Annotated in this window: 205 protein-coding genes, 3 tRNA genes and 4 pseudogenes (2 of these 212 only partly in view); 117 read left to right on the plus strand and 95 right to left on the minus strand. The window is 71.4% G+C overall.

Annotated elements, in window-relative coordinates:
- On the plus strand, window positions 1-424 hold the 3' portion of the coding sequence (locus O7610_RS01565; protein WP_289212502.1) for a helix-turn-helix domain-containing protein. Its footprint begins 824 nt before the window's first position; the window shows 424 of its 1248 coding nt (coding positions 825-1248); the start codon falls outside the window, past its left edge; its stop codon occupies window positions 422-424.
- A 25-nt stretch (window positions 425-449) separates the two neighbouring features.
- Here O7610_RS01565 and O7610_RS01570 read toward each other — a convergent pair whose 3' ends face one another.
- A complete protein-coding gene (locus tag O7610_RS01570; RefSeq protein ID WP_281553983.1) occupies window positions 450-1025 on the minus strand; it encodes a GNAT family N-acetyltransferase in 576 nt (191 codons plus the stop codon).
- Window positions 1026-1142: 117 nt separating this feature from the next.
- Between O7610_RS01570 and O7610_RS01575 the strand changes: the two genes are divergently transcribed.
- Window positions 1143-1607, plus strand: coding sequence for a MaoC family dehydratase (locus O7610_RS01575; RefSeq protein WP_281553984.1), 465 nt, complete (start codon window positions 1143-1145; stop codon window positions 1605-1607).
- Window positions 1608-1614: 7 nt separating this feature from the next.
- Here the strand turns inward: O7610_RS01575 and O7610_RS01580 are convergent, their stop codons facing one another.
- The gene (locus O7610_RS01580; RefSeq protein ID WP_281553985.1) at window positions 1615-1893 is read right to left on the minus strand and encodes a YggT family protein; all 279 of its coding nucleotides are present in this window, start codon (window positions 1891-1893) and stop codon (window positions 1615-1617) included.
- A gap of 173 nt (window positions 1894-2066) precedes the next feature.
- On the opposite strand from O7610_RS01580, the gene O7610_RS01585 reads away from it, so the two are divergent.
- The 9 genes from O7610_RS01585 to O7610_RS01625 all read left to right on the plus strand — a co-directional run bounded on the left by O7610_RS01585 (window position 2067) and on the right by O7610_RS01625 (window position 11056).
- A complete protein-coding gene (locus O7610_RS01585; RefSeq protein WP_281553986.1) occupies window positions 2067-3314 on the plus strand; it encodes a winged helix-turn-helix domain-containing protein in 1248 nt (415 codons plus the stop codon).
- A gap of 89 nt (window positions 3315-3403) precedes the next feature.
- Window positions 3404-3982, plus strand: coding sequence for a DUF2752 domain-containing protein (locus O7610_RS01590; protein WP_281553987.1), 579 nt, complete (start codon window positions 3404-3406; stop codon window positions 3980-3982).
- Window positions 3983-4075: 93 nt separating this feature from the next.
- A complete protein-coding gene (thyX, locus tag O7610_RS01595; RefSeq protein WP_281553988.1) occupies window positions 4076-4831 on the plus strand; it encodes an FAD-dependent thymidylate synthase in 756 nt (251 codons plus the stop codon).
- A gap of 60 nt (window positions 4832-4891) precedes the next feature.
- Window positions 4892-5815 (plus strand): 4-hydroxy-tetrahydrodipicolinate synthase, encoded by a 924-nt coding sequence (gene dapA / locus O7610_RS01600; RefSeq protein ID WP_281553989.1) that lies wholly within the window; start codon window positions 4892-4894, stop codon window positions 5813-5815.
- A complete protein-coding gene (locus tag O7610_RS01605; RefSeq protein ID WP_281553990.1) occupies window positions 5812-7500 on the plus strand; it encodes a ribonuclease J in 1689 nt (562 codons plus the stop codon). The genes dapA and O7610_RS01605 overlap by 4 nt, the downstream gene beginning before the upstream one ends.
- Window positions 7501-7592: 92 nt before the next feature.
- On the plus strand, window positions 7593-8510 hold the full coding sequence (locus O7610_RS01610; protein WP_289212503.1) for a helix-turn-helix domain-containing protein: 918 nt from the start codon (window positions 7593-7595) through the stop codon (window positions 8508-8510).
- Window positions 8511-8602: 92 nt separating this feature from the next.
- Complete coding sequence (locus O7610_RS01615; protein ID WP_278168005.1) at window positions 8603-8797, plus strand: DUF397 domain-containing protein; 195 nt, start codon at window positions 8603-8605, stop codon at window positions 8795-8797.
- 176 nt (window positions 8798-8973) lie between these two features.
- Window positions 8974-10551, plus strand: a complete 1578-nt coding sequence (locus O7610_RS01620; RefSeq protein WP_281553992.1) for a S1 family peptidase — start codon at window positions 8974-8976, stop codon at window positions 10549-10551.
- 130 nt (window positions 10552-10681) lie between these two features.
- Window positions 10682-11056, plus strand: coding sequence for a DUF2784 domain-containing protein (locus O7610_RS01625; RefSeq protein WP_281553993.1), 375 nt, complete (start codon window positions 10682-10684; stop codon window positions 11054-11056).
- On the opposite strand, the gene O7610_RS01630 is transcribed toward O7610_RS01625, so the two are convergent.
- Genes O7610_RS01630 through O7610_RS01640 form a run of 3 tightly spaced genes read right to left on the minus strand, consistent with a single transcriptional unit; the run spans window position 11013 to window position 14885 of the window.
- A complete protein-coding gene (locus O7610_RS01630) occupies window positions 11013-12587 on the minus strand; it encodes a type III secretion system chaperone family protein (RefSeq protein ID WP_281553994.1) in 1575 nt (524 codons plus the stop codon). The genes O7610_RS01625 and O7610_RS01630 overlap by 44 nt on opposite strands.
- Window positions 12584-14410: an HSP90 family protein gene (locus tag O7610_RS01635; RefSeq protein ID WP_289212504.1), complete on the minus strand. Its 1827-nt coding sequence runs from the start codon at window positions 14408-14410 to the stop codon at window positions 12584-12586. Before O7610_RS01635 ends, O7610_RS01630 begins: the two co-directional genes overlap by 4 nt.
- Window positions 14411-14414: 4 nt before the next feature.
- Window positions 14415-14885 carry a type III secretion system chaperone family protein gene (locus O7610_RS01640; protein WP_475049054.1) on the minus strand — a complete coding sequence of 157 codons (471 nt, stop codon included), beginning with the start codon at window positions 14883-14885 and terminating at the stop codon, window positions 14415-14417.
- 237 nt (window positions 14886-15122) lie between these two features.
- Here O7610_RS01640 and O7610_RS01645 point away from each other — a divergent pair, with 237 nt between their 5' ends.
- The 7 genes from O7610_RS01645 (at window position 15123) to pspM (ending at window position 23026) form a co-directional block, all read left to right on the plus strand.
- On the plus strand, window positions 15123-17630 hold the full coding sequence (locus O7610_RS01645) for a DNA translocase FtsK 4TM domain-containing protein (RefSeq protein ID WP_281553996.1): 2508 nt from the start codon (window positions 15123-15125) through the stop codon (window positions 17628-17630).
- Window positions 17631-17697: 67 nt separating this feature from the next.
- Entirely contained in the window at window positions 17698-19230 is a 1533-nt protein-coding gene (rimO, locus tag O7610_RS01650; protein WP_475049051.1) for a 30S ribosomal protein S12 methylthiotransferase RimO, read from the plus strand.
- Between the two features lie 4 nt (window positions 19231-19234).
- On the plus strand, window positions 19235-19837 hold the full coding sequence (gene pgsA / locus O7610_RS01655; RefSeq protein WP_281553998.1) for a CDP-diacylglycerol--glycerol-3-phosphate 3-phosphatidyltransferase: 603 nt from the start codon (window positions 19235-19237) through the stop codon (window positions 19835-19837).
- A gap of 80 nt (window positions 19838-19917) precedes the next feature.
- Complete coding sequence (locus O7610_RS01660) at window positions 19918-20415, plus strand: CinA family protein (RefSeq protein WP_281555506.1); 498 nt, start codon at window positions 19918-19920, stop codon at window positions 20413-20415.
- A 166-nt stretch (window positions 20416-20581) separates the two neighbouring features.
- Window positions 20582-21094, plus strand: a complete 513-nt coding sequence (locus tag O7610_RS01665; RefSeq protein ID WP_289212505.1) for a helix-turn-helix domain-containing protein — start codon at window positions 20582-20584, stop codon at window positions 21092-21094.
- 232 nt (window positions 21095-21326) lie between these two features.
- Window positions 21327-22208: a PspA/IM30 family protein gene (locus tag O7610_RS01670; protein ID WP_289212506.1), complete on the plus strand. Its 882-nt coding sequence runs from the start codon at window positions 21327-21329 to the stop codon at window positions 22206-22208.
- A 32-nt stretch (window positions 22209-22240) separates the two neighbouring features.
- Window positions 22241-23026, plus strand: coding sequence for a phage shock envelope stress response protein PspM (pspM, locus tag O7610_RS01675; protein ID WP_281554001.1), 786 nt, complete (start codon window positions 22241-22243; stop codon window positions 23024-23026).
- On the opposite strand, the gene O7610_RS01680 is transcribed toward pspM, so the two are convergent.
- The 4 genes from O7610_RS01680 to O7610_RS01695 form a co-directional block, all read right to left on the minus strand.
- A complete protein-coding gene (locus O7610_RS01680; RefSeq protein WP_281554002.1) occupies window positions 22929-23771 on the minus strand; it encodes a DNA-formamidopyrimidine glycosylase family protein in 843 nt (280 codons plus the stop codon). The two genes, pspM and O7610_RS01680, sit on opposite strands and share 98 nt — an antisense overlap.
- A gap of 122 nt (window positions 23772-23893) precedes the next feature.
- Entirely contained in the window at window positions 23894-24625 is a 732-nt protein-coding gene (locus tag O7610_RS01685) for a DUF4142 domain-containing protein (protein ID WP_281554003.1), read from the minus strand.
- Window positions 24626-24961: 336 nt separating this feature from the next.
- Window positions 24962-25201 (minus strand): CPCC family cysteine-rich protein, encoded by a 240-nt coding sequence (locus O7610_RS01690; protein ID WP_281554004.1) that lies wholly within the window; start codon window positions 25199-25201, stop codon window positions 24962-24964.
- A 138-nt stretch (window positions 25202-25339) separates the two neighbouring features.
- Entirely contained in the window at window positions 25340-29956 is a 4617-nt protein-coding gene (locus O7610_RS01695; protein WP_281554005.1) for an ATP-dependent helicase, read from the minus strand.
- A gap of 186 nt (window positions 29957-30142) precedes the next feature.
- Here O7610_RS01695 and O7610_RS01700 point away from each other — a divergent pair, with 186 nt between their 5' ends.
- The 10 genes from O7610_RS01700 (at window position 30143) to O7610_RS01745 (ending at window position 40098) form a co-directional block, all read left to right on the plus strand.
- Complete coding sequence (locus O7610_RS01700) at window positions 30143-30484, plus strand: hypothetical protein (RefSeq protein ID WP_281554006.1); 342 nt, start codon at window positions 30143-30145, stop codon at window positions 30482-30484.
- 166 nt (window positions 30485-30650) lie between these two features.
- Window positions 30651-31097 carry a hypothetical protein gene (locus O7610_RS01705; RefSeq protein ID WP_289212507.1) on the plus strand — a complete coding sequence of 149 codons (447 nt, stop codon included), beginning with the start codon at window positions 30651-30653 and terminating at the stop codon, window positions 31095-31097.
- A gap of 182 nt (window positions 31098-31279) precedes the next feature.
- Entirely contained in the window at window positions 31280-34228 is a 2949-nt protein-coding gene (locus O7610_RS01710) for a Na+/H+ antiporter subunit A (RefSeq protein ID WP_281554008.1), read from the plus strand.
- A gap of 1 nt (window position 34229) precedes the next feature.
- Window positions 34230-34715 (plus strand): Na(+)/H(+) antiporter subunit C, encoded by a 486-nt coding sequence (locus tag O7610_RS01715; RefSeq protein ID WP_281554009.1) that lies wholly within the window; start codon window positions 34230-34232, stop codon window positions 34713-34715.
- A complete protein-coding gene (locus O7610_RS01720; RefSeq protein ID WP_289212508.1) occupies window positions 34712-36358 on the plus strand; it encodes a Na+/H+ antiporter subunit D in 1647 nt (548 codons plus the stop codon). The genes O7610_RS01715 and O7610_RS01720 overlap by 4 nt, the downstream gene beginning before the upstream one ends.
- Complete coding sequence (locus tag O7610_RS01725) at window positions 36355-36927, plus strand: Na+/H+ antiporter subunit E (protein ID WP_281554011.1); 573 nt, start codon at window positions 36355-36357, stop codon at window positions 36925-36927. The genes O7610_RS01720 and O7610_RS01725 overlap by 4 nt, the downstream gene beginning before the upstream one ends.
- Complete coding sequence (locus O7610_RS01730; protein ID WP_123600656.1) at window positions 36924-37214, plus strand: MrpF/PhaF family protein; 291 nt, start codon at window positions 36924-36926, stop codon at window positions 37212-37214. The genes O7610_RS01725 and O7610_RS01730 overlap by 4 nt, the downstream gene beginning before the upstream one ends.
- Entirely contained in the window at window positions 37211-37594 is a 384-nt protein-coding gene (gene mnhG / locus O7610_RS01735) for a monovalent cation/H(+) antiporter subunit G (protein ID WP_281554012.1), read from the plus strand. Before O7610_RS01730 ends, mnhG begins: the two co-directional genes overlap by 4 nt.
- Before the next feature lie 105 nt (window positions 37595-37699).
- Window positions 37700-39037, plus strand: a complete 1338-nt coding sequence (locus O7610_RS01740; protein ID WP_281554013.1) for a hemolysin family protein — start codon at window positions 37700-37702, stop codon at window positions 39035-39037.
- Window positions 39034-40098, plus strand: coding sequence for a hemolysin family protein (locus O7610_RS01745; RefSeq protein ID WP_281554014.1), 1065 nt, complete (start codon window positions 39034-39036; stop codon window positions 40096-40098). The genes O7610_RS01740 and O7610_RS01745 overlap by 4 nt, the downstream gene beginning before the upstream one ends.
- A gap of 55 nt (window positions 40099-40153) precedes the next feature.
- Here the strand turns inward: O7610_RS01745 and leuE are convergent, their stop codons facing one another.
- Window positions 40154-40828, minus strand: coding sequence for a leucine efflux protein LeuE (leuE, locus tag O7610_RS01750; protein ID WP_281554015.1), 675 nt, complete (start codon window positions 40826-40828; stop codon window positions 40154-40156).
- Between the two features lie 2 nt (window positions 40829-40830).
- Window positions 40831-41502: a pyridoxamine 5'-phosphate oxidase family protein gene (locus tag O7610_RS01755; protein ID WP_348650093.1), complete on the minus strand. Its 672-nt coding sequence runs from the start codon at window positions 41500-41502 to the stop codon at window positions 40831-40833.
- Between the two features lie 38 nt (window positions 41503-41540).
- Between O7610_RS01755 and O7610_RS01760 the strand changes: the two genes are divergently transcribed.
- From O7610_RS01760 to rny, 7 genes are all read left to right on the plus strand, one after another.
- The gene (locus tag O7610_RS01760) at window positions 41541-42890 is read left to right on the plus strand and encodes an aminotransferase class I/II-fold pyridoxal phosphate-dependent enzyme (protein ID WP_281554016.1); all 1350 of its coding nucleotides are present in this window, start codon (window positions 41541-41543) and stop codon (window positions 42888-42890) included.
- 71 nt (window positions 42891-42961) lie between these two features.
- On the plus strand, window positions 42962-43657 hold the full coding sequence (locus O7610_RS01765; protein WP_281554017.1) for a UdgX family uracil-DNA binding protein: 696 nt from the start codon (window positions 42962-42964) through the stop codon (window positions 43655-43657).
- Window positions 43654-44970: an MFS transporter gene (locus tag O7610_RS01770; RefSeq protein WP_281554018.1), complete on the plus strand. Its 1317-nt coding sequence runs from the start codon at window positions 43654-43656 to the stop codon at window positions 44968-44970. The genes O7610_RS01765 and O7610_RS01770 overlap by 4 nt, the downstream gene beginning before the upstream one ends.
- 10 nt (window positions 44971-44980) lie before the next feature.
- On the plus strand, window positions 44981-45181 hold the full coding sequence (locus tag O7610_RS01775) for a DUF3046 domain-containing protein (RefSeq protein WP_281554019.1): 201 nt from the start codon (window positions 44981-44983) through the stop codon (window positions 45179-45181).
- Between the two features lie 500 nt (window positions 45182-45681).
- Window positions 45682-46728 carry a recombinase RecA gene (gene recA, locus O7610_RS01780; RefSeq protein WP_278168039.1) on the plus strand — a complete coding sequence of 349 codons (1047 nt, stop codon included), beginning with the start codon at window positions 45682-45684 and terminating at the stop codon, window positions 46726-46728.
- A gap of 5 nt (window positions 46729-46733) precedes the next feature.
- Window positions 46734-47453, plus strand: a complete 720-nt coding sequence (locus tag O7610_RS01785) for a regulatory protein RecX (protein WP_289212509.1) — start codon at window positions 46734-46736, stop codon at window positions 47451-47453.
- 517 nt (window positions 47454-47970) lie between these two features.
- Window positions 47971-49749, plus strand: coding sequence for a ribonuclease Y (rny, locus tag O7610_RS01790; RefSeq protein WP_281554021.1), 1779 nt, complete (start codon window positions 47971-47973; stop codon window positions 49747-49749).
- 36 nt (window positions 49750-49785) lie between these two features.
- Here rny and O7610_RS01795 read toward each other — a convergent pair whose 3' ends face one another.
- The 4 genes from O7610_RS01795 to O7610_RS01810 all read right to left on the minus strand — a co-directional run bounded on the left by O7610_RS01795 (window position 49786) and on the right by O7610_RS01810 (window position 53401).
- Window positions 49786-50817 (minus strand): amino acid ABC transporter permease, encoded by a 1032-nt coding sequence (locus O7610_RS01795; RefSeq protein ID WP_281554022.1) that lies wholly within the window; start codon window positions 50815-50817, stop codon window positions 49786-49788.
- Between the two features lie 49 nt (window positions 50818-50866).
- Entirely contained in the window at window positions 50867-51574 is a 708-nt protein-coding gene (locus tag O7610_RS01800; protein WP_281554023.1) for an amino acid ABC transporter permease, read from the minus strand.
- 99 nt (window positions 51575-51673) lie between these two features.
- Window positions 51674-52564, minus strand: a complete 891-nt coding sequence (locus O7610_RS01805; RefSeq protein WP_281554024.1) for a glutamate ABC transporter substrate-binding protein — start codon at window positions 52562-52564, stop codon at window positions 51674-51676.
- Between the two features lie 84 nt (window positions 52565-52648).
- On the minus strand, window positions 52649-53401 hold the full coding sequence (locus O7610_RS01810) for an amino acid ABC transporter ATP-binding protein (RefSeq protein ID WP_281554025.1): 753 nt from the start codon (window positions 53399-53401) through the stop codon (window positions 52649-52651).
- Between the two features lie 163 nt (window positions 53402-53564).
- On the opposite strand from O7610_RS01810, the gene O7610_RS01815 reads away from it, so the two are divergent.
- Both O7610_RS01815 and miaB read left to right on the plus strand, forming a co-directional pair.
- Complete coding sequence (locus O7610_RS01815) at window positions 53565-54062, plus strand: hypothetical protein (protein ID WP_281554026.1); 498 nt, start codon at window positions 53565-53567, stop codon at window positions 54060-54062.
- Between the two features lie 37 nt (window positions 54063-54099).
- Window positions 54100-55599 carry a tRNA (N6-isopentenyl adenosine(37)-C2)-methylthiotransferase MiaB gene (gene miaB / locus O7610_RS01820; protein WP_281554027.1) on the plus strand — a complete coding sequence of 500 codons (1500 nt, stop codon included), beginning with the start codon at window positions 54100-54102 and terminating at the stop codon, window positions 55597-55599.
- Between the two features lie 100 nt (window positions 55600-55699).
- Here the strand turns inward: miaB and O7610_RS01825 are convergent, their stop codons facing one another.
- Together O7610_RS01825 and O7610_RS01830 are read right to left on the minus strand one after the other, a co-directional pair.
- The gene (locus O7610_RS01825) at window positions 55700-57052 is read right to left on the minus strand and encodes a pectate lyase family protein (RefSeq protein WP_281554028.1); all 1353 of its coding nucleotides are present in this window, start codon (window positions 57050-57052) and stop codon (window positions 55700-55702) included.
- Window positions 57053-57452: 400 nt separating this feature from the next.
- Window positions 57453-58661 (minus strand): DUF349 domain-containing protein, encoded by a 1209-nt coding sequence (locus O7610_RS01830; RefSeq protein ID WP_281554029.1) that lies wholly within the window; start codon window positions 58659-58661, stop codon window positions 57453-57455.
- A gap of 265 nt (window positions 58662-58926) precedes the next feature.
- Between O7610_RS01830 and O7610_RS01835 the strand changes: the two genes are divergently transcribed.
- Both O7610_RS01835 and miaA read left to right on the plus strand, forming a co-directional pair.
- The gene (locus O7610_RS01835; protein ID WP_353850318.1) at window positions 58927-59835 is read left to right on the plus strand and encodes a class III extradiol ring-cleavage dioxygenase family protein; all 909 of its coding nucleotides are present in this window, start codon (window positions 58927-58929) and stop codon (window positions 59833-59835) included.
- A complete protein-coding gene (gene miaA, locus O7610_RS01840; RefSeq protein WP_281555507.1) occupies window positions 59832-60788 on the plus strand; it encodes a tRNA (adenosine(37)-N6)-dimethylallyltransferase MiaA in 957 nt (318 codons plus the stop codon). Before O7610_RS01835 ends, miaA begins: the two co-directional genes overlap by 4 nt.
- Before the next feature lie 52 nt (window positions 60789-60840).
- Here miaA and O7610_RS01845 read toward each other — a convergent pair whose 3' ends face one another.
- A complete protein-coding gene (locus tag O7610_RS01845; RefSeq protein WP_502959070.1) occupies window positions 60841-62370 on the minus strand; it encodes an NAD-dependent malic enzyme in 1530 nt (509 codons plus the stop codon).
- 346 nt (window positions 62371-62716) lie between these two features.
- Here O7610_RS01845 and hflX point away from each other — a divergent pair, with 346 nt between their 5' ends.
- On the plus strand, window positions 62717-64120 hold the full coding sequence (gene hflX / locus O7610_RS01850; protein ID WP_281555508.1) for a GTPase HflX: 1404 nt from the start codon (window positions 62717-62719) through the stop codon (window positions 64118-64120).
- 94 nt (window positions 64121-64214) lie between these two features.
- Entirely contained in the window at window positions 64215-66029 is a 1815-nt protein-coding gene (locus O7610_RS01855) for a hypothetical protein (protein ID WP_281554031.1), read from the plus strand.
- A 58-nt stretch (window positions 66030-66087) separates the two neighbouring features.
- Here O7610_RS01855 and lexA read toward each other — a convergent pair whose 3' ends face one another.
- Window positions 66088-66882: a transcriptional repressor LexA gene (gene lexA / locus O7610_RS01860; RefSeq protein WP_475053976.1), complete on the minus strand. Its 795-nt coding sequence runs from the start codon at window positions 66880-66882 to the stop codon at window positions 66088-66090.
- Between the two features lie 429 nt (window positions 66883-67311).
- On the opposite strand from lexA, the gene nrdR reads away from it, so the two are divergent.
- From nrdR to O7610_RS01875, 3 genes are all read left to right on the plus strand, one after another.
- On the plus strand, window positions 67312-67815 hold the full coding sequence (nrdR, locus tag O7610_RS01865; RefSeq protein ID WP_281554032.1) for a transcriptional regulator NrdR: 504 nt from the start codon (window positions 67312-67314) through the stop codon (window positions 67813-67815).
- A gap of 161 nt (window positions 67816-67976) precedes the next feature.
- Window positions 67977-74561, plus strand: a complete 6585-nt coding sequence (locus O7610_RS01870) for a ribonucleotide reductase barrel domain-containing protein (protein WP_502959071.1) — start codon at window positions 67977-67979, stop codon at window positions 74559-74561.
- Between the two features lie 94 nt (window positions 74562-74655).
- On the plus strand, window positions 74656-75594 hold the full coding sequence (locus O7610_RS01875) for a DUF2332 domain-containing protein (RefSeq protein ID WP_281554033.1): 939 nt from the start codon (window positions 74656-74658) through the stop codon (window positions 75592-75594).
- A gap of 24 nt (window positions 75595-75618) precedes the next feature.
- Here O7610_RS01875 and O7610_RS01880 read toward each other — a convergent pair whose 3' ends face one another.
- Complete coding sequence (locus O7610_RS01880) at window positions 75619-76533, minus strand: alpha/beta fold hydrolase (protein ID WP_281554034.1); 915 nt, start codon at window positions 76531-76533, stop codon at window positions 75619-75621.
- Window positions 76534-76629: 96 nt separating this feature from the next.
- Between O7610_RS01880 and O7610_RS01885 the strand changes: the two genes are divergently transcribed.
- Window positions 76630-77148, plus strand: a complete 519-nt coding sequence (locus tag O7610_RS01885) for a CGNR zinc finger domain-containing protein (protein WP_281554035.1) — start codon at window positions 76630-76632, stop codon at window positions 77146-77148.
- A 28-nt stretch (window positions 77149-77176) separates the two neighbouring features.
- Here the strand turns inward: O7610_RS01885 and O7610_RS01890 are convergent, their stop codons facing one another.
- Window positions 77177-78406 carry an MFS transporter gene (locus O7610_RS01890; RefSeq protein ID WP_281554036.1) on the minus strand — a complete coding sequence of 410 codons (1230 nt, stop codon included), beginning with the start codon at window positions 78404-78406 and terminating at the stop codon, window positions 77177-77179.
- A gap of 731 nt (window positions 78407-79137) precedes the next feature.
- The gene (locus tag O7610_RS01895) at window positions 79138-79989 is read right to left on the minus strand and encodes an NAD(P)H-binding protein (protein WP_289212511.1); all 852 of its coding nucleotides are present in this window, start codon (window positions 79987-79989) and stop codon (window positions 79138-79140) included.
- Window positions 79990-80170: 181 nt separating this feature from the next.
- Between O7610_RS01895 and O7610_RS01900 the strand changes: the two genes are divergently transcribed.
- Window positions 80171-81016 carry an MmyB family transcriptional regulator gene (locus O7610_RS01900; RefSeq protein WP_289212512.1) on the plus strand — a complete coding sequence of 282 codons (846 nt, stop codon included), beginning with the start codon at window positions 80171-80173 and terminating at the stop codon, window positions 81014-81016.
- A gap of 368 nt (window positions 81017-81384) precedes the next feature.
- Entirely contained in the window at window positions 81385-82695 is a 1311-nt protein-coding gene (locus tag O7610_RS01905) for an ISAs1 family transposase (protein WP_289212513.1), read from the plus strand.
- A 130-nt stretch (window positions 82696-82825) separates the two neighbouring features.
- Here O7610_RS01905 and O7610_RS30525 read toward each other — a convergent pair whose 3' ends face one another.
- Window positions 82826-83362 (minus strand): flavoprotein, encoded by a 537-nt coding sequence (locus O7610_RS30525; protein ID WP_353850319.1) that lies wholly within the window; start codon window positions 83360-83362, stop codon window positions 82826-82828.
- A gap of 230 nt (window positions 83363-83592) precedes the next feature.
- Between O7610_RS30525 and O7610_RS01910 the strand changes: the two genes are divergently transcribed.
- Entirely contained in the window at window positions 83593-84024 is a 432-nt protein-coding gene (locus O7610_RS01910; protein ID WP_281554040.1) for an SHOCT-like domain-containing protein, read from the plus strand.
- On the opposite strand, the gene O7610_RS01915 is transcribed toward O7610_RS01910, so the two are convergent.
- On the minus strand, window positions 83999-84610 hold the full coding sequence (locus O7610_RS01915; RefSeq protein WP_289212514.1) for a class I SAM-dependent methyltransferase: 612 nt from the start codon (window positions 84608-84610) through the stop codon (window positions 83999-84001). The two genes, O7610_RS01910 and O7610_RS01915, sit on opposite strands and share 26 nt — an antisense overlap.
- A gap of 8 nt (window positions 84611-84618) precedes the next feature.
- Window positions 84619-85329 carry a DNA alkylation repair protein gene (locus tag O7610_RS01920; RefSeq protein ID WP_281554042.1) on the minus strand — a complete coding sequence of 237 codons (711 nt, stop codon included), beginning with the start codon at window positions 85327-85329 and terminating at the stop codon, window positions 84619-84621.
- Between the two features lie 176 nt (window positions 85330-85505).
- On the opposite strand from O7610_RS01920, the gene O7610_RS01925 reads away from it, so the two are divergent.
- The 3 genes from O7610_RS01925 to O7610_RS01935 are packed head-to-tail and all read left to right on the plus strand — an operon-like array spanning window position 85506 to window position 88170.
- Entirely contained in the window at window positions 85506-86327 is an 822-nt protein-coding gene (locus tag O7610_RS01925; RefSeq protein WP_281555512.1) for a CPBP family intramembrane glutamic endopeptidase, read from the plus strand.
- Window positions 86324-87514 (plus strand): sensor histidine kinase, encoded by a 1191-nt coding sequence (locus tag O7610_RS01930; protein WP_281554043.1) that lies wholly within the window; start codon window positions 86324-86326, stop codon window positions 87512-87514. Before O7610_RS01925 ends, O7610_RS01930 begins: the two co-directional genes overlap by 4 nt.
- On the plus strand, window positions 87511-88170 hold the full coding sequence (locus tag O7610_RS01935) for a response regulator (protein WP_281554044.1): 660 nt from the start codon (window positions 87511-87513) through the stop codon (window positions 88168-88170). The genes O7610_RS01930 and O7610_RS01935 overlap by 4 nt, the downstream gene beginning before the upstream one ends.
- 51 nt (window positions 88171-88221) lie before the next feature.
- On the opposite strand, the gene O7610_RS01940 is transcribed toward O7610_RS01935, so the two are convergent.
- From O7610_RS01940 to helR, 3 genes and pseudogenes are all read right to left on the minus strand, one after another.
- Window positions 88222-88668, minus strand: coding sequence for an NADPH-dependent F420 reductase (locus tag O7610_RS01940; RefSeq protein ID WP_348650091.1), 447 nt, complete (start codon window positions 88666-88668; stop codon window positions 88222-88224).
- A 43-nt stretch (window positions 88669-88711) separates the two neighbouring features.
- A pseudogene (locus O7610_RS30530) lies at window positions 88712-88858 on the minus strand (hypothetical protein); the annotation flags it as partial.
- Window positions 88794-90551, minus strand: a pseudogene (helR, locus tag O7610_RS01945) (RNA polymerase recycling motor ATPase HelR); the annotation flags it as partial. The pseudogenes O7610_RS30530 and helR, both read right to left, overlap by 65 nt.
- Window positions 90552-91183: 632 nt before the next feature.
- On the opposite strand from helR, the gene O7610_RS01955 reads away from it, so the two are divergent.
- Complete coding sequence (locus O7610_RS01955; RefSeq protein WP_281554054.1) at window positions 91184-91618, plus strand: type II toxin-antitoxin system VapC family toxin; 435 nt, start codon at window positions 91184-91186, stop codon at window positions 91616-91618.
- A 103-nt stretch (window positions 91619-91721) separates the two neighbouring features.
- On the opposite strand, the gene O7610_RS01960 is transcribed toward O7610_RS01955, so the two are convergent.
- The 7 genes from O7610_RS01960 to O7610_RS01990 all read right to left on the minus strand — a co-directional run bounded on the left by O7610_RS01960 (window position 91722) and on the right by O7610_RS01990 (window position 99745).
- Window positions 91722-93134, minus strand: coding sequence for a DHA2 family efflux MFS transporter permease subunit (locus O7610_RS01960; protein WP_289212515.1), 1413 nt, complete (start codon window positions 93132-93134; stop codon window positions 91722-91724).
- The gene (locus O7610_RS01965) at window positions 93131-94333 is read right to left on the minus strand and encodes an AMP-binding protein (RefSeq protein WP_289212516.1); all 1203 of its coding nucleotides are present in this window, start codon (window positions 94331-94333) and stop codon (window positions 93131-93133) included. Before O7610_RS01965 ends, O7610_RS01960 begins: the two co-directional genes overlap by 4 nt.
- Window positions 94288-95313: an ATP-grasp domain-containing protein gene (locus O7610_RS01970; protein ID WP_289212517.1), complete on the minus strand. Its 1026-nt coding sequence runs from the start codon at window positions 95311-95313 to the stop codon at window positions 94288-94290. The genes O7610_RS01965 and O7610_RS01970 overlap by 46 nt, the downstream gene beginning before the upstream one ends.
- Window positions 95314-95385: 72 nt before the next feature.
- Window positions 95386-96210 (minus strand): alpha/beta fold hydrolase, encoded by an 825-nt coding sequence (locus tag O7610_RS01975; protein WP_289212518.1) that lies wholly within the window; start codon window positions 96208-96210, stop codon window positions 95386-95388.
- Window positions 96207-97706, minus strand: coding sequence for a class I adenylate-forming enzyme family protein (locus tag O7610_RS01980; protein ID WP_281554059.1), 1500 nt, complete (start codon window positions 97704-97706; stop codon window positions 96207-96209). Before O7610_RS01980 ends, O7610_RS01975 begins: the two co-directional genes overlap by 4 nt.
- Complete coding sequence (locus tag O7610_RS01985) at window positions 97691-98359, minus strand: class I SAM-dependent methyltransferase (RefSeq protein ID WP_281554060.1); 669 nt, start codon at window positions 98357-98359, stop codon at window positions 97691-97693. Before O7610_RS01985 ends, O7610_RS01980 begins: the two co-directional genes overlap by 16 nt.
- Before the next feature lie 285 nt (window positions 98360-98644).
- A complete protein-coding gene (locus tag O7610_RS01990) occupies window positions 98645-99745 on the minus strand; it encodes a TRM11 family SAM-dependent methyltransferase (protein WP_281554061.1) in 1101 nt (366 codons plus the stop codon).
- A 91-nt stretch (window positions 99746-99836) separates the two neighbouring features.
- Here O7610_RS01990 and O7610_RS01995 point away from each other — a divergent pair, with 91 nt between their 5' ends.
- Both O7610_RS01995 and O7610_RS02000 read left to right on the plus strand, forming a co-directional pair.
- Window positions 99837-100085 (plus strand): DUF5522 domain-containing protein, encoded by a 249-nt coding sequence (locus O7610_RS01995; RefSeq protein WP_281554062.1) that lies wholly within the window; start codon window positions 99837-99839, stop codon window positions 100083-100085.
- A gap of 124 nt (window positions 100086-100209) precedes the next feature.
- Window positions 100210-100821, plus strand: coding sequence for a hypothetical protein (locus tag O7610_RS02000; RefSeq protein WP_281554063.1), 612 nt, complete (start codon window positions 100210-100212; stop codon window positions 100819-100821).
- Window positions 100822-100922: 101 nt separating this feature from the next.
- Here the strand turns inward: O7610_RS02000 and O7610_RS02005 are convergent, their stop codons facing one another.
- Entirely contained in the window at window positions 100923-101648 is a 726-nt protein-coding gene (locus O7610_RS02005) for an iron-dependent transcriptional repressor DtxR (RefSeq protein ID WP_475050846.1), read from the minus strand.
- Window positions 101649-101755: 107 nt separating this feature from the next.
- Between O7610_RS02005 and O7610_RS02010 the strand changes: the two genes are divergently transcribed.
- The 3 genes from O7610_RS02010 to O7610_RS02020 all read left to right on the plus strand — a co-directional run bounded on the left by O7610_RS02010 (window position 101756) and on the right by O7610_RS02020 (window position 106485).
- On the plus strand, window positions 101756-102613 hold the full coding sequence (locus tag O7610_RS02010) for a sulfurtransferase (RefSeq protein ID WP_475050857.1): 858 nt from the start codon (window positions 101756-101758) through the stop codon (window positions 102611-102613).
- Between the two features lie 105 nt (window positions 102614-102718).
- Entirely contained in the window at window positions 102719-103936 is a 1218-nt protein-coding gene (locus tag O7610_RS02015; protein ID WP_289213550.1) for an acetoin utilization protein AcuC, read from the plus strand.
- Between the two features lie 2 nt (window positions 103937-103938).
- Entirely contained in the window at window positions 103939-106485 is a 2547-nt protein-coding gene (locus O7610_RS02020) for a bifunctional acetate--CoA ligase family protein/GNAT family N-acetyltransferase (protein ID WP_289212519.1), read from the plus strand.
- Window positions 106486-106590: 105 nt separating this feature from the next.
- Here O7610_RS02020 and sigB read toward each other — a convergent pair whose 3' ends face one another.
- From sigB to O7610_RS02035, 3 genes are all read right to left on the minus strand, one after another.
- A complete protein-coding gene (sigB, locus tag O7610_RS02025; RefSeq protein WP_281555516.1) occupies window positions 106591-107568 on the minus strand; it encodes an RNA polymerase sigma factor SigB in 978 nt (325 codons plus the stop codon).
- A gap of 195 nt (window positions 107569-107763) precedes the next feature.
- A complete protein-coding gene (dtd, locus tag O7610_RS02030) occupies window positions 107764-108210 on the minus strand; it encodes a D-aminoacyl-tRNA deacylase (RefSeq protein ID WP_281554066.1) in 447 nt (148 codons plus the stop codon).
- An 83-nt stretch (window positions 108211-108293) separates the two neighbouring features.
- On the minus strand, window positions 108294-109778 hold the full coding sequence (locus tag O7610_RS02035; RefSeq protein WP_289213551.1) for a DUF7782 domain-containing protein: 1485 nt from the start codon (window positions 109776-109778) through the stop codon (window positions 108294-108296).
- A 111-nt stretch (window positions 109779-109889) separates the two neighbouring features.
- Here O7610_RS02035 and O7610_RS02040 point away from each other — a divergent pair, with 111 nt between their 5' ends.
- Both O7610_RS02040 and O7610_RS02045 read left to right on the plus strand, forming a co-directional pair.
- Window positions 109890-110465, plus strand: a complete 576-nt coding sequence (locus tag O7610_RS02040) for an HhH-GPD-type base excision DNA repair protein (RefSeq protein ID WP_281554067.1) — start codon at window positions 109890-109892, stop codon at window positions 110463-110465.
- Between the two features lie 120 nt (window positions 110466-110585).
- Complete coding sequence (locus O7610_RS02045; protein ID WP_281554068.1) at window positions 110586-110948, plus strand: DUF3099 domain-containing protein; 363 nt, start codon at window positions 110586-110588, stop codon at window positions 110946-110948.
- Here O7610_RS02045 and O7610_RS02050 read toward each other — a convergent pair.
- Together O7610_RS02050 and O7610_RS02055 are read right to left on the minus strand one after the other, a co-directional pair.
- Window positions 110916-111872: a carbohydrate kinase family protein gene (locus O7610_RS02050; RefSeq protein ID WP_289213552.1), complete on the minus strand. Its 957-nt coding sequence runs from the start codon at window positions 111870-111872 to the stop codon at window positions 110916-110918. The genes O7610_RS02045 and O7610_RS02050 overlap by 33 nt on opposite strands.
- 26 nt (window positions 111873-111898) lie before the next feature.
- Entirely contained in the window at window positions 111899-112900 is a 1002-nt protein-coding gene (locus tag O7610_RS02055; RefSeq protein ID WP_281554069.1) for a pseudouridine-5'-phosphate glycosidase, read from the minus strand.
- 90 nt (window positions 112901-112990) lie between these two features.
- Here O7610_RS02055 and O7610_RS02060 point away from each other — a divergent pair, with 90 nt between their 5' ends.
- The gene (locus tag O7610_RS02060; RefSeq protein WP_123600724.1) at window positions 112991-113215 is read left to right on the plus strand and encodes a DUF3039 domain-containing protein; all 225 of its coding nucleotides are present in this window, start codon (window positions 112991-112993) and stop codon (window positions 113213-113215) included.
- Window positions 113216-113377: 162 nt separating this feature from the next.
- On the plus strand, window positions 113378-115090 hold the full coding sequence (locus tag O7610_RS02065; RefSeq protein WP_281555519.1) for a DEAD/DEAH box helicase: 1713 nt from the start codon (window positions 113378-113380) through the stop codon (window positions 115088-115090).
- Window positions 115091-115106: 16 nt separating this feature from the next.
- On the opposite strand, the gene O7610_RS02070 is transcribed toward O7610_RS02065, so the two are convergent.
- The 4 genes from O7610_RS02070 to O7610_RS02085 form a co-directional block, all read right to left on the minus strand.
- Entirely contained in the window at window positions 115107-115610 is a 504-nt protein-coding gene (locus tag O7610_RS02070) for an SRPBCC family protein (protein ID WP_289212520.1), read from the minus strand.
- Window positions 115607-115993, minus strand: coding sequence for an ArsR/SmtB family transcription factor (locus tag O7610_RS02075; RefSeq protein ID WP_289212521.1), 387 nt, complete (start codon window positions 115991-115993; stop codon window positions 115607-115609). The genes O7610_RS02070 and O7610_RS02075 overlap by 4 nt, the downstream gene beginning before the upstream one ends.
- A gap of 166 nt (window positions 115994-116159) precedes the next feature.
- Entirely contained in the window at window positions 116160-116390 is a 231-nt protein-coding gene (locus O7610_RS02080) for a DUF7455 domain-containing protein (RefSeq protein WP_281554072.1), read from the minus strand.
- 242 nt (window positions 116391-116632) lie between these two features.
- Complete coding sequence (locus tag O7610_RS02085; RefSeq protein ID WP_281554073.1) at window positions 116633-118321, minus strand: RNA polymerase sigma factor; 1689 nt, start codon at window positions 118319-118321, stop codon at window positions 116633-116635.
- A gap of 350 nt (window positions 118322-118671) precedes the next feature.
- Here O7610_RS02085 and O7610_RS02090 point away from each other — a divergent pair, with 350 nt between their 5' ends.
- On the plus strand, window positions 118672-119487 hold the full coding sequence (locus tag O7610_RS02090) for an inositol monophosphatase family protein (RefSeq protein ID WP_289212522.1): 816 nt from the start codon (window positions 118672-118674) through the stop codon (window positions 119485-119487).
- A gap of 12 nt (window positions 119488-119499) precedes the next feature.
- Here O7610_RS02090 and O7610_RS02095 read toward each other — a convergent pair whose 3' ends face one another.
- Window positions 119500-120018 (minus strand): LytR C-terminal domain-containing protein, encoded by a 519-nt coding sequence (locus O7610_RS02095; protein ID WP_289212523.1) that lies wholly within the window; start codon window positions 120016-120018, stop codon window positions 119500-119502.
- Between the two features lie 435 nt (window positions 120019-120453).
- Between O7610_RS02095 and O7610_RS02100 the strand changes: the two genes are divergently transcribed.
- Together O7610_RS02100 and O7610_RS02105 are read left to right on the plus strand one after the other, a co-directional pair.
- On the plus strand, window positions 120454-120750 hold the full coding sequence (locus O7610_RS02100; RefSeq protein WP_123600728.1) for a DUF4193 domain-containing protein: 297 nt from the start codon (window positions 120454-120456) through the stop codon (window positions 120748-120750).
- Window positions 120751-120845: 95 nt separating this feature from the next.
- Window positions 120846-121670, plus strand: coding sequence for a hypothetical protein (locus O7610_RS02105; RefSeq protein ID WP_289212524.1), 825 nt, complete (start codon window positions 120846-120848; stop codon window positions 121668-121670).
- Window positions 121671-121677: 7 nt separating this feature from the next.
- Here O7610_RS02105 and O7610_RS02110 read toward each other — a convergent pair whose 3' ends face one another.
- Window positions 121678-122235, minus strand: a complete 558-nt coding sequence (locus O7610_RS02110; RefSeq protein WP_289212525.1) for a DUF3093 domain-containing protein — start codon at window positions 122233-122235, stop codon at window positions 121678-121680.
- Window positions 122236-122330: 95 nt separating this feature from the next.
- Between O7610_RS02110 and dut the strand changes: the two genes are divergently transcribed.
- The 4 genes from dut (at window position 122331) to O7610_RS02130 (ending at window position 124783) form a co-directional block, all read left to right on the plus strand.
- Complete coding sequence (gene dut / locus O7610_RS02115) at window positions 122331-122828, plus strand: dUTP diphosphatase (protein WP_281554077.1); 498 nt, start codon at window positions 122331-122333, stop codon at window positions 122826-122828.
- Window positions 122829-122859: 31 nt separating this feature from the next.
- On the plus strand, window positions 122860-123498 hold the full coding sequence (locus O7610_RS02120; protein ID WP_289212526.1) for a DUF3710 domain-containing protein: 639 nt from the start codon (window positions 122860-122862) through the stop codon (window positions 123496-123498).
- Window positions 123499-123669: 171 nt separating this feature from the next.
- Window positions 123670-124050 (plus strand): OB-fold nucleic acid binding domain-containing protein, encoded by a 381-nt coding sequence (locus O7610_RS02125; protein ID WP_278168155.1) that lies wholly within the window; start codon window positions 123670-123672, stop codon window positions 124048-124050.
- A 49-nt stretch (window positions 124051-124099) separates the two neighbouring features.
- Window positions 124100-124783 (plus strand): DUF3159 domain-containing protein, encoded by a 684-nt coding sequence (locus tag O7610_RS02130; protein WP_281554079.1) that lies wholly within the window; start codon window positions 124100-124102, stop codon window positions 124781-124783.
- Between the two features lie 29 nt (window positions 124784-124812).
- Here the strand turns inward: O7610_RS02130 and O7610_RS02135 are convergent, their stop codons facing one another.
- Both O7610_RS02135 and O7610_RS02140 read right to left on the minus strand, forming a co-directional pair.
- Entirely contained in the window at window positions 124813-125547 is a 735-nt protein-coding gene (locus O7610_RS02135) for a potassium channel family protein (protein ID WP_281554080.1), read from the minus strand.
- Window positions 125547-126212: a potassium channel family protein gene (locus tag O7610_RS02140; RefSeq protein WP_281554081.1), complete on the minus strand. Its 666-nt coding sequence runs from the start codon at window positions 126210-126212 to the stop codon at window positions 125547-125549. Before O7610_RS02140 ends, O7610_RS02135 begins: the two co-directional genes overlap by 1 nt.
- Window positions 126213-126386: 174 nt before the next feature.
- On the opposite strand from O7610_RS02140, the gene O7610_RS02145 reads away from it, so the two are divergent.
- The 4 genes from O7610_RS02145 to O7610_RS02160 all read left to right on the plus strand — a co-directional run bounded on the left by O7610_RS02145 (window position 126387) and on the right by O7610_RS02160 (window position 132434).
- The gene (locus tag O7610_RS02145; RefSeq protein WP_281554082.1) at window positions 126387-128513 is read left to right on the plus strand and encodes an APC family permease; all 2127 of its coding nucleotides are present in this window, start codon (window positions 126387-126389) and stop codon (window positions 128511-128513) included.
- Entirely contained in the window at window positions 128503-129825 is a 1323-nt protein-coding gene (locus O7610_RS02150; RefSeq protein ID WP_475054794.1) for a class I SAM-dependent RNA methyltransferase, read from the plus strand. The genes O7610_RS02145 and O7610_RS02150 overlap by 11 nt, the downstream gene beginning before the upstream one ends.
- A gap of 205 nt (window positions 129826-130030) precedes the next feature.
- Entirely contained in the window at window positions 130031-132022 is a 1992-nt protein-coding gene (dxs, locus tag O7610_RS02155; protein WP_281554083.1) for a 1-deoxy-D-xylulose-5-phosphate synthase, read from the plus strand.
- Between the two features lie 220 nt (window positions 132023-132242).
- The gene (locus O7610_RS02160; protein WP_289212527.1) at window positions 132243-132434 is read left to right on the plus strand and encodes a hypothetical protein; all 192 of its coding nucleotides are present in this window, start codon (window positions 132243-132245) and stop codon (window positions 132432-132434) included.
- Here O7610_RS02160 and O7610_RS02165 read toward each other — a convergent pair.
- Window positions 132426-132896, minus strand: a complete 471-nt coding sequence (locus O7610_RS02165; RefSeq protein ID WP_289212528.1) for an endo-1,4-beta-xylanase — start codon at window positions 132894-132896, stop codon at window positions 132426-132428. The two genes, O7610_RS02160 and O7610_RS02165, sit on opposite strands and share 9 nt — an antisense overlap.
- 770 nt (window positions 132897-133666) lie before the next feature.
- On the opposite strand from O7610_RS02165, the gene O7610_RS02170 reads away from it, so the two are divergent.
- From O7610_RS02170 to O7610_RS02180, 3 genes are all read left to right on the plus strand, one after another.
- Window positions 133667-134353: a response regulator transcription factor gene (locus tag O7610_RS02170; protein ID WP_281554084.1), complete on the plus strand. Its 687-nt coding sequence runs from the start codon at window positions 133667-133669 to the stop codon at window positions 134351-134353.
- A gap of 74 nt (window positions 134354-134427) precedes the next feature.
- Complete coding sequence (locus O7610_RS02175) at window positions 134428-135597, plus strand: sensor histidine kinase (protein ID WP_281555521.1); 1170 nt, start codon at window positions 134428-134430, stop codon at window positions 135595-135597.
- A gap of 413 nt (window positions 135598-136010) precedes the next feature.
- Window positions 136011-136313: a DUF6342 family protein gene (locus tag O7610_RS02180; RefSeq protein WP_281554085.1), complete on the plus strand. Its 303-nt coding sequence runs from the start codon at window positions 136011-136013 to the stop codon at window positions 136311-136313.
- Window positions 136314-136407: 94 nt separating this feature from the next.
- Here the strand turns inward: O7610_RS02180 and O7610_RS02185 are convergent, their stop codons facing one another.
- Both O7610_RS02185 and O7610_RS02190 read right to left on the minus strand, forming a co-directional pair.
- A complete protein-coding gene (locus O7610_RS02185) occupies window positions 136408-138474 on the minus strand; it encodes a 3-hydroxyacyl-CoA dehydrogenase NAD-binding domain-containing protein (RefSeq protein WP_502959072.1) in 2067 nt (688 codons plus the stop codon).
- Window positions 138474-139685: a thiolase family protein gene (locus O7610_RS02190; RefSeq protein ID WP_281554086.1), complete on the minus strand. Its 1212-nt coding sequence runs from the start codon at window positions 139683-139685 to the stop codon at window positions 138474-138476. The genes O7610_RS02185 and O7610_RS02190 overlap by 1 nt, the downstream gene beginning before the upstream one ends.
- Before the next feature lie 260 nt (window positions 139686-139945).
- Here O7610_RS02190 and galE point away from each other — a divergent pair, with 260 nt between their 5' ends.
- Window positions 139946-140947: a UDP-glucose 4-epimerase GalE gene (gene galE, locus O7610_RS02195; protein ID WP_281554087.1), complete on the plus strand. Its 1002-nt coding sequence runs from the start codon at window positions 139946-139948 to the stop codon at window positions 140945-140947.
- 66 nt (window positions 140948-141013) lie between these two features.
- Here galE and O7610_RS02200 read toward each other — a convergent pair whose 3' ends face one another.
- Window positions 141014-142336: an HRDC domain-containing protein gene (locus O7610_RS02200; protein ID WP_502959073.1), complete on the minus strand. Its 1323-nt coding sequence runs from the start codon at window positions 142334-142336 to the stop codon at window positions 141014-141016.
- Between the two features lie 229 nt (window positions 142337-142565).
- On the opposite strand from O7610_RS02200, the gene O7610_RS02205 reads away from it, so the two are divergent.
- A complete protein-coding gene (locus O7610_RS02205) occupies window positions 142566-143585 on the plus strand; it encodes a S1C family serine protease (protein ID WP_289212529.1) in 1020 nt (339 codons plus the stop codon).
- 5 nt (window positions 143586-143590) lie between these two features.
- Here O7610_RS02205 and O7610_RS02210 read toward each other — a convergent pair whose 3' ends face one another.
- Entirely contained in the window at window positions 143591-144166 is a 576-nt protein-coding gene (locus O7610_RS02210; RefSeq protein WP_281554089.1) for a DUF3000 domain-containing protein, read from the minus strand.
- A 185-nt stretch (window positions 144167-144351) separates the two neighbouring features.
- Here O7610_RS02210 and hemE point away from each other — a divergent pair, with 185 nt between their 5' ends.
- The 4 genes from hemE to O7610_RS02230 all read left to right on the plus strand — a co-directional run bounded on the left by hemE (window position 144352) and on the right by O7610_RS02230 (window position 148202).
- Window positions 144352-145458 carry a uroporphyrinogen decarboxylase gene (hemE, locus tag O7610_RS02215; protein WP_281554090.1) on the plus strand — a complete coding sequence of 369 codons (1107 nt, stop codon included), beginning with the start codon at window positions 144352-144354 and terminating at the stop codon, window positions 145456-145458.
- A 62-nt stretch (window positions 145459-145520) separates the two neighbouring features.
- Window positions 145521-146951, plus strand: a complete 1431-nt coding sequence (hemG, locus tag O7610_RS02220; protein WP_281554091.1) for a protoporphyrinogen oxidase — start codon at window positions 145521-145523, stop codon at window positions 146949-146951.
- On the plus strand, window positions 146948-147655 hold the full coding sequence (gene hemQ, locus O7610_RS02225; RefSeq protein WP_281554092.1) for a hydrogen peroxide-dependent heme synthase: 708 nt from the start codon (window positions 146948-146950) through the stop codon (window positions 147653-147655). The genes hemG and hemQ overlap by 4 nt, the downstream gene beginning before the upstream one ends.
- Before the next feature lie 166 nt (window positions 147656-147821).
- Entirely contained in the window at window positions 147822-148202 is a 381-nt protein-coding gene (locus tag O7610_RS02230) for a hypothetical protein (RefSeq protein WP_278168180.1), read from the plus strand.
- Between the two features lie 106 nt (window positions 148203-148308).
- On the opposite strand, the gene O7610_RS02235 is transcribed toward O7610_RS02230, so the two are convergent.
- From O7610_RS02235 to msrB, 3 genes are all read right to left on the minus strand, one after another.
- A complete protein-coding gene (locus O7610_RS02235) occupies window positions 148309-148797 on the minus strand; it encodes a GNAT family N-acetyltransferase (RefSeq protein ID WP_475052856.1) in 489 nt (162 codons plus the stop codon).
- A gap of 20 nt (window positions 148798-148817) precedes the next feature.
- A complete protein-coding gene (locus O7610_RS02240) occupies window positions 148818-149078 on the minus strand; it encodes a metallothionein (protein WP_123600747.1) in 261 nt (86 codons plus the stop codon).
- A gap of 120 nt (window positions 149079-149198) precedes the next feature.
- Window positions 149199-149621, minus strand: coding sequence for a peptide-methionine (R)-S-oxide reductase MsrB (msrB, locus tag O7610_RS02245; RefSeq protein ID WP_281554093.1), 423 nt, complete (start codon window positions 149619-149621; stop codon window positions 149199-149201).
- A 70-nt stretch (window positions 149622-149691) separates the two neighbouring features.
- On the opposite strand from msrB, the gene ligD reads away from it, so the two are divergent.
- Window positions 149692-150729: a non-homologous end-joining DNA ligase gene (ligD, locus tag O7610_RS02250; protein WP_281554094.1), complete on the plus strand. Its 1038-nt coding sequence runs from the start codon at window positions 149692-149694 to the stop codon at window positions 150727-150729.
- A gap of 77 nt (window positions 150730-150806) precedes the next feature.
- On the opposite strand, the gene O7610_RS02255 is transcribed toward ligD, so the two are convergent.
- From O7610_RS02255 to O7610_RS02265, 3 genes are all read right to left on the minus strand, one after another.
- Complete coding sequence (locus O7610_RS02255; protein ID WP_502959100.1) at window positions 150807-152321, minus strand: alpha/beta hydrolase; 1515 nt, start codon at window positions 152319-152321, stop codon at window positions 150807-150809.
- A gap of 62 nt (window positions 152322-152383) precedes the next feature.
- Window positions 152384-153469 carry an ATP-dependent DNA ligase gene (locus tag O7610_RS02260; protein WP_281554096.1) on the minus strand — a complete coding sequence of 362 codons (1086 nt, stop codon included), beginning with the start codon at window positions 153467-153469 and terminating at the stop codon, window positions 152384-152386.
- The gene (locus tag O7610_RS02265) at window positions 153466-154512 is read right to left on the minus strand and encodes a class I SAM-dependent methyltransferase (RefSeq protein WP_281554097.1); all 1047 of its coding nucleotides are present in this window, start codon (window positions 154510-154512) and stop codon (window positions 153466-153468) included. Before O7610_RS02265 ends, O7610_RS02260 begins: the two co-directional genes overlap by 4 nt.
- 145 nt (window positions 154513-154657) lie before the next feature.
- Between O7610_RS02265 and O7610_RS02270 the strand changes: the two genes are divergently transcribed.
- The gene (locus O7610_RS02270; RefSeq protein WP_281554098.1) at window positions 154658-155188 is read left to right on the plus strand and encodes a DUF1990 domain-containing protein; all 531 of its coding nucleotides are present in this window, start codon (window positions 154658-154660) and stop codon (window positions 155186-155188) included.
- Between the two features lie 29 nt (window positions 155189-155217).
- Here O7610_RS02270 and O7610_RS02275 read toward each other — a convergent pair whose 3' ends face one another.
- From O7610_RS02275 to O7610_RS02325, 11 genes are all read right to left on the minus strand, one after another.
- Window positions 155218-156186 (minus strand): DNA-3-methyladenine glycosylase family protein, encoded by a 969-nt coding sequence (locus O7610_RS02275; protein WP_289212530.1) that lies wholly within the window; start codon window positions 156184-156186, stop codon window positions 155218-155220.
- A gap of 121 nt (window positions 156187-156307) precedes the next feature.
- Window positions 156308-157222: a Pecanex-like protein 1 gene (locus O7610_RS02280; protein WP_281554100.1), complete on the minus strand. Its 915-nt coding sequence runs from the start codon at window positions 157220-157222 to the stop codon at window positions 156308-156310.
- Between the two features lie 275 nt (window positions 157223-157497).
- On the minus strand, window positions 157498-158208 hold the full coding sequence (locus O7610_RS02285) for a hypothetical protein (protein ID WP_281554101.1): 711 nt from the start codon (window positions 158206-158208) through the stop codon (window positions 157498-157500).
- Between the two features lie 343 nt (window positions 158209-158551).
- A complete protein-coding gene (locus O7610_RS02290; protein ID WP_289212531.1) occupies window positions 158552-159415 on the minus strand; it encodes an anti-sigma factor in 864 nt (287 codons plus the stop codon).
- The gene (locus O7610_RS02295; protein WP_475052864.1) at window positions 159412-160038 is read right to left on the minus strand and encodes a sigma-70 family RNA polymerase sigma factor; all 627 of its coding nucleotides are present in this window, start codon (window positions 160036-160038) and stop codon (window positions 159412-159414) included. The genes O7610_RS02290 and O7610_RS02295 overlap by 4 nt, the downstream gene beginning before the upstream one ends.
- A 147-nt stretch (window positions 160039-160185) precedes the next feature.
- The gene (locus O7610_RS02300) at window positions 160186-161043 is read right to left on the minus strand and encodes a spermidine synthase (protein WP_281554104.1); all 858 of its coding nucleotides are present in this window, start codon (window positions 161041-161043) and stop codon (window positions 160186-160188) included.
- Window positions 161044-161059: 16 nt separating this feature from the next.
- The gene (locus O7610_RS02305) at window positions 161060-162079 is read right to left on the minus strand and encodes a hypothetical protein (protein ID WP_281554105.1); all 1020 of its coding nucleotides are present in this window, start codon (window positions 162077-162079) and stop codon (window positions 161060-161062) included.
- Window positions 162076-164565, minus strand: a complete 2490-nt coding sequence (locus O7610_RS02310; RefSeq protein ID WP_281554106.1) for an AAA family ATPase — start codon at window positions 164563-164565, stop codon at window positions 162076-162078. Before O7610_RS02310 ends, O7610_RS02305 begins: the two co-directional genes overlap by 4 nt.
- The gene (locus O7610_RS02315) at window positions 164562-165719 is read right to left on the minus strand and encodes an exonuclease SbcCD subunit D (RefSeq protein WP_281554107.1); all 1158 of its coding nucleotides are present in this window, start codon (window positions 165717-165719) and stop codon (window positions 164562-164564) included. The genes O7610_RS02310 and O7610_RS02315 overlap by 4 nt, the downstream gene beginning before the upstream one ends.
- Before the next feature lie 44 nt (window positions 165720-165763).
- Window positions 165764-167515 carry an ATP-binding protein gene (locus tag O7610_RS02320; protein WP_281555525.1) on the minus strand — a complete coding sequence of 584 codons (1752 nt, stop codon included), beginning with the start codon at window positions 167513-167515 and terminating at the stop codon, window positions 165764-165766.
- Window positions 167516-167668: 153 nt separating this feature from the next.
- A complete protein-coding gene (locus tag O7610_RS02325; protein WP_289213554.1) occupies window positions 167669-168412 on the minus strand; it encodes a pyrimidine reductase family protein in 744 nt (247 codons plus the stop codon).
- 232 nt (window positions 168413-168644) lie between these two features.
- Here O7610_RS02325 and O7610_RS02330 point away from each other — a divergent pair, with 232 nt between their 5' ends.
- The 10 genes and pseudogenes from O7610_RS02330 to O7610_RS30535 form a co-directional block, all read left to right on the plus strand.
- The gene (locus O7610_RS02330; protein ID WP_281554108.1) at window positions 168645-169190 is read left to right on the plus strand and encodes a plasmid pRiA4b ORF-3 family protein; all 546 of its coding nucleotides are present in this window, start codon (window positions 168645-168647) and stop codon (window positions 169188-169190) included.
- Window positions 169191-169516: 326 nt separating this feature from the next.
- Window positions 169517-170818 carry an ABC transporter substrate-binding protein gene (locus O7610_RS02335; RefSeq protein WP_281554109.1) on the plus strand — a complete coding sequence of 434 codons (1302 nt, stop codon included), beginning with the start codon at window positions 169517-169519 and terminating at the stop codon, window positions 170816-170818.
- Between the two features lie 140 nt (window positions 170819-170958).
- The gene (locus O7610_RS02340) at window positions 170959-171945 is read left to right on the plus strand and encodes a carbohydrate ABC transporter permease (protein WP_281554110.1); all 987 of its coding nucleotides are present in this window, start codon (window positions 170959-170961) and stop codon (window positions 171943-171945) included.
- A 6-nt stretch (window positions 171946-171951) separates the two neighbouring features.
- On the plus strand, window positions 171952-172851 hold the full coding sequence (locus tag O7610_RS02345; protein WP_281554111.1) for a carbohydrate ABC transporter permease: 900 nt from the start codon (window positions 171952-171954) through the stop codon (window positions 172849-172851).
- Window positions 172848-174269: a GH1 family beta-glucosidase gene (locus tag O7610_RS02350; protein WP_281554112.1), complete on the plus strand. Its 1422-nt coding sequence runs from the start codon at window positions 172848-172850 to the stop codon at window positions 174267-174269. Before O7610_RS02345 ends, O7610_RS02350 begins: the two co-directional genes overlap by 4 nt.
- Before the next feature lie 87 nt (window positions 174270-174356).
- Window positions 174357-175403 (plus strand): LacI family DNA-binding transcriptional regulator, encoded by a 1047-nt coding sequence (locus O7610_RS02355; protein WP_123600762.1) that lies wholly within the window; start codon window positions 174357-174359, stop codon window positions 175401-175403.
- A 224-nt stretch (window positions 175404-175627) separates the two neighbouring features.
- Window positions 175628-176482 carry an ACT domain-containing protein gene (locus O7610_RS02360; protein ID WP_281554113.1) on the plus strand — a complete coding sequence of 285 codons (855 nt, stop codon included), beginning with the start codon at window positions 175628-175630 and terminating at the stop codon, window positions 176480-176482.
- Window positions 176483-176617: 135 nt separating this feature from the next.
- Complete coding sequence (locus O7610_RS02365; protein ID WP_281554114.1) at window positions 176618-177685, plus strand: GNAT family N-acetyltransferase; 1068 nt, start codon at window positions 176618-176620, stop codon at window positions 177683-177685.
- A 503-nt stretch (window positions 177686-178188) separates the two neighbouring features.
- A complete protein-coding gene (locus tag O7610_RS02370) occupies window positions 178189-180549 on the plus strand; it encodes a glycoside hydrolase family 9 protein (RefSeq protein ID WP_289213555.1) in 2361 nt (786 codons plus the stop codon).
- 116 nt (window positions 180550-180665) lie between these two features.
- Window positions 180666-180875 (plus strand): annotated as a pseudogene (locus tag O7610_RS30535) (low temperature requirement protein A); the annotation flags it as partial.
- Between the two features lie 59 nt (window positions 180876-180934).
- On the opposite strand, the gene O7610_RS02375 reads toward O7610_RS30535, so the two are convergent.
- Both O7610_RS02375 and O7610_RS02380 read right to left on the minus strand, forming a co-directional pair.
- Window positions 180935-181654 (minus strand): lysozyme, encoded by a 720-nt coding sequence (locus tag O7610_RS02375; protein WP_502959101.1) that lies wholly within the window; start codon window positions 181652-181654, stop codon window positions 180935-180937.
- Window positions 181655-181759: 105 nt separating this feature from the next.
- Entirely contained in the window at window positions 181760-182947 is a 1188-nt protein-coding gene (locus O7610_RS02380) for a S8 family peptidase (RefSeq protein WP_281554116.1), read from the minus strand.
- 256 nt (window positions 182948-183203) lie between these two features.
- Between O7610_RS02380 and O7610_RS02385 the strand changes: the two genes are divergently transcribed.
- The gene (locus tag O7610_RS02385; RefSeq protein WP_289212534.1) at window positions 183204-187409 is read left to right on the plus strand and encodes an NACHT and WD repeat domain-containing protein; all 4206 of its coding nucleotides are present in this window, start codon (window positions 183204-183206) and stop codon (window positions 187407-187409) included.
- Between the two features lie 37 nt (window positions 187410-187446).
- Here the strand turns inward: O7610_RS02385 and bsaP are convergent, their stop codons facing one another.
- Together bsaP and bioB are read right to left on the minus strand one after the other, a co-directional pair.
- A complete protein-coding gene (gene bsaP / locus O7610_RS02390) occupies window positions 187447-187635 on the minus strand; it encodes a biotin synthase auxiliary protein BsaP (RefSeq protein ID WP_281554118.1) in 189 nt (62 codons plus the stop codon).
- A gap of 10 nt (window positions 187636-187645) precedes the next feature.
- The gene (bioB, locus tag O7610_RS02395) at window positions 187646-188641 is read right to left on the minus strand and encodes a biotin synthase BioB (protein ID WP_289212535.1); all 996 of its coding nucleotides are present in this window, start codon (window positions 188639-188641) and stop codon (window positions 187646-187648) included.
- 41 nt (window positions 188642-188682) lie between these two features.
- Here bioB and O7610_RS02400 point away from each other — a divergent pair, with 41 nt between their 5' ends.
- Together O7610_RS02400 and bioD are read left to right on the plus strand one after the other, a co-directional pair.
- Complete coding sequence (locus tag O7610_RS02400; protein WP_289212536.1) at window positions 188683-189822, plus strand: 8-amino-7-oxononanoate synthase; 1140 nt, start codon at window positions 188683-188685, stop codon at window positions 189820-189822.
- Complete coding sequence (gene bioD, locus O7610_RS02405) at window positions 189810-190544, plus strand: dethiobiotin synthase (protein WP_281554121.1); 735 nt, start codon at window positions 189810-189812, stop codon at window positions 190542-190544. The genes O7610_RS02400 and bioD overlap by 13 nt, the downstream gene beginning before the upstream one ends.
- Before the next feature lie 55 nt (window positions 190545-190599).
- Here the strand turns inward: bioD and O7610_RS02410 are convergent, their stop codons facing one another.
- Entirely contained in the window at window positions 190600-191784 is a 1185-nt protein-coding gene (locus O7610_RS02410; protein WP_289212537.1) for a cytochrome P450, read from the minus strand.
- Window positions 191785-191788: 4 nt separating this feature from the next.
- Window positions 191789-192496 carry a class I SAM-dependent methyltransferase gene (locus O7610_RS02415; protein ID WP_502959074.1) on the minus strand — a complete coding sequence of 236 codons (708 nt, stop codon included), beginning with the start codon at window positions 192494-192496 and terminating at the stop codon, window positions 191789-191791.
- Between the two features lie 166 nt (window positions 192497-192662).
- On the opposite strand from O7610_RS02415, the gene O7610_RS02420 reads away from it, so the two are divergent.
- Together O7610_RS02420 and O7610_RS02425 are read left to right on the plus strand one after the other, a co-directional pair.
- Window positions 192663-193613, plus strand: coding sequence for a hypothetical protein (locus O7610_RS02420; protein ID WP_289212538.1), 951 nt, complete (start codon window positions 192663-192665; stop codon window positions 193611-193613).
- 263 nt (window positions 193614-193876) lie between these two features.
- Window positions 193877-194713, plus strand: coding sequence for a DUF6807 domain-containing protein (locus O7610_RS02425; RefSeq protein WP_289212539.1), 837 nt, complete (start codon window positions 193877-193879; stop codon window positions 194711-194713).
- 42 nt (window positions 194714-194755) lie between these two features.
- Here the strand turns inward: O7610_RS02425 and O7610_RS02430 are convergent, their stop codons facing one another.
- Window positions 194756-195358, minus strand: coding sequence for a TetR/AcrR family transcriptional regulator (locus O7610_RS02430; protein ID WP_289212540.1), 603 nt, complete (start codon window positions 195356-195358; stop codon window positions 194756-194758).
- Window positions 195359-195613: 255 nt separating this feature from the next.
- Between O7610_RS02430 and O7610_RS02435 the strand changes: the two genes are divergently transcribed.
- The 3 genes from O7610_RS02435 (at window position 195614) to O7610_RS02445 (ending at window position 195878) form a co-directional block, all read left to right on the plus strand.
- A tRNA-Gly gene (locus tag O7610_RS02435) sits at window positions 195614-195686 on the plus strand.
- Between the two features lie 35 nt (window positions 195687-195721).
- A tRNA-Cys gene (locus tag O7610_RS02440) sits at window positions 195722-195792 on the plus strand.
- Between the two features lie 11 nt (window positions 195793-195803).
- A tRNA-Val gene (locus O7610_RS02445) sits at window positions 195804-195878 on the plus strand.
- Window positions 195879-196179: 301 nt separating this feature from the next.
- On the opposite strand, the gene O7610_RS02450 is transcribed toward O7610_RS02445, so the two are convergent.
- From O7610_RS02450 to O7610_RS02460, 3 genes are all read right to left on the minus strand, one after another.
- The gene (locus O7610_RS02450; protein WP_289212541.1) at window positions 196180-197418 is read right to left on the minus strand and encodes a helix-turn-helix domain-containing protein; all 1239 of its coding nucleotides are present in this window, start codon (window positions 197416-197418) and stop codon (window positions 196180-196182) included.
- The gene (locus O7610_RS02455; RefSeq protein ID WP_281551641.1) at window positions 197415-197558 is read right to left on the minus strand and encodes a hypothetical protein; all 144 of its coding nucleotides are present in this window, start codon (window positions 197556-197558) and stop codon (window positions 197415-197417) included. The genes O7610_RS02450 and O7610_RS02455 overlap by 4 nt, the downstream gene beginning before the upstream one ends.
- A 139-nt stretch (window positions 197559-197697) precedes the next feature.
- Entirely contained in the window at window positions 197698-198882 is a 1185-nt protein-coding gene (locus O7610_RS02460) for a helix-turn-helix domain-containing protein (RefSeq protein WP_289212542.1), read from the minus strand.
- A gap of 252 nt (window positions 198883-199134) precedes the next feature.
- On the opposite strand from O7610_RS02460, the gene O7610_RS02465 reads away from it, so the two are divergent.
- Window positions 199135-200547 carry a RelA/SpoT-related domain-containing protein gene (locus tag O7610_RS02465; RefSeq protein WP_289212543.1) on the plus strand — a complete coding sequence of 471 codons (1413 nt, stop codon included), beginning with the start codon at window positions 199135-199137 and terminating at the stop codon, window positions 200545-200547.
- A 76-nt stretch (window positions 200548-200623) separates the two neighbouring features.
- On the opposite strand, the gene O7610_RS02470 is transcribed toward O7610_RS02465, so the two are convergent.
- Together O7610_RS02470 and O7610_RS02475 are read right to left on the minus strand one after the other, a co-directional pair.
- A complete protein-coding gene (locus tag O7610_RS02470; protein ID WP_289212544.1) occupies window positions 200624-201301 on the minus strand; it encodes a response regulator in 678 nt (225 codons plus the stop codon).
- Entirely contained in the window at window positions 201298-202380 is a 1083-nt protein-coding gene (locus O7610_RS02475) for a sensor histidine kinase (RefSeq protein WP_289212545.1), read from the minus strand. Before O7610_RS02475 ends, O7610_RS02470 begins: the two co-directional genes overlap by 4 nt.
- Before the next feature lie 552 nt (window positions 202381-202932).
- Here O7610_RS02475 and O7610_RS02480 point away from each other — a divergent pair.
- The 7 genes from O7610_RS02480 (at window position 202933) to O7610_RS02510 (ending at window position 210439) form a co-directional block, all read left to right on the plus strand.
- Window positions 202933-203967, plus strand: a complete 1035-nt coding sequence (locus O7610_RS02480) for a lysylphosphatidylglycerol synthase domain-containing protein (protein WP_289212546.1) — start codon at window positions 202933-202935, stop codon at window positions 203965-203967.
- Between the two features lie 175 nt (window positions 203968-204142).
- A complete protein-coding gene (locus O7610_RS02485) occupies window positions 204143-205471 on the plus strand; it encodes an aspartate aminotransferase family protein (RefSeq protein ID WP_281555528.1) in 1329 nt (442 codons plus the stop codon).
- Complete coding sequence (locus tag O7610_RS02490) at window positions 205468-206526, plus strand: NAD-dependent epimerase/dehydratase family protein (protein WP_289212547.1); 1059 nt, start codon at window positions 205468-205470, stop codon at window positions 206524-206526. The genes O7610_RS02485 and O7610_RS02490 overlap by 4 nt, the downstream gene beginning before the upstream one ends.
- 48 nt (window positions 206527-206574) lie before the next feature.
- The gene (locus O7610_RS02495) at window positions 206575-207564 is read left to right on the plus strand and encodes a decaprenyl-phosphate phosphoribosyltransferase (RefSeq protein ID WP_289212548.1); all 990 of its coding nucleotides are present in this window, start codon (window positions 206575-206577) and stop codon (window positions 207562-207564) included.
- Between the two features lie 56 nt (window positions 207565-207620).
- Window positions 207621-208667 carry a glycosyltransferase family 2 protein gene (locus O7610_RS02500; RefSeq protein ID WP_281554134.1) on the plus strand — a complete coding sequence of 349 codons (1047 nt, stop codon included), beginning with the start codon at window positions 207621-207623 and terminating at the stop codon, window positions 208665-208667.
- Entirely contained in the window at window positions 208664-209851 is a 1188-nt protein-coding gene (locus O7610_RS02505; RefSeq protein ID WP_289212549.1) for an endonuclease/exonuclease/phosphatase family protein, read from the plus strand. Before O7610_RS02500 ends, O7610_RS02505 begins: the two co-directional genes overlap by 4 nt.
- A 153-nt stretch (window positions 209852-210004) precedes the next feature.
- The gene (locus tag O7610_RS02510) at window positions 210005-210439 is read left to right on the plus strand and encodes a glycoside hydrolase family protein (RefSeq protein WP_281554136.1); all 435 of its coding nucleotides are present in this window, start codon (window positions 210005-210007) and stop codon (window positions 210437-210439) included.
- A gap of 51 nt (window positions 210440-210490) precedes the next feature.
- On the opposite strand, the gene O7610_RS02515 is transcribed toward O7610_RS02510, so the two are convergent.
- The gene (locus O7610_RS02515; RefSeq protein WP_281554137.1) at window positions 210491-211198 is read right to left on the minus strand and encodes a GTP cyclohydrolase II; all 708 of its coding nucleotides are present in this window, start codon (window positions 211196-211198) and stop codon (window positions 210491-210493) included.
- Between the two features lie 134 nt (window positions 211199-211332).
- Between O7610_RS02515 and O7610_RS02520 the strand changes: the two genes are divergently transcribed.
- Entirely contained in the window at window positions 211333-212025 is a 693-nt protein-coding gene (locus tag O7610_RS02520) for a RibD family protein (RefSeq protein ID WP_281554138.1), read from the plus strand.
- A 62-nt stretch (window positions 212026-212087) separates the two neighbouring features.
- Here the strand turns inward: O7610_RS02520 and O7610_RS02525 are convergent, their stop codons facing one another.
- From O7610_RS02525 to O7610_RS02545, 5 genes are all read right to left on the minus strand, one after another.
- Window positions 212088-213107 (minus strand): lysylphosphatidylglycerol synthase transmembrane domain-containing protein, encoded by a 1020-nt coding sequence (locus tag O7610_RS02525; protein ID WP_281554139.1) that lies wholly within the window; start codon window positions 213105-213107, stop codon window positions 212088-212090.
- A 146-nt stretch (window positions 213108-213253) separates the two neighbouring features.
- Entirely contained in the window at window positions 213254-214081 is an 828-nt protein-coding gene (locus tag O7610_RS02530; RefSeq protein WP_281554140.1) for a class I SAM-dependent methyltransferase, read from the minus strand.
- Between the two features lie 33 nt (window positions 214082-214114).
- On the minus strand, window positions 214115-215191 hold the full coding sequence (locus O7610_RS02535) for a glycosyltransferase family 4 protein (protein WP_475054827.1): 1077 nt from the start codon (window positions 215189-215191) through the stop codon (window positions 214115-214117).
- A complete protein-coding gene (locus O7610_RS02540) occupies window positions 215188-215586 on the minus strand; it encodes a 6-pyruvoyl trahydropterin synthase family protein (protein ID WP_281554142.1) in 399 nt (132 codons plus the stop codon). Before O7610_RS02540 ends, O7610_RS02535 begins: the two co-directional genes overlap by 4 nt.
- A gap of 3 nt (window positions 215587-215589) precedes the next feature.
- Window positions 215590-216573 (minus strand): zinc-dependent alcohol dehydrogenase, encoded by a 984-nt coding sequence (locus tag O7610_RS02545; RefSeq protein ID WP_289212550.1) that lies wholly within the window; start codon window positions 216571-216573, stop codon window positions 215590-215592.
- Between the two features lie 336 nt (window positions 216574-216909).
- On the opposite strand from O7610_RS02545, the gene O7610_RS02550 reads away from it, so the two are divergent.
- Complete coding sequence (locus tag O7610_RS02550; RefSeq protein WP_281554144.1) at window positions 216910-217143, plus strand: TM2 domain-containing protein; 234 nt, start codon at window positions 216910-216912, stop codon at window positions 217141-217143.
- Window positions 217144-217197: 54 nt separating this feature from the next.
- Here the strand turns inward: O7610_RS02550 and O7610_RS02555 are convergent, their stop codons facing one another.
- A complete protein-coding gene (locus tag O7610_RS02555) occupies window positions 217198-221997 on the minus strand; it encodes a family 43 glycosylhydrolase (RefSeq protein ID WP_289212551.1) in 4800 nt (1599 codons plus the stop codon).
- Window positions 221998-222223: 226 nt separating this feature from the next.
- On the opposite strand from O7610_RS02555, the gene O7610_RS02560 reads away from it, so the two are divergent.
- From O7610_RS02560 to O7610_RS02570, 3 genes are read left to right on the plus strand one after another with little or no spacing between them, the layout of a single operon-like run.
- Window positions 222224-223747, plus strand: coding sequence for a hypothetical protein (locus O7610_RS02560; protein WP_289212552.1), 1524 nt, complete (start codon window positions 222224-222226; stop codon window positions 223745-223747).
- A gap of 45 nt (window positions 223748-223792) precedes the next feature.
- Window positions 223793-224263: an Rv0361 family membrane protein gene (locus O7610_RS02565; RefSeq protein ID WP_289212553.1), complete on the plus strand. Its 471-nt coding sequence runs from the start codon at window positions 223793-223795 to the stop codon at window positions 224261-224263.
- A 42-nt stretch (window positions 224264-224305) separates the two neighbouring features.
- Entirely contained in the window at window positions 224306-225040 is a 735-nt protein-coding gene (locus O7610_RS02570; protein ID WP_289212554.1) for a 4'-phosphopantetheinyl transferase family protein, read from the plus strand.
- Here the strand turns inward: O7610_RS02570 and O7610_RS02575 are convergent.
- Both O7610_RS02575 and O7610_RS02580 read right to left on the minus strand, forming a co-directional pair.
- Window positions 225012-225611, minus strand: coding sequence for a DUF1707 SHOCT-like domain-containing protein (locus O7610_RS02575; protein ID WP_281554149.1), 600 nt, complete (start codon window positions 225609-225611; stop codon window positions 225012-225014). The two genes, O7610_RS02570 and O7610_RS02575, sit on opposite strands and share 29 nt — an antisense overlap.
- Window positions 225608-226147 (minus strand): NUDIX domain-containing protein, encoded by a 540-nt coding sequence (locus tag O7610_RS02580; RefSeq protein ID WP_281554150.1) that lies wholly within the window; start codon window positions 226145-226147, stop codon window positions 225608-225610. Before O7610_RS02580 ends, O7610_RS02575 begins: the two co-directional genes overlap by 4 nt.
- A 125-nt stretch (window positions 226148-226272) precedes the next feature.
- Between O7610_RS02580 and O7610_RS02585 the strand changes: the two genes are divergently transcribed.
- Entirely contained in the window at window positions 226273-226992 is a 720-nt protein-coding gene (locus O7610_RS02585) for a hypothetical protein (RefSeq protein WP_281554151.1), read from the plus strand.
- Window positions 226993-227028: 36 nt separating this feature from the next.
- Window positions 227029-227955, plus strand: coding sequence for an acetamidase/formamidase family protein (locus O7610_RS02590; protein WP_289212555.1), 927 nt, complete (start codon window positions 227029-227031; stop codon window positions 227953-227955).
- 15 nt (window positions 227956-227970) lie between these two features.
- On the opposite strand, the gene O7610_RS02595 is transcribed toward O7610_RS02590, so the two are convergent.
- A complete protein-coding gene (locus O7610_RS02595) occupies window positions 227971-228258 on the minus strand; it encodes a DUF3817 domain-containing protein (RefSeq protein ID WP_281567387.1) in 288 nt (95 codons plus the stop codon).
- A 2-nt stretch (window positions 228259-228260) separates the two neighbouring features.
- Complete coding sequence (locus O7610_RS02600) at window positions 228261-228770, minus strand: hypothetical protein (protein ID WP_281567386.1); 510 nt, start codon at window positions 228768-228770, stop codon at window positions 228261-228263.
- A gap of 93 nt (window positions 228771-228863) precedes the next feature.
- On the opposite strand from O7610_RS02600, the gene O7610_RS02605 reads away from it, so the two are divergent.
- Window positions 228864-229964 (plus strand): GlxA family transcriptional regulator, encoded by a 1101-nt coding sequence (locus tag O7610_RS02605; RefSeq protein WP_348651192.1) that lies wholly within the window; start codon window positions 228864-228866, stop codon window positions 229962-229964.
- 2 nt (window positions 229965-229966) lie between these two features.
- Here the strand turns inward: O7610_RS02605 and O7610_RS02610 are convergent.
- A pseudogene (locus O7610_RS02610) lies at window positions 229967-230686 on the minus strand (acyltransferase family protein); its annotated part runs 210 nt beyond the window's last position; the annotation flags it as partial.

Raw genomic sequence — 230686 nt, forward strand, 5'->3', positions numbered from 1 at the left:
GCGGGAGAAGTTGATCCCAAGAGCCTCGGAGCGCGGGATATTCGACTTCAGTGAGGCCAAACAGCACTATTATGCCGGCAGCCGCCTGATCTGGCTGGTTGAAGCCTCAGACGCAGATCGGGCAGCCCGAGAAGCGTCGGAGGCGATTCGGCTGTGGGAGAACGGTCCGGAGGAGGGTCGATCGCTAGACGACGAAGCGCTGGCACGCGTTTATCAGGCAACCGCCTACCTGAAGGTCGGTAAGCTGGACGAGGCTGCGGCCGCTGTTCGCCCAGTACTCGATCTTCCACCAGAGCGCCGCATCTCGTGGATCCACAAACGTGTCGGACGCATGGCCGAGATACTCGGAACCAAGCGATTTGCCGGCACTTGGAAGGCCGAACAATTGCGAGCCGAAATCCGTGCCTTCGCTGAAGTCACGTAGCTCGGATTGAACTTCCGATCACATGTCAGCTGGCCAGGGTGAGGATCCGGTCGCCGGCGATCCGGGCCAGGTAGCGCACCTCGTCGAGCCCGACCGGGGTCTGCCCGGGTGGGCGGGGCACCTGGTAGACGCTGCGTTCCCCGTCCGGGCGCAGCCCGGCCGCCTGGTAGAACCGTCGGGCCCGCTGGTTGCCGTCGAGCACCCACAGCCGCATCGTGCGCCAGCCCTGCCCGGTCAGCCCGGCGATCGATGCGGTGAACAGGAGCCGACCGACCCCGGTGCCCCAGTGTACGGGGTCGACGTACATGCTGACGATCTCGCCGTACGTCGGATCGAGCTGGTCCCGGTCCTGGTCGATCCGGTACGGGCCGAAGGTGCTGAACCCGACGATCTGCTCGCCTTCGGTGGCGACCAGGGTGCGGAACGGGTGCTCAGAGTCGGCGGTGCCGACGTCGCGGCGGCGCTGCGCCCAGGCGGCGACGTTGAGCCGGTCGAGCACGTCCGCGGGGATCAGGCCCGCGTAGCCGGCCTGCCAAGCGCGCACGTGGATCCCGGCGATCGCGTCGGCGTCCTCCGGAGTCTCCTGCCTGACTTCTGGCATATGGGGATTTCTATCCTGTTTCACAACCGACGTCTAGTAGCACCGGCCGGGTGTCGAGTGGACCGGCCGGCCCCGCCGCGCGTCGCGCGTGTGTGAACCGGTTGGGAGACTGACGGGATGAGAGTCTTCGCCTCCGTCGACGATCTGGCCAGAGCCGTGGGCGAGTCGCTGGGGCCAGGCGACTGGTTGCCGGTCGACCAGCACCGGGTCGACATGTTCGCCGAGGCCACCGACGACCATCAGTGGATTCACACCGACCCGCAGCGGGCGGCCGACGGCCCGTACGGCGGCACGGTCGCCCACGGGTTTCTCACCGTCTCCCTTGTCCCGGCACTGATGCGCCGGCTGTACCGGGTGGACGGGGTACGGGCGAGGATCAACTACGGGCTCGACAGGGTTCGGTTCCCGGCTCCGTTGCGTACCGGTTCCGCCGTACGGGCCGAGGCCGCCATCGCCTCGGTGGAGCCGGTCGTCGGCGGTGTACAGGCGGTCATGGCGGTGACCCTCACCGCCGACTCCGGCGACCGGCCGGTCTGCGTCGCCGAGACCATCAGCCGGCTGCTGGTGACTGCACCGCGCTGACCACCGGTCACGGCAGCAGCGCCCGGATCAGCGCGATGGCGACGAAGACGACGATGAAGGAGAGATCGATTGCGGCGCCGCCGACGCGTAGCGGCGGCAGCACCCGCCGGACCGGGGCCAGCACCGGCTCGGTCACCGCGTGCAGGGCGGCGGTGACGCGGGAGCGGAGCGAGTCACGCGGGCTCGGCCCGGCCAGCACGGTGCTCCAGTCGAGGATCGCGCGGGCGATGAGCAGCAACTGGAAGACCAGGAGCAGCAGACTCAGAAGTGCGAACAGGGGACCCATCGGGGCAGACCTCCAGGACGACCGGTGAGCGTTCCACTATGCCCGGCGATCGTGTGTGGTCGCTGAGAATCGCCGCGGCGGACGGGTCCGATCGGCGAAGATCGGCCGCGCCCGGCTGCCGGGTCCTCCGGTGCCGCCGTCAATGTCGTACCCGGGCGGTAACTTGCGTGGCGATGCCCTTACCAGACAGTCTCTCGCTCGCCCAGGCCCGCCGGATCGCGCTCGCCGCTCAGGGCTTCACCGACCCCGTGCCGATTAAGGTGGCGAACCGTCGGCACCTGCGCCGGGTGCTGGACAGGGTCGGCCTGATCCAGATCGACTCGGTCAACGTCCTACAGCGCGCCCACTACCTGCCGCTGTACAGCCGGCTCGGTCCGTACCCGACCGACCTGCTGGACCGGGCCGCCGGGCATGCCCCTCGGGAGCTGTTCGAGTACTGGGGCCACGAGGCGTCGTTGATCCCGGTCGATCTGCAGCCGGCGCTGCGCTGGCGGATGGCCCGCGCCCGCGACGACGCCTGGGGCGGCATCCGACGTATCGCCGTCGAACAGCCGGAGCTGGTCGACCGGGTGCTCGCCGAGGTTCGCGCCCGCGGCCCGGCGACCGCCGCGCAGCTCGAGCAGGACACGATGCGGCCGAGTGGCAACTGGGGGTGGAACTGGTCGGCGGTCAAGACCGCCCTGGAGTACCTGTTCTGGGCCGGGGAGATCAGCTCCGCCGGGCGGACCAGCACCTTCGCACGCCGCTACGACGTGCCGGAGCGGGTGCTGCCGCCCCGGGTTGTCGCCGCGCCGACGCCGACCGAGGCACAGGCGCACCGGCAGCTGGTCGAGATCGCCGCCCGTTGCCTCGGCGTGGCCGCCGAGCCGGAGCTGCGTGACTACTTCCGGCTGTCGGCGGCGGCGGTCCGGCCGGTCGTCGCCGACCTGGTCGCCGACGGCATCCTGCGGCCGGTCCGAGTGCAGGGCTGGTCGCAGCCCGCCTACCTGCACCACCAGGCCCGGTTGCCGCGCTGGATCCGGGCCGCCACGCTGCTCAGCCCGTTCGACCCGGTGGTCTGGGAGCGGGCCCGCACCGAGCGGCTGTTCGGGCTGCGGTACCGGATCGAGATTTACGTACCGGCCGCGCAGCGGGTGCACGGCTACTACGTACTGCCGTTTCTCGAAGGCGACCGGCTGACCGCGCTGGTCGACCTCAAGGCGGACCGGGCCGCCGGGGTGCTGCGGGTGCCGGCCGCCTGGCCGGTGCCGGACGCCACCACCGATCCGGGGCAGACCGCGACTGCCCTGGCCGGCGAGCTGACCCGGCTGGCCGGCTGGCTCGGCCTGTCCGAGGTCGCGACACCGGCCACCGGCGACCTGGCCGGCCCGCTGACCCGGGCGTTGCCCGCCGCCGGTTCGCGCGGCGTGGCCATTGGTTGACCTGGCGGGTGCGCGGCCTGGTCGTTGGCTGAGCCGGCGGGACCGGCCGGTGTACGGTGGGACGATCGGCATCAAGGGAGGCGTGACGGATGGCGGGTCCAGACGGCGTGGCTGTGCAACGGCCCGTCGGTGACGGTCCGGGACCGCCCGGCGACGCCGGTCCCAACCCGGACGATCACTCCCACTATCACCAGCAGTACGCGTACCAGCCGCAGGCCCAACCGGACCGGTTCACCCGCCTGGTCAACCGGCTGTGGGCGCGGTCGCCGCGCTGGCTGGCCCCGTTGGCGGTGCTCGGCTGCATCGGCGCGGCCGCCGGCTACACGGTGATCACCGATCCGACGACCAGCAGCGCGGAGGCGGCACCCAGTTGCCTGCTGAAACTGACCACCGGGCTGGACTGCCCGGGCTGCGGCGGGACCCGGGCGGTCTGGTATCTGCTCAACGGTGATCTCGGCGCTGCCGCCCGGCACCACCTGCTGGTGGTCTTCGCCGTTCCGTTCCTGCTCTACGTCTACCTGGCCTGGGTCGGCCAGCAGCTGTTCCGCTGGCGGTTGCCGCAGTTGTCGCTCAGCCCGACGGCGGTCGGCTGGTCGCTGGGCGTCTGGCTGGCGTTCTCGGTGCTGCGCAACCTGCCGTGGGAGCCGTTCAGCTGGTTCTACGTCTGACCACTGCGGCCGCCCTGCGGGCGGCCGGTGGTCGGCCCGCCCGATGGACGCCGTGTTTGCCCGTGATACCGGCCGGCAACTAGAGTCCGAGAAATGTCGGAAATCGTGTCGCCGCAGGTCACGCTGATCGCCTGGACCCAGTTCCAGCCGCCCGCCGACGTCGACTGGTCGACCGACGCCGACGGTGGTCAAGCCTTGGCCGAGTTCGCTGGCCGGGCCTGCTACCAGTCGTGGCGCAAGCCCAACCCGGCGACCGCCACCAACGCCGGCTACCTGCGACACATCCTGGACAGTGGGCACCTGTCGGTGCTGGAGCATGGCAGTGTCACGTTCTACCTGACCGGGATCTCCCGGTCGCTGACCCATGAGCTGATCCGGCACCGGCACTTCTCCTACTCCCAGCTGTCCCAGCGGTACGTGCCGGAGCGCGACGCGGCCATGGTCGAGCCGGCGGTGATCGCCGAGGATCCCGAGCTGCACCGGCAGTTCGTCGCCGCCGCCGAGGCGAGCGTGCGGGCCTACACCGAGCTGCTGGAGGGTCTGGAGAAGCGGTTCGTCGACGAACCCAACCCGACGCTGCGCCGCAAGCAGGCCCGGCAGGCGGCTCGGGCGGTGCTGCCGAACGCCACCGAAACCCGGATCGTGGTCACCGGCAACTACCGGGCCTGGCGGCACTTCATCGGGATGCGGGCCACCGAGCACGCCGACGTGGAGATCCGCGACCTGGCGGTGGAGTGCCTGCGGCAGTTGCAGCGGGTGGCGCCGAGCGTCTTCGCCGACTTCGAGATCCGCCGGTTGCCGGACGGCAGCGAGGTCGCCGCGAGCCCGTACACCCGGCAGGGGGAATAGGCCACCGGCCCGTACCACCAGCGCTGAGAACGCGGTGCGGCCGTCCGATAGGTTGTCCGTATGACGCAGCACCACCTAGCCGGTCCCGGGGCGGGGACACCGACCCCGTTCGGGCGACTCCTGACCGCCATGGTCACCCCGATGAACGACGACGGCTCGCTCGACCTCGACGGCGCCGCCCGGCTGGCCAGCTACCTGGTCGACGAGCAGGCCAACGACGCCCTGGTGATCAGCGGCACCACCGGCGAGTCGCCGACCACCACCGATGCCGAGAAGGAGCAGCTGCTCCGGGCCGTCATCGACGCGGTCGGGGACCGGGCCCGGGTGGTCGCCGGTGTCGGCACCAACGACACCCGGCACACGGTCGAGTTGGCGGTCGCCGCCGAGAAGGTCGGCGCGCACGGGCTGCTGGTGGTCGCGCCGTACTACAACAAGCCGCCGCAGGCCGGGGTGGTCCGGCACTTCACCGAGGTTGCCGACGCGACCGGGCTGCCGGTGATGGCGTACGACATCCCGCACCGCACCGGCATCGCGATGAGCAGTGAGACGCTGGCCCGGCTCGGCGAGCACGAGCGGATCGTCGCGGTCAAGGACGCCAAGGGCGACCTGGCCGCCACCTCCTGGGTGACCGGCCGCACCGACCTGGCGTACTACTGCGGTGACGACGCGCTCACCCTGCCGACGCTGGCGATCGGCGGGGTCGGACTGGTCGGCACCTCGACCCACCTGACCGGTGCGCTGACCAAGCAGATGATTGAGGCGTACGTCGCCGGCGAGCACGCCGCCGCGCTGGCCCTGCACCGCCGGTTGCTGCCGCTGTTCACCGGCATCTTCCGCAGCCCCGGCACGATCCTGGTCAAGGCGGCGCTCGGGGTGCTCGACCTGCCCGCCGGTCCGGTGCGCTCGCCACTGGTCGAGGCCACCGACGCCGAGCTGGACCAGTTGCGGGCCGACTGCGCCGACGCCGGACTGGAGCTGCCGTGAGCCAGGCACACATGGAGTTGGACCTGCCGCCGCAGCTGCCGCCGGGCGGGCTGCGGGTGATCCCGCTGGGCGGGCTCGGCGCGATCGGTCGCAACATGACGGTCTTCGAGTTCGACGGCAAGCTGCTGGTGGTGGACTGCGGGGTGCTCTTCCCGGATGTGGAGCAGCCCGGGGTCGACCTGATCCTGCCGGACTTCGCCCCGATCCTGGACCGGCTCGCCGACGTCCAGGCGATCGTGCTGACCCACGGCCACGAGGACCACATCGGCGCGGTGCCGTACCTGCTCGCCCACAAACCGGACATTCCGTTGGTGGGTTCCCAGTTCACCCTGGCGCTGGTCGAGGCGAAGCTGGCCGAGCGGCGAATCGAGCCCTACACGTTGACCGTACGCGAGGGTCAGCGGGAACGGATCGGGCCGTTCGAGTGCGAGTTCCTCGCGGTGAACCACTCGATACCGGACGCGCTCGCGGTGGCGATCCGCACCCCGGCCGGCCTGGTGCTGCACACCGGTGACTTCAAGATGGACCAGCTGCCGCTGGACGGGCGGATCACCGATCTGGCCGGCTTCGCCCGGCTCGGTGCCGAAGGCGTCGACCTGCTGCTGTCCGACTCGACCAACGCCGAGACCCCCGGCTTCGTCACCCCGGAACGCGACATCGGTCCGGTACTCGACTCGATCTTCGGCAAGGCCACCGGCCGGATCATCGTGGCGAGCTTCGCCTCCCATGTGCACCGGGTGCAGCAGGTGATCGACTCGGCGTACGAGTACGACCGCAAGGTCGCGCTGATCGGCCGGTCGATGGTGCGCAACATGGGCATCGCCCGGGACCTCGGCCTGCTGCGGATCCCGCCCGGCCTGGTGGTCGGGCTGGACGAGGCGACGGCCCTGCCGCCGGACCGGATCGTGCTGATGTCCACCGGGTCGCAGGGCGAGCCGATGAGCGCGTTGGGCCGGATGGCGACCGGTGACCACCGGCACATCACCGTCGCGCCCGGCGACACCGTGGTGCTGGCCAGCTCGCTGGTGCCGGGCAACGAGACCTCGGTCTACCGGGTGATCAACCAGCTGGCCCGGGCCGGGGCGACCGTGATCCACAAGGAGACCGCCAAGGTGCACGTCTCCGGGCACGCGCCGGCGGGGGAGCTGCTCTACCTGCTCAACGTGGTGCGGCCGAGCAACCTGCTGCCGGTGCACGGCGAGTGGCGGCACCTGCGGGCGCACGCCCGGCTCGGCATCGAGTCCGGTCTGGACCCGCAGCGGGTCGTGCTCTGCGAGGACGGTGACGTCGTCGACCTGGTGGACGGGCACGCCACCCTGGTCGGGCATGTCAAGAGTCGGTACGTCTACGTGGACGGTCTCGCGGTCGGTGACGTCGGCGAGTCGTTGCTGACCGAGCGGCGGATCCTCGGCGACGGCGGGTTCATCGCGGCGACCGTGGTGGTCGACTCGGTGACCGGCAAGGTGGTCGGTGGGCCGACCGTGTCGGCGAAGGGATTCTCCGAGGACCCGGAGGCGTTCAACGCGGTCGTTCCGTTGATCACCGAAGCGTTGGGTCGGGCCGCTGCTGACGGCATCACCGATCCACACCAGCTGCAGCAGGTGGTCCGGCGGATTGTCGGCCGCTGGGTCAACGACGCGTACCGGCGCCGGCCGATGATCGTACCGACCGTGGTGGAGGTTTGAAGACGTCCTGAGGCCCGCCGGGGCTGACCGGGCGGCCGGCCGGCGGGCATACTGGTCGGACAGTTACCCACTGTCGTGACGAGAAGGCTGGCGTGCCAGGCGATCCCGGCTCCGGTGAGTCCCCTGCGGCGGCGCGGCGCAGGCTCCGACTCGCGCTGCGTCGCGCCCGCGAGTCGGCCGGGCTGACCCAGGGCAAGGTGGCGGACGCCCTCGACTGGTCGGTCTCCAAGGTCAACCGGATCGAGAAGGGCAGCGTCTCGGTCTCGACCACCGATCTGCGGGCCCTGCTGGAGTTGTACGGCGTGGTGGACGCCGACCGGGCCGGGCGGCTGCTGCGCGACGCCCGTACCTCCCGGTTGCGGGGCTGGTGGGACGAGCCGCGCTACCGGGAGCACCTGACTCCGGCGATGCTGCAGCTGCTGCAGTTGGAGGGCGAGGCCAGCGCCATCCGGGTGTTCCAGCCGACGTTGATCCCGGGCCTGCTGCAGACCCGCGAGTACGGCGAGTTCGTGTTGAACTTCTGGCGCAGCGAGCTGCCGGAGGCCGACCGCGCGCTGCGGCTCGAGGCCCGGCTGCGTCGCCGTGACCAGGTGCTGGACCGGCCCGATCCGCCGGAGTTCCACCTGGTGCTGGACGAGTCGGTGCTGTGGCGCACGATCGGCGGGCCGCGGGTGATGGTCGGGCAGTTCGCCGCCCTGCTACGGGTGGCGCGGCGACCGAACGTGCGGGTGCGGATCGTGCCGTTCGCCGACGCGGCGATCATGGCGATGCTGGCACCGTTCACGCTGCTCGACTTCGGTGACGAGGAGAACGCGCTGCTCTACCGCGAGGGCATCCTGCTGGACGAGATCGTCCACGCGGCGCAGCGGATCGGCCGGCACCGCGACTACTTCGCGCACATCTGGGACTCGGCCCACGACGAGGCGACCTCGGCCCGGTTGATCACCGAGCGGACGGCGACGTTGTCCGCCGATCTGCCGGTCGCGGAGGCCCCGTCCGTCGGTGGGTGAGTTCCGGTCGCGTATCGGCCGGGCCAGCTGCCGCGTTAACCAGGCAAATGCCGAATAGTCGGCATTAAGTCTGAAGCGGAGAAAAGACTATGATGCGGACATATCGCGGCTGGTGGCGGAGCAGCCGGTGTGACACCAACGCGTGCCTGGAAGCTACCGTGACCGCCTCCGGTGACGTGGCGCTGCGCGACTCGGCCGAGCCGGACGGGCCCTGGCTGGACGTCGACCGGCAGCAGTGGCGACGGTTCCTGCGCGGCGTCAACCGGGGCGACTTCGCCGGCCGGTAGGAGGCGGGTGGAGGCCGCCTCCCACCGACTCGGCCGACACCTGGTACGTGACGCGGCCCCGGGCGGTTCATCAACCCGGCTGTGACATTCGGCATCCGGGCCGGCCGATCCATCGACCGGCGCCCTCCGTACCACCTGTCGGCGTCCATCCGACGCCAACGGCAGAGGAGGTAAGGATGCGACGCCGACGAATCGTTACCGCCGGAATCACCGTCGCCGCGGTCGGGCTGCTCGCCGGGGTGACCCTGCCGGCCGTGGCCGGCGACGACCCGACCGACGGCGACGTCGCCACCGGTCAGCCGGCCGGTACGGACGGCCAGCCGGCCGCCGCGCACGACGACCTCGTCGCCGCGCTGCGTCGCGACCTCGGCGTCAGTGCGGCGGACGCCCGGACCCGGCTGGCCACCGAACGCTGGGCCACCCGTACCGTCGACGTTCTGCGGGCCGACCTCGACGCGGCGTACGCGGGCGCGTGGATCAGCCAGGACGGTGCCGACCTCGTCGTCGCGGTGACCGACCCCGCACAGCTGGGCCGGGTCCGCGCCGCCGGTGCCGAGGCCCGCCTGGTGGCCCGCAGCCAGCAGCAGTTGACCGGCGTGAAGGAAAGCCTGGACCGGGTGGGTGACGCCGCCAGCCCCGACCTGGCCGGCTGGTACGTCGACCTGGCCGACAACACCGTGGTGCTGCTCGCCCGGCCCGGAGCCCAGCCCGCTGCCCGGGACTTCGCCGCCGCCGCCGGAGTGCCGGCCGACGCGGTCCGGGTGGACGCCACCGACGAGGCGCCGGTGCCGCTGTTCGACGTCCGCGGCGGCGATCCCTACTTCATCGGTGCCGGCGGCCGGTGCTCGGTCGGCTTCTCCGTAATCGGCGGCTTCGTCACCGCCGGGCACTGCGGCCGCCCCGGCGACACCACCACCGGGTTCAACCGGCAGGCGCAGGGCGTGTTCCAGGCGTCGTCGTTCCCCGGCGACGACTGGGCGTTCGTCGCGGTCGACGACGACTGGACGCCGCAGCCGGTGGTCAACGACTTCAACGGCAACAACCTGCCGGTCGCCGGCAGCGTGGAGGCGCCGGTCGGGGCCAGCATCTGCCGTTCCGGGTCCACCACCGGGACCCGGTGCGGCGTGATCCGGGCCAAGGACGTCACGGTCAACTACCCGGAGGGTGCGGTCAGCGGGCTGACCCGCACCGACGTCTGCGCCGAACCCGGCGACTCCGGCGGTGCCTGGCTCTCCGGCGACCAGGCGCAGGGCGTGACCTCGGGCGGCTCCGGCAACTGCCGCACCGGTGGCGTCACATTCTTCCAGCCGCTGGCCGAGATCCTGCAGGTCAACAACCTGACCCTGGTCACCACTGAGGACGGTGCGACCCCGCCGAGCGGCGTGCCGACCGCCGTACCGACGGTCGCGCCGACCCAGCCGGCGGACCCGCCGCAGAGTCCCTGCGCCGACCACCCGGTGCTGCGCGACGGCGAGCTGAACCGGGTCGGTGACCGGCAGACCCAGCCGGACGGAAGGTTCTTCCGGGCCGGTGCCGGCCGGCACACCGCCTGCCTGCAGGCACCGGCCGGCGCGGCCTTCGGGCTCGCGCTGCAACGCTTCACCGCCGACGGCTGGCGCACGGTCGCCCGGGGCGACCGCGCCGGTGCCACGATGACCCGGTTGAACTTCTCCGGACCCGCCGGTGCCTACCGGTACCGGGTGCAGTCCGGTCGGGGCGTGGGTGGCTACCTCCTCGGGTTCTCGGTGAACTGACCGCCACCCGCCGCGCCGTCCCCGGGGACCGCCCTCCCCGGGGACGGCGCACACCCACGTCCCGCCGCTGAGTACGCGTACCCTGTCAGCCGTCAACCGGCGCTCGTAGCCTGGCCTACGGGAGGTCACGATGGGCTACGAGTTGCTGACCGTCGTCATCCTGGCGGCACACTTCGGGTTCCTCGCCTACCTGGCGGTCGGCGGTTTCCTGGCCTGGCGGTGGCCGCGGACGATCTGGCTGCATCTCACCGCGGCGGGCTGGGGGGTGCTGGTGGTCGCGGCCAACCTGAGCTGCCCGCTCACCGTCGCTGAGCACTGGTCCCGCCGCCGGGCCGGCCAGGCCGGCTTCGACGAGGGGTTCGTCGAGCGCTACCTGACCGGAGTGATCTACCCCGACCAGTACGCCTGGGCGGCCCGGCTGGCGCTGGCCACGGTCGTCGTGGCCAGCTGGGCCGGGGTGCTCAGGGCAGTTCGGCGACGGCGTCGGCGAACTGCGCCCCGGTGATGACCGCCGCGTTCACCAGCGCGGCGAGCTGCGCCCCGCTGACCCCGTACGCCAGGTCGGTGCTCACGTCGCCGGCCAGGATCAGCTCGCCGGAACCAGTGTCGTGCACGTAGGCCTTCGGCAGCAGCCGGTCGTGGTTCCACGAGTTGCAGAACCGGTACGCCTCGGCCAGCCGGTCCGCCGGCAGCCGCCGGTCGGCCAGCACCCGGCTGTGCAGCACCCGCTGCTGCTCGCCGAGCCGTTCGAAGTGGATCACCGCATGTCCCCACTTGCCGCCGACCACTCCGCTGTCATCGACGAAGTACCGGTCGCCGCGTTCGTTGAGCGCCGCCGTGATGCCCTCCAGAGTCAACGGCGAGACCACGTCCGGGCTGCCGCCCGCCGGCGGTACGCCGACCTCGCCGCCGGTGGCCGGCGGCTGATCGGCCGGTAGCTCGACGGTGTCGGTCAGCGGCTCGGCGGCCAGCCAGTCGGTGATCCGACGCGACTGGTGGTCGGTGCCGTTGCGGGCGTCGAACCGGCCCGCCAGCTCGGTGGCGGTGGCGGCCAGCTGCGCGCCGAGCGCGGCCATCGGCAGGTCGGCGGCCGGCCGGCCGCCGTACTCCGGCCGGTGGATCGTCTCGTCGCCGTGGCCGGCGGCGGCCGCGAGCCGGCAGACCAGAGCGCCGGCGGCGGCGAACTCCATCGCCGAGGCCTCGTCGTACGGCCGGTCGAGCCACTCCAGATGCTCGGCGAGGATCGCCAGGCCACGCTGGTGCTGACTGACCAACGCGCAGAACCGCAGATGCTCGGCCAGGTACGGGAAGGCATCACGTTCGTGCCGGTGCCGCCGGTACGCCCGCACGTGCGCCTGCGCCGCGTCGGCGTACCGGCCCAGCCGCAGGTACGGCATGATCACCGCGACCAGCGCCTTCTCCGGCTGCTCGGTGCAGCCGACCGCACCGCTGAGCACCGGTTCGACGATCGCCAGCGCCGCCTCCCACTCACCCCAGCCGGCGAGCAGCTCGGCCTGGCGGGACGGGTCACAGCCGGCGCAGTCGCTGTTCTCGTCCCGTGGGGCCGTCCGCCACCGGTCCAGCCACTGCCGGGCCTGGGCCTCGTCGCCGACATGGTCGGCTATCTTGCAGCGCAGGTTGTACACCGCCTGCAGACTCTGCCCACTGGCGGTGAACCGGCGCTCCATGTCGTCCAGCGCGGCCCGGGTCTGCGCCAGACCCACCCGGGGCGTGCCGCGCAGCGTGGCGACCGCCCACTTGTGGTACCAGCGCAGCAGTTCGGCGTCCCACGGCTCGAACAGCTCCGGGTACCGGTCGAAGGTGCTCAGACACCAGCCGAACGCCGGCAGCATCCGCCAGCGTTCGGTGTGGTGGTTGTACGTCTCGATCAGCGCCATCCGCGCGTCGAAACCGATCCGTGCCTGCCCGGCCGCGTCGGCGTGCGCGGCGATCCGTTCCAGCTCGGCGATCTTGCCGTCGCCGTCGGGCAGGTCGGTGGCCTCGTCCAGCGCCTGAACCAGCTCCTCGGCGGTCACGGGGTCTCCTCGGCGGTGGTGTCCGGCCCGGCGGCCGGATCGGTGAAGGCCCGGTCCAGCAGGGCCAGGAAGGACCGGTTGAGCGCGGCGCTGTCCACCGCCCGCAACGGATGGTGACCGGCGAGCAGCGCCTGACCGTACAGTGCCTCGACGGCGTTGCGCAGCGCCGCTCCCGCCGGTTGCCCGGCGAGCCGGCGGATGAGCGGGTGCCGCCAGTTGAACACCAGCTCCGGTCGGTGGTCGACGTCGACGTCGGCGAACGCGGACAGCACCTCCGACCACAGCTCGTCGGAGCCGGCCACCGCACGGCGCACACTGTCCTGCTCGCGGGCGGCCTGGCCGAGGACGTACAGGGCCGGCACCGTGACCGGGTCGAACTGCCGCAGTTGCGGTACGCAGTCCAGCTCGGCCAGCACCGTGCGGGCGGTGGCCAGGAAGGTCTCCGCCACCGCCAGCTGCCCCGGCGAGAGGGTCTCCAACCGGGCGGCCAGCTCACCGGGGTCCAGCCGGCGGGTGCGGATCGCCGGGTCCAGCCGGGGCAGGCGCTGCAGGATCTCCGCGTCGTAGGCGTAGCCGGCGTTGACGATCGGCGTACCGGCGGCGGACGCGATCGCGGCCAGTGACCGGAACTCGTCGACCGTCTCCACGTACCGGATCATCGCCAGATGCTGGCGGAACAGCCGCAGCGGCATCATCCCCCGGCTGGTCTCGAACGGCAGCCACGAGTCGACCAGCCGCAGCATCTCGTCGTCGCGGACGGCGAGCGCCTTGACCCCGAGGTGGTGCACCCGCAGGAAAGCGGCGAGCCGTTCCGGCTGGCTGACCGACAGCTCAAGCAGCCAGCTGCGGATCTGCTCGCCGAGCCCGTCGCGGACCCCGCCGAGCAGGTCGTCCTCGTAGAGCGCCTCGCGGCTGGCGGTCGGGCGCAGCACGGAGGTGTCGACCACGCAGCGGACGAAGAACGCCCACTCGGGCAGGAGCTTGCTGGCGTCGTCGCTGAGCAGCATCCGTTTCAGGTAGACCCGGTGACCGCCCTGGCCGACCGTTGACGCCGACGGCAGCACGAAGCCGACGCCGACCAGCCCGGCTTCCGGTACCCGCAGGTCGATCACGTCCATCGGTCGGGCACCGAGCAGCGTCGCGCCGTAGTCCAGCAGCGCCTCCCGGCGGGCCGCCGGGTCGGCGTGGACCACCTCCCACGGGGCCTGCGGCTCGGTCAGCCGGACCGGCTCGCCTCCGGGCGGGCAGAACAGCACCGGGACGTCCAGCAGCCGGGCGTAGTCGCGGACCAGGTCGCGGACCTGGTCGGCGGCCAGCCAGTGTCCGGCGTCGGCGCGGGGACGCAGCGTGACGGTGGTGCCGACCGAGCCGCGTGCGGCGTCGTCGACCTCGGTGGTGTAGCGCCCGTCGGCGTACCCAATCCAGCGCACCGCCGGTCCGCCCCGGGCCGAACTGGTCACCACCTCGACGGTGTCGGCGACCATGAAGCACGACAGCAGGCCGATGCCGAACTGGCCGAGGAAGTCCTGCCGGGCGAAGCCCAGGTCGTCCCGTTTGGAGGTACGCCCGACGCTGGCCAGGAAGGTGTGCACCTGCGGTTCGGTCAGGCCGATGCCGTCGTCGTGCACCCGCAGGCCACCGTCGGCGGTGGGCTCGATCCGGACGGTACCGCCGGCCCAGTCGGGCTCGGCCTCGCGCCGGGCGGTGATCGCGTCGGTGGCGTTCTGCACCAGCTCCCGGGCGAACACCCGGGGGCTGGCGTACAGGTGGTGGCTGAGCAGGTCGACGATGCCGCGCAGGTCGACCTGGAAACGGTGTTCCATCCGGTCAGCCCGCCAACTCGGCGACGGCTTCGCAGACCTGGCAGCCGGTGGCGATCCCGCAGTCGAGCAGGTGGTCGAGCTGCGGTGAGCTGACTCCGCGTTCCAGCGCGGTGATCAGTTCACCGCAGACCCGGGCGGTGCCGTCGTCGTCGACGTGGACGAAGGCCTTGGGCCACAGCCGGTCGTGGTTCCATTCGTTGCAGAAGGCGTACAGCGCGGGCACGTCGTCCACGGTGAACAGGGTTGGCGCGATGGTCCGCACCCGCAGCACCTCGCCGTTGGGTCCGAGCCGGGAGAACACGATCAGGTTGTCGTTCCACCGGCCGACCAGTTCGTCGTCGGAGTCGGCCTGGAAGTGGTAGCCGCGCGCGGTGAGGGTCTCGGCGATCATCGCGGTGGTCAGCGGCCGCAGCACCTGCATCGCACCGCTGCCGGAGGGCGCGTCGGGCAGGTCGTCTGGGTCCGGCGGGGGCATGCGGTGGTCCTTTCGGTACGGCACGTCGGACAGGGGGCCTCGCGCCCCGGCCGGGGGCCGGCGCGCGGTCGGGCCGGCGATGTCCGGACGGGGGTCCGGCGGTGGACGTCGTCGTCGTGGCCCCGGGGGACAGTAGGGGCCGATCGGAATGGTGGCACAGCCGCGCCGCCCCGCGTGGTTCGGACACGACCCGGAAAAGCGAGGGTTTGTATGCCGGCGGGGTTACCGTGGGACTCTATGGCCGGCCGAACCTCCCAGGCGAGTCGGCGGCGCGGCGGGTCGACCAGCCGTGGCGCCGCGACCGGTCGTGCCCGGACCCCGGCCCGCAAGCGCCCGACAGCCCGTCGGCGCCCGGCCCGCAACTCGCCGGCCGTCCTGGTCGGTCGTGCTGTCGGTGCCACCTGGATGGGGCTGGCGCACGGCGTCGGCTGGGCGGTGCGTACCGCCGGTCGCCGGGCGGCCACCGCGCGGGAGTTGAGCCCGGAGCACCGGCGCGACGGTGCCGGGCTGTTCGTACTCGGCCTGGCCATTCTCACCTCGATGGCGATCTGGTTCGGCGCGGCCGGGCCGTTCGGGGTCCGCGTCGCGGACATGATGCGGCTGTTCATCGGCGCGATCGCGGTCGCCGTGCCGTTGCTGCTGCTGATCGGCGCGGTCCGGCTGATGCGTGATCCACCGGAGGAGCCGGACCCTCGGGGCCGCGGGCTGGTCGGCTGGTCGGCGATGCTGGTCGCCACGGCGGGGCTGCTGCACATCGGCCAACGCCCCGACGACGACCTGCAACGTGACTACGCCGGCGGGCTGATCGGACTCGGCATCGGCACGGTACTGGAGCACACGGTCAGCTACTGGGTCGGCGTGCCGTTGCTGATCCTGCTGCTGGTCTTCGGTCTGCTGGTGGTCACCGCCACCCCGATCAACCGGATCCCGGAGCGGCTCGGGCTGCTCGCCGGGGTGGTGACCGGGCGTGGGCCGGAGTCCGATCCGGCCCCGGCCGGTGCCGACACCGCTGACGACGAGACCGCCGGTGACGAGCGGGCCCGCCGCCGGCCGCCGCGCCGCCGGCAGGCCAGCCGGACGGCCGACGCCCTGCCGGTGTCGTCGGCCGGTGACGATGGCACCCTGGCCGAGCCGCTCGATCTGCAGGAGACGATGGAGCTGCCGCGCCGGCCGGCGGCGAAGGTGCCGACCACCCGCACCCCGCCGGAGCCGCCGGAGCATTCGCCGACCCCGACCCGCGCCGAGCAGTTGGCGATCACCGGGCTGTCCGGGGACTACCGCCTGCCACCGGCAAAGCTGCTGCGGACCGGTCCACCGGCGAAGACCCGCAGCAAGGCCAACGACGAGGTGATCGCCGCACTGCAGGGGGTGTTCGAGCAGTTCGACGTTGACGCGGCGGTCACCGGGTTCACCCGGGGTCCGACGGTGACCCGATACGAGGTGGAGCTCGGCCACGGGGTGAAGGTCGAGCGGATCACCCAGCTCTCCCGCAACATCGCGTACGCGGTGAAGTCACCTGACGTGCGGATCCTCAGCCCGATTCCGGGCAAGAGCGCGGTCGGCGTGGAGATCCCGAACACCGACCGGGAGGACGTGTCGCTCGGTGACGTGCTGCGCTCCCGTGCCGCCGGTGCCGACCATCACCCGATGCTGGTGGCGCTCGGCAAGGACATCGAGGGCGGCTTCGTGGTGGCCAACCTGGCGAAGATGCCGCACATCCTGATCGCCGGGGCGACCGGCGCCGGCAAGTCGTCCTGCCTGAACTCGCTGCTCATCTCGATCCTCAGCCGGGCCACCCCGGACGAGGTACGGCTGCTGCTGATCGACCCCAAGCGGGTCGAGATGACCGGGTACGAGGGCATCCCGCACCTGGTGACCCCGATCGTGACCAACCCCAAGAAGGCGGCCGAGTCGCTGGAGTGGGTGGTACGCGAGATGGACATGCGCTACGACGACCTGGCCGCGAACGGTGTCCGGCACATCGACGACTACAACCGCAAGGTACGGGCCGGGGAGATCACCGCTCCGCCCGGCAGCGAGCGGGAGATCCGGCCGTACCCGTACCTGCTGGTGATCGTCGATGAGCTGGCCGACCTGATGATGGTCGCCCCCCGGGACGTGGAGGACTCGGTCGTCCGGATCACCCAGCTCGCCCGGGCCGCCGGCATCCACCTGGTGCTGGCCACCCAGCGGCCGTCGGTGGACGTGGTGACCGGCCTCATCAAGGCGAACGTGCCGTCCCGGCTGGCCTTCGCCACGTCGTCGCTGTCCGATTCGCGGGTCATCCTGGACCAGCCGGGCGCCGAGAAGCTGATCGGCCGGGGCGACGGCCTGTTCCTGCCGATGGGTGCGTCGAAACCGCTGCGCATCCAGGGTGCCTGGGTCAGTGAGAAGGAGATCGACGAGATCGTCGCCTTCTGCAAGAAGCAGCGCGAGCCGGAATTCCGCCCCGACGTGCTCACCACCGCCCAGGAGAACAAGAAGAAGATCGACGAGGACGTCGGCGACGACCTCGACCTGCTGGTCCAGGCGATCGAGCTGGTGGTGACCTCGCAGTTCGGGTCGACCTCGATGCTGCAGCGCAAACTGCGGGTCGGGTTCGCCAAAGCGGGCCGGTTGATGGATCTGATGGAGACCCGGGGCATCGTCGGGCCGTCCGAGGGTTCCAAGGCACGCGACGTGCTGGTCAAGCCGGACGAGCTGGAGGACGCGCTGGCGAGTCTGCGGGCCGTCGAGGCGAGCTGACCGCACTGGTCCGGTCGGCTGACCGATCGGATCGTCCGGCACCGCGCCGCCCGGCCGCCGTACGCCAATGGCCCGGTACCCTCGTCAGGTGTCTGCTTTTCCCCCGCCTCCCGCCCAACCGTCCGGCCGGCGCGTCGCCCTGCTCACCCTGGGGTGCGCCCGCAACGAGGTCGACTCGGAGGAGTTGGCCGCCCGGCTGGACGCCGACGGCTGGCAGGTGACCACCGACGCCGACGGTGCCGACGTGGTGCTCGTCAACACCTGCGGCTTCGTCGAGAAGGCCAAGCAGGACTCGGTGCAGACGCTGCTCGATGCCGCGGACGGCGGGGCCAAGGTGGTGGCTGCCGGCTGCATGGCCGAACGGTACGGCCGGGAGCTCGCCGAGCACCTGCCGGAGGCGCAGGCCGTCCTCGGGTTCGACGACTACCCGGATATCTCCGGCCGGCTGCGGGCGGTGCTGGCCGGCGAGCAGCTGCCCGCGCACGCCCCGCGGGACCGCCGCACGATGCTGCCCCTGACCCCGGTGTCCCGGCAGCACTCCGGTGTCGTGGTGCCCGGTCACGCGACGGTCGACGAACGTACTCCTGCGCACCTGCGCGCGGTCCTGCGGCACCGGCTGGCCGGCGGCCCGGTGGCGTCACTGAAGCTGGCCAGTGGCTGTGACCGCCGGTGCGCCTTCTGCGCCATCCCGGCGTTCCGGGGGGCGTTTGTCTCCCGCGCTCCCGAGGAGCTGCTGGCCGAGGCCGAGTGGCTGGCCGGCACCGGCGTTCGGGAACTGGTGCTGGTGAGCGAGAATTCGACCTCGTACGGCAAGGACCTGGGGGATCCGCGGCTGCTGGAGAAACTGCTGCCACAGTTGGCTGCCGTCGACGGCATCGTCCGGGTACGGGTCAGCTATCTGCAGCCGGCGGAGACCCGTCCGGGTCTGATCGAGACGATCGCCACCACGGCCGGCGTGGCACCGTACTTCGATCTGTCCTTCCAACACGCCAGTGAGCCGGTGCTGCGCCGGATGCGGCGCTTCGGCTCCACCGGGCGGTTCCTCGACCTGCTGGCCTCGGCCCGGTCGTTGGCGCCGCAGGCCGGCGCGCGAAGCAACTTCATCGTCGGATTCCCCGGTGAGACCCGGTCGGACGTCGACGAACTGGTCCGGTTCCTGTCCGCAGCCCGGTTGGACGCGATCGGGGTGTTCGACTACAGCGACGAGGACGGCACCGAGGCCGCCGGTCTGCCCGACAAGGTACGGGCCGCCACGGTGAAGCGGCGCTATGACCGGATCTGTGCGCTGGCCGACGAGCTGTGCGCGCAGCGGGCCGAGGAACGAGTCGGCACGACGGTGGAGGTGCTGGTCGACAGCGTCGACGACGGGCTGGTGGAGGGTCGGGCCGCGCACCAGGCACCGGAGGTGGACGGTTCGACGACGTTGGTGGCCGGCGCTGCCGGTGTCACCGGAGCCGGGGTCGACCTCGCCACGCTGCGCCCCGGCGACCTGGTCCGGGCGACGGTGACCGGGACCGAAGGGGTCGACCTGGTGGCAGTGCCGAGTGACGTGCTCTCGTCCGGTACGGCCGACCGGCCGCTCTCCAGCGCGGTCAGGTGAGCCGATGACCGAGCCGGGTGCCTCCGCCGGTCCGCGTACCGCCGTCGCTGCGGTACCGGTGGTCAACGCGGCCAACGCGCTCACCGGGCTACGCATGGTGCTGGTGCCGGTCTTCGTGGTGTTCGTGATTCTCTCCGGGATGACCCACCCGGGCTGGCAGATCGCCGCCTGCCTGACGTTCGTCGTCGCGTCGGCGACCGACCTGATCGACGGCTGGATCGCCCGCCGGTACGCCTTGGTGACGTCGTTCGGCAAGGTCGCGGACCCGATCGCCGACAAGGCGCTGACCGGCACCGCGCTGGTACTGCTGTCCTGGTACGACCTGGTGCCCTGGTGGGTGACCGGGCTGATCCTGGTGCGTGAGTGGGGGGTCACGCTGATCCGCTTCTGGGTGCTGCGGCACGGGGTGATCGCGGCGAGCCGGGGCGGCAAGGCGAAGACGGCGCTGCAGATCACGGCGATCGTCTGGTACCTGCTGCCGCTGCCGTCGGTGCTCGCCGCAGTCGCTCCGTGGATCATGGCGGCCGCGCTGCTGGTCACCGTGGCGACCGGGCTGGACTACCTGGTCCGCGCGCTGCGGCTGCGCCGTACCGGGCCGGACCGGTGACCTCGGCCGGGTCGGACCGGGTGCCTCCGGCCGGCGCGTCAGCGGGCGGGCGGCCGCCGCCGGACGGCGGCGATCTCGGCATGGGGCGGTCGGCCAGCGGCAGCCCGGCTGCGGCGGTCGTGCACGCCCTGGCTGAGCGGGGCGAGACGCTTGCGGTCGTCGAGTCGCTCACTGGTGGCTTGCTGGCGTCCGCCCTGGTCGAGGTTGCCGGGGCGAGCCTGGTCTTCCGCGGTGGGCTGGTCGTGTACGCCACCGACCTGAAGCGTACCCTGGCCGGGGTGCCGCAGCGGTTGCTCGCCGACCGGGGACCGGTCGACCCGGACGTCGCGGTCGCCATGGCCCGGGGTGCCCGGGTCCGGTGCGCCGCCGACTGGGCGCTGGCTACCACCGGGGTGGCCGGCCCACAGCCGCAGGGCGGCAAGCCGATCGGGCGAGTCTACGTTGCCCTGGCCGGTCCGGCTGGAGTGCATCAGGTCCGGCGGTTGGACCTCGGCGGCGGTCGGGATGCGGTACGCAGGTCGAGCGTGACCGCTGCCCTGCGGCTGCTGACGACGCAACTACACGCCACGCGGCCCTGAGCGGGGGACACCCGCAACGCCGAGCGGATATAACTGACATCTGACTCTGATCGCCCTGCCGGGCCCGATTCGTGCTCTCGGGTGGGGTGTCGATCGGGTGGCGAACGGATAAGGTTGCGGGAAGCCTCCGGCACTCGCCGGCCGGTCCCGGACAGGGGGAGGTGCGATGGTCCTGCTACGCCGCGTTATCGGTGACGCGCTGCGTGCCCGCCGGCAGGGTCAGCGCCGGACTCTGCGCGAGGTTTCCACCGCCGCGAACGTCAGCCTCGGCTACCTCTCCGAGATCGAGCGCGGCCAGAAGGAAGCCTCGAGTGAGCTGCTCGCTGCGATCTGCGACGCCTTGGGTGCCCAGTTGTCGGAGGTGCTGCGTGACGTGAGCCACACCGTCGCCGTCGCTGAGCAGCGGCAGGGCCTGCTGGTTCCGTTTCCCGAGCAGTCCCCGACGTCGTCCGAGCGGCCCCTGGAGGAGCGGCCGAGCCACAGCGAAGCGCTGCGCTCCGCCCCGGACGGCGCCGTCGGTACGACCGAGCGGGGCGACGCTTCGGCGCACCAGGTCGCCTCCGAGGGCGGGGTGACCGTCTCGGTCCGCAGCGACTCGCCGCTCAAGACGACGCTGCGGGCCTCCCGGCGGGTGCCGAACACCGGTGGTCGGGACCGTGACGTCGTCTGCGCCGCCTGAGCCGCAGCCGGTCGAGCGGCTGCGGGCTGCCGGATCCTGGGCTCGCCACCGCTGGATCCGGGACACTAAGGTTGACCCTCAACCGGCCCACCCTGCCGGATCCCACCGATGGCGGCTTACGCGGTGGCGACGGCCTGGGACGATGGTAGGGGTGCCGGCGCACCGTACCGCCCGGGTCGGGCCGCCGTGACCGCCTGACCGTTCGCGCCGATAGTGAGGGGATACCGCAGAGATGGCGAACCCGTTCGTCAAGGGTTGGCGCTACCTGATGGCGCTGTTCGGCGCCAAGATAGATGAGCACGCCGACCCCAAGGTGCAGATCCAGCAGGCGATCGAGGACGCCCAGCGCCAGCACCAGGCACTGGTTCAGCAGGCCGCCGCGGTGATCGGCAACCAGCGACAGCTGGAAATGAAACTCTCCCGGCAGATGAGCGAGGTCGAGCGACTGCAGGGGATGGCCCGGCAGGCGCTGGTGCTGGCCGACAAGGCCCGCGCCGAGGGCGACGAGGCGGAGGCGAACAAGTACGAGCAGACCGCCCAGACTCTCGCCACCCAGTTGGTCGCCGGCGAGCAGTCGATGGAGGACCTCAAGACCCTGCATGACCAGTCGTTGGCCGCCGCCGCCCAGGCCCGTCAGGCGGTGGAGAACAACCAGATGATCCTGCAGCAGAAGCTGGCCGAGCGGACCAAGTTGCTGAGCCAGCTCGAGCAGGCCAAGATGCAGGAGACCGTGGCGTCGTCGCTGGAGTCGATGTCGGCGCTCGCCGCGCCGAAGAACACGCCGTCGCTCGACGAGGTGCGGGACAAGATCGAGCAGCGCTACGCCACCGCGATGGGCCGGGCCGAGCTGGCCGGCAACTCCGTCGAGGGGCGGATGCTCGAGGTGCAGAAGTCCACCCTCGACATGGCTGGTTCGTCGCGGCTCGACCAGATCCGGGCCAGCATGGCGGGAGAGAAGCTCGCCGGGGCACAGCCAGGGCTGGCGGTCGAGCAGACCCCGGCGGGTGCGGACAGCACGGCCGGCGCGGACGGTGCCAGTGTCGCCCGCCTCGACCAGCTCCGTGCCTCGATGGCGAAGGACAAGAACACCGGTGACGCCTCCGCCGCCGGCTGACCATCGGGCCAGGGGGGCGGGAAGGAGCAACGGTGGTGGATCCACGGACTCGTTACTTCCGCAGGCTGCGTCGCCTGCGTCGGGGTGCCCGCCGGTGGACCGTACTCGCTGGCGGCTTCGGTGGCGCGGCGGCGGTGCTGCTGCCGTACGCGGGGGTCAGTCCGGTCGACGCGGTATGGGCGGCGGCGGCCGGTGCCAGCACGGCGTTGGCCTTCTGGCGTTGGTCCGACCTGCGGGCGCTGGCCGGGCAACCGCCACCCCCCACGCCGGATCCGGCCATCGCCGCCGAGCAGGCCCGGCTCAAGCTGGTCGCCACCGTCGAGCGGATTCCGCTCGGCCGGGCCGCCGTCGGTGAGGTACGCCGACAGCAGGCGCTGCTGGCGTTGCGCGGAACGGTGGCGGCGGACGTCTGGACCCGGCTGGACCGGGCCGCGCGTACCCTCGCCGGGCTGGTGCCGCGGCTGACCGGGCCGGGCGAGTCGGCCCAGCTCGAAGCCGCGGTGGCCGAGCAGTCCCTGCGCGACCTGGCGTACCGGGTGGCCAGCGTGGAGAAGGCGGTACGGCTGGCTCCGGCCGATGCCGGGCTGGCCAACTCGCATCGGGTGCTCGTCGAGCAGTTGGAAGCCGGCACCGTCGCTTACGAAGGTCTCGTCGCGGCGGCCGCCAACTACGTCGCCGAGGACGGTCGTGCGGTCGGGCAGCACCCGTCGGTGAGCCGGCTCACCGAGGCCGGTGACCTGCTGCGGGGGGTTGCCGCCGGGCTGGCGGAGCTGCGCCAGCCACCAGACCCGGCTGGCACGTCGGGCACCAGTAGGTGACCCGGCCCGCCGACTCGGTGCGTCGCACCGCCGTGCCGCAGCGGCGGCACGGCCGCCGCCAGCGGCCGTACACGTAGGTGGCCTCCCCAGGTAGGCCGGTGATGCTGCGGCTGGCCCGCCCCCGGTTGGCGACCAGCAGCCGGCGTGCCAGGTCGACGACGGCGGCCAGGTCCGGCACCTCGCGGACCGGCGTACCGGGCGCGACACCACGCAGGAACAGCAACTCGCAAGCGTAGACGTTGCCGATCCCGGCGAGATTACGCTGGTCGAGTAGCGCCTCGACGACGGGCGTCTCGGGCCGAGCGGCGAGCCGGCGGACCGCTTCGGTCGCGTCCCAGTCAGCACCGAGTAGATCCGGCCCCAGCCCGGCGGTGAGCTCCGACTCGCGGTCCGTCACCACCAGCATCAGTTCGTGCAAGTGGTAGCCGACGGCGACGGATTCACCGGTGCGCAGCACCACGCGAATCAGGTGTGCCGGCCGGGCCGTCCAGCGTTGACCGACCCGGTAGGTCCGCCAACTGCCGTCCATCCGCAGGTGCGAGTGCAAGGTGTACCGCCGGTCGTCCGGTGCCGCGAGCCGCAGCAGCAGGTGCTTGCCACGGCTCACGCAGTCCAGCGCGGTCCAGCCGGACAGGTCGGTGGTCGCGAGCCGGGGGATCCGGAAGTCGCTGCCGGTGAGCAGCCGGCCAGCCAGCACTTCCCGCAGCCGGTGAGCGGTGTTCCAGACGGTGTCGCCTTCAGGCACGACGACAATCCTGCCGCAGGTCGTGACCGGGCGGGCCGATAGCCGGCCGACTGCCTCAGGCCGGACAGCCGACTGCCCGGGCCAGATGTCTCCGGCCCGGGCAGTCAGGGTGACGATGACGGTCAGTATCGTCGTCGGAACACGGCGAAGGTGGCTGCGGTGCCGAGCGCCAGCGCACCGATCAGCACCACCCAGATCGCTGTCGAGTTGATACCGTTGTTGATCTCCGCGTTGGCTTGTACCGCAGCGAGGAGGCTGTCGTCCGGCGGTGCCGGCAGAGGAACCGGGGGAAGTTCGCCGTACCGCACCAGACCGGTGCTCTCCAGCAGTGACATGTGGGTCTGGACGAAGCCGTTGGCGTCCTGCGCGAGCTGCCGGACGACGTCGTTACGGGTACTCGCTCGGACCGCACCGATGACCGGGAAGATGTTGCCGTGGGCGGCGCGGAGCCGCTCAACGAAGATCCGGTCGAACCGGGCACCCTCCGCGACCTTCATCTCGTCGACCCAGCCCTGCTGGGTGGGGGTCGGGTCGGTGGGCAGCTCCACGCCGAGCTCGTTGGCCGCTTCGACCACCAACAGGTCGAGCTCGATGTGCTGGTCGGCAATCTCGGCGCCGACCTCGCGGACCCTCTGCGTGCTGCCCTTCTCTGCGGCCAGCACACCAGCCGGGATCTCCCACAGTCCGGCGAGCCGGACGCCGTTGAGCAACTGGATGTCGGTGGCGGCGAGCTGGGTCGCTCCGGAGGGCTGCGCGAGCGCGGCGCCGGGCAGTGCGAGCAGCCCGGCGACGAGACCCACCAGGACTGCTGCCAACCGGCGCGGGGTGTGTGCCGCAGATCGTGCCCGGGCCATAGTGTTTCAACCTCCGAGTGGGGTCGACAGAGCGGTCGATGATCGACAAGAACGTTATGTCGAATGCCGCCTGCGCGTCAATGCTTTCGGCTCGGAACCACAGAAAAAAAGGAGCACCTAAACGTTTGCTGTGGCTAATCTTACTGAGATTGCCGGCATCGTCCGTTCAGCTGATGTTCCCGGTTCAACGTGGAGGTCACGGGCTTGTTCACATAGCGCGAATCTGGCCGCCTGGTATCTCGTGGTAGGAGTGCGGTTCGTGGCGTCGCGGTAACAGGGCGCCGATACCGTAGCAGAATGTCGGCCAATTCCTGACCCGGCGGATCACTGGAATCGCTACGGTGACTCGTCGGGACGCGGTGGCCGGACGATGTCGGCGTAGCGCAGATGGCTGGCGCCGTAGATTGCGAAGTTGAGCCGGGCATGGGACAGGCTCAAGTCGCCGTTCGGCCCGCCACGCACCACCTCAGCGTCGCCATCGCCCTGGCCGTCGTCGGTCCAGAAGCAGACGGGGCAGGTGGTGCATCCGGTCCGGTAGCCACAGCAGGGGCATCTGTCGACTGAGTACGGGACCACCCGCTAAGCCTTCCACAGGAACGTTTCGGGCATGTGCCTGAGGTACCCCGTCGGCGGTCCGTCGACAAGCGCACCGCCGACGGCGGGTACCTCCGGCGCACCCGCCCGTGCCGGCGGTGCCTGGCCCGACGTTCACGATCAGCCCCGTAACCGCAGTCCACGTGGCGTGGCCCGGAAGCCGGCGGCGGCCAGCGCCGTCCGTAGCGTGGAGCTGTGCACCCGCTCCCCGTCGGCGCGTTCGACCGTGATGGTGCCGAGTGCCCCGGAGCTCACCGCGTCGGCCAGCGCCCGGGCCGCCGCCTCGAGCCGCTGTCCGTCCTGAGTGAAGCAGAGCAGACTGCGACCGCCTCGTTCGACGTAGAGCGCCGCCTCCGCGTCGACCAGGACCACCAGCGCCCCGGCCTTGCGCCCGGGTCGGTGCCCCGCGTTCGACTCGTCGGCGCTGTCCACCGGTCGCTCCGGCCAGGGCAGTGCCGCGCCGTACGGGTTCGCCGGATCGGCTGCCGCCAGCACCACCGCCTCCGGCTGCCGGCGGTGCGTCGGATCGGAATTGGCGAGTTCCCGCAGCCGGTCCACCGCACCCGGTACGGCGAACTGGGCCGCACCGAGTCCGTCGACGAAGTAGCCCCGGCGGGCCGCGCCGCGTTCCTCCAACGCGGCCAGCACCGGGTACACGGCGGCGAACCCACCCGGCTGCCCCTCGGCGGCGACCGCCCCCCGGGTCACCACCCCGTGCCGTTCGAGCAGCACGTCGGCGGTGAGCGCCGCCCGCCGGGTCGGGTCGGGGTCGCGGGATGGCAGCAGTGACCACCGACCGGCCAACTGCGGTGCGGCGGTACGGGCGACGAACTCCCGACCGACCCGCCGGGCCCGACCCCGTGCCCCGGCGGCGGTGCGGACCCGTTGTGTCGGGCGTGGGCCGAGTACGGCCCGCAGTGGAGCCAGTGTGTCGTTGGTCAGCCAGCCGGCCCACACCAGATCCCAGATCGCCGTCTCGATCCGCCCGGCCGGATCGGCAGTGTCGGCGGGCGCAACGCCAGCGGTGCCGGCGAGCGCCGCGTTGACCCGGTCGGCCAGTTGCCGGAAGAACAGCGCCTGCTGGTCGGCGAGGGCGGCGAGCACCGCCTCGTGCACCGGGGTCAGCGTGAGCGCCGGGTCCGGCGCCGGTAGCAGCAGGGGCGCGGTCTCCGTGAACACCAACCGGATCCAGCCGTCACCCGCGCCGACCGCGCCGGCACCGGACCAGGTGACCTCGCCGGAGGCGCAGAGCTCGTCCAGATGCGCGGGGGAGTAGTCGGCCACCCGGGCCGGCAGGATCAGCCGTTCCACCGCTGCGGCCGGCAGGACCGCCCCCTGCAGTTGCTCGACGGCGGCAGCCACGCCGTCCACCCCACGACCCGGGCCGGCGACCTGCTGCCACCGGGGAAGGAACCGGACCAGGGCGGTGGCCGGCACCGGCTCGATCTCGCGGCGCAGCGCCGCGAGCGATCGGCGCCGCAGCAGCCGCAGCACATCGGCGTCGCACCACTCGGTGCCGGCCCGCCCCGGGGTGAACTCGCCGGCCACGATCCGCCCGGTCGCGGCGAGCCGCCGCAGGGTCTGTTCGACGACAAAGGCGCCCAACCCGAACCGGGCGGCGCACGCGGCGGTGTCGAACGGCCCCCGGGTACGGGCGTAGCGGGCGACCAGGTCGCCGAGCGGGTCGGCCACCGGGGCGAGGTACGCCGCAGCGACGCCGACCGGCAGCGCGACACCGAGCGCGTCGCGCATCCGCCCGGCGTCCTCCACCGCGATCCACCGCTCCTGCCCGGCGATCCGCACCCGCACCGCGCGCCGGGCCCGGGACAGCTCGGCCGGCCAGCCCGGGTCGACCTGCCGGGCCAGCAACTCGGTGTCGGCCAGGTCGCCGACGACCCGCAGCAGCTCGGCCAGGTCCTCGGCGTCGCACACCCGGCGGTGCCCGCCCAGCCACTGCAGCTGCCGGTGGGTCTCGGCGAGCACCGCCGGGTCGAGCAGTTCCCGCAGCTCGACCCGGCCGAGCAGCTCACCGAGCAATGTTGAGTCGAGGCTCAGCGCGGCGGCCCGGCGCTCGGCCAGCGGCAGGTCCCCTTCATAGAGGAACGCTCCGACATAGCCGAACAGCAGGGAACGGGCGAACGGTGACGGTCGCGGTGTCTCGACCTCTACCAACCGCAGCCGCCGTGCCGCCAGGTCGCCCATCAGCCCGACCAGCGCCGGCATGTCGAAGACGTCCCGCAGGCATTCCCGCGCCGCCTCCAGGGTGATCGGAAAATCGGTGAACTCCCGGGCCACGTCGAGCAGTTGGGCGGCGCGTTGCCGCTGCTGCCACAGCGGCTGCCGGCGTCGCGGATCCCGGCGTGGCAGCAGCAGCGCCCGGGCGGCGCATTCCCGGAACCGGGCGGCGAACAGGGCCGACCCGCCGACGGCGGTTTCGACGAGCTGGCTGATCTCGTCGCTCTCGAAGGCGACCAGGTCGGCACCGGGTGGTGTGTCGGCCACTTCGGGTAGCCGGATGACGATGCCGTCGTCAGCGGGCAGCACCTGGGCGTCGACGCCGTATCGCTCGGTCAGTCGCTGGCCGATCGCCAGTGCCCACGGCGCGTTCACCTGGGCACCGAAGACGCTGTGCACGACCAGCCGCCAGTCGCCGAGCTCGTCGTGGAACCGTTCGACTACGACCGTCCGGTCGTCCGGCAGGCTGCGGGCGGCGGCGCGTTGGTCGTCGAGGTAGCGCAGCAGGTTGTCGGCGGCCCAGTCGTCCAGACCGGACGACAGCAGCCCGGCGCGGGCGGCGGTCGGGTCCTGCCGGCCGACCTGGCGCAGCCGGGCGCCCAGCGCACGGCCCAGCTCGACCGGGCGACCGGGTTGGTCGCCTTTCCAGAACGGCATCCGGGCTGCCTGGCCCGGGGCGGGGGTGACCAGCACCCGGTCCGGGGTGATCTCCTCGATCCGCCACGACGTCGCGCCGAGCAGGAAGACGTCGCCGACCCGGGACTCGTAGACCATCTCCTCGTCGAGTTCGCCGACCCGCACGGGCCGTTCCGCCCCGGCCAGGAAGACACCGAACAGGCCACGGTCCGGGATCGTGCCTCCACTGGTGACGGCCAGCCGCTGCGCGCCCGGCCGTCCGGTGAGCAGGTCGGCGTCGCGGTCCCAGACCAGCCGGGGCCGCAGTTCGGCGAAAGCGGTCGACGGGTACCGACCGGAGAGCATGTCCAGCACCGCGTGCAGCGCCGAGTCGGGCAGGTCGGTGTACGGGGCCGCGCCGCGTACCAGGGTCGCCAGCGCGTCCACCGGCCAGGGATCGAGCGACACCATGGCGACGATCTGCTGGGCCAGGACGTCGAGTGGGTTGCGCGGGTACCGCAGCTGCTCGATGGCGCCGTGGGACATCCGCTCGCTGACCACCGCACAGGCCAGCAGGTCACCACGGTGCTTGGGCAGGATCACCCCGTGCGACAGCGCGCCCACCTGGTGCCCGGCCCGGCCGATTCGCTGCAGGCCGGCGGCGACGCTCGGCGGTGCCTCGATCTGTACGACGAGGTCGACCGCACCCATGTCGATGCCGAGCTCCAGGCTGGAGGTGGCGATCACCGCCGGCAGTTGGCCGGACTTCAACGCCTCTTCGATCTGCTGCCGTTCAGAGCGCGACACGCTGCCGTGGTGGGCGCGGGCGATCACTGCCGGGGCGCCGTGTGCGGTGTCCGACTGGGCCATGATCTCCGCCGGCATCCGGGTGCTGGACCGCCGGTCGTTGCCGCTGCTGTCGGCGCGGGGCGGGCCGGACTGCTGGTCCGTGCCGTCCGCCCGGTCTGCGGCGAGTTCGTTGAGCCGGGCGCAGAGCCGTTCCGCCGAGCGCCGGGAGTTGGTGAACACTATGGTCGACCGGTGCCGCCGGATCAGGTCGAAGACGCGTTCCTCGACGGCCGGCCAGATCGACCGGCCGGCCGGCGGCGGACCGTCGGCGTCCTCCTGCACCGTCTCGCGTTCGTCCAGCTGGTCGAGATCCGGCACCGGCACCTGGACGCTGACCTCGATCGTCTTGGCCGTGGCCGGGGCGACCACCTGCACGGGCTGATAGCCACCGAGGAACTGGGCGGTCTCCTCGATCGGCCGGACCGTGGCGGACAGGCCGATCCGCTGGGCGGGCGCCGGCAGCAGCGCGTCCAGCCGCTCCAGCGACAGCGCCAGATGCGCACCGCGTTTGGTGCCGGCGACCGCGTGCACCTCGTCGACGATGACCGTACGCACGCCGCGCAGCGACTCCCGGGCGGCCGAGGTGAGCAGCAGGAACAGGGACTCGGGAGTGGTGATGAGGATGTCCGGCGGTTGCCGGAGGAAGCTGCGTCGCTGATCGGCCGGGGTGTCGCCGGTGCGAATGCCGACGGTCACCTGCGGTGCCGGTGCACCGATGCGGGCGGCGGCTTGGCCGATGCCGACGAGCGGGGTACGTAGGTTGCGGTCGACGTCGACCGCGAGTGCCTTGAGGGGGCTCAGGTAGAGCACCCGGCACCGCAGCCGCGGATCGTCGGGAGCGGGCGAGCGGGTCAGCTGGTCCAGCGACCACAGGAACGCGGCGAGGGTCTTGCCGGATCCGGTGGGTGCGACCACCAGGGCGTGCCGGCCGTCGCTGATCGCCTCCCACGCGCCGGTCTGCGCGGCGGTGGGCCCGGCGAAGGCGGCGGAGAACCACTCCCGGGTGGCTGCCCCGAAGCGCTCCAACACCGCGGTCATCGCTGTCCCTCCATCGGTCCGTCCGGCTGCCAGCGTGAACCATCCTGCCCGCCGGGTACGACGAAGCTGGGCCGTCCGAGCGACCGAATCCCACAAATTCGGGTGAGACCGGCAGGTCTGGCTTGCCCGACTTAGTAGTTATGGAGTAACTTTCTGTCATCGTCCGATCTCTCAAGGAGTACCCCCATGCCCGTTGTCGAGCGCGGCCTCCACCACGACACGGAGGTGCTTCTCCGGAAGGTGGACGGCCTGGTGGCCCTGCTGCGGCTGCGGCACCACCGGCTCGACCCAGTGGCGGTGGACCGGTTCGCCGACACCCTGCGGGCCCTGGTCGTCGACAGCGGATCGGCGAGCGCCGCCGACCGGGCGCGGGTACGCGCCACCGTGCATTACCACATGCTGTTGGCCAGCCGACGAGGTCGGCTGCCGCTCGCCGACGTGCCCGCACCCGCCGGACCGGCGACGCCGGCCCGCCCGGCGATGCCCGCCACGCCGACGACGGCTCCCACCGAACCAGCCGGCACATGACGGTAACCGTACGGTAACCACCGAATCCGCTGTGATCGCTTACCATCCAAAGTCCGGAATCCGGCGACGCCCAGGCCCGGCCACCGCCAGGCAGGCACGGCCAGCCAGGCAGCCGTCACCGAAAGACCGGTAGGCTGGCGGGGATCGACAGCGGAGGGGGGCACGGATGGCACAGCTGCGCCACCTCCCGGCTCCGCGCAGGATCGCCGTCGTCCTACTCGTCCTGCTCACCGTCACCGCCGTGCACGGTGCCGCCTCGGTCGCCGTACCGGCCGTCGCCGTCGCCGCCGGGCCGGCCTCCATCGGAGCCACGCTGCTGCACCAGACCGTCTCGCCCGGTGGTCGCAACTGCGTCGACGACGCCGACCACCGGCAGCAGCAGAGCATGTCGGCCCGGCCCGGCCCAGCCGGTGACGACCACGGCACACCGACCGGTACCGTCACCACGCCAACCTGGTCCGCCGCGCCATCCGCCACCGGCCGGGCCGCCCGGTCGTCGGCCGCTGGTCCGCTCCTGCGCCGCGGGACGCTGCCCTGCTCCAGCCGGGCACCACCCGACCGGCTGGCCGCGCAGCTGACCACCGCGGCGGCGCACCTGCCCATTCCCGACTGAGCCGGGCCACCGACCCGGCGGAGTCCGGGGCCGGCCGGCCCGAGCCTCCGCCACCTCCACGTCACCCCCTGCGCCACGGCCGCGACGCGCCGTCCGGCGTTCCTCACCCGCCGGGCCGGCGAGCCCGGCAACGGACCCGTGCCGGCGCGCGGGCCCGCGACGATACCTACCTGGAGCCATGCGTGCTGGTACTGCTCATCGTCCACCTGGCGACGGCGCTCGTGGCGCCGGCGCTGGTCCGCTGGTGGGGTCCGCGTGCCTGCTACCTGCTGGCCGCCGCGCCCGGCGCCGCCGCCGGCTGGGCACTGGCCAACACCGGTGCGGTACGCGACGGTGCCACGCTCGACGAGACGTACCGGTGGGTGCCGCAGCTCGGCCTCGACCTGGCGTTTCGGGTGGGCACCCTGTCCTGGCTCATGGTGCTGCTGGTCGGCGGCGTCGGAGCCCTGGTCCTGATCTACTGCGCCCGCTACTTCGCGCCGGGTGAGCCCGGGCTCGGCCGCTTCACCGCGAACTTCGTCGGATTCGCCGGAGCCATGCTCGGTCTGGTCCTCGCCGACGACCTGATCCTGCTCTACGTCTTCTGGGAGCTGACCACCGTCTTTTCCTACCTGCTGATCGGCCATCATCCGGAGAAGCGGGCCAGCCGCCGGGCCGCCGCCCAGGCGCTGATCATGACCACCCTGGGCGGCCTGGCCATGCTCGTCGGGTTCATCATGCTCGGTGAGCAGGCCGGCACCTACCGCTGGTCGCAGATCGCGGCCGGCCCGCAGCCGGCAGGCGGCTACCTGGCCGTCGCGCTGGTGCTGGTCCTCGTCGGCGCGCTGTCCAAGTCGGCGATCTTCCCATTCAGTTTCTGGCTGCCCTCGGCGATGGCCGCGCCCACCCCGGTCAGCGCCTACCTGCACGCCGCCGCCATGGTGAAGGCCGGCATCTACCTGGTCGCCCTGCTGTCACCGGTGTACGCGGGCAACCCCTGGTGGTACTGGCTGATCGTCACCACCGGCACCGCCACCATGCTGGTCGGCGGCTGGGCGGCGCTGCGCCAGACCGACCTCAAGCTGCTGCTGGCGTACGGGACCGTGAGCCAGCTCGGCTTGCTGGTGTTGGTGACCGGCGCGGGCGAACGCGCCCCGGCGTTGGCCGGGGCGACGATGCTGCTCGCTCACGCCCTGTTCAAGGCGACCCTGTTCCTGGTGGTCGGCATCGTCGACCGGTGCGCCGGCACCCGCGACCTCACCGAGCTGAGCGGGCTGGGTCGACGGATGCCGGCGGTCGCCGTGGCCGCCACACTCGCCGCCGCGTCGATGGCCGGGGTGCCGCCGCTGCTTGGCTTCGTCGGCAAGGAGGCGGTGCTGGAGGCGTTCGCACCGGACCCGGTCGTGTTGGCGCTGATCGTCCTCGGCTCGGTGCTCACCACCGCGTACAGCGCCCGGTTCATCTGGGGCGCGTTCGCCGGCAAGCCCGGTCGGGAGCCGACCACCGCCGCGTCGGTCGGCCCGGTGTTCGTGCTGCCGGCCGGCGTACTGGCGCTGCTCGGCCTGCTGCTCGGTCCGGCGGCCGGCGTCGTCGACACGGTGCTCACTCCGTACGCCGGACTGTTCGGCCCGGGTGACTACCACCTGGCGCTGTGGCACGGATTCACCCCCGCACTGGGGTTGTCCCTGGTCGCGCTCGTCGGCGGCGCCGCGCTGTTCCTGGCCCGGGAGCGGGTGGCCGCCGTGCAGCGGCGGCTGCGGGCCCCGACCGACGGGGCGACCAGTTACGCCCAGGCGACCCACCTGCTCGACCGGATATCGGTGGAGGTCACCGGTGCCACCCAGCGCGGGTCGCTGCCGCAGTACCTCGGCATCATCCTGCTGGTGCTGGTCACCGTGCCCGGTGGGGCGCTGCTGGTGACCCGCCCATGGACCGGGCAGTGGCGCTGGTACGACACGCCGGCGCAGATCGGGGTGGCCGCCGTCCTGGTGGTCGCCGCGATCGCCACGGTCCGGGCACAACGCCGGCTGAAGGCCGTCATCCTGGCCGGGGTGACCGGGTACTGCACCGCGTTGATGTTCGTCCTGCACGGCGCGCCCGACCTGGCGCTCACCCAGTTCCTCGTCGAGACGATCACCATCGTGGTGTTCGTCCTGGTGGTCCGTCGCTTGCCGATCTACTTCTCGGAACGTCCACTGCGCTCCAGCCGGTACGCACGGATCGCCCTCGGGGTCGTCGTCGGTGTGGTGATGGCCGGCATGGCGATGGCGGCGGTCGGCAACCGGGACGCGGCACCCGTCTCGGCGGCCTACCCCGAACAGGCGGTGGAATACGGCGGCGGGCGCAACGTGGTGAACGTGACACTGGTCGACATCCGGGCCTGGGACACCATGGGGGAGATCTCGGTGCTGGTCGTCACGGCGACCGGCGTGGCCAGCCTGGTGTTCCTGCGGCCGCGTACCGGGCCGGGTCCCCGCCGGGTCGGCGCCGCGACCGCAGCCGGCCACGGTGGCCGGCCGGGCGGCCCGTCACCGCCGGCCCGGTCCCGGCGCCAACGGATCTGGCTGCGGGGCGGCGCTACCCAGACCGCGCGGGGCCGGTCGATCATCTTCGAGGTGGTCACCCGGCTGCTGTTCCACGCCATCCTGGTGTACTCGATATTCCTGCTCTTCTCCGGCCACAACGCACCCGGGGGCGGGTTCGCCGGCGGGCTGGTGGCCGGACTGGCACTGGCGGTGCGCTATCTCGCCGGTGGCCGCCACGAACTCAACGAGGCGGCACCGGTGGACGCCGGGCTGGTGCTCGGCGTCGGTCTGTTCCTGGCGATCGGCGCCGGGCTGAGCCCGATCCTGGTCGGCGCCGACGTGCTGCAGAGCGCCATCGTGGACCTGCACCTGCCGGTGATCGGCGACGTCCACCTGGTCACCTCGCTCTTTTTCGACGTGGGCGTCTACCTGATCGTGGTGGGCCTGGTCCTGGACATCCTGCGCAGCCTCGGCGCCGAGGTCGACCGGCAGATCGCGCGGTCCGCCGAGCCGGACGTCGAGGTGGACGACACCCCGCAGGGCGAGCTCGCCACCGCACCGGGTGCCGCCGGCAACGCCACCGCACCGGGTGCCGGCAGCGACCGGGTCGCCGGAGGAAGGAGCTGACATGCCGCCCAACATCGTGCTCGTCCTGGTCGTCGGGGTGCTCTTCGCCGCCGGCGTCACCCTGTTGCTGGAACGCAGTCTCACCCGGGTGGTGCTCGGGGTGATCCTGCTCGGCAACGGGGCCAACCTGCTGATCCTGCTGGGCGGGCGGCCCGGCGGGGCGCCCATCGCCGAGGTGACCGCCGCCGAGGAGATGAGCGACCCGCTGCCACAGGCGCTCATCCTCACCGCGATCGTGATCACGCTCGGGCTCACCGCGTTCCTGCTCGCCATGGCGTACCGCAGCTGGCTGCTCTTCGGCCACGACGAGGTCCAGGACGACCTGGAGGACCGGCTCATCGTTCAGCGCGCCCTCGCCGACCAGGGACCCAACGCCGAGGACGATGCCGAGGACAGCGACGACAACGACACCGACCCGATCGACGCGATCGGTGCCCCCCGTACCGCCCCGGCCCGCGCCGGCGATCTCGATCGGAGCGACCCGTGAGCTTCCTGGTGCCGTTGCCGGTGATCGTGCCGCTGCTCGGCGCGGGTATCACCCTGGTGCTGGCCCGGCATCCGCGCGCCCAGCGGACCACCAGCGTCGCCGCCCTCACCGTCACCTTCGGCGTCGCGCTCGCCCTGTTGATCACCGCCCACATCGAGGGACCCCAGGTGGTACGGGTGGGTGGCTGGCCGGTGCCGCTGGGCATCGTGCTGGTCGCCGACCAACTCGCCACCCTGATGCTGGTGGTCTCCACCGCAGTGACGCTGTGCGTACTGCTGTATTCGATCGGTGAAGGTCGCGCTGACGGCCGGGAGAGCACACCGGTGGCGATCTACCACCCGACGTACCTGATTCTCACCGCCGGAGTGACCAACGCGTTCCTCTCCGGGGACCTGTTCAACCTGTACGTCGGGTTCGAGATCCTGCTCGGCGCCAGCTACGTGCTGCTCACCCTGGGCGGCACCGAGGTACGAATCCGGGCCGGCACGACCTACGTCGTGGTCAGCATCCTCTCCTCGGTCATCTTCCTCACCGCCATCGGGCTGATCTACGCCGCCACCGGCACGGTGAACCTGGCGCAGCTGGCCGACCGGCTCGACGGACTCCCCGACGACCTGCGGCTGATGCTGCAGCTGATGCTGCTTCTCGCGTTCGGCATCAAGGCCGCCGTCTTCCCGCTGTCGGCCTGGCTGCCGGACAGCTACCCGACCGCGCCAGCTCCGGTCACCGCCGTCTTCGCCGGTCTGCTGACCAAGGTCGGCGTCTACGCGATCATCCGTACCGAGACGTTGCTGTTCCCCGGCGGACGCACCCGCGACCTGCTGCTGGTGGTCGCGTTGCTGACCATGGTGGTCGGCATCCTCGGTGCGGTCGCACAGTCGGACATCAAGCGTCTGCTCTCGTTCACCCTGGTCAGTCACATCGGCTACATGCTGTTCGGGATCGCGCTCGGCACCGCTGCCGGACTGGCGGCGGCGATCTTCTACGTGGTGCACCACATCACCGTCCAGACCACGCTGTTCCTGGCGACCGGCCTGGTGGAGCGCCGGGGCGGCAGCACCAACCTGGAGCGTCTCGGCGGGTTGGCCCGAGCCGCGCCGCTGCTCGCCGCGCTGTTCTTTCTGCCCGCGTTGAACCTGGCCGGCATACCACCGTTCTCCGGGTTCCTCGGCAAGCTCGGGTTGCTGCAGGCCGGGGTCGCCGACGGTGGCCCGCTGGTCTGGGTGGTCGCCGCCGGCGCGGTGGTGACCAGCCTGCTCACCCTGTACGCGGTGACCCGGGTGTGGAATCTCGCCTTCTGGCGCAAAACCGCACCGCAGGCCACAGCGGGCGGTCCGGCGACGGCACCGGCACCTGCTGCGGCCCCGCAGCCGGCGACCGTGCCGTCCGCCGCCCGGGCGGTGTCCGGTGTCCGGGTGCCGTCCACCGACTCGGCCTCCACCCCGCTCGCCGCCGACGGCCCGGGGTCGGTGGAACCGATGCCGCCCCTGCTGGTCGGCGCGACCACCGCACTGGTGCTGCTCGGCCTGGCGCTGACCGTGCTGGCCGGACCGTTGTACCAGATCGGCACCGAGGCGGCGGCCAACCTGGTGAGTCGTACGCCGTACGTCGACGCGGTGTTCCCGCAGGGAGGAGCCAGATGAGTCCGGTGTCCAGGGCCGCGCGCTGGCGTGCCCAGATCGTCGCGGTCGCCGCTCTGGTGGTGCTGTGGAACCTGTTCTACGGGCGGTTCTCCGTCGGCAACCTGCTCGGTGGGACGGCCGTCGCGTTGGTGGTGGTCACCGTCTTCCCGCTGCCGCCGGTCGCCTTCGAGGGCCGGATCCGGCCGCTGGCGGTGCTGCGCTTCCTCGTCCGGTTCGTCGTCGACCTGTTCATCGCGAGCGCGCAGGTGGCCTGGACCGCCGTCCGGTTTGGGCACACGCCGCGCAGCGCGGTCCTCGCGGTGCGGCTCCGAGTCCGGACGGACCTGAACCTGACCCTCACCGCGGAGGCGTTGTCGTTGATCCCGGGCAGCCTCATCGTCGAGGCCGACCCGGCCAGCGGCACCCTCTACGTCCACGTGCTCGACGTCGTCGACCACCACGACGTCGAGCAGGCCCGGCGGAAGGTGCTGGCGTTGGAGGAGCGGATCGTCCGGGCCGTCGGCTCGGCGGACGACGTGCGTCACCTCGCCGACCCTCGCCCGGCCGACCATCACGGAGAGAATCGATGACCTTTGTGGCTGTCGTGGTGACCGTCCTGCTGGCCGTGGCGGCCCTGCTGACCGTCGGGCGGATCATCCGTGGTCCGACACTGCTCGACCGGGTAGTGGCCGCCGAGGTTCTGATCGCCATCATCGTCGGCGGGCTTGCCGCCGAGGCCGCGGTCAACCGGCACGCCACCACTTTGCCGGTGCTCGTGGTGCTGTCCCTGCTCGGGTTCGTGGGCTCGGTCAGCATCGTCCGGTTCGTCGCCGCCCGCCCGCCTGCGGTGGCCGCCGCCGAACGGGAGCAACGGTGAACGGGGTGCTGACCGTACTGTCCGGCACGCTGCTGATCGGCGGCGCGTTGCTCAGCCTGGCGGCCAGCATCGGTCTGCTGCGCTTCCCCGACGTTGCCGCCCGGATTCACGCGGCGACCAAGCCGCAGGTTCTCGGCCTGTTGCTGTTCCTCAGTGGGCTGGCGTTGCGGCTGCAGAGCGGCACCGAACTGGCCACTCTGCTGATGGTCGCGGTCTTCCAGATGGCGACCGCGCCGGTCGCGGCCCACATCATCGGCCGGGCCGCCTACCGGGCCGATCTGGTACGGCGGGACCTGCTGGTCACCGACGAGGCGGACGGGATCACGACGGGCGCCACCGGCGGCGACGGAACCGGTGGGCAGCGGCGGGCCACTATATAATCCGGCCATGACCGATGCTCCTGCCCAGGAGGGCAGCAGTAGCCAGCCGGGTAGGACCCGGCTGCCGACATTCCGGCCGCCGGTCGCCGGAGCGCTGAGCCCCCGGTGCTGATCGTCTTCGGTCTCTTCCTGATCACCGTCTTGACGGTCGCGACCGGCTACTTCGTCGCCCAGGAGTTCGGCTACGTCGCCGTCGACCGGGGCCGGCTCCGGGCCCTGGCCGACCGGGGCGACCCGGCTGCCGCCCGGGCGCTGCGGGTGACCAGCCGGCTGTCGTTCATGCTCTCCGGTGCCCAGCTGGGGATCACGGTCACCGCGTTGCTGGTCGGCTACGTCGCCGAGCCGTACCTCGGCGCCGGACTGTCCGAGCTGCTCGGCGGGGTCGGAGTTCCGCCGGCCGCCAGTCTGACCATCTCGGTCGGGTTGGCGCTGATCATCTCGACCGTGGTGCAGATGGTCCTCGGTGAGCTGGCCCCCAAGAACCTCGCCCTCGCACGGGCCGAGACGTTGGCCCGGGCGCTCAGCCGGTCGACCCTGATCTACCTGGCCGTCGCCGGGCCGCTGATCCGGATGTTCGACATCGCGGCGAACCGGTTGCTGCGACGGGTCGGCATCGAGCCGATCGAGGAGCTGCCCAGCGGCGCCACCGCCGAGGACCTCGGCCAGATCATCGCCGAGTCCCGCCAGGAGGGGCATCTCGACTCGGCGATGTCCACGCTGCTCGATCGGGGACTGCACTTCCGGCAGCTGACCGCCGGTGAGGCGATGGTGCCGCGGGTCGACGTGCACACGGTGCGGGTCGACGCGCCACTGACCGGGCTGGTGGAGCTGCTGGACACCGGGCACTCCCGCTTCCCGGTGCACGGCTCGGACGGCGTCGACGATCTGGTCGGCATCGCCAGCATCGCGGACGTGCTCACCGTAGCGCCGTCGCGGCGGGCGATGACGACCGTCGCGGCCGTGATGGTTCCCCCGCTGCTGGTGCCCGAGACCTTGCCGTTGCCGGCGGTGCTGGACCGGCTGCGTAAGGGGCACCGGCAGCTGGCCTGCGTGGTCGACGAGTACGGCGGCTTCGCCGGGGTGATCACCCTGGAGGACATCGCCGAGGAGCTGGTCGGACCGATCCGGGACGAGGACGACCCCCCGGAGCCGGCCCCGGCCCGCCAGCCGGACGGCTCCTGGCTGGTCCCGGCCCGCTGGCGGATCGACGAGGTCGCCGACACCACCGGGGTCGAGCTGCCCACCGCCCCCGAGTACGACACCCTCTCCGGCCTGGTCATGCGGGAGCTGGGCCGGGTGCCCGAGGTCGGCGACCAGATCTCGATCAGCCTGGACGAGACAGCCGCCGGCAACGGCCATCATCGGGCCCGGCGGGCCGTACTGCACGTTATCTCCGTCGACCGGCACGTGCCCGACTCGGTCCGGCTGGAGGTGATCGGGTGAGCGCCGGGTGGGCGTTGCTGACCTCGCTGGTGCTGCTCGCCCTGAACGGATTCTTCGTGGCTGCGGAGTTCGCCCTGGTGGCGAGCAAGCGGTACCGCCTGGAACAGGCTGCGGCGGGCGGCTCGCGGGCGGCCCGGGCGGCGTTGGACGGCTCGCGCGAGCTGTCGCTGATGCTCGCCGGGGCGCAGCTGGGCATCACCGTCTGCACCCTCGGTCTGGGCGCGTTGGCCGAACCGGCGGTGGAGCGGCTGGTGGCGCCCCTGCTGGAGCGGGCCGGTCTGCCGTACGCGGCCAGTCACCTGGTCGCGTTCCTGTTCGCCCTCGCCCTGGTGGTCTTTCTGCATCTGGTGGTCGGCGAGATGGCACCGAAGTCGTGGGCGATCACCCACCCGGAGCGATCGGCGCTGCTGCTGGCGCTGCCGTTCCGGGCATTCGCCCGGGTGTCCCGGCCGGTCCTGTCCGGGCTGAACGCGATCGCCAACGCCGTGCTGCGGGCGTTCCGGGTCGAACCACAGGACCAGCTGGCCCAGGTGCACGGCCCGGACGAGCTGCGCATCCTGCTGGAACAGTCGCGGGAGCACGGCCTGCTGCCGCCGGACCAGCACGAGCTGCTGGCCAAGATGCTCCAGCTGGAGCGCACCACCGTGCGGGACGTGATGCAGCCGGTGGACCAGGTCGTCGCGGTGGCCCGGACGGACACCGCCGTGCGGGTGGAGGAGCTGTCCCGGGGTAGCGGTCGGTCCCGTCTGGTGGTCTACGGCGAGGCCGGCGATCTGATCGGCATCGTGCACGTACGCGACGCGGTGCGGGCGAACACCTGTGACGGAGCCCCGACCGCCGAGTCGCTGATGAGCCGGCCGTTCCTGCTGCCGGCGACGGCGACCGTCACCGAGGCGGTGGCGGCGATGCGCGCCGACCAGGTCCAGTTGGCGCTGGTCACCAACGGTGCCGGAGCCGACCGGCCGATCGGTTTCGTGGCGTTGGAGGACCTGCTGGAAGAGGTCATCGGCGAGTTCGACGACGAGACCGACGCCGTCCCGAGGGGACGGCGGATGCGCTGAGCTGCGCGTCGACGGTGTGGTCTCGCCGGGCCGGCGGTCATGCTGCTCCGGCGGGTCACGCTGCTCCGGCGCTGGCGGTCGCCAGCTTGACCCCGAAACCGAGGAACAGGGCACCCACCCCGCTGGTGACCGTCACGGCGAGCCGGCGCCGTTGCCGGAACTGCATCGCCAGATAAGTCCCGGTGAAGATCAGCACGGTCAGGTAGATGACGCTGAACAGTTGGGCGATCGTGCCGAGCAGCAGGAACGACAGCGCCGGGTACGGGTACGCCGGGTCGACGAACTGGATGAAGAACGACACGAAGAACAGGATCGCTTTCGGGTTCAGCAGGCTGATCACCGTCGCCCGCCGGAACGGGCGACGCGCCGCCGCCGGCTCGGCTGCGTCCACCAATCGGGGCGCGCCCGGGTCGTCCCGCCGCCGCCAGCGCCGCCAGGCACCACGGAGCATGGTGACGCCGACATAGCCGAGGTACGCCGCCCCGGCGTACTTGATCACGGTGAACACCGCCGGATGGGTGTTGAGCAGGGAGGCGACCCCGGCTGCGGAGAGCACCATCAGCACCGTGTCGCCGAGGAAGACGCCGCCGGCCGCCCGGTAGCCGTGCCGCACGCCGCGTCGGGCGGCGGTGGACAGGACGAACAACGAGTTCGGCCCGGGCAGCAGAATGATCGCCACGGTGCCCAGGACGTACGTCCAGATGTCGGTGATGCCCAGCATGGGGGTCATCCTCACCTGTCCGCCGGTCCGCTGGCGAGAGAAATTTCGCTGGTGGTGAAGTAGGTCGGCACCGCCCGGGTGACTCCGGTAGCGGATTGCGGCGGGTCGGCGACGGTGCGCAGCGGCAGCACCCCGGCCCAGTACGGCAGTGCGAGGTCGGCCTGATCGTCGACGGGGTCACCGGTGCGGCCCTTGACCGACACCTCGTCGAGAGCGACGGCGAGCACCGCTGTCTGCGCGAGTTCCCGGTTCGTCGGTGGCCGGCTGTCCGAGACCCGGCCCGGAGCCGCCTTGTCGATCAGGGCGTCGAGTGCCCGCCGCTTGTCGGCCGGATCGCTGACCAGCCGGGCGGTGCCGTGTACGACGACTGACCGGTAGTTCGCGCTGTGGTGCGCCTGGGCGCGGGCATAGACCAGGCCGTCGAGCAGGGTGACGGCCACACAGACGGCGAGCCCTTGTGGGTCCCGGGCGGCCAACAGGGGCGTGCTCGCGGTGGAGCCGTGCAGGTACAGGGTCTCGTCGACGCGTACGTGCAGAGTGGGCAGTGCCCGGGGCGCGCCGTCGGCGACGAACGCCAGGCAGCAGTGGTACGCCTCGTCGAGGATGCGGTGTGCCTCGGTGCGCTGGTAGGTGACCCGGTTGAGGTGTCGCGTGGCGGTGGTCCGGGCGGTGGCGGGATACATTCGGGCTCCCAAGTTTGTTCTAGTACAATATGCTATTTGTGTCAGAACAATATCAGCCGACCGGTGCGACCGCGACCGAGATCTCGGCCAGCGTCGAGGCCGGTGTCCGTACGGGTGCGTTGGCACCTGGTGCCCTGCTGCCGGCGGTGCGTACGCTCGCCGACGCACTCGAGGTCAGCCCGGCCACCGTCGCCAAGGCGTACCAGGCGCTGCGCCAACGTGGGATCGTCGACACCGACGGCCGGCGCGGCACCCGGGTCCGCGCCCGCCCGCCGGTCGCCGTGACCCGGCCCGGCCCGTCCGCGCCGGCCCCGCCGGGCACCCTGGACCTGTCCACCGGTGAGCCGGATCCACGGCTGTTGCCGCCGCTGGCGACACATCTCGCTGCGGTCGCCCGGGAGTTGGCCGACACCGCGTCCGGGCAGGGTTACGCCGACGCCGGCCTGCTGCCCGACCTTGCCGCGCTAGCCATGGTCCGGTTGGCTGACGACGGCCTGCCGGCCGGCGGTCTCACTGTCACCAGTGGCGCGCTGGACGGGATCGAACGCCTGCTCACCGGCACTCTGCGCCCTGGCGACCGGGTCGCGGTGGAGGATCCCGGCTGGGCCAACCTGCTGGACCTGATCGCGGCACTGGGCCTCACTCCGGTCCCGATGCCGGTGGACGACCGCGGCCCGACCGAACCCGGCCTGCGGGCGGTGCTGTCCGCCGGCGTCTCCGCCATCGTGGTCACCACCCGGGCGCAGAACCCGACCGGCGCCGCCCTGGACGCGGACCGGGCCGACCGGCTGCGACGGCTGCTGCGCGAGGCCGACGATGTGCTGCTCATCGAGGATGACCACGCCGCTGAGCTCTCCGATGGTCCGCCGCACGTGTTGGCCGGCGTGACACCCCGGTGGGCGTTCGTCCGCTCCGTAAGCAAGCCGTACGGCCCGGACCTGCGGATCGCCCTGTTGACCGGCGACGAGACCACTCTCAGCCGGGTGGCCGGTCGGATGCGTATCGGTTCCGGCTGGGTCTCCACGGTCCTGCAGCGGCTGCTCGGACAGTTGTGGCGCGATCCCTCGGTCGCCGCCACCGTGGCCGGGGCCGGCCGGGTCTACCAGCGCCGCCGGGAGTCGTTGCGGGCCGCGCTCGCCAACCACGGCGTCGCCAGCCACGGCGGCAGCGGGATCAACGTCTGGGTGCCGGTGACGGACGAGACCCACGTGGTGGCCGCGCTGCAGGCGGCCGGATTCACCGTCTCCACCGGAGCCCGCTACCGGCTACGCAGCGCGCCGGGTATCAGGATCACCGTCAGCGGGCTCGACGAGCACCGGGCCGGCGAGCTCGCCGCGGCGGTGCGCGACGCGCTGCGCCCAGCAGGACTCACCGGGGTCGGCAGGTGAGGTACGCGGGCCGCACTCGGACCGGTCAACCCAGGCGCTCCGGTCAATCCGCAACCGGGTAGGAAGGACTTGTGACCGTGCACGAAACCACCGCCGGAGCCGATGGGTACGTCCCCACCGGTGCCCGTAGCCTCGCCGACCTGCGCGCTGCCGCCCCCAGTTGCCAGGGCTGCGAACTGCACCAGCCCGCCAGCCAGGTGGTCTTCGGCCGGGGCAACCCCGATGCCCGGGTGGTGATGGTCGGCGAGCAGCCCGGGGACGTCGAGGACCGCCAGGGGCTGCCGTTCGTCGGCCCGGCCGGCCGGCTGCTGCGCCGGGCGGTGGACGACGCCGGGATCCCGGTCGACCAGATCTATCTGACCAACGCGGTGAAGCACTTCCGCTTCGTGTCGCGCGGCGGTCGACGGATCCACCAGACCCCGGACCGGGCGCACATCGTGGCCTGCCGGCCATGGTTGGTTGCCGAGTTCGCGATGCTGCGCCCGGACGTCGTCGTGGTGCTCGGCGCGACCGCGGCCCGGGCACTGCTCGGCCCGGCGTTCCGGGTGACCCGCTCGCGTGGCGTACCGTTGCCGTGGCCTGCCTCGGCCGAACGGGCCGAGGAGTTTCCGGTGGGTCCGGCGCAACTGGTGGCCACCATCCATCCCTCTGCGGTGCTGCGTGCCGACGCCCAGCAGATCGCCTTCCGAGGGCTGGTCACCGACCTCGGCGTCGCCCGCAGACTGCTCGCCGATCGGGGCAGCCCGACCCAGGCGGTACGCCGATGACCGCGCTCACTGCACCGTCGTCGGTGACCGACCCGCCGCCATCCGGTGACGTCACCCGCATCCAACGCCGTACGCTGCGGCTGCTCGCCGGTACCCAGATGATCGGCGGCGTAGGCGTCACCATCGGGATCTCGGTCGGTGGCCTGCTCGCCGCCGAGCTCGGCGGGGTGGCCGTCTCCGGCCTGGCGCAGAGCGCCGCAGTGGTCGGCGGGGCGCTGCTCGCCGTACCCGTGGTCCGGATCATGAACGGGCACGGCCGCCGACCCGGTCTGGTCTTCGCCTACCTGACGGGTGCGACCGGGGCGGTGCTGGTGGTGGCCGCCGCCGCGGGGCGCTGGGTGCCGCTGCTGTTCGTCGGCATGGTCCTGTTCGGCGGGGCGACGACTGCCGGGCTGCAGGCCCGGTACGCGGCGGTCGACCTCACCGAGCCGCGTCGTCGGGGCCGGCAGCTGTCGCTGGTGGTCTGGGCGACCACGGTCGGCGCGGTGACCGCCCCCAACCTGGCCGGGCTGGCCGACCGGTCGGCCAGCGGGGTCGGGCTGCCGCCGCTGGCCGGCCCGTTCGCCGTCAGTACGCTGGCGTTCCTGCTGGCCGCGCTGCTGGTGCTGGTGTTGTTGCGACCGGATCCGCTGCTGACCGCCCGGCGGATCGCCGGCCCCGCTGCGGCGACCGCCCCGGTGCAGTCCGGCCGGGCTTCGCAGGCCAGGTCCGGCCGAGGCCTGCGGGCCGCGTTCGTGGTGGTAGCCGCCCGGCCCGCCGCGCGGCTCGGGGTCTGCGCCGTCGCAGTCGGCCACCTGGTGATGGTCGGGGTGATGGCGATGACGCCGGTCCACATCGGGATGGGGCACACCGGCGGTGATCTGTTGCGCACCGTCGGGCTGGTGCTGAGCCTGCACATCGCCGGGATGTACGCGCTGTCGCCGGTGGTAGGTTGGCTCACCGACCGGGCCGGTCGCCGGCCGGTGATCGTCGGTGGGGTCGGGCTGCTGCTGGCCGCGTGTGCCGTGGCGGGCACCGCCGGCCACGACCCGGTACGCCTGGTGATCGGGCTGGTGCTGCTCGGGCTCGGCTGGTCGGGCACCATGGTCGCGGGCTCGACCCTGCTGTCGGAGTCGGTGCCGGTCGACGTCCGTCCGTCGGTGCAAGGCCTGTCGGACCTGGTGATGGGTCTGGCCGGCGCGTTCGCCGGCGGGGTCAGCGGAATCATCGTCGGGCTGTCCGGTTACGGCGTCCTGACGTTGCTGTCGGCGCTGGCCACGGTGCCGCTGCTGGGGTTGGTGCTGCGCCCGGTGCCGGCTCCGTCGAAGCAGTAAGGAGGCAGGGATGCGGTTGACGGACTTCTGGGGCCGGTTGGACGAGGCGTTCGGGCCGGCGTACGCCCGCAGTATCGCCACCGATCAGGTACTGGCCCAGTTGGGTGGGCGCACCATCGCCCAGGCACTGGCGGCGGGTGAGGAGACGGCGGTGGTCTGGCGGGCGGTCTGCGCCGCGTATCCCGACCGGGTCCCTGGCCGGTTGCGCTGATCGCGAGCCGGTCGAGCTGGGATTCACGACCTGTTGATTACGGTACGCCTCAGTCAATGCGCATAGTGTCACTGTCCCGGTTGTCGGGTGTTGGTTGGGCTCTGATGTCACCGGTGCATCAGAGCACCGGTGACATCAGAACTGGAAGTGTCTCGGGGCAACCGGAGTCGGCCTGTGTGTCGCGCGTCGCTTGTCGGGTCGGTCGTACTCCTGTCGGCTGGTCGTGCCTCCGCTTGACGGGGTACCTCTGCTTGGCGGGCGTGCGTTCGCGTAGCTGAATTCACTCTTTGCGGTCCAATGGATGCTTTGGGTGGTGAAACTCGTGGGCGTGTCTGGTTTTCCACTCGTACATCTGTTCGGCTATTGTCCACAGCTAGGTGCTCATCCACAGGTTGCGGCCCGTCGGCTGTTTTCTGTCGGACCCAGCGCCTAGCGTGACCCGGGTGACGAGAAGCTCGGCCAGGACGCCTGGGAAGTCGGCGAACGTAGGGGTGGCAGCAATGGCGGCAGTGCCAGACAAGGAAAAGGCGCTCGATCTGGCGCTGGCTCAGATCGACAAACAGTTCGGCAAGGGCTCGGTGATGCGGCTGGGCGAGCGGCCGGTGATCCAGACCGCAGTGATCCCCACCGGCTCCATCGCGCTCGACGTTGCACTCGGCGTCGGCGGCCTGCCCCGGGGTCGGGTGGTCGAGGTCTACGGCCCGGAGAGCAGCGGTAAGACCACGGTCGCCCTGCACGCGGTGGCCAACGCCCAGCGTTCCGGCGGCATCGCGGCGTTCATCGACGCCGAGCACGCGCTCGACCCTGACTACGCCAGGGCGCTCGGCGTGGACACCGACGCCATGCTGGTCTCCCAGCCGGACACCGGTGAGCAGGCGCTGGAGATCGCCGACATGCTGATCCGCTCCGGCGCGCTGGACATTATCGTGATCGACTCGGTCGCGGCCCTGGTGCCCCGTGCCGAGATCGAGGGCGAGATGGGGGACAGCCACGTCGGTCTGCAGGCCCGGCTGATGAGCCAGGCGCTGCGCAAGATCACCGGTGTGCTGAACAGCACCGGCACCACCGCGATCTTCATCAACCAGCTGCGGGAGAAGATCGGCGTGATGTTCGGCTCGCCGGAGACCACCACCGGTGGCCGGGCGCTGAAGTTCTACGCCTCGGTGCGGCTCGACGTGCGACGGATCGAGAGCCTCAAGGACGGCACCGACGTGGTCGGCAACCGGACCCGGGTCAAGGTCGTCAAGAACAAGGTCTCCGCGCCGTTCAAGCAGGCCGAGTTCGACATCATGTACGGCAAGGGCATCTCCCGGGAGGGCTCGCTGATCGACGTCGGCGTCGAGCAGTCGATCATCCGCAAGTCCGGTGCCTGGTACACCTACGAGGGCGACCAACTCGGTCAGGGCAAGGAGAAGGCCCGGGAGTTCCTCCGGGAGAATCCGGACGTGGCGGCTGAGATCGAGAAGAAGATCCTGGAGAAGCTCGGCGTCGGCGCGCTCGGTGCCGACGAGGCCGGCGGGCCCGAGCTGCCGCCGGTCGACTTCTGATCCGGATGGCCGGGCGACGACGCGGCGCACGGACGGGCCGGGGCTGGGATGCGGCTCCGCCCCGTCCACGCGCCTCCCGTGCCGGCCGCAGCCGGCCGGCCGACCCCACCGCCGGGTTCGCAGACCCCACCGCTGAGCGCGACGGCCGCACCACCGGGTCCGCCGCGGTCGGCGGTGGGCAGCCGGTGGACGAGGCGCAGCAGGCCCGCGACATCTGTCTGCGACAGCTCGCCGTCCGCCCTCGGACTCGGGCGGAGCTCGCCGCAGTGCTGCGGCGACGCGGCATCTCCGAGGCCACGGCCAGTTCGGTCCTCGACCGGTACGACGAGGTCGGGATGATCGATGACGCGGCGTTCGCCCAAGCCTGGGTGACCAGCCGGCACCACGGTCGAGGGCTGGCCCGGCGCAACCTCGCCGCCGAGTTGCGTCAGCGTGGCGTGGATCCACAGACTGCCCGGGACGCGCTGGACGGGCTGGACGAGTCGACCGAGCGGGCCACCGCGACGGAGCTTGTCGAGCGCAAGCTGCGTACCGCCCGGGGTGCTCCGGACGTGGTGTTCCGACGGTTGGTCGCGATGCTTGCCCGCAAGGGTTACTCGGCGGGGGTAGCTGTGCCGGTGGTCCGGGAGGCACTGGCCGTCCGGTCCGCCGAGGCCGCCCAGTTCACCGACGCGGTGGATGCCGAGGCACTGATCGGCGAGGTTCCCGACCCGGATGCTGAGTAGCCCTGGTCCACCTGACGGGACACCATCCCCTGCGGGATGCGCCAAATTTCCGACTCATCCCGGCGCGTCCTGAGCGCGATATGCTGCCTGTGAGTGGGCCGATGCCCTACGTTCCGTTGTCGGTCTGATCATGACTTCTTGACCGAACGGCCCCTCGCGACCTAGCCTCGCGTTACAGACGAACAACCGACCCGTCGCAGGCTAACCGCACAACATAGATCGCATAACAGTACGGCATCACTTCGCAGCAGCAGTTCAGTAGCCAGACATGCCGCAACCGGACAGGCCGGTCCGGCGGCGACAGCACGCACAACGGCCGCTTTCGCCGTGATCGTGCCCGCACCCACGTCGGTGCTGTCTGGTCGTTGGTCAGCCGCCACGGTCGGGTGTTCCCATAGCCGTGGCCGGCGCCGGAGCGAGAAGCCTCCGGGAAGGCCGACGGCGGACTGGAGGCGGTCGTGGCGCAGCGCAGGAAGCCGGCGGGACACGCGAGTGTCGGTAGGCTCGGAGGGTCGGCATGACCGGGCTGGAGTGGATGCTCTTCGCCGCGGTCGTCGTGCTCGCCGGCCTGGTGCTCGCCGGCCTCGCGCTCGGTGCCCGCACGCTGCGCCGGCTCACCACACCGGCGGCCGCGACGCCGGTTGAGGAGGACCCGGCTTTCGTCGCCGCCCGCGACCGGCAGGAACGCTCCCTCGCCGCGCTGCGTACCGCGGCCGACGAGGCGTCCTCCGCCGTCGAGCAGGCCAAGGCCGCCGCCGCTGCGGCCCGTACCGACGCCGCCGCCGCCAAGGCCGAAGCGACCGCCGCCCGGGCCGAGGCCCGTCGAGTGCTCGACGCCGCCCGGGCCGAGGCGGACACCATCCTGGAGCGGGCCCACCGGCAGGCCGAGACCGAAGCCGAGCAGGTCCGGGCAGCGGCCCGGCGCAGCGGCGAGCGGGAGATCGCGATGCTCTCCCGGGCCGTCAAGGAGCAGTCCGCCGAGCTGGACCGGCGCGGCCAGCGGATGGACGAGCGGGAACGTCAGCACGCCGAGGAAGCCGACCGGGTCGCCGAGCGGGACCGCCGGTTGACTGCCACCGCCGCCGAACTCGCCGAGCGCAAGGCAGCCCTGGCCGCCCGGGAGGCGGACCTGACGGCCGCCGAGGAGCGATGGCAGCGCGAGCTGGAGCGGGTCGCCGGGCTGACCGCCGAGGCGGCCCGGGGTGAGCTCGTTGAAGCGATCGAGGGCCAGGCCAAACGGGAGGCGGCAATCCTGGTCCGCGACATCGAGGCCGACGCCCGCAACACCGCTGACCAGCGGGCCCGGCACATCGTGGTGGACGCCATCCAGCGGGTCGCCAGCGAACAGACCGCGGAGAGCGTGGTCAGCGTCCTGCATCTGCCCGGCGACGAGATGAAGGGCCGGATCATCGGGCGCGAAGGCCGCAACATCCGGGCGTTCGAGTCCGTCACCGGGGTCAATTTGATCATCGACGACACACCCGAGGCGGTCCTGCTGTCCTGCTTCGACCCGGTACGCCGGGAGACCGGCCGGCTCACCCTGGAGAAACTGGTGCTCGACGGCCGGATTCATCCGCACCGGATCGAGGAGGTCTTCGAGACCGCCCGGCAGGAGGTGGAGCAGCTGTGCCACCGGGCTGCCGAGGAGGCGCTCGTCGACGTCGGCATCACCGAGATCCACCCTGAGCTGGCCACCCTGCTGGGCCGGCTGCGCTACCGGACCTCGTACGGCCAGAACGTGCTCAAGCATCTGGTGGAGACCGCGCACATCGCCGGGGTGATGGCCGCCGAGCTGCGTCTGGACGTCCCGCTGATCAAGCGGTGCGCGTTCCTGCACGACATCGGCAAGGCGCTCACCCACGAGGTCGAGGGCAGTCATGCGCTGATCGGCGCCGACCTGGCCCGCAAGTACGGCGAATCCGAAGAGGTGGTGCACGCTATCGAGGCACACCACAACGAGGTGCCGCCGCAGACCGTCGAGGCGGTGCTCACCCAGGCCTCCGACGCGTGCTCCGGTGGTCGTCCCGGCGCGCGGCGGGAAAGCCTGGAGGCGTACGTCAAGCGGCTGGAGCGAATCGAGGAGATCGCCGCCGGCAAGATCGGCGTGGAGAAGGTCTTCGCCATGCAGGCCGGCCGGGAGATCCGGGTGATGGTCAAGCCGGACGACGTGGACGACATCGGTGCCGCGGTGCTGGCCCGCGACGTGGCCAAGCAGATCGAGGAGGAGCTGACCTACCCGGGGCAGATCCGGGTGACCGTGGTCCGCGAGTCCCGGGTCACCGAGATCGCCCGTTGACCGGCCGGACGGCCGGTCAACGGGCGGGCCGTCCGGTTAGCTGCTGCCTGACGTAGCCGTGCCGCCGGTAGTGGCGCTGCCGCCGGTGCCGGCCGCAGTCTGTTGGCCGGCCACCGTCGACGCCGGTGCCGCCGGCGGCTGGGGTGTGGCGCTGGTCCGCCGGCCCTGAGCCAGCCGCCGCTGCACCGACTCGGCGAGCTTGGACAGCGCGTAGTTGACCGCGATGAACAGCACCCCGATCACCAGATACACCTGGATCGGGTTACGCAGGTTCTGGATGATCGTCCGGCCGACCAGCAGCGTCTCCTGGTAGCCGATGATGAAGCCCAACGAGGTGTCCTTGAGCACCACGATCAGCTGGCTGATCAGAGCCGGCAGCATGATCCGGAACGCCTGTGGCAGCAGGATCATCCGGGTGGTCTGGAACGACGTCAGCCCGATCGCGGCGGCCGACTCGCGCTGCCCCGACGGCAGACCCTCCATCCCGGAGCGCAGGATCTCGGCGATCACCACGCCGTTGTAGATGGTCAGACCCAGCACCAGGTACGGCAGCATCTCGTGGCCGAACGGGAGGACGATCTCCAGGCCGAGGTCCGGCAGGCCCCGGGCGACGAAGAAGATCGTGATCACCACCGGCAGGCCGCGGAACACCTCGACGCAGAACCGGGTCACCAGGTTCAGCAGCCAGCTCAGCGCCCGCAACGCCAGCGCGAACGAGGTGGCGAGCCCGGTGAACCGGCGGCGCAGCAGCGCCTTCAGCTGGATCCGCAGCACCGCCAGCGCGGTGCCGAACAGCAACGACAGCGCGATCGCCAGGCCGGCGGCGGTCAGCGTGGCGGTGACCCCCTCGCCGAGCAGTGTCCAGACCTGACCGAACACCTCGTTGCCGGGGTCGATCAGTGGACCCCACTTCTCCATGGTGAACTGTTCGCGTTCGGCCAGCGGCCGGTAGACCAGGAAGTACCCGGCGGTGACGGCGGCGAGGGCCGACAGCACGCTGACGATCAGCGTGACCCGTCGGGCCCGTGGTCCGGGGGCGTCGTACAACACGCTCTGCTGCTGGCTCATGGCGTGGTTCCTCCGGTGACGGCTGCGGCGCTCGCGGGGGACGGGGCGGTCATCTGGCCACCGCCCGGTGGGCCTCGACCCGGTCGAGCAGCAGCCCGAGCGGCACGGTCATGATCAGGAAGCCGATCGAGATGCCGACGAAGACCGGGATGATCGGCTCGCCGAGGGCGCTGGTCAGGTTCTGCGCCGAGTTGGACAGGTCACCGACCACCCCGAAGAAGCCGGCCAGCGCCGAATTCTTGATCATGGCGATGATGACGCTGCCCAGCGGGACGATCGCGGCCTTCCACGCCTGGGGGAGTACCACGTACCGCAGGTTCTGGGTGAAGGTCAGGCCGATCGCGCGGGCGGCCTCCGCCTGACCGGGCGGCACCGCGTTGATCCCGCTGCGGATCGCCTCGCAGACGAACGCACCGGTGTAGACGCTCAGCGCGATGATCGCGAACCGGAAGTACGGCAGGTCGATGCCGAGCCGGCTGAACACGATGCTCAGCCCGGGGATCCGCAGGAAGTCGGCGTTCGACCCGAGTGCGGGCAACCCGAAGGCCGAGAAGAACATCACGACGGTCAGCGGCACGTTGCGCAGCACCGTCACGTACGCCCCGCCGAGCCAGCGTAGCGGCGGCACCGGTGAGATCCGCAGGATCGCGACGAGCGTGCCGATCAGCAGCGCGCCGGTCGCGGACAGCAGACACAGCTGCAGGGTGAGCCAGAAACCTCCGACGAAGACGTCGAAGTGGTCGACGAGCACTCTCACACGAAAGACCCTTCTGCGAACCGTCCACCTGGGCGACCGGCCGGCCCGGAGCTGACTGCGCCGGGCCGGCCGGGATCGATCAGGGGCGACCTTCGACGGTCAGTAGCGGTCGACCGCGGGACCGGTCGGGGTGTTGTCGTCGAAGGCACCTGCGGTGGACTCCCACGCCGCGGCGTACGAGCCGTCGTCGTAGATCTTCTCCAGGGTGTCGTTGATGAAGTCGCGGAACGCGTCGTCGCCCTTCTTCACCCCGATGCCGTACGGCTCCTCGGTGAACTGCTCACCGGCCAGCTTGAAGTCGCCCTCGTTGTCGGCGATGAAGCCGAGCAGGATCACGTTGTCCGTGGTGACCGCGTCGACCTGACCGCCGCGCAGCGCGTCCACACACTTCTCGTAGACGTCGAAGAGCACCAGCTGCTCGCCGACATCCGCCAGGTACTCCTGGATGTTCTCCGCCGGCGTCGAACCCTGCACCGAGCAGATCTTCTTGTCCCCGGCCTCGAACGACTCCGGCCCGGTGATCGACTCGTCGTCGGCGCGGACCATGATGTGCTGGCCGGCGACGTAGTACGGGCCGGCGAAGTCGATCCGCTCCTTGCGGGTGGGGTTGATCGTGTAAGTGGCAACCACGATGTCGACCCGGTCCTGCTCCAGCAGCTCCTCGCGGACCGCGGACGGCGCCTCGACGTACTCGATGTCGTCGGCGGCGATGCCCAGCTCGGCCGCGATCAGCTTGGCGATCTCGACGTCGAAGCCGGCCGGCTCACCGTCGAGGCCCAGCTTACCGAAGCCGGGCTGGTCGAACTTGGTGCCGACGGTCATGGTGCCGGCCTCGCTCAGCTCGGCCATCGTGGTACCGGCCTCGAAGCTCGGCGTCGCCACGTCGGGGTTCTCACTGCCGGAGCCGTCCCCGCCGCTGTCGCCGCAGGCCGCCATGGACACCGCCAACGCGGCAGTTGCGGCTACCGCCGCCATACGTGACATACGCATTGCTCAGTTTTCTCCTTCACGATGGGAAGCCCGCCGGGTCGCGGCCGACTCCACGTTGGATGAAACTCGTCCTCGAGCGGGATGTCAGTGGGTGAGGATCTTGGACAGGAAGTCCTTCGCCCGGTCGCTGCGCGGGTTGGTGAAGAACTCGGTGGGCGGGGCGTCCTCGACCAGCTGCCCGTCGGCCATGAAGATGACCCGGTTCGCGGCGTGCCGGGCGAAGCCCATCTCATGGGTGACGACGACCATCGTCATCCCCTCGGCTGCCAGCGAGGTCATCACGTCCAGCACCTCGCCGACCATTTCCGGGTCGAGCGCGCTGGTCGGCTCGTCGAACAGCATCGCCTTGGGCTGCATCGCCAACGCCCGGGCGATCGCCGCCCGCTGCTGCTGACCGCCGGAGAGCTGGGCCGGGAACTTGTCCGCCTGGTTGGCGATGCCAACCCGGTCGAGCAGTTGCAGTGCCCGCTCGCGGACCACCGACGCCTTCTCCCGGCGTACCTTCATCGGGCCGAGCGTGACGTTGTCCAGGATCGTCCGGTGCGCGAACAGGTTGAACGACTGGAACACCATGCCGACCTCGCTGCGCAGCCGGGCCAGGGCCCGGCCCTCCGCCGGCAGTGGTCGGCCGTCGAACAGGATGGTCCCGGAGCTGATCGGCTCCAGACGGTTGATCGCGCGGCACAGAGTGGACTTGCCGGAGCCGGACGGCCCGATCACCACCACCACTTCACCACGGTCGACCGAGAGGTCGACGTCCTGGAGCACGTGCAGTGGACCGAACCACTTGTTGACTCCGCTGAGCACGATCAGCGGCTCACTGGTTGTCACCGTCATGCACCGTCCCTGTCCATGCACCGTCCTAGTCGTCACGATCGGTCGAGGTCACCTCACGTGGTCCCGCCACTTTAGGCGGCGTGATGTGTCGGAAGGCAACTCAAATGGTCACGGAGCGGTAACACAGCCCACGTGCCGGCTGCTGTCCGGGCAACATGATCGTATGGCGATTGCACCGTTCTGCACCACGCTGTGGAACTGGTCCGTCGACGGACCGCTCGCCCCAGGTCAGATCCGAGCCACCCTCGCGGCCATCATCGGTCGTCCGGTGGTGTCGCTGGGTGGGGCTTCGGCGGAGCGGTTCCCCGACGGCGTGGTGCTCTGCGACGTCTGGGACGGGGCCGGGGACTTCCCGGTGAACGTCGACTGCTACGCCGCACCGGTCGACCCGCCGGAGCACCGGGTCCTCGCCGCGTTCGCCCGCCGGACCGGACGTCGCTGCGTACTCGCCGACGACACGCTGGACGCGACCCGCCACCTGCTGGTGTCCCCGGACGGCACGGTCCGTCCGGTGCACCTGGACATCGAACCGACCAGCGTCGGTGACCGCCGCACCAACCTGCGGCTGTGCAGCCTGACCGACCCCGGCTGCCGGGCCGGGTTGTTCTGCGGCGGCTCGCGGTGGGGGCCCGACTCGGTGGCTCCGACACTCGCCGCGTGATCCCGGCGGCGGGCGGCCGGCTACGCTGTCTGATGTCATGACTACCAGCGCAGCACACGCCCGCCACCCACGTACCTACCAGGTGCGCACCTACGGCTGCCAGATGAACGTGCACGACTCCGAACGGATCTCCGGCCTGCTGGAATCGGCCGGCTACGTCCGGGCGGGGGAGTCCGACGATCCGGACGTCGTCGTCTTCAACACCTGCGCGGTGCGGGAGAACGCCGACAACCGGCTGTACGGCAACCTCGGTCACCTGCGACCGGTCAAGGAGAAGCGGCCGCAGATGCAGATCGCGGTCGGCGGCTGCCTGGCGCAGAAGGACCGGGGCGAGATCGTCCGCCGGGCCCCCTGGGTCGACGTCGTCTTCGGCACGCACAACATCGGTGCGCTGCCGACCCTGCTGGACCGGGCCCGGCACAACTCCGCCGCCGAGGTGGAGATCCTCGAGTCGCTGGAGGTCTTCCCCTCCACCCTGCCGACCCGGCGGGAGTCGACCTACGCCGGCTGGGTGTCGATCTCCGTCGGCTGCAACAACACCTGCACCTTCTGCATCGTGCCGTCGCTGCGCGGCCGGGAGAAGGACCGTCGGCCCGGCGACGTCCTCGCCGAGGTACGGGCCCTGGTCGACGAGGGTGTGCTGGAGGTCACCCTGCTCGGCCAGAACGTCAACTCCTACGGTGTCGAGTTCGGTGACCGGTTCGCGTTCGGCAAACTGCTGCGCGCCTGCGGCGGGATCGACGGGCTGGAACGGGTCCGGTTCACCAGCCCGCACCCGAAGGACTTCACCGACGACGTGATCGCCGCGATGGCCGAGACCGACAACGTCTGCCACTCGCTGCACATGCCGCTGCAGTCCGGTTCGGACGCCGTACTGCGGGCGATGCGCCGCTCCTACCGCGCCGACCGCTACCTCGGCATCATCGACAAGGTGCGGGCGGCGATGCCGGACGCGGCGATCACCACCGACATCATCGTCGGTTTCCCCGGTGAGACCGACGCCGACTTCGAACGCACCCTCGACGTGGTACGGGCCGCCCGGTTCTCCTCGGCGTTCACCTTCCAGTACTCGAAACGCCCCGGCACCCCGGCCGCCGAGATGCCCGGCCAGTTGCCGAAGCCGGTGGTGCAGGAGCGCTACGACCGGCTGATCGCCTGTCTGGAGGAGATCACCTGGGCGGAGAACCGTCGGCTGCTCGGCCGGACGGTCGAGGTGCTGGTCGCGGTCGGCGAGGGCCGCAAGGACGGGCGGACCGGGCGGCTGTCCGGCCGGGCCCGGGACGGCCGGCTGGTGCACTTCGACGCCGGCCCGCTCGCCGGGCGCATCCGTCCCGGTGACCTCGTCGAGGTGGTCGTCAGCTACGCGGCTCCGCACCATCTCAACGCCGACGGCGAGCCGGTCGCCCACCGCCGGACCCGGGCCGGCGACGCCTACGAGGCAGGGCGGACACCGCGTACCGGCGGGGTGCTGCTGGGGCTGCCGACGGTGGGTGCACCACCTCCGGCGACACTGGCCACCTCGGCCTGCGACCGCTGAACCCTGTCAGCCGCGTCTGACCCGGGTGCCGTCAGCTGCTGATCCGGCACCGCGCCGTCTCCCGGCCGCACCACGCGGCCGGGAGACGGACGTCATCGGGTCAGAGGCCGATCTTGCCGGCGCCGGCGCCGTTCGTGACGACGGACTTCACCTGGCTGGCGGTGGTCAACGAGTAGGAGTACGGGATGCTCGCGACCCCGCCGGCGGTTTCCGGGGTGCCGGAGTTCACGAAGTGGTTGTTGCGGGCGACGAGGGTGCCCGGGTCCGACGCGGCGTAGCCGACGTGCGTCGGGTCGTCGACGTTCTCGAAGTAGTTGCCTTCGACGAGAACGCCGGCGTCCATGGTGGAGGCGACACCGTAGTCGTTGTCGTAGTAGTAGTTGTTGAACACGTGTACCGGGTTGCCGAACCGGACCCGCGGATGCCGGGAACCGGAGCCGTCGAACCAGTTGTGGTGGTAGGTGACCCGCAGGTGACCGCGGTCCTGGCTGGCGTTGTTGTCCGAGTGGCCGAGCAGCATCGACTTGCTGTGGTTGAAGACGCGGTTCCACGACACCGTGATGTAGTCGGAACCGCGCTTGATGTCCACGGCTCCGTCGTACCCGTTGGTGAAGCTGTTGTGGTCGACCCAGACGTTGGTGGACTCGGTCTGGACGTTGATGGCGTCGTCATTCCAGTTGCGGAAGTTGATGTTGCGGATGATCACGTTTCGCTGGTTGCTGATGTTGAATCCGCAGCCGGAGATCGTGGCTGAGGAGCCGACGCCGACGATCGTCTTGTTGCTACCGACGTTCAGCATGCCGGAGCAGGAGATGGTCCCGGACACCCGGATGACGGCGGAGCCGGATCCGCTGATCGCCGAGGACAGCGCCGAGGAACTGGTGACGGTGGTCGGGGAAGCGTTGCCGCCACCGGTGGTGCCGCCGTTCTGGGTGGCCCAGCCGACCAGGCCGGTCGGCGTCTGGCCGGGTGGCGGTGTGGTCGGGTTGGGCGGTGGTGTGGTCGGGTTGGGTGGCGGTGTGGTCGGGTTGGTGCCACCGGTGCAGGCCACGCCGTTCAGGCTGAAACTGCTCGGTGCCGGGTTGGACGAGTTGTTCCACGACCCGTTGAAGCCGAACGAGACGCTCGCGTTCGAACTGAGGTTGCCGTTGTAGCTCACATTGCGAGCGGTGACGGAGCTCCCGCTCTGTGAGATGTCGGCGTTCCACGCCTGAACGACCTCTTGGCCGGCGCCAAAGGTCCACTGCAGGGACCAGGACGACATCGCGTCGCCGAGGTTGGTGAGGACGACGTTGCCGGTGAAACCGCCCGGCCACTGGGAGGCGACCGAGTAGTCGACTCGGCAGCCGGTAGCGGCGTGGGCGGTGCTTGCGCTGACGACCGTGGCACCGGTGAGGGCGACGGCAGCGACCGCAGTGGTGGCCAGCGCCGTGCGGCGCCGTGCTGCGTGCATTGAGATCTCCTTACGGCATGGCGGGGTGCGTCGCCGGTGGGAGAGCCAGCCCGGTTGGCTCGCAGGTGCGGGTGCTGGCGGTGCACCACGCCGTGGGTATTACAGGACGGATCCCGCTGGACAGGCGGGGAAGCGCTTTCCTTAGCGAAACATAGAAGTATCGCGATGTCAAAGGGGTGTGTCATGAGTAGGCGGTAGGGCGACTGGCCTCCGCAGGGGCCGGCTACCCGGAGAGCGGGGTCGCCGGCTGCCCGTCAAGATCACCAGCGGCATCGGCCGCCGGCCGCTGATGTTCCTGGCGGCCGGCGGCTCCCGGGGGCATCCGCCGTCGAGTTCGCGGTCGGATCCCGCCGGTGTCTTGTGTCTTGTCAGTGCTCTTCGGTCGGCTGCCCGGTTGGCGCTACTTGGCCTGCTCCGCGAGTGCCAGGAACTGCCGCTTGCCGGCAAGTGCCTTCTCCGCCTCGCGGATCCGCTTGGCGTCACCGGCCGCCCGCGCCCGCTCCAGCCGCTGCTCGGCCTCGGCGACCTGCTCGCGCATCTGAGTCAACAGGGGATTGGCCGACGGCTCGGTACGCCGCCACGCCGAGTCCATCGTTTCCCGTACCCGGTCCTCGACTGCTCGCAGTCGACGGTCCAGCCCCGACGTCGACTCGCGTGGCACCCGGCCGATGTCATGCCACTGGCCCTGCACCTCACGCAGCTTCGCCTGCGCGGTACGCGGATCCGCGTCGATGTCGACGGCCTCCAGTTCGGTCAGCAGCGCCTGCTTGCGCTCCAGATTGGCGCGCTGCTCGGCGTCGCGGGCCGAGAAGACCTCGCTGCGGCGGGTGAAGAAGGTGTCCTGGGCCGAACGGAACCGTTCCCACAGCTTCTGCTCCGCCTCCTTCGAGGCGCGTGGGGCGGACTTCCACTCGGCCATCAGCTCCTTGAGCCGGCTCGCGGTGCTGGCCCAGTCGGTCGACTCGGCCAGCGTCTCGGCCTCGGCGACCAGCTCGTTTTTCGCCGACTGGGCCTGCTTGCGCTGCGCGTCGAGGGTGGCGAAGTGCGCGCCCCGCCGACGGGTGAACCCGTCCCGGGCGGCGGCGAACCGCTTCCACAGCTCCCCGTCGGTCTTCTTGTCGACGCCGCGGATCGTCTTCCACTCGTCGAGAATCTCCCGGAACCGGTCACCGGCACTCTTCCACCCGGTCGACTCGGCCGCGAGCTGTTCGGCCTCGACCACCAGCTCGGTCTTGCGGGCCAGGGCGGCGGCACGGGCGGCGTCCCGGGCCGCTCTGGCCTGCGCTGCCTTGTCCTCGGCAAGGGTCGCCAGCTTGTCCAGCCGGTCGGCCAGCGAATCGAGGTCGCCGACCACATGGGCCTCGGCCAGTGATCCGCGCAGTCGTCGGATCGTGCTGAGCGAATGCGTCGCGTCGGCGGCACCGGACTGTAACCGGGCCTCCGTCAAGTCGACCTCGGTCACCAGGTCGGCGAACCGGCGGGCGAAGTGCGCCAGGCCTTCCTCCGGCGCTCCAGCCTGCCAGGATCCGACCGCGCGCTCCCCTTCGGCAGTCTTGACGTAGACCGTGCCGTCCGCATCAACCCGTCCGAAGGAAGTCCAGTCGCTCATGTGCCCATCCTCGTTCTCCCGGCGTCGCAGGATCGAGATGTCCCGATGGACGCCGCCACGGCGCAGTTAGGTTGCGGGTAAGTTTCCCCCGCGCATTGTCACAGGTCCAACCCTGCCTGCGTCGAGCGCCTGTCGCCGACCGTGACCATACGGTGTCCTTGTCGGTGGTTGGCCCACGAGTCGGTGCCAAAGGGGCCAAATTCCGACACTCAAGGTGACCGGTTGGCTGCGTGGAGCGACAGGACTGCGGGCTACCGTGGACGCCGTGCCCCCGCTGCGCGTCGCCTTCTGCCCACACCCGCCGGTGATCGTTCCCGAACTGGCCGGTGGGGCCGCCGCCGAGCTCGACGAGCTGCGGTGCGCCGCCACCGCCGCCGTCCGGTCACTGGTCGACTGCCCCGCCGAGCGAATCGTGGTCATCGGAACCGACGATCCGTCGATGGTTCCCGATCCGTCCACCGAACCCGATCCGTCGATCGTTCCCGATCCGATGGAGCGGATCTGGCGGCCACCGCTGTCCGCCAGCTTCCGACCCTGGGGGGCGGCGGTCGAGGTACCCCTGGGCACGTCCCTGAACCCGGCGGCCGCCGTCGTCGACGCCGTACCCGCCCCCGACGCCACGTCGACCGGTGCCGGCCGCCGCTTGCCGCTGAGCCTGACCGTCGCGGCGTGGTTGCTCGCCCGCGCCGACGTCGACCCCGCCCGTACGGCGGTCGAGATGGTCGCGGTCCCCGCCGGTTCGCCACCCGAACAGTGCCTACGGCGCGGGCGGCTGCTCGCCGGGTCCGCAGCGGCGGGACCCCGGACCGCCGACCGACCGTGGGCGGCCCTGGTGATGGGGGACGGCTCCGCCTGCCGGGGCCTCGCCTCACCCGGCTACCAGGACGACCGGGCGGAACCCTTCGACGACGAGGTCGCCGCCGCCCTCGCTACCGCCGACCACCGGATACTCGCCCGTCTGGACCCGGCTCTGGCCGGCGCACTGCGGGTCGCCGGCCGGGCCGCCTGGCAGGTGGCCGCCAGCGCGGCGACTGCTGGTGCCGGTGCGGCGTCCGCTGACGCTGATGCCGCCGGTGCGGCGGCCGGCGACGTGACCGACTGGACCGGCCGGCTCACCTACTACGCCGCACCGTACGGCGTCGCGTACTTTGTCGCCTCGTGGCACCGGAACTGACCAACGGCCGCGGCACCGGGCCGCGCCGACCCGCGTCGATCCGCCCGGACCGAGTGGTGGCGGTGATCGGCCCGACCGCGGCCGGCAAGTCCGCGCTGAGCATCACCCTCGCCCAGCAACTCGGCGCCGAGGTGGTCAACGCCGACTCGATGCAGTTGTACCAGGGGCTGGACATCGGCACCGCCAAGCTCACCATCGACGAACGGGCCGGCGTACCGCACCACCTGCTCGACATCTGGCCGGTCACCGCGCCAGCCAGCGTCGCGGAGTACCAGCGGCTGGCCCGCGCCGCCATCGACGACATCCTGCGTCGGGGGCGCCTGCCGCTGCTGGTCGGCGGCTCCGGCCTGTACGTGCGGGCGGTGCTGGAGAGATTTGACTTTCCCGGCACTGACCCGGCGCTGCGCGACCGGCTCGAAGCCGAACTCGCCGAGACCGGCCCGGCTCCGCTGCACGCCCGGCTGGCCGCCGCCGACCCGGCGGCCGCCGCCGCGATCCTGCCCGGGAACGGGCGGCGGATCGTTCGGGCGCTGGAGGTGATCGAGCTGACCGGGCGGCCGTTCACCGCTACCCTGCCGGAACCGGTGCCCCACTACGACGCCGTGCAACTCGGTGTCGACCTGCCCACCGAACAGCTCGACGACCGGATCGCCCGCCGGGTGGACCGGATGTGGGAGCAGGGCCTGGTAGCCGAGGTCCACGCGCTGCTCGGGCAGGGCCTGCGGGACGGCCGTACGGCCAGCCGGGCGCTCGGGTACCAGCAGGTGCTCCGGATGCTCGACGGCGAGTACGACGACGAGCAGGCCCGTGGGGACACGGTACGGGCGACCCGCCGGTTCGTCCGCCGGCAACGTTCCTGGTTCCGCCGCGACGCCCGGGTGCGTTGGCTCGACGGCGCAGATCCGGACCTGGTTCGGGCGGCGCACGCCGCGTTGCGCGCTCCGCAGCGCTGAGCGGTGCCGGCTCTGCGCCAACCGCGGACTGGCCGCCGCCAGCCGCCCAGGGTCAGTTGTCGGCCGCCGCCGACCGTTGCTGGATGGTCGGTACACCGGCCGGGGCGGTGGACACGGCCGTCTGCGCGGCGACGGCCGTCTGCGCGGCGACGGCCGTCTGCGCGGCGACGGCCGTCTGCGCGGCCGCTTCCGAGGCCTGCGCCGCGGCTCGGACCGCAGCGGCCACCGCCGGCGCCACCCGGGGATCGAACACGCTCGGCACGATCACCGTCGGGTTGATCCGCTCCTCGCCGACCACGTCCGCGATGGCCCGCGCTGCCGCCAACGCCATGTCGTCGGTGAACGACTCCGCGTGCGCGTCGAGCATGCCACGGAACACACCCGGGAACGCCAGCACGTTGTTGATCTGGTTCGGCTGATCGGAACGCCCCGTCGCGACGACCGCCGCGTGCCGGCGGGCCTCGCGTGGGTCGACCTCGGGGTCCGGGTTCGCCAACGCGAACACGATCGAGTTCGGTGCCATGGTGGCGATGTCGTCACCGGTCAGCAGGTTCGGCGCGCTCACCCCGATGAACACGTCCGCGCCGCGCAGCGCGCCGGGCAGATCCCCGGCGTACCCGGTCGAGTTGGTGTGCTCGGCCAGCCACTGCCAGGTGGGGTTCAACCCGCTCAGCCCTCGATGCAGTGCGCCCGGTCGGTCGTAGGCGATGACGTCCCCGACGCCCTGACGCAGCAGCAGCTTGATGATGGCGGTGCCGGCCGCGCCCGCCCCGGAGACCACCACCCGTACGTCGCTGAGCTGCTTGCCGACCACCCGCAGCGCGTTGGTCAGCGCGGCCAGCACGCAGATCGCCGTGCCGTGCTGGTCGTCGTGGAAGACCGGGATGTCGAGCAGCTTCCGCAGCTTCGACTCGATCTCGAAGCAGCGCGGCGCGGCGATGTCCTCCAGGTTGATCCCGCCGTAGCCGGGGGCGATGGCCCGTACGATCGAGACGATCTCGTCCGGATCCTGGGTGTCCAGCACCACTGGCCAGGCATCGACGTCACCGAACCGCTTGAACAGCGCCGCCTTGCCCTCCATCACGGGCAGCGCGGCCGCCGGACCGAGATTGCCCAGCCCGAGCACGGCCGAACCGTCGGTCACCACCGCCACGGTGTTGCGCTTTATGGTGAGCCGGCGCGCGTCGGCCGGATTGTCGGCGATCGCCAGGCATACCCGCGCCACCCCCGGCGTGTACGCCCGGGACAGCTCGTCTCGGTTACGTAGCGACACCTTCGGGGCCACCTCGATCTTGCCGCCCAGATGCAGCAGGAACGTCCGGTCTGACACCTTGCGGACCTCGACGCCGTCGAGCGCCTCGAGCTCCTTGACCACGTCGTCGGCGTGCGCCGCGTCGGCCGTGTCGCAGGTCAGGTCAACCACCACGCTGACCGGGTCGGAGTCGACCACGTCGAGCGCGGTGACGATGGCACCGGCCTCGCCGACACAGGTGGTCAACCGGCCGATCGCCGACGCGTCGGCGGGAATGCTGATCCGGATGGTGATGGAGAAGCCGGCACTGGGCAGGCGGGTGGTCGCCACGGGATCCCTCCGTCGTTGGTGGGGGCGGCCGGACCGGGCCGCTGCACCATTCTTGCGCGTGATCCGCGCCGCGCCCGCTCCACCCCGCGTACGGCGTGCCGGAGCCGTTCAGCAGCAGGTCACGGCGGCGGTCATCCGGTCCGGAGTCGGCCGCGATCCGGCCCGGTCCCGGCCATGTGGGTAGCCCGCGTCCTGATATGTAGGTGCGGCGCGGCCGTCGGCGTGTCACGATCGAATCCTGAGGAGGCAGCTTTTGCGTACATATCGTGCCGAGGAGACGGTCCACCCGCCGTTCCACCTGTCGACCGCCACCGACCCGGACGGCCGAACCGGCCCCAACGGCCCGATCGAGCCGACAGACGACGACACCACCGTCGGCGACCTGGAGCTGGCCGACCGGCACGCGCTGCGGCGCGTCGCCGGGCTCTCCACCGAACTCGCCGACATCACCGAGGTCGAGTACCGCCAGCTGCGGTTGGAGCGCGTGGTGCTGGTGGGAGTCTGGGAAAGCGGGACGGTCACCGACGCGGAGAATTCGATCACCGAGCTCGCCGCGCTCGCCGAGACCGCCGGGTCCCAGGTCCTGGAGGGCCTGATCCAGCGCCGCGACCGGCCTGACCCGGCCACCTACGTCGGCCGGGGCAAGGTCGGCGAACTCAGCGACGTGGTGCTCGCCTCCGGCGCGGACACGGTGATCTGCGACGGTGAGCTCTCCCCGTCACAGCTGCGCAACCTGGAGCAGAGAGTCAAGGTCAAGGTCATCGACCGGACCGCGCTGATCCTGGACATTTTCGCCCAGCACGCCAAGAGCAAGGAGGGCAAGGCCCAGGTCGAGCTGGCCCAGCTGGAGTACCTGCTGCCCCGGCTGCGCGGCTGGGGCGAAACGCTGTCCCGGCAGACCGGAGGCAGCGGCCGTGGCGGCGGTGCCGGTGGCGGCGTCGGCCTGCGCGGCCCCGGTGAGACCAAACTGGAAACGGACCGGCGCCGGATCCGTACCCGGATCGCCCGCCTGCGGCGGGAGATCAAAGGCATGCGGACGGTACGCGAGACCAAACGCGCCCGCCGTACCCGCAACGCGGTGCCTGCGGTGGCGATCGCCGGCTACACCAACGCCGGTAAGTCCAGCCTGCTGAACCGGATCACCGGTGCCGGGGTGCTGGTCGAGGACGCGCTGTTCGCCACCCTCGACCCGACCACCCGCCGGGCGCATGCCGCCGACGGCCGGGTCTACACCCTGTCGGACACCGTCGGCTTCGTCCGGCATCTGCCGCACCAGATCGTCGAGGCGTTCCGTTCCACCCTGGAGGAGGTTGCCGAGGCCGACCTGGTGGTGCATGTGGTCGACGGTGCCCATCCGGATCCGGAGGAGCAGGTTCGCGCGGTCCGCGAGGTGCTCGCCGAGGTCGGTGCCGACCGTCGCCCCGAGTTGCTGGTCGTCAACAAGATCGACGCGGCCAGCGAGGAGGAGTTGCTGCGGCTCAAGCGGCTCTGGCCCGACGCGGTCTTCGTCTCCGCCCGGCAGGCCCGGGGCATCGAGGCCCTGCGCGCCGCGATCGAGCAACGCCTGCCACGACCGGCTGTCCAGGTCAGCGTCATACTGCCGTACCACCGGGGTGACCTGGTGTCCCGGGTGCACCACCGGGGTGAGGTCCTCGGCACCCGGCACACCGCCGCTGGTACCCTTCTGCAGGCGCGCGTCGACGAGGCACTCGCCGCCGAACTCCAACCGTTCCTGACTCCGGGCGAGTGACATTCTTTCCGCAGACTCAGTGATCCGCCGAAGACTTCACGTGATTGATCACGGTGTAACAGTCGGACTCAGGCCGGCGTGCGACACTCGTCGGATGCGTCGGCTCCTGACCCCGGCCACGATCGCCGTCGGACTGCTCACGATCCACCTCCTGGCTCCGCCCGGCCCGGCCATGGCCCTGCCCGCCCAGGACCCCTCCCCGCCCGGTACCCAGCAGGTGACACCGGGTGAGCCGGTCTGCGAGATCACCGACGAGCGGCTGCGGGAGCTCTCCGGTCTCGTCGCCACCACCGACGGCTACGTCGTGGTCAACGACAGCACCGAGATCGACAGCAACGAGCGGGTGTTCTTCCTCGACTCGTCCTGCGACGTCGCCAACGCTGTCCAGTACCCGACGCCGCCGTTGGACCCCGAGGACCTGGCGATCTCCCCGGACGGGCAGACTCTCTGGATCGCCGACGTAGGGGACAACCCGACCGCCGACGAGCGTCGCGAACGAATCGCGCTGTGGTCCCTGCCGGTTGACGGCTCCGCCCAACCGGTCATCCATCGGGTGAGCTACCCGGACGGCCCGCACGACGCCGAGGCGTTGCTGATAGCCAACGACGGCACCCCGCTGATCATCACCAAGGAGACCGGCCCGTCCGGCCTGTACCGCCCGGTCGAACAACTCCGCAGCGACAACGACGACCCGGTGCCGATGGAGCGGGTCGGCGAACTCGAACTGCCCACCACCAGCACCCCGAACCTGTTCGCCGCCGCCGGCCGGCTCACCGTCACCGGCGCGGCCCGGTCCCCGGACGGCAGCCGGATCGCCCTGCGCACCTATGCCGACGCCTTCGAGTGGGACCTGTCGGCCGACGGCGACATCGTCACGACGCTCACCAGCGAACGCCCCCGGGCCACCCCGCTCACCGACCCGTTCGGCGAATCGATCGCCTACTCCCCGGACGGGGCCACCTTCCTCACCGTCTCCGACGTCGCCACCCTCGACGAGGGGACCCCGGTGGAGATCCTGCGTTACACCCCGAGCACCGAGGTCGCGGCCCAGGTCGACGACACCGGCGGCGGTGACCGGGAGGGACCGTCCTGGCTCAACCGGATCAGCCTGCAGGAGATCAACCTGCTGATCGCGGCGGTCGGTGTGCTCGGCGCACTGCTGGTCGGACTCGGCATCTTCGGTATCGTCCGGGCCCGGCGGACGGCACGGTCGGCAGCGATCGGTGGACGCGGCGGGGGCCGCGCCGATCGCGACCCGGACCGGTCCGACCGCGACCCGGGGGACCGCGACCGCGCTGCGGCCTACGCCAGCGATTCGCTGGGCAGTGGCGCCTACGCCAGCGATTCGCTGGGCAGCGGCGCGTTGCCCGGTGGCGGACCGGCCCCGGCCGGCCGTAAAGCCGGCGGTGTCTACGGCGCGGCGAAACCCGCCGCCGGTTCGGCCGCCCCGACCGGTCCAGGCGGTGGTGGCGTCTACGGCGGGTCGGCGGCAAGACCGCCCGCCGGCGGGGCCGGCACATACGGTGCCGCCAAGCCCGCCACCGGCGGCCGGGCCGGCGTGTACGGGGCCGCCGCGCCACGGCCGGACACCGGCGGCTACCGTCCGGCCGGCGGGGTCGACTCCGGGGCGGTGTACGGGGCGGCGAAACCGGCGCCACCGGCCCGGCCCGGCGCGGCAGGCGTCTACGGCGGTGCCGGGCACTCCGGCCGGTCCAGGGGCACCAAGGACGCACGCGACTCCGGCGGGTCCTGGGACCTCGGTGGCGACTACCCGGGCGACGGCTACCCGGCCGACCGCTACGACCAGCCGCGAGCCGGTGGGCCGCGCCCACCGGCCGGGCACGTCGAGCGGGAACCCGGCGTCTACGGCCGGTCCGCTCCCGAGCAGCCGGACGAATGGCGCGGCTGAGACCCCGCAGCTGACACTCCTGCGGCTGAGACCCCGCCGAGAACTGCTGCGCGCCGGGTCAGACCCGGCGTAGCACCGCCACCACCCGGCCCATGATGGTGGCCTCGTCACCGGGGATCGGGTCGAACGCGGCGTTGTGCGGCATCAACCAGACGTGCCCGTCGCGCCGCCGGTAGGTCTTCACCGTGGCCTCGCCGTCGATCATCGCGGCGACGATCTCCCCTGAGTCGGCGGTCGGCTGCTGACGTACCACCACCCAGTCGCCGTCGCAGATCGCCGCGTCGATCATCGAATCGCCCTTGACCTGCAGCATGAACACCTCACCCTCGCCGACTAGCTCGCGGGGCAGTGGGAAGATGTCCTCCACTGCCTGCTCGGCCAAGATCGGCCCACCGGCGGCGATCCGGCCCAGCATCGGCACGTACGCCGGAGCCGGCCGCAGCGCCCGCTCGGCCTCGTCATCGGCGGTGTCGTGCGGCGGACGCACGTCGACCGCCCGGGGACGGTTCGGATCCCGGCGCAGGAAGCCTTTGCGCTCCAGCTCCTTGAGCTGGTAGGCGACGCTGGACGGGGAGACCAGGCCGACCGCCTCGCCGATCTCCCGCACGCTCGGCGGGTAGCCGTGCCGGTCCACCCAGCTGCGAATGAACTCCAGAATCCGGCGTTGCCGGGCAGTCAGCTCGCCGTTGACCGGCTCGGGAAATGCGCTCACCACCGGTGTCACGGCACGCAACCGGGACTCGCCGGAACGGCTGCCGCGCCGTCCACGTACCGACGCGCCGGCGTTGACCGTCGTCGCGCCGCCGCTGCCTCCACCCTGCTGGGGCGGGCCCGCCCTGTCGTCGCTCGACACATCCGTCCTCTCCCCGGCCGTCAGATCGCATCCTGATCGGCACCATTGGTGTCGACCAAGACGGTAACCAGAGATCCGGTCAGGTTCAAACATCTGTACGAGATGTCGGTGCGTGTCGTCCTGGCAGTAGTTTATCGTACGCGCGTTCGACTGATTTCGGTGGCGGCATGGGCGGTAACCCTCGGGCAGGGATCGGTGTTGGCAGAGTGACGACGCGCCGAAGTGCGCCGGCCAACTTGACCGGGCCCCGGTTGCGGGCCTACCGTCGACCCCAACATCTAGTAGTTACAAGGGCGTAAGTTGTCCACAGGTTGGGTCTCCTGACTGAGAGCAACGTCTCCAGCGGGCCGGCCCCGCGTACCCGCGTGACCCTGCGGTGACCACTGCGCGCCCATTTCGACCCCGCGGCTCGACGGAAGGGACATCGGCATGCGCTGCCCGTACTGCCGGCACGCCGACTCGCGCGTGGTCGACTCGCGGGAAGCCGACGACGGCCAGCTCATCCGCCGCCGCCGGTCCTGCCCGGAATGCGGCAAGCGGTTCACCACCGTCGAGGAGGCGGTGCTCGCCGTGGTCAAACGCAGCGGCGTCACCGAGCCGTTCAGCCGATCCAAGATCATGGGCGGGGTGCGCAAGGCCTGCCAGGGCCGACCGGTGGACGACGACGCCATCGCCCTGCTGGCCCAGAAGGTCGAGGAGACCGTACGGGCCAAGGGCGCGGCCGAGATCCCCAGTCACGATGTCGGGCTGGCGATCCTCGGGCCGCTGCGCGAGCTGGACGAGGTGGCGTACCTGCGGTTCGCCAGCGTCTACCGGTCCTTCGACTCGCTGGACGACTTCGAACGCGAGATCGAGACGCTGCGGGCCGCCGCCGGGGCGCGGGAGGCCGCGACGACCCCGGTGGCGGCCGCAGCCGGGCCCGGGCCCGGCTGACCGGCCCCGCGGCAAACCCGGAACAGCAAGGCGTACGGCCGACCGCAGGTCCCGGCGGGGCGGGTACGGCCGAGAAAAAAGCTGAACGGCAAGACGGAAACGACCGCGTGGCACGACGCTGCGCGAGAGCCTGAGGGGGCGATCAGATGGCGGGGGAAGGTGTGACCGCGAAGACAGGCGGTAGCGGTAGCGGCGGCACGGCGAAGGCCAACGGCGCGGCGGGTTCGGCCAACGGTGCGGCCAAGGCCAACGGCAAGGCCGGATCGGCCGCGGGCTCCAACGCGCGGGTACGGGCCAAGGCCGGCGCGGGTGGCCTGACCGTCGAGCGGGTGTGGACCAGCGAGGGTGTGCACCCGTACGACGAGGTGACCTGGCAGCGCCGCGACGTGGTGATGACCAACTGGCGCGACGGCACGGTCAACTTCGAGCAGCGCGGCGTGGAGTTCCCGGAGTCGTGGAGCGTCAACGCGGCCAACATCGTCACCACCAAGTACTTCCGTGGGGCGGTGGGGACCCCGCAGCGGGAATGGTCGCTCAAGCAGCTGATCGACCGGGTGGTGAAGACCTACCGGGCGGCGGGGGAGCAGCACGGCTACTTCGCCACCCCGGGCGACGCCGAGATCTTCGAGCACGAGCTGACCTGGATGCTGCTGCACCAGGTGTTCAGCTTCAACTCGCCGGTCTGGTTCAACGTCGGCACCGCCTCCCCACAGCAGGTATCAGCGTGCCAGCCGTACCACTCGCTCGTGAGCACGCCGGCCGGCCTCGTCCCGATCGGCAAGCTGGTCGAGGAGGACGCCGTCGGAGCCAAGGTCTACGACGCACACGGGCTGACCCGAATTCTCGCGGTCCAGGCCAACGGCATCAAGGACGTATTGCGCCTGCACACCAAAGCCGGCTACACCCTGGACGTAACCGCGGACCACCTGGTCTGGAAAGCGACCGGCGAGGGCACCGGTCGGTTCGTCGAAGCCGGCACCTTGGTCGCTGGCGACACTCTCGAATGGCACCGGCGGGGTAGCGACGGCGAGGCGGAGTTCCACCCCGGCGACGTCCACGAGGCCGCGCTGGCCGGTTGGCTGCAGTCAGACGGCTTTGTCGGCCAGTACGATCAGGGCACCAACCGGTCGCTGACAATCGAGGCGATGACCGTCAACGACGACGAACTCAGCTGGGTCGTCGCCGCGATCGACCAGGTCTTCCCTGGCGCGCACCGCCATGAACGCCGCGTCGTCACCCAGGACGTCACCCTCGACTGCCGGCGGACCCGGTTGTACGGGGAGAATCTGCGCCCGTTCATCGACAAGTGGGGCCTGCTTGCCCGGGGCACCGAGATGGAGGTGCCGGCAACGCTGTTCACCGCGCCGCTGCCGGTCGTCGCCGCTTATTTGAAGAGCATCTTCCAGGCAGAGGGCTATGTCTCGGAGCGTGAGGCGTCCACCTTGGTCGGCCTGGACATGATCGGCGAGCGGTTGATTCGCGGGCTGCAGCGGCTGCTGCTGCGCTTCGGGATCTTCGCCCGGGTCGGTTTCAAGGCCGACCCGCGACCGAACCGGCACGGCACCTGGTCGTTGCGCATCCAGAACCACGGCGACCGGGACACCTTCGCCGCAGAAATCGGGTTCGTCGACGCCCGCAAGTCCGGCAAGCTGGAGGAGAGCTTTGCCAAGGTGGGCCGGTCCGCCAAGGCGACGAAACGCCTCGTCATCGACCGGGTCGAACCGCTCGGGGCGATGGAGGTCTACGACATCCAGACCGAGTCGGGGGAGTACCTCTCCGACAACCTGCGAGTGCACAACTGCTTCATCCTCGCCGTCGACGACTCGATGGATTCCATCCTCGATTGGTACAAAGAGGAAGGGCTGATTTTCAAGGGCGGCTCCGGGTCCGGGGTGAACCTGTCCCGGATCCGCTCCTCCAAGGAGCTGCTGTCCAGCGGTGGCACCGCCTCCGGCCCGGTCAGCTTCATGCGTGGCGCCGACGCCTCGGCCGGCACCATCAAGTCCGGCGGCGCCACCCGCCGGGCCGCCAAGATGGTCATCCTCGACGTGGACCACCCCGACATCGAGGAGTTCGTGCAGACCAAGGCCCGCGAGGAGGACAAGATCCGGGCGCTGCGCGACGCCGGGTTCGACATGGACCTCGGCGGTGCCGACATCGTCAGCGTCCAGTACCAGAACGCCAACAACTCGGTCCGGGTCTCCGACGAGTTCATGCGGGCGTACGAGGACGGGGGCAACTTCGACCTGCGGGCCCGGCTCGACGGCTCGGTGATCGACACCGTCGACGCCAAGAAGCTGTTCGGCACCATCGCACAGGCCGCCTGGGAATGCGCCGACCCCGGTCTGCAGTACGACGACACGATCAACGACTGGCACACCTGCCCGGAGAGCGGACGCATCACCGCGTCCAACCCCTGCTTCACCGGCGACACCCTGGTCCACACCGACAAGGGCCTGATCCGGTTCGACGCACTCATCGACCGGAGCCGGCAGGGCGAATCGTTCGGTGTCTACACCCACGACGCCACCAACCCGGACGCCCCCGCCGACCAGGTCGTGCTGACCAGCCCCGAAGCGGTCATGATCACCGGGACGAACGAGATCACCCGGCTCGAGTTCAGCAACGGCATGGTGCTGCGCTGCACCCCGAACCACCGGATCTGGACCACCAACCGGGGGTACGTCGAGGCCAAGGACCTCACCCCGGACGACCAGATCCTGCCGCTCAACCAGCCCACCCCGGCGACCGCCGCGTCCTGGGAGTTCCGCATGCGCGCGGACAGCAGGGTGTCACCCGGCGACGTCGTGCCGACCAAGTGGCAACGGGAGTCCCGACTGCCGGAGAAGTGGACCGAGGACTTCGCCCACCTGCTCGGCTGGCTGGTCGGCGACGGCTCAGTCCGGGAAGGCACCCCGGGCGTACGCGGTGACAACCCCGGTGCTAGCTGGGTCTACAGCCAGTCCGACCCGGAGGCCATTGTCCAGCGGCACCAGACGGTGCTGGAAAGCATCGTCGGCCTGCGATTCGACCCGGTCCAGATGCCCAACGGCACCGTGCAGCTGCGCAGCAACCGTACTGCCGTCGTCGACTTCCTGACCGGGCTCGGCGTGAGCACTGCCCGCGCCGTGGACAAGCGACTGCCGTCGTCGGTGCTGGAGGCGCCGCCCGAGATCCAGGCGGCGTTCCTGCGCGGGCTGTTCGACGCGGACGGCTGCGCCGCCGAGACCGCCAACGGCACCCGTTACGTCGGGCTCGGCGCGGTCTCGATCGAACTGCTCCGCGAGGCACAGCGTCTGCTGAGTGGGTTCGGCATCGGCAGCCGGATCTACGCCACCCGCAAGGCCGGTGACACCACCTTCCGGTACACCACGAACGGTGGCGACGAGCGCGAGTACCACGGTAAGCAGCTCTACGACCTGCGGATCAGTGGGGAGAACATCCGCCTGTTCGCCAGCCGGATCGGGTTCGACCACCAGGCCAAGGCGCAGCGGGTGGCCCGTTGGCTCGAACAGCACCGGTTCTACCGGACGGATCAGACGGCGAAGTTGGTCAGCCGCGAGTTCGACGGCTTTGAGACCACCTACAATCTGTCCGAACCGCGCAACCACTCGTACATCGCCAACGGCGTGGTCGTCCGGAACTGCTCGGAATACCTGCACCTTGACAATTCGTCGTGCAATCTTGCGTCGCTGAATCTGATGAAATTCCTGCGGGCCGACGGCGGCTTCGAGGTGGAGAAGTTCGTCCGCTCCGTCGAGTTCGTCATCACCGCGATGGACATCTCTATCTGCTTCGCCGACTTCCCGACGCAGAAGATCGGCGAGACCACCCGGGCGTACCGGCAGCTCGGCATCGGCTACGCCAACCTCGGTGCCCTGCTGATGGCCTCCGGTCTGCCGTACGACTCGGAAGCCGGCCGGTCCTACGCCGCCGCCATCACCTCGGTGATGACCAGTACGGCGTACCGCCGTTCGGCGGAACTGGCCGGCGTGGTCGGCGCCTACGACGGCTACGCCCGCAACGCCGAGGGCCACAAGCGGGTGATGCGCAAGCACGCCGCTGCCAGCGATGAGATCCGCCCGACCGGCCCGACCGCCACCGCCCTGGCCCGGGAAGCCGCCCGGCAATGGGAGATCGGCAACAGGATCGGCGAAAAAAACGGCTGGCGCAATTCCCAGGCAAGTGTACTCGCGCCCACTGGTTGCCTCACCGCGGACACAATGGTGACCACCGACCGCGGGCTGGTGCGACTCGGTGAGATCGGCGACGTCTACGGCGACCGCTGGCAGGACCTCGACATGATGGTGTCGACCGACGAGGGCGCCCGCCAGGCGACGAAGTTCTTCGTCAACGGTGAGGAGCCCACTCGCCGGGTGGTCACCAACGGCGGCTACCAGATCCAGGGCACCCTGGCCCACCGGGTCAAGGTGGTGGAACCGGCGACCGGCGAATGGGTCTGGAAGCGGATGGCCGAGGTTGCCCCCGGCGACCTGGTACCGGTGCAGCTCGGCACCCTGGTCGGCGAGCCACGTCGGGTGCCGCTGCCGGTGCTCGACCAGGCGTACTACGCCGGCGACCGGCGACTGTACGTGCCGGACGCGGTCGACGCCGAGCTGGCCGAACTGGTCGGCTACTTCATGGGTGACGGCAGCCTGCACGCCAAGGGGCTGCGGTTCGCCGTAGCCGACACCGACCTCGACGTTGTGGAACGGTTGCGGGTGCTCGGCAAGGGCCTGTTCGGGCTGGAAGCGGAGGTCGCGGCGCGCACCGGCTACCAGGAGGTCGTCTTCTCCTCGGTGCGGCTGGCCCGCTGGTGGCAGGCAGCCGGGTTCGCCAAGACGCTGCCGCACCCGGAACACACCGGCAAGGGCTGGTCGCCCCGGGTGCCGTCGGCGATTCTGGAGACCAACGACGTCACCGTCTACATCGCGTTCCTGCGCGGCCTGTTCGAGGCCGACGGGACGGTGATCGAGGGAGTGCCGTCCGTGTCGACGTCCACCGAGTCGTTCGCCGCGGAGATCCGTACCCTGCTGCTGACCCTCGGGATGGCGACCACCACCCGGCGGACCCGCAGCGGCATGGGCAGCGACATCTGGCAGGTGCGGCTGCGCAATACCGACCACGCGATCCGGTACGAGGAGACGATCGGCTTCATCGGCGCCCGCAAGGCGGAGCAGATCGTCGCCGCGCCACAGCAGACCGGCAACCGGGACCGAATCCACCTGCCGCGTGAGCTTTGGGATCTGCTGGTGCCGGCCGGACACCCGATGCGCGGTGCGGTTGTGCAGTCGCTGGCGAAGACCGGCGGCGTGTCGCGGACGCTGGCCGGCGAGATCTACGGCGAGGTGCTGGACGACCGCCTCGGGCACGCGCTCGGCTACCTCTACGAGACAGTGGCGGCGAACGAGGACGGTGGCGTGCAGCCGACGTACGACCTGTCGGTGCCGGCCAACGTCACCTACGTCGCCGGCGGGTTCGTCAGTCACAACACCATCGGTCTGATGATGGACTGCGACACCACCGGGGTGGAGCCCGATCTGGCGCTGGTCAAATTCAAGAAACTGGTCGGCGGTGGCTCGATGCAGATCGTCAACCAGACGGTGCCGCGCGCGCTGCGCAGCCTCGGCTACCCGGAGGAGCAGGTCGAGGCGATCGTCGAGCACATCGCCGACCACGGTCACGTGGTCGACGCGCCGAGCCTGCGCACCGAGCACTACCCGGTGTTCGACTGCGCGATGGGGGAGCGGTCGATCGCGCCGATGGGGCACGTGCGGATGATGGCGGCGGTGCAGCCGTTCATCTCCGGGGCGATCTCCAAGACGGTCAACATGCCGGAGGCGGCGACCGTCGCCGACGTCGAGCGGATCTACTTCGAGGGCTGGAAGCTGGGCCTGAAGGCGCTGGCGATCTACCGGGACAACTGCAAGGTGGGCCAGCCGCTGTCGGCGGCCAAGTCGGACAAGGCCAAGGAGACCGCCGCCGCCGAGCAGGCCAAGGTGATCGAGAAGGTCGTCGAGAAGGTCGTCGAGTACCGCCCGGTGCGTAAGCGGCTGCCGAAGAAGCGTCCGTCGGAGACGGTGTCGTTCTCGGTCGGCGGTGCCGAGGGCTACCTGACCGCCTCGTCGTACCCGGACGACGGCCTCGGCGAGGTCTTCCTCAAGATGTCGAAGCAGGGTTCGACGCTGGCCGGGGTGATGGACGCCTTCTCGGTGGCGATCTCAATCGGCCTGCAGTACGGCGTACCGCTGGAGACGTTCGTGGCGAAGTTCACCAACATGCGCTTCGAGCCGGCCGGCATGACCGACGACCCGGACGTGCGGATGGCCGCGTCGGTGATGGACTACATCTTCCGTCGCCTGGCGTTGGACTTCCTGCCATACGACCGCCGGGCCGAGCTGGGCATCTTCACCGCCGCCGAGCGGACCGCGCAGATGCGGGCCGAGGCGGAGGCGGAGAACGCGGCGTCGGAGCTGTCGGAGATGGCGGTGTCCGCGCCGGTCGAGCCGAAGCATCCGGAGGCGTCGGCGCCGTCGTCGGCCGACTCCGGCAGCGGTACGGCGACCGAGCCGGCCGCCGCGAGCACGCCGGCCCCGTCGTCGGTGCACTCGTCGACGGAGCTGCTGGAGGCGGTGATCGGCAAGGCTGCCGACGCGCCGCTCTGCTTCACCTGCGGCACGAAGATGCGCCCGGCCGGCAGCTGCTACGTCTGTGAGGGCTGCGGTTCCACCTCCGGCTGCAGCTGATCGAACACGCGTCACGGGGAGCCGGATGTGATCCGGCTCCCCGTTCGCGGTCGGGCTGATGACGGCACCGCCCGGGCAGGGTGATCATCTAGCGATGACCACCGCTGAGGTGTACGCCGACTTCGCCCGCCGGCAGGCGTCCGGGGTGTCGCCCAGCTACGAACGGCTGGCGTACGCGGTCGCCCGCGACGACGATCTCTTGGCGCTGCTCGACTCGTTGCCGCCGCCGACCCGGCAGCCGAATCTGCTGTTCGGGGTGGTCCGGCTGCTCGGCGGGCCGGTCGACGACCCGGCCGCGTTCCACGACTTCACCATGGCGCACTGGCCGGAGGTCGAGGCGCAGATGCGTCGCCGCCTCACCCAGACCAACGAGGCCGGGCGGTGTGCCGTACTGCTGCCGGTGCTGGCGGCGTTGCCGCAGCCGCTGGCGCTTCTCGAAGTCGGCGCGTCGGCGGGCCTGTGTCTCTACCCGGACCGGTACGCCTACCGCTACGACGGCGGCCCGACCGTGGGGCAGGGCGAGCCGTTGCTCGACTGCGCGACGACCGGCTTGACGCCGCCGCGTACCCGGCCGGAGGTGGTGTGGCGGGCCGGGCTGGACCTGACTCCGCTGGACGTCACCGACGCCGACGACGTCGCCTGGCTGGACGCGTTGATCTGGCCGGAGCAGGAGCATCGGCGGGCCCGGCTGGCGGCCGCGGCGGGCGTCGCGGCGACCGATCCGCCGCTGCTGGTCCGGGGTGATCTGGTCGACGACCTGCCGGCGTTGGCCGCGTCGGCACCGCCGGACGCGACGCTGGTGGTGTTCCACACCGCAGTGCTCTACCACGTGCCGGCTCCGCGCCGGTCGGTCTTCGTCGACCTGGTACACGGCCTGCCCGGCCACTGGGTGGCGAACGAGGGGCCGGACATCCTGCGCCACGGCGCGCTGCCGCCGCCACCGGACGACACCCTGCACAACGTGCTCGCCCTGGACGGCCGGCCACTGGCCTGGACCCGACCGCATGGCCAGGGGATTGTCTGGTTCGGCTGATCGCCGACCCGGGCGGCGGCCGTTTCACAGGTGGGCGGCTCGCGCGTCGCGGGTTGTCGCCGGCCGGGTTGTCGGCAGCGCGTGGGACAGGAAGTCCCGGATGCGGCCGACCACGGTGTCCAGGTGGCTTTCCAGCAGGAAGTGACCGCCGCCGGGCACCAGGTGGATCTCGGCGTCCGGAAGGTCCCGCGCGAAGGCACGCGCCCCGTCCGGCCCGAAGATCAGATCCTCGGCCCCCCAAACGGCCAGTAGCGGCACCTGACTGCGCCGAAAGTACGCGTGCAGCTTCGGGTACAGCGGAGGGTTGGTGGCGTAGTCGCGGAAAAGCGCCAGCTGTGCCAGGTCGTTGCCGGGGCGGCTGATGTCGCGGTGGTCGTACGTCCAGGTGTCGGGGTCGACAAGGTCGGGGCGGTCCACGCCGTGCAGGTACTGCCAGCGGATGGCGTCCAGACCGAGGGCGGTGCGCACCGCCGGCTCCGTGTCCGGTCCCGGATCGTCGGCGTACGCCCACACGGGTGTCCAGAAGTCGGGGACGAAGCCGTCGTCGTACCCGTTGCCGTTCTGGCTGATGACCGCGGTGATCATCTCGGGGGCGCTGAGGGCGAGTCGCCATCCGATCGGAGCGCCGTAGTCCTGCACGTAGATGGCGCAGCGGGTGACACCGAGCTCGGCCAGGAACGCTTCGGTGACGTCGGTGAGCGCGTCGAACGTGTACGGGAACGTGTCGGCGGGCGGGGCGTCGGAGTGGCCGAAGCCGATGTGGTCGGGGGCGATGACGTGGAACCGGTCGGCGAGTCGCGGGATCAGCCGGCGGAACATACGTGAGCTGGTGGGGTACCCGTGCAGGAGCAGCAGCGTCGGCGCGTCGTGGGGGCCGGCCTGTCGGTAGAAGACGCGGTGCCCTCGCACGGTGGCGTACCGGTGATGAACTTCGACCATCTCTAACCCTCTCGGAACTTCGTGGTGGTTATCTGGATTCAAGTGGACCCGATCTGCGATAACCTGTCAAGCGCGGCGAGAGGGTTAGTGGCGAGGGTGGGTGAGGTCACCGTGATCGACGAGCAGGCGCTGATCGAGGCGCTGAACAGCACACCCGTGGTGGACGGCCGGCCACAGGACCGGTGGGCCGACGACACCGCACTGCGGCAGTGGGCACACCGGCACGGAGGCTCCGGCGACCCGGCAACGACCACCTGGCTGCGGACCGCCAGAGACGCGCTGCAGACCGCCACCCGCGGTGCCGTGCCCGAAGCGGACCTGCGGCGGATCCTCGCCGGCGTCCAGCAGCTGCCCGAGGTCGACGCGTCGGGCCTGCGCTGGCGCCTGTGTGGGCCCCCCGACCGGATGCTCGCCGTGCAGCTGGTGCTCGCCTGGTTCGACGTACAGGCCCGGCTACCCGGCCGACTGCGGCCCTGCGACAACACCGAGTGCCGCCTGTTCCACCTGGACCGCAGCCGTGCCAACACCGCCCGCTGGTGCTCGATGAAGACCTGCGGCAACCGGCTGAAGGCGCGCCGACACCAACAACGCGCCCGCCGGGAGCCGGCACCCTGAACAGGGCAGCACGGTCCACCGCACGAACTCAGGATCCGGTTCGTTCGCCCATCGTTTCCAGCCTGGGGGCGCACCTGATCTGGCGGCTCGTCGTCGATGCCACCGCGACGACGGCCAGCCACGCCGCCAGGGCGGCGAAGGTCGGCACCGCGCCCAGGGTCTCCAGCGCTATGCCGCCGAGGAGGGCACCCACGGGGCGGGCACCCCAGCCGATCATTCGGGAGGCGCCGTTGACCCGGCCCTGGAGGCGGTCGGGGGTCAGGGCGTACCGGTAGGCGGCGGTGGTGGTGTTGAAGATCGGGCCCATCAGTGCGCCGACCGTGTAGACCGCCCCCAGCGTGAACACGGTCGGGGCCAGGGCCAACGCCGCCATCTGCGCGACCCACCACCAGAGCGCGCCGATCAGGACCACGTTCGGGGAGACGAGGCGTTGTACCGGCGGGGCCACCAGGGCACCGGCGATCGCGCCCACGCCGAAGAGCCCGAGCAGCACACCAACGGCGGTCGGGGACGCGCCGAGGTCAGTGGCGCGCACGATGACGGCCAGGCTGAGGGCGCTGAAGGCCAGGTTGCCAGCCGACGCGATCGCCACGAGGGCGCGCAGGAGATGCTGACGCCACAGCCAGCGGACACCCTCGGCGATCTCTGCCAGCAGGGGGCGACGCTGCGCCACCCGCTTCTCCTCCAGGTCCCGCCGAACCGGGGCGACCAGGGCGACGCCCACCACGTACGACACGGCGTCGGCGGCGAACGGCACCGCGTGGCCCAGCCCGAACAGCAGGCCGCCCAACGGGTGGCCGGCCAGGTCGGCACCCTGGTCGCGGGCCTGGTTCTGGGCGATCGCCGTCGGTAGTTGGGGTTTGGGTACCACGTGTGGCAGGGCGGCGGTCTCGGCGAGCAGGAAGAAGACGTACAGCGTGCCCTCGACGAAGGCCACGACCATGAGGTGACCGATCGTGACCCGTCCGAGCGCGACGGCCACCGCGACCGATGCCAGGGCCACCGCCCGGCCGGCGTCGGCGACGAGCATGATCCGTTTGCGGGGCCAGCGGTCGACCAGGGCACCCGCCGGCAGGAACCAGATCAGGAACGGGGCCGCCTGCGCGGCCGCCACCAGCCCGGCCTGCGCCGGTGAGCCGGTGACGGCCAGCACGAGCAGCGGGTACGCGAGGCCGCTGATCCGGGTGCCGAGCGTCGATACGACCTGGCCGGTCCACAGTAGGAGGAAGTCACGGTTTCGCCAGAGGGAGACCGGCACCGGACCAGTCTGGCAACCGGCCGAGGTTGGGCACAACCAAGATCATTTGATGTTCTGCTGGGATCGTGTCGGCGTGTCGGCCGGCTTTTCATCAAGTGATCATGGCTGGCCGGGCTGGTGCAGCCAGACCCGCAGGGCGCCGATCGGGGCGAAGCCGTGTGCTCGGGCGCGGGCGAGGTCGTCGCCCTGCTCGTAGCCGACCAGCGGCAGCCCCGGGGAAGTGGAGGGCTGCCTCGGTGATGGCGGTCGCCCGGATATCGGACTGTTCGCCGCTGTCAGCGGCGAACAGGTTGGACAGACCGACGACGTCGCCGTCACAGGTCAGGACGAAGCCGCCGGCGCGCCTGCCGGAACTATCAGACGCCCCAGTCCCGCCGGAGCACCGCCGCCTGTCCGCAGAACCGACCTGACCGCCCGTCGCGCTGGCCGGGCAAGCGCTACGCGCACACGGTTGCTCCGGTGCCGGTGCCAGCCGATCGCAAAGATCAGATGACGTAAATTCGGGTGACATGCCGAGGAACTCCCGCATTCTCGTCAGCTGATCTTGTGGCTGCGTCGGCTCCCTGGTGATGAGTATTCGTGTCCGTACCCCCGTCATACCTGCGACGGGCCACGACGAGCGGAGCGATGACCTGATAGGTGTGGAGACGCGGCTGACGTTCCTGCGGGCCTGGTGGCGTCGGGAAGAATGCTGAGTGGTGTCCGGGAGCCCGGTCGCACTGGGTCTTGCATCAGCGCAATGCGTCTGCGCTGCGTTCGCACCACTCGCGGAACGTCCCTGGCGCCCGGCCCGTGAGGTTCCGCACATCGTCGGTCACGTAGGCGGCGCGACCCTTACGGAACACCGTGTTCAGATATTCCAATGCCTGCGCCTGCTCGGCGGGCACACCCTTGGCGATCTGCGCCCGGGCAAACTCGCGAGGAGTGACTTCCTGGAAGTCGATCATCTGACCGGTCACCGCGGCGATTGTCGCCACCTGCTCACGAGAAGTCAGTGCTTCTGGCCCGGTCAGGGTGTAGCCCTTGCCGACGTGCCCGTCTTCGGTGAGCACGATGGCGGCGCAGCGGGCCACGTCCTCGGGGTCGATGACCGCCAGACGGCCCTCTCCGGTGGGGTCGACGACCTTGCCAGCGCGGATGCCGTCCAGCCACCACAGGGCATTGGATGCGAAGCCGTTGGGGCGCAGGTAGGTGACGCCCAGCCCGGACTCGCGCATGAGGTCCTCGCGCGCCGCGAGGGCTCCACCGATGACGGGATTGTCGCTGATCGGCATCAGCCGTGCACCGACCGAGGACAGCAGGACAATCCTGGTGTTGCCGGCGTTGCGCACGGCATCGATCATGACCTTGGTCTGGTCGGTTCCGCTGCCCACCTGCATGAGGAAGACGGCGTCCACGCCCTTGACGGCGTTGGCCACGTCGTCGGGGTCGCCGAGATCGCCGACGGCGCGCTCGATCTCGGCCGGCAGGTCGGCCGCCCGGGCAGGGTTGCGCACCAGGACTCGGACCGGGTGACCCTGTTCGTGCAGCTGCCGTGCAAGCAAGTTGCCGACGTTGCCTGTCGCTCCGGTGATGAGGTACATGTGTGTTCCTTCCGTAGTGATAATTACCAGGGCAGTTCGCCGTACCGATCGGCGAAGGTGCTGCTGGGGCCGCCGGGTGTGCCAGGAATCGACCTTGGCACCGGTTCCGGGCGGCAGCCTGGCCCACTTCGGGCCACCCACGCATCGATCGAAGGCCGGGAAGAAGGCCGACAATGGGGTGATGCACGACGCACCCAACTTCGCGGCGGTGCTGCGCTCCTGGCGCACCCGCCTGCAGCCGGCAGACGTGGGCCTGCCCTTCAGGTCAGGCACGCGCAGGACGGCGGGATTGCGCCGCGAAGAGGTCGCCTGGCTCGCTGGCATCTCACCGGACTACATCAAACGCCTCGAACAGGGCCGCGCGCATCCCAGCGTCGCTATCGTGCGCTCGCTCGCACGAACGCTGCGCCTGTCCGACGCTGAGTATGAACTGGCCTGCCGCCTGGCGGGGCACGCGCCCCAACCGGGCGGACTGGTGCCCCGGCACATCGGCCCCAGCGTGCAGCGCGTGCTCGACCGTCTCGCCGACACCCCGATCGCCGTCTTCGACGCGGCCTGGACCCTCATCCAGCACAACGATGTGTGGGCCGCGCTGACCGGCGACGACTGGCACGACCGCGATCTCCGGTCGGCGAACATCGTGTGGCGAACCTTCCACGACGACACGGGGCGCGTGCGGCATCCGGATCCGCAGGCGCACAAGGCGTCACTCGTGGCCGACCTGCGCGACGTGGCGACGCGCTACCCTGCCGACCGCGAACTGAAGGACATGATCGGCACGCTGCGGACATCGAGCCCTGAATTCGCGCGACTGTGGGAAGGCTCCGCCGTCGCGCACCACAGGAGCGAACGAAAGACCGTCGACAATCCGCACGTCGGCGAAGTCGAACTCGACTGCGATGTGCTGTCGGCGCACGGCGCCGACCTGCGCATCGTCGTCTACACAGCGGCACCTGGCAGCGAAGCGGCAGACAAGCTGCGACTGTTGACCGTCCTCGGCACCGAGATCATGACCCGTCGCCACTGATGTGCTCCCACTACAGGACATCTGGCGTGGCACCCGACACCACCGTGCTGATCGACGGATTCTGGACCAGCCTATACAGAGGGAAGCCGACTCAAGATCAGATGACGTAGAACCGTACGAAACGCCGGTGCAGGCCAGTATTTACGTCATCTGCTCTTGAACTTCGGTTAGGTGTGCGGCCACGGTGTCTCTACCGCTGGATCGGTTGGCGGGTTGGGACACGTCCGGTCGCACGGCCCCGGCGTTGTTCCGGCTTGAGTCGTTCTGTCCGTGTTGGAAATCGGACGTCGGCTGAGTTGCGGGACGAGCGCGACTCCTGATGATCTTGCGGGTGACTAGCCTCGAAGTTCATCGCTGGAGCCGCGCTCGTGACGACATCTTCCCTGACCGACCCCGTTGTTGACCACCTCGCCGATCTGGCGTTGTGGGAAGCCGAACTCTCCACCGGCCCGGCCGATCCCTTGTCGATGGTGTCGCCCCTGGTAGCACGCCTGGCCCGGGTGCCGGACCCCCGCCGGCCGCGCGGACGGCGCCATCCGCTGCTGGTGATCCTGGTCCTGACCGCGTGTGCCACCCTCGTCGCCGGCAACGACAGCCTGACCGCGATCCGGCAGTGGGCGGCCCGGACCCCACAGGACGTCCTGCACCGCCTCGGCGCCCGCCGTGACCCACTGACCAGCCGCTACCTCGTCCCGAGCGAACGGACCTTCCGGCGGGTCCTGGCCGCCGTCGACGGCGACGCCCTCGACACGGCGACCTGCGGCTACGCCGCGGACGTGGCACGCGGCGACGCCCCGGCCCCACGGATCCCCACCAGCGTCGACGAACCCACCGAACGCGAACAACGCCGGGCCGCCACCCGGGCGTTCACCCACCCGGCACCGGCCGGGCTGCTGCCCGCCGCCGCGATCGACGGGAAACTGCTGCACGGCACCCGCACCCCCACCGGACAGGTGTTCCTGGTCGCCGCCGTCACCCACGACCGTGCCGTGATCCTGGGCCAACGCCAGGTCGCCGACAAACGCGGCGAGGCCACCGCGACCGAGGACCTACTCACACAGCTCGACGTCGCCGGCATGCTCCTCACCCTGGACGCCCTGCACACCACCAGGAAAACCGCCCGGCTGATCACCGACACCCTGAACGCCCACTACATGCTGATCCTGAAGGGGAACCAGCCGCTCGCCCTGCGCGCCGCCCACACGTTGCTGTCCGGCACCGACACCGAGTTCGCCGACCGGACCGACGTCGACGCCGATCGCGGACACGGACGCACCGAACGCCGCACGATCCGCGTCACCGGCTGCGACGACACCCTGTTCCCCGGAGCCCGCCAGGTCTTCCGGCTACGCCGCGACACCGGCGGACTCGACGGGATCCGCACCAGCAAACAGATCATCCACGGCATCGTCAGCCTCGACGCCACCCAGGCCGGACCGCAACACCTCAACGCCTACGTCAGAGGACACTGGTCGGTGGAAACCCGCCTGCACTGGACCCGTGACGTCACCTTCAACGGGGACTACTCCCAGCTCAGGACGGGTGCGGCTCCCCGCAACCTGGCCGCCATGCGCAACCTGGCCCTGAACACCTTCCGCCTCGCCGGACGCGCCAACATCGCCCACGCCCGCCGTGACCTCCACGACCGCGCCGACACCTTCGCCGTCTACGACATCTGACAAACAATGATCAAGTCAGACATAGAGGAACAACGCCGGGGCCGTGCGTCCGGTCGACGTGGGCGGCGGTCCGTTGATCAACTGTTGAATGCGGAGGCGTTGTCCTGGTGGCTGTTCAGCGGAGGCGTGATCAATCGGTGGCGCGGAACGCTTCGGCAACTACACCCCATCGAAATCTGTCGCTTCCAATTGGTGGTTTCAGAGCTTCGTCCTCGGTGAACTGGACGCCGACGTATGACAGGGTCCGGACGGATGCTCGGTAGGCGGGATGCTGGGTGAGGGCCGGCTTTGCGTACGGTGAGACGACTATCGGAAGCCCGGTGCCAAGGGCCTCGTTGAGTACACCCAGCGCCAAGTTGTCGCTGATTCCGCTGGCCCACTTGTTGATCGTGTTGAAGGACGCCGGTGCCACCACGACGGCGTCGGCGCGCGGCAGTGTTCCGGGCTCGTCAGGGGCGCGAAGTCGGGACGCGACCGGAAACCGGTCTGGGATGCGAGCCTGTCCGTGTCGATCCAAGTCGCCGCAGTAGGCGTGACGATCAGGCACACCGACCATCCGTCGGCCTGCAACAGGGCGACGCACTCGTCGATGTTGTGAATCGGCGGAGCGGCGGAGGAAACCAGGTACAGCGTCGGTTTGCCGGTGCCAGTCATGATCAGTTGGCATCGATCCTGGCGCGCACTGCCAAGGCGCGCAGGCTGGGTGTGGCGGCGCGACGTTCCCGGGCCAGCATGGCGGTGACCAGCGTGCGGGTCTGATCGTGCACCTGGAAGATCTGAGGTGCGGTGCGCTCGGCCGCCAGAAGGTGAAGCAGAGCTGACGGGTCGCCGCCCGGCTGCGTGGTGAACGCCGCAGCCAGGTCCAGGTGGACCTGAGCCCGTCGAAGCGGAGTGACGATGAACGAGCAGCGCCGCCAGATTCTGGAGATGCTGGCCGAAGGCAAGATCACCGCTGAGGAGGCCGAGCGGCTGATCGACGCCCTCGACCGAGAGCAGCCTGATGCGACGCCGGGGGGCGCATCCGGCCCGAAGGCCCGGCCGAAGTATCTGCGGGTGATGGCGGACTTCGCCGACGGACCCAGCGGCGACGAGCCGGGCCGGGTCAACGTCCGGGTCCCGTTGCAGCTGCTGCGCGCCGGGGTCCGGCTCACCAGCCTGATCCCGCCACAGGCGCTGACCCACGTCAACGCGGAGCTGGCCAAGTCGGGTGTGCCGATCGACCTGACCCAGCTCAAGCCGCAGCACATCGAGGAGCTGGTCGAGCAGCTCGACGATCTCACGGTCGACGTCGACCAGCCCGACGTCAAGGTGAAGGTCTTCTGCGAGTGACATCGCGACAGCTGCGGATGCCCGCCCGGACCACGGGGTCGGGCGGGCATCCGGGGGTCACCGCACCGTCGCCAGCATGACCGCCTGGTCCTCGCGTTCGGCGCCCCGGGCGCGACGGACCAGCCGGCACACCTCGCGCAGCCCGGCCGCCCGGGTGCAGCACCCGGGCGGCCTCGGCGAAGACGCGGCCCTGACCGGCCGGTGGCGCGTGGATCGTCGAGTACCACAGCAGTACACCCGCGAACCGGGAGTCCGGGAACGGAAGGTCGGCCAGCGAGCCGACGGCGAACGGCAGCCCTCGGTGGTCGCGGCGGGCCATGGCGATCATGCCTGGTGACAGGTCGACCCCGACCACTCGACAGTCCCGGTCGGCGAGATACCGGCTCATCCGACCCGCACCGCAGCCCGCGTCGAGCACCAGCGGGTCGACGCTGGAGCGGACCGCCTCGGCGAAGGTGTCGATCATGGCGAGATCCAGCGGTGCCTCAACGCGGGTGTCCGGCATGCGGGCCGCGTAGTCGCCGGCCACGGTGTCGTAGGCGACCCGGACCCCCCGCAAGTCGGGCCGGGCAGGTGAGGCGGACACTGGCGCGGTCAGGCCGTGCCGGCGAGGTACGCGGCGCGACGCTGCGGCTCGAACTTCTCGATCGCGTACCGCAGCATCACCCTCGGCATGTCGCGTTGGTGCCGGGTCAGGAACGTCTCGGCCACCGTACGGTCGCGGTTGCCGACCTCGCGCAGCATCCAGCCGACGGCCTTGTGGATTAGGTCGTGCGGGTCGTGCAGCAGCCGCTCGGCCAGCCGCAACGTCCAGTCGAAGTCCCCGACCCGGATGAAGGCGAACGTCGCGATGATCGCGATCCGCCGGTCCCAGACCAGCTCGGAGGCGGCCAGCCGGTCCAGCACCGTCCGGTCGGTGCCCAACAGCCACGGCCCGACGATGTACGGGGCGCACGAGTCGACCAGGTCCCAGTTGTCGATCCGGTCGGTGTGGGCCAGCACGGTGTCGAAGATGGCGGCCCGCTGCCGCTGCCTGCCCTTGTCGAACATCCGCACCAGGATGAAGATCGCCGTCAGCCGCTCCTCGTGTACCTCGCTGGTCAGCAGCAGGGTCGTCTCGGCCAACGACAGGTCACGCCAGTATCGACCGGCCACCCGGCGCTGGTCCGGCACCGGTACGCCGATCGTCCGGTCGCCCTCGCCGTACCCGCCGGGTCGGATCTGCAGGAACCGGCGTGCCTGCTCCGCGCGACGCGGGTCGGCGAGGGCGGCGAGCGCCCGGCGGACATCGTCACAGGTGGCCATCGACCGCCGAATCTACGCCTGCCACCGATCGGCACGTCGAGTCGCCCGGCGGACGTGTCCCCCGTGCGAGCTACCGGTAAGTGTCCACTGCGGGGTGAAGTGGGCTGTCCGTCGCAGCCATAGCGTTTTCGTCGTAGCCGCGGCACCCAGGTCGCGGCCTGGTGAAGGGAATCCTCGTGCGTCTGGTGAAACAGTTGGTGGCCGTCGGGGCAGTCGCCTTCGTCGGTGGCGGCAGCGCCGCTGCATTACAGGACAACGCCTGGCTCACCTTGCTCATCGGTGTCGTGACCTGCGTCGCCGTCGTCCTTGTCTACCGGTGGGTGGTGCGGCGCACCGAACAGCGCGCCCCCGTCGAGGTGGCTGCTTCCGGGGCAGTCGTCAGAACTGCCGTGGGGGTGCTGATCGGGGCCGGGATGTTCGGCGCCGTCATTGCCAACATCGCCCTCCTCGGCGGCTACCACGTGCACGGCCTGGGCTCGGTGAGCGGCGCCGCCGACCTGCTCGGTCTCATGGCGGCCGCCTCGGTGACGGAGGAGCTACTCTTCCGTGGCGTGTTGTTCCGGATCGTCGAGGAACGACTCGGCACCTGGTTCACCTTGGTGCTGACCGGGGTGCTGTTCGGTCTGTTCCATCTGGGCAATCCGGACGCCGGGCTGTGGGGCGCGGTCGCCATCGTGATCTCGGCCGGCTTCATGCTCGCCGCCTGCTATGCGGCCACCCGGAATCTGTGGGTGCCGATCGGGTTGCACTTTGGCTGGAACTTCGTCGCAGCCGGCATTTTCGGCACGGTGGTCTCCGGCAACGGAGAGCCGCATGGGCTGCTGGAAGCGACGACGTCGGGTCCGGATCTGCTGACCGGTGGCGATTTCGGGCCCGAGGGCAGCCTCTACACGGTCGGCGCCGGGGTGGCGCTGACCGTGTTCTTTCTGTGGCTCGCGCGTCGCCGCGGTCACATCGTCCCGTGTCGGGCCAGGACGAACGCTACAGTCGCCCGGTGATCGATCTCCGGGGCCTGCCGGAGCTGTGGCGGCGGTCCGACGTCGTGGTCCGAGATCTGCCGCTCGCGCTGCTGCTCGTGGTCGCGTCGCTGGTGCCCGCGCTGCACAGTCGTGGAACACAGCTCGGTGACCTGCCCAGTCGCCCGTTCGACGGGCTGACCGGCGTGGTGCTGGCGCTGGAGTGTCTGCCGCTCGTGGTGCGACGGCGCCTGCCGGCCCTCTGCCTCGGTCTGGTGGCGCTCGGCTTCGCGATCGATCAGCTGCGCTTCTACCACACGGTTGCCGGTATGGCCCTGCCGATCGCACTGCTGAGCGCGGGGCTGCACCTGGGCCGCCACCGACGCACAACTGTCGCGGTGGCCACGGTGGGGTACGTGGTGCTGGCCGTCGCGTTGCACCGGCACGGCTCGACCGAGGGAGTGATCGGGTTCGGGACCTTCTACCTGGCGTTGGCCTTCGCCTGGGGCGTCGGGTCGTGGCTGCGGATGTCGCGGGCCGCCGAGGCGGATCACCGGCGGCATGTCGCGGAGCGTACCCGGGCTGCGGAGCGTACCCGGATCGCCAGGGAGTTGCACGACGTGGTGACGCATCACGTGACCGCGATGGTGGTGCAGGCTGAGGCGGCACGATATCTGACCGCTGCCCCGGAGCGTCTCGACGAGAGCCTGACCGCGATCACCGACACCGGCCGGCGAGCCGTCGGGGACCTGCGGCACCTGCTTGACCTGCTCAATCCGGATCACGGAACCGGGGCGCGCACGTCGGCGGACGGCGACACCGGTCCGAACAGTTCCGTTGGCCCGCTCTACTCGCTCGCCTCGCTCGTTGAACAAACCCGGCAAGGCGGGCAGCCGGTGGAGTTCACGCAGCAGGGCAGGCCACCCGAGGTGGCCGGAAGCGCCGAGGCCGCAGCGTACCGGGTCGTCCAGGAGTCGTTGACGAACGCCTTGAAACACGACCACGGCGGCCGAACCGTGGTCCAGGTGCGCTACGACGTGCGGGAGGTCACTGTGGAAGTTCACACCGACGGCACAGGGTCGAACGCCGCGTCACCGGGTGGCAGCGGGCGTGGCCTCGCCGGTCTCCGTGAGCGGGTGGGTGCGCTCGGCGGAAAGTTCAGCGCCGGACGGCGGCCCGGCGGCGGGTTCGTGGTCCGCGCCCGGATCCCCGCAGGGGATCCGTCATGACGGTGCCGCTGCGGGTCCTGGTCTGCGACGACCAGGCGTTGGTCCGTACCGGGTTCGCCACGATCATCGGCGCGCAGCCCGACCTGCAGGTGGTGGGGGAGTGCGGCGACGGGCAGACGGCGGTTGACCTGGCTGGCCGGCTGCGCCCGGACGTGGTGGTGATGGACGTGCGGATGCCGGTCCTGAACGGCATCGCCGCCACCCGCATGCTGGCGGGCGCGGGGGTGGCGGCGCCGGTCAAAGTGCTCGTGGTGACCACGTTCAACCTCGACGAGTACGTGTACGAGGCGCTGCGCGCCGGGGCGAGCGGATTTCTGCTCAAGGACGCGCCCCCGGCCCAGCTGCTCCAGGGCATCCGCACGGTCGCCTCCGGCGCGGCGCTGCTCGCTCCGGAGGTGACCCGCGGTCTGGTGGGCCGGTACGCGGAACGGGTCCGCCCGGTCGCTGACCCGTCGGGTGAGGTCCCGCTGGCCCCGCGCGAACTGGAGGTGCTGCGGCTGATGGCCGACGGCCTGTCGAACAGCGAGATCGCCGCGGCCATGGTGATCAGCCAGGAGACCGTCAAGACGTACGTCTCGCGCATTCTTACCAAGCTGGATTTGCGTGACCGCGTCCAAGCAGTGATCTACGCCTATCGTCGTGGCCTGGTGGCCTGACGCAGGTCGGCACGGAGTCTCCTAGCCGGCTGCTAGCCGGCTGGCGGCCGGTCAGTTGCTGTCGAGGAGTTCGGCGAGTCGGGCCGCGTCGGCCGGCCGGCCGGGGGCGGTGAACATGCCGTCCGGGTCGAGGTAGGCGTGGTGGGCCGGCGTACCAGGGCCGAACCGGCGGTTGTCGGCGAGGGCGCCCGCGTCGTGGACGTCGTAGCCGATTGTGTCGATGAGGGCGGCGACGGTGGCCTTCGCGTTGTGGTCGTCACCGGCGATGGCGATGGCGCTGCGGTCGGCGGCGCCGGCGGGCCGGCCGAGCGTGGCCAGGTGTTTGAAGAAGATGTTGCTGAACGCCTTGACGACGAACGACTCGGGCAGGTGGGCCTGGAGCAGTTCGCCGGTGGTGGTCCGGCCGGCGTCGAGTTCGGGGAAGTGGCCGTCGCGTTCCGGGTAGTAGTTCATGGTGTCGATGACGACCGTGCCGCGCAGCGGCGCGATGGGGGACATCGAGGTAGGCCTTGAATGGGGTCGTCACCACGACGACGTCCCCGGCGCGGGCGGCCTCGCCGGGCGTGGCGGCGCGCGCCTGCGGTCCGAGCTGGGTGACCAGGTCCCGCAGGGTGTCCGGTCCCCCCGATCCGGGCGAGCCGGTCCGGCCACGACTCGGTGAAGCCGTGCCGGGCCTGGGCGCGGTCACCGACGATGGTGAAACTGCGCGACGGGCAGCGGCGCAGCAGCATCTGCCACTGCGCGTCGGTCAACTCCTGCGCCTCGTCGACCACGATGTGCGCGAACGGGCCGGCCAACGCGTCCGGGTCGGCGTCCGGCCCGGCCGTCTCGTCGATCAGCGTTTCCTGCAGATCCTGGTGGCGCAGCATCGCCAGGACGCCTTCGCCGTCGTCGTAGCTGTGCGCGTCGAGTAGGTCGTCGATCACCCGGGCCCGGTGGACCCGTTCGACGGCCACCGCCGCCCGGTGCCGCCGCTCGCGGTCGGACGCCTGCGCGTCACCGAGACGCAGCCGGGCCGCGTCCAGCAGCGGCAGGTCTTCGACTGTCCAGGCCCGAGGGTCGGCGCGTTGCAGCGTACGGATCTCGGCCGGGTCGAGCCACGGCGCGCACCGGCGCAGGTAGGCCGGGACCGACCACAGGTCGGCGACGATGTCGGCCGGGTCGAGCAGCGGCCAGGCCCGGTTGACCGCCGTACGCAGCGACCGGTTCTGGTCCAGTGCGGCGCGGACCTGGTCTTCCGGCTCGTCGCCGTCGTAGCGACCGACCAGAATGGTCAGCAGTTCGTCCATGATCTGCTCGCGGGCCTCGTTGTGCGGCACACCCGGCCCGGGTGCGGCGAACGCGTCGGCCCAGTCGCCGGGAGTGATGGTCAGCTCGGTCCAACCGGTGGCCACCGTCGTCGCGGTCTGCGGCGGCTCCTCGTAGAACCGGACGGCCGCCTCGACCGCCGCCTCCCACCGCGCCGACGACTTCAGCCGGGCCACCTCAGGGTCGGGTTCGGCCGCTGCGCCTGCACCCTCGGCGACCAGGCCGGCCAGGGTGCAGGTCTGCACGTCGTCCTCGCCGAGGTTGGGCAGGACGTCGGCGACGTACGCCAGATAGGGCTGGTGCGGTCCGACGAACAGCACCCCGCCGCGACGCTGGCCGAGTCGGGGGTCGTGGTAGCGCAGGTACGCGGTGCGGTGCAGGGCGACGACGGTCTTGCCGGTGCCGGGTCCGCCGTCGACGACGAGGGCACCAGCCGAGCCGGCGCGGATGATGGCGTCCTGGTCGGCGGCGATGGTGGCCAGCACGTCGCGCATCCGGTCCGACCGGTGCCCGCCGAGGCTGGCGATGAAGGCCGACTGGTCGTCGAGGGCGGCGTGCCCGTCGAGCGCGTCGGCGCTGAACACCTCGTCCCAGTAGTCGCTGATCCGGCCCATCGTCCAGTGGTAACGCCGACGGCTGACCAGGCACATCGGGTTGCCGTGGGTGGCGCCGAAGAACGGCTCGGCGGCGGGGGAGCGCCAGTCGAGCAGCAGTTGACGGCCGGTGTCGTCGGTCAGCCCCTGCCGTCCGACGTACACCGGGTTCGAACGGTCGTCGGGGACCATCCGGCCAAGACACAGGTCGAGGCCGAACCGGCGCAGCGCCCGCAGCCGTACGGTGAGCCGACGGACCTCCTGGTCGCGGTCCAACGCCCGCTGGCCCCCGCCGGCCGGTGCCTTCCGGGCCCCGTCGAGCCGCTCCGAAAGGTCGGTGGCCAGCTAATCGAGGCGGTGTGCGACGGCCGCGAAATGCCGTTCGTCGTCGGCGATCAGTTTCGGGTCGGCCTTGGCGTGCAGCCGGTCGGGGAGATCGAACGCTCTGGTGGTCAACGGGCGCACCTCGATCAGCTCCATTCTCGGGTCGGCGGAAAAGCGCAGCATCCAGCGATTGGCAAATGCCGGAGAACTGGCGTAGGAACGCGATTGTGCGCGACGACCCGGGTCTTGCCGCAAGACCACCTATGCGCTATATGTTGATAGTGGCGGCAGTAAGGGAGCAAATTTAGTCCCCCTGGCCACCAAGCCCAACGGGTGCCGCTGACCCGTCGTCCGCTTCGATGGTGACGGCGCAAGGTTCCTACCGCTGGTAGCATTGGCCGTATGGCTGTCGAACCGCTCCCACCGGGCGCGGGCGACCCTGCGGATCGCCTGCGTCTGATGCTCCCGGAAGTCCTGGAGGCGATTCGTGACCCTGGGGCAGCGTCGCCCGACCTGCTGGCTGAGTTGGAAGCAGCCGTCGTGGGCGAGGCGTCCGGCGCTGGCCGCAGGCTCCGGCTGGTCGGCCGCGCACGCAAAGTGAGTGTGTCGATGCCAGAAGACTTGACTATCGCCGTGCAGCAGCGGGTGGGCCGGGGGGAGTTCAGCCAGTACGTGACTGAAGCGGTCGCTCGACAGCTTGAGTCGGATCTCATCGGGGAGCTTTCGGATCTCCTCCGCTCGGAGCACGGACCTGTGCCACCTGACGCGTTGGACGAGGCGAGGGCGTCATGGCCAGACGGGCGGTAGGAACAGGCGGCACGCTGGTACTCGACAGCGAAGGCCTGGTAAAGCTCGCACAGGGCGACAACAAGTCGAGGGCCTTCCTGGAGGCGGCCCGGGAACGCGGCGCCAGGGTCGTGGCGAGTGCTGTCACGCTGACGGAGGTCCTTCGAGGTGGGCCGCGTGATGCCCGCCTCCACAGGGTGCTGTCGAGGATCGTGGTGCAGCCGGTGAGCCCGCAGATCGGCAGGCGGGCAGGTGAACTTCTCGGAGCGACCGGGCTGTCGGGGCACCGTTGTGCCATCGACGCGGTGGTTGCCGTTACCGCTTTGGAGATGCCGCGTCCCGTCGTGCTGCTGACCAGCGACCCGGACGACATGAACCGCCTCGTCGAGGAGCTGGACCGGCCGAAGGAGCAGCGGGTCGTGGTGGTGCACGTCTGACGGCTCACGTCGCGCCGCGGATAGATCACCTGGGCTCCGCGCGCCGAGGCGTCACACCGGTGGCGAAGTCAGTGGGCCACGGTCAGGCCGGCGACGACCGCCGTCACGGTTGCGATGTCGTCCTGGTCAGGTTCGGGCCGGCGACCAGGCAGGCGATGCTGCCCAGCACGGCCACCCCGGCCAGCAGCAGCATCGCCGCGCGGGCCGCCCCGACGGTGACGACCTCGCCGATCTGATTGTGCAGCAGGGCACCGACGGCCGCGGCGCCCAGCATCGAACCGATCTGCAACGAGGTGATCAGCACCCCGGACGCGGCGCCGGCCTGCTGCTGTTCGACGTCGGACAACGCGACCACCGCCAGCGGGGTGAACAGGAAAGCGTTGCCGACACCGATGACGCACATCGGGGCGACGAACGCCGTCCACGTCGCACCGTCGCGCATCTCGACCGCGGCCCACGCCATGCCGGCGACGGTGGCCACCGCCCCGACCAGCAGCAGGTAGCGTCCCTGGACCCGGTCGGCGAGTTTGCCGGCCACCGGGTCGAGCAGGGTGGAGAACAGTGACGCCGGCACGATCATCAGCCCGGCGGCCCACGCGTCGAGGCCGAGCACCTGCTGGAAGTACAGCGACAGCACCAGCACCAGGCCGATGACGGTGCCGGAGGTGGTCAGCGAGAAGCCGTTCATCAGCGGGAAGTTGCGCTGCCGGAACAGGGTGAACGGCACCAGCGGCTCCCGGTCCTGGCGGCGGCGCTGCTGCGCGAGGAAGGCCGCCACGCACACCCCGGACACGCCGAGCGTCGCCCAGATACCGGCGTTCCAGCCGTACCGTTCGCCCTGGCTGATGCCGAACGCCAGGCAGAACAACACCGCCGAGGCCAGCACCACACCGGTCACGTCGAGCCGGCGGCGGACGCGTTGCGCGACCTCGGGCAGCACGAGCCGGCCGACCACGAGCATCAGCAACCCGAGCGGTAGGTTCAGCCAGAAGATCCACCGCCAGTCGAGGGTGCTGACCAGCACCCCGCCGGCGGCCGGTCCGCTGATCGCGGCGATCCCGCCGACCGCGCCCCGGATGCCGAACGCCGTGCCCCGGCGGTCCGGTGGGAAGGCCTCCATCAGCAGGGCGAGGGTCTGCGGGGTGAGTAGCGCCGCGCCGAGACCCTGCACCGCGCGGGCAGCGATCAGCTGGCCGGGCCCCTGGGCCAGGCCCGCCGCGACACTGGCGGCGGTGAAGACGGCGACCCCGATCAGGAAGATCCGCCGACGGCCGTAGAGGTCACCGAGCCGGCCGGCAGTGATCAGAGCCATCGCCAGCAGGAAGATGTAGGCGCTCAGCGACCACACCACCTGGTCGGCCGACGCGTCGAGGTCGGCCATGATGCTGGGTACCGCGACGGCGAGCACCGCCACGTCGAGCTGGGTGAGGAAGTACGCCAACGACAGGACGGCCAGCACCGCCCACGGGTTGCCGCGCAGTCTGGTCAACAGCTTCGGCTCGCTCACGGTCGTCATCCGGTCGGCTCCAGCCAGATCATCGGGGGGATCTTGTTGGTGCGTTCCACCCGGCGCAGCCGCGGCACCTGCTCGACGGCGACCGCCGTCGGGTGGTGCCGGGCGACGACGCCCAGATCGTAGAACTGGTGCAGCAGCCGGGTGCGTACCGCCGCCGGGTCGGCGTCCCCGGTGTAGTGCACGGTCACCGCGCTGACCGAGTGGCGTTCACCGGCGGCCCGCCGCAGCAGCAGCTGTGCGTCGCGTACCCCTGGTGCGGCGCGGACGATGTCCAGCACCGTACCGATGCCGACCAGCGCGCCGTGCAGCTTGATCGCGTCGTCGGCGCGGCCCCGCACCCGCAGCGCGTCCGGTCGGCCGCAGACACAGGTCGCCGCCGCGACCCGGTCGCCGAGCCGGTACCTTACGGTCGGCACCGTCCAGCCGTCACCCACTCTGGACAGCAGGGCGCCGGCGTCGTCGAGCTCGAGCACCTGGTCGGGCATCAGGTGCAGCACCGAGGGGTCGCAGGCCGGGGTGTTCGTGGCGATGACGTACGTTTCGACCGAGCCGTAGTTGCCCCATAGCTGGACCTGCGGGAACGCCTTCCGCACGATGGTCGCCTTCTCCTCGGTCCACGGCTCGGCCATCCAGATGATTTTTGCGATCGGGGTGGCCGCGCCCGCGTCGAGTACGCCCCGGGCCAGGTCGGCCAGGGCCGTCGGGGTGCCGGCGACCGCGTTGACGCCGAGCCGACGCAGGGTCGGCAGCCAGCCATCGACCTCCTCGGGGGTGATCGGACCGAACGGTGCCACGTCGGCGCCGCAGCGTCCGGCCAGCTCCTGCATGTAGTAGTGCGACGCCCACAGCCTTCCGGGGGTGAACAGGTTGAGCAGGAGGTCACCGCCGACCAGCGGTCGCCACTGCTGCAGCAGCCGGTCGATGGCCTGGTGGTACGCCACGTAGGTGAGCTTGGGCTGCCCGGTGGTGCCGCCGCTGGACAGCAGCAGTGCACCGGTCCGCCGGGTCACCGCGTGGGAGACGGCGAAGATCTCGTCCGGTCCGGTGACCGGCAGGTCGGCGAGTCCGGCGGCGGCGTCCGGCACGGCCGGGGCACCGGCGGCGGCGTTACGTCGGGCCTGGTCGCGCAGCGCGTCCCAGGGCACCGCGCCGATCATCCCTGCCGCCGACGCGGCTGGTCGTCGCCAGCGGCGTGCCACCGGGCGAATCCGGCCAGGTACGCCTCGAACCGGGCCCGCACGATCGCCCGGGCGGCGGCGTCCTGCTCGGGAATGCCGTTGAACGCGACCGCGCCGTCGAGTTCGATCTCCGACACCCAGTGCCGCTCGCCGTCGAAGAGGAAGTCCAGAGTGAAGTACGGCGTGGGCAGCCGTTCGGCGACGTAGGCGACGGTGTCGGCGAGTTCCGGCGGCAGAGCGGAGTAGCCGCGTTCGTGCCGACCGCCGCTGGCCTTGGTGACGGCCAGGCAGTAGCCGTCCTTGTAGCCGTACAGCACGGTGTGCGCCTGCCCGTCGACGACGTACACCCGCTGTTCGCGTACCACCTTGAGGTAGGGCTGGGCGACCAGCGCGGTGTCCGAGCCACCGGCGAGTCCGATAAGGCCTTTCAGGTCGTGCATGTTGTGCACCACTGAGATGCCCAGGCCCATGCCCCAGTAGGCGGGTTTGACGATCAACGGGAACGGCAGCGCGGCGAGCGCGGCGTCGCTGCGCCCGGCCATCGCCTCCCGGCCGCTGCCCACCCGGACCGTCGGCAGCAGCGGGATCGGACTGCCGGCCAGGTGCACCACGCTGGCCAGCTTGTCCTCGCCGATGTAGGACAGCGCCGGTGGGATCGGCAGGTAGAAGCCGAGCCGTTCCAGAATGGTGAACAGGAACACCTGGTTGCACACGTCCTGGGTCTGGTGCGGCAGGGAGTACAGCGAGGTGACGAAGATGGTGTCGGCCGGGGTGACCGGCGCACCGTCGAGGTAGACCTTGGGCCGCCCCGGGTCGGTCGCGTCGACCGCGACTTCTTCGGGCTTGTTCACCGTGAACTCCAGGCCCAGGTCGGCGGCGATCTCCTGGTACGGCCCCCAGACCGCATCCTGCTCGGCCTGCCGCAGCCAGGCGGTGCCCCGGTCGGGGTAGATCCAGCTCAGGCGCCGCGCCGTACCGGGCGCGGCCGGGTGGTCGGTCAATGCCCTCTCCCTTGCGGTGTGGTGCGGGTTCGCGTCGGTGGTCCGGGCGGACGACGGTGCCCGGCGGATGATTCAGGTAGCCACCGGGTGGTCGACGAAGGCCGACACGAGGTCCGCGAACCGGTCAGGTTCCTCGACGAACGGCAGATGGCCGCTGCCGGGGAACACCTCCAGCCGGGACGCCGGTATCGCCGAGCGCAGCCACCCGCCGACCTCGCCGGGGTAGACCTGGCTGTGCGCTCCGTGGACGAGCAGCGTCGGTACGCTGATCCGGCGCAGCCGGTCACGCCAGTCCACGGTGAGCGCCTCGGCGAGTAGCGCCCGTACGGCGTCCGGGTCGCACCGGCGGGTCTGGTCGATGAGGTCGGCCAGCGTCGTCGGGTCGGGGTCGGTGCCGGCGGCGAACGAGCCGCGGACCAGTGCGGCGGCGAAGGCGGGGTAGTCGTCGGTCACGCTGGCCAGGACGGCGTCGGCTCCGGCGGCGTCGAGGCTGCCGAAGGCCCCGTACGGCCAGTCGTCGTCGCACAGCAGCCGTGGCGTCTGTTCGACCGACACCAGGGCCCGGATCCGCGCGGCCCCGAACCGCTCCAGGTAGCCGTAGGCCACGGTCGCGCCGAGCGACCAGCCCAGCAGGGTGACGCCGGCCAGGTCGAGCTCTTCGATGGTGGTGTGCAGGTCCTCGGCGGCGCGGGTGAGGCTGGCCGGTCGGTCGGCTGTGGCGTTGTCGCCGTGTCCGGGTAGTTCGACGACCACCACCCGGTGCCGGGTGGCGAGCCGGGCCACCGCGGCGGAGAAGAACTCGGCGGTGGCGGCCAGCCCGGGCACCATGACCAGGGCCGGTCCGTGACCGCCCGTGACCAGCGCCGGTCCGTGACCGCGGTCCAGGTGCCGGGTCATCGGCTGCCTCCGACCAGTCCGAGTCGCGTGCGGAGCAACGGTTTGTCGATTTTGCCGACCGGGGTACGGGGCATCGCGGCGACGGCGTGCGCCGAACCGGTCAGCCCGTGCCCGGAGAGCAGTTCCTCGACGGCCTTGACGGCCTCGTCGCCGGAGTGCCCGTCGGCGGCGACGACCGCCACGGCGACCGCGTCGCGGTAGTCGCCGGGGTGCACGGCCAGACTGACGGCCTGCGCCACCGCCTCGGCCGTGGCGAGTTGCTCGTCGAGCACCGGTGCCAGCATCGGCCCGTCCCGGGTGGCCAGCGTCTCGGACACCCGGCCCAGGATTCGGTAGCCGCCCTGCGGGGTGCGTTCGGCCACGTCCCCGGTCCAGAACTCGGGCGTGCGGAAGGTACGGGCGTTTGCCTGTGGCGCGTCGACGTACCCTTCGCTGGTGCAGTCCGAATAGAGCACCAGCTCCCCGACGTCGGGGTGACCGGGCACGAAGGTTTCCAGCCGGGTGCCGACGCCACGGACCGGGACCATGGCGGTGTCGGTCTGCGGTACGTCGTCCATGTTGCCCAGCGCCAGGCCGAACTCGGTCGAGCCGTAGATTTGCCGGATGTGTATGCCGAGTACGTCGGCGGCGTCCCGGACGATCGTCGGGCTGAGATAGGCACCACCGCACAGCGGGCGGCGCAGCGCCGACAGCGGGAACCGGCCCTGGTGCCGGGCGGCGGCGACCAGATCGGCGTAGTGCTGCGGCAGGGCGCTGGTCACGGTCGCCTGGTGGGCGGCCAGTTGGGCCAGCAGCGTGCCGTCCGGTGCGTGCGGGTCGGCGAGCACCAGTTGTGCGCCGGACAGCAGCGCCGCGAACACGTGCAGGTCGGTGGCGTGTGCCACGTCGAGGGTGTGGCGGCAGAAGAAGACGTCGTCGGGGCGGATCCCGGTGTCGGCCAGCCAGCGGCGTCGTTCGGTGACGAAGCGGTCCTGCCGCCAGGCCATCATCTTCGGGAAGCCGGTCGAGCCAGAGGTCCACAGTAGTCGGAAGACGGTAGCCGCTGCGGCGGTGGAGTCTGCGGTGTTGCCCGCGGTGGGCTCCGGCCAGGGTGTCGCGGCGGTCAGTGTGTCGAGGTCGACCGTGGCCGGTCCGTCGGCAGGGATCCGGCGGTGTCCGTCGGTGACCAGCAGTGCGGGACGGGCCCGGTCGAGAGCCGTCCGTACCCCGGCGTCGTCGAAGTTCGCCATCAGCGGTACGTAGCGGGCACCGAGCCGAGCCACCGCCAGGATCAGGCAGACGTAGCCGATGCCGTTGCGCAGCACCACGGCGACGGTGTCGCCGGCCGCCACGCCGCGGGTGGCGAGTCCGGCGGCGACCCGGTCGGTCATCTCGACGAGCTCGCGGTATGTCACGGCCGCGTCGTCGGTGGTGCACACCGCCACGGCGTCGGGTCGACGGCCGGCCATGTCACGGACGGCCTGGTAGAGCCCGGCAGCGGTCACGGCGCCAGCCATCCGGCGTAGGTGGCGAACCGCCAGTCCTTGGCCAGGCAGTCCACGGTGTCGAAGCCGGCGTCGCGCAGCCAGCCGAGTTGGGTTTCGACATCGATGCAGATGTCGTGCTTCATCCGTTCGCGGCCTGCCGCCCATTCGTCGGCGGGTGTTCCGGCGGCGTGTACGTGGCTTTCGTGTTGCCGGTCGTACATTTCCTCCAGTCGCGGCGCGGGCGCGAGGACCTGCTCGACGTTGACGAAGATCCCACCCGACCGCAGAATGGCGGGAAGGCGACCGAACAGCGCTTGTTTATCGTGGTGCTCGAGGTGGTGGATCGCCAGGCCGGAAACGACTGCGTCGTACGGTCCTGTCGGCAACGGATCCATCAGTCCCTGAACCGCGAAACTGGCTCGGCCGTCGCCGTCAAACCGTTGTCTGGCCTGCGCGAGCATCCGTTCCGAATGGTCGATGAGAGTGATGGTCGCATCCGGGATGCGGGCGAGTAGGGCGGCGCTGAGTAGCCCGGTTCCCGCGCCCAGGTCCAGGATCTGTGGCCGGCTCGGCACCGACATCTGCACGGCACTGGATGCGCTGCCGTACAACAGGTCGAACGACGGGATGAGTTGGCGCCGCAGCGCATCGTAGGTGGCTGGATTCCACAGCTCGAAAGACACGATGATCCCCCGTGGTTCACCAGGCGGCGCTTTTGTGGCGCTGGCGTCGGATGCTGGGCAAACTGTGGTTTGCTGAGCCGGCACATTGTCAGATGCTGATTCCGGTGGTGTCCGCATCTGCGTGAGGTGTCCGCATCTGCGTGCCGTCATCTGCTATTCAGAAGGTATCAAGGAGTGGCAGGGCAATGAAGAGAGCTGTCGATATCGAGGTGTGATGCTGGTCACATGGTCGATCATTCTGTCCGTTATTGACAAACTGTCGATCGTGTCAGGAATTGGCGTTTGTCAGGCTCTTTGGGCCACGATCAGGTCCCGGACGATCGCCTGGTCGACCCGGTGGGCGAAGCTGCCGTACCCCGGACCGTCGGCCACTTCCAGGCCCGCCTTGACCAGCAGCGCGGCCAGGTCGTCGCGGGCGGCGACCAGGGTGTTCCAGGAGATGCCGAGCGCCCCACCGGGGCGCAGCAGCGCCACCCAACCCGGCAGCGCCTCAGCCAGCAGACCCAGCGGATCGCGGGTCAACCGGTCCGCCTGACCGCGGGTGCCGTGCTGCACCCCGTACGGCGCGTCGGTGACGATGGCGTCGAAGCTGCCGGCCCGGAACACCTCCCGGCTGCGGCGGGTGTCGGCGTGCACCATCGTCAGGTCGACGGTCCGCCCGGCCCGGTGGTCGTCCTTGCTGGCCGCCAGGGTGACCGCCAGCCGCCGGCCCAGCACGGCCCGGTTGCGCCGCACCAGTGCGATCTCGGCCGAGTGCTTGAGCCGCTTGTGCTTCAACCAGGTACGGATGAAGTTGGCGTACACCTCGAAGTCCTTGCCGTCGATCTCCACCCCGGCGGCGTGCCAGCCGTACATCATCGCCTGGTTGAGCGTGGTGCCCCGGCCGCACATCGGATCGAGGACCCGCAGCGGCGGCGAGTCCGGGCCGAGCGGCCCGGCCGCCGCCCCGGCGGCAACGGCGGTCCCGCCGGTGCCGATGGTCCCAGCCGTGCCGACCCGGTCAGCGGTGGCCAGCACGGTCACGTTCAGCAGCAGCTTGGTGAACTGCTCGTTGGTCTTGCCGGCGTACTTCGGGATGGTGATCAGATCGCTGTCGAAACGGTCCCGGCCGGTCACCTCCAGTGGCCGCAGCAGGTCGCCGTCGCGGGCGAAGAACGCGTACCTGGCGGACAGGTTCGCCAGTACCGACAGGTCCCGGTCGGTCAGGTCGACGCCGGTGAAGGTGACGTACGGCAGCCCGCCGATCGTGGTGACCGCGACGTCGTCCACCCGGCCGCCGAGTGCCCGGTCGGCGAAGACACCCAGCTCGGCGGCGGCCAGCCCGACCGCCGACTCGGCGTACACCCGGTTCGCCGACGGGTGGATCAGCAGGGCGTACGAGGTCATCGGTGGTCCGTTCGGGTCGGTGGCCGCGCCGTCACGGCGCGGTGGGACCCACGAGTGTTACCACACCGGCGGCCTGCGTAAGGTCACCGGCATGGCACGGCAGCGGGGGAGGCGTCTGCCGCTGGCGGACCGCCCCCTCACCGAACCGCATCCGGCGCGGCTGCCAGCCGACCACCCGCACCGGGCGGCGGTGCTGGCCGCACACGCGGCGGCGCTCGACGCCGACCAGGCCGGCTACCTTGACCCGGACACTGGGCTGTTCGTGCTGACCGCGGCGTTCCTGGCCCGTCGGGGCACCTGCTGTGACCAGGGTTGCCGGCACTGCCCGTATCTGCGGTGATGCCGAGGATCTCCTACGCGGCGCGGCCGGCGCGGGTGGCGGGCTTTCGCGGCGGCGGCGGAAGCCGTACGGTGTGCGACGAACAATCCGCCTTTTTCGACCGGCCTGACCGTGGGAGGTCACTGTGGGCGTTCGGCTGCGTCTGTCCGGCGCCGGGCTGATCCTGCTGCTGCTCGCCGCCGGGTGCTCCGGCCGAGCGGTGGCCACCGAGAACCCCGCCCCGGACGACCCGGCCCAGGCCAGTCCGTCGCCGAGCCCGGTCGAGCCGTACCCGGAGGTGCCCCGTCCGCCGGCCGCCGAGTCCGGCGGGGCATGCACGGTGCTCGACTTCGACGCGGTCGAGCAGACCGTCGGGTTCCGGTTCGAGGTGGCGGCGGCCAACAAGCACGACAAGACGCAGTCGTGTGTGCTGCGGCCGGCCGAGGAGCCGCTGCCCGACCTGATGGTCTCCATCTCGGACACCAAGGCGAGCGCGTCGGTCTTCGCCGACGACGTCGCCCCGGTCGGTGCCAAGGAGATCAAGGATCTCGGCAAGGCCGCCTACTGGATCCCGGTCAAGCCGGACCCGGACACCGGGTACGGGGCGGCACTGGAGGTCAACTGGATCACCGGGGACCCGAAGCTGATCAGCCTGCGCTGGACGTTCGCTCCCGGTGACGACGAACTGTCCGCCGTGGAGCTGGCGCCCAAGATGGTCGAGCTGGCCCGGGTGGTGCACGACAACCGCAAGAAGTGACCGGCCGCAGGACGAAGTGACCGGCCGGGGGTGCGTGGCGCACCGCCGGCCGGTTGGTGCTCAGGCGGCCGCGGGTTGGTGCTCAGGCCGCGGGTTGGTGCTCAGGCGGCCGCGCCGGCCAGTGTCCGTCCGTGGTCGGCGGCCGCGACGAACACCCGGGACGCGACCTCGCGCGGCAGGTGGATCTTGTCGCCGGACCGGTCGATGGTCACCCCGTCGCGTTCCTGCGCCACGGTGACCGTCGCCCCCGGATCCACCCCGGCGGCGTGCAACTGGCGCAGCACGTCGGCGTTGGTCTGCACGCTCTCGCAGATCCGCCGGACCACGACCGTGCCGGTCAGGCCGGGGAACGCCAGGTTTCGCTCGGTGTCCGGGCTGATGTCCGGATTCGCCAGCTCCGTCGGGCCGTCACCCAGCGCGTCCAGGCCGGGGATCGGGTTGCCGTACGGCGACCGGGTCGGCCGGTTGAGCAGGTCGTAGACCTTCTTCTCGACCGCGTCGCTCATCACGTGCTCCCAACGGCAGGCCTCCTCGTGGGCCTCCTCGTAGGGCATGCCGATGACGTTGACCAGTAGCAGCTCGGCGAGCCGGTGCTTGCGCATCACCGAGACCGCCTGGGCCCGGCCCAGCTCGGTGAGTCGCAGGTTACGGTCGTCCTCGATGGTGAGCAGCCCGTCGCGCTCCATCCGGGCGACCGTCTGGCTGACGGTGGGGCCGCTCTGGTGCAGCCGCTCGGCGATCCTGGCACGCAGCGGCGGCACCGACTCTTCCTCGAGCTCAAGTATGGTGCGCAGATACATCTCTGTGGTATCAACAAGATCATTCACGGTCAGCTGCCCTCCAGCGTTCAATCCTACCTTGCAGCGCCGATAACCAGCCGGAACGGACGATCGGCAGGGGACAGGTGCAGCCCCGCATGGTGTTGACTGGGATGGTGTTCGATACCGCAGACCCTACCGTCGCCGTCACCGGGCTCGCCGCCGCGCTGGCCGGTGGGCGCCCGCCGACCCTGCTGGATGTGCGCTGGCGGCTCGTCGGCCCGCCGGGCCGTGACGACTACGTCGCCGCCCACCTGCCCGGCGCGGTCTTCGTCGACCTGGACGCCGAGCTGTGCGGCCCACCGGGCACCGGTGGCCGGCACCCGCTGCCCGACCCGGAGACGCTGCAGCGGGCGCTGCGCCGGGCCGGGGTACGCACCGGGCACCCGGTCGTCGTCTACGACGGTGGCGACGGTCTCGCCGCCGCCCGCGCCTGGTGGACGCTGCGCTGGGCCGGGCACCGGCCGACCTGGGCGCTCGACGGCGGCTACCCCGCCTGGCTGGCGGCGGCCGGCCAGCCGGTCACCGCCGACGTGCCGGTACCGCCGCCCGGCGACGTCACGGTACGCCCGGGAGGTCTCCCGGTGCTCGACGCGGACGCCGCCGGCCGGCTGCCCCGCCAGGGTGGACTGCTGATCGATGTCCGCGCCGACGCCCGGTACCGGGGCGAGCACGAGCCGGTCGACCCGGTGGCCGGGCACATCCCCGGCGCCGTGAATCTGCCGACCACGCTGCACCTCGACGACGCCGGGCTGCTGCACGACGCCGGCACGCTGCGGGACCGTTTCACCGGTGCCGGGCTGCGGCCGCAGGCCCCGGTCGCGGCGTACTGCGGGTCGGGGGTGACCGCCGCGCACACGGTGCTCGCCCTGCACCGCGTCGGCCGCACCGACGCGGCGCTGTACCCGGGATCGTGGAGCGAGTGGATCACCGACCCGGCCCGGCCGGTCGCCACCGGGCCGGAGCCCGGCTGACCCGCGGCCCGCTGCCGGCCGGGCTGTCCATCAGGCCCAGGGCGGCCGGGCGCGGGGCCGGCGGGTGCGTGCGACGATGGCCAGATGTCGGACGGGACGAGTCAGATGCCGGACGGGACGAACCAGGCACGGGCGGTGGGCGGTACCGACGCGACGCTGGTGGTCTGGGACGAGCGCCTGCTGGCGTACGACCTCGGTGACCACCCGCTGGACCCGGTACGGGTCGAGCTGACCATCGCGTTGGCCCGCGAGTACGGCCTGCTGGACCGCCCCGGGGTGCGGCTGCTCGCCCCGGAGCCGGCCGACGACGTGGCGCTCACCCGGGTGCACCGGGCCGACTACCTCGACGCCGTCCGGGTCGCCCACGACGACCCGTTTTTCTCTGGGTACGGCCTCGGCACCCCGGACAATCCGACGTTCGCCGGGATGCACGACGCCAGCGCGTTGGTGGCCGGCGCCACGATGGCCGCTGCCGAGGCGGTCTGGCGCGGCGACGTACGGCGGGCGGTCAACGTCTCCGGAGGGCTGCACCACGCGATGCCCGGCCGGGCCGCCGGGTTCTGCGTGTACAACGACCCGGCGGTGGCCATCGCCCGGCTGCTCGACCTCGGTGCCGAACGGATCGCGTACGTCGACATCGACGTGCACCACGGCGACGGGGTGCAGGAGATGTTCTACGACGACCCGCGGGTGCTCACCGTCAGCCTGCACGAGACGCCGCTGTCGCTGTTCCCCGGCACCGGTTTCCCCGACGAGGTGGGTGGCCCCGGCGCGCAGGGCAGCGCGGTGAACGTCGCGTTGCCGTCCGGCACCGCCGACCGGGGCTGGCTGCGCGCGTTCCACGCCGTGGTGCCGTCGCTGCTGCGGGCCTTCCAGCCGCAGCTGCTCGTCACCCAGTGCGGGGCGGACGCGCACCGGCTCGACCCGCTGGCCGACCTGGGGCTCAGCGTCGACGGCCAGCGGGCCGCGTACCTGGCGCTGCGGGCCCTCGCCGACGAGCACTGCGGCGGCCGCTGGGTCGCCACCGGTGGTGGCGGGTACGCCCTGGTCGAGGTGGTGCCCCGGGCCTGGACCCATCTGCTGGCGATCGCCACCGGCGCGCCGATCGACCCGGCCACGCTGACTCCACCCCGGTGGCGAAAGCTGGCCGCCGCCCGCTGTCCCGGCCGGCAGGTCCCGCTGCGGATGACCGACGAGGCCGACCTGGACTTCCAGCCGTGGCAGCCGGCCGGTGACCCGGACTCGATCGACCGGGCGATCATGGCGACCCGCCGGGCGGTCTTCCCACTGCACGGACTCGATCCGCACGACCCCCGGGACTGACCATGGACCGATCGGCTGACGTGCTGCTGCGCGACGGCACCACCGTCCACCTGCGGCAGATCCGCCCGGACGACGGCGACGCGATCGTCGCGATGCACGCCCGGTTCTCCGACCGCACCCGCTACCTGCGGTACTTCTCCCCGTACCCGCGGATCCCCGACCGCGACCTGGCGCGCTTCGTCAATGTCGACCACCACGACCGGGAGGCGTTCGTGGTGGTCTCCGGTGACCGGATCTTCGCGGTCGGCCGCTACGACCGGATGGGTCCGGGCTCGCCCGAAGCCGAGGTCGCGTTCGTCGTCGAGGACGCCCATCAGGGCCGGGGCGTCGGCTCGGTGCTGCTGGAGCACCTTGCCGCCGCAGCCCGATCCGAAGGCGTCACCTCCTTCGTCGCCGAGGTGCTGCCGGTCAACGCGCCGATGCTGCGGGTCTTCGCCGACGCCGGTTTCCAGGTCCGCCGCCGGTACGCCGACGGTGTGGTCCACCTGAGCTTCCCGATCGCCCCGACGGAGGCGTCCCTGCAGGTGCAGTGGAGCCGCGAACACAGCGCCGAGGCCCGGTCGATCGCCCGGCTGCTGACCCCCCGGGGGGTCGCCGTCTACGGTGCCAGCGCCACCGGCCAGGGGGTCGGCGCGGCGGTCCTCGGTCACCTGCGCGACGGCGGGTTCACCGGGGACGTGGTCCCGGTGCATCCGGCGGTCGACCGCATCGGCGGGCTGCCCGCGTACCGTCGGGCGGCCGACGCCGGCCACCCGGTCGACCTGGCGGTCGTCGCGGTGGCGCCGGACGCGGTGCCGGCCGTGGTCGCCGACGCCGCCGCGGCCGGTGCCCACGGCGTCGTGGTCATCTCGGCCGGGTTCGCCGAGTCCGGCCCGGCCGGCGCCGCCGCCCAGCGGGAACTGATCCGTACCGCACACGTGGCCGGGCTGCGGGTGGTCGGCCCGAACTGTCTCGGTGTGGCCAACACCGACCAGCGGATCCGGCTCAACGCGACGCTGGCGCCGCAGCTTCCGCCGGCTGGCCGGGTCGGCTTCTTCAGCCAGTCCGGTGCGCTCGGCGTGGCGCTGCTCGCCGAGGCGGACCGGCGTGGGCTCGGGTTGTCGACGTTCGTGTCGGCCGGCAACCGGGCCGACGTCTCCGGCAACGACCTACTGCAGTACTGGCAGGACGACCCCGGCACCGACGTGATCCTGCTGTACCTGGAGACGTTCGGCAATCCCCGCAAGTTCGCCCGGCTGACCCGCCGGATCGGGCGCACCAAACCGGTGGTGGCGTTGGCCTCCGGCGCCGGCTCGACGGCACCCGTCGAGCAGGGCCCGGACGCCGCAGCGGTGACCCGGCTGTTCGCCCGGTCCGGGGTGATCCGGGTCGACACGGTCGCGGAGATGTTCGACGTCGGCACCCTGCTGGCCAACCAGCCGCTGCCGGTGGGCCGGCGGGTGGCCGTGGTCGGCAACTCGTCGGCGTTGACCACGCTGGCCGCGGCGGCCTGCCGGGCGCAGCGGCTCACCGTGGCGGCCGACTACCCGCGTACAGTCGCGCCCGAAGCCGGCGCGCACGAGTTCGCCGACGCGCTCGCCGACGCCGCCGTCGATGCCGCCGTGGACGCCCTGGTGGTGGTGTTCGCGCCGCCGCTGCCCAACCAGTTGGCGGACGAGGACGCCGACTTCACCTCGGCGTTGGCCAGCGTCGCACTCGCCGGTGACAAGCCGACGGTCGCGACGCTGCTGGTCGGCCAGCCGCCGGCCGGGGTGCCCACCTACCCGTCGGTGGAGGAGTCGGTCCGGGCGCTGGCCCGGGTCGCCGACTACGCCGACTGGCTGCGCGAGCCACCCGGTACGGTGCCGGACCTGGCCGGGATCGATCCGGCTGCGGCCGGTGCCGCGCTGACCGTCGACCCGGTCGACCCGGTCGGGCTGCTCGCCGGGTACGGCATCGAGGTGGTCGACTCGATCCCGGCCGCCTCGGTCGACCAGGCGGTGGCCGCCGCGCGGCGGCTCGGCCTGCCGGTCGTGCTCAAGGCCGCGGCGGACGGGCTGCGACACCGGTTGGACCTCGGCGCGGTACGGCTGGACCTGGCCACCGTGGACGCGGTGCAACGGGCGTACCGCGACGTCGCGACCCAGTTCGGCGCGCAGGTGCTGATCCAACGGATGGTGCCGCCCGGCGTCGCCTGCGTGGTCGAGTCGACCACCGACCCGACCTTCGGCCCGGTGGTCGGTTTCGGGCTTGGCGGCGTGGCGACCGATCTGCTGGGTGACCGGGCCTGGCGGGCCGCGCCGCTGACCGACCGGGACGCGGCAGGGCTGGTCGACGAACCCCGGGCGGCGCCGCTGCTGTCCGGCTACCGGGGAGCCGGCCCGGTGGACCGGGCCGCCCTGGTCGATCTGCTGCTGCGGGTGGGGCGGCTCGCCGACGAGCAGCCGCAGGTCCACCGGTTACGGCTCAACCCGGTCCTGGCCCGACCGGGCGGGCTGACGGTGCTGCACGCCAGCGTCGTGATCGGGTCGCCGGACGCCCGTCCGGACACCGGCCCGCGCCGGCTCTGACCGTACCGGCCCGCGCCCGGCCGCCGACCGCCCTGACGTCGCGCGGCCGGTCGGAGCAGGAGCTCCGACCGGCCGCCGCCCCCGATGGACCGGCTGTCCCCCTGGTCAGCCGGCGTACGTCTCCAGCCGCTGCGCCCGCGACGGGTGCCGCAGCTTGAGCAGCGTGACCTTCTCGATCTGCCGGATCCGCTCCCGGGACAGGCCGAACTCCCGGCCCACCTCGTCGAGGGTGCGCTGCCGGCCGTCGTCCAGCCCGAACCGCAGCCGGATCACCGCCTGCTCCCGCTGGGACAGGGTGGACAGGACAATCTCCACCTCGTTGCGCAGCTTGCCCTCGGACGCGGACTCCCCGCCCTGCTCGCGCGGGTCGACGGCGGCGACGAAATCGCCGAGGGCGCTCTCGCCGTCCTCGCCGACGGTCTGGTCCAGGCTGACCGGCTCCCGGTCGTAGGAGATGAGCTCGATCACCTGGAACTCGGGCACCGACATGGCGGCGGCGATCTCGCCGATCGTCGGCTCCCGCCCCAGCGTCGCCGACAGGTCACGACGGGCCCGTACCATCCGGTTGACCTGCTCGACCATGTGTACCGGGATCCGGATGGTGCGGGCCTGGTCGGCCATGGCACGGGTGATGGCCTGGCGGATCCACCAGGTCGCGTAGGTGGAGAACTTGTAGCCCTTGGCGTAGTCGAACTTCTCGACGGCGCGGATCAGGCCGAGGTTGCCCTCCTGGATCAGGTCGAGGAAGGCCATCCCCCGACCGGTGTACCGCTTCGCGATGCTGACCACCAGCCGCAGGTTCGCCTCCAGCAGGTGGTCCTTGGCGGCGCGGCCCTCGGCGGCGACGACGCCCAGGTCGGCGCGCAGCTGCGCGGACAGCCGGCCGGGCCCGGCGAGCTTCTCCTCGGCGAACAGCCCGGCCTCGATCCGCTTGGCCAGCAGCACCTCCTGCACGGCGGTGAGCAGCTTGGTGCGTCCGATCCCGTTCAAGTATGCGCGGACCAGATCGGCCGAAGCGCCGCGGTCGTCGGTGGCGTCAAGGTCGTGCTGACCGTCGGTGGTGACCTGGACGGTGGTGTCGATGTCGTCTTCGATGGTACGTGTGACCACTCTCAGTCGCCTCCCCGCGTCGACAAGTGGTGAGCCAGCAGCGGACTGCCGCTGGTGACAACCAGCTTGCCGGGTAGGGCGTGAAGTCACGGTTAGCCGGGGACCAGGTGGCATGAATTCGGGACCTGCCCGTTGCCGTACACCGGCTGGCGGTTGCTGACAGTGACGTCACAGTTCCAGAAGGATGGTCTGCGGTCCGATGTTGACGCTCTCCACCTGCATGTGCGCCCGGAACCGTCCGGTGCGTACTGTCGCGCCCCGCGCGGCCAGTGCCTCGACCACCGCCGTCACCAGTGGCTCGGCCAGCTCCGCCGGGGCGGCGGCGGACCAGCTCGGCCGTCGCCCCCGGCGCGCGTCGCCGTACAAGGTGAACTGGCTGACCACCAGGACCGGCGCGGCCAGCTGCGCGGCGGAACGCTCGGCGGAGCCCTCACCGTGCGGATCAGGCGGGAAGATCCGCAGCTCGTAGATCTTGCGGGCCAGCTCGGCGGCGGTCGTGACCGTGTCGGTGTGGGTCACCCCGAGCAGCACCAGCAGACCGGGGCCGATCGCCGAGACCACTTCGCCGTCGACCGTCACCGAGGCCCGACCGACCGTCTGCACCACCGCCCGCACACCGGCCAGCCTGCCACACCGGCCACCCGGCTGGTCGCGTCGGCCGGCTGGTCGCGTCGGCCGGCCGATTACACCGCCGCCGGTCACTCCGGCAACAGGATGCCGCGTTCGACCAGCCGGGCCAGGACCGGCACGGCGGCCTCGGCAAGCTCGTGCTCGGGTACGTCGTGCGCGAGCGCCAGCAGCGACAACTGCTCGCGCATCGGCAACCGACCGGTGCACCCGCCGACCACCGCCAGCACCAGCGGATCGATCTCCTCGGTCCAGCGCAGCCCACCGGTCAACGTGACGGTCTGCCGGTCGACCGCCCAGCCGTCGTCCCCGATGCCGGCCTCCTGCTGCAGCCGCAGCCCGTCGGCGGCCCGGTAGCGGGCGTCGAGCAGACCGGCGGCGTCGCGGGCGCGCAGCCAGTCCTGCCGGGCGAACCACTCGTCGACCCGGTCGCCCAGCGGCGGTGCCACCTGCTGGCGCAGCTCCTCGACCCGGACCACCGGGTCTGCGTGTCCGCTACGGCGCAGGGTGACCAGACCGAAGCCGACCGCCTCGACCTTCTGCGCGTCGAACCAGTCGAGCCAGGCGGCCGCCCGGTGTGCGTCCGGGCCCTCGCTGGCGTCGGCCAGCCACAGATTGACGTAGGAGACCGGGTCGGCGACCTCCCGCTGGATCACCCAGCCGTCCAGCCCGGAACTGGCCAGCCAGCCCGCGACCCGTTCGGTCCAGTCCTCCCCGGCGACGTGCATCCAGTTCGCCAGGTAGTGCATGGTGCCGCCGTCGGCGAGCAGATCCGGGGCGGCGGCGGCGAGTTCGGCACAGATTCCGTCGCCGATCCGGCCAGAGTCGCGGTACGTGTGGGTGGCGGTGCCCGGCCCGACCACGAACGGCGGGTTGCTGACCACGAGGTCGAACCGGCGACCGGCGACCGGCGCGGTCAGGTCACCGTGCAGCAGCTCCCACTGTTGGCCGTTGAGCGCGGCGGTGGTGGCGGCGAACCGCAGCGCCCGGGCCGACAGGTCGGTCGCGGTGACGCTGTCGGCGTGGCCGGCCAGGTGCAGCGCCTGTACGCCGCAGCCGGTGCCGAGATCCAGCGCCGCGCCGACCGGCCGCCGGTGCACCGCACCGGCCAGGGTGGTCGACGAGCCACCGATGCCGAGGACATGATCGGCGGCGAGCGGGTGGCCCGCCCGCAGGTGCGACGGCACGTCCGAGATCACCCACCAGGCGTCACCGTACGGCTCCAGGTCGACGCCCTGCCGCAGCCCGGGTCCGTCCGGTGACTGCTCCACCAGTCCGGCGGCGAGCGCGTCGGCAAGCGGCAGCGGCGCCAGCGCGGCGGCGACGGTGTCGGCCGGCTCGGTCTGGGCGCAGACGAACAGGCGGATCAGGGTGGCGAGCGGATCACCGTCGGCGGTGCGTCGCAGCGCTTCCCGGTGGTCGTTGCGGGCCACGGCGGAGGTGGCCTGTGGCCCCAGCCGCTCGGCGATCCCGGTGGAGGTGAACCGGGCCGCGGTGAGCGCGGTTCGCAACTGGTCGATCCCGGCCGCGTGGAGCAGCGCGGGATAATCGGTCATGTCGTCGGTCACGTTGCCATCCTGCCCGGTCGCCTGACTAATCCTGGCCCATCCTGCCCGGCGGGGCGGGTCGTCGCCGGACGATCTGCTCCGATCGGGCAGGATACGCGGATGAGCCTTTCGCTGCCCATCGACGCGGACGCCAACGAGTTGCTGCGGCGCAGCCCGCTGGCGCTGGTCGTCGCGATGGTCCTGGATCAGCAGGTGCCGCTGGAGCGCGCCTTCTCCGCGCCTTACGACCTGGGTCTGCGGCTGGGGCACCAGCCGGACGCCCGCGAACTCGCCGAGTACGACCCTGAGGAGCTGATCGCGGTCTTCGCACAGCGGCCAGCGCTGCACCGGTTCCCGAAGGCGATGGCCGCACGGGTGCAGCAGGTCTGCCGGATCGTCGTCGACCGGTACGACAACGACCCGGCCCGGATCTGGACCGACGCCCCGGACGGGGCGACCGCGTTGGCCCGGATCAGCGAGCTGCCCGGCTTCGGCAAGCAGAAGGCGCAGATTTTCCTGGCGCTGCTCGGCAAGCGGTTCGGCGTACAGCCGGCGGGCTGGCGGGAAGCGGCCGGCGAGTTCGGCCGGGACGGGGCGCACGTCTCGGTGGCCGACATCGTCGACGAGGACTCCCTGGTCCGGGTCCGGGAACACAAGCAGCAGATGAAGGCGGCGGCGAAGGCGGCCAAGGGCTGACCGACCGGCCACCGCCGGTCACGTCCGTCGGCTGGTGGGTCGGTCACATCTGCGGCTGGGCGTTCGGCGACCTGCGCCGGCAGGTGCGACGATTGGCGGTACGCGACAGGAGGAGGCACGGTGCGACGGACCGCTGGGCAACCCACCGTGATCACCGACGCCGAACCGAGCCCGGGAGACCAACTGCGCGGCCGGCAACGTCGGTACGTGCTGATGATGTCGATCCGGGGCATCTGTCTGATCGTCGGCGCGGTCCTGGTGACCAGCGAGGCGCCGTTGCTCTGGCTCTGGCTGCCGATCTGCGCGGTCGGCATGATCCTGGTGCCGTGGCTGGCCGTGCTGCTCGCCAACGACCGGCCGCCGAAGGACCGGCACCGGATGCGCAACCAGCGGCGCCAACCCACTCCACGGGGCGGCCCGGCGCAGGTCGGCGCGGTGCCGACCACGCCGTCACCGGCCCGCGTCATCGACGTCGAGCCCTGACCCGACGCGGCGAACCGGCCGGGCACCGACCACCCCGACCGCCGTCGCGCCCGCCCGCCCGCCGGCGGCCAGCGCGGTCACCGGGTCATCGCCGGCTAGCCAGGCGGCGAGTAGCCCTGCGGCGAAGGCGTCACCGGCGCCGGTCGGGTCGACCACCGGCACGGTCGTCGCCACCGCCCCCGACACGACCACCGCCGCCTCCGATACCACCGTTGCCGGCTCGTGCCAGACGGCTCCACCGGAGCCCCGCTTGACCACCAGCCGCCGGACCGGCGCCGGTTCCGGCAGCCCGTCGGCCAGCCCCAGCGCCGTTGCCTCGTCGAGGTTGGCCAGCAGCAGGTCGGTCCCGCGTACCCAGTCGAGGAACCTCGCCGGTCCGGCGGCCAGCAGCGGAGCCGCCGACGCCGCGTCGACGCTGGTCGACATGCCGCGCGACCGGGCGGCGACCAGCGCGTGCCGGCCCGCCTCCCGGCTGCCCGGGTGCAGCAGCGGGTAGCCGGACAGGTGCAGGTGTGTCGCGTCGGGAAACAGCGACACGGCGGCGTCGACGTCACCGGCCCGCAGCGACAGGTTGGCACCCCGGTCGGCGACCATCGAGCGCTGCTCACCGTGGGCGAGCACGATCACCGTGCCGGTCGCCGTGTCCGGACAGCGCCGTACCGCGAGGTCGACCCCGGCCGCGGCCAGCTCGGCCAGCCGGATGTCCCCGAGGGCGTCGTCGCCGGCCGCCGCCACCAACGTCACCGGTACGCCGTGCGCGGCCAGCCAGGCCGCGGTGTTGGCGGCCTGGCCGCCGCCGGTGAACCGGATCCCGCCCGCCGTGTCCGAACCGGCCGCCAACGGAGCGGTGAGCACGGCCACCACGTCGGTGACCAGGTCGCCGACGACCAGGACCCGGCCGGGGCGCGGCCGACTGAGGGCCATCGCGTCGCCGGTCAGCCTGCGGCCGGTCACCCCGCCGTGCCGGTCGGCTCTGCGGCACCGGCGAACTCCGCCGCGTGGGCGGCCTCCGCCTCCGCCGCCGCCACGGCGATCCGCCCGGCGAGGTCGGCGTTGCGCAGGATGATCCGGATGTTCACCGCCAGGCTGGCACCTGCGGTGGCCGAGTGGAAGTGCGCCAGTAGGAACGGGGTGACCTCTTTGCCGGTGACGCCTGCCTCGGCCATCCGGGCCAGCCCGGTGGCCAGGGTGGTGTCGTGCAGGCCCGGATCCAGTTGCTCCTGCGGCGGCAGCGGATGCGCCACCACCAGCGCGCCCCCGCCGAAGCCGTGCCGACGCCGGGCCCGGATCACCTCGGCGACGTGCTCCGGCGAGTCGAGCGACCAGTGCAGGTCGTGGCCGCTGTCGGTGACGAAGAAGCCGGGGAACCGCCGGCTGCGGTAGCCGGCGACCGCCACACCGAGGGTCTCCAGCCGCTCCAGGGTGGCCGCCACGTCCAGGATCGACTTCACCCCGGCGCAGACCACGGTGATCGGCGTACCGGCCAGGGTGACCAGGTCAGCCGACTCGTCGAAGGTCTGCGCCGCCTCCCGGTGCACCCCGCCGAGCCCGCCGGTGGCGAACACGCCGATCCCGGCCGCCGCCGCGACCACACTGGTGGCGGCGACCGTCGTCGCCCCGTCCACGCCGCTCGCCGCGGCCAGCGCCAGGTCCCGGGCGGAGAGCTTGGCGACGGTGTCGGAGCCGGCCAGCCGGGTGAGCTCGGCGTCGTCCAGCCCGACCACCAGCCGCCCGCCGAGCATGCCGATGGTCGCCGGCACCGCGCCGGTGGCCCGTACCGCGGCCTCGATCTCGCGGGCGACCCGCAGATTGTCGGGTCGCGGCAGGCCGTGTGCGATGATGGTGCTTTCCAGGGCGACGATGGCCCGTCCGTCCCGGCGGGCGTCGGCCACCTCGGCGCCGTACTGGATGTCGTAGTGCAACGGCCCGGTGCGGCCTGCGGATTCTGCCATGATCACCACGGTACGGGGCGGGGGTCGTGCCGGACGTTGGACCCGTACGCCACAAACTGCCAGACTCTCAGCCTGGAGGTGGGAGACGACGTGACTACCGAGGTTCTTGAGCGTCCCGAGGTCAAGGATGCCGACGCCGACAACGGCCCGGAGATGTTCCACTACGTCCGCAAGGACAAGATCGCCGAGAGCGCCGTCATGGGCACCTTCGTGATCGCACTGTGCGGCGAGCGTTTCCCGGTGACCCGTACGCCGAAACCCGGATCACCCGTCTGTCCCCGGTGCAAGGAGATCTACGAGTCGATGACCGGCTGAGCCGGACTCCGATCGGCCTTCGCGTCCACCGGCCGCGAGGGCCTTTTCGTGGCCGTCGACCGCACTCCGGTCACGGCCGCCGGACGAGCGGGTAGACGGTTCCGTGATCGCCGGCTAGTCCGGGTCCGATCACGGGGGAAAGGGGTTCGCGTGCCGACCACCATGCCGACGGTCGACACGTTCCCGGCGCTGCGCGGTTGGCAGCGCCGGGCACTGGTGGAGTATCTGCGCCGGCGCAGCGAGGACTTCCTCGCCGTCGCCACGCCGGGTGCCGGTAAGACCACGTTCGCGCTGCGGATCGCGGCCGAGTTGCTGGCCGACGGCACCGTCGAGGCGGTCACCGTGGTCGCACCGACCGAGCACCTGAAGACCCAGTGGGCGGCGGCGGCCGGCCGGGTCGGCATCCAGCTCGACGCCGCGTTCCGCAACGCCGACCTGCACTCGGCCGCCGATTTTCACGGCGCGGTGGTCACCTATGCCCAGGTCGGGATGGCTCCCCAGGTGCATCGGCGGCGCACGATGACCCGGCGGACGCTGGTCATCCTCGACGAGATCCACCACGCGGGTGATTCCCGGTCCTGGGGCGACGGGATCAAGGCCGCGTTCGAGCCGGCGGTCCGCCGGCTGATGCTCACCGGTACGCCGTTCCGCTCGGACGACAACCCGATCCCGTTCGTGCGTTACGAAGCGGGCGGCGACGGCCTGCCGAGGTCCCGGGCGGACAGCATCTACGGCTACTCCGACGCGTTGCGCGACGGGGTGGTCCGGCCGGTACTGTTCCTGGCCTATTCGGGGGAGACCCGGTGGCGGACCAGCGCCGGGGACGAGCTCGCCGCCCGGCTGGGCGAGCCGATGACCCAGGACCTCGTCGCCCAGGCTTGGCGGACCGCCTTGGATCCGGCCGGCGACTGGATGCCGGCGGTGCTGCGCGCGGCCGACGCCCGGCTCACCTTCCTGCGCGACGGTGGCATGTCCGACGCCGGCGGTCTGGTCATCGCCAGCGATCAGGCGGCGGCCCGCTCGTACGCCCGGCTGCTGGAGCGGCTCACCGGGGAGAAGGCCGCGGTGGTGCTCTCCGACGACGCCGGCGCGTCGGCCCGGATCGCCGCGTTCGCCCGGTCCGAGCAGCGCTGGATGGTGGCGGTCCGGATGGTCTCCGAAGGGGTGGACATCCCCCGGCTGGCCGTCGGGGTCTATGCGACCAGCGCCTCGACGCCGCTGTACTTCGCCCAGGCGATCGGCCGGTTCGTCCGGGCCCGCCGGCCGGGGGAGTCGGCGACGGTGTTCCTGCCCAGCGTCCCGCACCTGCTCGGGCTGGCCAGCGAGATGGAGGCCGAGCGGGACCATGTGATCGGGGCGGCCAAGAAGCGGGAGGGCTTCGACGACGACCTGCTGGAGCGCGCCCAGCGCAACGAGCAGGCCAGCGGGGAGCTGGAGAAGCGGTTCGAGGCGCTGTCCGCCACCGCCGAGCTGGACCAGGTGATCTTCGACGGCGCCTCGTTCGGCACCGGCGCCCAGGCCGGCACCGCCGAGGAGGAGGAGTACCTCGGCCTGCCCGGCCTGCTCACCCCCGATCAGGTCACGGTGCTGCTGAACCGTAGGCAGGCCGAGCAGATCGCCGCGCAGCGGCGGGCCCGGTCGACGGATCAACCGGTACCCGCCGCCCGGCCGGCGGAACGTGCACCGACGGCCGGGGAGCGGCGGATCACCCTGCGCCGTCAGCTGAACGCCCTGGTCGCCGCGCACCACCACCGCACCGGACTGCCGCACGGCAAGATCCACGCCGAGTTGCGGCGGCGGTGCGGCGGCCCGCCGAGTGCGCAGGCCACCATCGAGCAGCTGGAGGAGCGGATCGCGACGGTGCAGACGCTGTGATCCGGGCAGGTGCCGGTCAGCCGGTCGCCAGCAGGTGGTCCAGCTTCTCGTACCCCTCGCGGACGCCGTGCTCCATCCCGCTGGCCAGCATCTGGTCGCGGGCGACCAGGTTCTCGACCAGCGACAGTACGGTGACCCGAGTGCCGCCATCGGGCAGGTCCTCGAAGGTGGCGGTGTCCAGGCTGACCCCGTCAGGCACCCCGTCGTAGGTGAAGGTCTGCACCAGCCGCTCGTCGGGGCGTACCTCGTGGAAGGAACCGTAGAATCCGGCGATCTGTTCGCCGTCGCGCCAGTTCGTGTAGCGGTAGCTGCCGCCGGTGCGGCCGTCCCAGTGTTCGATCCGCAGCTCCAGGTCCTTCGGGCCGAGCCACTGGGTGACCAGGTCGGGGTCGATCCAGGCGCGGAACACCCGGGCCCGGGGCGCGGCGAAGTCGCGGACGATCTGGATCGAGGGCAGGTCGGGGTGCGCCTCGACGCGGGTACGGGTGGTCGGGTCGCCGGTCGTGGTCGTGGCTTTCACGCTGCTCCTTGCTGTTCAGGGTCGATTCCGTGGGTGCTTTGACGGTCGGTGGTCGGCTGGTCGTCGTCCAGCGCCGCCAGAACGGCGTCCAGCCGGCTGAACCGCTCCTCCGCCCGTTGGCGGTACCGGTCGAGCCACCGGGACATCAGGTCGAAGACCTCGGCTTCCAGGTGGCAGGGCCGCCGCTGGGCGTCCCGGCTGCGACTGACCAGGCCGGCGTCCTCAAGCACCTTGATGTGCCGGGAGACCGCTTGCACCGAGATGTCGTAGGGCGCGGCCAGTTGATTGACGGTGGCGTCGCCGTCGGTCAGCCGGGTGACGATGTCCCGGCGGGTCGGGTCGGCCAGCGCCGCGAACACCAGCGACAACCGGTCCTCGCTCACCCGGCACCTCCCTCTTGTTCGACGTTCTGGTTGAACAAGAGGTTATGCTGATCCCGGGCAGCTTCGCAACAAATTGGTTGAATAAGCAGCTGGCGCAGGCAAAAAGAAGGGCTGGGCCCCACCGTCCGGTGGGGCCCAGCCATCGCTGTCCAGTGGTCTCGTCGTGTCAGTTGGCCATCAGATCGGCGCCACGCCAAGTGAACTCAGGGTCGGCCTTGAACTGCACCGCGATCTTGACGAGATCGTCGGCGTACTTGTTGGCGTGGTGTCCGCAGAACACCAGCTCGCTGCCGCCCGCCAAGGTCACCCGTAGTTTGCCGGCCGCGTTGCACCGGTCGCACCGTTCATCGGCGCCTACTGCATCCACCGTCTCCGGAGGCGTGAGAGTCGGGGTCATCGCCTTCCTCCTCTGGTCGTCACCGATGAACACACTCTTCGGTCTGTCACCCATCGTCCAACACCGGCGGGGGTCCCCGCCTTCCCGATGTGCCCCCGGGGGACCGGGCTCACACCTGGTAGGCACAGTGTGCCGTGAACCAAGGGTGCCACGTCAACGATCACCGCCGGGTAACGCCGTGATGACCTGGGTTTGGTAGACGCCAAGTGACCAAAGTTACACATTGGGTTGTCCTGAACTGGTCAGTCCAAGTAGTCCCGGAGTACCTGCGAACGTGACGGGTGTCGCAACTTGGACATCGTCTTGGACTCGATCTGGCGGATCCGCTCCCGGGTGACCCCGTAGACCTGTCCGATCTCGTCCAGCGTCCGCGGCTGCCCGTCGGTGAGACCGAACCGCAACCTGACCACCCCGGCCTCGCGTTCCGACAGGGTCTGCAGCACCTGCTGCAGCTGGTCCTGCAGCAACGAGAAGGAGACTGCGTCCACCGCTACCACGGCTTCGGAGTCCTCGATGAAGTCACCGAGCTGGCTGTCGCCCTCGTCGCCGATGGTCTGGTCCAGCGAGATGGGCTCCCGGGCGTACTGCTGGATCTCCAGCACCTTTTCCGGTGTGATGTCCATCTCCTTGGCCAGCTCCTCCGGCGTGGGCTCACGGCCCAGGTCCTGCAGCAGCTCGCGTTGGATACGACCCAGCTTGTTGATCACCTCGACCATGTGCACCGGGATCCGGATGGTGCGCGCCTGGTCGGCCATGGCACGGGTGATGGCCTGGCGGATCCACCAGGTCGCGTAGGTGGAGAACTTGTAGCCCTTGGTGTAGTCGAACTTCTCGACGGCGCGGATCAGGCCGAGGTTGCCCTCCTGGATCAGGTCGAGAAAGGCCATCCCCCGACCGGTGTACCGCTTGGCCAGCGAGACGACCAGCCGCAGGTTTGCCTCCAGCAGGTGGTTCTTGGCCCGCTCCCCGTCCCGGGAGATCCAGCCCAGGTCCCGGGTCAGCTGGGTGGGCATCTTCTGGTCGCTCTCGTCGGCGGCCCGCAGCCGCTCCGCCGCGTACAGCCCGGCCTCGATCCGCTTGGCCAGCTCGACTTCCTGCTCGGCGTTGAGCAGCGGCACCTTGCCGATCTGCTTCAGGTACGCCCGGACCGAGTCGGCCGAGGCGGTCAGCTCGGCGTCCCGGCGGGCCTGCTTGAGCGCCTCGGACTCCTCGTCATCCCACTCGAAGTCGTTGTCCCGGGTAGCGTCGGCCTCGGCCGCCTGGGCGAGCTCGGCCGGCTCCTCCACCACGACGTCCTCGATCTCTGCCGCCAGTGTCTCCGGATCGATCTCCTCGTCCGGCGTGTCCGGGTTGCTGCCGTCCTTCGCGGTGGCCTTGCCCGCCTTGGCCGGGGCCTTGCCGGCCGGCGTGGCGCCGGCGGCCTTGGCCGGGGCGGCACCACCGGCTGCCTTGGCGGCCCGGGTCCGGGTGCCCTTCGGCGCGGGCTTCGCGGCGGGCTTGGCCGCCGGCTCCTCGGCCGGGGTGCCGTTCTGCGCTGCGGCCGGCACCGCCGCCGTGGTGGCCTTGCGGGTGGTGGCCTTCTTCGCCGGCACGGCCACGGCCGGGGCCGGCTCGTCGGGACCCGGCGCCTGTTTCGGGGCGGTCGGGGCCCGACGGGTGGTCTTGGCCGTGGTGGCCTTGGACGCCGGGGTGGCGGACCGGGCCGCGGCGACCCGGCGCCGAGTGCTGGCCGAGCCGTCCACCACGACCGTGACGCCGGCGTCGGCGAGCGCGCGGAGAATCTTCTTGGCTTGGGCCGGAGTCACTTCGGCGGACTCAACCGTCCGTGCGACCTCGGCCGACGTTAGCTGACCACCGGCCTGTTCGGCATGGGCGATCAGGGTGTCGGTTAGCGAGCGTACGTCGGCGCCGGTGTGGCGGAGTTCTGTCACGAATGACCTTCCGGAGGCGATGAACGAGCACGGCCGGACCGGCCACCGCAGCGCGGAGCGACGTGCCGGTTGTGATTGTGTCCCCCCGCGACCGCTCCACCGGCCGGACCGGCTGACCGTGACACGAGGGCAGGCGTGAATTGTAACGCCGTTTGTGGGGATCATCCCGCCACGCGCGAGCCAGCCGCCGGTCGGGGGCCACCGACATGGGACGAACGTGGACTTTGACAGGATGTTACCCCTGCCGTACGGGTGATTGTCGTTGACCACCCGGCCGAGGTGGCCACCGGTCCCCGGCCACCCTGGCGAAGGCGGCGGAGAACCGGGCGTACGGCGAAGAAGGGGAGACGATGGCGGAGCGGACACCCGAACCGGACCACCTGTTGGAGATCGCGGTCGACGTCGCGCGGGCGGCGGCGCGCACCGCGGCCGAGATGCGCCGGGCCGGGGTCTCCGGGCTGGCCACCAAGAGCACCGCGACCGACGTGGTGACCGCCGCGGACCGGGCGGTCGAACGTCAGGCCGTCGCGGCCCTGCGCGAGCGGCGCCCGACCGACTCCGTGCTGGGCGAGGAGTACGGCGACTCCGCTCCGTCCGGGTCGGCCCGGGTGCGCTGGATCCTCGACCCGATCGACGGCACGGTGAACTACCTGTACGGGCTGCCGAACTACGCCGTGTCGCTCGCCGCAGAGGTCGACGGCCAGGTGGTCGCGGGAGTGGTGCGCAACGCGGCCACCGGGGCCGAATGGACCGCCGTGCGGGGCGGTGGTGCCTACCGCGACGGGCGACGGCTGGCCGGCTCCGATCAGTCGGAGCTGGCCCAGGCCCTGGTCGCCACCGGGTTCGGCTACGACTCGGCGCGCCGGGTGCACCAGGCGCAGGTGCTCGTCGGCCTGATGCCGCATGTGCGGGACATCCGCCGGTTCGGCGCGGCGGCGATCGACCTGTGCCTGGCCGCCGAGGGCCAGGTCGACGCGTACTTCGAGAAGGGCCTCAACCCCTGGGACCAGGCGGCGGGGGGACTGGTGGCGGCGGAAGCGGGCCTGCTGGTCGCCGGACTGGCCGGGGCACCGGCCGGACCGCAGATGGTGGTGGCCGCTCCACCGGCGTTGTTCCCGGCGCTGGAGGGGCACCTGAACCGGCTGGACGCCGCCGGCGGGCCGTGAGGGCAGGGTCGGTCAGTCCTCGGGCGCGGCGCAGGTCTGTGGCGGCAGCACCGGCTTGCCCAGCGCCGCCAGCGACTGGTTCACCTCGGTGGTGGTCGCCAGTTGCCGGAACGCGTTGCCAATGACCACGTCCACGATGTCGTCCTCGCGGGCCGGGTCGTACTCGGTCCTGGCCTGGTCGAGGAAGTACGCGCGCATCAGGTGGGCCGAGCCGACCGCCTCGGGGCCGTACCGCAGCACGGCCACGTCGTCGATCCGCCGACCCTCCGGGTCGTTGGCCGCCTCCTCGATCTGGAAGTTGCGGTTGCTCAGATCGTCGGCGATGTTGGTGGCGAGCCCGCTGGTGTCGGTCGCATTGTAGACATTGAGCCGGACGTCCTTGGCCTCCCGCAGTTGTACGTCGGCCAGTGCCCAGCCGTCCGGGCAGGTGGTCGCGGTGGCCTCGCCCCCCTGGCTGTCGCGGACCATCGCGACGATGACGAAGACCAGGGCGAACATGACAAGTCCGCCGATGACAACGAGCGCTCGCACGCGCGCAAAGCTCATGGATCTGGCCCCCTGCGAGGTGTGGCGGTGCCGGGTGTCGGCCCGCCGCACCGGTGAGTACCGAGTATGCCCGCCGAGGTTAGCGGTTGTCCGGACGGCACGGTAAACAGCTCGCCGTCCGGCCGGCGTGCCGGCGCCGATCGGCCGGCGGGTACCCCTATCTTCGTGTCGCCTGAGTCACACTGGGAACAACTTCCGGTGTCTGGGCGTACATCAGTCCCACAAGGGCGGTATACATGCGTCGGCCAGAGAGGGGTAAGGTACCGCGCTCGCGGGGGGAGTTTCCTGCGGCAACCGCAAAACGGCGCAAAACGGTACGTTTCGCCGGGATGCGGTCTCATCAGGGCCCGCACGGGAACCGAAATACCGTCGTCCGGCGTTATCACCGGAAGCGACTGAACGATACGGGAGAGTGAACCGATGGCCACCGACTACGACGCTCCGCGTCGCGACGAGGTCGACCTCGGCGAGGACAGCCTGGAGGAGCTCAAGGCACGGCGCGTCGACTCACAGTCGGGCGCCGTCGATGTGGACGAAGCCGAGGTGGCCGAGAGCTTCGAGCTGCCCGGTGCCGACCTGGCGGACGAGGAACTGACGGTGAAGGTGCTGCCGATGCAGTCGGACGAGTTCCGCTGCGCGCGCTGCTTCCTGGTCCACCACCGCAGTCAACTCGCCGTCGAGCGCAACAACGAGCTGATCTGTCGCGAGTGCACCTGACGACACACCGGGGGAAGAGGGGGACACGCGGCGACCTCGACACGAGGTCGCCGCAGTCGCCGTGACCGTGTCCGGCCGCCGGCCCTGGAGGCAGCATGACCGATCCTGACCGCTCCGCGCAGGACGGCGACCGGGCCGGGACCGACCGGTTCGCCGCCACAGTGGCCGAACTGACCGGGGACGCGACCCCGCCGGTCGACCGGCGACGCCTGCTCGGGCGGCTCGTCGAACAACTGCGTCGGCGCGGCGTGACCGAGCTGTTCAAGCCGGCGGCGGCGGGCCGGTGGCTGGTCCAGGCGGTGGCCGACGTCGCCCCGTACCTCCCGGTCCGCGATCTGGCCACGTTGCGCCAGCACCATCCGGGCCTCGACGACGAGGAGCTGGCCGAGCGGCTGATCCGCAACGCCAGCCGGGTCAGCGCCGGGATCGGCGCGGCGGGTGGCGGCGTCTCGGCGGTCCAGTGGACCGTCACCCCGACCCTGCTGTCCGCGCCGGTACTGCTGGCGGCCGAGACGGTCGCCGTCGTGGCCGTGGAGCTCAAGCTGGTCGGCGAGCTGCACCAGGTGTACGGCGTACCGGTGCCCGGTACCGGCACGGAGCGTGCCGTCAACATGATCCACGCCTGGGCCAACCAGCGGGGCGTCAACCCGATGGTGCCCGGTGTCGGAGTGGGCGCGGTGCTCGGCACCGCCGCCCGTCGCGAGCTGGGCGAGCTCCTGCTTCGCCGATTCGGCCGCAACCTCACCACCCTCGGCCCGTTCCTGACCGGCGCGGCGGTGGCCAGCTATCTCAACCGTCGGGCGACCCGGGCACTCGCCGACCGCGTCCGCGCCGACCTGGGTAGCCAGCGGCGGGCGCTCGGTCTGATGCATCCGCCGGCCCCACCGGCGATCGGCGGTGTGCGCCCACAGCCCGAATGATCCGGCCTCAGCGTGCCGGCGGCTCGCCGGTGGCGCCGCCAGCCGTCGGGCGGTCACCGGTCGGGCCGGCTGCCTGGCCCTGCCGGGCGGCGCGGATCTCGCCGGCCAACCGGACCGGGTCCCGGGTGCTCACCACCCAGTACGGCGTGGGGTCCGCCGGATCGTTCAGCACGACCTGTACGGCGCCGGCGATCCACGGCCGTTGGATGACGAACGCCAGCGGATCGGCGCCTACTCCGAGCAGTTCCCGGCGGCCGTCGCCGTCCAGGGCGACGACCTCGGCGACGTACCGCAGGGGCAGTCGGGCATCGTCGACCTGGAGCTCGTCCGAGGTGACCCGGATCGGGATTCGACCCAGCCACCACAGGCCGGCGGCGGTCGACGGCAGCAGCACGCTGAACGGCAGCCAGGCCCGGACCCCGGAGGTGCCCATCCAGACCTCGGCGGCAAGGAAGGCGGCGAGCGCCGATCCGCCCACCCAGAGCCACCACGGCAGGCGGAGTCGCTCCCGGTAGTGCACCACGGCCCGGTACGGTGTGTCGGGTTCGGCGGAAGCGGATGCCACGTCGTCCGAGGGTACGGGTTCAGCAGCGGGGTGTGTTCGGCGGCCTGTGGTGCGCGGGAGTCGTCCCGGTCGGCGGTGGCGGAGAGGTGGGGTTCATGTCTGACACGGTGCGGGTGGCGGTGTGTCGGCTCGATCCGGGTCTGCCGGTGCCGGGCTACGCCCATCCCGACGACGCCGGGGCTGACCTGTTCGCCGCCGAGGACGCCGAGTTGGCTCCCGGCGCGCGGGCACTGGTGCGTACCGGGGTGGCGGTCGCACTGCCGGCCGGGTACGTCGGGCTGGTCCACCCCCGCTCCGGCCTCGCCGCGCGGCTGGGCGTCACCGTGCTGAACGCCCCCGGTACGGTCGACGCGGGCTACCGCGGTGAGATCCTGGTGAACCTGATCAACCACGATCCGTCCCGGCCGGCCCGGATATGCCGAGGTGACCGGATAGCCCAACTTGTGATACAACGCGTCGAAACAGCAGAGTTCTCTGTCGTCGACGAGCTGCCCGACTCGGCGCGAGGTTCCGCCGGACACGGCTCGACCGGCGGCCATGCCGGCCTGTCCGTCGTGGTCCAGCCGACCCCGGCCGAACCAGCAGCCCGCTGACCAGCGACAGCGCATACGGAAGGTTGGCATCGTGGTCTTCTCCCGCGGCCGCGGGCGCGGCCGGCACGCCCAGGACGGACTCGTCGGTCCCGAGACCGACGACCTGGCGCCAGGCAACCCCACGCAGGGCCCGTACGACGTGACCGAGGCCCCGACCGGCGTCCGCCGGCTCGACCTGGGCAGCCTGCAGATCCCCGCGATCGAAGGGGTGGAGGTCCGGGTCCAGGCCAACCCGGACGGGGCGATCCAGCAGGTGGTGCTCGCCAACCGGGGCAGTGCGCTGCAGCTCGGGGTCTTCGCCGCACCGCGTACCGAGGGCATCTGGGACGAGGTGCGCGTCGAGATCACCGAGTCGCTGCGCCGCGACGGGGCGACCGTCCGGGAAGCCGTCGGCGAGTACGGACCTGAGCTGCTGGCCCAGGTGCGTACTCCGGACGGCGGCACCGACCTGCGGTTCGTCGGCATCGACGGACCACGCTGGATGGTGCGGGCGCTGTTCCAGGGCCCGGCCGCCGTGGACCCGGCGGCCGCCGCGACGCTGACCGAGGTGCTGCACGGTCTGGTAGTCGACCGCGGCCAGGAGGCCAAGCCGGTACGCGAACCGTTGCCGCTGCGACTGCCCCGCGAGCTCGCCGAGCAGGCGCGGCAGTCGCCGCCGGCCACGCCGTAGCGCGCCGCCGCCCCCGCCGCCCGCCGTGGCGGCACCGGCGGGCCGGGCCCACCGATCGGCCGGGCGCACCGGCCAGTTGGCCGGTGCCGGTCGCGGCGTACCCTGGTGGAGCGGTCCGCGCCCGACGTGGATCCGCGCCGCACCGGCGACGCCGAGGAGGGGCAGACGGTCATGGCGATCGATGAACGCCGTCCGTCGCTGCGCCGGTTCCTGCGCCGGCTCGCCGCCACCGAAGCCGAGCTTGACGCCGAACAGCTACAGCGGGAGAGCGCCGAGTGCGGAGCTACCCCCGCCGGGCAGTGTCACCGCGGCGAGGTTGTCTCGGTCTCCGGTCGGCTCCGTACGGTGGTCTACTGCCCTCGGACCAACCTGCCGAGCCTGGAGGCCGACCTCTACGACGGTAGCGACGTCGTCACCCTGGTCTGGCTGGGCCGGCGACGGATCGCCGGTATCGAACCAGGCCGCCAGCTCACCGCCCGCGGCCGGGTCGCGGTCCGCGACGACCGTAAGGTGATCTACAACCCGCACTACGAGTTGGAATCCCCCCGGTGAGCCGGCCGGTCCCGTCCGGCGCCGCCACCGACGAAGGAAGGCGGTGCCGATGACCTCTGGACAGCACCCCCCGGCAGCCGGCAATGACGACGAGGAACGCCTGCCGAGCATCACCGAGCAGATGGCCGAGCAGCTCGGCGGCTGGCGCGGGCTCGTCGAGTCGAGCGTGCCGATCGCCGTCTTCGTTGTCTGCAACGTCATCTGGGAACTGTCGGTGGCGCTGATCGCCGCGGTGAGTGTCGCGGTCGGTATCGCGGTGGTCCGGCTGCTGCAGCGTCGTCCGATCCGGCACGCGGTCAACGGGCTGTTCGGCATCGGCATCGGTGCCCTGCTCGCCTGGCGGACCGGCGAGGAACGCGACTTCTACCTGCCCGGCATCCTGTACGGCATCGGCTACGGACTGGCTCTGCTCGGCTCGGTGGTGATCCGCCAGCCGCTGGTCGGCTGGATCTGGTCGGTGCTCGCGGCAGGCGGCCGCTCCGAGTGGCGCGCCGACCCCGTGCTGATCCGCACCTTCAACCGGCTGACCGTGCTCTGGGGCGTCGTCTGGCTGCTCAAGGTCGGTGTACAGGCCGGCTTCTACGTCGCGTCGATGGAGACCGCGCTGGGCGTCTCCCGGCTGCTGCTCGGCTATCCGCCGTACGCGGTGCTGCTGGCGATCACCATCTGGGTCGTCCGTCGGGTCAACCGTGAGCGCCACGGCGCCGGACCGGTGCTGGCCGCCTCGAACTGACAGCCGCCCGTCCGCTGGCCGGCCGGGGTTCAGTCCTGCGGTGGCGGTTGCTCGTTGCGGACCGGCGCTGGCGGCTGCTCGCCGCGCCGGGTGCGGGCCACGCTGTCCGCCCCGAGGACGACCGCTCGGACGTCGTCCTCCACCTCAGCGGTGCAGACGAAGACGAGTTCGTCACCGGGTTCGAGCGGGTCGTCCGGGCCGGGGGTCAGTACCCGCTTGCCCCGGACGATCGCCACCAGGGCGGAGTCGCGGGGCAGCGGCACGGTGCGCACGGCGTGCCCGACGTACGGGGCGTCGGTCGGCAGGGTGATCTCCACCAGGTTCGCCTCACCCTGGCGGAAGGTCATCAGTCGGACCAGGTCGCCGACCGTCACCGCCTCCTCGACCAGTGCCGCCATCACCCGTGGCTTGCTGACCGCCACGTCGACGCCCCACTGCTCGGTGAACAGCCACTCGTTCTCGGCCCGGTTCACCCGTGCCACCACCCGGAGGACGCTGAACTCCGTCTTGGCCAGCAGCGAGACCACCAGGTTCACCTTGTCGTCCCCGGTGGCCGCGACGACCACGTCGTACGTGCTCAGCTCGACGTCCTCCAGGCTGGCCACCTCGCATGCGTCGGCCAACACCCAGTCGGCCTCCGGCACCCGGTCCGGCAGGAACAGCGCGGGATTACGTTCGATGAGGGTCACCTGATGGCCGTTGCCGATCAGTTCCTGGGCGATGGAGCGGCCGACGTTGCCGGCACCCGCGATGGCCACCCGCATCACCGCGCTCCTTCCGGCAGGCTGCCGGCGGTCAACGTGACGGCGTCGGCAATGTCGTCGGTGACCAGCATGAAGACCTGGTCACCTTCCTGCAGCACGGTGGACGGGGTCGGCAGCGTGCCGATTCCGAACCGCATCAGGTAGGCCGCCCGGGTGCCGGCCGCCCGCTCCAGCGCCTGCAGCGGCCGCCCGATCCACTCCCGGTGCAGCGGCACCTCGACGATCGACACCGTGCTGGTCGGGTCCCGGAAGATCTCCACGTGCCCTTCGGGGACCAGGTGCCGCAGCATCCGGTCGGCGGTCCACCGTACGGTCGCCACCGTCGGGATGCCGAGCCGTTCGTAGACCTCGGCCCGCCGCTGGTCGTAGATGCGGGCGGCGACCCGGGACACGCCGAACGTCTCGCGGGCCAGCCGGGCCGAGATGATGTTGGAGTTGTCGCCACTGGAGACGGCGGCGAAGGCGTCGGCCTGCTCGATCCCGGCCGACTGCAGCACGTCGCGGTCGTAGCCGGAGCCGGTGACCCGGGTGCCGGCGAAGTCGTTGGGCAGCCGACGGAACGCGTTGGCGTCCTTGTCGATCACCGCGACCGAGTGGCCGCGGTCCTCCAGGTTGTGTGCCAGGGTCGAGCCGACCCGGCCGCAACCCATGATCACGACGTGCACCTGGGCCCTCCCGCAGGGCGATCCGTCGAACGCGTGCCGGAGCGGACCCACGTTCACCTGCCAGCCTGCCACGCGGCGGCCGGATGACGCGCCGACCGTACCGTGCCGGCGGGCAGGCCGCGTGATCAGCCACCCGGATTCGTCGGGAGCCGGACGGCCGTACCCTTAGCGCTTGTGGCCAGTCCGACCTCCCTGATCAAACGGCTGCTGCTGGGCCGGCCGTTCCGGTCCGACCGGCTCCAGCACACCCTGCTGCCCAAGCGGGTGGCGCTGCCGGTCTTCTCGTCCGACGCGCTCTCCTCGGTGGCGTACGCGCCGGACGAGATCCTGCTGACCCTGTCCATCGCCGGGGCGGCCGCGTTCGTCTACTCGCCGTGGGTCACTCTGGCGGTGGCGGTGGTGATGGTCACGGTGGTGGCCAGCTACCGGCAGAACGTGCACGCCTACCCGTCCGGTGGCGGCGACTACGAGGTGGCCAGCGTCAACCTCGGTCCTCGGTTCGGCGTCGGGGTGGCCAGCGCCCTGCTGATCGACTACGTACTGACCGTCGCCGTCTCGGTCGCCTCCGGGGTGGCCAACCTCGGCTCGGTGCTGCCGTTCGTGGCCGAGCACAAGGTGCCGGTGGCGGTGGCGGCCATCGTGGCGCTCACCGCCCTCAACCTGCGCGGGGTGCGGGAGTCCGGGCGGATGTTCGCCGTACCGACGTACGGCTTCGTCATCGTGATCACCGCGGTGATCGCCACCGGCCTGATCCGGATCTTCATCCTCGGGCACGACCTGCGCGCGCCCAGCGCGGACCTGGTCATCGCCGCCGAGTGGGTCGACCTGACCGGCTTCGCGATGGCGTTCCTGCTGCTGCGGGCCTTCTCGTCGGGCTGCGCGGCGTTGACCGGGGTGGAGGCGATCTCCAACGGCGTGCCGGCGTTTCGCCCACCGAAGAGCCGCAACGCCGCCACCACCCTGGTGCTGCTCGGCGCGCTGTCGGTGGCCATGATCGCCGGGATCATCTGGCTGGCCCAGCTCACCGGGCTGCAGTTCGTGGAGAACCCGGCGCTGCAGATCGAGTCCGGCCCGGACGGCTACGTGCAGAAGACGGTGGTGGCCCAGCTGGCCGAGACCGTCTTCGGCTCCGGTGTGCTGCTCTTCGTCGCCGCCGGGGTGACCGCGCTGATCCTGTTCCTCGCCGCGAACACCGCGTTCAGCGGATTCCCGGTGCTCGGCTCGATCCTCGCCCAGGACCGGTACCTGCCCCGCCAGCTGCACACCCGGGGCGACCGGCTGGCGTTCAGCAACGGCATCCTGTTCCTCGCCGGCTTCGCGATCGTGCTGACCGTGGTGCTTCAGGCCGAGGTGACCCGGCTGATCCAGCTCTACATCGTCGGGGTGTTCGTCTCGTTCACCCTGTCCCAGGCCGGCATGCTGCGGCACTGGAACCGGCGACTGCGTACCGAGCGGGACCCGGCGGTACGCCGTCGGATGCACCGGGCGCGGGCGATCAACGGGTTCGGCATGACGCTGACCGGCGCCGTCCTGGTCGTCGTGCTGGTCACCAAGTTCGCCCTCGGCGCGTGGATCGCGATCGCCGCGATGGCCGGCGTGTACGCGCTGATGCTGGGCATCCGCCGGCACTACGACACGGTGGCCCGGGAACTCACCCCGGCCGAGGGCCGGCCGGTGCTGCCCGCCCGCAACCACGCCGTGGTGCTGGTCAGCAAGGTCCACCTGCCGACGCTGCGGGCGGTCGCGTACGCCCAGGCCACCCGCCCGGACTCGCTGGCCGCGCTCACCGTACGGGTGGACGACGCGGACACCCGCGCGGTGCAGGCCGAGTGGGACCGCCGCGAGCTGCCGGTGCCGCTGACCGTGGTCGACTCGCCGTACCGGGAGATCACCCGGCCGATCATCGACTACGTCAAGTCGGTGCGTCGCGACGCGCCACGCGACGTGGTCACCGTGTTCATCCCCGAGTACGTGGTCGGCCACTGGTGGGAGAACCTGCTGCACAACCAGAGCGCGCTTCGGCTGAAGGGCCGGCTGCTGTTCGAACCGGGGGTGATGGTGACCAGCGTCCCATGGCAGTTGGCGTCGAGCGTCGGCCGGGACCTGAGCCGGTACGACGAGGCGCTCAGCCGCGGTCCGGCGCGTGGTCCGCGCCCGATGCCCACTGATCCGATCGACCCGGTCGACCCGGACGATCTGGCTGTCGCGTCCGATTCGGCCGGGCCGACGGTGCCGGCGGATCCGGCGGGGTCGGGCGGCCAACGGCCGGCGTCGGAGGGGCAGGTACGCGGTGACCGGTGACACCGGAAATTCCGCACGGGCCGACCTGGCGGAAGGCGACCGGACGACGGTACGGGTGGGCACCGTGGCACACGGCGGCCACTGCGTCGCCCGGGTCGACGGCCAGGTGGTCTTCGTCCGGCACGCCCTGCCGGGCGAACTGGTCACCGTCGAGATCACCGAGACGCACCGGGGCTACCTGCGCGGTGACGCGGTGACCGTGCACGAACCGGCTCCGGACCGGGTCGAGCCACCCTGCCGGTACGCCGGCCCCGGCCGCTGCGGCGGCTGCGACCTGCAGCACGTCACCGTGGCCGGTCAGCTGGCCTGGAAGGAGGCGGTGGTCCGGGAGCAACTGCTGCGACTCGGTGGGCTGACCGGGGCCGAGGTCGACGGGTTGGCGCCGCAGGTCCGGCCGCTGCCGGGCGGACCGCTCGGCTGGCGGACCCGGGTGCGCTACACCGTCGACGCCGCAGACCGGGCCGGCCTGCTCAAGCACCGGTCACACGAGGTGGTGCCGGTGGACCGTTGCCTGATCGCCCACCCGGCCGTGCAGGCGGCGCCGGTGGTGCCGGCCGCCGGACGTCGGTGGCCGGGTGTCGACGCGGTCGAGGTGGTCGCCTCGGCCGCCGGCGAGGTCGTCGTCACCCCGGTCGGCGGGTCGGCACCCCGGTCGGCGGGGACGTCCGGCGCTGGGTCCGGTGCGCAGTCGGACCTGCCCGGCGCGGTGTCCGATGCGCTACCCGGTTCGGTGACGCAGGTCACTGAGTCCGCCGCCGGCCGCCACTGGCGGCTGCCGGCCGGGGCGTTCTGGCAGGTGCATCCGGCGGCCGCCGACACCCTGATCACCTCGGTGCTGGACCTGCTGCGTCCCCGTCCCGGCGAGTCGGCGTGGGACCTGTACGGCGGTGCTGGTCTGTTCGCCGCCGCGGTGGCCGGCCGGACCGGGCCGCACGGGCGGGTCACGATGGTCGAATCGTCGTCCGCCGGGGTGGCTGCGGCCCGACTCAACCTGGCCGACCTGCCCCGGATCGAGGTGGTCGCGGCCCGGGTGGAGACGGCGCTGACCCGCCGCCGGATCACCGGACCGGTCGACCTGGTGGTGCTCGATCCGCCCCGGGCCGGTGCGGGCGCCCGCGTGGTCGCCGGGATCGCAGCGGCCACCCGGCGGGCCATCGCCTACGTTGCCTGCGACCCGGCCGCGCTCGCCCGGGACGTGCGTACCTTCCGCGACCTCGGCTGGTCGCTGACGGCGTTGCACGGCTACGACTGCTTCCCGATGACCCGGCACGTCGAGTGCGTCGCCCTGCTCACCCCGGCCGCCGGTCGATGACCCCGGTCGGACGGACCCGCGGGCAGGCCGCACATCGGCCCGCCAGCAGGCCGCACGTCGACCGGTCGGCGGCGCTGCGCAGCGGCGCGATCCCGATAGACTCTGCGGTCATGGGCGGACGCCGTACGCGGGCCGGAGCGTACGCCGCCGCCGGGTAGCCGCCCAGCGCCGCACATCGGCGCGCGCCGGGCAGTTGGGAGCGAAATTGAGCCAGGTAGAGGCAGGATCCGACGGCCGATTGCTGGCCACCGTCCGCACACCTCAGGACGTCAAGCGGCTCTCCGCCGACGAGCTGGCGGTGCTGTCCGCCGAGATCCGTGACTTCCTGGTCGCCAAGGTGTCCCGCACCGGCGGGCACCTGGGACCCAACCTCGGTGTGGTGGAGTTGACCATCGCCATGCACCGGGTCTTCGACTCACCTCGGGACCGGTTCCTGTTCGACACCGGTCACCAGGCGTACGTGCACAAGATCCTGACCGGCCGGCAGGCCGCCTTCGACCAGCTCCGCCAACGAGGTGGCCTGTCCGGCTATCCGAGCCAGGCCGAGAGCGAGCACGACCTGATCGAGAACTCGCACGCCTCCACCGCACTGTCCTATGCGGATGGTCTGGCCAAGGCGTACGCGTTGCGCGGCGAGGCGCGCAGCGTGGTCGCCGTCGTCGGTGACGGGGCGTTGACCGGCGGCATGTGCTGGGAGGCGCTCAACAACATAGCCGGTGCCCGCAACCCGCTGGTCATCGTGGTCAACGACAACGGCCGGTCGTACGCGCCGACCATCGGTGGTCTGGCCGACCACCTGGCGGCCCTACGGCTGAACCCCGGCTACGAGAAGGTCCTCGACCTGGTCAAGGACACCCTCGGCGCCACCCCGATGGTCGGCCGGCCGATGTACGAGGTGCTGCACGCGGTCAAGAAGGGCATCAAGGACGCGGTCGCGCCGCAGACCATGTTCGAGGACCTCGGCATCAAGTACGTCGGCCCGATCGACGGCCACGACCTGGCCGCCGTCGAGTCGGCGTTGCAGCGGGCCAAGGGCTTCGGCGGGCCGGTGATCGTGCACGTGGTGACCCGAAAGGGGTACGGCTACCGGCCGGCCGAGGAGGACGAGGCCGACTGCCTGCACGGTCCGAGCAGCGCTTTCGATGTGGAGACCGGCAAGCTGCTGGCCGCGCCGGCGGTGAAGTGGACCCACGTCTTCGCCGACGAGCTGGTGGCGGTCGCCGACGAGCGGCCCGACGTCGTCGGGATCACCGCGGCGATGGCCGAGCCGACCGGCATCGCGTCGCTGGCCCGCAAGTACCCGCACCGGGTGTACGACGTCGGTATCGCCGAGCAGCACGCCACCACCTCGGCCGCCGGCCTGGCGATGGGCGGGCTGCACCCGGTGGTCGCGGTCTACGCGACGTTCCTCAACCGGGCGTTCGACCAGGTGCTGCTGGACGTGGCGATGCACCGGTTGCCGGTGACCTTCGTGCTGGACCGGGCCGGGGTGACCGGCCCGGACGGGCCCAGCCACTACGGCATCTGGGACATGTCGGTCTTCGGGGTGGTGCCAGGGCTGCGGATCGCCGCCCCCCGGGACGCGGCGACTCTGCGTGAGGAGCTGCGCGAGGCGGTGGCGGTCGACGACGGCCCGACCCTGGTGCGCTTCCCGACCGGTTCGGTCGCCGCCGACCTGCCGGCGGTGCGTCGGGTCGGGGGGGTGGACGTGCTGGTCGAGTCCGACCGGCGCGACGTGCTGCTGATCGCCGTCGGCGCGTTCGGACACCTCGGCGTCGACGTGGCGGCCCGGGTCGCCGAGCAGGGCTACGGGGTGACCGTGGTCGACCCGCGCTGGGTCCGTCCAGTCGCCGCCGAGCTGGTCGAGCTCGCCGCCGCACACCGGCTGGTGGTCACCGTCGAGGACGGGGTACGCACCGGCGGTGTCGGGGACGCCGTTGCCAAGGCGCTGCGCGATGCCGATGTGCCGGTGCCGCTGCGTGATCTCGGCGTACCGGCCGACTGGCATCCGCACGGCAGCCGGGCGCAGATCCTTGCCGATCTGCGGCTGACCGCGCAGGACGTGGCGCGCGACGTGACCGGCTGGATTTCCGGGCTGGATGATCCGGACAACGACCCGCCGGCCGGCACGGGCTTCGTCGGTGACGTTTCCGGTGACCGGGCCACCACCCGACGTGGTGCCGGCCGGCGCAGCTGAGCGTCGAGTCAGTCGCTCGCGCACCGGTTCCCGCGAGCTCTGCGGACGGCCGTCGTTCGGGGTTGATCCACTCTGCCTCATCGACACGCCGTCGCCGAGTCATCGCAAGCTTTCCGTGTTGCCGAGGTGCGCCGCCGACATCCGGTCCCGGGACTGCAAGGCGGGCCCGGCGTGGTGCCGGGCCCGCCGCGTCGTGGTGTGGTGTGGGTTTCGGTCAGCGTTGGAGGGTGAGGACGCCGGGGCGGTAGGCTACGGCACCGCCGAGCAGGTCCGCGAGCAGCGCCAACGCGCCCTCGACGCCGCCCACGCCGCCCATCCGGACCGGTTCACCCGCCGGCCACGCGCACCACGGCTACCCGACCAGGCCTGGATCAACCAGCCAACCCAGCAGGCACCAACCGTCTCAATTTGACTTGACAACTACCGTTTGGTGCCGGGGTCGGCGGCGCGGGGCGGCGCGGAAGGCGGCTTCGATCCAGTCGTTGCCGGTGCGTTGGAGGTTGGAGTTGCGGCGGGCGCCGGAGTTGCCGTGGTTGAGCATGGCCTGGCGGAGGGCGTTGCCTTCCATCTGTTGCATCCAGCCGGGTTGCTGGGAGTGCCAGGCGAGGGTGTGGCCGCGGACGGCCATGCCGCGGGAGATGGCGTGGTTGACGATCCGGTCGCCGTTGGTGAAGGTGAACTGGTTCTGTTGTGGTTCGGTGGCGTCGAGTTTCAACTCGTTCTCGGCGGTGACGCTGTTGAACTCCCGGTTGAGGATGTTCACGTACGTCGAGTCGCCGAGTTTGTTGGCAGCGACGGCGGTGCCGAAGTAGCGGCCGGACTGGGCGGCGGCCGCCCCCAGGGTGCTTTCGGCCGCGCTGGCGAGATTCGGCATCAACGACACGGTCAGGACTACGACAAGTGCGGCGATGCCGGATGCCCAGAGCGTTCGAAACCGACGTCGGGCAGGACGGGTCTGGGAGATCATGCTGATCCTCCGACAGGGAAGTAGGACAATCTGTCACTCTTCAGGTGAGAGCTGCCCAGCGGCGATGCGTATCCGTGGTCAGCAGGGACGGTTGATGACGCTCAGTTGGAGGGTCGGCCACCCAGGTGGCGACGGAGAGTGTCGATCTCTGTCTGCGTCGGGCACCTGAGCAAGTTGGCGAGTCGGCGCGGGCGTTCGGGCACCTGGTGCTGAGGCGCCAAGTTGATGAATCGGGCATATCGGCATTCTTTATGAACATGTCCTCCAAGAGCAGTTGGTGTTGGCATTAACGCATCGATCGACTCATATCGATATTCAGAAAACTTGCGGTTGGCGAGCGGTAGTTTCCGGCCATGACTGCTCGTGGTCGCGGTGGACGGTCGGCGGCCGTTTGAGGTGGCGGCGGGGTGGCCGGCTCATCTCGCGGCCCTGTTGTCGCCGCTATGTCCCGACCCACCGTCGTCTCGCGGGTCCGATGCGCCTTGACGAACCCACTCGAGTTCCCGGAAATGTTGCGGACAGCTCTTCAATGGTGACCGGTGGGGTCGTGGGTGCCGGTATCGGTGCCCAGCGTCAACGGGGTACGACTCGACTAGTTTGTGATTCCTACCCGCCGCTTCACGCAGGCTTAACGCGGGCCTGCGCAGGGTGGGACCGGACGGGTGAAGGAGGTCGCGGTGCGGGTACTGGTGGTCGAGGACGAGCGCAACCTCGCCGACGCTATCGTCCGTGGGCTGCGTCGACAGGGCATGGCGGTCGACGTGGCGTACGACGGCTCCGCCGGACACGAGATGGCCTTCGTGACCCGCTACGACGTGGTGGTGCTCGACCGCGACCTGCCCGGTGTGCACGGTGACCAGATCTGCGCGGACCTGGTCAGCTCCGGCGCTCTCACCCGGGTGCTGATGCTGACCGCCAGCGGCACCGTCGCCGACCGGGTCGAAGGTCTGCAGTTGGGCGCCGACGACTACCTGCCGAAGCCGTTCGCGTTCACCGAGCTCGTCGCCCGGGTGCAGGCCCTCGGCCGGCGGGCCACCCCGGCGGCCCCGCCAGTGCTGACCGTCGCCGACCTGACCGTCGACCCCGCCCGCCGGCTGGCCACCCGGGACGGCCAGCCGGTCGATCTCACCCGCAAGGAGTTCGGCGTGTTGGAGGAGCTGGTCAAGGCGCGCGGGGCGGTGGTGTCCAGCGAGGAGCTGCTGGAGCGGGTCTGGGACGCCAACACCGATCCGTTCACCACCACCGTACGGGTGACGGTGATGACACTGCGCCGCAAGCTCGGGGAACCCCCGCTTATCGAGACCGTGGTCGGGGCCGGGTACCGCGTGACCGGGCCGGAGCCGCGTGACGAGGCGTACCAGTGAACCGGCTGCCCGGATCTGCTGCCCCGGCGGCGTCGGTGGTGGACCCGAGGCGTCGACGCTGGCCGACGCTGCGCATGCCCCGGCCGACCCTGCGGCTGCGGCTCACTCTGTTCAACGCTGTCCTGCTGGTCGGCTCGCTGGCCGTCTTCGTACTGCTCGCCTGGCTGCTGGTCACCGACGCGCTGCGACCGGCGGACCAGCTCGTGCCGGGGACCACCGTGGTGCTCGCCGACGGTCGCGAGATGGACGCGGCAGCCTGGCAGGACGGGATCGTCGAGCGGGCGTCCCGTGAGCTGCTGGCCAAGGCGCTGGTCGCGCTGCTGGCGATCAGCGTGGTCGGGGTGGTCGGTGCGTACGCCGTCGTCGGCCGGGCGCTGCGTCCGCTGCAGCAGGTGACGTCGACCGCCCGGCGGCTCGGCGAACAGACCCTGGATCAGCGGATCGGCTACTCCGGCACCGGTGACGAGGTGGCTGAGCTCGCCGCGACCTTCGACGACATGCTGGACCGGCTCAGCGCGTCGTTCGAGGCCCAGAAGCGGTTTGTTGCCAACGCCTCCCACGAGCTGCGTACCCCGCTGGCGGTGATGCGCACCGAGATCGACGTGACGATGGCCGACGACACCGCCGACCTGGCCGAGTACAGGCGGATGGCGACGGTGGTCCGGGACGCCTCGGAGCGGGCCAACGGGCTGTTCGACGCGTTGCTGGTGCTGGCCAGCAGCGAGGCGCAGTCCGGGCGGCGGCTGGTCCGTAAGGTGCCCCGGGACCTGGCTGAGGGGGTCTGTGCGGCGTTGTCGGCCGTGCAGGCCGAGACCCGCCGGCTCAAGCTGGACGTCCGTACCGCCCTAGACCCGGCGGTGGTGATCGGCGACCCCAGCCTGCTGGACCGGTTGGCCGGCAATCTGATCGAGAACGCGGTGCGCTACAACCACCTGCACGGTCGGCTGTGGGTGCGGACCGGCAGCCACGGGTCGCACGTCTACCTGCTGGTCGGCAACACCGGCTTCGAGGTGGACCAGGCTGACGTGCCGGGCCTGTTCGAGCCGTTCCGCCGGGGTGGCCGGGAACGGACCGGGGCGCGCGGCTCCGGCCTGGGCCTGTCGATCGTACGGGCGGTGGCCGACGCGCACGGCGGTACGGTGTCCGCCGTGTCCCAACCCGGGGGCGGCCTTGAAGTCACCTTGATGTTGCCCGCTGCTGACACGCCACTGCAGGTGGCCGCCTCACCGGTACGTCGGAACTGACCTGCCGCCGCGCCCTGACCCTGCGGCCCGCTTGCTGAGGCCCGGTGTCAGCAATGTTCACTTCACTCCATCGGTTTGACTTTGGGTTCGATGAATATGTTTTTTCGGAACCGGCCATGTGAATCATCTTCTCGAATTAACATGTGTTGCGGTGCCGGTCAGTCATTTGGGACGAAATGGTCGGTTGGTGGAGTCGGTAGTCGTGGAAATTGCATCGAGGTGAAGATGTTGGTCGGCTTTGCTGACAAATTTTGTGTCTAGCCAAGGCGGTTGGGGCTGTCATACCATTGAATTGGCGCCGGATCGGGTGGGAGAAATGGGTCGCGTCGATGACTGAGGTGTATCGACTCCGATGCGGTTGTCCAGTTGGGTTGACCTACCGGAGAGAATCCGGGCAAACGAAAGGAGATCCGATGCCCGACGTCGATCTTGGACTCGCAACGGATTGGGACGAGGGTGACACTCACGGACGCATCCGGCTCCGGCAGAACCAGGTCTACGAGAGCTCGCCCAAGAAGGACGTCCTGATCAGTTCGCCGGTCAGTATCGAGCTTTCGGTCAACACGAACTACTCGACCTCGCAGGAAGCGGACAAGATCTTCTTCACGACCCATCACGGGAGCCAAAAGAAGATCATTGCGGTTCTCGACTCGGCTGGTAATCTGTACATCGCCGGCCGGGTGATCGAGGGTCAGACGAACTTGTCCTACAAGTAGGTCTGGAATTTGTCCTGCAGGTAGGCAAGCCTCAGGCGGCAAGCGGGATGTCGAGCCGAACTTCGGCCTCGACATCCCGCTCCGTTTTGTCCGGTCAATCGGCTGGGCTGCTGGCCACCCCGGCGGGTAGGAACCGCCGGCCGGTCACCCGCTGCGCGGTGCCGGTCCGGTCCAGGTACGGGGTGATCCCGCCGAGGTGGAACGGCCACCCCGCGCCGAGGATCATGCACAGGTCGATGTCCTGTGGTTCGGCGACCACACCCTCGTCGAGTATCAGCCGGGCCTCCTGCGCCAACGCGTCGAGGGCCCGTTGCCGGACCTGCTCGGCGGTCAACGGCTGCGACCCGACCTCCAACAGCTTGCCGATCTCGGGGTTGATCTCGTCGTCCACCATCAGCGGCAGCCCGGACTCGGCGATCCGCCGCAGGTTGTCGCTGACCGTGAACCGGTCCGGGTACGCGGCGTGCAACGTACCACCGACATGGTGGGCCACCGGCGGGCCGACCAGTTGCAGCAGGGCCAGCGGCCGCATCGGCAGGCCGAGCGGGTCCAGCGCGGCGTCGGCGACCTCCGGCGGCGTGCCGGCGTCCACTGCCGCGAAGATCTCGCCGAGGAACCGGGTGAGCAGCCGATTGACCACGAACGCCGGGGCGTCCGACACCAGCACGCAGGACTTGCGCAGCTGCTTGCCGACGGCGAACGCGGTGGCCAGAGTCGCGTCGTCGGTCCGCTCCCCGCGGACGATCTCCAGCAGGGGCAGGACGGCGACCGGGTTGAAGAAGTGGAAGCCGACCACCCGTTCGGGGTGAGCCAGGTCGGCGGCCATGTCGGAGACGGACAGCGACGAGGTGTTGGTGGCCAGGATCGTCTCGGGGCCGACGATCGCCTCGACCTCGGCCCACACCTGCTTCTTGACCTTGAGGTCCTCGAAGACGGCCTCGATGACGAAATCGGCGTCGGCGAAGGCGCTCTTGTCGACCGACCCGCTCACCTGCGCCAGCAGCTTCGCCGCCGTACCGGTGTCCATCCGGCCCTTGCCGACCTGCTTTTCGATCTCGGAGTGCACGTAGCTCAGTCCGGCGTCCACCCGGGCCTGGTCCAGATCGGTGAGCACCACCGGCACCTGCAGTCGGCGGGCGAACAGCAGCGCCAGCTGGGAAGCCATCAGCCCGGCCCCGACGACGCCGACCTTGGTGACCGGCCGGGCCAGGTCCGCCGAGGGGGCGCCGGCCGGCCGCTTGGCGCGTCGCTGGACCAGGTCGAACGCGTACAGCCCGCTGCGCAGCTCCTCGGACAGGATCAGGTCGGCGAGGGCCTCGTCCTCGGCGGCCGTGCCGTCGGTGAACGGGGTCTCCTTGGCCAGCGCGAGCAGGTCGAGGGCCCGGTAGGCGGCCGGTACCGCGCCGTGCAGCCGCTGGTCGAGCAGCTGGCGGGCGAAGTAGAGCACCCCGTCCCACATGTCCCGGTCGACCTCCGGGCGGTCGACGGTGACCTCGCCGGTGACCACGCCAGCCGCCCACTGCAGGGACCGCTCCAGGAAATCGGCCGGTTCGAGCAGGATGTCGGCGATGCCCATCTCCGCGGCCTGCTTCGGCTTGAGCATCTTGTTCTGGGTCAACGGGTTTTGGATGATCACCTGCGCGGCGGCCGGGATGCCGATCAGGTTCGGCAGCAACTGGGTGCCTCCCCAGCCCGGTACCAGACCGAGGGACACCTCCGGCAGGGCCAGCGGACCGGCTCCGCCGGACAGTGTCCGGTAGTGGCAGTGCAGGGCGAGTTCCAGGCCGCCACCCATCGCGGCACCGTTGACGAACGCGAAGGTCGGCACCGCGCTGTCGCGTAGCCGGGCGAAGATCCGGTGGCCCGTCCGGCCGATCTCCAGCGCCTGCTCACGGTCGACGAGCTGCGGCATCGCGGTGAGGTCGGCGCCGACGCAGAAGACGTACGGCTTGCCGGTGACCGCCACGAAGGCCGGCTCGCCGGCCAGCGCCTCGGTGATCGCCGCGTCCAGGCCGGCCAGCCCGGTCGGCCCGAGGGTGTTGGGTTTGCGGTGGTCCAGGCCGTTGTCCAGGGTGATCAGCGCGGCGGGCCGGTCCAGTCCGGGTACGTTCACCTGCCGGACCAGCGCCCGGGTGACCACCTCGTCGGGGTTGTGCAGCATCAGTTCTCGTCTCCCTGCTGTGCCGGGCCGGTCCAGGCCGGGTTCTCCCAGATGACCGAGCCGCCCATGCCGATGCCGATACACATCGCGGTCAGCCCGTAGCGCACCTCGGGATGTTCGGCGAACTGCCGGGCCAGCTGGGTCATCAGTCGTACGCCGGAGGAGGCCAGCGGGTGCCCGATGGCGATGGCGCCACCCCACGGGTTGACCCGCGGGTCGTCGGCGTCGACGCCGAAGTGGTCGAGGAAGGCCAGCACCTGGACGGCGAAGGCCTCGTTCAGCTCGAACAGGCCGATGTCGTCGATGCCCAGCCCGGCAAGCCGCAGAGCCTTCTCGGTCGCCGGGATCGGGCCGACACCCATCACCTCCGGTTCGACGCCGACGAAGCCGTACGAGACCAGCCGCATCGCCACCGGTAGCCCCAGCTCGCGGGCCACGTCCTCGGCGGCGATCACGCTGGCGGTCGCACCGTCGTTGAGCCCGGCGGCGTTGCCGGCGGTGACCCGCCCGTGCGGCCGGAACGGGGTCTTGAGGGTGGCCAGCTTCTCCAGCGACGTCTCCCGGGGCGCCTCGTCGACGACTGCCAGCCCCCAGCCGGCCTCCGGGTCGCGGACCGCCACCGGGACCAGGTCCGGCTGCAGCTTGCCGTTGGCGTACGCCTTGGCGGTCTTGACCTGGGAGGCGAGGGCAAAGGCGTCGGCGCGCGCCTTGGTGACGCCGGGCATCCGGTCGTGCAGGTTCTCTGCGGTCGCGCCCATGATCAGCGCGGACGGGTCGACCAGCTTCTCGGCGAGGATGCGCGGGTTGGGGTCGACGCCTTCGCCCATCGGATGCCGGCCCATGTGTTCGACGCCGCCGGCGATCGCCACGTCGTAGGCACCCATCGCGATGCCGCCGGCTACCGAGGTGACCGCGGTCATCGCGCCGGCGCACATCCGGTCGATGGCGAAGCCGGGCACCGTCTTGGGTAGCCCGGCCAGCAGCGCGGCGGTGCGACCGATGGTCAGTCCCTGGTCGCCGGTCTGGGTGGTCGCCGCGATGGCTACCTCCTCGACCCGGTCGGGGGGTAGTTGCGGGTTGCGCCGCAGCAGTTCACGGATGCAGCGGATGACGAGGTCGTCGGCGCGGGTGTGGGCGTACATCCCGCCGGCCTTGCCGAACGGGGTGCGGACGCCGTCGACGAAGACGACGTCCCGGACTTCACGCGGCACGATGGGGCCTCCTTGCCGGCCTGGGTACGCGGGGCAGACTTCCATGCTACTTGTCGGTAACAATCGTCGACCGGTGGCCCGGGTGTGGCCCGGGCCACACCCGGGCCACCGGTCGGGGGTCGCCTCCGGCGGAGCGCTCGACCCGGCTCCGGTACCGTGATGTCAATCGTGCGCCACCGCCCGCACCGGACATTCGCGACCCGCCGGACGGGCGACCGACGACCAACCCAGACGGACGACAATCCAACAGAGGAGACACGGTGAAGGTTCTGATCGCCGGAGGCGCGGGCTTCATCGGCAGTACGATCGCCTCCGCATGCCTCGACGACGGCATTGAGCCGGTGGTGCTGGACAATCTGGTCACCGGGCGGATCGAGTTCACCCGCGACCGGATCTTCTACCAGGGCGACATCGCCGACGGTGCCCTGATCGACCGGATCTTCGCCGAACACCCGGACATCAGCGCGGTGGTGCACGCCGCGGCGCTGATCGTAGTGCCCGAATCGGTCGCCGAACCGCTGCGCTACTACCGGGAGAACGTCGCGAAGTCGATCGACTTCATCGACCACGTGGCCCGCAACGGAGCCGAGCGGTACCTGTTCAGCTCCTCTGCGTCGATCTACCGGCCGGGTGAAGACTTCTCCGTCGACGAGTCCTCACCGCTCGAGCCGACCAGTCCGTACGCGCGGACCAAAGCGGTGATGGAGACGCTGCTCGCCGACTGCGCCGCCGCCATGCCGCTGCGGGCGCTGTCGCTGCGCTACTTCAACCCGATCGGCGCCGACCCGCAGCTGCGTACCGGCCTGCAGATCCGCCAGCCCACCCACGTCCTCGGCAAGCTGATCACCGCCGTGCAGACCGGGGCCGAGTTCGCCATCACCGGGGTTGACTGGCCCACCCGCGACGGCTCGGGAATCCGAGACTTCATCCACGTCTGGGACCTGGCCCGGGCACACGTGCAGGCGCTGCGCCACTTCGACGAGATTCTGCCGGTCGGCGCCGACCGGCGCTACGAGGTGCTCAACCTCGGCACCGGCGACGGCACCACGGTGCGTGAGTTCGTCGAGGCCTTCCGCTCCGTGGTCGACCAGCCGCTGCGGGTCCGGGAGACCGGGCCCCGCCCCGGTGACGCCGCCGGCTCGTACACCCGCAGCGTCCGGGCGCGTCGGCTGCTCGACTGGAAGCCCGAGCTGTCCATCGCCGACGGCATCCGGCACTCCCTGGCCTGGTCGGCGCGGCGGGACCAGGTGCTCGACGACTGAGTCCGGCGTCCGGCCGCGTCCACGGCGGCCCTGATCGCGACGCTTCCTGGGACCCGCCGCAGCGGTCTACCGCGGCGGGTCCCGCAGCGCCGCGCTCAGCTCCGCCACGATCAACGACACCTGCCAGGTACGGGCACCGAACCCCTGCAGCGTCGCCGCCACCGACTCGTCGCTGATCTTCTCCGGCGGAGTCCAGGCGAGCCGGCGGACCGAGTCCGGCGCGATCAGGTTCTCCGGCGGTAGCAGGTTCGCCGCGGCCGTCCGGATCACCACTTCCCGGCACCGGGCCAACCGTGCCGCGGCCGCCGGGTCCCGTTCCGCCCAGCGGTGCGGCGGGGGAGGGCCGTCGACCGCAGGCGTGGTCGGCAGGGCGTCGTCGGGCAGGGCGCGGGCGACGTCCAGCGCGTCCAGCCAGATCCGCGCCAAGCGCCGGACCGAGCGGCCGTTGAAACCAGGCAACGCCAGCAGGGCCCGCTCGTCCCGGGGATCGAGTTCGGCCGCCGCGATGATCGCCGAATCCGGCAGCACCCGGCCCGGTGCCGAATCGCGGCGGGCGGCGACGTCGTCCCTGGCCTGCCACAACGCGCGTACCCGGGCCTGGGCCCGCGCTCCGCGTACCCGGTGAATGCCGGAGGTCCGCCGCCACGGCTCCGGCCGTACCCGGGTCGGCTGGCTGCCCCAGGCGACCAGGGCGGCGAACTCCTCGGCAGCCCATTGCTGCTTGCCCTGGCGTTCCAACTCCAGGGCGAGTACGTCCCGCAGCTCGACCAGCAGTTCGACGTCGAGCGCCGCGTAGGTCAGCCACGACTCCGGTAGCGGGCGGGTCGACCAGTCGGCGGCGGAGTGATGCTTCTCCAGCGAGAAGCCGAGCAGTGCCTCGGTCAGCGCGGCCAGCCCCACCCGCTCGTAGCCGGCCAGCCGGGCGGCCAACTCGGTGTCGAACAACCGGCGTGGGCGCAGCCCGACATCGGCCAGGCAGGGCAGATCCTGGCTGGCGGCGTGCAGCACCCATTCGGCATCGGCGATCGCGGCGTCGAGCGTGCCCAGGTCGGGCAGCGGCAGCGGGTCGATCAGCGCGGTACCGGCACCCGCCCGGCGTAGCTGCACCAGATAGGCGCGTTGGGTGTAGCGGTATCCGGAGGCGCGTTCGGCGTCGATGGCGACCGGACCGGAGCCGGCAGCGAATCGGGCAACGGCCTCGGCGAGAGCGTCGTCGTCGGCCACCGGTGCAGGGGTGCCGTCGCGGGGAGCGGTCAGCGCAACGGGCCCGCCGGGCGAGGAGTCGGACCCCACGACATCGGACGCCGGCGGCTGCGCCAGCGGGTGGTGCGGCTCGCTCCCTGCTGGGCGTTGCGCGGTCCGACGGCGCAGGGGGGATTCGTCGGTCACCTGGCAACCCTAGTGCCCGGCCCGGTGCCGGCTGCACAAGGTGTCACCGGCGCGTCGGCTCCGGGCCGGTCGAGTTGACCGGCGACACCCCGGTTATGTGTCCAACGGGTGGCAATCGTGTGATCACCGGGCGAGAGGTGACGACAAACACCGTACTGCCCGGTACGGTCGTATCGCCGCTCAGCGGCAGGTGGGCCGGCTGCCGCGTTGAAGGAGAGGCTGCCACGACATGACCAGTGGGTACGACGATCCGCGCTCCGTTGCTGTCCCGGACATTCCGGGCCCGCGGCATGCCGCTCCGGAGGCGCATACGCTACCGGCGGCCCATACTGCCGAGGACGCCCATGCCGCCGAGGAGACCCATGTCGCGAGCGAGCCGCCCCCTGCTCCCGACGCGCCGACGCCCTGGGCGACCTCGGACCGTCCGGGCTCGTGGGCGCCGCCGGCCGACCAGCTTCGCCGGGTCACCCCGGTCCGGCGGGGGTGGCCAGGGGCGACTGCGCTGCTGCTGGTCCTGCTTCTGGCCGGCCTGGCGGGTTTCCAGACGCACCAGATCCGTCAGTTGACCACCCGACTGGCCGAGGTCGACCAGCGGCTGGCCCGGGCGCAGGGAGCCGATTCCGACCGCTTCGAGTTGGTCGAGGCGCGCGCCGCCGAGTTGGAACGGCAGGTCGGCGCGGCCTTCGACCCGGAGGCGATCGCCACGGCGGTGCTGCCCAGCGTCTTTCGGGTCAGCGCCGGGCGGTTCACCGGCACGGCCTTCGCGGTGGGCGAGTCAGCCGACGGCGGCACCAATCTGCTGACCAACTACCACGTCGTCGAGCCCAGCTATCTGGCCGGCAACCGGCGCGTCTTTCTCGAGCGCGACGGTGAACGGATCGAGGCGGCGGTCGTCGCGGTTGACGAGGACAGCGACGTGGCGCAGCTGCGGACCGACCGCTCGTTCCCCGGCCTGCCGCCAGCTCCCGACGAGGTCAAGTCCGGTCAGCAGATCGTAGTGGTCGGGGCTCCGCTCGGGCTCGTCGACTCGGTGACCACCGGGGTGGTCAGCGCGTTGCGGGATGCCGACGACAGCACCGGCCCGGTCATCCAGTTCGACGCTCCGATCAACCCCGGCAACTCGGGCGGGCCGGTGATCAACAGCGGCAAACAGGTGGTGGGCATCGCCACCGCGAAGGCCCGCGACGCCGAGGGGATCGGGCTGGCTGTGCCGATCCGTACCGCCTGCGACGTGTTCGAGATCTGCTGATCGCGTCAGGTGGTGCCGGTCGGCCGCCGCCGGCCCGGCAGCACCGTCACCCCCGGCGGCGGCAGACCGGCGGTCGACGCCAGCAGGTCACACCAGGCCCTCAGGTGGGCGTCGAGCCCGGTGGTCGACGGCGTCCACGAAGCGCGGATCTCGATGTCGCCGCCCGCAGGTGGGCCAGCCAGCTCGCCGAAGCGGGTGGAGCAGGTCTGCGTCACCGTGCCGCCCAGGGCACCGTAGGCGGCCTCGTGGACGTCCAACGCATCGGTCAACCAGGTCCAGCCGACGGTCGGCAGCAGCGGGTCCGCGACCAGGTCAACCTCCAGGTCGGCGGTGACGTACGTCACCAGGCGCAGGGTGCCCTGCCAGGCGTCGTGTCCGTCCGGGTCGTGCAGCAGGACCAACCGTCCGGTGGCCACCTCCTCCGAGCCGCGCAGCACCGTGGCGCTCAACGCGAACGCGTACGGGGCCAGCCGCTGAGGGGCACCGACCTCCTCGATCTGGATCTCCTCCCGAGGGGTCACCGCGCGCAGTCCGGCGACGGCGCGGTGGAACGCCTCGGGCAACGCGGTAAGGGGGGCCATGGCCAAAAGCCTAGGCTGCGGTCCGACCAGATGGGGATCGGCGCGCCGGGCCCGGCAGCGGTGACCGCGACGGCAGCGCTTCGCCGGCCAAGGATCGGCTCAGTGCGGCCCGGATCCGACCGGGGCGGATCGGATCGGGGCGGCGGCTGCCGACCAGCCGGGCGACCGTGGCACCATGGGCGCCGATGACCACGACGACACCGGGCAACGCCGCCCACGACGCGACACCCGACACACCCGCGCCGGCCCCGGCCCCGGCGGCGCCGCTGGCCACCTCCGCCTTCGTCCGGGCCTGCCGCCGGGAACGGGTGCCGCACACGCCGGTGTGGTTCATGCGCCAGGCCGGTCGGTCGCTGCCCGAGTACCGCCAGTTGCGCAGCGGGATCGGCATGTTGGAGTCCTGCCGGCAGCCGGACCTGGTCGCCGAGATCACCATGCAGCCGGTACGCCGGCACGGCGTGGACGCCGCGATCCTGTTCAGCGACATCGTCGTTCCGGTCGCGGCGGCCGGCGTCGAGTTGGACATCGTCGCCGGCACCGGGCCGGTCATCGCCGAACCGGTCCGCAGCGCCGCCGATGTCGGCCGGCTCCGCCGGATCACCCCCGACGACGTCGGCTTCGTCGACGAGGCGGTCCGGCTGCTGGTCGCCGAACTCGGTGCAACCCCGCTGATCGGGTTCGCGGGTGCGCCGTTCACCCTGGCCAGCTACCTGGTCGAAGGCGGACCGTCGCGGACCCACGGGCGGACCAAGGCCCTGATGCACGGCGATCCGCAGACCTGGCACGCGCTCTGCGGCCGGCTCGCCGAGATCACCCTGGAGTTCCTCCGGGTGCAGGTCGCGGCGGGCGTCGCCGCGGTCCAGCTGTTCGACTCCTGGGCCGGCACGCTTTCCGAGGCCGACTACCGTCGGCACGTCCTGCCGCACTCCGCAGCGGTGCTGCACGGACTGGCCGCCGCCGGAGTGCCCAGAATCCATTTCGGAGTCGGGACCGCCGAGTTGCTCGGTGCGATGGGCGAGGCCGGCGCGGATGTGGTCGGGGTGGACTGGCGTACCCCCCTGGACGCCGCGACCGTGCGGATCGGCCCGGACCGTGCGGTACAGGGCAACCTCGACCCGAGTCTGCTGCTCGCGCCGTGGCCGGTGGTGCGTACGGAGGTCCGGCGGGTGCTGGCCGACGGGCTCGCCGCCCCCGGACACGTGTTCAACCTCGGTCACGGAGTGCTGCCGGAAACCGATCCCGACGTGCTGACCAGGGTCGTCGAGCTGGTGCACGAGACGTCGCAGCGCTGACCGCGTCACACCCGGGTAGGCCCGGCCGGCCGGCCCGACTACCCGGGTGGCAAGGTGACGGTATGCAGCAATCGTGGCGGATCGCCGTGGTGGGTGGCGGGATCGCTGGGCTGGCCGCAGCGTTGCGGCTGCGTGACCGGGCACCCGCCGGGACCCGGATCACGGTCTACGAGCAGTCCGACGAGCTGGGCGGCAAGCTGCGTACCGAGGACTTTGCCGGGCTGCCGGTGGAACGCGGCGCCGAGGCGTTCCTGATGCGGGATCCGGCCGGCGGCGACTCCGCTGCGGTCGCGCTGGCCCGCCGGGTCGGCCTCGGTGACAGGCTGCGACACCCGGCGGTCGGTCAGGCGGCGCTGGCCCGGGGCGGACAGTTCGTTGCGTTACCCGCCGGGACGCTGATCGGCGTGCCCGGCGACCTCGCGGCGGTGGCCCGGGTGGCCCGCGCCGAACCGGAGCGTGACGCCGACCAGGGCCGGCCGTTGCTGCAGCCGGACGATGACGTCGCCGTCGGTGAGCTGGTTCGTCGGCGGCTGGGTGACGAGGTCGTCGAGCAACTGGTCGACCCGATGCTCGGCGGGGTGTACGCGGGTAGGGCCGACACCTTGTCATTGGCCACCACCATCCCGGGGCTGGCGGCGGCGGCCCGCACGGAACACACCCTGGTCGCGGCGGTCCGGGCGGCACTGGCCGCCCGACCACCAGCGGCCGGCGCGCCGGTGTTCGCCACCGTCGACGGCGGGCTGAGCCGGCTCGTCGCGGCCGTCCGGGGCGCGCTGTCGGCCGCCGACGGCGCAGCCGAGGTCCGGTTGCGGACCTCGGCGGTGGTACGGGAGTTGGCCGCCTCGTCGGACGGCTGGCGGTTGACGGTCGGGCCGACCCGCGGCGCCGAGCGGGTGGACGTCGATGCGGTGGTGCTGGCGGTGCCGGCCCGGCCGGCGGCCCGGCTGCTCGCCGCGGTCGACGCCGCCGCGGCGCTCCGGGTCGGTGCGCTCGAGTACGCCAGCATCGCCCTGGTCACCCTGGCGGTGCCGCAGCCGCAGCTGCCGGAGATCTCCGGCTTCCTGGTGCCGGCGACCGAGCGGACCATGACCAAGGCCGTCACCCTTTTCAGCACCAAGTGGGCCCAGCTGCGACGATCTGACGGGCTGGCCGTGGTCCGTGCCTCGGTCGGCCGCCACGGCGACGAGCGGCTGCTGCAACGCTCCGACGACGAGCTGGTCGACGCGGTGCGTACCGAGCTGACCCGGCTCACCGGCGTCCGGCAGCCGGCGGCCGTGCAGTCGCACGTGCAGCGATGGGGTGGCGCGCTGCCGCAGTACCCGCCGGGGCACCTGAGCCGGGTGGCGGCGGCCCGTTGGTCGCTGCGGTCCGCCGGGCACCGGCTGGCGTTGGCCGGCGCGGCCTACGACGGCATCGGCATCCCGGTGTGCGTGCGGTCCGGCGAGAACGCCGCCGATGAGATCCTGACAAACCTGGAAGGGGTACGCCGATGAGCGGCGACGAGCAGACCAACGCGGCGCGGTTGCGTGAGCTGAACTCGACGATCCGGTACACCATGTGGTCGGTGTTCCAGGTCGCCGAGCGGCTGCCGGCGCTGCGCGACGACATGATCGGTGAGGTCGAGTCGCTGATCGGCGAGCTGACCGCCAAGGACGTCACGGTCCGGGGCACCTACGACGTCGCCGGGCTACGGGCCGACGCCGACATCATGATCTGGTGGCACGCGGCGGACAGCGACGAGCTGCAGGACGCGTACGGGCGGTTGCGCCGTACGGCGTTGGGCCGCCACCTCGCTCCGGTCTGGTCCCAGCTGGCGCTGCACCGCCCGGCCGAGTTCAACAAGAGCCATGTGCCGGCGTTTCTGGCGGGCGAGCCGGCTCGGGCGTACATCTGCGTGTACCCGTTCGTCCGCTCGTACGAGTGGTACCTGCTGCCGGAGGCGGAGCGCCGGGCGATGCTGGCCGAGCACGGGCAGATGGCCCGGCCGTATCCGGACGTCCGGGCGAACACCGTTGCATCCTTCGCACTTGGCGACTATGAGTGGATGCTCGCCTTCGAAGCCGACGAACTGCACCGGATCGTCGATTTGATGCGCGACCTGCGGGCCTCGTCGGCGCGGCGGCACGTTCGCGCGGAGGTGCCGTTCTTCACCGGACGGCACCGTACCGTCGCCGACCTGGTCGCAAATCTGCCCTGACGACACCCGGACCGGTCGCCGGTCGGCTCCGGACCGGTCCGTCCGGCGCGGTTTCCGCAGGTGCCGGCCCGGGTACCCATCCACTGCCCCCCGAGGTTGGCCGGTCAGCCCGACCGGGTCGACCGGACCGGAGAAGGACCACTCATCTGATCCGGAGGAGGGTGTGATGAGTACGCAAGCTCCGACCCGCAACACCACCGCCGTGAACCGGCCGATGGCCGGGCAGCCGATGGCCGACGGTCAGACACACCAGATGGACATGAACGCCGGGATGCGTCCGGCGATCACCCCGGGAACCGAGACGAAGTCGGCGTTCCGCAGCACCGAGTTCTACGTCTACCTGATCGCGGTCGCCGGCGTACTGCTGGCCTCCCAGGTGATCAACCCGGACATCGACGGCGTGCAGGGTACCGCTGGTGGCGGGGACCCCTTCCCGGCCAGCACCGCATGGCTGTACGTCGCGCTGCTGACCATCGGTTACGTGGTCAGCCGGGGGCTGGCCAAGGCCGGCAGCGCCTGGCGGAACTCGGGTGAGCGACAGCGCTGACCCGTGAAAGGGCCGCCGACCCGGTGACGGGTACGGCGGACCGGGCCGGCGGCCGCGGTGGACACGTCCATCCGGTCGCCGGTCCTTGCGTGGACGGCCCGGTCGGTCAGGTTCCGCCGGATGCACCTACCGGATCTGCCGCACGGCGCATCGGCACGTGCCAGATGCCGTCCTCGAGGTACTCCGGCCCGACGACGACGAACCCGTACCGCGCGTACAGCCCCGTAAGGTGTGCCTGGGCGTCGAGCACACAGGGCCGGCCGGCGGCGAGCCGCAACGCCGCCTCGACGAGTCGACCGGCGTGACCCTGGCCGCGTTCGGCGGTGGCAACGGCCACCCGGCCGATCCTGGCCGTGGCTTCCGCGCCACCGCCTGGTTCGTCGAGCAGCCGTAGACAGGCCACCACCGTGTCGCCCCGGGACAGCCACAGTTGGCGGGCACCCGGCTCGACGTCGCGGCCGTCCAGTTCCGGGTACGCACAACGCTGCTCCACCACGAACACGTCCACCCGCAGCTTGAGCAGTTGGTACAGCACCAACGGCGGCAGTTCGACGGTGTGCGCGACGTGCGGCGTCAGGCCAGGATCGGGGGGCACGCCGACGGATGATACGTGGCTCAGCCCGGCCGGCTGCCGACCGCGTCGCGGACCGCGGCCCCCTGCTCCTGGTCGACGGTGCGCGCGCAGTGGGCGCAGCAGAAGAACCGTCCGGACACCTCGACCCCGTGCCCCACGATCTTGCACTGGCAGTGTTCGCAGATCGGCGCGAGCAGCTGGATCGCGCACTCGAACGAGTCGAAGGTGTAGGTGTCCCCGCTGACCGTGCGGATGTCGAACGCCAGCCAGTAGTCGTTGCCGCAGACCTCACAGGTCGCCATGTTGCTTCTCCCAACGTCAGCCTCATTTGCAGGGTGCGGCATCGGGGAGGCCCGGAACCGGCGAATCGCTGAGATGCTGTGACCGAACTGCTGGGAAATGCGCGGAGGCGGGGTGGGCGGTCAGCTCCGGGCGGCGTCGGTCGCCGGCTCCAGCCGCAGCGCCACCGAGTTCATGCAGTAGCGCGCGTTGCGGGGGGTGTACCGCTCGCCGTCGAACCGGTGCCCGAGGTGCGAGTCACAGGTGGCGCAGCGCACCTCGGTGCGGACCATGCCGTGCGACCGGTCTTCGATGTAGCGCACCGACCCGGGCAGCGCCTCGTCAAAGCTCGGCCAGCCGCAGTGCGAGTCGAACTTGGTGTCACTGGTGAACAGCGGCGTGTCGCAGGCCCGGCAGTGGTACGTGCCGACCGTCGTGGTTTCGACGTACTCACCGGACCAGGGCGCCTCGGTGCCGGCCTGACGCAGCACCCGGAACTCCTCGGGGTTGAGCCGCGCCCGCCACTGCTCGTCGGTACGGGGCAGGGACGTCTTCTCGTCTGTCATGGTCACTACGGTACGGCGGTCCCGGCACCGCCGGCCGCCGATCAGCGGCCGGCTGGCCTAAGGTCGAGGGGTGACAGGGCAGAGCCGGAGTTCCCGGTCCGCGACCACCGTCGACGTGGCCGGCCGCCAGGTGCGGCTGAGCAGCCCGGACCGGGTGTGCTTCCCCGGGCCGGGGTACACCAAGCAGGACGTGTTCGACTACTACCTGGCCGTTGGTGACGGCATACTGCGCGCCCTGCGCGACCGACCCACCACACTGCAGCGCTTCCCGGACGGCGTCGACGGCGAGATGTTCTTCCAGAAGCGGGTGCCGGCCCGGGGCGTGCCGCCGTGGCTCCGTACCGCCGAGATCAAGTTTCCCAGTGGCCGTACCGCCGACGAACTCTGCCCGGCGGACCTGGCCCACGTCGCCTGGGCCGCGCAGATGGGCACCGTGGTGTTTCATCCCTGGCCGGTGCGGGCCGCTGACGTGGACCGGCCGGACGAGCTGCGGATCGACCTGGATCCGCAGCCGGGCACCGACTTCGCCGACGCGGTGGCGGCGGCGGGCGAGGTCCGGGCAATCCTCGACGAGCTTGGTGCCACCGGTTACCCGAAGACCTCCGGCGGCCGCGGGGTGCACGTCTACCTGCGGATCCAGCCGCGCTGGCTGTTCACCGAGGTACGCCGGGCCGTGATCGCGTTCGCCCGCGAGGTGCAGCGCCGCCGGCCCGACCTGGTCACCACGTCCTGGTGGAAGGAGGAACGGGGGCGAAAGGTCTTCATCGACTACAACCAGATGGCCCGGGACCGGACCATCGCCTGTGCCTATTCGCTGCGGGCGAACGCCCGCGCCACCGTCTCCACTCCGGTCACCTGGGACGAGTTGACCCGGGTCGAGCCGGACGACTTCGACCTGCGCACCGTACCGCCCCGGCTGGCCGCCGTCGGCGACCCGCACGCCGGGATCGACGACACGCCGTGGGACATCACCCCGTTGCTGGAGTGGGCCGACCGGGACGACCGCGACGGCGCCGGTGACATGCCGTACCCGCCGGACCATCCGAAGATGCCCGGCGAACCGATGCGGGTGCAGCCGTCCCGGGCCCGCCCGGTCACCGGCGACTGACCCGCCCGGGACCCGCGACGTCCGCCCGGCCCGGTGCCGTCCTGACCCCGGCCCGGTGCCGTCCGTCCGGCCCCAGGTCAGGACGGGCAGGTCAGGCCGTCGTCGGGCACCGTCAGATCGATCAGGTACGCGTCCACCGCGTCGGCTACGCAAGCCACCTGCGGGTATGCGGTGTGCCCGTCGCCCTGGTGGGTCACCAGCACGCCGGTGCCGAGCGACTCGGCCAGCCGCGGTGCCTGCTCGTACGGGGTGGCCGGATCACCGGTGGTGCCGACGACGAGAATCGGCGCGGCGCCGACCGCCGGCCCGACCGGGTACGGGTCGGCCGCGACTGGCCAGTTGACGCAGGCCAGCAGGCCGACGGCGAGCGCCGGACCGAACGTCGGATGCTGCCGGCGCCACTGCTGCTGCAACTGCCGGACCTCGTCGGTGCTCAGCGGCACCTCGGCGTCGGCGCAGTTCACCGCCAGGTTGGCGGCGAACAGGTTGCCGTACCGGCCGTCGTCGCCGCGACCGGTGTAGCCGTCGGCGAGGTCGAACACCGGGCCCGGGTCGCCGTCCCCCAGATCGGCCAGCGCCCGGCCCAGCCGTGGCCAGCCGCTGCGGTCGTACAGCGAGGCGACCACGGCGTAGAAGATCCAGCCGGCGGTGGCCGTCCGGCCGGTCGCCCCGGTGACCGGCTCCTGCCGGGCCCGGTCCATCGCCTCGGCCAGCGTGCCGGAAGGGTCGGCGCTGATCGGGCAGTCAGCCGGTGCGCCGGAACACCACCGGCCGAAGGCGGCAAAGGCCCGTTCGAAACCGGCGGCCTGGCTCAGCGACCCGGCGACCGGGTCCTGCCCCGGGTCGATCGCGCCGTCCAGCACTAGCGCGCGGACCCGGTGCGGAAACAGGTGCGCGTAGGTGGCTCCCAGCAGGCTCCCGTACGAGTAGCCGAGGAAGGTCAGCTGGTCGTCGCCGACCGCCGCCCGCACCGCGTCGAGGTCCCGGGCTGTCTGATGGGTGGAGTACGCGGTGAGCCGCTCGCCGTAGCGCGCCGCGCAGCCGGCCGCGACCCGTTGGCTGAGCGCGGCGGCCCCGGCGAAGGCAGCCGGGTCACGGGGGTCCGGGTCCGCCCCGAAGGTGGCGTCCCAGTCACTGTCGGCGACGCAGTCGACGGCGGCGGACCGGCCCACCCCGCGCGGGTCGAAGCCGACCACGTCGAACCGGCGCAGCACTGTCTCCGGTAGACCGCCGAGGCGTTCGCCCAGTGCCAACCGGGCGGCGGCGTCCACCCCGGAGACGCCGGGCCCGCCCGGGTTGACCACCAGGGTGCCGATGCGGTCCTGCTGCCGGTCGGACCGGGCCCGGATCAGCGCGACTGGAAGGGTGCCGGCGGCGGAACCGGCGGCCCAGTTGACCGGTACGTCGATCGTGGCGCAGTCGTAGCGCAGCCCGTCGGGTGGTGGGCCGTACCGATGCGTAGTCGACTCCGGGCAGGGCTGCCAGTGCGGCGGTGAGTCGGGCCCGCTGGTCGCCCCGGGGTCGGGCCGCGCCGCCGTGCACCCGGTCAGGCCGACCAGCGAACCGACCACTGCGGCCGCGATGGCGGACAGCCAGCGGTGCCGGCCATCTGTCTGCCAGCGGCGCCGGCTCGCGGGGATCCGGCGGCGTCGGCTCACTGCTGGCTGGTCGGGTCGCCGGCCAGCACCCGGTGCACGTCGAAGCGGACCGGCCGGTCCAGCTGGTCGTACCGGCAGGAGGCCGGCTCCCGATCGGTACGCCAGCGCTGGAACCGTGCGGTGTGCCGGAACCGGTCGCCCTCCATCGCGTCGTAGGCGACCTCGGCGACCAACTCGGGCCGCAGCGGCTGCCACTCGAGGTTCTTGCCGCCGCTCCACCGGCTCGGCGCGCCCGGAATCCGCTGGCCGGAACCGTCGTCACCCGACCCCCACGGGTGGTCGGCGGCAGTGGTGCGCAACGGTGCCATCTCGTCGACGAGCTCCGCGCGTCGGGCGGCGGTGAACGACGCGCACACGCCGACGTGGTGCAGCACCCCAGCGTCATCGAAGAGCCCGAGCAGTAGTGATCCGACCACCGGGCCGGACTTGTGCCAGCGGAAGCCGGCGACGACCACGTCGGCGGTCCGCCCGTGCTTGACCTTGAACATCGTCCGCTTACCGGGCTCGTAGCGCAGCTCCGCCGGCTTGGCGATGACGCCGTCGAGGCCGGCGCCTTCGAAGATCTCGAACCAGCGACGGGCGGTGCCCGGTTCGGTGGTCACCGGGGTCAGGTGCACCGGCGCGGTGACCGCCGCCAGCGCGTCGGCCAGTCGGGCCCGACGGGTGGTGAACGGCTCGTCGAGCAGGACCTCGTCGCCCAGCGCCAGCAGGTCGAAGGCGACGAAGGAGGCCGGGATCTGCTCGGCGAGCAGCCGTACCCGGGAGGCCGCCGGATGGATCCGTTGGCCGAGCAGGTCGAAGTCGAGCCGGGACCGCCCAGTCTCCGCCCGGATCACCACCAACTCGCCGTCCACCACGATCCGGGGCGGCAACTGCTGCCGGGCCTGCTCGATGACCTCGGGGAAGTACCTGGTCAGCGTCTTACCGCCGCGGCTGGCCAGCTCGACCTGGTCACCGTCGCGGAAAATGACGCAGCGGTAGCCGTCCCACTTGGGCTCGTAGCTCATCCCCGGTGCGACTGGCAGCGTCGCGACCGGTTTCGCCAGCATCGGCTCGATCGGTAGGGCGATCGGGAAAGTCACCCACCCAGTGAACCATCCCGGTCCGACGATCCGCGGGACCGCCGGACCACGGCACGGACCCGGCGGAACACCGGCCGGACCGGGCGGGCCAGCCACGGCAGCCGGCGTGCCGCGCGTTGGTACAGCGGCTGGGCCGCCGCCCGCAGCTGCTGGCGGGTCGTGGCGAGCTGGCGGTGCGTCGTATCGAGCTCCGCCCGGGCGGAACGCAGCTGCTGTTCGAGCTCGGCGAGGCGGGCCGCGCTGATCGTCGCCATCAACTCGTGACCGGTGACCGGCTCGCTGCGGCCGTCCTCGCCGCGTACCAGCCAGGGGCGGTCACCGTATACGTCGATCTGATGGCCGGCCAACGGTACGTCGCCTTTCTCCAGCCCGTTCGGAAACTGCTCGGCGAACATCGCCCGGCAGTGTTTCGCCTGGTCGGCCGAGGTGGCCAGGATCAGCTTGTTGGGCACCAACACTGCGGGCACCAGGCTGCCGCCGTCGCCGAGGTAGCTGAACAGGCCGGTGATCACGCCGAGCCAGTGCCGGTTGAGTACGTCGTCGAGCACCACCAGCCCGTCGTCGACCACGGTCCGCTCGGCGATCCGCAGGTCGTTCACCGTGATCTGATCGGTGTGGCCGCCGTCGATGGAGAAGATCCGGAAGCGGCGCCCGGCGGCGACGAAGCCGGCCTGCTCCAGGTCGAGACTTGACGACTGCACGATGTCGACGTTGTCGCCGGCGCCGTAGGTCGTGAGGTTCTGTTCGAAGATCTCCCGGTCACCGCGTCCGGACTGGTCGAGGTTGGCGGCCTGGTCGTCGAAGACGTCGATGGCGACCGCCCGCTGATCCGCTGGCAGATCCAGAGCGAGGCACAGGAACGACTTGCCGTGGTGGATGCCGATCTCGGCCACGTCGCCGCTCACCCCGGCCTCGCGCTGAGCGGCCCGTACGCCGCTGAGGTACACCGCGGTCGAAACGTTCAGCCAGCCCTTGACCTGGTGCAGACCGGTCCGCAGGTAGCTGGCGGTCCGCTCAGGCAGGACCGGTGTGAACGCTGTCATGGTGGCAGACCATACCGCTGATTACCGCAGCGACAAACGGTCGATCGGAGGACAATCCAGGTGACCGCACCGGCCGTCCTGGTCGGTGTCCTGCTCCGCTCGTCGGCGCCGCCGCCGTGGTGGCCGTACGGGAAAGGCGGATCGCATGCCCAGCTTCACCTATCCGCAGGCCGGCGCCACCGCCGTGCTGCGCGACCAGACCGGATCGGTCCGGCGGTCCGTACCGCCGCTGCCGGCGGGCTACCGCCATCTGCGGTCCCGTAGCCGACTGCGGCCCGGCAGCTTCCCGATGGCGGCCGAGGCGGTGCTCACCTGGCGGATGCACCGGGCCGCCGGTGCCCGGGTGGCGGCGTCGGCTCCCCGCGCCGAGGCCGGTGTGCTGGTGACGGTCGGTCTCGGCGTCGGGCCGCTGCGGATCGCCGCGCCGTGCGCGGTGGTGTGGGCGGTCGACGAGCCGGACCTCGCCGGATTCGCGTACGGCACCCTGCCCGGCCATCCGGCCAGCGGCGAGGAGGCGTTCCTGGTGCACCGCGACGACGACCGGGTGTGGCTGTCGGTGGTGGCGTTCAGCCGGCCGGTGGCGCCGCTCATGCGGCTGGCCGGCCCACTGGGTGCGCTGGCACAGCGGGCCTACGCCCACCGGCTGGGCACCGCACTGCGCCGGCTCACCCGCTGACCGCCAACGGCACGCCGGCCGGCGGCGGGTCAGTAGGCGGCGAAGGAACGGACCGGGGCCCGGGGCCCGAACCGGGGCGCCCGTACCCCGGCCAGCTCCAGCAGCAGACAGACCCGACCACGGTGCCCCCGGAACGGCTCCAGTAGTTCGAGCATCCGGGTGTCGGTTGCGCGGGCCTCGCCGGCCAGCGCCCAGGCCACCGTGTTCGGCAGGTGGTAGTCGCCGACGCTCACCGCGTCGGCCGCGCCGAACGCCACCCGGACCACCTCGGCGGCGGTCCACGGGCCGATCCCGGGCAGCGCGGTCAACCGCCGGGTGGCCGTCTGCGGGTCGGCGCTGTCCGACAGCCGGTCGGCGACCGCCGCCGCGCCGCACAGGGCCTGCGCCCGTCGTTGCTCGATGCCCAGCGGATGCAGCGACCAGTACGGCGCGGCGGCGAGGGCGGTCGGCTCCGGGGCGACCCAGAGATCGGCGACCGGGCCGGGAGCGGGTTCGCCGAACCGGCGGACCGTCGCGGCGTACCCGCGGTACGCCTCCGCGCCGGTCACCTTCTGTTCCAGCACGGCCCGCAGCAGCCGGGCGAACACCTGCCCGGTGGCCGGGAGCCGGACGCCGGCGTAGCGGCGGACCACCGCCGCGACGACCGAATGCCGGCGGGCCAGCGGGAGGAAGTCGGACACGTCGTCGCGGAGTCCGGCGACCGCGTCGGCGATGTCGCAGATCTGGCTGGCCCCGGGGCCGTAGCCGGCGGCGACGAGGTCGCCGCCGCGTCGGCGTAGCGCCAGGGTCGCCGGCCCGTCCGGGGTACGGGCGGTCCACCAGAAGGTGTCCGCCAGCCAGCGGGCGCACGGGTCGTGCCGTCCCATCGCCAGCGGCCGCGCCGAGCCGGCCAACTGGTAGCCCTCCGGCGGCCGCAGCACCCGGACCCGTGCCGGTGCGGCACCGGTTGCATTGAGCGTGGTCGCTGCTGTCTCCGCGGCCTGCCTTTGCTCGACCATGCCGGTCACTGTGCCAGCAGCGGCGGACAGCATCGACGCCGGGACGAGCCCGCAGCTCGTCCCGGCGTCGGATCGCCCTACCCGGGTCACCGGCGGCCACCGCCGCCGATGCCAGCCGACCTCATCGGGTGACGACCACCCGGACCACGTCGAAGGCGGGGATCTGGTTGGCCCGCTGCATCATCGGTACCCGGTGGGAACCGTCGCCGGCCCACGACGCGCACTGGGCGATGCCGGGGCCGGGCAGGCCGGGCACCTCGACGGTGACCTCGTCGGCGCCGGCGCCACCCCGACCGTCCTCGGTGGCCACGAAGAACGCCGGGACCGGGCCGGGCTCGGGAGCGCTGCGCCTACTGGTCAGCATCCGGCATGCGGTGTGGAAGTGCCCCCGGGTCAGACCCTCCTCGGTGAGGAACGAGCTTTCCAGGTAGTAGCCGCCCTGGCCGGCCGGCAGGAATCGGTCACGTACCAGGTTGCGGGTGCTGATTCGCAGGGTGAACGGTTGGTTTGCGCGTACCCGGTTGGGTGACGAGATGATCATCAGCTGCGGGTTGGTGTCCGCGTCACCGACCTCGCCGAACGCCGTACTGACACACCGCTCGCCGTCCTGGAAACCCTCGTGCGGGGCCAACGAACTGTCGGTGCAGTCGTCGCCGAGGATCTCCAACCCGGCCGGCGGATCGTCCGGCGCGTCGGGCTCTTCGCCGGGGGCGGGGGAGTCCTGGCACTGGTCCGGGCCCCGCTGGCCGTCACCCCAGTGGTGCCGTACGCCGTTGCTGTCCACGGTGGTCCCGGTGTCGGCCGGATCGACCGACTCGCTCGGGCTCACGCAGACGGCGGCGGCCCGGTCGCGGTCCCGCTCGCGGTCCCGGTCGCCGCGGGTCCCGGCGGACGAGATCTGGGTCACCGCCACCACGCCGCCGAAGACCGCCAGCATCGTGGTCACCGCGATGACGCGGTTGCGGGTGCTGCCCGCCGATTCGCCCCGGCGTGCCGGCTGGTCGCTGGTACGCCTGCGGCGCTGTGGGCTGTTCACGTGGTGCCACCTCTTTCGTCGAACGCCAATTGGTCGTCCGGGTGCAACGCAGTTGATGATGGCTGTGGTTCGCCACTGCCGTCGACCGTATGGATGTCACTCCACAACAGTCAACAATCCTTGGGCCAACTACGGAACACTTAGGAGGCACTTAATACGGGCTTCAAGAACCGGCTCGAGGCGCCGGTGGCGGGTCCACCAAAAACGTGGCGGCGGCCGGCCGCGCCCTCCCTGGCAACGACCGGCCGCCGCGATTCACAGGCGCCCTGAAAGAGTCAGTAGTCGTAGTCGCCCGAGTCCTCAGAGTCACTGTCGAAGCTGTCCGAGTCCTCGCTCTGCGAGTCCTTGCTGTCGTCGAGGCCCTTGATGTTGTCGCGGCCGTCACCGTCCGGCACCGCGATTGGCTTCGGGGTGCCCTCCGGCAGGCACTCCAGGTTCTTCGTGCCGTCCGGCTGCACGACGTACCAGGTGCCGCCGACACCCTGGCCCTTCCAATCGCCGGGCTTCTCGTCACCGGCGTAGTAGTAGATCGGCCAGCCGTCGATGGTCAGTTGGCGGGTGCCGTCCGGCCGGTTCACCGTGCCGACCAACTCCTCGTCCACCCCGGACAGAATGGGGTCGCCGTCGGTCAGCGCCGGCGGCCAGATCTTGGCGCAGTCACCCTCGCAGTTCGAGGTCGCGGGGTCGTTGGAGTCCTCCTCGAAGCGGTAGAGCAGCCAGCCGTCCTCGTCGGTGACCACGTCACCCATCTTGTCGACGGCCTTGCCGACCAGTTCCTTGGTGAGGTCCTCGTCGGCGACCTCGACCGCGATGTCCTCGGTGTCTACCGGCTCGGGCGCGGCCGACGCCGCGTTCGCCGCGTTGACGACCGGCTGGGCCTGAGCGCCGCCAAAGTCGTCCGGGTTGTAACCTGCCGGGGCGCAACCCGGCAACACGAGTGCCGCCAGCGCGCCTGCGACTATGACGGTCCGCTTTCCCAGTGCCACGTGCCCTCCCTCATTCGTCCACATCGGGCTTCATCAAGGAGTACGCAGCACATCTCGGATTGGATCGGTATTCCCGAGTGCAGAATTTCACAGCCCGGCGTTGAACCGGGTCGTCGGGTGCTGCGTGCGGCCAGCCGTTGTCGTGCCGATCAGCAGCAGAATACGCCGGTCATGGGCAGAGAGAGACGCAGCGACGATCAGAGACAGAACAGCCCGTGGGTATCCGTAAACTCGGGAACCCACGGGCTGCACGTACATCGAATCTGCTGGCGCAGATGTCGCGACGCCTGTTCGTAGCGCACGTCAGGAATGGACGTCGACCCTCCGCTCAGACCGGTACCGCTCAGACCGGTACGGTGACGATCGCGGTGGCGACCCCGGACTGGTCGACCGCCTGGAACTGGATCCGTTCGATGTCGTCCCGAGGCGCCGCCGTCGACGTGCTCAGCAGCAACGGCGCGGGCTGCTCCGCGGTGCCGTACCCGGCGTCGGGCACCGTCCAGGTGGAGAGCACCTCCGCAGTGCCGGAGGCCCGCAGCACCACGATCCGGCACTGCATCGGTCCCGGTACGCGGCGCAGCGCGAACGACACCTGGGTGCCCCAGTCGGCTTCCTCCAGCACCACGTCCGCCTCCACCCCGGTGGTGGCGTCGACCGCGTTGAACTTCTCGCCAGTGACCTCCGGACCACCGACCCCGGACTGCGGATCGACCGGTGACGGGCTGGTCGAGACCGACGTCTGCGGCCCGGCCTGCGGTGTCGCCGATCCGCCTGACCAGGTCGACCCGGCGAAGAACGAGAAACCGGTGAGCGTCGCCATCAGCACGAACCCGGCGGCGATCTGCAGCGGTCGGCCGGCGAACAGCCGCCGGGACCTACCGGCGCGGCCGAGCGGACGGACCCGACCGTGGTCGCGAAGCTGGTCGGCGTCGGACCGTACGGTCGGCCGGATCGGCACCGGCGCGCCGCCGTCGTCCGCCCCACCAGCCCGGTTCACACCGGTGGGGCCGGACTGAGGGAGGACGGGGCTGTCCTCCAACTGGTCGATGTCGACGGTGGACATCAACCCGACGATCGGAATGAGTGACTCCAGCTCCGCGGCGCAGGCCCAGCAGCCGGCGAGATGCTCCTCGAACAGTTCGACGTCGTCGGCGTCGAGCGCACCGATCGCGTACGCTCCGACGTCCCAGTGGGCGGACCGTGTCATTCTGTAACCCCCCGCTGTTGCAGCGCCGTCCGCAGCGCTCGTAGCGCGTAGTAGACCCGCGACTTGGCGGTACCCAGTGGCAGCCCCAGCTCCGCGGCAGCCTCCGGCACCGTGCGGCCGCGGAAGTACGTCTCGACCAGGATCTCCCGGTGCGGCTGGCTGAGCGTGCGCAACGCGTCGGCGACAGTCATCTGCCGCAGCACCTGATCGGTGCCGTCGGACTCGGCGAAGCTCTCCAGGTCCCGGTCGTACTCCTCTGTCGGGCGGGCCTTCTCGCTGCGGTGGTCGTCGATCGCGATGCGCCGGGCGACGGTCACCAGCCACGGTCGCAGCGACGCCTGGCCCTGCGCGCCGAGCCGGTGGGCGTTGCGCCACGCCCGCAGCAGTGTCTCCTGGACGATGTCCTCGGCTCGTTGCCGGTCCCCCCCGGTGAGCCGTAACACGAATCCCAGCAGCGGCCGGGCGTGCTCTGCGTACAGTGTGCGGACGAGATCTTCCCCGTGGCTGGATTCCGCCGTCCCGGCCTGTTGCCGGCTTCCTGCGGTCCGTGGCGTCACCGGCTCATCATCGCGCTCGGCCGCCCTCCCGTCGATGCTCTGCCAACGTTGCGTGCTGCGGGCCATGGCCGAACCATTGCCGGTCAGACCCGGCCGGGTCCTCTCCGCCTGCCAGCCGCTGGCGACCGCGTACATCGCAGGACCTCCATCCGACGTCGACATGGCCCGCGGCTGGGGGCCCACCCCGAGGTACGGAGCCGGCCGGCGGACGGATCAACGCCCGCTCGGAAAAATTCCATCCGGCGGCGGCGGCGAAGGCTGCGCGGTTGCGTCGGCGATCGGCGACGCCGTCGCGATCAACCGGTCCAGCGCCGCGCCGTGCAGCACCCGGCTGGGAAACCAGTCACCGGCGGCCCGCCGGGCCAGGTCCCCGACGGCCGGTACGGCGCGTCCGGCGACCACCACCAGGTTGCCGTACCGGCGCCGCCGCAGCACCGCCGCGTCGGCGACCAGGCAGATGCCGGGCAGCACCTGCCGTACCGATGCCAGATGTCGACGGGCCCAGCCCAGCGGCGGCCCGTCCGCCACGTTGGACAGCAGCTGGCCGCCGGGCACGAGCACCCGGGCGACCTCGGCGGCGAACTCGACCGAGGTCAACCGAGCCGGGGTACGGGCACCGGCGAACACGTCCGCGACCACCAGGTCGTAGCTGTCCGTGCGGGCCTGTTCGACGGCGGCCCGCGCGTCACCGACCCGGATCCGCAGGTTGCGGTCGGCCGGCCAGGGCAGTTCGCGGCGGACCAGCTCGGTCAACGCGGCGTCGATCTCCACCACCCGCTGGCTGGACCCGGGCCGGGTGGCGGCCAGGTAGCGCGGCAGGGTCAGCCCACCGCCGCCCAGGTGCAGCACCCGCAGCGGGGCGCCGGCCGGGGCGGCCAGGTCGATCGCCGCGGCCATCCGGCGGACGTACTCGAACTCCAGGTGCGTCGGATCGTCGAGATCGACGTGGGACTGCTGGGTGCCGTCCAACAGCAGGGTGTACGCCCGCCGCCGGTCCGGGTCCGCAACGAGCTGCGCGGTGCCGGTGTCTACCTGGACCGCGGGCGGTGCTGTCCTGCGGGTACGGCCCATCGGCACAGTATGCCGGTCACCGCCACGCCGGATTCTCCTGCCCGGCTGCGGAGAGGCTGAGCGCCCGGTGCAGCAGCCGGGCGTCGCCGAGCATCGCCCGCAGCCGTCGCTCCAGCCCGGCGATCGGCACCAGGTTCTGCGGTGCGCGGGGGTCCTTGTACGGGGCCGAGGCGAACCGGGGCAGCGTCGCCAGCGACAGGTCGGCCAGCGCGATCGCCGCCTGCGGCGTCAGGTCGGGCCGGCACTCCACCCGGACGATGCCCGCCCAGGGCGCGCCCCGAGGCCCAGGCAGCCGCAAGTACCACGAGTAGCTGCGCCACCGGGTGCCGCGCAGGAAGACCGGGCTGCGTTCCGCCGGCCGCAGCGCGGTCACCACCGGGATCAGCCCGGCCGGCAGGTACGGCTGGCGCTGGGACTTGACGTAGCCGATCGTGTTCGAGAGCCGTCGCCCGCGCAGCGGACCGTCCACCACCAGCAGATCCGCCAGGTCATCCGCGCCGTCGGCGCGGGCCTGCTCGGAGACCGCGATCTCCAGCGCGGCCAGCGCCGGCTGCACCGCCTGCGGCAGTACGGCCGGATCCGGGTCGACGACCCGGCGCGCCGGGTAGTGCACCCGCCCGACGACCAGGTCGGTGGCGGCGGTGCTCGGCGTGAACAGGCCCCGTTCGGTGCGGGCTCCGGCCAACCGGGCCGCCCCGCGTCGCAGGTCGCAGCGCACCACCCCGGCGGCATAGGAGGCAGCCAGCGCCGGGTACGAGACCCCGTCGGGCTCCTCGCTCCACAACGAAGCGTCGATCCGACGCACCCCGTCGACCAGCAGCACCACGTCCGGTGCGCGCACGTCCGCCGGCTGACGCAACGGCCGCCACGCCGCCGGATCCAGCTCCACGGCGAGGTCGGCGGCGTCCTGGCCGTCGTCGGCGGCACCGGGGCCACCCGGGTCGGCTGCCTCGAACGACGTGCCGTAGCCGGGCTGCCAGCCCTCGACGAACCAGCGGATCCCGGTGGCCGGCCGGCCCGTCACGGTCGCGGTCACAGCCCGCTCCGCCGGACCCGGGCCGTACGGGCGTCCTTGCTGACCTCGAACCGGACCGGTACCCGCTCGGCCAGCGCCGGAACGTGGGTCACCAGGCCGACCATCCGGTCACCCCGGGCGGCGAGCCCTTCCAGGGTCGCGGCGACGGTGTCCAGGGTGGCCGCGTCCAGCGAGCCGAAGCCCTCGTCCAGCACGATCGACTCCAGACTGGCGGCGCTGGCCGACATCCCGGCCAGTTGCTCCGACAACGACAGTGCCAGCGCCAGCGACGCCTGGAAGGTCTCCCCGCCGGACAGCGTGCGTACCCCGCGCCGCAGTCCGGCGTCGTGGTGGTCGACGACGAAGAACTCACCGGCGTCGTGCACCAGCTCGTACTGACCGGAGGAAAGCTCCCGCAGGATCCGCGACGCGCCGTCGACCAGCAGATCCAGTGCCTCGACCAGCAGCCAGCGCTCGAAGTTGTTGGCCCGTAGATGCCCGGCCAACGTTCGGGCCAACTGGGCCTGCCGCTCCTGGTCGGCCCGCCTGCCGCGCAACTCACCCGCCTGGGCGAACCGTTCGGTGACCCGTTCCTGGTCAGTCTGCGCCCGCTGGACCGCCAGCGCGGCCGCCTGCCGGTAGCCGGCCGGATCGGCGCCGGCCGGCGGCGACAGTCCGGCGGCGACGAACAGCTCGTCGATGTCGGCGGCGACGCCGCCGGCCGTGTCCCGGGCCGAAGCCAGCCGATCGTCCGCCTCGGCCCGCGCCGCGCGGCGCTCGGCGAGCAGTTGATGCGCCCAGTCGGTCAACAGCGTCCACGCCGCGGCCAGATTGGTGCGGTCGGCGGCCGGTGGCGCCAGCCGGGCGACGGCGTCCCGGCCGGCGTCGAACTCCCGCCAGCCGGCCTGCAGCCGCTGTTCGCCGGTCACGGCGGCGCGCTGCGCCTGGCGGGCCGCCTCCCGGGCGCGGCGGACCTGGCCACCGGCGTCGTCGAGGGCGCGCTGCAACCGGTCGACCGTGGCCAGGTCGGTGCGCAACGCCTCGGCACCGGGCGAGTCGGACAACCGGGCGTCGAGCTGCGCCAGCCGGGCGGTCAGCTGCTCGGCCCGTACCCTGGCCCGGTCGACGGCCCGTTCCACCCCGCGCAGCGACTGCTCGGCGTCGGCGACCGCCTGGCGGGCCTGGTCGGCGGCGGCCCGGGCGGCCTGACCGGCGGACTTCGCCTCGGCGACCCGGGACCCGGCCGGCACCGGCGGCACCGTGCCCACCGGCTGCGCGCAGACCGGACAGTCCGCCCCGGCGACGAGATCGTGGCGTAGCGCGGCGGCCAGGTCAGCGGACTGCGCCTCCTGGTACGACTGCCGGGCGCGGTCCAACTCGCGGTCCGCCGCCTCGGCGGTGGACCGAGCCGACCGCAGCGCCGCCTGGCTAGCGACCTGCTCGGCCTGCGCGGCGGCGAGCGCCGGAGCCAGCTCGGCCGATTCGGCGGCGACCCGGTCCCGTTCAGCGTGTGTCTGCAGCAGCAGCCGTCGGTCGGCCGGGTCACCGATGGCGGCCAGCTCGGCGCGGACCTTCTCCTCGCGTTCCTCCGCGTCTGCGACGGCCCGGTCCGCGTCGGCGGCGGCGACCCGGGCGGCCGCCGCCTGATCGGCCAGCCGGGCGGTGGCCGCCGGGGCGGCGACGCCGGCCAACAGCCCGATCTCGCTGTCGAGGGCCGTCACCTGGTCGGCTGCGGTCGCCACCGCCTGCTGGGCCTGCGTCAACCGGGGCAGCGCGGCGTCGACGGCCGTCGCCAACGCCCGCATCGCGTCGACCTGACGCGCCGCGGCCGCCACCGCCGCTTCGTCGGCGTCGCAGAGCCCGCCGAGCAACTGGTCCACCGCCGCGACCGCCGCCTCGGCGGCCCCCGCCCGGGCGGTGGCCCGCTCCCGGACCCGTTCGTAGACGTGCAGCCCGAGCAGGTTGACCAGGATCTGCTGTCGGGTGGCCGGCTTGGCGTGCAGGAAGTCGGCGAACCGGCCCTGCGGCAGCAGCACGCAGGTGGTGAACTGCTCGTACGGCAGCCCGACCGCGTCCAGCACGGCCTGCTCCATCTCGGCGGGCGTGCCGGCCAGCACCTCGCCGAGATCGTCCGGGCTCATCCCGGTGTCCAGCCGGGTCACGTCGAACCCGGGCGGCATCATCTGCAGGCCGGCGTTGCCGGTCTTGACCGCGCCGCGCGAGTCGCGACGGATCACCCGGGTGGCGACGTAGCGACTGCCGGCGCTCTCGAACACCAGCCGCACCCGGGCCTCGGTGGCCGACGGTGCCAGCGCGGATGCGATTCCCCGGCTGCTGCCCCAGCGCGGCACCACCCCGTACAGGGCGAAACAGATCGCGTCGAGGATGCTGGACTTGCCCGATCCGGTCGGTCCGACGAGGGCGAAGAAGTCGGCGTCGGTGAAGTCGACCGTGGTCTCCTCTCGGAACACGGTGAATCCGGCCAGGTCGAGCCGCAGCGGTCTCACGACGAGGTCACCTCCTCGTACAGCGTGTCGAACAGGGTCCGTACGTCGTCGTCGCCGTGCCCGCGCGCGTCGAGGTAGTCGGCGAACAGCTGTCCGGGTGCCCGACCGGCCCGCTGTGGGGTGTGCGTCGCACCGGCGGCGGACGCGGCCCGGGTGAACTCCGGGTCGATGCGCACGTCCAACGCCCGGGGCAGCAGCGCCTGCACCTCTTCGCGCAGCCCGGCCCGGGGTGCCTCCCGGATGAACACCCGCAGCCAGGCGTCGCCGTGCTCGCCGGCGGCCAGTTCGTCGAGGGTGCCGTGGACGGTGCGCAGCGGGGTCGCCGCGTCCACCGGCACCTCGCGGACCCGGGCGGCGGTGCTGGCGGTGACGTCGACGATGCTGACCGATCCGACGTTGTCCTCCTCGCCGAAGTCGATTGGCAGCGGACTGCCGCTGTAGCGCACCGGGCAGGGCGCTTCGAGCTGCTGGGCGCGGTGCAGGTGGCCGAGCGCCACGTAATGCGCCCCGGTCGGGAAGACGGTGGCCGGTACGGCGTACCCGAGGACGGTGTGCACCTCCCGCTCGCCGCCGCCGGACCGCCCGCCGATCACGGTCAGGTGGGCGGTGATCAGATCCACCACGCCCGGCTCGCCGAACCCATCGGTGAGCCGGGCCAGCACCCGTGCGATGTGGTCGGCGTACGTCTGGTTGGCCTCGGCCGCGGTCAGCTGGTACATCTCGGTAGCCCGGACGGCGTACCGCTGGGACAGGAACGGCAGCGCGACCAGCCGCCACGGTTCGCCGTCGCCGGTGGTGCCGGTGATCACATGTTCGTCCGGGTTGTCCCGGACGGCGCCGCGCAGGGTGATGCCGGCGGCGTCGGCCCACGGCCGTAGCGCGTCCAGCGCGGCCCCGTTGTCGTGGTTGCCGCCGATCGCCACCACGTCGGCGCCGGTGCCGCGTAACGCGGTCAACGCCCGGGTGACCACCCGGGTGGCGTCGGGTCCGGGAGCGGAGGTGTCGTACAGGTCGCCGGCGACGATCACCAGGTCCGGGCGTTCGGCACGGGCGATCTCGACGACCCGGGCGAGCACCTGGATCTGCTCGGTCAACCGAGCCTGTCCCTTGAGGACCTTGCCGACGTGCCAGTCGGAGGTGTGCAGGATCCGCATCCGGGGGAACCTCCTCGACCTCAGGGTCAGAACGGCTAGAACGGTCAGAACGGGATGTCGTCGTCGGCCGAGGACCGACCGCCGACCACCGCGAACGGGTCGGCGGCCTGCACGATCGAGCGCAGCGTGCCCGACGGTGCGTCGCCGGCCTCCGACGAGCGGGTGGCCCAGGCCGGGAACGGGAACTCCAGGCAGAGCGGGACCGGGATGTCCGGCTGGTTGACGAACATCGTGCCCGGCTTGGCCAGCAGCACCCGCTGCCGCTGTACCGCCGGCAGGAAGCCGTACTCCGGCCGGGACGCCTCGGCCGGGTCGAGCCGGCCGACCACCCGGACCGCCGAGTTGGTGACGATCCGCCGCTCCACCTCGCTGGCGGTCTGCTGGGCACCGATCAGGATCACCCCGAGCGAGCGGCCCCGCTCGGCGATGTCGAGCAGCACCTCCTTGATCGGTGACGACCCGTCCCGGGGGGCGTACTTGTTGAGCTCGTCGAGCACGACGAAGAGCAACGGCTTGGCGGTACCGGCCCGTTCCTTGCGGTCGAACTCGTTCTTGAGCGTCACCCCGACCACGAACCGCTGCGCCCGGTCCGGCAGGTTGTGCAGGTCGACCACGGTCACCTGGGCACTGTCGTCGGTGCTGATCTGGTGCGGCCGTCGGGTGGCCAGGTCGCCCCGGATCAGCCGGGCCAGGTCGCGTTTGCTGCCGATCAGCCGGCGGGCGAACGCGTTCACCGTACCCATGCCGACCGCCGAGCCGGCCCAGGCCGATCGGGTCTCCTCGTCGCCGAGCTGGTCGACGATGTGGTCGACCAGATCCCCGTACGAGCCGATCCGCCGGCCGTCGATGCTGATGCCGCCGTCGGCGGGTTGCGCGTGCCGGCGCAGGTACGCGGTGACCGCGTGCACCACCATCGTGTACTGCTGGCGTTCGTCGTCGGCGTCGGCGAACACGTACGGCAGCAACTGCTTGTCGCAGAACTCGGCGACGGTCCAGTAGAAGCTGTCCACGCCGGTGAGCCGGCTCTGTACGTCGGGGGTGCCGGAGGCATCGCCGGCCCGGGGCGGGGCGTAGACCCGCACGTCCGGAAAGGCCCCGGCGGGCAGGCCCAGCCTGGCGTACGCGGCGGTCGTCGCCTCATCGAGCCGGACATTGGGGTGGTCGAGGAAGAGCAGGTCCTCGCCCTTGACGTTGAAGATCAGCGCCTTGGCGTTGACCGCGTCGCCGCCGAGCTGGCCGGAGCGGAACACCGAGTAGAGCAGAAACGTGGCGAAGCTGGTCTTGGTGGCGACGCCGGAGATGCCCGAGATCGACACGTGCGCGCCGCGCTGACCGTCGAGGAAGTCCGCGTTGAGGTAGACCGGCACCCCGTCGCGGCCGGTACCCATCGGGATCCGGCGTTCCATCCGGTCGAAGTGCAGGGCGCGGGCGCGGGCGTCGCCCTGGGCCCGCCACACCGGGGCACCCGGCTCCGGCGGTACGTAGATCTCCGGATCGACCCGGGTGGCGGTGATCTCGGCGGCCTCCTGCACCTGGGCGGGCAGGGTGCCGTCGGCGATGGCGAAGACGTCGGAGTCGAACTGCGCCCCTTCGTGGCGGGCCCGGACCTGGGTGACCACCCCGGCGATGGTCACCGGCTCGGCGCCCGGCAGCTCGCGGCGGGTCACCACGACGTCGTCCAGCTGCAGATAGTTGCCGGGGCCGACTGCGGTCCAGAACTGCAGGGGGGTGGCGTCGGCGGTACCCAGCACCCGGCCCACCGGCGTACCCTCCGGCGTTGCGTCACTCGTGGTGATGGACTGGTCGCTGAAGTCCGGTTGCGTCGTGCCCACGGGTTGCATCCTGCCCCACGGGTACGACCAGTACGGCATCCGACTCGGTGTGGCCGGCCGAATTCGCCGACGGTAGGTTCCGGACGACCCGACCCGCTGCCCGCGGGTGATCGCTCGCTAACTTACAGTCATGATCCTGGGGTGGTCGGGGTCGGGGTCGGGGTCGGGCCGGGTGTAGCGGAGCAGCAGCGTGCCGTCGTCGGCGGCCAGCACCTGGCCCAGCCGCAGCTGCCGCACGGGGCTGGCCGGACCCGCGCTGATCCGGCCGGCACCGGCACCGGCGAGCAGTGGGGAAACCGTCAGGCAGAGCTCGTCGACCAGATCGGCGGCGGTCAGCGAACCGAACAGCATCGGGCCACCCTCGCAGAGCAGCTGACGGTGGCCACGGGCGCGCAGCCGGCTCAGCCCGGCGGTCAGATCGATGGTGCGCTCGCCGGCCGGGACGATCTCCGCGACCCGGGCCAGTCGACGTCGCCGGTCGGCTGGCGCGTCGGTGGTGGTGAGCACGATCGGCCGCGCCGGTGCGTCGGCCAGGGCCGGTTGGTCCGGGTCGAGATCGAGCGAGGCGGAGACCACGACCAGGGTGGGGTGGGTGGGGAGGCCGTGCTGCTGCCGCCAGCGGCGGCGCCGGTCGTCCAGCCGCAGCGCCCGGTACTGCTCCCGGCGGAGGGTGCCGGCACCGACCAGCAGCGCGTCGCAGAGCATCCGCAGTACGCCGAAGACCCGTTTGTCCGCGCGTCCGGACAGTCCGGCGGACCGGCCGGCCACCGCGACCGCCCCGTCCAGGCTGGTCACGAAGTTCACCCTGAGGTGATCGAGGGGCGCGACGGCGTACGCCTCGATCAGGGCAGGGTCGTCCAGCGCGGACCCGGCCGGCTGTGGCCCGAACCGTCGGACCGGCGGGCCCGGGGCCGGGGTGTCCGGGGCCGGCGGGTGGTCGGTCACTCGCCCGCCGGACCGGTGACCGGTGGGGTCGGAGCGGAGGTACGGTGCTGGCAGTCGCACCAGTTACCACCCCGACACCCATCGTGCTGGCCTCTCCGGCACGCAGTGCAGATCATGGGTCCGAGCCTAGGTCAGAGAAAGGGCGGCCATGCCCCGTCAGATCTTCCACCTGCTGGTCACCCTGTCCGACATCGCACCGCCGGTGTGGCGCCGGGTCCAGGTGCCGGGCGGGTACACGCTGGACCGGGTGCACCGAGTGATTCAGCACGCGATGGGCTGGCGCGACTGCCACCTGCACTCGTTCGAGATCAACGGAGCGCAGTACGGCGAGCCGGATCCGGCCGGTGAACTGCTGCTGCGTGACGAGTTGGACACCCGGTTGGACGCCGTGGCCACCAAGGGGGCCCGGTTCCGCTACACGTACGACTTCGGCGACTGGTGGGAGCACGACGTCGTCGTCGAGGACGTCACCGCGCCCGAACCGGACATGCGCTATCCGCTCTGTGTCGACGGGGACCAGGCGTGTCCCCCGGAGGACGTCGGTGGTGCCTTCGGGTACACCGAGTTCCGGGCCGCGATCGCCGATCCGGCGCATCCGCGCCACGTAGAGATGACCGACTGGGTGGGCACGCCGTTAGATCAGGTCGGGTTCGACCCGGCGCGGGCCACCACCCTGCTGCGCCGGCTGACCTGACACCCGGCTGACCTGACACCCGGCTGGGCTGACTACCGGCCGGCCTGACCCGAATCTGACCCGGGAGCACCCAGGATCTGGCAGTAACGAAATGGGAACGCTCCCATCGGCCTCTTGACACCTCCGAAACCTCCCGGCAATCTCATGGGAGCGCTCCCGGCCGGGGTGAGTGAGATCCACGTCACTTGCTTGACCAACCGCGGAGCGCGGTCGTGCAGTGCCCGCTCCGCGGCGACGGACCCTTTTCGTCAATGCAGTTCCCGTTGTCACGGCGGACACCACACGGTCACCCCCCATCACAGAAAGCGACCTTGAGAGGGGTCAGGATGAGCGTCACGCTCCGGCGGTACGCCGCGGTCGCACTCGCCTCGGCCGTCATGTTGACGGCCACGGCCTGCGGCTCCGACGACGCCGATTCAGATCCGGACGGCCCGATCACCCTGGTCGTCGACATCTTCGGCGACGCAGGCTTCGGATACGACGAGTTGATCGAGCAGTACGAGGCCGACAACCCGAACGTCACTGTCCAGCAGCGAGGCGTAGGCCTCGGCCTCGGCGACTACAACACCCGACTCACCCAGCAGATCACCGCCGGCTCCGGTGCCGGGGACGTGGTGGCGATCGAAGAGGGCACGATGTCGCAGTTCTTCGCCCAGGCCGACAAGTTCGTCGACCTCGGTGAGCACGGTGCCAACGAGCTCGAGGGCAACTTCCTGCCGTGGAAGTGGGAAGCCGGCGTGCTGCCCGACGGCAAGGTGCTGGGGCTTGGCACCGACGTCGGCGGGATGGCCCTGTGTTACCGCTCGGACCTGTTCGAAGCGGCGGGTCTGCCGACTGACCGGGAAGAGGTCGGCGCGCTCTGGTCGAGCTGGGACGACTTCATCTCGGTCGGTGAGCAGTTCAAGGAGGCCACGCCGGACAAGGCGTTCGTCGACTCGGCGACCAGCTTCTACAACCTGGTGCTGAGCCAGATCGCCGGCGAGGGCACCGGGTACACCTACTACGACACTGAGAACCAGTTCGTCATGGAGAGCAACCCGGACGTGAAGGCCGCGTTCGACCTCACCACCGACATGATCGAGGCTGGGCTGTCGAACAACCTGCAGTCGTTCTCCAACGAGTGGAACGCCGGCTTCAAGAACGCCACCTTCGCCACCATCGCCTGCCCGGCCTGGATGACCGGTGTCATCGAGGGCCAGGCCGGCCCGGAGGCCGCCGGCAAGTGGGACATCGCCAAGGCGCCGGGTAACGGCGGCAACTGGGGCGGCTCGTTCCTGGCGGTGCCCACCTCCAGCAAGTACCAGGCCGCCGCCGCCGAGCTGGTCAAGTACCTGACCAGCCCGGAGGGCCACATCGCCGCCTTCGAGGCGGTCGGCAACCTGCCGTCCGCGCCGCAGGCGCTGGCCGACCCGAAGGTCGCCGAGGCGGTCAACGAGTACTTCTCCGATGCCCCGACCGGCGAGATCTTCGCCGCCGGTGCCAGCGAGCTCAAGCCGGTCTACCTCGGCCCGAAGAACCAGGCGGTCCGTACTGCGGTGGAGAACGCGCTGCGGGCGGTCGAGCAGGGCCAGTCGCCGGACGAGGGGTGGCAGGACGCCATCACGAACGGCACGGCCGCCGGCCGATAACGCGGTGTCACAACCCGGGTGAGAGATGGCGCTGGCAGGACCTGCCAGCGCCATCTCTCCCGCCGCGTCGCGGTGCCAGCGGCGCGTTGACCTCCCTGGCCGACGTCGGCCGGCCGCCGTACAACTGAAGGACTTTCCCGATGAGCCTGGAGCTAGACACCCCCGCGTCGGCGCAGCCGCGCGGCCACCGGGCGGGTCCGGCCGGCGGTGGGGCGGCCCGGCGCCGCTCGCTGACCCGACTGGACCTCAAATTTTCCCCCTACCTCTACATCCTGCCGTTCTTCGTGATCTTCGCGATCTTCGGCGTCTATCCGATCGTCTACACCGTCTGGATCGCGCTGACCGACCGGTCGCCGCTCAACGCTGAGACCAGCTTCGTCGGCCTGGACAACTTCGTCCGGCTGATCACCGACGACCCGCAGTTCTGGAACGCCGTCTACAACACGTTCGGCATGTTCCTGATGTCCACCGTCCCGCAGTTGCTGATCGCGCTGATGCTGGCCAACGCGCTGAACCGGCGGATCAAGGGACAGACATTCTTCCGGCTGGCCATCGCCATGCCGATCATCACCTCGACCGCAGTCGTCGCGTTGATCTTCTCCATGATCTACGCGCGGGACTTTGGTCTGGTCAACTGGCTGCTGTCGCTGTTCGGCGTCGAACCGATCGACTTCCGGGCGAGCAAGCTCGGGTCCTGGTTCGCCATCTCCACCATGGTCGACTGGCGGTGGATCGGCTACAACGCGCTGATCTACCTGGCCGCGATGCAGGCGATCTCGAAGGACATGTATGAGGCCGCCGCGCTCGACGGTGCGTCGCGGACCCGGCAGTTCTGGTCGATCACCGTGCCGCAGCTGCGACCCACCATCATCTTCACCCTGATCATCTCGACGATCGGCGGACTGCAGTTGTTCACCGAGCCGCTGCTGTTCACCAGTGGACCCGGCGGCATCTCCGGCGGTTCCCAGGGTCAGTTCCAGACGATCACCATGTATCTGCTCGACGTCATGAACCAGCGGTTCCAGTGGGGCTACGCGGGCGCCGTCTCGCTGCTGCTCTTCCTGCTCATCGCGTTCATGTCGCTGGTCAACTATCTGCTGGCCCGCCGGATCAGCTCGGACAAGTGAGGCGCGATGACCACCGCAACCCTGCAACCCGTGGCCAGCAAGCCCAAGCGCGGCAAGGGCCCGTCGTCGACCTCGGAGCGGCTGTTCAAGGCGAGCCCGTTGACCTGGTTCGGCCTGATTCTGGGCGTGCTCCTGTCGTTCTTCCCGTTCTACTGGATGATCGTCATCGCGTCGCGGACCAACGACGCCGCCAACGCCTGGCCACCGCCGTTCCTGCCCGGCGGCAACCTCGGTGAGAACATCGGCCGGGTGCTCGCCAACCAGGACGCCAACATTCTCAAGGGGCTGATGAACTCGGTCCTGGTGTCCGGCACCATCACCGTGGCGACCGTCTTCTTCGGTTCACTCGCCGGCTTCGCCTTCGCCAAACTGCGCTTCCGGGGCAAGAACGCGCTGCTGCTCGTCGTGCTCGCCTCGATGATGATCCCGATCCAGCTCGGCGTGCTCCCGCTCTACATCCTGATGTCCGAGCTCGGCTGGCTGAATCGCATGCCGTCGGTGATCGTGCCGTTCCTCATCGGTGGCTTCGGGATCTTCATGATGCGGCAGTACGCCGAACAGGCAGTGCCCAACGAGTTGATCGAGGCGGCCCGGGTGGACGGCTGCTCCACCTGGCGGATCTTCTGGCACGTGGTCGTGCCGGCGCTGCGCCCGGCCGCTGCGGTGCTTGGTCTGCTGACCTTCATGGAGCAGTGGAACCAGTTCTTCTGGCCGTTCGTAGTCCTCGCCGACCCGACCAACCCGACGGTGCAGATATCCCTGCGCAGCCTGAACTCGGCGTACTTCGCCGACAATTCCCAGATCTTCGCGGGAACGCTGATCGCGACGCTCCCGCTGTTCGTTGTTTTCATCCTCTTCGGCCGCCAGATCATCGGCGGCATCATGGAAGGCGCCGTCAAGTCGTGACCAAAGCAGCAAGTCCGCAGACCGCCGAGTTCCGCGAAGGCTCCGGGCAGCTACTCTTCCCGCCCGGATTCCTCTGGGGTGCCGCCACCGCGGCGTACCAGATCGAGGGCGCAGCGAACGTCGACGGCCGCAAGCCGTCCATCTGGGACACCTTCAGTCACACCCCGGGCAAGGTGCTCGGCGGGGACAGCGGGGACGTGGCCTGCGACCACTACCACCGTTACCGCGAGGACGTCGGGATGATGGCCGAGCTCGGCCTCAAGTCGTACCGGTTCTCGGTGTCCTGGCCACGGGTGCAGCCCGACGGGTCCGGCACGGCCAACCAGGCCGGGCTGGACTTCTACCGTCGGCTGGTCGACGAACTACTGGCCCAGGGCATCGAGCCGTGGCTGACCCTCTACCACTGGGATCTGCCACAGCCGCTGGAGGACGCCGGCGGGTGGCCGGCCCGGGACACCGCGGCCAGGTTCGCCGACTACGCGGAGCTGGTGCACGGGGCGCTGGGTGACCGGGTGCGGTACTGGACCACGCTCAACGAGCCCTGGTGCTCGGCCTTCCTGGGATACGGCTCGGGCGTGCACGCCCCCGGGATCACCGACGGCGCCGACTCGGTCCGAGCCGCCCACCATCTGATGCTCGGCCACGGTCTGGCGGTGCAGGCGATGCGCGCGGCCCGGCCGGACCACGACTTCGGCGTCACGCTCAACCTGTACGCGGTGTCGCCGGAGACGGACTCGGCGGTCGATGTCGACGCGGCCCGGCGCATCGACGGTCTGGCCAACCGGATCTTCCTGGACCCGATCCTGCACGGGCGCTACCCGCAGGACGTGGTGGCGGACCTGCAACCGGTGACCGATCTGGCCCATGTCCGCGAGGGCGATCTGGATGTCATCGCCACTCCGTTGAACGTTCTCGGCATCAACTACTACAGCCGGCACGTGGTCAGCGGTGCGCCGGTACCGGACGCGGCCGACGAGCCGTCCTGCTGGCCGGGCAGCGAGCGGATCCGATTTGTCACCCGCGGGCTCCCGGTGACCGACATGGGGTGGGAGGTCGACGCTCCTGGCCTGGTGGAGGTGCTGCGCCGGGTCAACGGCGAGTACCCCGAGGTGCCGATCTACATCACAGAGAACGGCTCGGCCTACGTCGACGACGTCGTCAACGACAAAGTCGATGATCCGGACAGGTTGGCCTATTTCGACGCTCACCTGCGCGCCTGTCACGAGGCAATCTCCCACGGAGTGCCGGTGCGGGGCTACTTCGCATGGTCTTTGATGGATAATTTCGAATGGGCCTGGGGCTATTCGAAGCGCTTCGGCATGATCCACGTCGACTACGACACCCAGCTTCGGATCCCCAAGTCGAGCGCCAGGTGGTACGCCGATGTGATCCGACGTAACGGTCTGGCCGCACAATAGGCGTGGTCAGCCAGCAATAACTGGCCGCGCGGCGCCGGTTCCCTGCCGGAACCGGCGCCGCGCGGCCCAGGGTCGGAGGAACAGACGATGACAACCCAGCGCACCCGGTCACTCGGGCGGCCCACCCTCGACGCGGTCGCCGCGCGTGCCGGGGTCGGGCGGGGCACGGTGTCCCGTGTCGTCAACGGTTCGCCGCAGGTCAGCCCCGAGGCGCGAGCAGCAGTACAGCAGGCGATCGCCGAGTTGGGGTACGTACCGAACCGGGCAGCCCGGGCGCTGGTCACTCAACGGACCGACTCGGTCGCGTTGGTGGTCTCCGAATCCGAGGAGCGGGTCTTCGGTGAACCCTTCTTCGCCGGGATCGTCCGGGGTATCAGCTCCGGGCTGCTCGACACCCCGATGCAGCTCTGGCTGGCCATGGCCCAGTCACCCGCCGAACGGGAGCGGGTCGAGCACCATCTGACCAATCAGCACGTCGACGGCGTACTGCTGCTGTCACTGCACGACGCGGATCCGCTGCCTACCCTGCTCGAACAGCGCGGTCTGCCCAGCGTTCTGGGCGGCCGGCCGGCTCGGATGCTGCATCCGGACGCGCGTCCGGCCTATTTCGTCGACGTCGACAACGCCGGTGGCGCCCGGCTGGCGGTCGAGTACCTGCTGGCCGGCGGCCGGCGGCGGGTCGCCACCATCGCCGGCCCGCAGGACATGGGGGTCGGCGTCGCCCGGTTGACCGGCTACCACGAGGCGATCCGGCACAGCGGCCCGCCGGGTGGCGAATCCCTGGTCGCGTACGGCGACTTCAGCGAGGGCAGCGGCACTGCGGCGATGCGCCAGCTGCTGGAGCGCCATCCCGATCTGGACGCCGTGTTCGTCGCGTCCGACCTGATGGCCTGCGGCGCGCTGCGGGCGTTGCGTGAGGCCGGCCGGCGGGTGCCCGACGACGTGGCGGTTGTCGGATTCGAGGACGCCCCGATCGCCCGGCAGTCCGATCCGCCGTTGACCACCGTCTTTCAGCCGGTGGAGGAGATGGGCCGGCAGATGGCCCGACTGCTGCTGTCCCGGATCCGGCACGATGAGCTGCAGGTCCCGTACGTCCTGCTGGAGACCCACATGGTCGCCCGCGATTCGGCCTGACCGTGTGTCGGCCTGACCGTGTGTCGGCCTGACCGTGTGTCGGCCTGACCGTGCGTCGGTCGGCCGGTGAAGATCATCCAAACGGGTGATGGTGCAGCATGTCCAACCCTGTTCTCCAGGGGTTTACCTGCCGAGTCATGTCATCGCAACAGGGATGAAATGGTCATCGGGCAGGGTAGTTGTCGACCGGGGGAGGGGCCGGCCTGCGCTACGGGAGGACTGACATGTTGCTGAGGGTTCGCGTGACCCTGCCGGACCGGCCCGGCGCACTCGGCCAGGTGGCCCGCACACTCGGCGTCGCAGGCGCCGACATCGTCCAGGTGACCGTGCTGGAGCGGCTGGGTGGTCGGGCGGTGGACGACTTCACCGTGGTGTGGCCGGGTGCCGCCCGGGTCGACCGGCTGCTCGCTGGACTGGCGGCGATTCCCGGCGTTCAGGTCGACGGCGTGTGGCGGGCGATCGGCACTCCGGTGACCGGAGGCCAGGACGCCGAACTGCTCGCCCAGGTCGCCGCCAATCCGGTCGACGGCCTGGCCACGCTGGTCGACGCGGTGCCGGGGCTGCTGGCGGCCGACTGGGCGGCGGCGGCCGTGGTGCCGGCCGACTGGGCGATCCGTAGTGCGTCGCGGCCGCCGGCCGGTGCCGCTACGGCGCAGTCCGCCGGCCTGGCCGGGCCCGCTCCGACGCCCGGTGCGGAGTCGCGGTTCGACGGTGGGCAGCTGCCCGACGACGACTTCATCACCGGCCTGACCGTGCCGATGGACGAGCCACCTACCGGCGGCGAACCGGCCGTCGCCTACGCGAGTTGGCGGGCGCCGGTGCCGCTGCGGCTGCCTGAGGTCACTCCGTTGCGGGCCCGGCCGATGGACGGTCCGGACGGGGTGCGGTACGCCTCGGTGCCGTTCGGTCGGGCCGGCCTGGTGCTGATCGTGTCCCGGGTCGATGGGGACGGTCTGCCGGCAGCCGCGTTTCACGTCACCGAGGTGGACCGGATAGCGCAGCTGGTCCGGGCGGCGACGGTGATCCTGGGCGACCGGTTGGATCTGGTGACCGCCGATCCGGTCGCCGCCAGGCGGTGAGACGCAGGTCGCAGACGGCACCGCGAGAAGTCACCGCCGGGCAACCTGAGGGAAACAGCGCGGCGGCAAGGTAGGAAACGGGCGCAGTGCGGCGCTGACCAAGCGGGCACCGAGCACCTGGGGAGAGGAGCAGCCATGGCGCTGTGGCGGATCAGAGCGACGGTCGACGACCGGCCGGGCTACCTGGCCGTGCTGACCGCCAGCCTGGCCTTGCGTGCGGTCAACATCCTCGCCGTGCAGGTGCACACCACCGAGGCCGGGGCGGTCGACGATTTTCTCGTCGACGCGCCCGACGCGATGACCGAAAAGGATCTCGTCGCCGCCGTGGAGCGTGGCCGGGGCCGGGACGCCTGGGCCGCCCGCGCCGAGGCCCGGGGCCTGGCCGACCAGCCCACCCGGGCGCTCGCCCTGGCCAACCGGCTGGTCCGCGATCCGGAGGCGCTCGGTGACGTGCTGCGTACCCTGCTCGGTGCCGGCTCGGTGACCTGGCGGCCGGCGCCAGCTTCGCAGGCGGCTGCCCGGTCGACGGACACGATGCGGCTGCCGGATCCGGCGGGCGGCTGCTACGACGTCGTCCGGCGGGAGCCGAGCTTCACTCCGGCCGAGTTCGCCCGAGCTCAGGCCCTGGTCGAGCTGGCGGCGGCGGTCAACCGGCGGACCGGCGATCAGGTGACGCTGATGATGCCGGACGGTGCCGAGCTGCAGCTGCGGCCGGCGGTCTCCGACGATCTCAACGCGCTGCACGCGATGGTGGTCCGGTGCTCGCCGGAGAGCGGCACGCCCGGTCTGGTCGGCCGACCGCCCGAGGTCGTCGCCGCCCGGCTGCGGCGGATGCTGGAACAGCCCCGGGGGGTGCTGCTGGTCGCGGTCGACCCCAGCGCGGCGGCGGACCGGATCGTCGGCGCCGGGCAACTGATCGTCGAGGGTGCCCTCGGCGAGGTCGGACTGCTGGTCGAGGATGGGTGGCGCCGGCGTGGAGTCGGCACGGCGCTGCTGCGCCGACTGGCCGGCCACGCCGGTCGGACCGGGCAGGCGGCGTTGGTGGCACACGTCGCCGCCGACGATCTCGGCATGCTGCGTACCCTGGCCCGGCTGCACCGGCCGGGTCCGGTCGAGCGCGACGGGGAAATGATGAGCGTCACGGTGCCGTTGGTCGATCGGCCGGTCGACATCTCGGCACCGACTCCCGCCACCACGACCTAGGCGGTTGCCCCGACGTCCCGGTCCTGGTGCGGGTCCGGTGCGTTGGACGCGAGGTCCCGGGTGGCACGGCGGGGTCTCCTCCTGTAGGACGGCAGGAGGAGACCTCGCCCCTATTCCGGTGCCGGTTGATCGTGGTTACGGGCTTCCCAAAGCCGGGCCCAGGCGGTTGAATCATCGGTACGCGTGGCAATCGTTTCCTGTCGATGGGAGCGCTCTCATCGCGTCGGTGTCAGCTGGACACCGTGACCCCTGTGAACCGTCAGCCGAGAACCATCAACCGCCATCTACCGGCCGGCCCCGCACCCCACCGGCGGCCCGGCCGCTGACCGCCGCGACAGCGCGACCGGCATGAGGCGGGGGGCGGATGCGCCCACATCCGCCCCCCGGTGTCCTCCCACGACGCGTTGCCGCGCGCGGCTCCACGGACAGGAGCGAGTGTAGTGCGCGCAGACAATCGGCCGGCCGGCCGGACCCGTTGGCGGCGCAGGCTGGCGACCACCGGCATGGCCATCCTGCTCACCGCCGTAGCCGCGACAGCCGCAGTCCCGCGACCCGGTGCCGCAGCGGCGCCACCGTTCAACTACGGGGAGGCGCTGCAGAAGTCACTGCTGTTCTACGAGGCGCAGCAGTCCGGCCCGCTGCCGCAGTGGAACCGGGTCTCCTGGCGGGCGGACTCGGCACTCGACGACGGGGCGGACGTCGGCCTCGACCTCACCGGCGGCTGGTACGACGCCGGGGACCACGTCAAGTTCGGATTCCCGATGGCCTTCACCACCACCATGCTCGCCTGGGGCGCGGTCGAATACCGGGTCGGCTACGCCAACTCCGGGCAGCTGCCGCACCTGCTGAACAACCTGCGGTTCGTCAACGACTACTTCATCAAGGCGCATCCGTCGCCCAACGTGCTCTACGGCCAGGTCGGCAAGGGCGACGACGACCACAAGTGGTGGGGACCGGCCGAGGTGATGCCGATGGCGCGTCCGGCGTACCGCATCGACGCGACCTGCGGTGGCTCGGATCTGGCGGCGGAGACGGCGGCCGCGATGGCCGCGTCGTCGATGGTCTTCCGGCCGACCGATCCGGCGTACGCCGACACCCTGGTCAGCCACGCCCGGCAGCTCTATACCTTCGCCGATACCGTGCGCAGGGCGTACCACGAGTGCATCACCGACGCGACCAGCTTCTACCGGTCGTGGAGCGGATACCAGGACGAACTGGTGTGGGGCGCCATCTGGCTGCACCGGGCCACCGGGGAGGCGTCCTACCTGGCCAAGGCCGAAGCCGAGTACGACGACCTGGGCACCGAGCCGCAGACCGACACCCGGGCCTACAAGTGGACCCTCGCCTGGGACAACAAGCAGTTCGGCGCGTACGTGCTGCTGGCCAACCTGACCGGCAAGCAGAAGTACGTCGACGATGCCAACCGGTGGCTGGACTACTGGACCGTCGGCGTCAACGGAGAAAAGGTGCGTACCTCACCGGGCGGGATGGCGGTCCTCGACACCTGGGGGGCGCTGCGCTACGCCGCGAACACCGCCTTCGCCGCGCTCGTCTACAGCGACAGCATCACCGACCCGACCCGCCGGACCCGCTACCACGACTTCGCCGTGCGGCAGATCGACTACGCGCTCGGCGACAATCCGCGCAACTCCAGCTACGTCATCGGGTTCGGGGCGAACTCGCCGCGTAACCCACACCACCGCACCGCGCACGGCTCCTGGTGGGACAGCATGCAGGTGCCCGAGGAGACCCGGCACGTGCTGTACGGGGCGCTGGTCGGCGGTCCGTCCGCGCCGGACGACGCGTACACCGACCGCCGCGACGACTACGTGATGAACGAAGTCGCCACCGACTACAACGCCGGCTTCACCTCCGCGCTGGTCCGGCTGCATCAGGAGTACGGCGGTACGCCGCTGCCCGACTTCCCGCAACCGGAGACGCCGGACATCGACGAGATCTCCATCGAGACGACCGTCATGCAGAACGAGACCCGGTCGACCGGGGTCAAGGTGATGATCTACAACAAGTCGGCCTTCCCCGCCCGGGCGTTGACCGCCGCGACGTTCCGGTACTACTTCGTCCGCGACGGTGCAGGTGCGCTGCAGGTGAGCAGCCCGTACAGCCAGGGGTGTCCGAAACCCACCGAGGCCCGGCAGCATTCGGGCGACCTGTGGTACGTCGAGGTCGACTGCTCCGGCCACACGATCGCGCCGGCCGGTCAGTCGGCGCACCGGATGGAGGTGCAGTTGAAGATCGGGGTTGCTGAGGGCGGCACCTGGAATCCGGCGAATGACCCGTCCTACCAGGCGGCCGCCGGGCCGAACCGAGCGGTCCCGCTCTACGAGGCGGGCACCCTCATCTGGGGACAGGAGCCGGATGGCCCACCACCGTCGCCCACCCCCACGCCGTCGGTCTCGCCCACCCCCACCCCGACCCCGTCGCCGTCGGTCTCGCCCACCCCATCGCCGTCAGTCTCCCCGACACCGACTCCGACCCCGCCCCCGACTGGGTCACCGTCGCCGACTCCGACCGGCGGCCCGCCGGTGCTGGGCTGCCGGGTCGACTACACCACCAACGACTGGTCCACCGGGTTCACCGGATCGGTGACGATCACCAACACCGGTGCGTCGACGATCGACGGGTGGATGCTGCGGTTCGCGTTCCCGGGCAGCCAGCAGGTGACCCAGGGCTGGTCGGCTACCTGGTCGCAGAGTGGCAACCAGGTCAGCGCCGGCAACGCGGCCTGGAACGGCAGCCTGGCGCCCGGCACGAGCACCAGCATCGGCTTCAACGGCACCCACTCCGGCAGCAACCCCCGGCCGACCTCGTTCACGGTGAACGGCCTGGCCTGCACGGCCGGTTGATTTTGGCTGATTGACCTGCGGTGAGGTCGTGACGGCGGCCGCCGACCCGCGCGGCCTACTCCGTGGCGAGCTGGCACCACGGCGCGCCACCTTGAGCTGTCGTCGACCTGGCCTTCGTGGTCGCACTCGCCCTGCTGTCGGAGACCCTCGCCCGGCGGCTGAGTGTGCTGGGCGTTGTCGAGGCGGCGATCCTGCTGCTCGCCATCTGGTGGGTACGGGTGGTGACCACCCTGGTCACCGATCTCTACAACCCGCAGAGTCGGTCCATCAGGATGGTCACGGTCGCGATCATGTTCGGCGTGCTGCTGATGACGGCGGCGCTACCAGCAGTGCGTGCCGCCGACCCCGGCCGGTCGGGATGGTCCAGCCGGGGCGACGAGCCAGATCAGCCGTTGTTGGCCAGCGCCACCAGCCGGGCGCGGGTGCCGTTCCAGTGGTTACGGTCGACCGCGCCGGAGACGCCGGGGACGCTGCCACTGGCCGTGTACTGCCAGAACGACCAGTACGGTGCCCCGGCCGGCAGGGTGCCAGGGCTGCTCGCCCACCGGGCCAGCCACAACGGGTGGTTGCTCCACGGCCCGGTCCAGTTGCCGGTGCAGCTGCTCCACCAGCTGGTGGTGGTGTAGATGACGGCGTACCGCCCGGTGCGGGACCGGTAGGTGTCGAGGAAGCTGCTGATCCAGCTACGCATCGCCGACTGGCTCAGCCCGTAACACATCGCGCCGTACGGGTTGTGCTCGATGTCCAGCGCGGCCGGCAGGGTCCGGCTGTCCGCCGACCAGGCGCCGCCGTTGCTGGCCAGGTAGTTGGCCTGGACCGAGCCGGAGGACCGGTCCGGCAGCGCGAAATGGTACGCCCCCCGGAGCACACCGGCGTTGTACGCGGCGACGTAGTTGGTGTTGAACCGGGGATCCTTGTAGCTGGTGCCCTCGGTGGCCTTGATGTAGGCGAACTCGACGCCGCTGTTGCGCACGCTGGTCCAGCTGATCGAGCCCTGCCAGTGTGAGACGTCGATGCCCGGGGTGGTGGCCGCCTGCGCCGGTGCTGCGGTGCCGGCGACCAGCGCTGCGGTGGTCAGGATCAGCGTCAGACCGGTGGCCATCATCCGGCGGGCGGTGCCGCGGCGGCCGGTGGCGTTGCCGGTACGGGTGGGCGGGTGCGCGTTGACGGTCGTTGCCATCGTCGAACTCCTCGGCGCTCGGGCCGGCGGTCAGCCGGCGCAGTAGACGAGACGGTTCGGGCTGCCCGCCCCGGGGCCGGTGACGACGCCGGTGGTGGCGTTGCGGATCAGGTAGTTACCGACCTGCGCCGCACTCCACGACGGGTTTCTGGCGGCGACCAGTGCCGCGCAGCCGGTGACGTGGGCGGTCGCCATCGAGCTGCCGCTGAGTGTCCGGACCGCGGAGTTGTCGGTGTGCCAGGTCGAGGTGATGCTCATCCCGGGCGCGAACAGGTCCAGGCAGGGGCCGTAGCTCGCCGAACTCATCCTGGCGTCGGTGATCGTCGTGCCGGCGACGGTCAGTGCCTCCGGCACCCGGGCCGGTGAGGTGTTGCAGGCACTGGTGTTGGAGCCGCCGGCGGCCACCGCGTAGGTGACGCCGGACCGGATCGAGGTGACGACCGCAGCGTCCAGCGTGGTGCTGGCACCGCCGCCGATCGACATGTTGGCGACGGCGGGCTTGATCGCGTTGGCGGTCACCCAGTCGATTCCGGCGATCACCCCGGAGATCGACCCCGAGCCGCTGCAGCTGAGTACCCGTACCGGCACCAGTTGGACCGCCTTCGCGGCGCCGTACACTCTGCCGCCGATCGTTCCCGCGACGTGGGTGCCGTGGCCGTTGCAGTCGTCGGCCGGGCCACCGTCGATCACGTCGAAGCCGGTGCTGACCCGGCCGGAGAAGTCGCTGTGCGTGCGGTGGATTCCGGTGTCGATGACGTAGGCGTGGACGTTGGGCGCGGTGGTGGGGTAGGCGTAGCGGTTGTCCAGCGGCAGGTTGCGCTGGTCGATCCGGTCCAGTCCCCAGGACGGCGGGTTCAGCTGTACACCGGCGGTCAACGGCGTGACGGTGTGGTCCTGTTCGACGTAGGCGACGGCCGGGTGGGCAGCCAGCCTGCGGGCGGCGGTGGCGCTCATCCGGGCGGTGAAGCCCTCGATAGCGGTGTCGAACACATGCTGCACGGTGGCGCCGTACCGGTCGGCGAGCCGCCGGGTCGTCGGCGCGGTGGCAGCCTCGTCGTCCAGCACCACGATGTAGCTGTCCGGGATGGCGGTGGTGCCACCGGCCCGGCGGATCTCGCCGAGCGGTCCGGCGGCCTGGGCCGCTGCCGGCCAACTGACCAGCGCCAGCAGCGCGGTCAGCCCGGCGGTGAGAGTTTTCCGGGTTGCGGAAATGGTCACAGGACGTCCCCTTCGACAGGTCTGGCCCGCCCCACCCGCGCCGACGCCGGTTGGGCCGAGCTTCACCCCCTACTCTCTTGCTAGGAGTAGCCGTCTAGATACCCGTCATCATGGATATCTAGTTGACGTTATGGTGCCGCCCGGGTGCATGGCGCGGCGGGCGATGGCCGGCGGCTGCCGCGCTGCGGCGCGTCTTCGCCGCCTGCGGGTGCGCCTGCTGTTCACTGTGTAACGACGCATGGTGAGGAGGACGGGCATGGTCGATCAGGACGGTGCCGCTGCGGACGATGCCGCCGGCTCCGATGGGGCCGCCGGCTCGGGCGATGCCGGACGGGCCGGCGACGCCACCACACGGGCCCGCCGCGGCGTACGTGACTGGGTCCGCGCCGCCGCACGGCGTTCCGGGGCACGACTGAGCGACGCCACCCCGTACGGCATCCTCGCCTTCCTCACCGCCTCGGCGCTGGCGCCGATCGCCGCCGGAATCGGCTCCGGCGGGCTGCTCGCCGCAGCTGTCGAACAACTCGGCCAGATCGGCGGTGGCTACCTGTCCGATGTGTTGGTCGACACCGCCGACCGGATGCGCGGCCGGCGGGCCACCGAGGCGCAGTGGCGCGAGGCGCTGGCCGAGGAACTGCTGGCCCGGCTCGCCGACGAAGGGGAACAGTCCCGGGCGATCCGCGCCGAACTCGGTGAGCTGCTGCGGGGCATCGACGCGGTCGAGGTGGCGCTGGCCGCCGCGGCCGAGACCGACGCGCAGCTGCGCGACGACCTCGCCGCCACCTTCCATGCCCTCGGCCACGACGTCGGCGCGCTGCGGTGGATGCTGACCGACGTCCACCGCGTGCTCGGCGAGGTCCGCCGCGAACTGGCGAAACGCAGCCATGAGCAGCGCGTCGAGATGGACCGGGTACGCCGGCAACTGCTCACCGTCACCCAGCTGAGCAGCCGGGTGCAGGCACCCGCCGAACCGCAGACCGACCCGGATCGGCCAGAGCCCGGCTCGGCCGCGACCGACGACCCGGTGTGCCCGTTTCCCGGCCTGGCCGCCTTCGAACCGGAGGACGCGCCCTGGTTCCACGGCCGGCAGGAGCAGACCTCGCAGGTGCTCAGCCGCCTCGCCGAGCAGGCGGTGGGCGGTCCACCGCTGATCGTCACCGGCGTGTCCGGGGTCGGCAAGTCGTCGGTACTGCGCGCCGGGGTGCTGCCAGCGATCGCCGCCGGTGCGCTCGGCCCGGCGGACCGGTGGCCGTGGCTGCTGATGACCCCAGGCGCCCGGCCGCTGGACGAGCTCGTCGACCGTACGCTCGTCGCCGCCGGAGCGGACGCCGCGGACCTGCCGGCGTCGCGCGTGCACGCGGCCCCGGAGCTGTTCGGTGCGCTCGCCGCCCGGGCCGCGCCCGCCGACGGTCGGCTGGTGATCGTGGTGGACCAGTTCGAGGAGCTGTTCACCGAGTGCGCCGACCCGGCCCACCGGCTGGCCTTCGTGACCGCGCTGGGCGCCGCCGCGCCGGCCGTCGTTGTGATCGCGGTCCGCGCCGACTTCTATGCCGACTGCGCCGAGCTGCCGCCGCTGGCGCATGCATTGGCCGCCGGGCATCTGGTCCTCGGTCGGATGGACGCCGATCAACTGCGTCGCGCGGTGACCGAGCCGGCGTCGCGGGCCGGCCTGGAGATCGAACCCGGGCTGGTCGAGCTGTTGCTCACCGACCTGAACGCGACGGCACCGGCCGGCTACGACCCAGGGGCGCTGCCGCTGCTCGGTCACGCCCTGCGGGCGACTTGGCAGCGGCGCGACGGGCGGCGGCTGACCGTGGCCGGCTACCGGGCCACCGGCGGGATCCGCCGCGCCGTCGCCGAGTCGGCCGAGCGGATCCACCTCGACCTGGATCCCGCCGGCCGCGCCGCGCTGCGGACCGCGATGCTGCGCCTGGTCACCGTCACCGACACCGGGGCGGTGGCCCGCCGTCGGGGCGCCAGCCGGCTGTTCGACGCCGACCTGCTGGCCCGGCTGGTACGGGCCAGGCTGGTCACCGTCGCCGCCGACACCGTCGAAATCAGCCACGAGGCGCTGCTGACCAACTGGCCGCGCCTGGACAGCTGGCTCGCCGAGGCCCGGGACGAACTGATCCGGCGGCAGCGGCTGACCGTCGCCGCCGAGGACTGGCAGACCGCCGGCCGCGACCCCGACCTGCTGTTGCGCGGCACCCGGCTGGCGCTGGTGCGTGACCAGGTCGACCGCAACGACTTGTCCGCGCCGGAGGTCGACTTCCTGGCCGCGAGCGTGGCCGCCGCCGAGGCCGCCGAACTGGCCCGGCTGCGCGGGATACGGCGGCTGCGCCGGCTGACCGTGTCACTCGCGGCGGCGTTGCTGCTCGCCGTCGCCGGCGGGCTGGTCGCGGTGAACCGGCAGGTCGCAGCCGAGGACCAACGCCGGCAGGCGATCTCCCGACAACTGGCCGCCGAGTCGCAGATCGCCGCGGCCGCCGACAACGACTTGCTCGCCGTCGGCAGGGCGCTCGACGCCTGGGACCAGGCACCCACTGTCGAGGCGTACGGTGCGCTGCTGTCGGCGCAGGCATCGGGGACGATCGGGCCGCTGGGCACCGCGCCCGGCGGGCTGTCCGCCGCCGTCAGCCCGGACGGCACGGCGGTGGCGGTGGGACACCAGGACGGTCTGGTCCGGCTCTGGGACGTCGCCACCCTGCGCCAGCGCGACGTCGAGCTGCGGCACGCCACCGACGTCGGTGTGGTGGCACTGGCCTTCTCACCGGACGGCCGGTTCCTCGCCTCCGGCTCGTTCAGCCGGGACGGTGTCCGGATCTGGGACGTGTCGACCGGTCAGCTGCGGCACACCCTGCCGGCGGTCGGCGCGCTCGGCTGGCTGCCCACCGGCGCCACGGTCGTTGCCGGTCGACTCGGCACCGACCTGTCGCCCGAGTTGCAGGTCGGCGGCTGGTCGGCGACCACTGGCGACCTGCAGTGGTCGCTGCCGACCGGGATGCTCGGCTACGACCTGACCGTCAACGCCGACGGTACGCTGTTGGCCGTCGCCAACCCCACCGACGGTGACGTCCAGGTCTGGCAGTTGACCGACCAGACCCTGATCCGCAGCCTGCCCGCCGCCCAACAGGTGGCCTTCGGCCCGGACGACGCGCTGGTGACCAGCGGACCCGACGGGGCTTTGAACAGCTGGTCGGTGTCGTCCGGCGAGCGCACCGCCCTGCCGGCCGGGCCGTTTCGCGCTGCGGTGCCGCTCGCCGTCACCCCGGACGGTTCGCTGCTGACCACCGGCGGGTGGCGTACCGGTCGGATCGACAGCTGGGCGTTGACCACCGGGGTGGTCTCCTCGGCCCACACCGGCTACGTCGGCCGGGTCGTCGCCGACGTGGCGGTGGCCGCCGACGGCCGGACCGTGGCCGTCACCGGACCGGACGCCCCGACCGTGCTGTTCCGGCGCACCGGGGTGCTGCTGCGGCATCCGCAGTCGGTCCAGTTCGTCGCGGTCGACCCGGCGGCGGACCGGGTCGTCACCGCCGCTGGCGACGACGTGGTGCGGATCTGGGACCTGGGCACCCGCGCCGTGCGGGCCACCGTCCGCGCGTCGGACACCGTCACCGGGGTCGCGGTCGCCGGTGACGGCACGTTCGCGGTCAGCACCACCGGCAGCGGCGTACTGCGCTACACCGTCGCCGGTGAACTGGTCGGGCACGACACCGCCGCCGGGCGGGACGGCTGGACGACCAGACATCCGGCGTACTCGCCGGACGGAGGGCTGCTCGCCGTCGCCGTGCTCGACCCGGCCGGCGAGGACGGCGGGGTGCTGGTCTGGCGGCTCGACCGGGACGCCGAACCGACATTCCTACCGACCGGTGGCGCGGTGAGTGCACTGGGCTTCAGCGCCGACGGGACCACCCTGTTGGCGACCGCCAACCACGGTGTGGTGAGCGGCGACGAGACGGTGGTGCGGACCGAGCTGAGATCCTGGCACACCGCCGACCTGTCCGGCAGGGACCGGGCAGTAATCGCGGACCTTCAGCTGACCGACCTCGCGGTCCGTCCGGACGGACACCTGGTCGCGGTGGCCCGCAGCAATGGTCAGGTAGAGCTGCGCACCGTCGCCGGACTGGACCTGGTCGGCACAGTGGACACTCCGACCACCAGGCTGTCCGCGGTGGCCTTCAGCCCGGACGGCGAGCGGCTGGTCACCACCGCCGTCAGCGACGACCTGGTCCGGGTGTGGCAGGTCGACAGCGGGGAGCTGACAGCGGTGCTCGTCGGGCACGTCGACAACGTCAACGCGATCGCGTTCACCCGCGACGGCCTGCTGCTCAGCGGCTCGACCGACACCTCGGCCCAGGTGTGGGACCTCGACCCGGACCGGGTCGCGGCCCGGCTCTGCGCCGTGGCGACGCCAGCGTCCCGTGCGGTCGGCGACGAGCCGCCGCGTCGGTGTCGATGACCGGCCCGGTTGCCGCCGACCAGCACCGCCGGGCCGGTCAGGTCGGCCGGACCTCGCCGTGCTCGACGCACCGCGCCGACCAACCGGCCGGCAGCACCTGCACCTTCATCCGCCGTCGGCACCTGGTACAGAAGCGGGGCGGCTCCCAGGCCCGCGCCGCGGCGCAGCCGTCGTGGTTGCCGGTGCTGGTCCCGGCACCGCACCGGTCGCACCAGATCGCCTGCACGCCCGGCCGCTCAGATCGTCGCCGACAGCGCCTTGACCGGCATCTTCAGGTCGTCCAACAGTGCCAGGTCCTCCGTCGCCGGGCGCCCCAGAGTGGTCAGATAGTTGCCGACAATCACCGCGTTGATGCCGCCGAGTAGCCCGTCCCGGGTGCCCAGGTCACCGAGAGTGATCTCCCGGCCGCCGGCGTACCGCAGGATGGTTCGTGGCATCGCCAGTCGGAAGCCGGCGATGGCGCGCAACGCGTCCCGGGCCTCGACCACCGGACGGTCACCCAGCGGCGTGCCGGGCCGCGGGTTGAGGAAGTTCAGCGGCACCTCGTGCGGGTCCAACGCGGCCAGTTGCGCGGCGAACTCGGCCCGCTGCTCGATCGTCTCGCCCAGCCCGAGGATGCCGCCACAGCACACCTCCATGCCGGAGTCGCGCACCATCCGCAGCGTCTCCCACCGCTCCTCGAAACTGTGCGTCGTCACCACGTTCGGGAAGTAGGAGCGGCAGGTCTCCAGGTTGTGGTTGTACCGGTGCACCCCCATGTCGACCAGATCGTCGACCTGCTCCTGTGTGAGCATCCCGAGTGATGCAGCGACCTGGATGTCCACCTCGGCCCTGATCGCGGCGACGCCGTCGCGCATCTGGCGCATCAGCCGGGCGTCCGGCCCCCGCACCGCCGCCACGATGCAGAACTCGGTGGCCCCGGTCGCCGCCGTCTGCTTCGCCGCCTCGACCAGTGACGGGATGTCCAGCCACACCGCCCGTACCGGTGAAGCGAACAGGCCGGACTGGGAGCAGAAGTGGCAGTCCTCCGGACAGCCGCCGGTCTTGAGCGAGACGATGCCCTCCACCTCGACCTCCGGCCCGCACCAGCGCATCCGCACCTCGTGGGCGAGTTGCAGCGCAGCCGGAACCTGCTCGTCGGGCAGCCGTAGCACGGCGAGGACCCCGGCCTCGTCCAGGCCGACGCCACGCTCCAGGACTTGGGCGCGGGCTAGATCGAGGATGTCGGACATGGTCGTACCCTACAAGGCGGCGTAGACGACGAGGGGGACCCGTGGCGGACTGGTTGGACGGCCTACGGCGGCGGGCCGAGCTGCGGGCCAAAGCCGGGCTGACCCGCGAGCTGCGCCCCCGTACCGCCGACGACCCGCTGACCGACCTGGCCGGCAACGACTACCTCGGGCTGGCCGCCCACGCCGAGGTGGTCGCGGCGGCGGCGGACGCCCTGCAGCGGTACGGCCTCGGCGCCACCGGCTCACGGCTGGTCCGTGGCTCCACCGACGCGCACGCCGCCCTGGAGACCGACCTGGCCGACTGGCTCGGCACCGACCGGGCGCTGGTCTTCTCCTCCGGCTACCTGGCCAACCTCGGCGCGGTCCGGGCACTGGTCCGGCCCCGTACCCTGCTGGTCTGCGACGCGCACAACCACGCCTCGCTGATCGACGGCGGCCGGCTCGCCGGCGCGCAGACCGAGGTCGTCGCGCACGCCGACCCGGCCGCGGTGGACGCGGTGCTGACCGCCCACGCCGGGCGGCCGGCGGTGGTCGTCACCGAGTCGGTCTTCTCCGTCGACGGCGACCTGGCGCCGCTGGCCGCGATGCACGCGGTCGTCCGCCGGCACGGTGCGCTGCTGCTGGTCGACGACGCGCACGCGCTCGGTGTCATCGGGCCGGCCGGTGCCGGCGGCGGCGCCGCCGCCGGGCTCGCCGGCCAACCCGACGTGGTGGTCACCGCCACCCTGTCCAAGGCGCTCGGCGGGGCCGGGGGAGTGCTGGCCGGGCCGCAGCCGCTGATCCGGCACGTGATCGACACCGGGCGTACCTTCATCTTCGACACCGCGCTCGCCCCGGCGGTCGCCGCCGGGGCGCACGCCGCACTGACGCTGGCCCGCGACGGGGCGCGGCTACGGGCCGAGCTGACCGCCCGGGTCGCCGCCGCCGTGGACCGGTTCGCCGGTGCCGGTCTCGACGTCGGCGGGCCACCGGCCGGCGGGGTGGTGTCGATCGGCGCGCCCGGGCCGGAGACCGCGCTCGCCTGGGCCCGGGACTGCCGCGACCGGGGGGTCGCGGTCGGCTGCTTCCGGCCACCGTCCACCCCCGACCAGCGGGCCCGGCTGCGGATCACCGTCAACGCCGGGATCCCCCGGGCCGACTTCGACCGGGCGCTCGACGTGATCGTGGAGTGCGCGCCGTGACCGGCTGGCGCGGCGCGGTGGTCGTCACCGGCACCGACACCGGTGTCGGCAAGACCGTGGTGACCGCGGCGATCGCCGCCGCCGCCCAGGCTGCCGGCCTGCGGGTGGCGATGGTCAAACCAGGTCAGACCGGCACGGCGACCGGCGAGCCGTCGGACGCCGACGTGGTGACCCGGCTGGCCGACCCGGCCACCGTACGCACCATCGCCAGCTATCCCGAACCGCTGGCCCCGCTGGCCGCCGCCCGGGTCGCCGCGGCCGAGCCGCTGGAGCTGTACGCGGCCGTCGACGCGGTACGCGAGGAGGCCGACAAGCACGACCTGGTGCTCGTCGAAGGGGCCGGCGGGCTGCTGGTGCCGATGGGGCTGCGCCCCTCCGGCGAGCCGTGGACCATCGCCGACCTGGCGGTGTCGCTGGGCGCGCCGGCGGTGGTGGTGTCCCGGGCCGGGCTCGGCACCCTCAACCACACCGCGTTGACCTTGGAGGCGCTGGACCGCCGGGCGGTCCCCGCCGGCGTGGTGCTGGGCGCCTGGCCGGCCGAGCCCGAACTGGTGCACTGGGCGAACCTGAGCGAACTGGTGCCGACCATGGTCGGCGCGGTGCCCGACGGCGCCGGCACCCTCGAACCGGGGGTGTTCCGCCGATCCGCGCCCGGCTGGCTGACCCCGGCGCTGTACGGCGTACTGGACGACTGGCGGGCGTGGGCCGACGAGACCAGCTGACCACCCCGGGCCAGGGCCGGATGGTCAGCCGTCAGCGGGCCGGGGCAGGTCAGCGTCAGCCGGCCGGGGCGGTGTCCGGCGGCGGCCGCCGGATCACCAGCGCGTCCGGCATCCGAAACGACAGGTTGTCCGGTGACCACGGCGCCCGGACCACCTCGGCACCGGTGAGCAGCGGCACCGCCTGGCCGACCACCACCGCCGTCTCCATCCTGGCCAGCTGCGCCCCCACACAGCGGTGCGCCCCGGCACCGAAGGCCAGATGCCGGCGGGAACCCGGCTGACCGGGGACGAACCGGTCGGTCCGCGCCACCACGGCCGGATCCCGGCCGGCCGCGGCCAGCCAGAGCACGATGCTCGACCCGGCGGGCACCGGCTCGTCCGCCACCGTCGTGTCGAGCGCCGCCCGCCGCCGCCAGGTGACGATCGGCGGCACCAGGCGCAGCCCCTCCTCGACCACGTCGTCGACGTCGACCGAGCCGTCGGCGAGCCCGGCGAGCACCGCCGGCTCACCGGTCAGCCGGTGCAACAGCAGCGTCAGGAACTGCGAAGTGGTCTCCTGTCCGGCGACCAGCAGGAAGAACAGCGCCCCGACCACCGAGTCGGCGGACTGCCCGGCGTCGCGCAGCGACTTCGCCAGCCCGCCGCCGGTCGCCGCGAAGTCGCGCAGCACGGTGTGGAACCGGCCCACCGTGTGGGCCAGCTCGTGCTGCCGGTCGGCGTCCACCGGAGCCCAGAACAGCTCCAGCGCGGCGCGGGCGAACCGCTTCACCGTGTCGGTCGCGGCCGGGGGCAACTGCACCAGCCGGGACAGCACCAGCAGCGGCAGGTCGGCGGCCAGCCCGGCGTACAGGTCGACCCGGCCGCCCCGGGCCAGCGTCGCCGCCAGCCCGGCCACCCGCTCGCGGACCAGCCCGGCCAGCCAGTCCCGCTGGGCGGCGACCCGGGTCGGGTGCAGCGCCTCGGCGACCACCGCCCGGATCGCCGGGTGACTCGCGGTGCCGTTGTTCGCCAGCGTCGGCGGCAGCCGGAACCCGTACGAGGCCAGCACCCGCAACGCGGCGACCGGCACCGGCGTGACCGCGTCCAGGGCGTTGTCCGGCCGGAAGGTCACCGGATCGGCGAGCACCTGACGGACCAGGGCGTGCCGGGTCACCAACAGATGCGGGGCACCGGTGTGGTCGGCGACCCGGACCACCGGCGGCCACCGGTCGTCGACCCTCTCCCAGTTGCGGAACAGCACCCGGTCACGCTAGCGCCCGCGCCGGCCGGCGCACGGGCGGGCGCAGCTGCCAGACCCGGGTACGCCGGACCCGCACGCTCTCCAACGCCGGCGGCACCGGCACCTGGTAGTCGGCCAGCTCGGTGAACCGCTCCCGGGGCAGGTACGCCCGGTCCGGGTCACCGACCAGCACCCGGGCCCCGTCGGCGGCGGCGCCCAGCAGGAAGCGCAGCATCCGCGCGGCCATCGCCTCGCTGTAGAACACGTCACCGGCCAGCACCACCTGCGCGTCGCCGTGGTCGCCGTCGAGCAGGTCGGCGACGGTGACGTCCAGCCGTACCCGGTTCGCGGCGGCGTTGAGCCCGGCGGCGGCGCCGGCCACCGGATCCACGTCGACCGCGCGTACCGTCGCAGCCGCTGCCCTGGCCGCCGCGATCGCGACCAACCCGGAGCCGCAGGCCAGATCCAGCACCCGCAGGCCGGCGACGGTCTGCGGGTGGTCCAGCAGGAACCGGGCCAACGCCTGACCGCCGGCCCAGGGGAACGCCCAGAACGGCGGCGGTTGTTCGCTGCGGAACTCACCCTCGGTCAGCTCCCACAGGCCGATCGGCTCGGCCGCCTGGTAGAGCCGCAGCTCCGGCACGTGGGCCACCGGGGCGAGCCGGGCATGGGCGCGGACGAAGGTCGACAGCTCGGCGCTCGACGGTTCGGCGCTCGACAGATCAGTGGTCACCATTCGGATTGTGCCCGGCCGGCCCGGCGAGTGCCGGTCGCGGCCAGCGGTTACCGGTTCACCACAGGTGGTGAATTAACCCGTTTCAGTTCGCACTGGGTGAGAAGAACGGACCCTGTCCGGTCCACGGGTACGGCCGTACCGTGGCCAGTGGACACGGCGACGGATGCCGGGTGGCAACCCGGAGAAGGTGGTGAGCTGGGTGGGGCGAATCGCGGCCCGGGTCGGGGTCGGGCTGGCCGCAGCGGCCGGACTGGTGCTGACCGCGGCGACACCGGCGTTCGCCCAGGGCGGCTACCGGGCGCAGGTCACCGAGTTGCCGGACGAGGCGGTCGCCGGTGCCGGGCCGGTCGAGATGACCGTGGTGGTCAGCCGGAACCTCGGCGGCGAGTGCGAAAAGGTCCGTTGGTCGTTGGTGCTGCGCTCGGACGGTGTCGGTCTCGACGAGATCCGGGCGGCCCGGGTCGAGCAGGGCGCGGCGTTCGCGGTCGACGTGCAGACCGATGGTGACGACGCGCGGCTGACCGATGTGCAGCTCGATCCCGGCATCCTCTGCGCCGACCGTACGGTCACCGCGCAGTACCAGTTCAGCTTCGCCGACGACGCCGAGGGCAAGGTGACCTTCACCGTCGAGGCGTACGACGAGAACACGCAACTGCTGGCCGACACCGCAGCGACGCTGCCGGTGGTCGGCGAGCCGGGTGGCTCGGATCCCGAGCCGTCCGAGCCGGCCGAGGAGCCGGTGGACAGCCAGCCCGGGGCTGCGGTGCCGGGCGGCGACGCGCCGGCCGGGGCCGGTGGTGGTGGCCCGCAGCCGGTGGACGCGATCCCGGCCGGCGACGCCTCCGGTATCCCGGTCGCCTGGTTCGTCGCCGGCGGCGCGATGGTCTTCGTCGGCTTCGGTCTGCTACTGCGGGTCCGGGCCCGGCTGATGCGCGGCCTCGCCGACCCCGACGACGCGGTGCCGGCCGTCGCCGGTGCCGGGGCACCACCGTTCGGCGGTGCCGGTGCGGCACCGTTCAGCGGCTGGAGCCCTTCGAGCCGGTCCGGCCGGCCCGGTCGCTTCGGCTCAGGCCGGCAGCCCGACCCGGGCGGCCGCCGCCGACCCGGGCTTTGACGCCGCCCGCCGTGGGCAGATACGTCCGTAACCGGCGACCACCGGCAGCCCGCAGACGTCTGCGGTGAGCTGGCGGAGCAGTTCGTTCGTCGCGGGCCCCGGCGCCGACCAGATGCACAGCCGTACCGCCGGACGAGGTAGCCTGCCTTGGGCGGGTAAGCGCTTTCCGGGGCGGCTGCACCGTCGCCTCCGCCCCTGGCCGGCGTTCCCGGTCGCGGCGCGGCACCCCGTTTAGCAGACGGACACCGAGAGGCGGTACGTGCATGAGCGACACCGTGGTGCTGGAGGTGGCCGGACGTCCGGTCGCCGACTACGTCGTACGGCCCGAGGTCGATCCCCGCTACTCGCCACGTCCATACCTGCACCCGGTGCGGACCCTCGCCGGGGTGCCGGTCACCGACACCCTGCCCGAGGACCACCGCTGGCACCTGGGCGTCTCAGTGACCATGCAGGACGTCTCCGGGACCAACCTGTGGGGCGGCCGGACCTACGTCCGCGACGCCGGCTACACCTGGTTGGACGACCACGGACGGATCGTGCACGACAGCTGGCTCGACCGCGCACCGGACCGGTTCAGCCAGCGGCTGCGCTGGTGCGACCCGGCCGGCGCGACGCTGCTGACCGAGGAGCGGACGGTGACCGCCGCGACGGTCGACGGACACGGCTCGGCCTGGCGGTTCGGCATCGGTTACACGCTGACCGCGCCGACGGACCGGGACATCGCCCTGGGCAGCCCGGCGACCAACGGCCGACCCGGCGGGGCCGGCTACGGCGGCTTCTTCTGGCGGCTGGCCCCCGGCGTACCGCACGCGTTCACCGCTGCTGCCGAGGGTGAGCAGACGGTCAACGGCAGCACCGAACCGTGGGTGGCGTTGACCGGCCGGAGCGCCGGCGGCGATCCGTACACGTTGGTCTTCACCGGCCTCGGCGACGGTGACCACTGGTTCGTCCGGACAGGCGGCTACCCCGGCGTGTGTGTGGCGCTGGCGTTCGCCCAGCCACTGACCGTGCCGGCCGGCGGACGGATCGGCCGCCGGCACGAGGTGCTGGTCGTCGACGGCGAACTCGGCCGCCAGCAGGTCGTCGAGTTGCTGGGGTAGGCGTTCGGGCAGCGGCGTGAACCGCTTCGACGCGGCCGACGGTCAGGCGAGCTCTTCCGGCTTGCGACCGATCTCCCGCGCGACGGCCAGCCGGATCCACTCGGTGAGCTGTCGGCGGGAGACCACCCGGTCGTGCATCGCGGCCTGCACCGCCAGCCCGTCGATCAGTGCGTTGATCCGCCAGGCTGCTCCCTTCGGGTCCGGGCACTGGAAGGTGCCGTCGGCGCACCCGGTGGCGATCACCTTGATCAGTGCCTCCTTCCAGCGCAGGTCGAGGTTGCGGCACACCCGGTTCAAAGCGGGGGTACGCAGCGACTCCGACCAACCGTCGATCCACAGCGTCCACGCCTTGGACTTGCCGGTCGGGGCGTACAGCCGAATGATCTTCTTCAGTTTCTCCAGCGGCTCGGCGGTCGACCGGACGACCGTGTCGAGCCGGGCCAGGTCCTGCTCGGCGGCGTACGCGAACGCCTCGGCGAGCAGCCGGTCCTTGGTGGAGAAGTGGTAGAAGACCAGCGCCTGACTCACCCCGGCGGCTTCCGCCACGTCCGCGGTGCGGGTGTTGGCCAGGCCGCGCTCCACGATCACCTCACAGGCGGTACGCAGCAGCGAGTCAAGGCGTACTTCGGCCGAACGTCTTGTCACGGCGAACACGGTAACGCACTATCATCGATACGATGAGTTACCAGTCAATTTCCTGACTCAGGAAGTGGTCGGGATCGGGTAAGGCGAATCGATTTCACGGTGCCTGGAGGCTGGTGGCGAGATATGTGAATTTTGTCGGGTATCGTGCCTCGGGCGCGCCCGGCCACCCCCCGAGTTGGCACTCTCGCGACGGCTGGGCTAAAGTTTCCATCCGTTGGCAGGAACGCCCGAGGGCGGGAAGGCCAGCTGAGACAAGCGGACGTAGCGCAGTTGGTAGCGCATCACCTTGCCAAGGTGAGGGTCGCGGGTTCGAGTCCCGTCGTCCGCTCGGAGATGCCACCACAGCACGTCGGGGGCAACCTCGGTGGAGTGGCCGAGAGGCGAGGCAACGGCCTGCAAAGCCGTGTACACGGGTTCAAATCCCGTCTCCACCTCGTCACAACGAGGGCGATTGGCGCAGTGGGAGCGCGCTTCCTTGACACGGAAGAGGTCACTGGTTCAAACCCAGTATCGCCCACCAGCTGTACGAGCACGTCACAAGGCCCGTTACCGGTCATCCGGTAACGGGCCTGTTGCTGTCCCGGCCCCCACCGGGGAGCACTGGGGAACGGACCCGTTCCCCAGTGATGACAGCTTCCGTTGACCCGTGGTCCTGCTCCACGAGTTGGTGGGAAGTGCTGTCACGCCAAGGGTCGCGCCGGACACGGCTGCGGCGCTCGACGCCGCAGCGAACTGATGACCAACTCGGGCCTGACGTCGCTAGGCATTCGGCGGCCCATCAGGTGTCGTCATCTGTCCGCCAGAGACTACCCGCCGAGCGATCAGGCTGGCGGGGTGAGGCCGATGGTGGTGGCGAGGCGGGTCAGGTCGGGGGTGGGGCCGGCCCGTAGGAGTGTGGCGACGAGGGCGTGGGCGGTGGGTCGGGTGCGGGTTTCGGCGGGGGCGATCTGGTCGGCGGTGATGATGGCGCGGGCGGCGGCGGTGGGGTTGCCGGTGTCGAGGTGGGCGCGGGTGATGTCGATGAGGTGGGCGGCGCGGTGTTCGGTGGGTAGCTCCCGCCAGCCGTGACCGGCGGTGGCGTGCTGGTGGTGGGTGATGGCCTGGTGCGGGTTGCCGAGGGCGGCGGCGAGGTGGGCGCGGGCGAGTGCGACGGCGGTCGGCCCGAATGCGGTGGTGGTGTCGCTGTTGTCGGGGTGCCGCTGGTGGTGGCTGATGCTGGCGGCGAGTGTGTCGGCGTGGTCGGTGAGCTGGTGTGCGGTGGTGGGGTCGTTGCCGGTGGCGGCGGCGAGGGCGGCTTCGATGAGCAGGGTGCCGGCGAGGGCGTGGTCGTCGGGTGCCGGGTGGTCGGTCGTGGCCGGGTCGATCAGCGGTACGGCGGTGAGCGCGGCCTGCATGGCGAGGGTGCTGCGGTGCAGGGCGCGGAGTGCCTGGGCGAGCGGGATGGCGGCTGCGGCGGTGTGCCGGGGATGGTTGTTGGCGGTGGCGATGGCGCGGTCGGCGGCGAGCCAGGCGAGGTGGGGTTCGTCGAGTTTGGTCAGCAGGTGGGCGGTGAGTCGGTAGACCCGGGTGAGCAGGTACCCGGCGTCGGATCGTGCGTGGGCGGTGGTGGTGTGGCGGGTGTGGGTGAGCAGGTCGGGCAGCGTACGGAGTAGTTGCGGGTAGTGGGCGTGCTGGTATGCGGTCCAGGCGTACTGGATGCGGCGGTGCAGGTCCTCAGCGGTGGGTGATGGTCGGTCGGGGTTGGGGGTGTCGTAGCGGGCGAGGGCGGCGCGCAGGTGTTCGACGGCTGCCGTGGTGGTGTCGGTGGTGGGTTCGGGTCGGCTGGCCGTAGTGGGGCCGAGGATGACGTCGGGGGTGACGCCGAGGACGGCGGCGACGGTGTGCACGACGGAGATGCGGTCGAGGGCGCGGATGCCACGTTCGACCTTGTCCACCCAGGAGTGGGATTTGCCGATGCGGTCGGCGAAGACCTGTTGGGTGAGGCCGCGTCGGGCGCGGAGCTGGGCGATCCGCCGGCCGATGGGTAGTTCGGCGATGCGGTGGCGGCCGGGCGCGGTCATCGGTGCATGCTCCGGTGGATCTCCTCGGTGGTCGCGCCGCAGCGCGGGCACCACCGGGACTTGACGCGGAACGCGAACAGGCCGAGGAGGAAGCCGGGCATCAGGCCGGCGAAGACGATCGGTAGCAGTCTGGCGATCACGGGCACTCCGCTGTGATGAGCGGCGGCGGAAGACGAGGACTGCGATACCCCTGCCGCCTGGTCGGCTGGACATGCGGTTGCATGCACCACACAGGACGGTAGAAGCGGTCGGTAGTTGATCTATAACTGGTGGTTATGGCTACAGTCTGATGCCGAGTCGGCCGGCCAGCATGCGAAGCTCATCGGGAACCGCGCGACGCCGGGTACGGTGCGTGATCGCGACGACTGCCTCGCGGGCGAGTGGGTTCAATGCGAACGGCGCCGGCGCAGCCCGCTCGGCCTGGACGAACGCAGCCAACGCCTCGCCGTCGCGCCGCCCACTGGCGGACAACGCCCGGCCGAGGTCCAACCAGTAGGACTGGTGACGGATCGCGGCGACGAGAACGTGCGGTCGCACCGTACGGGACAGCTCGATGACCCGGCCGTGCTCGCCCATCTCGGCGGCGATCGACATCTCCCAGAGGCCGACGTTCGTCGGCCCGAAACCGCAGCCGTTGAAGCCCGCGCCATCGGCTGGATCCCCGAGGTCCGCCGCATCCCTTGCCGCCTCCGCCAGATGATCACGAGCGGTGTCTACCCGACCGGTGACAGCCGAGGTCAGCGCCGCCGAAAGGTGCAACTGGCCGAGCATTTGCCGTACCCGCTCATCGGCGGCGCCGGCCTGCACCTCGGCCAGCGACCGGTCGGCTGCCCGCGCTGCGAGCGCAGCGGACTCGATCGGCAGGCTCTGGGTGTACGCGAACCGCGCCGCACCGATCCAGGCCGGATCCTCGACGTCCTCGGCGGCCGCCACCGCGATCCGGGCGGCGTTCAACGCGAGATGCCGGTAGCCGAGATTCCGCAGACAGGTCGAGGTCAGATAGGCGACATGAGCGAGCGTGGCACCACCGACAGCGGCGGCTGCGCGCAGCAGACCGGGCAGCATCGGAGCCATCGCCGGATAGTTCGCGCCCGCCCTGAGCTGGTCACCACGGGCGATCCGCGCGGCAAGCTCGTCGGCGCTGCCGGCCGGAGGCTGCCGCTCGCCGTCCTCGATCTCGATCAGCGCCGACCAGATCTGCGGAACGCACGCCCCGGCCCGGTCCCGCGCGGGATCTCCCGGCTCGGTGCCCTGACCGAGCAGGTCGGCCACGGTCACCTGAAGAGCACTCGCGATGGCGACCAGGGTCGACCGCCGGTCAACGCTCTTTCTACCGGATTCCAACTGCGAGATGTACGGCTGGCTGACACCGGCCAGGCCCGCGAGAACACCTTGGCTCATCCCACCCCGACGCATCCGCCAGTACCGGATCCGGGAACCGACGCTGTCGGCCTTCTCAGGCATACTTCGCCAACCTCCTGGACGGCGGGCCAGCTACCGACCGTTGACCCGGCCGACGGGTGCACTGCCTCGACCGTACCCGCTCCGGAGATCTACGCACGTCCCCCGCCTGGCCCAGTAGCGCCTTGATGGGGTGCTCATGGCTAGGGTGGCGCCCCTCGCGACCTCCATCACCTCGAACCAGGACCGCAGTCCAGCCGATCCTCGACAAGGATCGCCGTCCAACTCGGACCAGCGCGCGGGTATCCTACCCGGGTGTCCGAGATCGAAGGCATTGAGCAGGTCCCTTCGTACCTGTGGCAGTACGCGCAGGATCAGGGTTTCCTTGCAGAGGCGGCTGGCGAGACGAAACGCTTCCTGGCGGAGTTGGCGTGGGACGCCAGCATCGACGTGCACCTGGTGGAGGCGCGCCCCAAAACCTTGGCCTCGTACACGGAGAAATCACAGAAAACGAAGGGCGACGGAACACCGAAGTACGCCGACCCCGCTGCTCAGATCCATGACTGCGTGGCGGCCCGCGTTATCGTCTACACTACCCGAGCCCGCAATGACTTGGCTAACCTGATTGTGAGCCGCTGCTCGTACCGTGAATGGCAGAATCCCGGTCACACGAAGCATAACGGATACGACAGCGAGCACATCGTCATTACCGGCATCAAGGACTCCGATGCGCAGCAGCGGTATTCGGCCCTTGTGAAGTTTCTCGAGAAGTATAAGGGTCTGGAGATTCAGGTGCGTAGCGTGGCGGGTCACGCTTGGGCAGAGTACGAGCACGACATCCGCTATAAGTCCGGTGCATACCAAGAGATGACGCCCAACGAAAAGGGGCGAGTGGATCGGTACTTCGTCGAGGCCGGCGGCATGCGTCGGTACATGGATAAGATCTTCGACGAGATCGAGGAGTTGCTCCGGCCGCAGGAGGTCAGCGATCTCGGACCGGCTGACGAGCCAGGGATCGGGGTGGACGAATCGTCGCCGGGGCCACTCAACCCGACCCCACTGGACCGAGCAACACTGGCGGAACTGGTTGCCGACCGATTCCCAGACGATGAACCAGGCGACCCGCTGTCACTCGCCGTTCTGCTTGAACAGTTGATCGCGCTGGACGTGACCACGATCGGCCAACTGGAAGCGGTGCTTTCCAACCTCGAAGAGGGCCAGGTCGCCAGGTTGATGGACTATCCGACCGAGACGACCCGGGTCCGGAAGTTGGACGACGAATTACTTGCCGTCTTCCTTGATCGCTACGTCGAGGTTGCTGAGGATGCCGACCGACGGCAACTGCTGCGCCTACGGCTCCGCCGTGTGCGTGGCCGGTTCACAATCTACTCTTTGGAGGAGCCCAACGGCACCCGGCGTCCTGTCGCCGCCGCGCGAGCGGTACGCGATCTGGTGAAGTTCGTTTCGGAGTATGCGGGCATCCAGGCAACGATCATCAGCGGTGCCGTCAGCGCGAACCAGGCCGATGTGACCCCCGGGTATTTTCCGAGGGAGGTACCAACATCCGCCGGCCCGGTGTATGTAGCTACGAATCTGACTCGCTCCCACGCCGAGTACCTGATGCGTAAGCTGGTCGCACGGGTTCCCGGCTCGGGACTGCGGGTCAAGCGGGCCGGCGACCTCCTCTGCGAGGCACCTCCGGAAATCGCAGAAGGGAATTCTGCTTGATGCATAGGCGTTGCCGGCGGCCCGGGGGCATGGACATCCTCGACCATGGCTGGGCTCAGCCGGCGCACCGCTGGCGTCAGCTGACCGGTGCCTGCGGCACCGGCTTGATCAGCCGCGCGGCGGTGGCCTTGCGGATCGCGTCGACCCGCGACACCGCGTGCAGCTTCGCGTAGATGTTCGTCAGGTGCCGTTTGACGGTGGCCTCCGTAATGCACAGCCGACCGGCGATCTGGGCGTTGCTCAGCGCTTCGGCGGTCAACCGCAGCACCTCCAACTCGCGTTCGGTCAACGGTGGCGTGGTGCGCGGTCGCTGCCGGTCGAGCCGTTCCACGGTCGCACGGGACACCGCCAGCAGGACGTTCTGCACGGGCCGGCGCACCACGGACCGGACGGCGGCGACGAGTTCGTCCCGCAGGATCGTCTTGAGCAGGTACGCGACTGCGCCGGCCGCCAGCAGTTCGGACACGAGGTCCGGGTCGTCGTGCATGGTCACCACGACGACCCGGGTCTGTGGGGCGGCCCGGCCGATCTGGCGGACGACGGCGGCGGCGCCGAGGCCCGGCATCTCCACGTCCAGCAGCAGGACGTCGGGTCGTAACCGGACGCACACGGCCACCGCCTCCGGCCCGGTCGACGCCTCGCCGACGACCGTGAATCCGGCATCGGTGCAGAGCATCTCGCGGATGCCGTCGCGCATCAGCGTGTGGTCGTCGGCGAGACAGACCCGGATCTGCGGCCGGTCCGGGGCGGTCAAAGCCCGCTCTCCATCAGCGGGACCCGTACCTCGATGCGGGTGCCCTTGCCTGGCTCGCTGACGACGGCGAGTCGGCCCCGTAGCAGCAGTGCCCGCTCCCGCATCGACGGTAGTCCGCCGCCGGCCCGGTCCGGGCCACCCGGGTCGAAGCCCTGTCCGTCGTCGGAGACCACGGCGCGCACCTCGGCGGCAGCTATGTCGACGGTGACGTCCAGCCGGCGCGGTGCGGCGTGGCGTAGCGCGTTGCGGACCGCCTCGCGCAGGATCAGGTAGAGCTCCTCGGTGGTGTCCGGCGGCAGGGCCTTGACATCGCCGGCGACGCGCAGCGAGGCCCGTACCGATGGTGGTGTCGTCACCTTCAGGTACTCGCGCAGCGCGCTCGCCAGGCCCTCCTCGCCGACGCAACGGCGCAGCTCAGCGGAGAGTTGCTGTACGGTACGCACCGCCTCGCCGAGGTACTCGACCGCGCTGTCGAGATTGGCCCGCGCACGCGCCTGGTCGTGTTCGGCGTAGTGCCGGTTCAGGTCCAGTCGGTGCAGCGTCAGGCTCATGCCGTGCAGCACCCGGTCGTGCAACTCCCGAGCTATCCGTCGCCGTTCCTCCTGCCGGGACTCCTGCAGCTTTGTCATCAGGAACGTCACGTAGGACAGGGATCCGACGGCGACCCGCTCCATGATCGCCTTATGGAACAGTTTGCTGATCCGGGTCGCGCTGATGCTGTCGGTGGGCGCGAATTCGCGACTGATGATTGGCAGGCCGACCTCGAACAACGTGATGGCGGCGCGTAGCGACTCCACCGGGTGGATGCCGTGCTCGGCCCGCTGCGCACCGATTTCGACACTGGACAGCCGAGCCTCACCCGTCAGTGCTATCCGGGAGGTGTCCGGCAGTCTGAGCTGAGCCGCCACGTCGTCGAGGACCGACGCGACCTGGCCGGCGAGCTGTTCGACGACCTCCGGCCGGCTGATCAACTGGTTGCCCTGCTGTCGCAGGGCCCTGGTGAACGCGCTGAAGACCTCGTCGAGGATCCCCGTGGTGTCCGGGCTTCGGGCCGCGTCCGCGTCACGCCCAGTTGTCAAGAGGCCTCCCCGCCGACTCCTGTCACGGAGACTTATGATAGCGCTCCCGACTGGAACATCCACCCCCTTACGGGATTTGAGTGTCGGGATTGGATTGTCCCTGCTCAGGCCGCTTGGGTGTGGTCTCTGGTTATGATTTTGCTGACCATAAGTGTTTTTTTAGCAATTTACCCATATAAATTAACTTGAATCCTCACCGGTCGGACCTGGCTGGCCTGTTCGTCGTACTGCGGGGCGGACGGCGAAATCTTGTCCGAGAGCCTCCGCTCCGCCCGCCCGCGTGTCGTCCGACCCGGCGGTGCGCCTGCGCCCCGGCTGCATCCGTACGCGCCGTTGGTCGAGGCGTCGCGCGTCCTTGGTCGTAGCCGGTGCCGCCACCTTCATGGAGCCTGCCGGCGGATGGGGCTCTGCCACCTTGGCCGGCCCGGGAGCCGGCCCCTACCGTCGACCCATTGACGATTGTCGTGGTGGTGAGCCTGGTTGGGCCACGATCTGCCCTGCGCGGGCGGCCCGCCGACGAACCGTCCGACACGAGGAGAGGAGCAGGCCGTCATGGCCACAGACGCGCCGACACCCGCCGGCCGAGAGCCGGCACCCGGCACTGTCCGGCGTGGTCGCCGGCTCGTCGGGCGGCTGGTCGTCGGTGCGTTCGTGGTCGCCGTCTGCGTCGCCATCGCGCTCGCACTACGTGACCAGGACTGGTCGACGCTCGGCCAGCTGACTCGCCCGCGGACGGTACCGGCGCTGGCCGCGGCGCTCGCGGTCACCTCGGGCGGCCTGCTCTGCGCCGCCCGCGCCTGGCTGCTGACGATCTCGGCGACCGGCGCGCCGGTGCCGGTCACCGCCGGTGTCCGGATGTTCTTCGTCGGCTTCCTCGGCAAGTTCCTGCCCGGCCGGGTCTGGGGACTGCTCGCCCTGCTCAAGCTCGGCGAGCGGGCCGGGGTGAGCCATTCCAGAATGGCCGGAATCTACCTGGTGAACGTGGTGGTGGTGCTGCTCAGCGGAGGGGCCGTCGGCCTGCTGGTCGCGCCGGCCCTGCTCGGCGCCCACGCCCTCTGGCTGTTCCCGGCCCTCGGCGCGCTGCTCGGGCTGCTGCTCGTCCGGCCGGCGCTGGTCGACCGGGTGGTGGCCGTGGCGGCCCGGCTGGCCCGTCGCCCGCAGCCGGCCCGGCTGGCCCGGCCGGAGCACCTGCGGCGGTCGATCGGCTGGCAGACGGCCTCGTGGGTGCTGTTCGGGGTGCACGTCTGGCTGGTCGCCACCCTGCTGGGCGCCGCACCGGTCGAGGCGCTGCCAGTGGCCCTGGGCGCCTTCGCGATCGCCAGCGTGGCCGGCACCCTGGCCCTGTTCGTCCCGGACGGCGTCGGGGTGCGCGACGTCCTGCTGATCGCCGCCCTCACCGTCGTGCTGCCGCTGCCGGCGGCGGTCACCACCGCCATCGCCAGCCGGGTGCTCTGCACGCTCGCCGAGGTCCTCACCGCCGGGGCCGCCCTGCTCGTGACCGCGCTGCGCGACCGGCGTGCCGCGCGGGCGGCCGCCACGTCGACGGACACCTCGGCGGAACGGTCCCCGGCCCCGGCTTCGTTCTGACCCGCTACCGCACGCCACCGCCCACCATCGGCGGGCACCTGCTCGCCGCGATCAGAGAAAGAAAGGACCCAGCGAGATGCCACCACTGTTGTCCATCGACGACGCCGAACAGCTCAGCGTCGAGCAGGTGCACGACCTGTACCGCCGGCACGTGAACAAGGGCCAGGTCAGCCTGATGACCTCGTTCGGGTTCGGCCGGGAACTCGCCGACCGGGCCGAAGGCGCCTACATCCACACCCGCGACGGCCGGCGGATTCTCGACTTCACCGGCGGCGTCGGCGTGCTCAACCACGGCCACAACCATCCGCGCATCGTGGCTGCCCGACGCCGGTTCGCCGAGCGGCAGCGGATGGAGGTGCACAAGACCTACTTCTCGCCGTACCTCGCCGCGCTGTCACACAACCTGGCCGCCGTCCTGCCCGGCGACCTCGACATGTCGTTCCTGCCGAATTCCGGCGCGGAGGCCGTCGAGGGCGCGGTGAAGCTGGCGTACAAGTACCACGGCGGGCGGCGCAACACGATCCTGCGCAGCGACATCAGCTTCCACGGCAAGCTGCTCGGCTCCGGCAGCCTCACCGGCAGCACCCAGAACCACTTTGCCTTCCCCGGCATCCCCGGGGTGGTGTCGTTCGACTACGACGACCTGGCCGCCGTACGGGCGGCGGTGGAGGCCAGCCGCGACCGTAAGGGCCGCAGCGACGTGTACGCCATCCTCATCGAGCCGTTCAGCGCCTCGACGATGCGGTGGTGCTCGGAGGAGTTCCTGCGTGGCCTGCGTGAGCTGTGCACCCGCGAGGACATCGTGTTGATCTTCGACGAGATCTACACCGGATGGGGCAAGACCGGGACCATGTTCCACTTCATGCGCTACCCCGGGCTCATCCCCGACGTGGTGACCACCTCGAAGTCCTTCGGCGGGGGAAAGTCGTCGATCTCGGCGTACGTGGCCCGGCGGCGGATCTTCACCAAGGCGTACGGCAGCCTCAACGACGCGCTGTTGCAGAGCACCAGCACCACCTACTACGGCTTCGGCGAGGAGACCGCGACCGCGATCGAGGCGATCAACGTGGTGGTCGACGAGGACTTCCCGGCCCGGGCACGGGCCATCGAGCGGGTGCTCGCGCCAGGACTCGCCAGGATCGCCAAGGAACATCCCGACGTGGTGACCGAGGTACGGGGTGCCGGTGCGCTCTGGGGCGTCTTCCTGAACAGCGCCCGCTCGCTGGACCTGGCGGCCAGGGTCGCACCGGGCGGGCTCGCCAAGGATCCGCAGTTCGGCACCAAGCTCGTCACCTGCGCGGTGATCAACGCCCTCTACCGCGACCACGACATCTACAGCTACTACACACTCAACGGCAGAAACCCGCTGGTGGTGGGGCCACCACTGGTCGTCGAAACCGCCGAGGTCGAGCACTTCCTCGACTGCCTGGACCGGACTCTCTCACTCGGCATGACCCGGCTGCTGGCCCGCTTCGTGGCCGAGAAGGTGTCGTCGCTGTGGTGAGCGGGGCCGCGGCCGGGACGGTGACCGTGACCGGCGGCAGCGGCATGCTCGGTGGCAACCTGGTGCGGTCCCTGGCCGGCGACGGATGGCAGGTACGCAGCGTCGACCTGCGGCCACCGGCCGAACCGGTGCCCGGCGTCGACTACCTGACCGCCGACGTGCGGGACGCAGCCCGGGTCCGCGCGGCGCTGCGCGGTACGGACGTGGTGGTGCACACCGCCGCAGCGCTGCCCAGCTACCCGGAACCCGAGATCCGGTCGATCATCGTGGACGGCACCCGCAACGTGCTCGACGCCGCCCGGGCGGTCGGCGCCGACCGGGTCGTGCACATCTCGACCACCGCCGTGTACGGGCTGCCCAGGCAGGTACCGACCACCGAGGACCACCCGCGCTGCCCGGTCGACCCGTACAGCCGGGCGAAGGCCGCCGCCGAGGAGGTCGGTGAGCGCTCGCGGGCCAGCGGGATGTGCGTGCCGATGCTGCGACCGAAGACCTTCCTCGGTCCTGGCCGGATGGGCCTGTTCGCGATGCTGTTCGAATGGGCCGAGGAGGGCCGGAGCTTTCCGGTGCTCGGCCGGGGCGACGTGCGGATCCAGATGTTCGCCGTGGAGGACCTGGTCGACGCGGTCCGGGTCGTCCTGCACGCTCCCGCCGACCACGCCAACGACACGTTCAACCTGGGCGCGGCCGAGTTCGGCACGCTGCGGGACGACTTCCAGGCGGTGCTCGACGCGGCCGGGCACGGCGGGCGGGTGGTGTCGATCCCGGCGCGCCCCGCCGTCGCCGTTCTGCGACTGCTCGAACGGCTGCGGCTGTCGCCGGTGTACGGGCGGCTCGTCCACAAGCTGTGCAACGACTCGTACGTCAGCATCGACAAGGCCGGCGAGGTCCTCGGCTGGCGGCCGCAGTACTCCAACCGCGACGCGATCCTGCGTACGTACCACTGGTGGCGAACCAACCGCGCCGCCGCACCCGCTGGCGGCCCGTCGGCCGGTCGGACCAGCCGGGATCCGTGGAAACAGGGCGTCCTGAGCCTGGCCAAGGCCGTCTTCTGAACCGTCCGGTAGCTCACCCCACGCCTCCCACACCCACCGGAGCTCGTCGTGACCATCGCCATCGACCAGCCCGTCGGCACCGGCCCCACCGCCGGGCCCAACCCGACCCCACCGCCGGCCGGCGCCCGCCGGCCCGGCCTGCTGACCGACCTGATCAGTCTGATCCGTCCGCACCAGTGGGCGAAGAACCTGCTGGTGGTTCCGCTCGCCCTGATCGACGCACCGGCGTTGGGGCCGGGACCGCTGGCCCGGACCGGCTGGGCGGTCGTACTGTTCACCCTCGCCTCGTCCCTGGTGTACGTCGGCAACGACGTCTACGACCGGCACCGGGACCGGGCCCATCCCACCAAACGCCACCGGCCGATCGCCGCCGGTCGGATCAGTGTCCCGGTGGCGTACGCCGTCGGTCTTGCCCTGGCGCTGCTGCTGGCCGCCGCGGTGCTGCTCGGGCCGACCATCGCCTGGTGGCCGATCGCCGGCTACCTGGTACTCAACCTGGCCTACAGCTGCGGCCTGAAGCACCTGCCACTGGTCGACGTGTGCGTGGTCGCGGTCGGCTTCGTGCTGCGGGTCGTCCAGGGTCAGCTGGCCGTCGGCGCACCGGTCGGCCGGTGGTTGCTGGTCGCGGTCTTCGCCCTGTGCCTGCTGTTCATCCTCGGCAAGCGGCGGCACGAGGTGACCGTCTCCGGCAGTGACCACCGGCCGTCGCTGCGCGGGTACTCGGTCCAGTACCTCGATCACCTCATCGTCTTCTGCGCGGTGCTGACCGTGGTCGCCTTCCTGTTCTCCCTGCAGGAGACGGTGGCCGACCCGTACACCGGTCTGGCCCTGCTCGGCTCGGTGCCGTTCGCGTTCTTCGCTGTCGCCCGGTACCTGCAGGTCCTGGTGGTCGACGGGGACGGCGGGGAACCGACCCGGATTCTGCTGCGCGACCGGGTCATGGTCGTCAACGCCCTGCTGTGGGGCGTGCTGCTGGCCGGCACGCTGCTCGCCGCGCACTACGCCGTGCCGCTCGATCTCACCGCCCGGCTGCGCTGACCGACGGCCGGGCCCACCCTCAGCCGACTACCGCCCCAACCCGACAAGGAGCAGCAATGGCCGACCCGCTCGTGTCCGTCATCATCCCGAACTACAACTACGGCAACTCCATTGGCCGGTGCGTCGACGCGGCGCTGGACCAGACGTACCGTCCGATCGAGGTCATCGTTGTCGACGACCACAGCACCGACGACTCACTGGCGATCGCCCGGCAGCGGGCCGTCACGGTGTTGCGGACCGCCCGCAACAGCGGCGTCGCGGTGGCCCGCAACATGGGGGCCGCCGCGGCCCGTGGCGAGATCCTGTTCTTCGTCGATTCGGACGTGGCGCTGCGGCCGGACGCTATCGAGACGGCGGTCGCCGAACTGCGCGCGCATCCCGAGTACGGTGCGGTCTGCGGCATCTACGAAGATGAGCCGCTGATCCGCGACAGCGTGGTGGAGCAGTGCCGGGTGCTGCAGGCGTACTGCTGGCGGATGGCATCGCTCGGCGAGGTCAGTTTCCTGTTCTCGTCGCTGACCGCGATCCCCCGGCGGGTGTTCGACGAAGTCGGCCCGTTCAATCCCCGGCTGCGCCAGACCGAGGAGGTCGACTACGGGCAGCGGATGTCCACCCGCTACCAGATCCGGGTCACCGACGCGGTCCGGGGCTGGCACGACGACGACGACAAGCTGCTGCCGCTGATGCGCAAGCTGTTCCGCCGGGCGCGGCTGCGGGTGCCGCTGTTCGCCCGGCGTCGGCGCTTCGCCAAGGGCTTCGAGAGCGCCTCACGTTCGCTCGCCGCGCTCGCCGCGCTCGGTGTGCTGGCCAGTCTGCCACTGGTCGTGCTGAGCCCGTGGGCGTTACTGGCCACCGGGGCGCTGCTCGCGGGGATGCTCGCCGGTGACGCCGCGATGTACCGCTACGTGCTGCGCCGGCGCGGCGCGGGCTTCCTGACGGTTTTCACCGCCGTCGCGTTCGCGACCAACGTGGCCATCTCCACCGGCATCGCGGTCGGCGTCCTGCAGTGGCTGGTGTCGGGCCGGTTCCGCCGGTTGTACGACGCACAGTGGCCGTCCACCGCCGTGCCGGCCGCCTCGACGGCGACCGGGACACCGGCATGAGCCACCTGCTTGCCGCCGCTGGCGGCGCGGCCCGGACCGCCGCGCCGCCAGCGGCCCCAGGGGACGGACCGGCGGGCCGCGGTCCCGGCGGCCACCGGCGTCGACGTTGGCCACCGCGTACCCGGCTGGTGTTCGCCACCGTCGCTGGCTGGAGCCTGTTCCTCGCGGTGTTCCTGACCCTCACCGGTACGCAGTGGTGGTGGCGTCCGTTCGAGCTGATGCCGCCGCTGCTGTTTGTCGCGGTGCCGCTGCTGCTGGCACCGCTGACGCTGCTGGCCCGCCCGGTCCGCGCCCGGCTCGCCCTGGTTCTCGTCGGTTGTCTGGTGCTCGGCGCCGACCTGGCCGGGCTGAACGTGCATGCCCTGCCGGGCGGACGCGACACCGCTGCGCCCGTCCCCGCCGACGCGATTCGGGTGTTCGCCTGGAACACCGAGTACTGGCACGACGGCGACGACCCGGAGCGGTTCTACGCCTACCTGGCCGATCAGCGGGCCGACGTCTACCTGCTCAGCGAGCACGTCGGCTGGGATCTCGCCGGGCACCGTCCGGTCCGCGTCGACCACCGCGCCGAACTGCGCGAACGGTTCCCCGACTACCAGATCGTCGCGGTCGGCGAGCTGCTGACGATGTCCCGGTACCCGGTGGTACGTCACCATGCGCTGGACGCCACGCCTTACCTGACCGACCGACAGCTGGGCGGTCCGCCGCCCGGCTCCGATTTCGCCGACTACTACCGGCACAAGATCCTGCGGACCGACCTGCTGGTGGGTGGGACGGTGTTCTCGGCGTACAACGTGCACATCCCGGTGCAGCTGGACGTCTCGATGGACCCGCGACGGCCCGAGTTCACCGCCTTCATGCGGGCGCAGGAGATCCGTCGGCAGGCCCATCACCGGGCGGTGGTGGCCGACCTCGCCGGCAACCCGGCACCGGTGCTGCTGGCCGGCGACTTCAACGCGACAGCGGCGATGGGCGAGTTGCGTGCCCTCGGCCGCCGGCTGCGGGACGCGCTCCCCGCCAGCCAGCAGATCCACCCGGTCTCCTGGCCGGACGGGAACATCCCGCTGTGGCGGTTGGACTGGGCGTTCACCGCCGGTCCGGTCCGGGTCCACGACTATCGGATGGTGCCGGGCCGGGGGATGAGCGACCACCGGGGACAGCTTGTCACCGTCTCGGTGAGCTGAGCGGATTCAGCTGGCCGCGATGCCGGCTGTCGCCAGCTGGCTGTCCACCTCGGGCGTCCGGGCGACCATGCCGCACCGCTCCAACAACCGGCGAGCTTCGCCGAGCAGCCTGCCGGCCGCGTCCCGGTCCCCGGGTGCGAGCTCGGCACGACCGTGTTCAACCTCGCCGGGCGGTCCAACGGCTGCTGCAACATGTGGGCGCCGGAGTTCCACCTGATCGACGGGCCCAACGGGCCGCGCTGGTATCTGTACTGCGTGGCCGGGCGCAACGTCGCCGACTTCAACCCGACCCAGCGGCTGCACGTACTGGAGAGCGCCGGCACCGACCCGATGGGGCCGTACACCTTCAAGGCCGACCTCGGCAGCGACTGGCAACTCGACGCCAGCGTGCTGCGGGTCAACAACAACCTCTACCTGCTCGGCACCTACAACGCGGGCAGCAACCACGGCAACGACTCGGCGTCCGGCGGCTGCGACATGAACCGGTCCACCCGGGCCCAGAAGTTCACCTGGAACGCCGACGGTACGCCGGACTTCGGCGCCCCGGTCCGGCTCGGCGTCACCCTGCCCGCTCCGTCGGGCGAGTGACCGCCGCCGCACCGGGCCGATGAGCTGTCGATCTGCCGGTGACCGGCTCCGTCAGTCGGTCACCGACAGATCGATGGTGTGTGCGGCGTGGTTCGCCTTGGCGGCCAGGTAGCGCACGTTCGCCGCTGAGACGTGCACACCGGTGGGGATCTGTTCGGTCACCGTGACCCCGAGCCCGGTGAGCTGTGCCGCCTTGTCCGGATTGTTGCTGAGCAGGGCTACCCGGTGCACGCCGAGCGCGAGCAGCATCTGCGCCGCTACCGTGTAGTCGCGTTCGTCCTCGCCCCGGCCCAGGGCCACGTTCGCCTCGAAGGTGTCCAACCCGGCGTCCTGCAGCGCGTAGGCGTCGAGCTTGGCGTACAGCCCGATGCCCCGCCCTTCCTGCCGCAGGTAGAGCAGGAAGCCGCCGCGGGCGGCGATCCGCTCCACCGCCTCGCGCAGCTGCGGGCCGCAGTCACACCGTTGGCTGCCGAACACGTCGCCGGTCAGGCACTCACTGTGCGGGCGTACCAGCGGTGGGTCACCGCCGTCGCCGGCCGGTTCCAGTGCCCGGTGCCAGTCGCCCAGGCCCAGCGCCACGTGCTCGCGGCGGTCGGCCAGACCGTCGAAGGTGAAGACCCGGGCGCTGGCGGTGTAGCCGTCGGGGAACCGCAGCGGCACCGTGACCTGTCGGCGGACCGTCGCCGTCGGCGCGGGACCCGTCCCGTTGGTGGCGGCGAGCTTACCGTTGACCGGAGCGTGGGGCGGCGGTTCAAGCATCGTACGTCCTATCGGTGATGTGCTGCACAGAGCGTCGGCGCCGGTCCGGCCGGCACCGACACATGAGCCGTACGGGAGAATGTGTGCCGGCCTCGCATGCAGGCTATCTTTCGGTCGTCGAGGAGGTGCCATCAGTGGTTGAGCGACCCTACGTCCTGCTCAGCTGCGGCATGTCGATCGACGGGTATCTGGACAACGCGAGCGGGCGGCGTCTGCTGCTGTCCAACGACGCCGACTTCGACCGGGTCGACGCGGTACGCGCCGACTGCGACGCGATCCTGGTCGGGGCCGGCACGGTGCGCCGCGACGACCCTCGGTTGCTGGTCCGGTCGGCGGACCGCCGGCGTCGGCGGGTGGCCGCCGGCCACCCACCCACCCCGATGAAGGTCACCGTCACCGGCAGCGCCGACCTCGACCCGCAGGCGCGGTTCTTCACCGTCGGCGACGTCGACAAGGTCGTGTACTGCGCCACGGCGAGCCTGGACAGCGCCCGCAGCCGACTCGCCGGACTCGCCAGCGTCGTCGACTGCGGTGACCCGGTCGACCTGCGACGGGTCGTCGGCGACCTGCATGTACGGGGCGTCGGCCGGTTGATGGTCGAAGGTGGCGGACGGGTGCACACCCAGTTCCTCACCGCGGGGCTGGCCGACGAACTGCACCTGGTGGTCGCCCCGATCTTCGTCGGCGACTCCCGGGCACCCCGGTTCGTCGGCGACGGCAACTTCCCGTGGCACGCCGACCGGCGGGCGACGCTGGTCGAGGTCCGCCAGATCGGCGACGTGGCCCTGTTGCGCTACGCCCTGTCGTCCCGGTTCGGCGAGCAGTAGTCGGCCAGCCCGACCAGCCGATGGCCGGGGCCCGCCGTTGTGTGCCGTCACGCCGCAGGCCGTCACGTCGCCGGACGCGGTCGCAGCCGTAGCCGTAGCCGCAGTGGTGGCCGTTGCCGGGCCGCCGGCAGCCGACGCAACCAGCGGGCCGCCAGCACACCGGCACCCGGCAGGCTCGCCGTCAACGCCAGCAGGCCGTACACCACCGCCACGGTCAACCCGAGGCCCGCGCCGAGCCCGGCGGCGCCGAACGCCCACGCGGTCACCCCTTCCCGCGGCCCCCAGCCGCCGACGTTCAACGGCACCGCCATCGCCAACAACGCCAGCACCATCAACGGTGCCAGTTGGTGCAGCGGAGCCGTCGACCCGGCGGCGCGGGCCGCGACCAGGAAGGTGGCGAGGTGACCGGCCAGCGCGGCGACCGACAGCAACGCCACCCCGGGCCAGGTCCGTCGAGCCAGCAAACCGTTGCGCAGGTCGGCGACAGTCCGCCCCACCGCGCGGGTCCACCAGGACCTGCCGGACCCGGCGGCGTCCGCTCGACGGACCTGTGGCCGACGGCGGCGTACCGCCACGAACATCGCCACCACCAGCGCCGCCGCCGCGACCATGGCCACCGTCACCTGAGCCGCGGTGACCAGCCGCGCGGATGCCGGCACCGGCAGCGTCAGCAGCACCCCTGCGGCGACCGCGAACAGCACCAGCTGACCGGCGGTCCGCTCCAGCACCACCGCGCGTACCCCCCGGCCCACGTCGGCCACCTCACGGCCGTGCCGGACCGCGCGGTGCACGTCACCCAGCACCCCACCGGGCAGCGCGGCGTTGAGGAAGATCGCCCGGTAGTAGTCGGCGACCGCCCCGGCCAGCGGCAGCGCCAGCCCCATCCCCCGGGCGACCAGACACCACCGCCAAGCGCTGCAGACCGTGGTCAACAACCCGATCCCGACCGCGAGCAGCAGCACCCGCACGTCGATCACCCGCATCCCGTCCAGGAACGCGTTGGTGCCGAGCCGCCAGGCCAGCAGCCCGAGGATGGTTGCCCCACCCGTCAGTCGTAGCCAGGCCCAGACCTTGCCCTTCACCGTGCGTCACGGCCGGTGCCGGCCGTGCGCAGCGGGCTCTTCGCCCTGTGCATTACGTGCCCCCCTCGATGAGCCTCCGCCGACAGATACGCGGCGGTGCCGCCTCCGGTTCACCTGCCCGGCACCGGAAGGACGCTGAGTGGAACTCAGCCGGGCACGACCAACATGTCCCGGTGTTCCACGGTGACCCCCAGCTCACCGGCGGCGGCAGCGGCGAGCCGGCGGCGCCGGTAGCCCCCCGGCCGGGCGGCCAGCTCCGGCCGCTGCTCGTACGCCGCCGCGATCCAGCCGTCCAGCCACCGTTCGGTCAGCTCGGCCTGCTCCGGGCCGAGCCGCCACGGGCTGGGCCGCACCAGCACGGTTGCCCCGTGCCGGGTGAACGCCTCGGTCGCCGATTCCACCGCCGACGGGCCGAGCAGCGGCCGACCCGCGCTGTGCCGCCGCTGATGGTCGTTGAACGCGGCCGTCAGCTCCCCGTCGAGCGGTTCTGCGGGATCGAACCGTACGTCACCGACCACGGTCAGGGTCAGCAACGCCGGACAGGCGATCGCCCGGACGGTCGCCGCCAGCCGGTCCACCTCGTCGGCGGTGAGCAGGTCCAGCAGCGCCGAGGCCGTGACCAGGTCGGCGCCGGCCAGGTCGTCGACGGTGAGCGCGGTGACGTCGTCGCGGCGTACCGTCGCGGTGACCGGCGCGCCGTCGGACGCCGCCGGGGCCATCCGGGCCTCGGCATGGCGCAGCAGTTCGCGGTCGCGGTCGTGCAGCACCCAGTGCTGGGCACCGGGCAGTTGCGGGGCCAGCCAACGACCCATCGACCCGGTGCCGCAGCCGAGGTCGTGTACTTCGGTGCGGGCAGCGCCGGTGAGCAGCCGGCGTACCTCGGCGACCAGTTCCGCAGAGCGCGCCTTCGCGTCCGCGGGCTCCCGCAGCCCCAACCACGCCGGGCTGTAGCCGGCCGACTCAATCGTCTCCATGAAGTCTCCCTCCGCTGGGGCGGGGCGCCGCCGTCAGCGCCAACCCAGTTCGTGCAGTACCGCGCCGACCCTGGTGGCGGTGTCCGCCCAATCAGGCAGCCCGGCCCGGCGCGCGACGGCGGCCGCCCGCAACCGCTCCCGCTCGTCGCCGTCGGTCAGCCAGCGGCGTACCGCCGCACCGAGCGCCGCCGGGTCGTCGGGCGGTACCAGCCGGCCGGGGCGCTCACCCGCGTCGGTGCGACCCACCGCCTGCGGCACCCCGCCGACATCGCTGGCCAGTACCGGGATGCCGCAGGCCAGCGCCTCGGTGACCACCATGCCGTACGTCTCGGCGTGCGACGGCAGGATGAGCAGATCGGCGTCGGCGTAAGTGCCGGCCAACGTCGCCGCCGCCCGGGGCCCGGCCAGCGTGACGCGGTCCCCGAGCCGGTGGTACGCGATCCGCTGCCGGACCTGGTCGACGTACGCGGCGGCGGTCAGCGCTCCCACGCAGACACATTCCCAGCCCAGGTCGGTGACGGTGGCGAGCGCCTCGACGAGTACGTCGTGGCCCTTACGGGGGGTGACCGACGCGACGCAGAGCAGCCGTCGGCCGGCCGGGTCCCGGCTGGCCAGGGGTGCCGGTGCGACACCCGGGAGCGCCACCCGGATTCGGTCGGCGGACAGGCTGTGGCGGGTGGCGAGTTGGCGTGCCGTCGCGTCGCTGGTGGCGATCACCGCCGCCGCCGAGCCGAGCACCGCGCGTTCGGCCAGCTCCAGGGCGGCCGCCTCGGCCGGGTCCAGCCCGGTCTCGTCGGCCAGTGGCAGGTGGACCAGCACGGCCAGCCGTAGCCGGTCGGCGTGCGGTCCGACCACCTCGGGCACCCCGCAGGCGACCAGACCGTCGATCAGCACCACCGTGCCGTCGGCCAGGGTGGCGAGGAGGCCGGCGAGCGCGGCCCGGCTGGTCCGGTCCGGGCGCGGCCAGGCACCGGGGACAGCGATCTCCCGTACCGGTCGTCCGGTCGCGACCAGACCGGCGCAGACCTGCCGGTCGTAGGCGTTGCCACCGCTGGGGGCGGTCGGGTCGTCCACATTGCCGGGCAGTACCACGACGACCATCGACGTCAGAGCGCCCGCTCGTAGCTCGCCCAGGCGATGTGCGACTCATGCAGGGTGACGCCGATTGCGGTCAGCCCACGGGCACCGGCACCGAGGTCGCCGGCGTGTACCCGGTCGGCCAGCCGGTCGGCGATCAACTTGGCCAGCCACTCGGTGGAGGTGTTGACCCCGGCGAACGCCGGCTCGTCGTCGAGGTTGCGGTAGTTCAACTCGGCCAGTACGGCCTTGAGCTGCTCGGTGGCCAGACCGATGTCGACGACGATGTTGTCGCTGTCGAGGTCGGTGCGCTTGAAGGTAGCGTCGACGACGAAGGTGGCCCCGTGCAGCCGTTGCGCCGGGCCGAACACGTCACCGGTGAAGCTGTGGGCGACCATGATGTGGTCACGTACGGTGACGCTGAACATTTCTCATCCTCCAGTCGGGTAGCGGATCACGTGGCACAAAGCCGGCAACTCGCCGGCCGCGAGCAGGGGCAGCACTCCGGGCAGGTCGGTGAAATTGCTCTCGCCGGTCAGCAGCGTGTCGAACCTCTCGTCGGCGAGCAGGTCCAAGGCGAGAGCGAGCCGTCCGGCGTACCCGTGCCGCTCGCGCCGGGCCGGGGCGACCCGGCCGACCTGGCTGCTACGTACGGTCAACCGGCGGGAGTGGAAGTGTTCGCCGAGCGGCACGGTGACCGGGCGGTCGCCGTACCAGCTGAGGTCGACCACCGTGCCCTCGGCGGCGAGCAACTCCAGCGACCGGGTCAACCCGGCCGACGTGGCACTGGCGTGGAACACCAGGTCGCACCCGTCGGTGGCGGCGTCCGGGTGGGCGAAGCCGACGCCGAGCGCGGCGGCGGTCACGGCCCGTGCGGGGTCGATGTCGACCAGTTCGACCCGTACGCCGGGGAACCGGGCGGCGAGCGCGGCGACGGTGGCGCCGACCATGCCGGCGCCGACCACGGTGATCCGGTCACCGAGCAGGGGAGCGGCGTCCCACAGGGCGTTGACCGCGGTCTCCACCGTGCCGGCGAGCACGGCGCGGCGGGGCGGCACGCTGTCCGGGACCACGGTGACCGCGTCGGCCGGCACGACGTAGCGGGTCTGGTGCGGGTAGAGGCAGAAGACGGTACGCCCGACGAGCTCGGCTGGGCCCTGCTCGACCTGTCCGACGTTGAGGTAGCCGTACTTGACCGGTGCGGGGAAGTCGCCGTCCTGATAGGGGGCGCGCATCGCGGCGTACTGGCTGGGCGGCACCTCGCCCCGGAAGACCAGCGTCTCGGTGCCCCGGCTGAGCCCGGTGAACCGGGTCCGCACCAGGACCTCGCCGGGGCCGGGCGAATCGACCTCGACCGGCCGGATCTCGCCGGTGCCCGGGGTACGCAGCCAGAACGCATGATCGCGCAGCGTCATCTACCCGCTCCCCTCGTCTCTCGTCGGTGCCTCGCCTCGCTGGCCTCGGTAACGATAGCCCGGCGCGGATCATGACAGCTGGTGACCGGCCGCCCTGGTGAGTCCGCGCGCCGGTGGTCCGTAGCCGGGAAGTACTGCCGGGCCGGTCGGCTGGCCCGAACCTGCGGCCCTCGGTGTACCACCGAATCGACGCCGAGCGCTGGTGGACCGGTCACCCCTGCGGCCCGTTCTGCGGTACTGTGCCGTGTCGCTGTCCAGACCGACCGGTCCTGGACGACGAACCACCACATCGGTCACGGGGGACCGCGTGCCGATTGTCTATTTTGGAAGGTATACATGTCGCAGACCACGGCCGTACCGGCCACCGAGCAGAAGTCCTGGCTCGTCGCGCTGCTGCTCAGCTTCTTCCTCGGTGGGTTCGGAGCGCACCGGTTCTACGTTGGCAAGATCGGGACCGGCGTTCTGATGCTGGTCACCTTCGGTGGACTGGGCCTCTGGGCGCTGATCGACTTCATCGTCATCCTGATCGGCAAGTTCACCGACAAGCAGGGCCAGCCGCTGGCCAAGTGATCGGCGGAACCCACAGGCTGGGGCGCTACCCGTACGGGTAGCGCCCCAGCCGCGTCACGAGACGTCGACGACGACCGCTCCGCCGCCGAGCGCGGTTGTGCTGGCGTTGGTCCGGCTGTCGTAGACGACCGTCCCGGTGGCCGCCTCCCGGATCCGGATCCAGAACCGGTCCTTGCCCTGCTCCCGCAGCGCCTCGTCGTTCAACCCGACCAGGTACTCGTAGTCGCCGGCGCCGTTGACCGTCCCCCGGCCGTTGAACCGCACCTGTGGACCGTCGACGACGTACCCACGGTGGCTGGTGGCGGCGAACTCCCACTCGCCGAGGCGCAACCGCAGCGCCACCGGACCTGGCCCGGTCGTCTCCGGGCCGGTGGCCGCAACGAACCCGAACTCGGCCCGCCCGGCCACCCGCGCGTCGGCGACGTACGCCCCGGCCGGTGAGGTGATCCAGCCGGAGCCGGCCACGTACCCGCCGTCGGTCCGGCGTACCGCCAGATACCCGCCGGCCAGAGTGTGCGCGGCATCCCGGTCGTCGATCACCGTGACCGTCGGCCGGTACACACCCGGTTCGGCGTACGTGTGCGCCGCGACGCAGGCCGACCCGTCGACCGTGCCGGCGTCGACGGTGCCGTCGCCCCAGACCAGCACGCACCGGTGCGTGTCGTCCGCGCCGGCGTCGGTGAACGTCGCGGTGACCCTGACCTCGGTGCCGGCGGCGACCGGCCCGGCCGCACCGGTGACGGCGATCACCGTCGGCGCGGTGTTGACCGGCCGGATCGGCTCGACGCTCTCCAGGGTCGGCACCACCGGGACGATGGAGCCGTCGGCGGCGAAGCGCAGCCGGTCGATGGTCGTCTCCCGGTGGGTGCCGTCCCCGTCCGGGATCGCGAACCGGTGGTACGCGACGTACCAGTCGTCGGTGCCGGGGATCCGTACCACCGAGTGGTGCCCGGTGCCCTTGACGCCCAACGACAGGTCCTTGCGCAGGATGACACCCTCCCGGGGACCCCACGGCCCGAGCGGCGAGTCACCGACGGCGTACGCCACCTGGTAGTCCTCGCTGCGGGTGTCGTTCTCCGACCACATGAAGTAGTAACGGCCGTCACGCTTGATCACGAAGGTGCCCTCGTTGTAGCCGTCCGGCCGGTAGGTGCGCACCGCGGTCGGGTCGAACGACACCATGTCGTCGTTCAGCGGCACCTGGTAGGAGGCGCCGTTGCCCCAGTACAGGTAGGACCGGCCGTCGTCGTCGGTGAACACCGCCGGGTCGATCATCTGGCCGGAGTACGTCCCGGCCGACACCAGCGGCTCGCCGAGCGCGTCGCGGAACGGCCCGGTCGGTGAGTCGGCGACCGCGACACCCAGGTGCTTGCCGGTGTCGCCGGTGGCCTTCCCGCCACTGAAGTAGAAGTACCACTTGCCGTCGCGTTCGGCGATCGTCGGCGCCCAGGCACTGTTGTCCGCCCAGTCGACGTCGGTCTCCAGGTCCAGGATGACCCCGTGGTCGGTCCAGTTCACCAGGTCCGCCGAGGAGAACACCGAGAACTTCGTGCCGCTCCAGCCGGCGAACCCGTCGGTGGTGGCGTAGAGGTAGAACCGGTCGCCGAACACCGCGATGTTCGGGTCGGCGTACAGGCCGGGCAGCACCGGCGAACGCATCAGCCGGGCCTCGACGGTCCAGGTCGCCGTGGAGCCGTCGGCGCCGGTGACCGTGTACGTCACCGGTGTGCTCAGGTCCCGTACGGTGCCCGATGCCGGCGCGACGGTGGCGCCGGGGGCCAGGGTGAGCTCCGGGGCCAGGGCGGTCAGGTCGGTGTCCGGCCGGACCGGCAGGATGATCCGTCGGGTGTCGGCGTCGATGATGGCGTCCACCTTGAGCTGCGCCACGGTGGCGCCGGTGATCGCCGCCGGGTCGCCGCCCAGGGCGTACACCTCGTCGGCGGTCAACGCCCGGTTGTAGATCCGGAAGTCGTCCACCTCCCCTGCGAAGTACGGGTCCGCGCCGTACAGCGAGCGTCCGATGTAGCCAGCGTAGTCGCGGGTCGGGTCGTGCAGGTCCGACGGGCGGACCGCTACGTCGGTGGCCCGGGCGATCTCGACCCCGTCGAGATACATGACGGCGGTACGGGTGGCCGAGTCGACGGTCACCGCGAGGTGCTTCCATTCGTCGCCGGTCAGCGCCGACGACGCCCGCAGCTGCTTCTCGGCCTGCCAACTGCCGGTGGTGATCGCTGAGAACAGCACCCCGCCGCCGCTGCGCGGCGTGCTGAACAGGTAGCGGTCGCTGTTTGGACCGAGTCCGTAGATCCACTGGTTGGCGGTGCTGGAGGCGTCCCATTTGACCCAGGTCGCCACGGTGGTGCTGGTGACCCCGGCGTACACCCCGTTGGGGATCGTCACGTACGGCGCGGTGGTCGAGCCGCTGCCGCCGCCGCTCATCTTGAACGAGCCGCCGTCGACGCCGGTGCCGAACGCCGGGGTCCGCTCGTAGCGGCCGTGCCGGCCCTGCCCGGACGAGTCGGTGGCGACACTGCCGCCGGCCTCGTCGAACTCGTAGTGCAGCAGCAGTCCGTCGGCCGGCGGCTCCGGCCCCGGGTCCGGTCCGTACGCGGCGAGCAGCGCGTCGTACTCGGCCCGGGTGACCGGCAGTACGGTGCCGTGCCGGGGCCTGGCCGGCAGCGCGTAGTCGCTCGACGGCGTCCATACCCCGGAGGCGAGGTCGGTGGTCTCGAACGGGAGGTAGCCGCGCCCACCGAACTCGTCGATGAACAGGTACCACTTCTCCTCGGTGTTCGACTTGAAGATGGTGGGTCCTTCACCCTGGGACATCACGCCCTGGCCGATGCAGTCGGCCAGGAAGTCCCAGCCGGTGTCGCGCAGTGACGTCGACGTCTCGGCCAGGATGAACTTGCTGCACGGCGTCGACGACGAGTTGTTGCGTTCGTCCTTGGTGAACCGGTAGTAGACGCCGTCGTGGTCGATCACCGTCGAGTCGATGACCGAGTAGCCGGGGTCGACCCACACCTGCGGTTCGGAGAAGGTGTGGAAGTCGCGGGTGGTGGCGTACAACATCTTGTTGTAGGTGTTCCCGGTGTGGTCCGGGTCGTCGGCCGCGTACAGCTTGGACGCCCAAAAGACGACGTACGCGCCGATCGTCGGGTCGTAGTACGCCTCCGGCGCCCAGGTGTTGCCGGCGGTGTCGGGGGAGACCTGCACGAGGCGCTGGTCGGTCCAGTCGACCAGGTCGGTGGATTCCCACACCATGATCGACCTGCTGCCGTGGCGCTGCGCGCCGTCCCAGTCGCCGTTGCCGTGGATCCGCAGGTCGGTGGCGATCTGGTAGAACTTGTCGCCGTCCGGGGAACGGATGATGAACGGGTCCCGCAGGCCCTGCTCGCCGAGCGTCGAGGTGAGCACCGGCCGGCCGTCGTTGAGCTGCTGCCAGCGCAGCGGGTCGTTGCCCTGGCTGAGGGCGAAGTAGACCTGCTCGCCGTCGGCGGTGCCCTCCCCGGTGAAGTAGCTGAACAGGTAGCCGGTGCGGTCGGCCGGAGCCGGCAGCGCCGGCACGGTGGCGGTGAACTCGCGGGTGGCGCTGGCCGCGTTGCGGGTGACGGTGGCGGTCAGCGTGACGGTGGTGTCGCCGGCTCCGGCCGCTGGTCGGGTCACCGTGCCGTCGGTGGCGATCACCGCCGGGTCGCTGGACGTCCAGGCGACCGCTGTGCCGGCGGCCCCCGCCGTGGGCAGGGTGAGGTTGCCGCGTACGTCGTCGACGTTGTGCACGGTCAGCGCGGCGGCGGCGTCGGCGACGATTCGTGCGTCGTCGAATTCAGCCAGTACGGTCACCTCGAAGCTCCTGCTGTCGGTGACGGTGCCCCGGCGCAGGGTGGCGGTGAGCGTGGCCTGGGCGTCTGGTTCGCCGACTTCCGGTCGGGTCACCGTACCGTCGGTGGTGACCACCGCCGGGTCGCTGGAGGTCCAGTCGATGCCCGAGCCGCCCGGCCCGGTGACCGGCAGGGTGAGGTCGGCGGTGATCCGGCTGGTGTCGCCGAGATCCAGCGCGGCCGCGTCGTGGGCGACGACCGCGGCGGCCGCGCGTTCACCGATCTGGGCGGCCTCGTCGGCGGTGACCGCCCGGTCGTAGATGCGGAAGTCACGCACCCGGCCGGCGAGGTGGCGGTCGCCGGTGTAGACCGAGCGTCCGATGTAGTTGGCGGTGGTGGTGCCGTCTCCGATCGACGCCGGGGTGATGGTGACCGCGGTGTTGCGGCCGACCTCGACGCCGTCTTCGTAGAGCACTGCGGTGTTGCCGGTCTGGGTGTAGGTGAGGTTTTTCCAGACGCCCCGGGCGAGGTTGCGGGACGGGTTCGGTCGGGTGTTCTGCTCGGTGGACCAGTTGCCGCTGGCGATGGCGGCGCGGAACTGGTCGCCGGTGGCGAACAGGTATCCGTCGCCGGTGCCGCCGCTGGTGTTGCCCATCCCGAAGATGAAGTACGGGGTGACCTGGGCCGGGTCGATGAACACGTCCATCGCCACGGTGACCGAGTCGAGGTCGCGCAGCACGTCGTCGGGCAGGTCCACGTACGTGTCACTGCCGTTGAGGCCGAGCCCTTCGGCGCCGGACCAGGCGGCGGCACCGTGCACGGTGCCGTGCCGGTCGTTGCCGGACGTGTCGGTGGCGACGGTTCCGGCGGTGGCGTCCAGTTCGTACCAGAGGACGAGTCCGTCGGTCGGTCCGGCCGCGGTGGCGGTGGTCGGGCCGGCGGCCAGCAGGCTGGCGGTGAGGGCGAGGGCGGCGAGCGACGCCAGGGCTGTTCGTCGAGGTGGGGCGGTACGCGGTCGATCCCGCTGCGGCATGAGTGTCTCCTCCTGGGAGGCGTCCGGATTTGCGGTCTGAGCGTCGGTATCAGCAGTTGTTAGCGTTAACAACACCTGGCGGACGGTGGTCGGGTCAGAGTTCACCCGATTCGTCGCCGTGACTCGGCGGTTGCGAGAGTGTTAACCGGGGCGTACCCCGCCGTCAAGATGCCCATCGGCATGGCCCCTCCGCCTCGGGCAGCGGCGGACGGTAGGGTCGCGCGGCATGAGGACGGTCTACACGTCGGCGGACCCCGACACCTTCCACCACGCCCGGCAACGGCTGGTCGGCCGGGTCGGCAAGTGGGCGCGTCGGCAGCGGCGCACCGAGCTCGACCCGTTCGTGATCGAGACACTGCTGGAGTACCGGTGGAGTCACGGTGACGGTCTGCTCGGCCGGTGGCACCCCGACGACCTCACCGCCGCGCTGCTCGACGGGTTCCCCCGACACGTCACCATGCACCCGGACGACTGGGACGCCGTCGTGCCGAGCGTACGGGGATTCGTCGACTTCCTGTTCGACGAAGGGTTCGCCGACCGGCACTGCGCCGACCGGGACCTGCTGCACACCACGCTCGACGAGCTGGCCGGACCGGTCGCCGAGGCGCTGGCCGACGAGCGGCGCTACGGTCCGGCGAAGTACTGGACCACCCGGATGATGCGCGAAGGCGTCGATCCGACCGACAACGCGGCCGCCCAGGCGTTCATCGCCGACGTGCACGCCGGCCGGATCTCCGTCGACCAGGACCTGCTCAACCAAATCATGGCCAACCACCGGGCGGCATCCGACGGCGCGCAACGTCCACCGACCCTGCCGCTGGTGACCGTCCCGGACGACGCCGAGTTGCGCCCGGCAGCCGAAGCGTCGACGATCCTGCACCGGGTCCGGCAGTTCGTGGCCTGGGTGGGACCGGGTCGAACCCTGACCCCGAACGGCAACCTGCGGCTGGCCGACGCCCGGGAACTGGTCCCGCTGCTCGACACCGCAGACGTGATCGACCCGGCCATCGGTGACCGGGTGTTCAAGACCCGCAGCAGCGAGGAGCTGTACGGACTCTCGGTGGTCGTCGCCTGGGCTCGGGCCGCTCGCGTGGTCCGGATGGTCAAGGGACGGCTCGTGCCGGTCAAGAGCGCGGCGAAGCTGCTGACCGACCCGCTCGCCCTGGCCCACCGGCTGTACGCGACGCTGCCCGAGATCGGGGCGGCGGTGTGCGGTAGCGGCTGGCGTGAGTCGTTGATGCGGTGGCGGTTCGACGACGCCGTCGTCATCACGGCACTCACCATCTACTCGTCCGCCGAACCGCTGCCGGTCCCGGCCCTGCGCGAGCTGCTGCACCAGGCGCTGGAGAAGTCGATGCTGGTGCCGTATGGCGGCACCGAGGAGCAGCAGCAGGCCTGGCGCCAGTCCGCCCACAACGACGCCGACCGGCTCTTCGCGCAGCTGGCCGACCTCGGCGCGGTCCGGCTCACCGACGACGACAGGATCAGCCTGACGCCGCTCGGTGCCATGCTGGTCGGGCACCACCTGCGCGAACAGGGCGTGGTGGTGCCGACCGTCGCGGACCTGCTGGACGAGACCGCCGAGGTGGTGGTGGCGGTCGCCGCCGACAGCGATCCGGACAGCGCCGCCCGGCTGCTGACCGCCTGGTGCGCCCACCAGCCGCAGAGCGGTCCCGCCGAGCTGCGGGCGCTCGCCCGGCGTACCGACGACCAGAAGCACCGGCGTCTCGCCCGGTCCCATACGGGGTAGCCGTCCCCGTCCGGCAGGTGGCGGGCGGCCTCTAGCATCCCGATCATGAGTTACCAACCGCCGGGGCCGCCACCACCGCCGTCACCCGCTGGGCCGAGCCGCGGCCGGCGGACGACCGTGATCATCGTCGCTGTCGTGCTCGCCGTCGTCCTGCTCTGCTGCGTCGGCGTCGCAGGGGGTGGCTTCTGGCTGTACCGGACCGTGTCGGCGGCCACCGAGCCGGCCCGCGACGCCACCACCGCCCACTTCGACGCGCTGTCCGCCGGCGACTACGCCGGTGCCTACCAACGACTGTGTCAGGACCGCCGGGACGCCCTGTCCGAGACGGAGTACGTCCAGCAGGAGTCCGCCGCCGGGCAGATCGCCGGGTACGACATCATCGGCGTCAACGTGTCGACCACCAACGGGCGGACGTCCGGCGCCGTCACCGTCGAAGTCACCTACGACGGTGGCGCGCAGCGGCAGGAGACCGTCAGACTGGTCGAGGAGAACGGCGAATGGCGGGTCTGCCAATGACACCCGACCACCTGCCACGACCGTGACGGAGGGCGGAGCGGGATGATCGAGGCACTGCTGCCAGCCACGGCGGTCGCCCGCGAGGCGTTCGACGACAGCGTCCCGGTCACCCTGTTCCCCGAGGAGACGGCCGTGGTCGGCAACGCGGTGGACAAGCGCCGCCGCGAGTTCGGCACCGCTCGCCGCTGTGCCCACGAAGCTCTCGCCGAGCTGGGCTTCCCCGGCGTACCGGTGCCGTCCGGAGCGCGCCGCGAACCCCGCTGGCCGGCCGGGGTGGTCGGCAGCATCACCCACTGCGCCGGCTACCGCGCGGCGGTGGTGGCCCGGTCGGCCGACCTCACCGCGGTCGGCATCGACGCCGAACCGCACGAACCACTGCCCTCCGGAGTGCTGAACAGCATCACCGTGCCCGACGAACTCACCTGGCTGGCCGCCAGTCGGGACAGCCACCCGCAGGTGCACTGGGACCGGCTGCTGTTCTGCGCCAAGGAGGCCGTCTACAAGGCGTGGTATCCGCTGGCCGAAAGCTGGCTCGGCTTCGAGCAGGCGTACGTCGAGGCGACTCCCGGCCCGGGTGCCGCCGTGGCTCCCGGCCTGGGTCCCGCCGTGGCTCCCGGCCCCGGTGCCGCCGTCGACGGGGACTTCACCGCCCGGCTGCTGGTGCCCGGCCCGGCGCTGCCCGACGGCACGCCGCTGACCGGGTTCACCGGCCGGTGGCTGGCCCGCAACGGCCTGATCGTCGCCGCGATCAGCGTCCCGGCCGGCCCCGACGTCTGACCGACACACCGCCCCAGAACGCCAGCCCGTTGATGTGGATTCTCGGCCCACCAGGGCTGCCCAGCCCGGCGGCCCGCTGACCGAAGTCGCCCATCAGGCCGACACCGGAGATCGACACCTCGGCGTCGTCCGGCACCACGATCTCGATCCCGCCCATGATCGCCCAGGCCCGGATCCGGATCGCGTTCGCGTCGAACCGCGCCTCCCGCAGGTCGATCCGGCCGCCGCCCCAGAAGGCGAAGGCCCGCAGAATGCCCGGTGCCACCCACCGGCCACGCCGGTCGAAACCGCTCATCACCGCGACCGCCCACTGCGACGGACGCGACGGCGCCAGGCCGTGCTCGCCACGCCGGGCCACCGTGTCGGACACCGCACGGGGAATGTCCCGGGTCAGCGGCTCCAACTCCGCGTACGTCCGGGCGGCGTACACCCGGCCGAGTCGTTCGTCCAGCTCGGGCAGATCGATCCGGCCCTCGGCGGCCGCGGCCCGCAGCACCTCCGCCACCTGCTCGCGGTCGGCGTCGGAGGCCCGCAGCCCGTCAGGAGGCAGCCGGTCAGGAAGGTCGCTCACGCCCACAGGGTACCGAGCGTCGCCGGGTCCGTCGGATCGGTCAGGTAGTGGGCCAGCACCTCGGTGTGCAACGGGAACGCGAGCGTGACCGGCTCGGTCACCACCAGCCACTCGGTGGCCTCCTCGGTCGCCGCCGACACCGGCAACGCCTGCGCCGGTCGGGGCGGCAGCACCCCGAAGATCAGCAGGCTCGCACCGTTGGGCACGCTGCGTACGGCGTACAACTGCACCTGGTCGGACCGCCCGGCCAGGCCGGTCTCCTCGCGCAGCTCGCGGACCACCGCGGTGCGCCAGTCCTCGCCGTACTCGATGAAACCGCCCGGCAACGCCAGCTCGCCGCGTGCCGGCTCGATGTCGCGGCGCTGCACCACCACACCGATCCCCTGTGGAGTCGTCACCGGCACCACGGCGACCGCCACCGGTGTCGGATTACGCCAGACCTGCTGCCCACAGTGGTCACAGGACCGGGGCCAGCCGGCGTCGGCCGGGTAGCGGGCACCGCACGACGAACAGAACGAGTAGGGCACGCCAGTCACAGCGCCCGACGATACGCCGGCCGCCGGGCCGTGACCGCTGTCGCCTATCCGACCGCCGCCGGGCACCCGCCGCCGCACCCGGTCGGGGATTCTGACGGCAGCAAACCGTAAGGGGAGGTGTGTCGATGCTGTTCAGCGGGGCGTGCCCGGTCCGGGAGACCGAGCGGGACTGGATCGACGAGTCACTGTCCTGGCTGATCCGCGAGTTCGGCGAGCCGGCTCTGCGCGGACCGGTGGTGCTGCCCACCGACGAGTTCTTCCCCGGTGCCTACCACGGCAGCCGGGCCGACGTGGCGGCGGTGCTGCACCGCGTCGCACGGCACATGGCCGTCGACCCGGACCGGGTCGAACTGGTCTTCGAGCCGGCCGACGACACCGAAGCCGCGCTACTGGCCAGCCTGCCGGCGTACGCGCAGGCCGCTTCCGGCGCGGCCGGGCACTACGTACGTCGGGGCGGCCGGGGCGTGATCACCATCGCCGGGGCGCAGGCCCGCCAGCCGATGGCGCTGGTCGCCACCATCGCCCACGAGCTGGCCCACGAACGCCTGATCGGCGAGGGCCGGCACCGCCCCGACGCCGCCGACCACGAGCCGCTCACCGACCTCACCACTGTCTTTTTCGGACTCGGCATCTTCACCGCCAACGCCGCCTTCGACTACCGGGGCCGGGCCGGCGGCTGGCAGTCGAGCCGGCTCGGCTATCTCACCGAGCCGATGTACGGCTACGCGCTGGGCCGGTACGCCTGGCTGCGCGACGACCTGCCGCCCCGCTGGGCCCGGCAGCTGGACACCAACCCGCGCAGCTACCTGCGCCGGTCGCTGCGCTACCTGGACCGGCGGCGCTAGCTGCGTCACCTGGACCGGCGGCGGTAACCTGCGGCGATGCGGCACACCCTGGAGCCGAACACCCGGACCCTGCACGGCTACTTCTCACCCGACTATCCGCCGGTGCTCACCATCGACCCCGGCGACACGGTCACCGTCCGTACCCTGGACTGCTGGTGGTCGGCCGGTCCGTACGCCGGCGGGCCGCACGACCAGCGGCCCCGGCACGCGGCGTACCGGCCGGGGTTCGGTCATGCGCTGGTCGGGCCGATCGCGGTGCGCGGCGCCCGGCCCGGGACGACCCTGTCGGTACGGATCGACGAGGTGCTGCCGGCCGAGTGGGGCACCACGTTGGCCGGCAGCGCGTTGACCCCACACAGCGAGCGGTACGGGATCGCCGGCACCGAGACGGTGCACACCTGGCAGCTGGACCCGGCCGCCGGCACCGGACGCAACCAGCTCGGCCACACCGTGACGTTGCGGCCGTTCCTCGGGGTGCTCGGCATGCCGCCGGCGCAGCCCGGCGAGCATTCGACGATCCCGCCCCGGCGCTGCGGCGGCAACCTGGACTGCAAGGACCTGGTCGCCGGCAGCACCCTGCTGCTGCCGGTCACGGTCGACGGCGCGCTGTTCTCCGTCGGCGACGGCCACGCCGCCCAGGGCGACGGCGAGATCTGCGGTACGGCGATCGAATGCCTGATGGACCGGGTCCAGCTCACCTTCGATCTGGTCGACGACCGGCCGCTGACCGGCCCGGTGGCCCGGGTCGACGGTGCCTGGCTGACCCTCGGCCTGGGCGACACCCTCGACACTGCGGCCGCCGACGCGCTCGACGCGATGATCACCCTGATGTCCCGCCGGCACGGGCTGTCCCGGGGCGACGCGGTCGCCCTGGCCAGCGTCGTCGTCGACGTACGGGTGACGCAGATCGTCAACGGCGTCGTCGGCGTGCACGCCCGGCTCGCCGACGACGCACTCCGCTGACGGGGCCGGTGCCGTTCAACTCTGCGCCGGTGCGTCCGGTGCCGGTCGACGGTGCGCGGCCAGTGCCCGCAGCGTCAGCAGGCCGCCGACGCCGGGCAGCAGACTGAGTAGCCGGGTCGATGTCGGCGCGGCCGGCTGCTGCGCGGTGGCGACGACCACCAGCAGGTACGCCGCCCCGTGGGTCGGGCCGAGCAGCGACGACACGGCCGGCCAGTGCACCGTGGCCAGGTTGGCCAGCATCACGATCAGAGTGGTGATCTCGACTCCGGCGGCGATCCGCAACAGCCGCAGACTGCCCGACATCCTCACACCCCGGTCGTCGAGCCGGGACGGACGATCATCAGCACCGTGACCGTCGCCCAGAGCAGGTTGAACACCCCGGTGTACGCCGCCAGCCGCTGTGGCGCGGTGGTCGGTGTACTCGCGGTCGCTGCCCCTGTTGCGGTCGCCGTCGGCTCCGGCTGGGTGCCGGGAGCGTCGATCCCGGTCAGCAGCATCTGCTGGCGGGGCAGGACCCGTAGCACCAGCAGCGCGGCGGCGATCGCGGTGAGCGCGATCGACACGAGCAGCCAGGTGTCGGTGAGCACCCCGAGGCTGGTGGCGGTGGCCAGACCGAAGACCGGCACGACGATCCCGACGGCGGCGTACACCCGGCAGATTCGGTGCAGCGTGCGCAGGGTCGTGTGGGCGGCGGCGTCGCGTGGGTCGGCGATCGCCCGCCGGGCGGCGGCCGGGAACATGCTGGCTGCGACGGTCACCGGGCCGATCGCCACGATCGCTGCGAGCACATGTACGGAGAGCAGAAATTTCGTCACGACGCGACGGTATGGGTGGTTTCGTGACGCGAGGAGTGGCAGGAAGGACACAGGTCAACGGATTCTCGCCACCGTCGGCGTACCGTCGTCGACGTGCACCGGATCGCGATCCTCGCCCTCGACGGGGTCATCCCGTTCGACCTGTCCACCCCGATCGAGGTGTTCGGCCGGCTGCGGCTGCCCGACGGCCGGGCCGCGTACCAGGTGGTGGTCTGCGCGGCCACCGCCGAGGTGGACGCCGGCGCGTTCACCCTGCGACCCGCCGCCGACCTGACCGCGCTGGCCACCGCCGACACGGTGATTGTCCCCGGCTGCGCCGATTTGTCGGCCCCGGTGCCGCAGCCGGTGCAGGCCGCGCTGCGTGCCACCGCCGACGCCGGCACCCGGATCGCCTCGATCTGCTCCGGCGCGTTCGTCCTGGCCGCCGCCGGCCTGCTCGACGGGCGACCGGCCACCACCCACTGGCGCGCCGCCGCCGACCTGGCCGCCCGCTACCCGGCCGTCCGGGTCCACCCGGACGTGCTCTACGTCGACGACGGGCAGATCCTCACCTCCGCCGGGGCCGCCGCCGGCCTCGACCTCTGCCTGCATCTGGTCCGCCGCGACCACGGCTCGGCGGCGGCGGCCGACGCCGCCCGGCTGTCGGTGATGCCGCTGGAACGCAGCGGCGGGCAGGCCCAGTTCATCCCCGCCCAGGCACCGCCGGCACCGCCCGAGCCGGCGATCGAACCGCTGCTGAACTGGCTGCGTGAGCAGGCGGCCGAACCGTTGACGTTGGCCCGGATCGCCGACCGGGCCGGCATGAGCCCTCGAACCCTGCACCGACGCTTCCGGGAACACACCGGCGTCCCGCCGCTGCGCTGGTTACAGGAGGCCCGGATCCGGCAGGCCCAGCATCTGCTGGAAGCCACCGACGACGGGGTCGAACAGATCAGCCGCCGGGTCGGCTTCGGTTCACCGACCGCGTTCCGGGAGAGCTTCAAACGGATCGTCGGCACCAGCCCGTACGCCTACCGGGGCGCATTCCGCCGGCCCGGCGACGAACGGAGTCAGCCGACTGGTGCGCGGCGTCAACTGGGTGGTAGCAGTGACGGGCGGCGGCGGGCGGCCAGGTCCTCGACCCAGCCGAAAGCCAGCACCACGACGACCAGCAGCACGGTGCCGACGCCGAGGATGGCCGCCTTACCGGCGTAGAGACCGGTCAGAGTGAGGAGCCCACTGGCGGCGTACAGCACCGGCAGGTGCCAGATGTAGATGGTCACCGCCCGAGCGTTGACCATGCGGATCAGCCGGGCCAGCCACGGCACCTGCGTGAGCCAGTCCAGCCGGGGCCGGGCCCGCATCAGTAGCAGCACCACCGCCCACCCCCACACCAGCGCGCCGAGCCGGTCGTCCTCGCCCCGCTCGGCCAGCCACATCATCGCGCCGATCGCCAGCGTGCCGACGCCGAGCGCGTACCACCTCAGCGGCACCCGATCCAGCAGCCCGGTGTGCCGGGCGAAGCCGACCAGCCAGCAGGTGCCGTACGCGGCGGTGGACCAGAACACGTCGGTGACCGGGTTCATCTGCAGGTCGACCAGCGGCGAAGCGAACAGCACGGCGAACGCGGACAGCGTCAGCAGCGCGCCGACCGGCCAGCGCCGGAACGCCCACCACAGCAGCGGGGAGAGCAGCACCAGCCAGAGGTAGGCGCGGATGTACCACAGCCCGAGCGAGAACGGCCCGCCCCACTCACTGGACGGCGGGTTGCGCAGCGGCACCACCCACCAGGTCACGTCCAGCAGGCTGGGCCGCCAGCCGACCAGGACCATCAGCGGTACGGCGACCGCGGCGAGCGCCCACAGCGGTGGCAGCAGCCGGCGCAGCCGCGAGCCGACCACCCGCAGCGGCGTACCTCGGTCCAGCGACACGGCCGT

Source organism: Solwaraspora sp. WMMA2065, assembly GCF_030345075.1.
GTDB lineage: Bacteria > Actinomycetota > Actinomycetes > Mycobacteriales > Micromonosporaceae > Micromonospora_E.

Excerpts from the sequence above, each read along its gene's own strand:
- O7610_RS01570 (WP_281553983.1), bottom strand. The coding sequence starts at position 1,025 with ATGCCAGAAGTCAGGCAGGAGACTCCGGAGGACGCCGACGCGATCGCC.
- O7610_RS01575 (WP_281553984.1), top strand. The coding sequence starts at position 1,143 with ATGAGAGTCTTCGCCTCCGTCGACGATCTGGCCAGAGCCGTGGGCGAG.
- O7610_RS01580 (WP_281553985.1), bottom strand. The coding sequence starts at position 1,893 with ATGGGTCCCCTGTTCGCACTTCTGAGTCTGCTGCTCCTGGTCTTCCAG.
- O7610_RS01585 (WP_281553986.1), top strand. The coding sequence starts at position 2,067 with ATGCCCTTACCAGACAGTCTCTCGCTCGCCCAGGCCCGCCGGATCGCG.
- O7610_RS01590 (WP_281553987.1), top strand. The coding sequence starts at position 3,404 with ATGGCGGGTCCAGACGGCGTGGCTGTGCAACGGCCCGTCGGTGACGGT.
- thyX (WP_281553988.1), top strand. The coding sequence starts at position 4,076 with ATGTCGGAAATCGTGTCGCCGCAGGTCACGCTGATCGCCTGGACCCAG.
- dapA (WP_281553989.1), top strand. The coding sequence starts at position 4,892 with ATGACGCAGCACCACCTAGCCGGTCCCGGGGCGGGGACACCGACCCCG.
- O7610_RS01615 (WP_278168005.1), top strand. The coding sequence starts at position 8,603 with ATGCGGACATATCGCGGCTGGTGGCGGAGCAGCCGGTGTGACACCAAC.
- O7610_RS01620 (WP_281553992.1), top strand. The coding sequence starts at position 8,974 with ATGCGACGCCGACGAATCGTTACCGCCGGAATCACCGTCGCCGCGGTC.
- O7610_RS01625 (WP_281553993.1), top strand. The coding sequence starts at position 10,682 with ATGGGCTACGAGTTGCTGACCGTCGTCATCCTGGCGGCACACTTCGGG.
- O7610_RS01635 (WP_289212504.1), bottom strand. The coding sequence starts at position 14,410 with ATGGAACACCGTTTCCAGGTCGACCTGCGCGGCATCGTCGACCTGCTC.
- O7610_RS01640 (WP_475049054.1), bottom strand. The coding sequence starts at position 14,885 with ATGCCCCCGCCGGACCCAGACGACCTGCCCGACGCGCCCTCCGGCAGC.
- O7610_RS01645 (WP_281553996.1), top strand. The coding sequence starts at position 15,123 with ATGGCCGGCCGAACCTCCCAGGCGAGTCGGCGGCGCGGCGGGTCGACC.
- rimO (WP_475049051.1), top strand. The coding sequence starts at position 17,698 with ATGGCCCGGTACCCTCGTCAGGTGTCTGCTTTTCCCCCGCCTCCCGCC.
- pgsA (WP_281553998.1), top strand. The coding sequence starts at position 19,235 with ATGACCGAGCCGGGTGCCTCCGCCGGTCCGCGTACCGCCGTCGCTGCG.
- O7610_RS01660 (WP_281555506.1), top strand. The coding sequence starts at position 19,918 with ATGGGGCGGTCGGCCAGCGGCAGCCCGGCTGCGGCGGTCGTGCACGCC.
- O7610_RS01665 (WP_289212505.1), top strand. The coding sequence starts at position 20,582 with ATGGTCCTGCTACGCCGCGTTATCGGTGACGCGCTGCGTGCCCGCCGG.
- O7610_RS01670 (WP_289212506.1), top strand. The coding sequence starts at position 21,327 with ATGGCGAACCCGTTCGTCAAGGGTTGGCGCTACCTGATGGCGCTGTTC.
- O7610_RS01685 (WP_281554003.1), bottom strand. The coding sequence starts at position 24,625 with ATGGCCCGGGCACGATCTGCGGCACACACCCCGCGCCGGTTGGCAGCA.
- O7610_RS01695 (WP_281554005.1), bottom strand. The coding sequence starts at position 29,956 with ATGACCGCGGTGTTGGAGCGCTTCGGGGCAGCCACCCGGGAGTGGTTC.
- O7610_RS01700 (WP_281554006.1), top strand. The coding sequence starts at position 30,143 with ATGCCCGTTGTCGAGCGCGGCCTCCACCACGACACGGAGGTGCTTCTC.
- O7610_RS01705 (WP_289212507.1), top strand. The coding sequence starts at position 30,651 with ATGGCACAGCTGCGCCACCTCCCGGCTCCGCGCAGGATCGCCGTCGTC.
- O7610_RS01715 (WP_281554009.1), top strand. The coding sequence starts at position 34,230 with ATGCCGCCCAACATCGTGCTCGTCCTGGTCGTCGGGGTGCTCTTCGCC.
- O7610_RS01725 (WP_281554011.1), top strand. The coding sequence starts at position 36,355 with ATGAGTCCGGTGTCCAGGGCCGCGCGCTGGCGTGCCCAGATCGTCGCG.
- O7610_RS01730 (WP_123600656.1), top strand. The coding sequence starts at position 36,924 with ATGACCTTTGTGGCTGTCGTGGTGACCGTCCTGCTGGCCGTGGCGGCC.
- leuE (WP_281554015.1), bottom strand. The coding sequence starts at position 40,828 with ATGACCCCCATGCTGGGCATCACCGACATCTGGACGTACGTCCTGGGC.
- O7610_RS01755 (WP_348650093.1), bottom strand. The coding sequence starts at position 41,502 with ATGTATCCCGCCACCGCCCGGACCACCGCCACGCGACACCTCAACCGG.
- O7610_RS01770 (WP_281554018.1), top strand. The coding sequence starts at position 43,654 with ATGACCGCGCTCACTGCACCGTCGTCGGTGACCGACCCGCCGCCATCC.
- O7610_RS01775 (WP_281554019.1), top strand. The coding sequence starts at position 44,981 with ATGCGGTTGACGGACTTCTGGGGCCGGTTGGACGAGGCGTTCGGGCCG.
- recA (WP_278168039.1), top strand. The coding sequence starts at position 45,682 with ATGGCGGCAGTGCCAGACAAGGAAAAGGCGCTCGATCTGGCGCTGGCT.
- O7610_RS01785 (WP_289212509.1), top strand. The coding sequence starts at position 46,734 with ATGGCCGGGCGACGACGCGGCGCACGGACGGGCCGGGGCTGGGATGCG.
- rny (WP_281554021.1), top strand. The coding sequence starts at position 47,971 with ATGACCGGGCTGGAGTGGATGCTCTTCGCCGCGGTCGTCGTGCTCGCC.
- O7610_RS01795 (WP_281554022.1), bottom strand. The coding sequence starts at position 50,817 with ATGAGCCAGCAGCAGAGCGTGTTGTACGACGCCCCCGGACCACGGGCC.
- O7610_RS01805 (WP_281554024.1), bottom strand. The coding sequence starts at position 52,564 with ATGCGTATGTCACGTATGGCGGCGGTAGCCGCAACTGCCGCGTTGGCG.
- O7610_RS01810 (WP_281554025.1), bottom strand. The coding sequence starts at position 53,401 with ATGACGGTGACAACCAGTGAGCCGCTGATCGTGCTCAGCGGAGTCAAC.
- O7610_RS01815 (WP_281554026.1), top strand. The coding sequence starts at position 53,565 with ATGGCGATTGCACCGTTCTGCACCACGCTGTGGAACTGGTCCGTCGAC.
- miaB (WP_281554027.1), top strand. The coding sequence starts at position 54,100 with ATGACTACCAGCGCAGCACACGCCCGCCACCCACGTACCTACCAGGTG.
- O7610_RS01825 (WP_281554028.1), bottom strand. The coding sequence starts at position 57,052 with ATGCACGCAGCACGGCGCCGCACGGCGCTGGCCACCACTGCGGTCGCT.
- O7610_RS01830 (WP_281554029.1), bottom strand. The coding sequence starts at position 58,661 with ATGAGCGACTGGACTTCCTTCGGACGGGTTGATGCGGACGGCACGGTC.
- O7610_RS01855 (WP_281554031.1), top strand. The coding sequence starts at position 64,215 with ATGCGTCGGCTCCTGACCCCGGCCACGATCGCCGTCGGACTGCTCACG.
- nrdR (WP_281554032.1), top strand. The coding sequence starts at position 67,312 with ATGCGCTGCCCGTACTGCCGGCACGCCGACTCGCGCGTGGTCGACTCG.
- O7610_RS01875 (WP_281554033.1), top strand. The coding sequence starts at position 74,656 with ATGACCACCGCTGAGGTGTACGCCGACTTCGCCCGCCGGCAGGCGTCC.
- O7610_RS01880 (WP_281554034.1), bottom strand. The coding sequence starts at position 76,533 with ATGGTCGAAGTTCATCACCGGTACGCCACCGTGCGAGGGCACCGCGTC.
- O7610_RS01895 (WP_289212511.1), bottom strand. The coding sequence starts at position 79,989 with ATGTACCTCATCACCGGAGCGACAGGCAACGTCGGCAACTTGCTTGCA.
- O7610_RS01900 (WP_289212512.1), top strand. The coding sequence starts at position 80,171 with ATGCACGACGCACCCAACTTCGCGGCGGTGCTGCGCTCCTGGCGCACC.
- O7610_RS30525 (WP_353850319.1), bottom strand. The coding sequence starts at position 83,362 with ATGCCAACTGATCATGACTGGCACCGGCAAACCGACGCTGTACCTGGT.
- O7610_RS01910 (WP_281554040.1), top strand. The coding sequence starts at position 83,593 with ATGAACGAGCAGCGCCGCCAGATTCTGGAGATGCTGGCCGAAGGCAAG.
- O7610_RS01920 (WP_281554042.1), bottom strand. The coding sequence starts at position 85,329 with ATGGCCACCTGTGACGATGTCCGCCGGGCGCTCGCCGCCCTCGCCGAC.
- O7610_RS01935 (WP_281554044.1), top strand. The coding sequence starts at position 87,511 with ATGACGGTGCCGCTGCGGGTCCTGGTCTGCGACGACCAGGCGTTGGTC.
- O7610_RS01940 (WP_348650091.1), bottom strand. The coding sequence starts at position 88,668 with ATGTCCCCCATCGCGCCGCTGCGCGGCACGGTCGTCATCGACACCATG.
- O7610_RS01955 (WP_281554054.1), top strand. The coding sequence starts at position 91,184 with ATGGCCAGACGGGCGGTAGGAACAGGCGGCACGCTGGTACTCGACAGC.
- O7610_RS01960 (WP_289212515.1), bottom strand. The coding sequence starts at position 93,134 with ATGACGACCGTGAGCGAGCCGAAGCTGTTGACCAGACTGCGCGGCAAC.
- O7610_RS01975 (WP_289212518.1), bottom strand. The coding sequence starts at position 96,210 with ATGACCCGGCACCTGGACCGCGGTCACGGACCGGCGCTGGTCACGGGC.
- O7610_RS01980 (WP_281554059.1), bottom strand. The coding sequence starts at position 97,706 with ATGGCTGGCGCCGTGACCGCTGCCGGGCTCTACCAGGCCGTCCGTGAC.
- O7610_RS01990 (WP_281554061.1), bottom strand. The coding sequence starts at position 99,745 with ATGACCTCGTACGCCCTGCTGATCCACCCGTCGGCGAACCGGGTGTAC.
- O7610_RS01995 (WP_281554062.1), top strand. The coding sequence starts at position 99,837 with ATGGCACGGCAGCGGGGGAGGCGTCTGCCGCTGGCGGACCGCCCCCTC.
- O7610_RS02015 (WP_289213550.1), top strand. The coding sequence starts at position 102,719 with ATGCCGGACGGGACGAACCAGGCACGGGCGGTGGGCGGTACCGACGCG.
- O7610_RS02020 (WP_289212519.1), top strand. The coding sequence starts at position 103,939 with ATGGACCGATCGGCTGACGTGCTGCTGCGCGACGGCACCACCGTCCAC.
- O7610_RS02035 (WP_289213551.1), bottom strand. The coding sequence starts at position 109,778 with ATGACCGATTATCCCGCGCTGCTCCACGCGGCCGGGATCGACCAGTTG.
- O7610_RS02040 (WP_281554067.1), top strand. The coding sequence starts at position 109,890 with ATGAGCCTTTCGCTGCCCATCGACGCGGACGCCAACGAGTTGCTGCGG.
- O7610_RS02050 (WP_289213552.1), bottom strand. The coding sequence starts at position 111,872 with ATGGCCCTCAGTCGGCCGCGCCCCGGCCGGGTCCTGGTCGTCGGCGAC.
- O7610_RS02055 (WP_281554069.1), bottom strand. The coding sequence starts at position 112,900 with ATGGCAGAATCCGCAGGCCGCACCGGGCCGTTGCACTACGACATCCAG.
- O7610_RS02065 (WP_281555519.1), top strand. The coding sequence starts at position 113,378 with ATGCCGACGGTCGACACGTTCCCGGCGCTGCGCGGTTGGCAGCGCCGG.
- O7610_RS02080 (WP_281554072.1), bottom strand. The coding sequence starts at position 116,390 with ATGACCCCGACTCTCACGCCTCCGGAGACGGTGGATGCAGTAGGCGCC.
- O7610_RS02090 (WP_289212522.1), top strand. The coding sequence starts at position 118,672 with ATGGCGGAGCGGACACCCGAACCGGACCACCTGTTGGAGATCGCGGTC.
- O7610_RS02100 (WP_123600728.1), top strand. The coding sequence starts at position 120,454 with ATGGCCACCGACTACGACGCTCCGCGTCGCGACGAGGTCGACCTCGGC.
- O7610_RS02105 (WP_289212524.1), top strand. The coding sequence starts at position 120,846 with ATGACCGATCCTGACCGCTCCGCGCAGGACGGCGACCGGGCCGGGACC.
- dut (WP_281554077.1), top strand. The coding sequence starts at position 122,331 with ATGTCTGACACGGTGCGGGTGGCGGTGTGTCGGCTCGATCCGGGTCTG.
- O7610_RS02125 (WP_278168155.1), top strand. The coding sequence starts at position 123,670 with ATGGCGATCGATGAACGCCGTCCGTCGCTGCGCCGGTTCCTGCGCCGG.
- O7610_RS02130 (WP_281554079.1), top strand. The coding sequence starts at position 124,100 with ATGACCTCTGGACAGCACCCCCCGGCAGCCGGCAATGACGACGAGGAA.
- O7610_RS02135 (WP_281554080.1), bottom strand. The coding sequence starts at position 125,547 with ATGCGGGTGGCCATCGCGGGTGCCGGCAACGTCGGCCGCTCCATCGCC.
- O7610_RS02165 (WP_289212528.1), bottom strand. The coding sequence starts at position 132,896 with ATGCCGAATCTCGCCAGCGCGGCCGAAAGCACCCTGGGGGCGGCCGCC.
- O7610_RS02175 (WP_281555521.1), top strand. The coding sequence starts at position 134,428 with ATGCCCCGGCCGACCCTGCGGCTGCGGCTCACTCTGTTCAACGCTGTC.
- O7610_RS02180 (WP_281554085.1), top strand. The coding sequence starts at position 136,011 with ATGCCCGACGTCGATCTTGGACTCGCAACGGATTGGGACGAGGGTGAC.
- O7610_RS02185 (WP_502959072.1), bottom strand. The coding sequence starts at position 138,474 with ATGCTGCACAACCCCGACGAGGTGGTCACCCGGGCGCTGGTCCGGCAG.
- O7610_RS02205 (WP_289212529.1), top strand. The coding sequence starts at position 142,566 with ATGACCAGTGGGTACGACGATCCGCGCTCCGTTGCTGTCCCGGACATT.
- O7610_RS02210 (WP_281554089.1), bottom strand. The coding sequence starts at position 144,166 with ATGGCCCCCCTTACCGCGTTGCCCGAGGCGTTCCACCGCGCCGTCGCC.
- hemE (WP_281554090.1), top strand. The coding sequence starts at position 144,352 with ATGACCACGACGACACCGGGCAACGCCGCCCACGACGCGACACCCGAC.
- hemG (WP_281554091.1), top strand. The coding sequence starts at position 145,521 with ATGCAGCAATCGTGGCGGATCGCCGTGGTGGGTGGCGGGATCGCTGGG.
- hemQ (WP_281554092.1), top strand. The coding sequence starts at position 146,948 with ATGAGCGGCGACGAGCAGACCAACGCGGCGCGGTTGCGTGAGCTGAAC.
- O7610_RS02230 (WP_278168180.1), top strand. The coding sequence starts at position 147,822 with ATGAGTACGCAAGCTCCGACCCGCAACACCACCGCCGTGAACCGGCCG.
- O7610_RS02240 (WP_123600747.1), bottom strand. The coding sequence starts at position 149,078 with ATGGCGACCTGTGAGGTCTGCGGCAACGACTACTGGCTGGCGTTCGAC.
- msrB (WP_281554093.1), bottom strand. The coding sequence starts at position 149,621 with ATGACAGACGAGAAGACGTCCCTGCCCCGTACCGACGAGCAGTGGCGG.
- O7610_RS02265 (WP_281554097.1), bottom strand. The coding sequence starts at position 154,512 with ATGACAGCGTTCACACCGGTCCTGCCTGAGCGGACCGCCAGCTACCTG.
- O7610_RS02270 (WP_281554098.1), top strand. The coding sequence starts at position 154,658 with ATGCCCAGCTTCACCTATCCGCAGGCCGGCGCCACCGCCGTGCTGCGC.
- O7610_RS02275 (WP_289212530.1), bottom strand. The coding sequence starts at position 156,186 with ATGGTCGAGCAAAGGCAGGCCGCGGAGACAGCAGCGACCACGCTCAAT.
- O7610_RS02290 (WP_289212531.1), bottom strand. The coding sequence starts at position 159,415 with ATGACACGGTCCGCCCACTGGGACGTCGGAGCGTACGCGATCGGTGCG.
- O7610_RS02295 (WP_475052864.1), bottom strand. The coding sequence starts at position 160,038 with ATGGCCCGCAGCACGCAACGTTGGCAGAGCATCGACGGGAGGGCGGCC.
- O7610_RS02300 (WP_281554104.1), bottom strand. The coding sequence starts at position 161,043 with ATGGGCCGTACCCGCAGGACAGCACCGCCCGCGGTCCAGGTAGACACC.
- O7610_RS02315 (WP_281554107.1), bottom strand. The coding sequence starts at position 165,719 with ATGCGGATCCTGCACACCTCCGACTGGCACGTCGGCAAGGTCCTCAAG.
- O7610_RS02330 (WP_281554108.1), top strand. The coding sequence starts at position 168,645 with ATGCCCCGTCAGATCTTCCACCTGCTGGTCACCCTGTCCGACATCGCA.
- O7610_RS02335 (WP_281554109.1), top strand. The coding sequence starts at position 169,517 with ATGAGCGTCACGCTCCGGCGGTACGCCGCGGTCGCACTCGCCTCGGCC.
- O7610_RS02340 (WP_281554110.1), top strand. The coding sequence starts at position 170,959 with ATGAGCCTGGAGCTAGACACCCCCGCGTCGGCGCAGCCGCGCGGCCAC.
- O7610_RS02345 (WP_281554111.1), top strand. The coding sequence starts at position 171,952 with ATGACCACCGCAACCCTGCAACCCGTGGCCAGCAAGCCCAAGCGCGGC.
- O7610_RS02355 (WP_123600762.1), top strand. The coding sequence starts at position 174,357 with ATGACAACCCAGCGCACCCGGTCACTCGGGCGGCCCACCCTCGACGCG.
- O7610_RS02360 (WP_281554113.1), top strand. The coding sequence starts at position 175,628 with ATGTTGCTGAGGGTTCGCGTGACCCTGCCGGACCGGCCCGGCGCACTC.
- O7610_RS02365 (WP_281554114.1), top strand. The coding sequence starts at position 176,618 with ATGGCGCTGTGGCGGATCAGAGCGACGGTCGACGACCGGCCGGGCTAC.
- O7610_RS02370 (WP_289213555.1), top strand. The coding sequence starts at position 178,189 with ATGGCCATCCTGCTCACCGCCGTAGCCGCGACAGCCGCAGTCCCGCGA.
- O7610_RS02375 (WP_502959101.1), bottom strand. The coding sequence starts at position 181,654 with ATGATGGCCACCGGTCTGACGCTGATCCTGACCACCGCAGCGCTGGTC.
- O7610_RS02385 (WP_289212534.1), top strand. The coding sequence starts at position 183,204 with ATGGTCGATCAGGACGGTGCCGCTGCGGACGATGCCGCCGGCTCCGAT.
- bioB (WP_289212535.1), bottom strand. The coding sequence starts at position 188,641 with ATGTCCGACATCCTCGATCTAGCCCGCGCCCAAGTCCTGGAGCGTGGC.
- O7610_RS02420 (WP_289212538.1), top strand. The coding sequence starts at position 192,663 with ATGCCGGGTGGCAACCCGGAGAAGGTGGTGAGCTGGGTGGGGCGAATC.
- O7610_RS02425 (WP_289212539.1), top strand. The coding sequence starts at position 193,877 with ATGAGCGACACCGTGGTGCTGGAGGTGGCCGGACGTCCGGTCGCCGAC.
- O7610_RS02450 (WP_289212541.1), bottom strand. The coding sequence starts at position 197,418 with ATGACCGCGCCCGGCCGCCACCGCATCGCCGAACTACCCATCGGCCGG.
- O7610_RS02460 (WP_289212542.1), bottom strand. The coding sequence starts at position 198,882 with ATGCCTGAGAAGGCCGACAGCGTCGGTTCCCGGATCCGGTACTGGCGG.
- O7610_RS02480 (WP_289212546.1), top strand. The coding sequence starts at position 202,933 with ATGGCCACAGACGCGCCGACACCCGCCGGCCGAGAGCCGGCACCCGGC.
- O7610_RS02485 (WP_281555528.1), top strand. The coding sequence starts at position 204,143 with ATGACCTCGTTCGGGTTCGGCCGGGAACTCGCCGACCGGGCCGAAGGC.
- O7610_RS02500 (WP_281554134.1), top strand. The coding sequence starts at position 207,621 with ATGGCCGACCCGCTCGTGTCCGTCATCATCCCGAACTACAACTACGGC.
- O7610_RS02505 (WP_289212549.1), top strand. The coding sequence starts at position 208,664 with ATGAGCCACCTGCTTGCCGCCGCTGGCGGCGCGGCCCGGACCGCCGCG.
- O7610_RS02515 (WP_281554137.1), bottom strand. The coding sequence starts at position 211,198 with ATGCTTGAACCGCCGCCCCACGCTCCGGTCAACGGTAAGCTCGCCGCC.
- O7610_RS02530 (WP_281554140.1), bottom strand. The coding sequence starts at position 214,081 with ATGGAGACGATTGAGTCGGCCGGCTACAGCCCGGCGTGGTTGGGGCTG.
- O7610_RS02540 (WP_281554142.1), bottom strand. The coding sequence starts at position 215,586 with ATGTTCAGCGTCACCGTACGTGACCACATCATGGTCGCCCACAGCTTC.
- O7610_RS02545 (WP_289212550.1), bottom strand. The coding sequence starts at position 216,573 with ATGACGCTGCGCGATCATGCGTTCTGGCTGCGTACCCCGGGCACCGGC.
- O7610_RS02550 (WP_281554144.1), top strand. The coding sequence starts at position 216,910 with ATGTCGCAGACCACGGCCGTACCGGCCACCGAGCAGAAGTCCTGGCTC.
- O7610_RS02555 (WP_289212551.1), bottom strand. The coding sequence starts at position 221,997 with ATGCCGCAGCGGGATCGACCGCGTACCGCCCCACCTCGACGAACAGCC.
- O7610_RS02560 (WP_289212552.1), top strand. The coding sequence starts at position 222,224 with ATGAGGACGGTCTACACGTCGGCGGACCCCGACACCTTCCACCACGCC.
- O7610_RS02565 (WP_289212553.1), top strand. The coding sequence starts at position 223,793 with ATGAGTTACCAACCGCCGGGGCCGCCACCACCGCCGTCACCCGCTGGG.
- O7610_RS02570 (WP_289212554.1), top strand. The coding sequence starts at position 224,306 with ATGATCGAGGCACTGCTGCCAGCCACGGCGGTCGCCCGCGAGGCGTTC.
- O7610_RS02585 (WP_281554151.1), top strand. The coding sequence starts at position 226,273 with ATGCTGTTCAGCGGGGCGTGCCCGGTCCGGGAGACCGAGCGGGACTGG.
- O7610_RS02590 (WP_289212555.1), top strand. The coding sequence starts at position 227,029 with ATGCGGCACACCCTGGAGCCGAACACCCGGACCCTGCACGGCTACTTC.
- O7610_RS02595 (WP_281567387.1), bottom strand. The coding sequence starts at position 228,258 with ATGTCGGGCAGTCTGCGGCTGTTGCGGATCGCCGCCGGAGTCGAGATC.